The organism is Nonomuraea sp. NPDC003560 (assembly GCF_042878785.1).
In the GTDB taxonomy this organism is placed as follows: Bacteria; Actinomycetota; Actinomycetes; order Streptosporangiales; family Streptosporangiaceae; genus Nonomuraea.
Map to the genome: position 1 here is coordinate 170,815 of NZ_JBIAOF010000004.1, position 221,548 is coordinate 392,362.

At 73.9% G+C, this 221,548-nt stretch carries 205 protein-coding genes (2 of these 205 running past the window's edge); 96 read left to right on the plus strand and 109 right to left on the minus strand.

Annotated elements, in window-relative coordinates:
* From ACFYUV_RS17025 to ACFYUV_RS17035, 3 genes are all read right to left on the minus strand, one after another.
* Positions 1-39: the start of a DUF2382 domain-containing protein gene (locus ACFYUV_RS17025; protein WP_387669474.1), read on the minus strand. It extends 867 nt beyond the left edge of the window; 39 of the gene's 906 nt are visible here — the first part of the coding sequence; the start codon lies at positions 37-39; the stop codon falls past the left edge of the window.
* A gap of 105 nt (positions 40-144) precedes the next feature.
* Positions 145-768, minus strand: coding sequence for a hypothetical protein (locus tag ACFYUV_RS17030; RefSeq protein WP_387669475.1), 624 nt, complete (start codon positions 766-768; stop codon positions 145-147).
* A 14-nt stretch (positions 769-782) separates the two neighbouring features.
* Positions 783-1,328: a DUF4142 domain-containing protein gene (locus ACFYUV_RS17035; protein ID WP_358286231.1), complete on the minus strand. Its 546-nt coding sequence runs from the start codon at positions 1,326-1,328 to the stop codon at positions 783-785.
* A 131-nt stretch (positions 1,329-1,459) separates the two neighbouring features.
* Here ACFYUV_RS17035 and ACFYUV_RS17040 point away from each other — a divergent pair, with 131 nt between their 5' ends.
* Complete coding sequence (locus ACFYUV_RS17040; protein ID WP_387669477.1) at positions 1,460-1,963, plus strand: pyridoxamine 5'-phosphate oxidase family protein; 504 nt, start codon at positions 1,460-1,462, stop codon at positions 1,961-1,963.
* Here the strand turns inward: ACFYUV_RS17040 and ACFYUV_RS17045 are convergent.
* The gene (locus tag ACFYUV_RS17045; RefSeq protein ID WP_387669479.1) at positions 1,960-3,417 is read right to left on the minus strand and encodes a methyltransferase domain-containing protein; all 1,458 of its coding nucleotides are present in this window, start codon (positions 3,415-3,417) and stop codon (positions 1,960-1,962) included. The genes ACFYUV_RS17040 and ACFYUV_RS17045 overlap by 4 nt on opposite strands.
* Positions 3,418-3,534: 117 nt before the next feature.
* On the opposite strand from ACFYUV_RS17045, the gene ACFYUV_RS17050 reads away from it, so the two are divergent.
* On the plus strand, positions 3,535-3,822 hold the full coding sequence (locus ACFYUV_RS17050) for an iron-sulfur cluster biosynthesis family protein (RefSeq protein ID WP_352327979.1): 288 nt from the start codon (positions 3,535-3,537) through the stop codon (positions 3,820-3,822).
* A 52-nt stretch (positions 3,823-3,874) separates the two neighbouring features.
* Here the strand turns inward: ACFYUV_RS17050 and ACFYUV_RS17055 are convergent, their stop codons facing one another.
* Positions 3,875-4,852: an acetylxylan esterase gene (locus ACFYUV_RS17055; RefSeq protein WP_387669480.1), complete on the minus strand. Its 978-nt coding sequence runs from the start codon at positions 4,850-4,852 to the stop codon at positions 3,875-3,877.
* Positions 4,853-4,963: 111 nt separating this feature from the next.
* On the opposite strand from ACFYUV_RS17055, the gene ACFYUV_RS17060 reads away from it, so the two are divergent.
* Both ACFYUV_RS17060 and ACFYUV_RS17065 read left to right on the plus strand, forming a co-directional pair.
* Positions 4,964-5,254, plus strand: coding sequence for a hypothetical protein (locus tag ACFYUV_RS17060; protein WP_364337599.1), 291 nt, complete (start codon positions 4,964-4,966; stop codon positions 5,252-5,254).
* Positions 5,255-5,264: 10 nt separating this feature from the next.
* Positions 5,265-6,455, plus strand: coding sequence for an alpha/beta hydrolase (locus ACFYUV_RS17065; RefSeq protein WP_387669481.1), 1,191 nt, complete (start codon positions 5,265-5,267; stop codon positions 6,453-6,455).
* A gap of 7 nt (positions 6,456-6,462) precedes the next feature.
* On the opposite strand, the gene ACFYUV_RS17070 is transcribed toward ACFYUV_RS17065, so the two are convergent.
* The 6 genes from ACFYUV_RS17070 to ACFYUV_RS17095 form a co-directional block, all read right to left on the minus strand.
* Complete coding sequence (locus tag ACFYUV_RS17070; RefSeq protein WP_387669483.1) at positions 6,463-10,509, minus strand: hypothetical protein; 4,047 nt, start codon at positions 10,507-10,509, stop codon at positions 6,463-6,465.
* 313 nt (positions 10,510-10,822) lie between these two features.
* Positions 10,823-12,301: a DHA2 family efflux MFS transporter permease subunit gene (locus ACFYUV_RS17075; RefSeq protein WP_387669484.1), complete on the minus strand. Its 1,479-nt coding sequence runs from the start codon at positions 12,299-12,301 to the stop codon at positions 10,823-10,825.
* A 158-nt stretch (positions 12,302-12,459) separates the two neighbouring features.
* Positions 12,460-12,984, minus strand: coding sequence for a type II toxin-antitoxin system prevent-host-death family antitoxin (locus ACFYUV_RS17080; RefSeq protein ID WP_387669485.1), 525 nt, complete (start codon positions 12,982-12,984; stop codon positions 12,460-12,462).
* Between the two features lie 73 nt (positions 12,985-13,057).
* Positions 13,058-14,002, minus strand: a complete 945-nt coding sequence (locus tag ACFYUV_RS17085; protein ID WP_387669487.1) for a TIGR01777 family oxidoreductase — start codon at positions 14,000-14,002, stop codon at positions 13,058-13,060.
* A 144-nt stretch (positions 14,003-14,146) separates the two neighbouring features.
* Positions 14,147-15,034 (minus strand): aldo/keto reductase, encoded by an 888-nt coding sequence (locus ACFYUV_RS17090; RefSeq protein WP_387669488.1) that lies wholly within the window; start codon positions 15,032-15,034, stop codon positions 14,147-14,149.
* Positions 15,035-15,196: 162 nt separating this feature from the next.
* A complete protein-coding gene (locus ACFYUV_RS17095; RefSeq protein WP_387669490.1) occupies positions 15,197-15,826 on the minus strand; it encodes a class I SAM-dependent methyltransferase in 630 nt (209 codons plus the stop codon).
* Positions 15,827-16,069: 243 nt separating this feature from the next.
* Here ACFYUV_RS17095 and ACFYUV_RS17100 point away from each other — a divergent pair, with 243 nt between their 5' ends.
* Together ACFYUV_RS17100 and ACFYUV_RS17105 are read left to right on the plus strand one after the other, a co-directional pair.
* Complete coding sequence (locus tag ACFYUV_RS17100; protein ID WP_387669492.1) at positions 16,070-16,834, plus strand: SDR family NAD(P)-dependent oxidoreductase; 765 nt, start codon at positions 16,070-16,072, stop codon at positions 16,832-16,834.
* A 104-nt stretch (positions 16,835-16,938) separates the two neighbouring features.
* Complete coding sequence (locus tag ACFYUV_RS17105) at positions 16,939-17,493, plus strand: DUF4142 domain-containing protein (protein ID WP_387669494.1); 555 nt, start codon at positions 16,939-16,941, stop codon at positions 17,491-17,493.
* A gap of 155 nt (positions 17,494-17,648) precedes the next feature.
* On the opposite strand, the gene ACFYUV_RS17110 is transcribed toward ACFYUV_RS17105, so the two are convergent.
* Genes ACFYUV_RS17110 through ACFYUV_RS17155 form a run of 10 tightly spaced genes read right to left on the minus strand, consistent with a single transcriptional unit; the run spans position 17,649 to position 30,891 of the window.
* The gene (locus tag ACFYUV_RS17110; RefSeq protein ID WP_387669495.1) at positions 17,649-20,747 is read right to left on the minus strand and encodes a chondroitinase family polysaccharide lyase; all 3,099 of its coding nucleotides are present in this window, start codon (positions 20,745-20,747) and stop codon (positions 17,649-17,651) included.
* Between the two features lie 59 nt (positions 20,748-20,806).
* Positions 20,807-22,204, minus strand: a complete 1,398-nt coding sequence (locus tag ACFYUV_RS17115; RefSeq protein WP_387669497.1) for a WD40 repeat domain-containing protein — start codon at positions 22,202-22,204, stop codon at positions 20,807-20,809.
* 44 nt (positions 22,205-22,248) lie between these two features.
* The gene (locus ACFYUV_RS17120) at positions 22,249-23,661 is read right to left on the minus strand and encodes an aldehyde dehydrogenase family protein (protein ID WP_387669498.1); all 1,413 of its coding nucleotides are present in this window, start codon (positions 23,659-23,661) and stop codon (positions 22,249-22,251) included.
* On the minus strand, positions 23,658-24,755 hold the full coding sequence (locus ACFYUV_RS17125; RefSeq protein WP_387669500.1) for a P1 family peptidase: 1,098 nt from the start codon (positions 24,753-24,755) through the stop codon (positions 23,658-23,660). Before ACFYUV_RS17125 ends, ACFYUV_RS17120 begins: the two co-directional genes overlap by 4 nt.
* Positions 24,755-25,936: a M20 family metallopeptidase gene (locus ACFYUV_RS17130; RefSeq protein WP_358286198.1), complete on the minus strand. Its 1,182-nt coding sequence runs from the start codon at positions 25,934-25,936 to the stop codon at positions 24,755-24,757. The genes ACFYUV_RS17125 and ACFYUV_RS17130 overlap by 1 nt, the downstream gene beginning before the upstream one ends.
* The gene (locus tag ACFYUV_RS17135) at positions 25,933-26,757 is read right to left on the minus strand and encodes an ATP-binding cassette domain-containing protein (RefSeq protein ID WP_387669502.1); all 825 of its coding nucleotides are present in this window, start codon (positions 26,755-26,757) and stop codon (positions 25,933-25,935) included. The genes ACFYUV_RS17130 and ACFYUV_RS17135 overlap by 4 nt, the downstream gene beginning before the upstream one ends.
* Positions 26,726-27,640, minus strand: a complete 915-nt coding sequence (locus ACFYUV_RS17140) for an ABC transporter ATP-binding protein (RefSeq protein WP_387669504.1) — start codon at positions 27,638-27,640, stop codon at positions 26,726-26,728. Before ACFYUV_RS17140 ends, ACFYUV_RS17135 begins: the two co-directional genes overlap by 32 nt.
* Positions 27,627-28,460 (minus strand): ABC transporter permease, encoded by an 834-nt coding sequence (locus ACFYUV_RS17145; RefSeq protein ID WP_387669505.1) that lies wholly within the window; start codon positions 28,458-28,460, stop codon positions 27,627-27,629. The genes ACFYUV_RS17140 and ACFYUV_RS17145 overlap by 14 nt, the downstream gene beginning before the upstream one ends.
* The gene (locus tag ACFYUV_RS17150; RefSeq protein ID WP_387669507.1) at positions 28,457-29,395 is read right to left on the minus strand and encodes an ABC transporter permease; all 939 of its coding nucleotides are present in this window, start codon (positions 29,393-29,395) and stop codon (positions 28,457-28,459) included. The genes ACFYUV_RS17145 and ACFYUV_RS17150 overlap by 4 nt, the downstream gene beginning before the upstream one ends.
* The gene (locus ACFYUV_RS17155) at positions 29,392-30,891 is read right to left on the minus strand and encodes an ABC transporter substrate-binding protein (RefSeq protein ID WP_387669508.1); all 1,500 of its coding nucleotides are present in this window, start codon (positions 30,889-30,891) and stop codon (positions 29,392-29,394) included. Before ACFYUV_RS17155 ends, ACFYUV_RS17150 begins: the two co-directional genes overlap by 4 nt.
* Before the next feature lie 89 nt (positions 30,892-30,980).
* Between ACFYUV_RS17155 and ACFYUV_RS17160 the strand changes: the two genes are divergently transcribed.
* The 6 genes from ACFYUV_RS17160 (at position 30,981) to ACFYUV_RS17185 (ending at position 38,419) form a co-directional block, all read left to right on the plus strand.
* Entirely contained in the window at positions 30,981-31,772 is a 792-nt protein-coding gene (locus tag ACFYUV_RS17160) for a FadR/GntR family transcriptional regulator (protein ID WP_387669510.1), read from the plus strand.
* 29 nt (positions 31,773-31,801) lie between these two features.
* A complete protein-coding gene (locus tag ACFYUV_RS17165) occupies positions 31,802-32,785 on the plus strand; it encodes an adenylate/guanylate cyclase domain-containing protein (RefSeq protein WP_387669511.1) in 984 nt (327 codons plus the stop codon).
* Positions 32,782-33,540: an aminotransferase class IV gene (locus ACFYUV_RS17170; protein ID WP_387669512.1), complete on the plus strand. Its 759-nt coding sequence runs from the start codon at positions 32,782-32,784 to the stop codon at positions 33,538-33,540. The genes ACFYUV_RS17165 and ACFYUV_RS17170 overlap by 4 nt, the downstream gene beginning before the upstream one ends.
* Positions 33,541-33,569: 29 nt before the next feature.
* Positions 33,570-34,541 (plus strand): LLM class flavin-dependent oxidoreductase, encoded by a 972-nt coding sequence (locus ACFYUV_RS17175; RefSeq protein WP_387669513.1) that lies wholly within the window; start codon positions 33,570-33,572, stop codon positions 34,539-34,541.
* 119 nt (positions 34,542-34,660) lie between these two features.
* On the plus strand, positions 34,661-36,820 hold the full coding sequence (locus ACFYUV_RS17180; RefSeq protein ID WP_387669515.1) for a choice-of-anchor J domain-containing protein: 2,160 nt from the start codon (positions 34,661-34,663) through the stop codon (positions 36,818-36,820).
* A gap of 87 nt (positions 36,821-36,907) precedes the next feature.
* A complete protein-coding gene (locus ACFYUV_RS17185; protein WP_387669517.1) occupies positions 36,908-38,419 on the plus strand; it encodes an acyl-CoA synthetase in 1,512 nt (503 codons plus the stop codon).
* A 13-nt stretch (positions 38,420-38,432) separates the two neighbouring features.
* Here ACFYUV_RS17185 and ACFYUV_RS17190 read toward each other — a convergent pair whose 3' ends face one another.
* Together ACFYUV_RS17190 and ACFYUV_RS17195 are read right to left on the minus strand one after the other, a co-directional pair.
* Positions 38,433-40,046: a benzoate-CoA ligase family protein gene (locus tag ACFYUV_RS17190; RefSeq protein WP_387669519.1), complete on the minus strand. Its 1,614-nt coding sequence runs from the start codon at positions 40,044-40,046 to the stop codon at positions 38,433-38,435.
* 66 nt (positions 40,047-40,112) lie between these two features.
* Positions 40,113-41,072 carry a LysR substrate-binding domain-containing protein gene (locus tag ACFYUV_RS17195; protein ID WP_387669521.1) on the minus strand — a complete coding sequence of 320 codons (960 nt, stop codon included), beginning with the start codon at positions 41,070-41,072 and terminating at the stop codon, positions 40,113-40,115.
* Positions 41,073-41,136: 64 nt separating this feature from the next.
* On the opposite strand from ACFYUV_RS17195, the gene ACFYUV_RS17200 reads away from it, so the two are divergent.
* Together ACFYUV_RS17200 and ACFYUV_RS17205 are read left to right on the plus strand one after the other, a co-directional pair.
* Entirely contained in the window at positions 41,137-42,333 is a 1,197-nt protein-coding gene (locus ACFYUV_RS17200) for an MFS transporter (protein WP_387669522.1), read from the plus strand.
* Between the two features lie 37 nt (positions 42,334-42,370).
* On the plus strand, positions 42,371-43,564 hold the full coding sequence (locus ACFYUV_RS17205) for a S8 family serine peptidase (RefSeq protein ID WP_387669524.1): 1,194 nt from the start codon (positions 42,371-42,373) through the stop codon (positions 43,562-43,564).
* A 34-nt stretch (positions 43,565-43,598) separates the two neighbouring features.
* Here the strand turns inward: ACFYUV_RS17205 and ACFYUV_RS17210 are convergent, their stop codons facing one another.
* The 5 genes from ACFYUV_RS17210 to ACFYUV_RS17230 are packed head-to-tail and all read right to left on the minus strand — an operon-like array spanning position 43,599 to position 49,042.
* On the minus strand, positions 43,599-44,558 hold the full coding sequence (locus ACFYUV_RS17210; protein ID WP_387669525.1) for an aldo/keto reductase: 960 nt from the start codon (positions 44,556-44,558) through the stop codon (positions 43,599-43,601).
* Positions 44,555-45,427 carry a branched-chain amino acid ABC transporter permease gene (locus tag ACFYUV_RS17215; protein ID WP_387669526.1) on the minus strand — a complete coding sequence of 291 codons (873 nt, stop codon included), beginning with the start codon at positions 45,425-45,427 and terminating at the stop codon, positions 44,555-44,557. Before ACFYUV_RS17215 ends, ACFYUV_RS17210 begins: the two co-directional genes overlap by 4 nt.
* On the minus strand, positions 45,427-46,578 hold the full coding sequence (locus tag ACFYUV_RS17220; protein WP_357976886.1) for an ABC transporter substrate-binding protein: 1,152 nt from the start codon (positions 46,576-46,578) through the stop codon (positions 45,427-45,429). The genes ACFYUV_RS17215 and ACFYUV_RS17220 overlap by 1 nt, the downstream gene beginning before the upstream one ends.
* On the minus strand, positions 46,575-48,293 hold the full coding sequence (locus tag ACFYUV_RS17225; RefSeq protein ID WP_387669527.1) for an ATP-binding cassette domain-containing protein: 1,719 nt from the start codon (positions 48,291-48,293) through the stop codon (positions 46,575-46,577). Before ACFYUV_RS17225 ends, ACFYUV_RS17220 begins: the two co-directional genes overlap by 4 nt.
* On the minus strand, positions 48,293-49,042 hold the full coding sequence (locus ACFYUV_RS17230; RefSeq protein ID WP_387669528.1) for an ABC transporter ATP-binding protein: 750 nt from the start codon (positions 49,040-49,042) through the stop codon (positions 48,293-48,295). The genes ACFYUV_RS17225 and ACFYUV_RS17230 overlap by 1 nt, the downstream gene beginning before the upstream one ends.
* Positions 49,043-49,224: 182 nt before the next feature.
* Here ACFYUV_RS17230 and ACFYUV_RS17235 point away from each other — a divergent pair, with 182 nt between their 5' ends.
* Entirely contained in the window at positions 49,225-50,574 is a 1,350-nt protein-coding gene (locus tag ACFYUV_RS17235) for an amidohydrolase family protein (RefSeq protein ID WP_358286158.1), read from the plus strand.
* Positions 50,575-50,593: 19 nt separating this feature from the next.
* Here ACFYUV_RS17235 and ACFYUV_RS17240 read toward each other — a convergent pair whose 3' ends face one another.
* Complete coding sequence (locus ACFYUV_RS17240; protein ID WP_387669530.1) at positions 50,594-51,430, minus strand: aldo/keto reductase; 837 nt, start codon at positions 51,428-51,430, stop codon at positions 50,594-50,596.
* Between the two features lie 115 nt (positions 51,431-51,545).
* Between ACFYUV_RS17240 and ACFYUV_RS17245 the strand changes: the two genes are divergently transcribed.
* Positions 51,546-52,373 (plus strand): metallophosphoesterase family protein, encoded by an 828-nt coding sequence (locus ACFYUV_RS17245; RefSeq protein WP_387670367.1) that lies wholly within the window; start codon positions 51,546-51,548, stop codon positions 52,371-52,373.
* Between the two features lie 13 nt (positions 52,374-52,386).
* Here the strand turns inward: ACFYUV_RS17245 and ACFYUV_RS17250 are convergent, their stop codons facing one another.
* Genes ACFYUV_RS17250 through ACFYUV_RS17265 form a run of 4 tightly spaced genes read right to left on the minus strand, consistent with a single transcriptional unit; the run spans position 52,387 to position 55,974 of the window.
* Positions 52,387-53,031 carry a response regulator transcription factor gene (locus ACFYUV_RS17250; protein ID WP_358286154.1) on the minus strand — a complete coding sequence of 215 codons (645 nt, stop codon included), beginning with the start codon at positions 53,029-53,031 and terminating at the stop codon, positions 52,387-52,389.
* Entirely contained in the window at positions 53,022-54,245 is a 1,224-nt protein-coding gene (locus ACFYUV_RS17255; RefSeq protein WP_387669532.1) for a sensor histidine kinase, read from the minus strand. Before ACFYUV_RS17255 ends, ACFYUV_RS17250 begins: the two co-directional genes overlap by 10 nt.
* Before the next feature lie 11 nt (positions 54,246-54,256).
* On the minus strand, positions 54,257-55,051 hold the full coding sequence (locus tag ACFYUV_RS17260) for an ABC transporter permease (RefSeq protein WP_387669534.1): 795 nt from the start codon (positions 55,049-55,051) through the stop codon (positions 54,257-54,259).
* Positions 55,048-55,974: an ABC transporter ATP-binding protein gene (locus ACFYUV_RS17265; protein WP_387669535.1), complete on the minus strand. Its 927-nt coding sequence runs from the start codon at positions 55,972-55,974 to the stop codon at positions 55,048-55,050. The genes ACFYUV_RS17260 and ACFYUV_RS17265 overlap by 4 nt, the downstream gene beginning before the upstream one ends.
* 174 nt (positions 55,975-56,148) lie before the next feature.
* On the opposite strand from ACFYUV_RS17265, the gene ACFYUV_RS17270 reads away from it, so the two are divergent.
* The 4 genes from ACFYUV_RS17270 (at position 56,149) to ACFYUV_RS17285 (ending at position 58,162) form a co-directional block, all read left to right on the plus strand.
* Entirely contained in the window at positions 56,149-56,325 is a 177-nt protein-coding gene (locus ACFYUV_RS17270) for a hypothetical protein (RefSeq protein ID WP_358286146.1), read from the plus strand.
* Between the two features lie 101 nt (positions 56,326-56,426).
* Positions 56,427-56,882 carry a hypothetical protein gene (locus ACFYUV_RS17275; protein WP_387669537.1) on the plus strand — a complete coding sequence of 152 codons (456 nt, stop codon included), beginning with the start codon at positions 56,427-56,429 and terminating at the stop codon, positions 56,880-56,882.
* A 10-nt stretch (positions 56,883-56,892) separates the two neighbouring features.
* Positions 56,893-57,555 (plus strand): glycine-rich domain-containing protein, encoded by a 663-nt coding sequence (locus tag ACFYUV_RS17280; protein WP_387669539.1) that lies wholly within the window; start codon positions 56,893-56,895, stop codon positions 57,553-57,555.
* Between the two features lie 7 nt (positions 57,556-57,562).
* On the plus strand, positions 57,563-58,162 hold the full coding sequence (locus ACFYUV_RS17285; RefSeq protein ID WP_387669540.1) for a class I SAM-dependent methyltransferase: 600 nt from the start codon (positions 57,563-57,565) through the stop codon (positions 58,160-58,162).
* On the opposite strand, the gene ACFYUV_RS17290 is transcribed toward ACFYUV_RS17285, so the two are convergent.
* Together ACFYUV_RS17290 and argG are read right to left on the minus strand one after the other, a co-directional pair.
* Positions 58,136-59,284 (minus strand): cupin domain-containing protein, encoded by a 1,149-nt coding sequence (locus ACFYUV_RS17290; RefSeq protein ID WP_387669542.1) that lies wholly within the window; start codon positions 59,282-59,284, stop codon positions 58,136-58,138. The two genes, ACFYUV_RS17285 and ACFYUV_RS17290, sit on opposite strands and share 27 nt — an antisense overlap.
* A gap of 96 nt (positions 59,285-59,380) precedes the next feature.
* Positions 59,381-60,829 carry an argininosuccinate synthase gene (argG, locus tag ACFYUV_RS17295; protein WP_352351275.1) on the minus strand — a complete coding sequence of 483 codons (1,449 nt, stop codon included), beginning with the start codon at positions 60,827-60,829 and terminating at the stop codon, positions 59,381-59,383.
* A gap of 153 nt (positions 60,830-60,982) precedes the next feature.
* On the opposite strand from argG, the gene ACFYUV_RS17300 reads away from it, so the two are divergent.
* Entirely contained in the window at positions 60,983-62,149 is a 1,167-nt protein-coding gene (locus ACFYUV_RS17300; protein ID WP_387669544.1) for an acyl-CoA dehydrogenase family protein, read from the plus strand.
* A gap of 63 nt (positions 62,150-62,212) precedes the next feature.
* Here the strand turns inward: ACFYUV_RS17300 and ACFYUV_RS17305 are convergent, their stop codons facing one another.
* The 8 genes from ACFYUV_RS17305 to ACFYUV_RS17340 all read right to left on the minus strand — a co-directional run bounded on the left by ACFYUV_RS17305 (position 62,213) and on the right by ACFYUV_RS17340 (position 71,470).
* Positions 62,213-62,905 carry a GntR family transcriptional regulator gene (locus ACFYUV_RS17305; protein ID WP_352351279.1) on the minus strand — a complete coding sequence of 231 codons (693 nt, stop codon included), beginning with the start codon at positions 62,903-62,905 and terminating at the stop codon, positions 62,213-62,215.
* A 283-nt stretch (positions 62,906-63,188) separates the two neighbouring features.
* Complete coding sequence (gene hpaD / locus ACFYUV_RS17310; protein ID WP_387669545.1) at positions 63,189-64,049, minus strand: 3,4-dihydroxyphenylacetate 2,3-dioxygenase; 861 nt, start codon at positions 64,047-64,049, stop codon at positions 63,189-63,191.
* Positions 64,049-65,485, minus strand: a complete 1,437-nt coding sequence (locus ACFYUV_RS17315) for an aldehyde dehydrogenase family protein (RefSeq protein WP_387669547.1) — start codon at positions 65,483-65,485, stop codon at positions 64,049-64,051. Before ACFYUV_RS17315 ends, hpaD begins: the two co-directional genes overlap by 1 nt.
* A complete protein-coding gene (locus tag ACFYUV_RS17320) occupies positions 65,482-66,969 on the minus strand; it encodes a GMC family oxidoreductase (RefSeq protein ID WP_387669548.1) in 1,488 nt (495 codons plus the stop codon). The genes ACFYUV_RS17315 and ACFYUV_RS17320 overlap by 4 nt, the downstream gene beginning before the upstream one ends.
* A complete protein-coding gene (locus tag ACFYUV_RS17325; RefSeq protein WP_387669550.1) occupies positions 66,956-67,642 on the minus strand; it encodes an ABC transporter ATP-binding protein in 687 nt (228 codons plus the stop codon). Before ACFYUV_RS17325 ends, ACFYUV_RS17320 begins: the two co-directional genes overlap by 14 nt.
* Complete coding sequence (locus ACFYUV_RS17330; protein WP_387669551.1) at positions 67,639-68,328, minus strand: ABC transporter ATP-binding protein; 690 nt, start codon at positions 68,326-68,328, stop codon at positions 67,639-67,641. The genes ACFYUV_RS17325 and ACFYUV_RS17330 overlap by 4 nt, the downstream gene beginning before the upstream one ends.
* On the minus strand, positions 68,325-70,211 hold the full coding sequence (locus ACFYUV_RS17335) for an ABC transporter permease (RefSeq protein ID WP_387669553.1): 1,887 nt from the start codon (positions 70,209-70,211) through the stop codon (positions 68,325-68,327). Before ACFYUV_RS17335 ends, ACFYUV_RS17330 begins: the two co-directional genes overlap by 4 nt.
* Positions 70,211-71,470, minus strand: a complete 1,260-nt coding sequence (locus ACFYUV_RS17340; RefSeq protein ID WP_387669554.1) for an ABC transporter substrate-binding protein — start codon at positions 71,468-71,470, stop codon at positions 70,211-70,213. The genes ACFYUV_RS17335 and ACFYUV_RS17340 overlap by 1 nt, the downstream gene beginning before the upstream one ends.
* A 277-nt stretch (positions 71,471-71,747) precedes the next feature.
* Between ACFYUV_RS17340 and hpaE the strand changes: the two genes are divergently transcribed.
* The gene (hpaE, locus tag ACFYUV_RS17345; RefSeq protein WP_387669556.1) at positions 71,748-73,214 is read left to right on the plus strand and encodes a 5-carboxymethyl-2-hydroxymuconate semialdehyde dehydrogenase; all 1,467 of its coding nucleotides are present in this window, start codon (positions 71,748-71,750) and stop codon (positions 73,212-73,214) included.
* Between the two features lie 74 nt (positions 73,215-73,288).
* The gene (locus ACFYUV_RS17350; protein WP_387669558.1) at positions 73,289-74,383 is read left to right on the plus strand and encodes a glycerophosphodiester phosphodiesterase; all 1,095 of its coding nucleotides are present in this window, start codon (positions 73,289-73,291) and stop codon (positions 74,381-74,383) included.
* A 105-nt stretch (positions 74,384-74,488) separates the two neighbouring features.
* On the opposite strand, the gene ACFYUV_RS17355 is transcribed toward ACFYUV_RS17350, so the two are convergent.
* The gene (locus ACFYUV_RS17355; RefSeq protein WP_387651140.1) at positions 74,489-75,328 is read right to left on the minus strand and encodes a DUF1206 domain-containing protein; all 840 of its coding nucleotides are present in this window, start codon (positions 75,326-75,328) and stop codon (positions 74,489-74,491) included.
* Between the two features lie 67 nt (positions 75,329-75,395).
* Complete coding sequence (locus ACFYUV_RS17360) at positions 75,396-76,184, minus strand: SDR family NAD(P)-dependent oxidoreductase (protein ID WP_387669560.1); 789 nt, start codon at positions 76,182-76,184, stop codon at positions 75,396-75,398.
* A 66-nt stretch (positions 76,185-76,250) separates the two neighbouring features.
* Here ACFYUV_RS17360 and ACFYUV_RS17365 point away from each other — a divergent pair, with 66 nt between their 5' ends.
* Positions 76,251-77,021 carry a MoaF C-terminal domain-containing protein gene (locus tag ACFYUV_RS17365; RefSeq protein ID WP_387669562.1) on the plus strand — a complete coding sequence of 257 codons (771 nt, stop codon included), beginning with the start codon at positions 76,251-76,253 and terminating at the stop codon, positions 77,019-77,021.
* 12 nt (positions 77,022-77,033) lie between these two features.
* A complete protein-coding gene (locus ACFYUV_RS17370; RefSeq protein ID WP_352330080.1) occupies positions 77,034-77,426 on the plus strand; it encodes a nuclear transport factor 2 family protein in 393 nt (130 codons plus the stop codon).
* Between the two features lie 41 nt (positions 77,427-77,467).
* On the opposite strand, the gene ACFYUV_RS17375 is transcribed toward ACFYUV_RS17370, so the two are convergent.
* A complete protein-coding gene (locus ACFYUV_RS17375; protein ID WP_387669563.1) occupies positions 77,468-78,403 on the minus strand; it encodes a TIGR03619 family F420-dependent LLM class oxidoreductase in 936 nt (311 codons plus the stop codon).
* 96 nt (positions 78,404-78,499) lie between these two features.
* Between ACFYUV_RS17375 and ACFYUV_RS17380 the strand changes: the two genes are divergently transcribed.
* From ACFYUV_RS17380 to ACFYUV_RS17405, 6 genes are read left to right on the plus strand one after another with little or no spacing between them, the layout of a single operon-like run.
* Positions 78,500-79,693: an ABC transporter substrate-binding protein gene (locus ACFYUV_RS17380; protein ID WP_387669564.1), complete on the plus strand. Its 1,194-nt coding sequence runs from the start codon at positions 78,500-78,502 to the stop codon at positions 79,691-79,693.
* Positions 79,693-80,550 (plus strand): branched-chain amino acid ABC transporter permease, encoded by an 858-nt coding sequence (locus ACFYUV_RS17385; protein WP_358286106.1) that lies wholly within the window; start codon positions 79,693-79,695, stop codon positions 80,548-80,550. Before ACFYUV_RS17380 ends, ACFYUV_RS17385 begins: the two co-directional genes overlap by 1 nt.
* Positions 80,537-82,303, plus strand: coding sequence for an ATP-binding cassette domain-containing protein (locus tag ACFYUV_RS17390; protein ID WP_387669567.1), 1,767 nt, complete (start codon positions 80,537-80,539; stop codon positions 82,301-82,303). The genes ACFYUV_RS17385 and ACFYUV_RS17390 overlap by 14 nt, the downstream gene beginning before the upstream one ends.
* Before the next feature lie 23 nt (positions 82,304-82,326).
* Positions 82,327-83,010 (plus strand): ABC transporter ATP-binding protein, encoded by a 684-nt coding sequence (locus ACFYUV_RS17395; RefSeq protein WP_387669568.1) that lies wholly within the window; start codon positions 82,327-82,329, stop codon positions 83,008-83,010.
* Positions 83,007-84,575 (plus strand): amidohydrolase, encoded by a 1,569-nt coding sequence (locus tag ACFYUV_RS17400; RefSeq protein ID WP_387669569.1) that lies wholly within the window; start codon positions 83,007-83,009, stop codon positions 84,573-84,575. The genes ACFYUV_RS17395 and ACFYUV_RS17400 overlap by 4 nt, the downstream gene beginning before the upstream one ends.
* 45 nt (positions 84,576-84,620) lie before the next feature.
* Positions 84,621-85,118: a MarR family winged helix-turn-helix transcriptional regulator gene (locus ACFYUV_RS17405; RefSeq protein WP_357976992.1), complete on the plus strand. Its 498-nt coding sequence runs from the start codon at positions 84,621-84,623 to the stop codon at positions 85,116-85,118.
* On the opposite strand, the gene ACFYUV_RS17410 is transcribed toward ACFYUV_RS17405, so the two are convergent.
* A complete protein-coding gene (locus ACFYUV_RS17410; protein WP_387669571.1) occupies positions 85,093-86,322 on the minus strand; it encodes a cytochrome P450 in 1,230 nt (409 codons plus the stop codon). The two genes, ACFYUV_RS17405 and ACFYUV_RS17410, sit on opposite strands and share 26 nt — an antisense overlap.
* 150 nt (positions 86,323-86,472) lie before the next feature.
* Here ACFYUV_RS17410 and ACFYUV_RS17415 point away from each other — a divergent pair, with 150 nt between their 5' ends.
* Together ACFYUV_RS17415 and ACFYUV_RS17420 are read left to right on the plus strand one after the other, a co-directional pair.
* Positions 86,473-87,864, plus strand: a complete 1,392-nt coding sequence (locus ACFYUV_RS17415) for a tetratricopeptide repeat protein (protein WP_387669572.1) — start codon at positions 86,473-86,475, stop codon at positions 87,862-87,864.
* Between the two features lie 71 nt (positions 87,865-87,935).
* Positions 87,936-88,760, plus strand: coding sequence for a PIG-L family deacetylase (locus tag ACFYUV_RS17420; RefSeq protein WP_387669574.1), 825 nt, complete (start codon positions 87,936-87,938; stop codon positions 88,758-88,760).
* 266 nt (positions 88,761-89,026) lie between these two features.
* Here the strand turns inward: ACFYUV_RS17420 and ACFYUV_RS17425 are convergent, their stop codons facing one another.
* The 3 genes from ACFYUV_RS17425 to ACFYUV_RS17435 form a co-directional block, all read right to left on the minus strand.
* Complete coding sequence (locus ACFYUV_RS17425) at positions 89,027-89,224, minus strand: hypothetical protein (RefSeq protein WP_387669576.1); 198 nt, start codon at positions 89,222-89,224, stop codon at positions 89,027-89,029.
* Positions 89,225-89,394: 170 nt separating this feature from the next.
* Positions 89,395-90,591 (minus strand): MFS transporter, encoded by a 1,197-nt coding sequence (locus ACFYUV_RS17430; RefSeq protein WP_387669577.1) that lies wholly within the window; start codon positions 90,589-90,591, stop codon positions 89,395-89,397.
* A gap of 87 nt (positions 90,592-90,678) precedes the next feature.
* Positions 90,679-91,131 (minus strand): carboxymuconolactone decarboxylase family protein, encoded by a 453-nt coding sequence (locus tag ACFYUV_RS17435; RefSeq protein WP_358286094.1) that lies wholly within the window; start codon positions 91,129-91,131, stop codon positions 90,679-90,681.
* 69 nt (positions 91,132-91,200) lie between these two features.
* On the opposite strand from ACFYUV_RS17435, the gene ACFYUV_RS17440 reads away from it, so the two are divergent.
* Entirely contained in the window at positions 91,201-92,628 is a 1,428-nt protein-coding gene (locus ACFYUV_RS17440; protein WP_387669579.1) for a PLP-dependent aminotransferase family protein, read from the plus strand.
* A gap of 88 nt (positions 92,629-92,716) precedes the next feature.
* On the opposite strand, the gene ACFYUV_RS17445 is transcribed toward ACFYUV_RS17440, so the two are convergent.
* Both ACFYUV_RS17445 and ACFYUV_RS17450 read right to left on the minus strand, forming a co-directional pair.
* Positions 92,717-93,523 carry a GNAT family N-acetyltransferase gene (locus tag ACFYUV_RS17445; RefSeq protein ID WP_387669581.1) on the minus strand — a complete coding sequence of 269 codons (807 nt, stop codon included), beginning with the start codon at positions 93,521-93,523 and terminating at the stop codon, positions 92,717-92,719.
* A gap of 29 nt (positions 93,524-93,552) precedes the next feature.
* Positions 93,553-94,032, minus strand: a complete 480-nt coding sequence (locus ACFYUV_RS17450; RefSeq protein WP_387669583.1) for a winged helix-turn-helix transcriptional regulator — start codon at positions 94,030-94,032, stop codon at positions 93,553-93,555.
* Positions 94,033-94,204: 172 nt separating this feature from the next.
* Here ACFYUV_RS17450 and ACFYUV_RS17455 point away from each other — a divergent pair, with 172 nt between their 5' ends.
* Complete coding sequence (locus ACFYUV_RS17455; protein ID WP_387669584.1) at positions 94,205-95,017, plus strand: SDR family NAD(P)-dependent oxidoreductase; 813 nt, start codon at positions 94,205-94,207, stop codon at positions 95,015-95,017.
* A 112-nt stretch (positions 95,018-95,129) separates the two neighbouring features.
* Here the strand turns inward: ACFYUV_RS17455 and ACFYUV_RS17460 are convergent, their stop codons facing one another.
* Complete coding sequence (locus ACFYUV_RS17460) at positions 95,130-95,720, minus strand: hypothetical protein (RefSeq protein WP_387669586.1); 591 nt, start codon at positions 95,718-95,720, stop codon at positions 95,130-95,132.
* A 503-nt stretch (positions 95,721-96,223) separates the two neighbouring features.
* Between ACFYUV_RS17460 and ACFYUV_RS17465 the strand changes: the two genes are divergently transcribed.
* The 3 genes from ACFYUV_RS17465 (at position 96,224) to ACFYUV_RS17475 (ending at position 98,214) form a co-directional block, all read left to right on the plus strand.
* Positions 96,224-96,538, plus strand: coding sequence for an ArsR/SmtB family transcription factor (locus ACFYUV_RS17465; protein ID WP_387669588.1), 315 nt, complete (start codon positions 96,224-96,226; stop codon positions 96,536-96,538).
* Entirely contained in the window at positions 96,535-97,110 is a 576-nt protein-coding gene (locus ACFYUV_RS17470) for an SRPBCC family protein (RefSeq protein WP_387669589.1), read from the plus strand. Before ACFYUV_RS17465 ends, ACFYUV_RS17470 begins: the two co-directional genes overlap by 4 nt.
* A gap of 144 nt (positions 97,111-97,254) precedes the next feature.
* The gene (locus ACFYUV_RS17475; RefSeq protein WP_387669590.1) at positions 97,255-98,214 is read left to right on the plus strand and encodes a carbohydrate kinase; all 960 of its coding nucleotides are present in this window, start codon (positions 97,255-97,257) and stop codon (positions 98,212-98,214) included.
* 97 nt (positions 98,215-98,311) lie between these two features.
* Here ACFYUV_RS17475 and ACFYUV_RS17480 read toward each other — a convergent pair whose 3' ends face one another.
* The 5 genes from ACFYUV_RS17480 to ACFYUV_RS17500 all read right to left on the minus strand — a co-directional run bounded on the left by ACFYUV_RS17480 (position 98,312) and on the right by ACFYUV_RS17500 (position 109,461).
* Positions 98,312-100,894: a hypothetical protein gene (locus tag ACFYUV_RS17480; RefSeq protein ID WP_387669592.1), complete on the minus strand. Its 2,583-nt coding sequence runs from the start codon at positions 100,892-100,894 to the stop codon at positions 98,312-98,314.
* Positions 100,895-100,915: 21 nt separating this feature from the next.
* Positions 100,916-102,472: a beta-N-acetylhexosaminidase gene (locus tag ACFYUV_RS17485; RefSeq protein WP_387669594.1), complete on the minus strand. Its 1,557-nt coding sequence runs from the start codon at positions 102,470-102,472 to the stop codon at positions 100,916-100,918.
* Between the two features lie 61 nt (positions 102,473-102,533).
* Entirely contained in the window at positions 102,534-106,604 is a 4,071-nt protein-coding gene (locus ACFYUV_RS17490) for a TIGR02680 family protein (RefSeq protein WP_387669596.1), read from the minus strand.
* Positions 106,601-107,827 carry a TIGR02678 family protein gene (locus tag ACFYUV_RS17495; RefSeq protein WP_387669597.1) on the minus strand — a complete coding sequence of 409 codons (1,227 nt, stop codon included), beginning with the start codon at positions 107,825-107,827 and terminating at the stop codon, positions 106,601-106,603. Before ACFYUV_RS17495 ends, ACFYUV_RS17490 begins: the two co-directional genes overlap by 4 nt.
* On the minus strand, positions 107,824-109,461 hold the full coding sequence (locus tag ACFYUV_RS17500) for a TIGR02677 family protein (protein WP_387669599.1): 1,638 nt from the start codon (positions 109,459-109,461) through the stop codon (positions 107,824-107,826). The genes ACFYUV_RS17495 and ACFYUV_RS17500 overlap by 4 nt, the downstream gene beginning before the upstream one ends.
* Positions 109,462-109,640: 179 nt before the next feature.
* Here ACFYUV_RS17500 and ACFYUV_RS17505 point away from each other — a divergent pair, with 179 nt between their 5' ends.
* Positions 109,641-110,060 carry an SRPBCC family protein gene (locus tag ACFYUV_RS17505; RefSeq protein ID WP_352330618.1) on the plus strand — a complete coding sequence of 140 codons (420 nt, stop codon included), beginning with the start codon at positions 109,641-109,643 and terminating at the stop codon, positions 110,058-110,060.
* A gap of 185 nt (positions 110,061-110,245) precedes the next feature.
* Here the strand turns inward: ACFYUV_RS17505 and ACFYUV_RS17510 are convergent, their stop codons facing one another.
* Positions 110,246-110,614 (minus strand): hypothetical protein, encoded by a 369-nt coding sequence (locus tag ACFYUV_RS17510; protein ID WP_387669601.1) that lies wholly within the window; start codon positions 110,612-110,614, stop codon positions 110,246-110,248.
* Between the two features lie 127 nt (positions 110,615-110,741).
* Between ACFYUV_RS17510 and ACFYUV_RS17515 the strand changes: the two genes are divergently transcribed.
* The 7 genes from ACFYUV_RS17515 to ACFYUV_RS17545 all read left to right on the plus strand — a co-directional run bounded on the left by ACFYUV_RS17515 (position 110,742) and on the right by ACFYUV_RS17545 (position 118,632).
* Positions 110,742-112,145, plus strand: coding sequence for an alpha/beta hydrolase (locus ACFYUV_RS17515; RefSeq protein ID WP_387669602.1), 1,404 nt, complete (start codon positions 110,742-110,744; stop codon positions 112,143-112,145).
* Between the two features lie 146 nt (positions 112,146-112,291).
* Positions 112,292-115,063 carry a Na+/H+ antiporter subunit A gene (locus ACFYUV_RS17520; protein ID WP_387669604.1) on the plus strand — a complete coding sequence of 924 codons (2,772 nt, stop codon included), beginning with the start codon at positions 112,292-112,294 and terminating at the stop codon, positions 115,061-115,063.
* On the plus strand, positions 115,060-115,890 hold the full coding sequence (locus ACFYUV_RS17525) for a Na(+)/H(+) antiporter subunit C (RefSeq protein WP_387669605.1): 831 nt from the start codon (positions 115,060-115,062) through the stop codon (positions 115,888-115,890). The genes ACFYUV_RS17520 and ACFYUV_RS17525 overlap by 4 nt, the downstream gene beginning before the upstream one ends.
* A gap of 21 nt (positions 115,891-115,911) precedes the next feature.
* Positions 115,912-117,480, plus strand: a complete 1,569-nt coding sequence (locus ACFYUV_RS17530; protein ID WP_387669607.1) for a Na+/H+ antiporter subunit D — start codon at positions 115,912-115,914, stop codon at positions 117,478-117,480.
* Positions 117,477-118,019 (plus strand): Na+/H+ antiporter subunit E, encoded by a 543-nt coding sequence (locus ACFYUV_RS17535; RefSeq protein ID WP_387669608.1) that lies wholly within the window; start codon positions 117,477-117,479, stop codon positions 118,017-118,019. Before ACFYUV_RS17530 ends, ACFYUV_RS17535 begins: the two co-directional genes overlap by 4 nt.
* The gene (locus ACFYUV_RS17540; protein ID WP_352351365.1) at positions 118,016-118,276 is read left to right on the plus strand and encodes a monovalent cation/H+ antiporter complex subunit F; all 261 of its coding nucleotides are present in this window, start codon (positions 118,016-118,018) and stop codon (positions 118,274-118,276) included. The genes ACFYUV_RS17535 and ACFYUV_RS17540 overlap by 4 nt, the downstream gene beginning before the upstream one ends.
* 2 nt (positions 118,277-118,278) lie before the next feature.
* Complete coding sequence (locus tag ACFYUV_RS17545) at positions 118,279-118,632, plus strand: cation:proton antiporter (RefSeq protein ID WP_387669609.1); 354 nt, start codon at positions 118,279-118,281, stop codon at positions 118,630-118,632.
* On the opposite strand, the gene ACFYUV_RS17550 is transcribed toward ACFYUV_RS17545, so the two are convergent.
* The 4 genes from ACFYUV_RS17550 to ACFYUV_RS17565 all read right to left on the minus strand — a co-directional run bounded on the left by ACFYUV_RS17550 (position 118,584) and on the right by ACFYUV_RS17565 (position 122,621).
* Positions 118,584-119,081, minus strand: a complete 498-nt coding sequence (locus tag ACFYUV_RS17550; RefSeq protein WP_352327547.1) for a DUF6328 family protein — start codon at positions 119,079-119,081, stop codon at positions 118,584-118,586. The genes ACFYUV_RS17545 and ACFYUV_RS17550 overlap by 49 nt on opposite strands.
* A gap of 65 nt (positions 119,082-119,146) precedes the next feature.
* Positions 119,147-121,168: a xanthine dehydrogenase family protein molybdopterin-binding subunit gene (locus tag ACFYUV_RS17555; protein WP_387669611.1), complete on the minus strand. Its 2,022-nt coding sequence runs from the start codon at positions 121,166-121,168 to the stop codon at positions 119,147-119,149.
* Positions 121,165-122,136 (minus strand): FAD binding domain-containing protein, encoded by a 972-nt coding sequence (locus tag ACFYUV_RS17560; protein WP_387669612.1) that lies wholly within the window; start codon positions 122,134-122,136, stop codon positions 121,165-121,167. The genes ACFYUV_RS17555 and ACFYUV_RS17560 overlap by 4 nt, the downstream gene beginning before the upstream one ends.
* On the minus strand, positions 122,133-122,621 hold the full coding sequence (locus tag ACFYUV_RS17565) for a 2Fe-2S iron-sulfur cluster-binding protein (RefSeq protein WP_357977060.1): 489 nt from the start codon (positions 122,619-122,621) through the stop codon (positions 122,133-122,135). Before ACFYUV_RS17565 ends, ACFYUV_RS17560 begins: the two co-directional genes overlap by 4 nt.
* A gap of 132 nt (positions 122,622-122,753) precedes the next feature.
* On the opposite strand from ACFYUV_RS17565, the gene ACFYUV_RS17570 reads away from it, so the two are divergent.
* The 3 genes from ACFYUV_RS17570 to ACFYUV_RS17580 are packed head-to-tail and all read left to right on the plus strand — an operon-like array spanning position 122,754 to position 127,327.
* The gene (locus tag ACFYUV_RS17570) at positions 122,754-123,911 is read left to right on the plus strand and encodes an acetate/propionate family kinase (protein ID WP_387669613.1); all 1,158 of its coding nucleotides are present in this window, start codon (positions 122,754-122,756) and stop codon (positions 123,909-123,911) included.
* The gene (locus ACFYUV_RS17575; RefSeq protein ID WP_387669614.1) at positions 123,904-125,160 is read left to right on the plus strand and encodes an erythromycin esterase family protein; all 1,257 of its coding nucleotides are present in this window, start codon (positions 123,904-123,906) and stop codon (positions 125,158-125,160) included. Before ACFYUV_RS17570 ends, ACFYUV_RS17575 begins: the two co-directional genes overlap by 8 nt.
* 34 nt (positions 125,161-125,194) lie before the next feature.
* Positions 125,195-127,327 carry an ATP-dependent RecD-like DNA helicase gene (locus ACFYUV_RS17580; protein WP_387669615.1) on the plus strand — a complete coding sequence of 711 codons (2,133 nt, stop codon included), beginning with the start codon at positions 125,195-125,197 and terminating at the stop codon, positions 127,325-127,327.
* An 87-nt stretch (positions 127,328-127,414) separates the two neighbouring features.
* On the opposite strand, the gene ACFYUV_RS17585 is transcribed toward ACFYUV_RS17580, so the two are convergent.
* From ACFYUV_RS17585 to ACFYUV_RS17595, 3 genes are read right to left on the minus strand one after another with little or no spacing between them, the layout of a single operon-like run.
* Positions 127,415-130,351, minus strand: a complete 2,937-nt coding sequence (locus ACFYUV_RS17585; protein ID WP_387669616.1) for an FAD-binding and (Fe-S)-binding domain-containing protein — start codon at positions 130,349-130,351, stop codon at positions 127,415-127,417.
* A gap of 57 nt (positions 130,352-130,408) precedes the next feature.
* Positions 130,409-130,948 carry a DUF892 family protein gene (locus ACFYUV_RS17590; RefSeq protein ID WP_352351383.1) on the minus strand — a complete coding sequence of 180 codons (540 nt, stop codon included), beginning with the start codon at positions 130,946-130,948 and terminating at the stop codon, positions 130,409-130,411.
* Positions 130,945-132,162 carry an MFS transporter gene (locus ACFYUV_RS17595; RefSeq protein ID WP_387669617.1) on the minus strand — a complete coding sequence of 406 codons (1,218 nt, stop codon included), beginning with the start codon at positions 132,160-132,162 and terminating at the stop codon, positions 130,945-130,947. Before ACFYUV_RS17595 ends, ACFYUV_RS17590 begins: the two co-directional genes overlap by 4 nt.
* An 83-nt stretch (positions 132,163-132,245) precedes the next feature.
* Between ACFYUV_RS17595 and ACFYUV_RS17600 the strand changes: the two genes are divergently transcribed.
* The 7 genes from ACFYUV_RS17600 to ACFYUV_RS17630 all read left to right on the plus strand — a co-directional run bounded on the left by ACFYUV_RS17600 (position 132,246) and on the right by ACFYUV_RS17630 (position 139,443).
* Positions 132,246-133,214, plus strand: coding sequence for an ArsR/SmtB family transcription factor (locus ACFYUV_RS17600; protein ID WP_387669618.1), 969 nt, complete (start codon positions 132,246-132,248; stop codon positions 133,212-133,214).
* A 35-nt stretch (positions 133,215-133,249) separates the two neighbouring features.
* Complete coding sequence (locus ACFYUV_RS17605) at positions 133,250-133,792, plus strand: RNA 2'-phosphotransferase (protein WP_387669619.1); 543 nt, start codon at positions 133,250-133,252, stop codon at positions 133,790-133,792.
* A gap of 78 nt (positions 133,793-133,870) precedes the next feature.
* Positions 133,871-134,314, plus strand: a complete 444-nt coding sequence (locus ACFYUV_RS17610) for a CBS domain-containing protein (protein WP_358286027.1) — start codon at positions 133,871-133,873, stop codon at positions 134,312-134,314.
* Between the two features lie 74 nt (positions 134,315-134,388).
* Positions 134,389-134,994: a TetR/AcrR family transcriptional regulator gene (locus ACFYUV_RS17615; RefSeq protein ID WP_387669620.1), complete on the plus strand. Its 606-nt coding sequence runs from the start codon at positions 134,389-134,391 to the stop codon at positions 134,992-134,994.
* A gap of 113 nt (positions 134,995-135,107) precedes the next feature.
* A complete protein-coding gene (locus ACFYUV_RS17620; protein ID WP_387669621.1) occupies positions 135,108-136,562 on the plus strand; it encodes an MFS transporter in 1,455 nt (484 codons plus the stop codon).
* A gap of 174 nt (positions 136,563-136,736) precedes the next feature.
* Positions 136,737-137,099, plus strand: a complete 363-nt coding sequence (locus ACFYUV_RS17625; RefSeq protein WP_358286019.1) for an STAS domain-containing protein — start codon at positions 136,737-136,739, stop codon at positions 137,097-137,099.
* Between the two features lie 82 nt (positions 137,100-137,181).
* Positions 137,182-139,443, plus strand: coding sequence for a SpoIIE family protein phosphatase (locus ACFYUV_RS17630; protein ID WP_387669623.1), 2,262 nt, complete (start codon positions 137,182-137,184; stop codon positions 139,441-139,443).
* Between the two features lie 47 nt (positions 139,444-139,490).
* Here ACFYUV_RS17630 and ACFYUV_RS17635 read toward each other — a convergent pair whose 3' ends face one another.
* Positions 139,491-140,084, minus strand: coding sequence for a TetR/AcrR family transcriptional regulator (locus ACFYUV_RS17635; protein ID WP_387669624.1), 594 nt, complete (start codon positions 140,082-140,084; stop codon positions 139,491-139,493).
* A gap of 78 nt (positions 140,085-140,162) precedes the next feature.
* On the opposite strand from ACFYUV_RS17635, the gene ACFYUV_RS17640 reads away from it, so the two are divergent.
* Entirely contained in the window at positions 140,163-141,116 is a 954-nt protein-coding gene (locus tag ACFYUV_RS17640; RefSeq protein ID WP_387669625.1) for a zinc-binding alcohol dehydrogenase family protein, read from the plus strand.
* Positions 141,117-141,122: 6 nt separating this feature from the next.
* Here ACFYUV_RS17640 and ACFYUV_RS17645 read toward each other — a convergent pair whose 3' ends face one another.
* Positions 141,123-142,298, minus strand: a complete 1,176-nt coding sequence (locus tag ACFYUV_RS17645) for an acyltransferase family protein (RefSeq protein ID WP_387669626.1) — start codon at positions 142,296-142,298, stop codon at positions 141,123-141,125.
* Between the two features lie 58 nt (positions 142,299-142,356).
* A complete protein-coding gene (locus tag ACFYUV_RS17650; protein ID WP_387669627.1) occupies positions 142,357-143,178 on the minus strand; it encodes a class I SAM-dependent methyltransferase in 822 nt (273 codons plus the stop codon).
* 47 nt (positions 143,179-143,225) lie between these two features.
* Between ACFYUV_RS17650 and ACFYUV_RS17655 the strand changes: the two genes are divergently transcribed.
* A complete protein-coding gene (locus ACFYUV_RS17655) occupies positions 143,226-143,795 on the plus strand; it encodes a cupin domain-containing protein (RefSeq protein ID WP_387669628.1) in 570 nt (189 codons plus the stop codon).
* A gap of 12 nt (positions 143,796-143,807) precedes the next feature.
* Here ACFYUV_RS17655 and ACFYUV_RS17660 read toward each other — a convergent pair whose 3' ends face one another.
* Positions 143,808-143,951 carry a hypothetical protein gene (locus tag ACFYUV_RS17660; RefSeq protein ID WP_387669629.1) on the minus strand — a complete coding sequence of 48 codons (144 nt, stop codon included), beginning with the start codon at positions 143,949-143,951 and terminating at the stop codon, positions 143,808-143,810.
* 91 nt (positions 143,952-144,042) lie between these two features.
* Here ACFYUV_RS17660 and ACFYUV_RS17665 point away from each other — a divergent pair, with 91 nt between their 5' ends.
* Entirely contained in the window at positions 144,043-144,474 is a 432-nt protein-coding gene (locus tag ACFYUV_RS17665; RefSeq protein WP_387669631.1) for a hypothetical protein, read from the plus strand.
* Entirely contained in the window at positions 144,464-144,781 is a 318-nt protein-coding gene (locus tag ACFYUV_RS17670) for a transcriptional regulator (protein WP_358301360.1), read from the plus strand. Before ACFYUV_RS17665 ends, ACFYUV_RS17670 begins: the two co-directional genes overlap by 11 nt.
* 34 nt (positions 144,782-144,815) lie before the next feature.
* Here ACFYUV_RS17670 and ACFYUV_RS17675 read toward each other — a convergent pair whose 3' ends face one another.
* Positions 144,816-145,157: a hypothetical protein gene (locus ACFYUV_RS17675; RefSeq protein ID WP_387669632.1), complete on the minus strand. Its 342-nt coding sequence runs from the start codon at positions 145,155-145,157 to the stop codon at positions 144,816-144,818.
* Between the two features lie 188 nt (positions 145,158-145,345).
* Between ACFYUV_RS17675 and ACFYUV_RS17680 the strand changes: the two genes are divergently transcribed.
* The 3 genes from ACFYUV_RS17680 to ACFYUV_RS17690 all read left to right on the plus strand — a co-directional run bounded on the left by ACFYUV_RS17680 (position 145,346) and on the right by ACFYUV_RS17690 (position 147,420).
* Positions 145,346-145,774 carry an ATP-binding protein gene (locus ACFYUV_RS17680; protein ID WP_387669633.1) on the plus strand — a complete coding sequence of 143 codons (429 nt, stop codon included), beginning with the start codon at positions 145,346-145,348 and terminating at the stop codon, positions 145,772-145,774.
* Positions 145,775-145,873: 99 nt separating this feature from the next.
* Positions 145,874-146,209 (plus strand): YciI family protein, encoded by a 336-nt coding sequence (locus ACFYUV_RS17685; RefSeq protein ID WP_358301365.1) that lies wholly within the window; start codon positions 145,874-145,876, stop codon positions 146,207-146,209.
* Positions 146,206-147,420, plus strand: a complete 1,215-nt coding sequence (locus ACFYUV_RS17690; protein WP_387669635.1) for an RNA polymerase sigma factor — start codon at positions 146,206-146,208, stop codon at positions 147,418-147,420. Before ACFYUV_RS17685 ends, ACFYUV_RS17690 begins: the two co-directional genes overlap by 4 nt.
* Positions 147,421-147,427: 7 nt before the next feature.
* Here ACFYUV_RS17690 and ACFYUV_RS17695 read toward each other — a convergent pair whose 3' ends face one another.
* Positions 147,428-147,925 carry an ankyrin repeat domain-containing protein gene (locus ACFYUV_RS17695; protein ID WP_387669636.1) on the minus strand — a complete coding sequence of 166 codons (498 nt, stop codon included), beginning with the start codon at positions 147,923-147,925 and terminating at the stop codon, positions 147,428-147,430.
* Positions 147,926-148,010: 85 nt separating this feature from the next.
* On the opposite strand from ACFYUV_RS17695, the gene ACFYUV_RS17700 reads away from it, so the two are divergent.
* A complete protein-coding gene (locus ACFYUV_RS17700; protein WP_387669637.1) occupies positions 148,011-148,871 on the plus strand; it encodes a hypothetical protein in 861 nt (286 codons plus the stop codon).
* 531 nt (positions 148,872-149,402) lie between these two features.
* Positions 149,403-149,744, plus strand: coding sequence for an Lsr2 family protein (locus ACFYUV_RS17705; protein WP_352330153.1), 342 nt, complete (start codon positions 149,403-149,405; stop codon positions 149,742-149,744).
* 179 nt (positions 149,745-149,923) lie between these two features.
* Here the strand turns inward: ACFYUV_RS17705 and ACFYUV_RS17710 are convergent, their stop codons facing one another.
* Positions 149,924-153,178 carry a S8 family serine peptidase gene (locus ACFYUV_RS17710; RefSeq protein ID WP_387669638.1) on the minus strand — a complete coding sequence of 1,085 codons (3,255 nt, stop codon included), beginning with the start codon at positions 153,176-153,178 and terminating at the stop codon, positions 149,924-149,926.
* Between the two features lie 462 nt (positions 153,179-153,640).
* Here ACFYUV_RS17710 and ACFYUV_RS17715 point away from each other — a divergent pair, with 462 nt between their 5' ends.
* Positions 153,641-155,764: a SpoIIE family protein phosphatase gene (locus ACFYUV_RS17715; RefSeq protein ID WP_387669639.1), complete on the plus strand. Its 2,124-nt coding sequence runs from the start codon at positions 153,641-153,643 to the stop codon at positions 155,762-155,764.
* A gap of 28 nt (positions 155,765-155,792) precedes the next feature.
* Here the strand turns inward: ACFYUV_RS17715 and ACFYUV_RS17720 are convergent, their stop codons facing one another.
* On the minus strand, positions 155,793-155,942 hold the full coding sequence (locus ACFYUV_RS17720) for a hypothetical protein (RefSeq protein WP_387669640.1): 150 nt from the start codon (positions 155,940-155,942) through the stop codon (positions 155,793-155,795).
* Positions 155,943-156,018: 76 nt separating this feature from the next.
* On the opposite strand from ACFYUV_RS17720, the gene ACFYUV_RS17725 reads away from it, so the two are divergent.
* From ACFYUV_RS17725 to ACFYUV_RS17735, 3 genes are all read left to right on the plus strand, one after another.
* Positions 156,019-156,888, plus strand: coding sequence for a LysR family transcriptional regulator (locus ACFYUV_RS17725; protein ID WP_387669642.1), 870 nt, complete (start codon positions 156,019-156,021; stop codon positions 156,886-156,888).
* A gap of 82 nt (positions 156,889-156,970) precedes the next feature.
* Complete coding sequence (locus ACFYUV_RS17730; protein WP_364342633.1) at positions 156,971-157,720, plus strand: methyltransferase domain-containing protein; 750 nt, start codon at positions 156,971-156,973, stop codon at positions 157,718-157,720.
* Positions 157,721-157,850: 130 nt separating this feature from the next.
* A complete protein-coding gene (locus ACFYUV_RS17735) occupies positions 157,851-158,351 on the plus strand; it encodes an anthrone oxygenase family protein (protein ID WP_358301390.1) in 501 nt (166 codons plus the stop codon).
* Here the strand turns inward: ACFYUV_RS17735 and ACFYUV_RS17740 are convergent.
* Positions 158,329-158,880, minus strand: coding sequence for an AAA family ATPase (locus ACFYUV_RS17740; RefSeq protein WP_387669644.1), 552 nt, complete (start codon positions 158,878-158,880; stop codon positions 158,329-158,331). The two genes, ACFYUV_RS17735 and ACFYUV_RS17740, sit on opposite strands and share 23 nt — an antisense overlap.
* Before the next feature lie 172 nt (positions 158,881-159,052).
* Here ACFYUV_RS17740 and ACFYUV_RS17745 point away from each other — a divergent pair, with 172 nt between their 5' ends.
* The 7 genes from ACFYUV_RS17745 (at position 159,053) to ACFYUV_RS17775 (ending at position 166,351) form a co-directional block, all read left to right on the plus strand.
* On the plus strand, positions 159,053-159,850 hold the full coding sequence (locus tag ACFYUV_RS17745; RefSeq protein WP_387669645.1) for a hypothetical protein: 798 nt from the start codon (positions 159,053-159,055) through the stop codon (positions 159,848-159,850).
* On the plus strand, positions 159,850-161,637 hold the full coding sequence (locus tag ACFYUV_RS17750) for a peptidoglycan-binding protein (RefSeq protein ID WP_387669646.1): 1,788 nt from the start codon (positions 159,850-159,852) through the stop codon (positions 161,635-161,637). Before ACFYUV_RS17745 ends, ACFYUV_RS17750 begins: the two co-directional genes overlap by 1 nt.
* Complete coding sequence (locus ACFYUV_RS17755) at positions 161,630-162,304, plus strand: ABC transporter ATP-binding protein (RefSeq protein WP_387669647.1); 675 nt, start codon at positions 161,630-161,632, stop codon at positions 162,302-162,304. The genes ACFYUV_RS17750 and ACFYUV_RS17755 overlap by 8 nt, the downstream gene beginning before the upstream one ends.
* Before the next feature lie 2 nt (positions 162,305-162,306).
* Entirely contained in the window at positions 162,307-163,482 is a 1,176-nt protein-coding gene (locus tag ACFYUV_RS17760; protein WP_387669648.1) for an ABC transporter permease, read from the plus strand.
* Positions 163,483-163,497: 15 nt separating this feature from the next.
* Entirely contained in the window at positions 163,498-164,184 is a 687-nt protein-coding gene (gene cseB, locus ACFYUV_RS17765) for a two-component system response regulator CseB (RefSeq protein WP_358301409.1), read from the plus strand.
* The gene (locus ACFYUV_RS17770; protein ID WP_387669650.1) at positions 164,181-165,377 is read left to right on the plus strand and encodes a sensor histidine kinase; all 1,197 of its coding nucleotides are present in this window, start codon (positions 164,181-164,183) and stop codon (positions 165,375-165,377) included. Before cseB ends, ACFYUV_RS17770 begins: the two co-directional genes overlap by 4 nt.
* Positions 165,378-165,487: 110 nt before the next feature.
* Positions 165,488-166,351: a D-alanyl-D-alanine carboxypeptidase family protein gene (locus ACFYUV_RS17775; RefSeq protein WP_387669652.1), complete on the plus strand. Its 864-nt coding sequence runs from the start codon at positions 165,488-165,490 to the stop codon at positions 166,349-166,351.
* Positions 166,352-166,367: 16 nt separating this feature from the next.
* Here the strand turns inward: ACFYUV_RS17775 and ACFYUV_RS17780 are convergent, their stop codons facing one another.
* From ACFYUV_RS17780 to ACFYUV_RS17790, 3 genes are all read right to left on the minus strand, one after another.
* Complete coding sequence (locus ACFYUV_RS17780; RefSeq protein ID WP_387669654.1) at positions 166,368-166,643, minus strand: hypothetical protein; 276 nt, start codon at positions 166,641-166,643, stop codon at positions 166,368-166,370.
* 102 nt (positions 166,644-166,745) lie between these two features.
* Entirely contained in the window at positions 166,746-168,158 is a 1,413-nt protein-coding gene (locus ACFYUV_RS17785; RefSeq protein WP_387669656.1) for an MFS transporter, read from the minus strand.
* Positions 168,159-168,190: 32 nt separating this feature from the next.
* On the minus strand, positions 168,191-168,580 hold the full coding sequence (locus ACFYUV_RS17790) for a RidA family protein (protein WP_387669658.1): 390 nt from the start codon (positions 168,578-168,580) through the stop codon (positions 168,191-168,193).
* A gap of 67 nt (positions 168,581-168,647) precedes the next feature.
* Here ACFYUV_RS17790 and ACFYUV_RS17795 point away from each other — a divergent pair, with 67 nt between their 5' ends.
* Complete coding sequence (locus tag ACFYUV_RS17795; RefSeq protein WP_387669659.1) at positions 168,648-169,250, plus strand: CGNR zinc finger domain-containing protein; 603 nt, start codon at positions 168,648-168,650, stop codon at positions 169,248-169,250.
* A 79-nt stretch (positions 169,251-169,329) separates the two neighbouring features.
* On the opposite strand, the gene ACFYUV_RS17800 is transcribed toward ACFYUV_RS17795, so the two are convergent.
* Positions 169,330-169,938: a TetR/AcrR family transcriptional regulator gene (locus ACFYUV_RS17800; RefSeq protein WP_387669660.1), complete on the minus strand. Its 609-nt coding sequence runs from the start codon at positions 169,936-169,938 to the stop codon at positions 169,330-169,332.
* 73 nt (positions 169,939-170,011) lie between these two features.
* Here ACFYUV_RS17800 and ACFYUV_RS17805 point away from each other — a divergent pair, with 73 nt between their 5' ends.
* The gene (locus ACFYUV_RS17805; RefSeq protein ID WP_387669662.1) at positions 170,012-171,199 is read left to right on the plus strand and encodes a cytochrome P450; all 1,188 of its coding nucleotides are present in this window, start codon (positions 170,012-170,014) and stop codon (positions 171,197-171,199) included.
* Positions 171,200-171,271: 72 nt separating this feature from the next.
* Positions 171,272-171,709, plus strand: a complete 438-nt coding sequence (locus ACFYUV_RS17810) for a VOC family protein (protein ID WP_358301434.1) — start codon at positions 171,272-171,274, stop codon at positions 171,707-171,709.
* A gap of 17 nt (positions 171,710-171,726) precedes the next feature.
* Here ACFYUV_RS17810 and ACFYUV_RS17815 read toward each other — a convergent pair whose 3' ends face one another.
* From ACFYUV_RS17815 to ACFYUV_RS17835, 5 genes are all read right to left on the minus strand, one after another.
* Complete coding sequence (locus tag ACFYUV_RS17815) at positions 171,727-172,950, minus strand: beta-ketoacyl-[acyl-carrier-protein] synthase family protein (protein WP_358301437.1); 1,224 nt, start codon at positions 172,948-172,950, stop codon at positions 171,727-171,729.
* Positions 172,950-173,201 (minus strand): acyl carrier protein, encoded by a 252-nt coding sequence (locus ACFYUV_RS17820; RefSeq protein WP_387669664.1) that lies wholly within the window; start codon positions 173,199-173,201, stop codon positions 172,950-172,952. Before ACFYUV_RS17820 ends, ACFYUV_RS17815 begins: the two co-directional genes overlap by 1 nt.
* Before the next feature lie 90 nt (positions 173,202-173,291).
* A complete protein-coding gene (locus ACFYUV_RS17825) occupies positions 173,292-174,149 on the minus strand; it encodes a lysophospholipid acyltransferase family protein (protein WP_387669666.1) in 858 nt (285 codons plus the stop codon).
* The gene (locus ACFYUV_RS17830; RefSeq protein ID WP_387669667.1) at positions 174,146-176,377 is read right to left on the minus strand and encodes an MMPL family transporter; all 2,232 of its coding nucleotides are present in this window, start codon (positions 176,375-176,377) and stop codon (positions 174,146-174,148) included. The genes ACFYUV_RS17825 and ACFYUV_RS17830 overlap by 4 nt, the downstream gene beginning before the upstream one ends.
* 157 nt (positions 176,378-176,534) lie before the next feature.
* Positions 176,535-177,446 (minus strand): lysophospholipid acyltransferase family protein, encoded by a 912-nt coding sequence (locus ACFYUV_RS17835; RefSeq protein WP_387669668.1) that lies wholly within the window; start codon positions 177,444-177,446, stop codon positions 176,535-176,537.
* Positions 177,447-177,898: 452 nt separating this feature from the next.
* Between ACFYUV_RS17835 and ACFYUV_RS17840 the strand changes: the two genes are divergently transcribed.
* Complete coding sequence (locus tag ACFYUV_RS17840; protein WP_387669670.1) at positions 177,899-178,783, plus strand: phosphotransferase enzyme family protein; 885 nt, start codon at positions 177,899-177,901, stop codon at positions 178,781-178,783.
* A gap of 15 nt (positions 178,784-178,798) precedes the next feature.
* Here ACFYUV_RS17840 and ACFYUV_RS17845 read toward each other — a convergent pair whose 3' ends face one another.
* Together ACFYUV_RS17845 and ACFYUV_RS17850 are read right to left on the minus strand one after the other, a co-directional pair.
* Complete coding sequence (locus tag ACFYUV_RS17845) at positions 178,799-180,082, minus strand: SLC13 family permease (RefSeq protein ID WP_387669671.1); 1,284 nt, start codon at positions 180,080-180,082, stop codon at positions 178,799-178,801.
* A 5-nt stretch (positions 180,083-180,087) separates the two neighbouring features.
* Positions 180,088-180,546, minus strand: a complete 459-nt coding sequence (locus ACFYUV_RS17850; RefSeq protein WP_358301452.1) for a CBS domain-containing protein — start codon at positions 180,544-180,546, stop codon at positions 180,088-180,090.
* A gap of 446 nt (positions 180,547-180,992) precedes the next feature.
* On the opposite strand from ACFYUV_RS17850, the gene ACFYUV_RS17855 reads away from it, so the two are divergent.
* From ACFYUV_RS17855 to ACFYUV_RS17865, 3 genes are all read left to right on the plus strand, one after another.
* The gene (locus tag ACFYUV_RS17855; protein WP_387669673.1) at positions 180,993-181,997 is read left to right on the plus strand and encodes a histidine kinase; all 1,005 of its coding nucleotides are present in this window, start codon (positions 180,993-180,995) and stop codon (positions 181,995-181,997) included.
* Positions 181,994-182,638, plus strand: coding sequence for a response regulator transcription factor (locus ACFYUV_RS17860; protein WP_352351471.1), 645 nt, complete (start codon positions 181,994-181,996; stop codon positions 182,636-182,638). The genes ACFYUV_RS17855 and ACFYUV_RS17860 overlap by 4 nt, the downstream gene beginning before the upstream one ends.
* Positions 182,639-182,855: 217 nt before the next feature.
* Positions 182,856-183,767 (plus strand): hypothetical protein, encoded by a 912-nt coding sequence (locus tag ACFYUV_RS17865; RefSeq protein WP_387669675.1) that lies wholly within the window; start codon positions 182,856-182,858, stop codon positions 183,765-183,767.
* A 64-nt stretch (positions 183,768-183,831) separates the two neighbouring features.
* Here ACFYUV_RS17865 and ACFYUV_RS17870 read toward each other — a convergent pair whose 3' ends face one another.
* The 7 genes from ACFYUV_RS17870 to ACFYUV_RS17900 form a co-directional block, all read right to left on the minus strand.
* Positions 183,832-185,367, minus strand: coding sequence for a family 20 glycosylhydrolase (locus ACFYUV_RS17870; protein WP_387669677.1), 1,536 nt, complete (start codon positions 185,365-185,367; stop codon positions 183,832-183,834).
* Positions 185,364-186,536 carry a GDSL-type esterase/lipase family protein gene (locus tag ACFYUV_RS17875; RefSeq protein ID WP_387669679.1) on the minus strand — a complete coding sequence of 391 codons (1,173 nt, stop codon included), beginning with the start codon at positions 186,534-186,536 and terminating at the stop codon, positions 185,364-185,366. The genes ACFYUV_RS17870 and ACFYUV_RS17875 overlap by 4 nt, the downstream gene beginning before the upstream one ends.
* Entirely contained in the window at positions 186,533-187,738 is a 1,206-nt protein-coding gene (locus tag ACFYUV_RS17880) for a glycoside hydrolase family 1 protein (protein ID WP_387669680.1), read from the minus strand. The genes ACFYUV_RS17875 and ACFYUV_RS17880 overlap by 4 nt, the downstream gene beginning before the upstream one ends.
* A gap of 32 nt (positions 187,739-187,770) precedes the next feature.
* Positions 187,771-188,601, minus strand: a complete 831-nt coding sequence (locus ACFYUV_RS17885; protein ID WP_352351481.1) for a carbohydrate ABC transporter permease — start codon at positions 188,599-188,601, stop codon at positions 187,771-187,773.
* Entirely contained in the window at positions 188,598-189,560 is a 963-nt protein-coding gene (locus ACFYUV_RS17890; protein WP_364342554.1) for a sugar ABC transporter permease, read from the minus strand. The genes ACFYUV_RS17885 and ACFYUV_RS17890 overlap by 4 nt, the downstream gene beginning before the upstream one ends.
* A 3-nt stretch (positions 189,561-189,563) precedes the next feature.
* Positions 189,564-190,826: an extracellular solute-binding protein gene (locus tag ACFYUV_RS17895; protein WP_387669682.1), complete on the minus strand. Its 1,263-nt coding sequence runs from the start codon at positions 190,824-190,826 to the stop codon at positions 189,564-189,566.
* Positions 190,827-190,935: 109 nt separating this feature from the next.
* A complete protein-coding gene (locus ACFYUV_RS17900) occupies positions 190,936-192,003 on the minus strand; it encodes a LacI family DNA-binding transcriptional regulator (RefSeq protein WP_387669684.1) in 1,068 nt (355 codons plus the stop codon).
* A 267-nt stretch (positions 192,004-192,270) separates the two neighbouring features.
* On the opposite strand from ACFYUV_RS17900, the gene ACFYUV_RS17905 reads away from it, so the two are divergent.
* Positions 192,271-193,146 carry an SGNH/GDSL hydrolase family protein gene (locus ACFYUV_RS17905; protein ID WP_387669685.1) on the plus strand — a complete coding sequence of 292 codons (876 nt, stop codon included), beginning with the start codon at positions 192,271-192,273 and terminating at the stop codon, positions 193,144-193,146.
* A gap of 30 nt (positions 193,147-193,176) precedes the next feature.
* Here ACFYUV_RS17905 and cydB read toward each other — a convergent pair whose 3' ends face one another.
* Positions 193,177-194,145, minus strand: coding sequence for a cytochrome d ubiquinol oxidase subunit II (gene cydB / locus ACFYUV_RS17910; protein WP_387669687.1), 969 nt, complete (start codon positions 194,143-194,145; stop codon positions 193,177-193,179).
* A 7-nt stretch (positions 194,146-194,152) separates the two neighbouring features.
* The gene (locus ACFYUV_RS17915; protein ID WP_352326394.1) at positions 194,153-195,526 is read right to left on the minus strand and encodes a cytochrome ubiquinol oxidase subunit I; all 1,374 of its coding nucleotides are present in this window, start codon (positions 195,524-195,526) and stop codon (positions 194,153-194,155) included.
* Between the two features lie 156 nt (positions 195,527-195,682).
* Between ACFYUV_RS17915 and ACFYUV_RS17920 the strand changes: the two genes are divergently transcribed.
* Positions 195,683-196,330 (plus strand): pyridoxamine 5'-phosphate oxidase family protein, encoded by a 648-nt coding sequence (locus ACFYUV_RS17920; protein ID WP_387669689.1) that lies wholly within the window; start codon positions 195,683-195,685, stop codon positions 196,328-196,330.
* A gap of 19 nt (positions 196,331-196,349) precedes the next feature.
* Here ACFYUV_RS17920 and ACFYUV_RS17925 read toward each other — a convergent pair whose 3' ends face one another.
* From ACFYUV_RS17925 to ACFYUV_RS17945, 5 genes are read right to left on the minus strand one after another with little or no spacing between them, the layout of a single operon-like run.
* Entirely contained in the window at positions 196,350-197,204 is an 855-nt protein-coding gene (locus tag ACFYUV_RS17925) for a universal stress protein (protein ID WP_387669691.1), read from the minus strand.
* A 32-nt stretch (positions 197,205-197,236) separates the two neighbouring features.
* A complete protein-coding gene (gene narI, locus ACFYUV_RS17930) occupies positions 197,237-197,926 on the minus strand; it encodes a respiratory nitrate reductase subunit gamma (RefSeq protein WP_387669693.1) in 690 nt (229 codons plus the stop codon).
* Positions 197,923-198,585 carry a nitrate reductase molybdenum cofactor assembly chaperone gene (gene narJ / locus ACFYUV_RS17935; RefSeq protein WP_387669694.1) on the minus strand — a complete coding sequence of 221 codons (663 nt, stop codon included), beginning with the start codon at positions 198,583-198,585 and terminating at the stop codon, positions 197,923-197,925. The genes narI and narJ overlap by 4 nt, the downstream gene beginning before the upstream one ends.
* The gene (narH, locus tag ACFYUV_RS17940) at positions 198,582-200,132 is read right to left on the minus strand and encodes a nitrate reductase subunit beta (protein ID WP_387669696.1); all 1,551 of its coding nucleotides are present in this window, start codon (positions 200,130-200,132) and stop codon (positions 198,582-198,584) included. The genes narJ and narH overlap by 4 nt, the downstream gene beginning before the upstream one ends.
* A complete protein-coding gene (locus tag ACFYUV_RS17945; RefSeq protein ID WP_387670369.1) occupies positions 200,132-203,785 on the minus strand; it encodes a nitrate reductase subunit alpha in 3,654 nt (1,217 codons plus the stop codon). The genes narH and ACFYUV_RS17945 overlap by 1 nt, the downstream gene beginning before the upstream one ends.
* A gap of 187 nt (positions 203,786-203,972) precedes the next feature.
* On the opposite strand from ACFYUV_RS17945, the gene ACFYUV_RS17950 reads away from it, so the two are divergent.
* Positions 203,973-204,614, plus strand: a complete 642-nt coding sequence (locus ACFYUV_RS17950) for a response regulator transcription factor (protein ID WP_352351499.1) — start codon at positions 203,973-203,975, stop codon at positions 204,612-204,614.
* A gap of 65 nt (positions 204,615-204,679) precedes the next feature.
* The gene (locus tag ACFYUV_RS17955; RefSeq protein WP_387669698.1) at positions 204,680-205,087 is read left to right on the plus strand and encodes a pyridoxamine 5'-phosphate oxidase family protein; all 408 of its coding nucleotides are present in this window, start codon (positions 204,680-204,682) and stop codon (positions 205,085-205,087) included.
* 134 nt (positions 205,088-205,221) lie between these two features.
* Here the strand turns inward: ACFYUV_RS17955 and ACFYUV_RS17960 are convergent, their stop codons facing one another.
* The 5 genes from ACFYUV_RS17960 to ACFYUV_RS17980 all read right to left on the minus strand — a co-directional run bounded on the left by ACFYUV_RS17960 (position 205,222) and on the right by ACFYUV_RS17980 (position 210,141).
* Positions 205,222-206,445 carry an MFS transporter gene (locus tag ACFYUV_RS17960; protein ID WP_364342520.1) on the minus strand — a complete coding sequence of 408 codons (1,224 nt, stop codon included), beginning with the start codon at positions 206,443-206,445 and terminating at the stop codon, positions 205,222-205,224.
* A 151-nt stretch (positions 206,446-206,596) separates the two neighbouring features.
* Entirely contained in the window at positions 206,597-208,267 is a 1,671-nt protein-coding gene (locus tag ACFYUV_RS17965) for a GAF domain-containing protein (protein WP_387669701.1), read from the minus strand.
* An 89-nt stretch (positions 208,268-208,356) separates the two neighbouring features.
* Positions 208,357-209,013 (minus strand): CBS domain-containing protein, encoded by a 657-nt coding sequence (locus ACFYUV_RS17970; protein WP_387669703.1) that lies wholly within the window; start codon positions 209,011-209,013, stop codon positions 208,357-208,359.
* 109 nt (positions 209,014-209,122) lie between these two features.
* Positions 209,123-209,527 carry a nuclear transport factor 2 family protein gene (locus tag ACFYUV_RS17975; protein WP_387669705.1) on the minus strand — a complete coding sequence of 135 codons (405 nt, stop codon included), beginning with the start codon at positions 209,525-209,527 and terminating at the stop codon, positions 209,123-209,125.
* A gap of 80 nt (positions 209,528-209,607) precedes the next feature.
* Positions 209,608-210,141 carry a carboxymuconolactone decarboxylase family protein gene (locus tag ACFYUV_RS17980; RefSeq protein WP_387669706.1) on the minus strand — a complete coding sequence of 178 codons (534 nt, stop codon included), beginning with the start codon at positions 210,139-210,141 and terminating at the stop codon, positions 209,608-209,610.
* Positions 210,142-210,229: 88 nt separating this feature from the next.
* Here ACFYUV_RS17980 and ACFYUV_RS17985 point away from each other — a divergent pair, with 88 nt between their 5' ends.
* The 4 genes from ACFYUV_RS17985 to ACFYUV_RS18000 all read left to right on the plus strand — a co-directional run bounded on the left by ACFYUV_RS17985 (position 210,230) and on the right by ACFYUV_RS18000 (position 212,969).
* Positions 210,230-210,847 carry a DUF4142 domain-containing protein gene (locus ACFYUV_RS17985; protein ID WP_387669707.1) on the plus strand — a complete coding sequence of 206 codons (618 nt, stop codon included), beginning with the start codon at positions 210,230-210,232 and terminating at the stop codon, positions 210,845-210,847.
* Positions 210,848-210,920: 73 nt separating this feature from the next.
* Positions 210,921-211,376, plus strand: coding sequence for a hypothetical protein (locus ACFYUV_RS17990; RefSeq protein ID WP_387669709.1), 456 nt, complete (start codon positions 210,921-210,923; stop codon positions 211,374-211,376).
* Positions 211,377-211,505: 129 nt separating this feature from the next.
* Entirely contained in the window at positions 211,506-212,153 is a 648-nt protein-coding gene (locus ACFYUV_RS17995; RefSeq protein WP_387669711.1) for a hypothetical protein, read from the plus strand.
* Positions 212,154-212,303: 150 nt separating this feature from the next.
* Positions 212,304-212,969, plus strand: a complete 666-nt coding sequence (locus tag ACFYUV_RS18000; RefSeq protein ID WP_387669713.1) for a copper resistance protein CopC — start codon at positions 212,304-212,306, stop codon at positions 212,967-212,969.
* Positions 212,970-212,985: 16 nt separating this feature from the next.
* On the opposite strand, the gene ACFYUV_RS18005 is transcribed toward ACFYUV_RS18000, so the two are convergent.
* From ACFYUV_RS18005 to ACFYUV_RS18015, 3 genes are all read right to left on the minus strand, one after another.
* Positions 212,986-214,233, minus strand: coding sequence for an MFS transporter (locus ACFYUV_RS18005; protein ID WP_387669714.1), 1,248 nt, complete (start codon positions 214,231-214,233; stop codon positions 212,986-212,988).
* Positions 214,230-215,321, minus strand: coding sequence for a PLP-dependent cysteine synthase family protein (locus tag ACFYUV_RS18010; protein ID WP_358301516.1), 1,092 nt, complete (start codon positions 215,319-215,321; stop codon positions 214,230-214,232). The genes ACFYUV_RS18005 and ACFYUV_RS18010 overlap by 4 nt, the downstream gene beginning before the upstream one ends.
* Before the next feature lie 90 nt (positions 215,322-215,411).
* Positions 215,412-215,870 carry a hypothetical protein gene (locus ACFYUV_RS18015; protein WP_387669716.1) on the minus strand — a complete coding sequence of 153 codons (459 nt, stop codon included), beginning with the start codon at positions 215,868-215,870 and terminating at the stop codon, positions 215,412-215,414.
* Between the two features lie 260 nt (positions 215,871-216,130).
* On the opposite strand from ACFYUV_RS18015, the gene ACFYUV_RS18020 reads away from it, so the two are divergent.
* The 5 genes from ACFYUV_RS18020 (at position 216,131) to atpE (ending at position 220,959) form a co-directional block, all read left to right on the plus strand.
* A complete protein-coding gene (locus ACFYUV_RS18020; protein WP_387669718.1) occupies positions 216,131-217,420 on the plus strand; it encodes an aminotransferase class V-fold PLP-dependent enzyme in 1,290 nt (429 codons plus the stop codon).
* A gap of 67 nt (positions 217,421-217,487) precedes the next feature.
* Positions 217,488-217,877 carry an ArsR/SmtB family transcription factor gene (locus tag ACFYUV_RS18025; RefSeq protein WP_387669719.1) on the plus strand — a complete coding sequence of 130 codons (390 nt, stop codon included), beginning with the start codon at positions 217,488-217,490 and terminating at the stop codon, positions 217,875-217,877.
* Positions 217,877-218,794 carry a cation diffusion facilitator family transporter gene (locus ACFYUV_RS18030; protein ID WP_387669721.1) on the plus strand — a complete coding sequence of 306 codons (918 nt, stop codon included), beginning with the start codon at positions 217,877-217,879 and terminating at the stop codon, positions 218,792-218,794. Before ACFYUV_RS18025 ends, ACFYUV_RS18030 begins: the two co-directional genes overlap by 1 nt.
* Positions 218,795-218,947: 153 nt before the next feature.
* Positions 218,948-220,519 carry a M28 family metallopeptidase gene (locus tag ACFYUV_RS18035; RefSeq protein WP_387669722.1) on the plus strand — a complete coding sequence of 524 codons (1,572 nt, stop codon included), beginning with the start codon at positions 218,948-218,950 and terminating at the stop codon, positions 220,517-220,519.
* A 206-nt stretch (positions 220,520-220,725) separates the two neighbouring features.
* Positions 220,726-220,959, plus strand: coding sequence for an ATP synthase F0 subunit C (gene atpE, locus ACFYUV_RS18040; protein WP_352329951.1), 234 nt, complete (start codon positions 220,726-220,728; stop codon positions 220,957-220,959).
* A 146-nt stretch (positions 220,960-221,105) separates the two neighbouring features.
* Here atpE and ACFYUV_RS18045 read toward each other — a convergent pair whose 3' ends face one another.
* Positions 221,106-221,548, minus strand: the end of a protein-coding gene (locus ACFYUV_RS18045; RefSeq protein WP_358292788.1) for an acyl-CoA dehydrogenase family protein. 766 nt of this gene lie beyond the right edge of the window; only the last 443 of its 1,209 coding nucleotides appear in the window; the start codon falls outside the window, past its right edge — the gene reads right to left on this strand; it ends in the stop codon at positions 221,106-221,108.

Below are 221,548 nucleotides of genomic sequence, written 5' to 3' on the forward strand. Positions count from 1 at the left end.
CACATGGCACTCGAGCAGGCTCCGGATCTCTGTTTGCATAGCCACGACGATCCCCCCGATTGTTCGTCCTGGTTCAAAAAGGACAAATACCCCAGAGAGTCGCATTTGCACACACGGGTCGGCCAGTCTTTGCCATGGATCGGCCTACGGCGGAGGCACGCCGCGGCCCTGCCGGGAGCCCTCGTAGGCGGCCCGCCGCAGCCTGGCCGTCCATCCGGCCGGGCGCAGGCAGGGGGCGCTGTTGAGCACGGGGTCGAAGGTCAGGTCCGCGGTGTGCAGGCGCAGGCGGGCCAGGTAGCGACCGCCCGCCCACAGGTGGAACAGCAGCGGGCCGCGGGCCAGCGCGCCGGGCAGCAGCGCGGGATCGGCGGGCACGCGCTCCCCCTCGGGCCGGGCGACCAGCCGGTACCGGCCGGTTCCGTACACGTACGCCGTGAGGCTGGAGTACGGCCCCGACGTGAAGGTGCGGCGCGGCACCGGCACAGGGCCCGCGCCGGTGGACAGCAGCAGGTCCACCCCGTTGGGCAGGCGCACGGCCAGCCCCAGCACGTCGGGCAGCCGGCCCGGCAGGGACAGCCCCTTGGACAGCCGGGCCCGCACCTCGTGCTCGCCCGGCTCGCCCAGCGGCGCCGCCTCGACCGTCAGCGTGCCCGCCAGGAGCAGCCCGCGCCGGTGCAGCGCGCGGCCGTGCCGGAGCCCGGCCAGCACGCGCGCCGCGGCGCGGGCGAAGGAGTCGAGCGCGGCCGGAGGGCCCGTGCCGCCGGGCATCGCGGACGTCTTCGTCAGTAGTCTTCCTGCGCCTTCTTCAGCGCCTTGAGGTGCTCCTGCAGCGTCGGGGACGCGGACTTGGCCAGCGCCACCACCGCCGGCGAGGAGCCCTTGGAGATCTCCTCCTTGGTGGCCTCGATCGCCGTCTTGTGGGCCTTGACCATGCCGACGACGAACTCCTTGTCGAACTCCTTGCCCTTGGCGTCCTGCAGGCGCTTGGCCATGGCGGCCTGGGCGGAGGTCGGCGCGGCGGGAAGCTGGATGGCGAGCTGGCTCGCGGTCTCGGTCACCTTCTTGTCGAACTGGGTGTGGTCGTCGACGAGCATCCGGCCGATCGACTTGATCTGGTCGGTGGCGCCCTTCTTCTCGGCCAGGCGGCCCGCCTCGATCTCGGCCAGGTTCCCCTGGTGGATGGTCGCCATCCAGGTCCTGTCCTGCTCGGACGGCTGTGCGTCGGTCCGCGGCGCCAGCCCCGCGGTGTTGGTGGTGGCGCTTTCGCCGCACCCGGACAGGGCGACGACGGCCGCGGCGGCCAGCAGCATGGTCAGACGAGTACGCATGAGGTTTCCTATGACATGGTGACACTTCTCCGACACAGAGAGTAACCATGCGCTCGCGACTTCCCCCTCAGGCGCGCCGCGTCGCACCCCTGGCTGCCGGGTGTCGCGGGCCGCCGCCATGAGCCGTCATCATGTTGACGGACGAGACGCGGTCGGACCTGACCGCCGAGAGCGCGAGGAGAAGGATGACGCCACCGGCCCGATCACCGGAGCAGCGCAAGCGGGACACGCTCGACCGGCTCGAACACGACGTCGACGCCTGGGTGGCCACGGCGGGCGACGGCGGCCCGTACATGACGCCGCTGTCGTTCCTGTGGGACGGGCACCGGCTGCTGCTGTCCACCGCCGACGCCACGCCCACCGCCCGCAACCTGCTCGACGGCGGCACCGTGCGCCTCGGCCTGGGCCTGACCAGGGACGTCGTCCTCATCCACGGCACCGTGACGGCGCAGCCGGCCGCCACGATCCCCGGCGACATCGGCGACGCGTTCGCGGTGAAGACCGGGTTCGACCCGCGGGTGTCGCGCGGCCCGTACACGTACTTCTGGGTCACGCCGGTGCTGGTGCAGGCGTGGCGCGAGGTGAACGAGCTCGCCGGGCGCGACCTGATGCTCGACGGGAAGTGGACCGTCTAACCGAACCCCAGCACCAGCGCGGTGTGCCGCTTCACGATGACGAACTCCTGTCCCGACCCATGGGCGGCACTCTCTGAGGTGGGGCTTTCTGACGTGGGACTCTCTGGGACGGGGCCTTCTGGGACGGGGCCTTCTGAGGCGGGGGTGCGGTGGGCGGTCAGGCGTAGGTCGGTGGTGCGTGGGCGGCCTGCGGCGGCCCATGCCCTGACGTGCGCAGCCAGCTCCTCGGCCAGCGCCGCGCCGCCCGGCCCGTATCCCTCGGCCACCAGCTCGGCGCCCCCCGCACCACTCGCCACGGCCGTCGGACCGGGGGCGTCGGGGTTCCGTCGCCCAGTCGGATCGGCGGCGTCGGGGGTGTCTCGTCCGGTCGGACCGGGGGCGCGGGAGGCGCGGGGGGCGAGCACGGCGATGGCGGAGCCGTCGGTGAGGCCGAAGGTGCCGCCGTAGCCGCCGTTCCGGTAGACGCCGAGCACGCACCAGCGCGGCTCGTGCAGCGCCAGCCACAACGCCACGTCGGCGCCCGCCTCCGCGAGCGGATCCCGCCCCGCCGCCGGGCCCGCCGTCGCGAGCGGATCCCGCCCCGCCGTCGGGGCCGCCGTGGGGCCCGCCGTCGGGGGCGGCGTCGGGCCCGGCGGCGGGCCCGGCGTCGCGGGTGGTTCCGGGAGCGGGGCGGGCGAGGTGACGGCGACGGTCGTGGGGGCGGTTTCCAGGGCGGTCACGAGGTCGCCCAGCTCGCGCGCCACCGGGAGCGCCAGCCACAGGTCAGGGTCCCGGCGCAGCATGACCACCGCCTCCGGCCCCGCGGACGGCCCCCGCAGGCGCATGAACCCGCAGGGCGCCACCGTACGTCCGGCCCAATGGCCGCCCGAACGTTCCAGCGCCACCGACACCTGCACCCCGCGCAGGTCGAGCGGCACCACCAGCCGCCCGCCCGGCGCGAGCTGGTCGAGCCAGGCCGGAGCCAGGTCCCACACGCCGACGGCGGCGATCACCCGGTCGTACGGCGCCGCCCCGGCGAACCCCTCGCCCCCGTCCGCGCACACCACCTCGACCTGCGGGAACCCGGCAGCCGCCAGGTTGCGCCGGGCGTCCCGCACGATGCCGGCGTCGAGGTCGAGGCTGACCACCCGCCCGTCCGGCCCGGCCAGGTGCGCCAGCAGCGCCGCGTTGTAGCCGGTGCCCGCGCCGATCTCCAGCACCCGATGGCCGGGCTCGACACCGAGCTGCCCGAGCATCGTCGCCATGACGGACGGCTGCGACGACGAGCTGACCGGCAGCCCGTGCTCGTCCCGCCGGGTGACGACCGGCACGTCGCGGTAGGCGGTGCGGGGATCGACGCCGGGCAGGAACAGGTGGCGCGGCACGGCGAGCAGCGCGTCCGCCACGTCGTCGGCGATCTCCTGACGCTCGCGCAGGCCCGCGACCATGGCCTGCCTGAGCCGGACGGCATCCATGTCGCGATTGTCCACCGGCCGGGAATTCACGGTAAAGAAAACGCCAAGAAGGATTGGGCTCCGGGATGGGGGGAATGGCAGGCAACTTCTGTACGTCGACCGTTTGGAGGAGCCGTAGTGCTCACCCTGACAGCCAACGCAGCCCAGGCGATCCGCGACCTGACCGCGTCCGCGCCGGAACCCGCCCAGGGCGGGATCCGCATCTCGTCGCAGGGCGAGGGCGCGAACTCGCTCACCCTCTCCCTGGCCACGGCCCCTGAGCCGGCCGACGAGGTGGTGGAGACCGAGGGCGCGCGGGTCTACCTCGATCCCGTGGCCGCGACCGTGCTGGACGACAAGTCCCTCGACGCCGGGGCCGACGCGCAGGGAAGCGTGTCGTTCATGGTGACCCCGCAGGCGGTGTGACGGGCAGCCGCCGTACCGGTGCTCACGCCGGTACGGCGGCCCCGCACCCGGGTCAGCCGGCCAGGAGCTTGTGCAGGTAGCGGACCTGCTCCTCGGTCTGGTAGCCCGACCCGCCCTCGTGCCCGTTCCAGGGCCAGACGGTGATCTCCTTCGGCCCCTGCCAGTGGTTGTAGGCGGCGAAGACCGTGGAGGGCGGGCAGACGTAGTCCATGAGCGCGACCGAGTACAGCACGGGCACCCGGCCGCGGGCGGCGAAGTTGACGCCGTCGAAGTACGACAGCGTGCGGAACACCTGGTCGGCGCCGTCCCGGCGGGAGGCCAGGAAGCGCACCACCTCCTGGTACGGGTCCCGGTCGGTGATCTCCAGCGCCCGCCGGAAGTGCGTCAGGAACGGCACGTCCACCAGCGCGGCCCGCACCGACGGGCGCAACGCCGCCGTGGCCTGCGCGATCGCGCCGCCCTGGCTGCCGCCCGAGACCACGATGCGCCCGGCGTCCACCGCCGGATGGGCCGCGGCCACGTCGACCGCCCTGGCCGCGTCGGTGAACACGCGCCGGTAGTAGTAGTCCTCGGGGTCGAGGATGCCGCGCGTCATCATGCCGGGCGCCTGGACGTTGGCGCTGCCGTGCGGGTCGCCGGTCGTGCCGGGGCTGGTGGGGCTCGCGCCGCCGTGTCCCCGGGTCTCCATCACGAACACCGCGTAGCCGGCCGCGGGCCACAGCAGGTGGTCCTTCGGGAACCCGCGCCCGCCGCTGTAACCGATGTAGTGCATCACGCACGGCACCGGCTCCCGCACGCCGCGCGGCAGGATGAACCAGCCGCTGATCCGGTGGCCGCCCCACCCGGCGAACGACACGTCGTAGACGTCGACGCCGCTCAGCGGCAGATCGTAGGGCACGAACTCGGCGGCCGGGTCGAACGCCTCGGCCTCGGCAAGCGTACGGGACCAGAAGTCGTCGAAGTCGGCGGGCTCGTCGCGGTCGGGGAGGTAGGCGCGCAACTGCTCGATCGGGAGGTCGAACAAGGACACGGGGGGACTCCAAGCTGTAGGCAACCCTGATATTTCACCTCATCAGCCCAGGTAAGCGCTATCCTCCGCCGGCGGAAGCTGAAAGCGCGCGTACCGGGTAGTGGAGGTCGCGTGATCGAATACGTGATCGAGGTTCCTTCCTCCCATCTCTATCCCGGCCTGGTGCTGGAGGCCCCCGCGGACGCCGAGGACTTCCTCGTGCTGTTCACCGACGACTCCGAGTCGCGCGCCCAGCTCCTCGGCGACGCCTCGGGACGTCCGGTGCTCAGGGTCGGCGGATACATGACCACGAACGGGACCGTCATCGACGAGCGGGTGTGGACCGTGCGCGAGACGCTGCGCACCGGCGACCGCCTGCGCATCCGCCTGGGCCGCTCGCTCCCCTCCCCCGTCACGGGCTAGCGTCCCCTTTGTGAGGTCTTTTGCCGGGATGGTGGCGGGCGCCGCGGTGCTCGCGCTGTCGCCCGTCGCCGGGCTGGCCGCGCTGGCCGGGACGGCGATGGTGGGCGCGCGGCCCGGGGCGTTCACGGTGACCGGTCTCGCGGTGTTCGCCTCGGTGTGCTACCTCGGGCTGCTGCTGTGCGTGCCCCGGCCGCGCGCGACCTGGGGGCGGTGGTTACGGGCCGCGCTGATCCTGGCCGTCGAGGTGGCGGTGGTCTGGCGGGTCGCGGACGCGACGCTGACCCCGCCGCCGGCGCCGTCCGCGACCCCGTCGCCGGTGGCCGGGCAGCACGAGTGGCGGCTGCCGACGGGGTCGCGGCTGGCGTACGTCCGGGTCGCGCCGAAGCGGGTCACCCGCCCGGAGCCGGTGGTCTTCCTGTCCGGCGCGGCCGGCCTGGCGGACCTGGCCGCCGATCCGGCGTTCTACCGGCGGCTGGCCGCCGACGGGCACGAGGTCTACGTCTACGACCGGGTGGGCGCTGGACGCTCGGCGCGGCTGCCGGACCCGGCCGCGTACGGGCTGGGCCGCGACGTGGCGGACCTGGAGCAGGTGCGGCAGGCGATCGGCGCCCGCCGCCTGACCCTGGTCGCGCGCGGCGAGGGCGCCCGGCTCGCGGCGGCCTACCTGTCCGCCCATCCGGACGCGGTGTCGAGGGCGGTGCTCGCCTCCCCCGCCGACCTCGACCGGGCCCGTGCCGCGACGCTGCTGGACGACGGCCCGCCCAGCCCCAGGATGCTCGCGGTCCACACGCTGCTGCGGGTCGAACCGGCGGCGGCGCACGCGTTCGCCGGCGACGCCGAACTCGACGCCCGGGCCGCAGGCTCCGCCGTCTGCCCGGAGGGCCGGCCCGCCGGGAAGCCGCCCCAGGCCCAGTCCGACGGTTCGGGTGGGTATGCGTGGCTGGTGGACCGGCCGTCGCCGCCGGGGATGCGGGAGGGGCTGGCCCGGGTGACGGCGCCCGTCCTGGTGGTCAAGGGGGCGTGCGACGGGGAGAGCTGGTCGGCGGCCACCGACGTCCGGCGGGCGATCCCCGGTGCCGGGCTCGTCTACGCCGAGGGGCGGGGGGCGTACCTGGCGACGCTGCGGGCGTTCCTGGCGGGCCGGGCGGTTCCGCCGTACGAGGGGGCCACGCCCCCGGCCGGTTACCGGGGGCCGTGGTGAACCCGGCTCAGCGGTCCCGCGTCCGGGGCTCCGGGCGGCCGGGGCGGGCGCAGGAGCCGGCCGTGGCCGCCGCCACCTTCCATCCCGCGTCCGGGAACGGCGACATGAAGTGCGTCAGCAGGTCCACCGCGTAGTCGGGGGCCTGCCCGCCGGGGTCGAGGAAGGACACCATCTGCGGGCCGTCGGAGCCGCGCAGGGTGATCGAGCCGTCCCTGCCGCCGGAGGCGAAGCCGGGCTTGGCGTCCACGGTGAGGCAGGCGAGCCCGATCCCGGCGGCGGCGATCTCCTGGCGGGCGCCGATGCGGCGCATGCGCTGGTCGTAGCGGCGCAGGGCGAGCGAGGTGGCCCGGGTGAGCCGCAGGGAGCCGGTGAAGGCGTCCGCGCCGATCCTCCTGCTCAGCCTGACCCGCAGGGAGACGTCCGGCCGCAGGTCAACGCCCTTGGCGGTCAGGCGGAGGCGGTCGTAGGCGCCCTCGAAGCCGGGCGCGAGGAACCCGGCCGCGGCCGGCGCCTTGAGCCCGAACGGGATGCGCCCCGGCCGCACCCGCAGCCAGGACACGCGCCGGACCGCCAGCGACACCTCCCGCACCGCGCTCGCGCCGAGCGCGAAGTCCCCGCCGACCTGGTAGGTGAGGAACCCCGAGGTGTACGGCACCTCCTTGGACACGGCGATCCGCTGCCGCTGGACCGGGCCCACGCGCAACCCGGCGCCCACCGCGACGCGGCCCGTCGGCCCGGGTTTCGAGACCAGATCGAGCGACTGGTCGGGATTGAGGCGGATCGTCGTGTCGGCGGCAAGGTCCTCGACCGCGAGCGAGACCCCGCCGAGCCGCCCGGACGGGTCCACCAGGCGGCCGTCCACGGCCAGCCGGCCGTCCAGGGTGCTCGCGCCGCCCCGGTAGGTGAGCGTGGGGACGCTCAGCCCGGCGGCCGAGGCGTCGGCGTCCAGGCCGAGCACCGCGGGGACGTCGGTCAGCCGCAGCCCGCCGCTGCCCCGGCCGGGCAGGGTGACCTCGGCGGTCAGGCGTTCGACCGGCGCGGAGTTCCGTACCCGGATCCGGGTCCTGGCCCCGTACGTGCCCCGCACGTCCACGGCGGCCGGCACCGGGTCGAGGGCCACGTGGCCGCGCAGCCCGCCCGCCTCGGCCCGCACGTCGAGCGCGCCCAGCGTGGCAGGCGGCTCGACGCGGTAGGCGACGTGCCCGGCGTCCAGCGGGCCTACGGACAACCGGGTGATCCTCGGCGGCAGCCGGGTCAGCGTGGCCCGCGCCCTGATCGGGACCGGCGCGAGCACGCTGCTGTCCAGGTGGAGGACGAGGGTCCGGCGTCTGGGGGCGAAGCCGGAGAAGGCGAACGTGCCGCCCGCCGGGTCGATCGTCACCTGGCTGGGCAGGCCGGTGACGTCGAGGTAGCCCTGCAGGCCGTAGCAGCCGCGTCCCGCCGTGCAGAACGGGCCCTGACCGCAGCCGCCGGCCGGGCAGCCGCCGTCCGTCAGCGAGAGGCCGCCCTCGACGGCGGGCGCGGGACGCATGCGGGCCAGCGCGGCGGTCCTGCCGAGCCAGGCGCGGGCGGTCACGCCGAGCCGGGAGCCGGAGTAGGTGAGCCTGCCCTCGGGCGTGGCGGCGACGGTCAGGTCGCCCGGCACCGGCCCCACCCTGCCGAGGACGCCGAAGCGCACGTCCCCCAGGACGATGTCGGCGTCCACGGCGAGCCGCTGCCTGGCGGCCCGGAACCGGGCCAGGAACCCCTGGCCGGACGGGCTGAGCTCGACCCGCGACAGGCCCCTGACCAGCACGCTCGCGTCCAGGTCGCCGCCGGTCCTGTCGTAGTGGGCGGCCAGGTGCGGGCCGCTGGGGGACGTGGCGCCGTCGTGGTTGGCGACGGCCAGGGCCGCCGACCCCATCGGGCCGGACAGCCCGCGGAAGCGGTAGATCCCGTCCTTCCAGGCGGCCTCGAAGCGGGCCGGGACGCCGGTCACGTCGGCGGCGGCTCTGAGCACCCGGCCGCCCGTCCTGATCCGGGCCAGCGCCGACACCTTGGCCACGGGGGCGCTCGCGGTCCAGGCGAGGGTCCCGGCCGCGGTGTCGGCGGCCAGTTCGGCCCGCTCCGGCACACCCTCCACCGCCACCCGCACGTCGTCCCCGGCCGAGGCGCCGTCGAGGGCGGTGACGTACGACCTGGCCGCGTAGAGGCGGAGGGCGCGGAGCCGGCCGGACGTGGCGACCTCGACCGCCGAGCGCTCGCCCAGCGTCCACGCGGTCCTGACGTCCCCACGCACCCCGCGGACCGTGCCGTCGATCGTCGGCCCGCTCCGGACGTCGGCGTAGGCCGCCCGGACCCGGTCGATCGCGCCGCCGGCCCGGTAGACGGCCGTTCCGGCGGCGGGGTCGAGGGTGAGGTCGGCCTGGGCGGGGGTGTTGGAGATCTCCAGGCGTGCCAGGCGTCTTCCGTCGAGGCCCGCGGCCACGAAGGGCCGGCCGCTCGCCCTGCCCTCCAGGCGGGCGTGCGGCGCGCTGCCGTACGTGACGTCGAACCCCGACACGCCGGACAGCAGCGCCGAGACCCCGGCGGCGTCGCCGTTCTTGATCAGGGTGACGTGGCCGCCGGCGGGGCTGGAGATCGCGCCGCCGCCGCGTTGCAGGACCGCGGCGAACCGGCCGATCGGCGAACTGGCCGTCTGCGTGACGCGGTGCGCGGCCGGGTCGCTCTCCAACCGGACCCGGGCCGGCAGCCCGCTCAGCTCGGCCCGCAGCACGGTCCCGGACGCGGCCCGGTCGTAGTACAGCACCTTGGCCGAGCCCGCCCGCGCGGGCCCCGACGACTCGACGGTCAGGCTCTGCCTGCCGCCGGACGCGACGTGGGCGGCGGTGAACGAGCGGGGCACCTCGCGCAACTCGGCGCTCGCCGCCGTGGCCAGGCGGCCGTCGCGGTAGAGGTGGGTGTGCAGCTCGGCGCGGGCGATCGGGGCTGGGGCGGTGAAGCGCATCCGTCCGCCGGCCAGGCGCACCTGGGCACGGGCAGGCATGCGGTCCAGTACGGCCTGCGTGTAGCGGCCCGGGGAGACCGCGATCGTGTCCAGCCTGGCGGGACGGGACGCGGTCACGTCCAGCTCGATCTCTGGAGAGGTGGTGGCGTCCCGCTCGGCGGCCCGGGTTGGTGAGTCGAGGGTGGCCTCGACCGTAAGTCGTTCGGTGGCTGGGGTCTGGCGCAGGCTCACCGCCGTGCGTCCGGTCAGTCCTGCCAGGGTGACGGCGGACGGTCCCGGGTCCTTGCGGGTGACGTTCGCCCTGACCGTCCGGCCGTCCGGGTCGATGGTGAACGTCCCGCGGTCGAGCGCCGACAGCGACGCGCCGCCGCGCAGGCCGTCGAAGCCGACGGTCACCTTGCCGTCGTACTCGGCCCAGACCAGCGCTCTGACCCTCTTCCCGGACAGGCTCCTGACCGCGAACCCGAGCCCGATGCCCCCGCTCCCGGTGTTCGCGACGGGCACCAGGTCGGCCGCCAGGTCGGGGAGGCCGTCGCCGGTGACGTCCGCGGCGACCGGCACGGCGACGGGCCTGCGCGCCGAACACGCCACCGCCCGCTCCACCCCCACCACACACAACCGATACGTCACCCCTTGTCTCGCCGGCAGAGCCCCACCGGCCGCATCACCCACCGGCCCTCCCACCGAGACGACCGAGCCGCCTCCCTGAGGGGGGATTGCGCGGCCTCCCTGGGGGCGGATCAGGGGGCCGATGTCCAGGCGCAGGGCGTCCAGGGCCTTGGTGACGGACGGGGGCGGGCGCAGGAGGGTCAGAGGGGCGGCGCCGGTCGTGTCGGGCAGGAGGGCGGCGGGGTCGGGGGCCCGCCGTCCGAGCCCCTGCCGTTCCTGCCGCCGAACGGCCTGGGCGGCGATGGCGTCGGCGAGACCCGTCCCGGCGGGCGTGGTGATCTCCGGCCGTTCCGGCCCCACCGGCCCCTTCCCCATCGCCCGTACGGCGGGCGACGGACCCGACGGAACCCGCACCACGGCAGGCGGCGGCTCCGGAACCCCGGGCACCACCTGCGCCATCACCTGACCTCCCGTCGACGCCTGAACCACTCGCGCAGTCAAGGCATGACCGGAGGCCGCGACGACGGGCGGACCTGCCAGTGCCGTGGCTGCGATGGACGTCGAAGCGAGCACGCGCAGAAGGGCGTGCGGCATGAAGCGTTCCCCCGAACCCGTCTAACTCATCCCATCAGAAACAATGGTCACGAGATGACCATATTTCCTCACTAATCGTCAAACGCGGCGCAACATGGAACTCCAGTTCCCGCCCCGCCACTTCGTCCCTGGCCACCTCACCCCCCGCCGACGCGTTCGCTCGACGCCAGGTCAGCCGCTACGCCGCCCGGCGCGCCCCCGTCCGGCTCACCGCCGTGACCACGGTGGCCGCCACGGCGAGCACCAGCAGGACGCCCACCGCCAGCCGGTAACCGTCCTGCAGCACGTCGGCCACGCCGGACAGCCGGGCGGGGTCGGCGGCGTAGACCAGGTGCCGCTCGGCGGCCGGCACGGACGCGGCGACGATCGCCAGCGACATGGCGGTGCTGATCACGGTCGAGACGTTGACCAGCATGAGCCGTACACCGTTGACCACGCCGAGCCGGTCCTGCGGCGCGTCCATCATGATCGCGGTGGTGTTGGCGGTGATGAACAGCCCGCTGCCCGCGCCCACCAGCGCGAGCGCCGTCCCGAGCCAGGCGTAGGGCACGGACGGGTCCAGCGCGGCCAGCATGACCGCCATGCCCGCCGCGCTCACCGCCGAGCCGGCCACCGCCACCGTGCGCGGGTGGAACCGTCCGGTCAGCGCCCCGGCGACCAGCGAGGTCAGGGCCGAGGCGGCCGAGACGGGCAGCACGGCGAGCCCGGCCTGGGCGGGTTCGAACTGCCGGGTGGACTGCAGGAACAACGAGATCACCAGCACGATCGAGAACTGCCCGAGCGAGTTGAGCACGGCGGCCAGGTTCGCCAGCGCGAAACCGCGGTCGCCGAACAGCCGCAGGTCGAGCAGCGGCGTCCGGCTGCGCCACTCGACCAGCGCGAACACCGGGGCCGCCGCCGCGAACGCCACCCCGCCCGCCACCACCCACGGGCTCAGCCAGCCGAGCGAGCTGCCCTGCGACAGGGCCAGCAGCAGCCCGCTCAGCCAGGTGAACAGCAGGACGATCCCCGGCACGTCCAGCCGCTCGCGCGGGCCCCTCGGCACCGGGCGGAGAGTGACCGCGCCCCAGACGATGGCCGCGACCCCGACGGGCACGTTGAACCAGAAGATCCACCGCCAGCCCGCCGCGCCCGCCAGGAACCCGCCGAACGACGGCCCCACGAGCCCCGCCACGGAGATGATGGCCATGTAGACGGCCATGCCACGGCCCAGGCGGGCCGGCGGGAAGGCGCGGGCCAGGATGGCCGAGCTGTTGGCCAGGATCATGGCCGAGCCGCACGCCTGGGCGACGCGGGCCGCGAGCAGCACCTCGATCGAGGGCGCGAACCCGGCCGCCAGGCTCGCGACGGTGAACACCACGAACCCCAGTAAGTACGTGCCGCGCCTGCCGAACAGGTCGGCCACCCGCCCGAACACCACCAGCCCGACCGAGCTGACCAGCATGTAGGCGAGCAGCACCCAGCTCGCCAGGAAGGCGCCGACGCGGAAGTGCGCGACGACGGCGGGCAGGGCGACGTTGAGCGAGCTGGAGTTGAGCCCGGTCAGGAACATGCCGAGGCTGGTGACCGAGACGGCCCGCCAGGCGTACCGGAGCTGCGCCGCCTCATCCTCCGCCCCCACCCCCGGCACCGCCGCGACGGCCTCGGACTCAGTCACACCGGACCGCCTGAACGTTCATGCCCACTCTTTCTAGAATCCCCCTCTAGGAAAGAGCTCACCCCACCGATTGTCAAGATCCCAGCCCAGGAACGTACGGCCACAGGCGCGGGGCACAGGGGGGCGCTGCGGGAGTTCGCGTCCCGTCCAGGGAAGGTTCAGGCCAGTGTGCGGAGGGCCTGCTCCACGGTGTCGCCGGTGCCGACGGCCACCTCGCCGCCGTCGCCGTCACGCGCCACGGCGATCACGCCGGACCCGGTCGGATGGCGGCTCAGGGTGACCGTGCAGCCGTCGCGCAGCAGCGTCTCCACGTCGGCCGTCCTCTGCGGCGCGGCCCGCTCACCGGAGCCGGGCCCGAGCAGGCGGGTGGCCGCGATCAGCGCGGCGACGGGCGTCCGGTGCCGGGCCAGGAGCACAGGGCTGTCGTCGTACGGCTCCGAGACCTGCCGGACGAGCTCCCCCAGCTTCGCCTTGGCCGTGGACAACGACACCACCGGCAATCCGGTCAGCATCCCGGGAACCTTGGACAGCGGCACCAGCGCGGCCCACTCCCAGCGCTCCCGCGTGATCAGCGTGATCTGCCCCTCACCCGCCGCGCCCACCAGCGCCCCCCAGCGGGACCGTGCCTCCTCGACCCCGATGGGCACGCCCAGCCTGTCCTCCATCTCGCTGTAATTGATCATGAGGAAAACCGTAAGGCACCTTACGATATTCGCGCAAGGATCCTCGCCCGCCCCCGCGAGGCGTCCGACGCACTCACCCCCCGCGACACACCCTCCGGACGAGGTCGTCGGCGGCCTCCCGCCACTGCGGGTACTCGAAGGCGAAACCCGCCCCCAGCAACCGCCCCGGGACCACCCGGCGGCTCTTGAGCAGCAACTCGGTGTCGGACCGCAGCGCGTACGCGCCGAGCTCGGCCATCCACCGCGTCGCGGGCAGGCCCACCGGCACGCCCCAGGCGGACCGCAGCGTCCGCATGAACGCGGCCTGCGGCAGCGGCCCGGGCGCGGCCAGGTTGACCGGTCCGTCCAGGTCGTCCCGCCCGGCCAGGAACTCGACCGCGCGGACGAGGTCGCGGTCGTGGATCCAGGACACGTACTGCGCGCCCCCCGCCAGCGGCCCGCCGAGGCCGAGCCGGGTCATGCGCAGCAGCACGTCGAAGACGCCGCCGCGGTCGGGGCTCATCACCATGGCGGTGCGCAGGGCGACCTTGCGCGTGTGCGGGGTCTCGGCCCGCTCCTGCTCCCGCTCCCATGCCTTGGCGATCTCGACGCTGTAGCGCCAGTAGCGCGGGACGCCGGGCTCGTCGCCGCCGATCAGGCCGGTCGCCTCGTCGTTGGGGGCGTCGAAGCGGTGGGCGTAGAGGGTGGCGGTGCTCATCTGCAGCCAGACCCGGGGCGGACGTGCGGCGGCGGCGATCGCCCGTCCCACGACTTGGGTGGAGCGCACCCGGGAGTCCATCATGGCCCGCAGGTTGGCGGGGGTGTAACGGCAGTTCACGCTCCGCCCGGCCAGGTTGACCACGAGGTCGCTGCCGTCGATCTCGCGGGCCCACGCGCCCAGGGTCTCGCCGTCCCAGACGACCTCGCCCTTCCGGGACGGCCTGCGGGTCAGCACCACGACCTCATGGCCGGCGGAGGTCAGCGCCCGGCGGAGAATCTCGCCGACCTGTCCGGTTCCTCCGGGAATCACGATCTTCACTCTGCCGACCCTACTCCCGTCTTTTGAACGCGTTCAGGGCGGCCCCGAGCACCGCCGGGCAGCGCGCTCGTCGCGGCGGAGGGCGTCGGAAGGGACGGAGGAGCGGAGGAGCCTGGCCGGGCGGGAGTTCGTGGGCGCAGCGGATCAGGACGTGAGGGCGTCCAGGGTCCGCATGTCCTCGTCGGTCAGGGTGAGGTCGGCGGCGGCCAGGTTCTCCGCCAGATGGACGGCCGAGCCGGTGCCGGGCGTGGGCAGGACGACCGGGGAGCGGTGCAGCAGCCACGCCAGCGCCACCTGCCCGGACGTCGCGCCGTGCCGGGCGGCCACCCGCTCGATCGCCGCCCCCGTCCCGGACCACGCGGCGAGGGACCCGTTCCCGAGGGGGAACCAGGGCAGGAACGCGATGCCCAGTTCTTCGCAGCGCGCCAGCACGGGCTCGGACTCCCGGTCCAGCACGTTGAACCGGTTCTGCACCGACGCCGGCCGCAGGACGGTCAGCGCCTCGTCGAGCTGGTCCAGGGTGACGGTGTCGAGCCCGATGTGCCGGATCTTGCCCTCTTCGCGCAGTTCGGCCAGCGTGCCGAGCTGGTCGGCGAGCGGCACCGCGGGGTCGATGCGATGGAGCTGGTACAGGTCGATGGTGTCGGTGCGCAGACGGCGCAGGCTCGCCTCGCACATGGCGCGCAGATCCTCGGGGCGTCCGGCCGGGTGCCACTTGTCCGGACCGGTGCGGATCACGCCGCCCTTGGTGGCCAGCACCAGGTCGCCGGGGTACGGATGGAGGGCCTGGGCGATCAGCTCCTCGGCGATGTCCGGGCCGTAGTTGTCGGCGGTGTCGATGAGCGTGACGCCGCGGTCGACGGCCAGGCGGAGGAGCGCGACCGCCGCGCCGGGCGTGAGGCGCGGGCCCCAGTAGCCGGGGCCCGTGAGCTGGGCGGTGCCGTAGCCGAGGCGTCGCACCCGCAGCTCACCGGCGATCTCGAACGTCCTGCCCACCACCGCGCCCGCCCTTTCCCCGATGAAAGGGCCCATCGTACGGCCGCCTCACCGCCGGGACCGCCACCCCCTGACGGGGCGGCGCTCGTCCAGCAGTGACGACGGGTCGGGCTCCCGCCGGGACCGGGGAGCCTGGACCAGGAAGCCGGGACCAGGAAGCCGGGCATCCGACACTCCCAGGGCCGCCCCGGCCTGGTCTCAGACCGTGGCCACCACCGCGTAGCGCTCGTCGGTGATCTCCTTGCCCCACAATGCCGGGTCGGGCAGGGGATGCACCCGAAGGTCGCCGACCAGGGGACGGAGGGTCGTGGTCAGGTTGGCGGCGGTGACGCCGCCCATCCACGGGAAGTGCTCACCCGGCACGTAGTCGGACTGCCCGCCGGAGGTCTGCCAGCGGCCCTCGACCAGCACCAGCCGGCCGCCGGGGCGCAGCAGCGACACCCAACGGGCCAGCGCCGCCTCCGGATCGGGGATGGTCCACAGCAGGTGGCGGGCCAGCACGACGTCGAAGCGGCGGTCGCCGACGGGCGGGTCGGCCGCGTCTCCCGTCAGCACCGTGGCGCCGGTGGCGGCCAGCTTGGCCCGGGCCCGTTCGACCATGCGCGGGGCCAGGTCGACGGCGGTCAGACGATGGCCCTGGACGGCCAGCAGCAACGACAACGAGCCCGTGCCGCAGCCCAGGGCGAGCACGTCGAGCGGCCCGGCGGGCACCCACTCGGCCAGGCGCGCCGCCCAGGCGGCCCTGACGTCGGGGTCGCGGAGCCCGTGGTCGGCTTCGTCGTCGAAGGAGTCGGCGGCGGCGTCCCAGAAGCCTGCGATGGTCGTCATGAGTCGCATCCTGGCAGGCGCCGCCGACAGTTTCGGGCCGGCGTCCGTACGCCCCCACGCGCCGGGATCCCCGCCCCGGCGCGGCCCCCCTGACCCACCGGCCGTCCCGCGCGATCCCGGACGGGCAGCGCGAGGCGGCGTCGCGGGGAGGGCGGTCGCGGAGCAGGACGGTCGCGGCGCAGGACGGTCGTGGGGTGCGGGAACCTGGTGTACTGGTCTGACCAGTCGCTAGTGTTTCTCAGCATGACGGGATATGACGCGCTGTTCCGCCTCGACGGGCGGCGGGCCGTGGTGATCGGGGCCGGCAGCGGGATCGGCAGGGAGTCGGCGTTCGCCCTGGCCGCGCATGGGGCGTCCGTGGTGTGCGCGGACCGGGATCTGGCAGCCGCGGAGGAGACCGCCGCCGGGTGCGGGGGCACGGGCCGGCTGCTCGACGTGCTGGACCCCGACGCCGTCCGGGCGGCCGCCGCCGAGGAGCCGGCCGACGTGCTGGTGTTCACGGCGGCGACGAACGTGCGCAAGCGGCTGCTCGACTACTCCGGCGAGGAGTTCGACCGGGTGGTGGGGCTGAACCTGCGGGCCTCGTTCGACGTGGTGCGGGCCTTCGGCGCCGGGATGGTGCATCGAGGGCGCGGGTCGATCATCGGGTTCGCGTCGATCCGGGCGTCGGTGACCGAGCCGGGGCAGGGCGTCTACTCGGCCACGAAGGCGGGGCTGGTGCAGTTGCTGCGGACGGCGGCGGCCGAGTTCGGCCCGCACGGCGTGCGCGTCAACGCGATCGCGCCCGGCGTCGTGGAGACCCCGCTGACCCGGCAGATCAAGGACAACCCCGACTGGTACGCCGCGTACGCCGCCAAGAGCGCCCTCGGCCGGTGGGCCACCGCGCCCGAGATGGCCGGCGCGGTGGTCTACCTGGCCGGCGACGCGGCGAGCTTCGTGACGGGCTCGGTGTTGTACGTGGACGGCGGCTGGACCGCCGTGGACGGCCGTTTCGATCCACCCAATTAACTCGAATACTCCCGACCGGATGGGGCAGCAGGCACGGGTCCCATTGAAGGGAGGGACTCATGAGAACAGCACGGAGCCACTTAGCACCCGCGGGAATCGCGGCCGTGCTGGCGTTGACCGTGTCCGCCACGGCCCCCGCCGCGGCCCAGGCCGCCACCACCGTCCGGCCGGTGGCCGCGCCCGGCGCCGCAGCCGCCCCGTCCGTCCAGGCGTTCCACGCCTCGGGCCAGGACCGGGCGTACCTGCGGCAGGCGCACCGCGGCAATCTCGCCGAGATCGCGGCCGGGAAGGCCGCACTCCGCAGGTCGCACGACGAGGACGTGCGCGAGATCGCCTGGCGGCTGATCCGTGACCACCGCAAGCTCGACGCCCGGCTGCGCGAGGTCGCGCACCGGCTGCGCGTCAGCCTTCCTGACGCGCCGAGCGCCGCCCAGCGCGACGACCTGGACGCGGTGCTCGCCCGCCGTTCCGGTCACCGGTTCGACCGGGCGTGGCTGCGCCTGGAGGCCGGGGCGCACGAGCAGACGCTCACGCTGATCCGGCGCGAGCTGCGGGACGGTCACTCCGGCTGGGTGCGGGACCTGGCGCGCGACGGCGCCCCCGCGGTCCGGCACCACCTGCGCGAGATCCGCGCGGAACTCGACCGGCACACCCGCTGACCGGGCGTGCACCATCCCGCCCCGTGACCAGGACGTGAACCGTCCGACCGGGAACGCGAACCGGCTGACCAGGACGTGAACCGGCTGATCGGGACGGTGGTCGTCGCGGTCGCGGGCGTGATCCCCGGGCGGGGGCGCCCCCGCCCCCGCCCGGGTCAGGTCGCGGGACTCAGCCGCACCTGCACCGGCCGTCCGTGCACGGTCTCGAACTCCAGGACCGTGCGCGGCCCGGTGATCCTCGCCCGGCACGGCTGGCCGGCGTCCGCCCGCCACCGGCCGTCCAGGGTCACCCTCATGCGGTGCGGGTGGCTCGGGCCGGCCAGCCAGGGCCGCGACCACGGGCTGTAGTGCCCGACGTAGCGGCCCTTCTCGTACTGGTCGTGGTCGATCCCGCCGTAGAGGCGCAGGTCCGGATCGCATACCGCGATCACCAGCGTCTCCCCCTCCGTACGGACGAGCAGCATCGAAGGCGTGTCCACCTCGCGTACCAGACCTTCCAGACGGGTGCGCTCGAACACCACGTACCCGGTGATGCCGGTGTCCCGATCCCGTACGACGTGGGCCGCCGTGTCGGCGCGCAGCACCCGGTAAGGGGCGCTCGCCGCGTCCCCCATCGCGGCGGCGAAGCCGGCCATGCGCTCGGCCGTGGCGTTCACCACCATCGCGTACTCGTATGTCCCGTTCCGAGGGGCGGTGCCGTGCCTGATCCAGGCTGTGGCGAAGTCTCCGCTGGTGGGCTCTTCCGTGGCGTTGTTGCGGGAGGTCTGGGCCGAGCGGGTCAGGGCCACTTTCTGCCCGGGCGCCAGGTAGTAGCCGATGCCCTTGTCGTCGAGCAGCCAGCGCGGGCCGCCGTCGAGCGCCTGGTGGGGGAAGGCCGTGACCGCGGCGCCGTCCACCACGGTGGGCGCGGTCCTGGCCGGCAGCCGGGTCTGGAAGAGGGTGGTCTCCGTCTCGTCCGCGGTGTCGTCGTTGGTGATGCCGGTGCCGAGGGCCACGACGCGGTCGTCGAACAGGAACACCGACTTGCGGGCCCGGTGCGTGCCGTCGTACTTGGGGTGTCCGTGCAGGTCCATGGCGAACAGGGCGTTGCGTCCGTCGATGGTGCAGGCTCCGGCGAAACGGGAGTCGGTGAGGAGCATCTCCTCGATGGCCCCGGTGAGGTCGCCCTTGAGCTGGTCGAGCGGTTTGTGGATGACCGTGGTGCCGGGGCGGCGGTTCCAGTCCCAGCCGGGCTGGGCGTAGCCGCTGTCCTGGTTGGTGACGGGGTCGCCGCGGTGCAGGACCTGGATCTGGCCGTAGGTGTTGTAGCGGCCGTACCAGTTGGCGCCGACGTAGATCTCGGTGCTCCACAGGTAGCGGTTGTGCCCACGTACGGTGATCTGCCATTCGTCGCGGCGGTGCACGGCCAGCGCCGCGTAGTTGAGCGCCCAGGCGCCGGTCGGAGCCGGTTCCGGGGCGATGCCGCGCGCGGCGAGCCGGGCCGCGAGCTCCTTCTGCCGCGGCGTCGGGTTGCCGGGCAGCAGGCGCAGGAAGGCGGCGGCGATCTCATCGTCGATCGGGGCCAGCCACTCGAACGGCACGATCGACAGCGCGGTGGCGCCGCTGGGATTGCGGCCGCTGATCGAGATCGGCCAGTGGTTCTTGTTGGCGTAGACCCGCTGCGTGAGCAGCGCCTTGCGCAACCAGCCGGACGCCTCGGGCGAGATCGCGAACGAGCCGCCGTGCAGGACGTAGACCAGCGGCGCGAGCCCGGCGAAGCCGTCGCGGACGTAGTCGGGGAAGAAGCCGACGTGGTGGAAGGCGGTGCCGTCCACCTTGATGCCGTCCTGGATGCCGTCGGTGGGCAGGAGGGTGGCGTTCAGCCAGTCGCGCAGCGCCCGCAGGTACGCCACCTGCTGCGCCTCGCCGTCGCGCAGCAGCACGGCCGCCAGCATGCCGCGGACCGTGGTGTTGTAGAGGTCCATCATGCTGCCCCGGGCCATCCGGAAGCCGAAACCGCGGAAGATCCGGCCGAGTCCGCTCAGCCATTCCAGGTCCGCTCGTACCCGCTGCAACTCCCCCGCCTCGCGCAGGGCGTCCCGCATGAGGTAGGCGGAGTCGTACAGGCCGCGGACGTCGTAGCCGAGGTGGTGGATCGTGCCCTGGCAGCTGCCCTTCGTCCAGCCCTGTTCCCGCAGGTGGGCGACCATGCGCAGGTAGAGGGCGGCCAGCGCGGGACGTTCGGCGGGGGCGGCCTGGTGGGCCTGGGCGATCGTCTTCATCAGGTCGGTGCAGGCGCGCAGCGTGACCGGGTTCACGAACGCCTTGAGCTCGGCGGCGATCTCGGCCGGGTAGATCTGCGCCTGGTAGGCGTGCGTGGGACGGCCTTCCAGGGCGGCGACCTGCGCGGTCAGCCCCGGCACGTCCGGCTTGACCTGGGCGGTCAGGTACTCGTCGTGGTAGCGGGCGTGCAGGGCGCGCAGCGAGGCCAGCTCGGCGGCGGACGGCGGCGACAGGTCGGGCTCGACGGTGGCCAGCAGCCGGTCGAAGCGGTGGAGGGCCTGCCAGTGCTGGTTGTCGTACTCGTCGCCCTCGGGGGCGATGTCGGGGAGCTGGTGGTCGCGGCAGGGGGCGTCGGGACGCAGCGGCACGTTGAGCATGAGCTGGTCGAGGTGCAGGGTCCCGGCCCTGCGCGGGGCGACGATCCGCAGGGTGTCCATGTCGGGATGGGGCCGGCCGTGCATGTCGTAGGCGTACCGCACCCAGGCGGTACGCCACCCGCTGAACCCGAGCCGGAACTCGAACCACAGGTCGGTGCGCTCACCCCGCCCGAACTCGAACCGCAGCACGTCGTCCACCGGCTCGGCGTTGTGCACCCACACGCAGAACGCGTCCACCAGCCCCTGCCACGCCTGGTCGTCGCCGAGCCGGTAGGGGTCGGGCGCCCACCGCAGCGGCGCCCGCACGGTGATCACGTCACGGCTCGCGTGCTCCCAGCGCAGCGACCGCGTCCCGCACACGGCGACCCGGTCGCTGATCGACAACGTGGAGCCGGGCCCGGCGGCGAAGTGCGGCGGGACGGCGCTCTCCAGCAGGAACACCGGCGGGTCCATCGCCATGGCCCGCTGCTCCAGCCCTTCGGCGGCCACTCCCCCGGCGGCCGGTCCTCCCACCAGGCCGGACGCCGCCAGTGCCGCCGTCCCCGGGCCGCCGCCCGCGAGGAAAGCGCTTGCCGCACCCGCCTTGAACACCGTTCTGCGCGTGATCTCCACCATGCGCGCCATCCAACGCGACCGCTGCGGCAAGGTAAAGACATCTGGTCAAACCGTTACCCTCATCGGAGGGAGCAGAGGCTCACGTCCCCGTCACCGCCGCCGTAGTCCGAAGGGTCGGCGCCGTCGGTGTAGTGGTCCCAGTCCGCCCTCCTCAAGATCTGCGGGCCGTGGTCGCACAGGTCCTGCTCAGGGTCGGTGACCACCTGCCGCAGGTCGTGCAGGTCCCAGAGGGAGAAGGTGGCGCTGTCGGGGGCGGCCAGCAGGGCGCTGCGGGCGCCGTCGCTCAACGCCACCCCCCTGACCTCCGACGGGTACCCGCGCAGCCCGCCCAGCCGGACGGGCCGGGAAGGCACGGACAGGTCCCAGAGCGATCCGCTGCCGTTGGAGCCCGCCAGGAGAGCGGTCCCGCCGTCGGGTGTGAGGGCCACGTCGAGCATGTCCGCCGGTGGCATCCCGATGACGGCGGTCCGGACCGGGCGGGCCGGGTCGGCGAGCGTCCAGAGCTCCGCCTGGCTCCGCCAGTCGGCCCCCGGGTCGCGCCGCGCGACGACGAGGACGCGTCCGTCGCCGCTCAGGGCGGCGGCCGTGCCGGTGTAGATGGCCGGGGTCAGCTCGGCGGCCTTCACCGGGTGCGCCGGGTCCGCCAGGTTCCAGATCGTCACCGGGCCCCCGTCGGTCGTGGTGACCGCCGTCCTGCCGTCGCCGCTGAGGTCGAGGTCCTCCGTCCGGGAGTCGTGGACGGCCGTGACCGAGCGCCGGACCGGGTGGTCGCCTACGGTCAGGTCCCACACGAGCAGGTTCCCGGCGAAGTCGGCGACCGCGGCGACCCGGCCGTCCCGGCTCACCGCCACGGCCTGGACGTCGTCGAGCGGCCCCTTCGCCGCCACGCCCGGCAACGTCGCCCGGCGGGCCGGGCGGGCGGGATCGGTGAGGTCCCACACGGTCGTGGCGCCGTCGTCGCCGCCGGTCAGAGCGGTGCGGCCGTCGTGGGAGAGCGCCGGCGCCGCGCCCTCGGGCCCGTCCAGCGTGACCGATTTCCCGGAGCCGAGCTCCCAGACCTCGGCCTTGCCGTTCCCGGCGACCAGGCCGACGCGTCCGTCGCCGCTCAGCTCGGCGTGCCAGGCGCCGCCGGGGCCGCGGGGACGGAGGTCGTCCCTGCGCCACAGCAGGAGGGTGTCGGTCAGCCCGGCGCAGGTCTGGTCGTCGGCGTGCACGCCCACAGCGGCCAGGCCGAGGTCGCGAGCCCTGACCGGATCGTCGCCGCGCAGCTCGGCGGCGTGCAGCGCGAGCCCGTGGGCCAGCGCGACGCGCTCCCGGTCCCGTGCCTGCCCGTGCTCAAGCCACCAGGCCGTGCCGGCGCAGGCCAGGGCGACGGCCAGGAGGGCGGCGAGCACGGGCAGGGCCCTGCCGCGGCGCGCTCGCGGGACAACCGCCGGCTCGTCCGTCCGAATAGCCAAGGCACGCGCCTCCTCGCCGTTTGGGCGCCACCCTACAGCGGCCGTCAGGGGCGGATGATCGCCATTCTGGTCACCGTCATTTCCTCCATGGCGAAGCGCGGGCCCTCGCGGCCGCTGCCCGAGTCCTTGACGCCGCCGTACGGCATGTTGTCGGCGCGGAAGCCGGGCACCTCGTTCACCACCACGCCGCCGGTCTGGATGCGTTCGATCGCGGTGAAGGCGGTGGCCAGCGAGCGGGTGTAGACGGAGGCGTGCAGGCCGTACCGGGAGCGGTTGACGGCCTCGAAGGCGGCGTCGAGGTCCGGCACCCCGCGGACGCACACCACCGGGCCGAAGATCTCCTCGTCCCACGCGGCGGCGCCGTCGGGCACGCCGGACAGCACGGTCGGCGCGATCGCCCGGCCCTCGCGCACCCCGCCGGCGACCACCTCGGCGCCCGAGTCGCCGATCCACTCAAGGACGCGGTCGGTGGCGGCGGCGTCGATCAGCGGGGCCACGCGGGTCCCGGGCAGGCGCGGGTCGCCGACGGCGACGTCCTTGACGCGGGCGGCCAGCAGCGCCAGGAACTCCGCCCGTACGGGCTCCTCCACCAGCACCCGCTGCACCGCGATGCACGCCTGCCCGGAGGCGTAGTAGCCGCCGCGCACGACGGCGTCGGCGGCGGCCGCCAGGTCGGCGTCGGCGGCGACCACGAGGGCGGCGTTGGAGCCGAGTTCGAGCAGCACCTTGGTGGGGGCGGCGGCGCGGGCGATGGCGTGCCCGGCGGCGGCCGAGCCGGTGAAGGAGACCGCGCCGATCCGCCGGTCCTCGACCAGCGTGCGGCCGACCTCGACGTCCCCGGTGACGAGCTGGACGCCGGCGGGCGGCAGGCCGCCCTCGCGGAGCAGGTGCACCAGCCGGAGCGTGGCCAGGGGCGTCGCCGGGGCGGGCTTGACGATCACCGGGCAGCCGGCCGCGACCGCCGGGGCGATCTTGTGGGCGGCCAGGAGCAGCGGGTAGTTGTAGCCGGTGATCCCGACGACGACGCCGATCGGCCGCCGCGTCCAGAACCCGATCAGCCCCTCCCCCGACGGCAGCAGGTCCAGCGGGACGGTCTCGCCGTGCAGCCGGGCGACCTCCTCGGCGGCCGTGGCGAGGGTGAGCAGCGTCCTGGCCACCTCGACCCGGCAGTCGACCAGCGGCTTGCCGGTCTCCAGGACCAGCAGCCGCTCGAACTCCTCGCGGCGGGCGGCGAGCGCGTCGTGCGCGGCCATGAGCGCGGCGCGGCGGGCGTGCGAGGGCAGCGCGGCCATGGCGGGCGCGACGGCCAGCGCCGCCTCCAGGGCGCGGGCGGCGTGGGCGGGGGTGCCCAGCGGGGCGCGGGCCACCACCGAGCCGTCGTAGGGGAAGATCACCTCGGTGGTGTCCTCGGTGGCGGCCCATCCGTCTCCGATGGGCAGGCCGTCCGGCCAGGTCATCTGTCTCCCCCTAGGACGCTCGGGAACACGTCGAGGTACGCGGGCGCGTCCTCGCGGCCGGTGGCGGCGAGCATGGCGTGGGCCACGGCCCGGCTGAACACGTCGGCCGCGGCGGCCAGGACGTCCTGGAGCCCGTCGGGGCCGGGGGCCGGGCGGGCGCAGGCGGCCAGGCCGAAGACGGTGTCGCCGTCGACCATGGTGTGGGCCGGCCGGATGGCTCTGGCCAGGCCGTCGTGGGCCACCCCGGCCAGCTTGCCGCACTGGGCCTTGGTGAGGGTGAGGTCGGTGGCCACCACGCCGATGGTGGTGTTGAACGAGGTGACCTTGTCCGGCTGCCATGCCCCGGCCTCGTCGGGGTCCGGGCGGCGCAGGTGGCCGAACTCGCCCGGCAGGCCGTAGCGGACGCCGGCGAGGGTGGCGCCCGCGGGGTCGAGCACGGACCCGGCGGCGTTGACGACGGCCAGGGCGGCCACCGTGACGCCGCCGGGCAGGACGGCGCTGGCCGTCCCGACGCCGCCGGCCAGGCCGCCCGCCATCGCCCCGGCCCCGGCTCCGATGGACCCGCTGGCCGTGGGAGGCGCGGTGGCGTGCCGGGCCGCGCCGCCGCGGCGGGGCGGGGGTGCGGGGAAGGGCGGTTCGTGCGCCGGAGCGCGGGCGGCGGCGTAGGCGGCGGCGCCGAGGGCGGCGTCGGGGGTGGCGCGGAAGTCGCCGCCGCGCCCGAGGTCGTAGATGACGGCCGCCGGGACGATGGGCACCACGCCGCCCGCCACCGGGAAGCCGATGCCCGCGTCGGCCAGCTCGTCCATCACCCCGCACGCCGCGCTCAGCCCGTACGCGCTGCCGCCCGACAGCACGACGGCGTGCACGCGCTCGACCAGGTTGCGCGGATCGAGCAACTCGGTCTCGCGGGTGCCGGGAGCGGCGCCGCGCACGTCGACGCCGGCCACCACGCCCTCCGGCGGCGCCAGCACCACGGTCGTGCCCGTGCGGTAGCCGCCGCCCACCCGGTGCGCGTGCCCGACGCGCAGCCCGGCGACGTCCACCAGCGAGTTCGTCGGCCCGGGACGCATGCCGGGGGCGGGTTCGGCGAGCATCAGAAGTCCCGGTGCAGGAAGCGCCGCGCCGCCTCGGCGAACACCCGGGTGCACCGGACGATCTCGGCGACCTCGACGTACTCGTCCGCCTGGTGGGCGATCCACTTGCCGCCGGGGCCGTACACGACCGAGGGGACGCCGCCCCAGTGGGTCAGCACGGTCCCGTCCGTCGAGCCCGGCACGCCGCCGTAGACCGGCTCCTCCCCCGTCACCGTACGGTGGGCCGCCGCCAGCGCGGCCACCACCGGGTCGGTCACCGGCACGTCCACCGGCGGCCGGTCCACCAGGACCGACACCGACGCCTCGATCCCGTCCCCGGCCGCGGCGAGGGCGGCCACCCGGTCGGCCACCACCTTGTGCTCCAGCCCGGGGATCGTGCGCACGTCGACGAAGACGGACGCCGTGGCGGGGATGACGTTGACCTGCTCCTCGCTGCCCGCCCGGACCACGGTCGGGGTGACGTACACCTCGCCGAGGTGCTCGTGGGCCGGATGCCGTTCCTGGAGCTCCCGCTGGAGGCCGCTCAGGGCGACCAGCAGCGTGCCGACCGCCTGGACGGGGTTGCGGCCGTGCTGCGGCATCGCGCCGTGGGCCATCTTGCCGGTGAGGTCGACGCGCAGCCGCAGCGCGCCCTTGGCCACCGCGCAGATCTCCCCGGCCTCGGGCTCGGCGACGATCGCGCCGTCCACGCCGTCGGCCAGGCCGGAGGCGACGAAGTGGTGGGCGCCGATCATCAGGCCCTCCTCGTCGGCGAGCGCGCACACCTTGATCCGGCCGGGGAACGGGCCGGCGAGCTGGAGCGCGCGGGTGGCGTAGAGGGTGGCGGCCAGGCCGGACTTCATGTCGGCGCTGCCCCGGCCCCACAGCCGCCCGTCGCGGATCTCGCCGCCGAACGGGTCGACGGTCCAGGTGGACAGGTCGCCCTCGGTCACGACGTCGGTGTGGCCCTCGAACATCAGCGTCGGCCCGTCGCCGCCGCCGCCCTCGACCACCGCGACGACGTTGGGCCGCCCGGCGGCGGCCTCGCTCACGACCGGGTCCCAGCCCCACTCCCGCATCCTGGCCTCGACCAGCTCGGCGGCGGGCCGCTCGGTGCGCCCGCGCGCGGGGTCGTTGGTGCTGGGGATGCGCACCAGGGCCTGCGTGAACTCCACGACTCCCCGCTCGTCGACCTCGATCACAACAATCCCTCCAGGGTCGGTACGGCCTGCAGCAGGTCACGCGTGTAGGGGTGGCTCGGCGCGGCCCAGACGTCGTCCACCGGGCCGGTCTCGACGATCTCGCCGCCGCTCATGACGGCCACGGTCTCGCACACGTGCCGGACCACCGACAGGTCGTGCGAGACGAACACGAGCGTGAGGCCCAGCTCGTCCACCAGGTCGGCGAGCAGGTTGAGGATCTGGCCGCGGACGGACACGTCGAGGGCGCTGACGGGCTCGTCGGCGACCAGCACCTTCGGCCGGGGCGCGAGCGCGCGGGCGATGGCGATGCGCTGCCGCTGACCGCCGGAGAACTGATGGGGGTAGCGGTCGGCGGCCGAGGCGGGCAGGCCGACCTCCGCCAGCAGCTCGGCCACCCGGCCGCCGACCGGCAGGCCGAGCGCGACCAGCGGCTCGGCCACCAGGTCCCGCACGCGCATGCGCGGGTCGAGCGAGCTCATCGGGTCCTGGAAGACGATCTGCAGGTTCTCCCGCAGGAAGCGCAGCCGCCGCTCCGGCAGGCCGGTGATCTCCCGCCCGTCGAAGACGACGGACCCGCCGGTGGGCCGGTCGAGGCCGCACAGCAGGCGCAGCAGCGTGGACTTGCCGGAGCCGGACTCGCCGACGATGCCGAACCGCTCGCCGCGGCGGACGGTCAGCGACACCTCCCGCAGGGCGTGGACGGGCGCGCCCGGCCTGGTGAGCGAGGTGCGCGGGCGGTGGTAGACGCGGCTGAGACGGCGCGCCTCGATCAGCACGTCGCCAGAGGGCTCATTCGGTGGGGTGCCAGCATGCGTGGGCATGGCCGTCTCCTGTCAGCGCCGGCGGGGTCTCGCACCGCGGGGTGGCGTGCGGGCAGCGGTTGCGGAACACGCAGCCCTCGGGGAAGGCGCCCGCGGGCGGCACGCTGCCCTTGATGGTCGGCAGCCTGGTGCCGCGCGGCGTGAGCCGGGAGGCGGCCAGCAGGCCCTCGGTGTAACGGTGGCGGGGGCGGGTGAAGACCTCGCGGATGGGCCCGGTCTCGACGACGCGGCCGCCGTACATGACGATCACCCGCTCGCAGACGGAGGCCACCACCGCCAGGTCGTGGGTGATGAACAGCAGCGCGGGGGCGACCTCGGCGATCAGCTCCAGCATCTGCTTCTGCACGGTGACGTCGAGCGCGGTGGTCGGCTCGTCGCAGACGAGCAGCCCCGGCTCGTTGGCCAGGGCGATGGCGAGCATGACGCGCTGCCGCTGGCCGCCGGAGAGCTGGTGGGGATAGGCGCGGGCGATCTGCCCGGGTTCGGGGAGCCGGACGCGGTCCAGCAGGGCGAGCGCGCGCCGCCCGGCCTCGGCGCGGGGGACGCCGTGCAGGGTCATGGCCTCGGCGACCTGCGCGCCGACGCGCATGAGCGGGTTGAGCGCGGTCATCGGCTCCTGGAAGACCATGGACACCTCGCGCCCGCGCAGGTCCTTCAGCCGCTTCTCGGGCACGCCGACCAGGTCGCGTCCCCCGAGCCTGGCCGTGCCGGCGGCGGTGACGCCCTCGGGCAGCAGGCCCATGAGCGACAGCGCGGTCAGCGACTTGCCGGACCCGGACTCGCCGATCAGCCCGACCCGCTCGCCGGGCCCGATCGCGAACGACACGTCGTGCACGAGCCCCACCGCGCCGGCACGTACGCAAAGCCCCTCAACCGTCAGCACGGACCCTCCTGAGCTTCGGATCGAGGTGGTCGCGCAGCCCGTCGCCGAGCAGGTTGAACCCGAGGACGGCGAGCGCGATCGCCAGGCCCGGCCACAGCGCGAGACGCGGGGTGGAGAACAGCAGCTCCTGCGACTCCTGCAACATCCGCCCCCAGGACGGGGTCGGCGGCCGGGTGCCGAACCCGAGGAACGACAGCGCCGCCTCGGCCAGGATCGCGATCGCGAACGACACCGACGCCTGCACGATCAGCACGGACCCGATGTTCGGCAGCACGTGCCGCACGGCGATCGCGCCCCGGCGGCGGCCCGCGGCGCGCGCGGCCAGGATGTAGTCGGTCACCATGACCTGGAGCGTCGCGGCGCGGGCCACCCGCGCGAACGCGGGCACGGTGGCCACCCCGATCGCGATCATCGCGGTGAGCGTGCCGGCTCCGTAGACCGCGCCCAGCATGACGGCCAGCAGCAGCGCGGGGAAGGCGAACACCAGGTCGTTGACCCGCATGATCAGCTCCGACAGCCAGCCGCGCGGCGTCATCCCGGCGACCACGCCGAGCGGCACGCCGAGGACGGCGGCGATCCCGACGGCCACCACGCCGACGTAGAGGGTGGTGCGCGCGCCGACCATGAGCTGGCTGAGGGTGTCGCGGCCGAACTTGTCGGCGCCCAGCAGGTAGCCGCCGCCGGGGTCGCGCAGCTTGCGGGCGGCGTCGACGAGGGTCGGGTCGTGCGGCGTCCAGACGAACGAGACCAGCGCGGCCAGCGTCACCAGCCCGACCAGCGCGCCGCCGGTCAGCAGCGCGGCGTTCGCCCGGCCCTTCATCGCAGCCTCGGGTCGAGCAGGCGGTAGGCGACGTCCACCACGAAGTTGATCAGCAGGACCGCGGCCACCAGCACCATCACCACACCCTGGACGAGCAGCAGGTCGCGCCCGGCGACGCCGTTGAGCAGCAGGTCGCCGAGCCCGGGCAGCACGAAGACCCGCTCGACGACGACCGCCCCGACCAGCAGGGTGGCCAGTTGCAGGCCGAGCACGGTGACCACGGGGATCGAGGCGTTGCGCAGGCCGTGCCGCCACAGGGCGCCGGTGCTGCCGTGGCCCTTGGCGCGGGCGGTGCGCAGGTAGTCCTCGCGCATGACGTCGAGGACGGCGCTGCGCACGTAGCGGGTGAGCACGGCGCCCTGGACGAGCCCGAGCGACAACCACGGCAGCAGCAGCGAGCGCAGCCACTCCTGCGGGCTGTCGGCGATCGGGACGTACCCGCCGGAGGGCAGGGCCTGGGCCTTCACCGCGAACACGAACACCAGCAGGATGCCCGCCAGGAAGGCGGGGACGGCGATGCCGAGCTGGCTGGCCGCGCTGATCGCCGCGCCGAGCGGGTTGCGGTGGTGCACGGCGGCGAACGTGCCGAGCGGCACCGCGACGGCCAGCGCCAGCACCATGCCGCCCAGCACCAGCACGGCCGTCACGCCGAGCCGCTCGCCGATCTGCGGGCCGATGGGCGAGCTGGTGACGTAGGAGACGCCGAAGTCGCCGTGGGCCAGCCCGCCGATCCAGTCGAGGAACTGCACGGCCGGCGGGCGGTCGGTGCCGAACTGGCGGCGCAGCGCGGCGACCGCGTCGGGGGTGGCGTTGACGCCGAGCGCGATCTCGGCCGGGTCGCCGGGCAGCAGCGCCATGAACGCGAACACCGCGACGGCGGCGACGGCGGCGCTCACGATCAGCACCGCCAGCCGTTTGAGCAGGTAGAGCGTCACTGCTTGGCGAGACCGGTGAAGTCGAAGGACTCCGCGATGGCGTTCTTCGGCAGCCCGGTGACGCCCTTCTTCGCCACGATCAGGTTGGGGAACAGGAACAGCCAGTCGGCGGCGGCGTCGTCGGAGAGCAGCTTGGCGGCCTTCTTCAGGTCGTCGGTCTGCTGCTGCTCGGTGCCGGCGTCGGCGGAGGCGAGGAGTTTGCCGAACTCGGGGTTGTCATAGTGGAAGTAATACGATTTATCGGCAAAAATCCCCATGTCGCGGGGCTCGACGTGGTTGATGATGGACAGGTCGTAGTCGCCCTGCTTGAACACCACGTCCAGCCAGCGGGCCGGGAACTCCAGCGGCTCGATGTCGGCCGTGATGCCCACCTGGGCCAGCTGCGACTTCACGACCTGCGCGCCGGCCACCGCGTACGGCAGGTTGGGGATGCGCATCTTGACCGTCAGCGTCCTGCCGCCCAGCAGTTCCTTGGCCTTGGCCGGGTCGTGGGGGTAGTCGCCGGTGCGGTCCTCGTACCAGGGGTCGGTGGGCGGCACCATCGAGCCGATGAGCTGGCCGCGCCCAGCCCACGCGGTGTCCAGCAGCGCCTTGTGGTCGATGGCGTACCGGACGGCCTGGCGGGCCTTGACGTCGTCGAACGGCGGCCGGGCGTTGTTCATCGACAGCACGACCTCGCCGTTGGTGGTGCCCTCGACCGTCTGGAACCGGTTCGGATCGGCGAACTGCTGCAGCGACTCGGGGGCCTGCACGGCGGAGATGACATCGATGCCGCCGGTCAGCAGCGCGTTGTTCATCGCCGTCGCGTCCTTGAAGTACTTCAGCGTGATCGCCGACAGCGCCGGCTTGGCGCCCCAGTACGAGGGGTTGGCGGCGAGCTGGATCGACTCGCCGCGCTTCCACGCCCCGAGCGTGTACGGCCCGGTGCCGACGGGCTTGTTGGCCAGGTCGGCCACGCCGGTGCGGCTGAACATGGCGCCGAGGCGGGTGGCCAGGGCGTAGAGGAAGCCGTTGCTCGGCCGCTTGAGGGTGACGACGGCGGTGGCGTCGTCGGACTTGGTCACCTTGTCGATGACGTCGAGCTGGGCCTTGATCTTGAGCTTCCAGTCACTCTTGACCCGGTCGAGCGAGAACACCACGTCGTCGGCCGTGAACGGCGCCCCGCTGCTGAACGTGACGCCCTTGCGCAGGGTGAAGGTGTAGGTCTTCCGGTCGTCGGAGACCGACCACTTCTCGGCCAGCAGCGGCTTGATCGAGCCGTCCTGGTCGAGCTTGACGAGGCCCTCGTAGACGTTGACCAGCAACGCCTGCGGGATGGCCGCGCCCTCGGTGGCGGTGAAGTCGAGGTTGGCCGGCTCGGCCACGAACCCTACGGACAGGGACTGGGCCTTGGGGGTGCCCGCGGTGCCGGAACCGCCCGAGCCGGAACCGCCGCCACAGGCGGCTGTGACCAGCAGGAGACCGCCCACGGCGATCCAGATTCCGATTCGCCTCATGTCTTACAGCCTCCTGGCTAGTGCACTGGTCTGACCAGTAGGCTACGCACATTGCCAGTCCGTGACGGCTCGGGTCAAGGGGGCTTCCGATGGGTGCACGGTTCGAGCCGGTGCGGGCCGTACGCGCTTACGAGCGGGTCGTGGAACAGGTCGAGGAGGCCATCGAGAGCGGGGCACTCGGGCCGGGGGCGCGGCTGCCGAGCGAGCGCGAGCTGATGGTGCAGTTCTCGGTCGGGCGCTCCACGGTGCGGGAGGCGCTGCGCGTGCTCCAGGCGCGCGGCCTGGTGCGGTCCCGGCCGGGCGATCCCAACGGCGCGGAGGTGCTGCCGTTCTCCCCCGCCGCCTTACACAAGTCGATGACCACGCTGGCGCGGGTGGCCGAGCTGTCGCTGGCCGAGCTGGTGCAGTTCAGGATGGTGCTCGACTCCTCGGCCGTGCTGCTGGCCGCGCGGCTGCGCACCGAGGAGCAGCTCGCCGCGATGGAGGCGGCCATCGCCGACATGCGGGCCGCCATGCACGCCGCCGCGCCCGCCGCCACGGCCTCCGCCTCCGCGTCCGTGTCCGACCACGACGCCTTCAGCGCCGCCGACGTGGCCTTCCACGACGTCGTCGTGGCGGCCAGCGGCAACACGCTGATCCAGGTCTGCACCGACGTGGTCCGCTCGGTCGTGCTGGGGCTGATCGCCGGGAAGATCGCCGACGCGCCCGACCGCGAGTCGCTGATGCGGCGCAGCATCCGGCACCACGAGGAGGTGCTGGCCGCCGTGCGCGCCGGCGACGGGGCCACGGCCGCGCGCCTGCTGCGCCGGTCCATGTACGACTACTACGCCGTCCACCTGCCCGACGCCGAGCGGCCCGCCCTGCGCGCCCTCCTGGAGTGACGCCCGCCACAGGGTGTTATGTTGCACGCGTGTCACGCGAGGACGGGGACGGGGTGGCGGAGGCGTTCCTGCGCGCGCCGCGCCGCTACACCAGCCACCAGGTGGCCCACATGGCCGGGGTCCCGGTCTACCGGGCGCGCCGGTTGTGGCGGGCGCTGGGTTTCGCCAACGTGGCCGACGACGCGGTCGAGTTCACCGACTCCGACGTCGAGGCGCTGCGCACCATGCTCTCGATGGTCAGCTCCGGCGCCTACGACGAGGAGCACATGCTGCTGATGGCCCGCTCGATCGGGCGGGCGACGGCCCGGCTCGCCGAGTCGCAGGCCGAGCTGGGCGCCGAGGCGCTCGACCAGGCGGGCGTGCCGCTGGCCGAACGCCCGCGGGCCTGGCGGCGGCGGGCCGAGCGGGTGGTGCCCGACCTGGCGCGGCTGCTGGTCTACGCCTGGCAGCGGCAGCTCGCCGCCGCCGCGGGCCGGCTGGCCGACCAGGACATGAGCGCCGTGCGCATGGCGGTGGGGTTCGCCGACCTGGTGGCCTTCACCCGGCTCAGCCGGCAGATCACGGCGACCGAGCTGGCCCGGCTGGTCGACAGGTTCGAGGGCCGCTCGGCCGACGTGGTCACGTCCTCGGGCGGGCGGGTGGTCAAGACGCTCGGCGACTCGGTGCTGTTCGTGGCCGACAAGGCGCACGTGGCGGCCGAGATCGCGCTGCGCCTGGTGGAGACCCACCGCGGCCGGGACATGCCCGAGCTGCGGGTGGGCCTGGCCGCCGGGCCGGTGATCTGGCGCATGGGCGACGTGTTCGGCACCACCGTCAACCTGGCCAGCCGGCTCACCGCGCTCTCCCTGCCGGGAACGATCCTGGCCGACCCCGAGATGGCCGAGGAGCTGGAGGGCGACCGGGCCTTCCTGCTGCGCGCGGTCGACCGGCTGTCGGTGCGCGGGCTCGGCGAGCTGGCGCCCTTCACGATCATGCGCGCGGGGGCCGGCGGACAGGACATGCTGGACGCATGATCGTACGAGCGGTGGTCGAGGGCAGGCCGGTGGACGCCGACGCGCGCTTCGCGCTGGAGGCCCGCTACGGGCACTTCACCGCCATGCAGGTCAGAGACCGGCGCACCCGCGGCCTGGCCCTGCACCTGGAGCGGCTGGCGGCGGCCAACCTGGAGCTGTTCGGCGCCCGGCTCGACCCGGCGGCGGTGCTCGGCTCGATCCGGGCCGTGCTCGGCGACGACCTGCGGGACGCGGGTGTGCGGGTCTACGTCGTCGAGCACGACGGCCGGCCGCGCGTCGTGGCCACGGCCGCCCCGCCCACCGAGGTCTCCACCCGCCCCCAGCGCGTCACGGCGGTCCTCTACCAGCGTTACCTGCCGCACATCAAGAAGGCGGCCGGGTTCGCCCAGGCGCACCTGCGGCGGACGGTCGCGCCCCTGGGCTTCGACGAGGCGCTGCTGACCACCGCCGGCGGCCTGATCAGCGAGGGCGCGATCACGAACGTCGGCTGCTGGTCCGGCGGGCGCCTGGTGTGGCCGGACGCGCCGATGCTGCACGGCACCGCCATGGGCCTGCTGGAAGGCATCGACGTGCCCCAGGAGCGCCGCCCGCTGCGGGTCGCCGACCTGCCGGGCTTCGACCTGGTGTTCCTGTGCAACTCCCACGGCGTGGTCCCGGTCGGCGAGGTCGACGGCGTCCCGCTGCGGCAGGACGGCCCGACGCTGGCCCGGCTGCTCTCCTGCTACGACGCCGTCCCGTGGGACCCGCTGGATTGATCCCGGGGCGTGCGGCGTTGCACGCAGGCGTGACCCTGTACTCGATTCTCGACCGTTCGCTCCTGCGCCGGGGCTCCGACGCGGCCACCGCGCTGCGGGACACCGTCGCGTTCGCCCGGCAGGCCGAGGAGCTGGGCTACCACCGGTTCTGGGTGGCCGAGCACCACAGCGTGCCCGGCGTGGCGGGGGCGGCGCCGACCGTGCTGGCCGCGGCCGTCGCGGCGGCGACCGGGCGGATCCGGGTGGGCACCGGCGGCGTGATGCTGCCCAACCACCGGCCCCTGGTGGTGGCCGAGCAGTTCGGCGTGCTGGAGTCGCTGCACCCGGGGCGGATCGACATGGGGCTCGGGCGCTCGGTGGGGTTCACGGGCGGCGTCCGGCGGGCGCTCGGGCACGGCAAGGAGGCCGCGGACGGGTTCGGCGACCAGGTCGGCGAGTTGCTGGGGTACTTCACCGGCGGGCAGCGGGCGCATCCGGGCGTGCACGCCGTCCCGGCCGAGGGGCTGCGGCCGCAGGTGTTCGTGCTGGCCATGGGGTCGGGGGCGGATCTGGCGGCGGAGCTCGGGCTGCCCATGGTGATCGGGGCCGGGCCGCGGGCGGTGGAGGCGGCGGCGCGTTACCGGGCGGGGTTCCGGCCCTCGGAGTGGGCGGCGCGGCCGTACGTGATGGCGGCGGTCAGCGTCGCGGTCGGCGCGACCCGCGAGGAGGCGGCGCTGCTCCAGCTGCCGGAGGCGTGGTCCACGGCGCGCTCGCGCACCAGCGGCGCGTTCCCGCCGCTGGTGCCGGCCGAGGAGATCGCCCGGCTGGAGCTGACCGGGCGGGAGCGGGCGCTGCTGGCGGAGGCGCTGAAGGGGCAGATCCACGGCACCGCGCCGGAGGTGGCGGTCGCGCTGGGCTCACTGGTGGATGCCATCGGCGCCGACGAGGTGCTGGTCACGATGAACACCTACGACCTGGAGCGGCGGCTGGAGTCGTACCGGCGGCTGGCCGTTCTGGTTTGATCGCCAATTCGACCGCATTTTGTTGGCAAATGCCCCCATTGCGCGCGCCAATTCGGTTCCGGTAATTACCGGATGTCACCCCTGTTCCATCCGGGCAACACCCATACCTAGGGGGTTCAATGGCGCGCACCCGAATCATCGGAATCGCTGCCGCACTTCTCTTACTGCCCACGCTGACCGCGATACCCGCGTCGGCCGAGTCCCCGCAGGCGGCCGCCACGGCCGCGCCGCCGAGCGACGTCAAGGAGCTCACCCGCAAGGACTTCACCCTCGACGGCAAGCCCGTCAAGGTCCCCGCGAAGTACGAGGCCCGCAAGGCCACGGCCAAGGCCGCCGCCGAGACGCCGCCGGTCGGCACCGTACGGCAGTGGCTGGCCACGGACGACTACAACGGCCGCCTGTACCGCAAGGACTACACGCTGCGCGGCGTCGGCGACAAGATCGAGGTCTGGGTCGCCAACGACCTGGCCTTCCCGGCCGGCGACTGCCGGATGCAGGTGCCCGGGACGACGGAGATCACCGACGCCCAGGTCACGAACCTGGTGCAGCAGTTCGACACGAACATGTACCCGAAGGAGACCGCGACCTTCAGCACGCCGCCGGACCGGGACGGCACGAACGCCGTGCTCGGCCCCGACGCCAACGGCAACGGCGGCGTCTACACCGGCGCCGGCGACCGCACGGTGACGCTGATCGACAACGTCCGGGACGACAACTACTACACCTTCCCGGCCGCGACCACGTACATCGCGGGCTTCTTCTCCTCCCAGTACAACGAGCTGCTCGACCGCAACGTGATGACGATCGACGCGTTCGACTGGCTGCACAGGACCGGCGCGAACCCACCGGACGACCCGACCTCCGACGTGTGCACCTCGCGCTCGGCCCGGCCCTTCCAGTACGAGGGCGTCTTCGCCCACGAGTGGCAGCACCTGCTGCACTACTACACCGACCCGCTTGAGACCACCTGGATGAACGAGGGCCTGTCGGACTTCGCGATCTCGGTGACGGGTTACGGCAACCCCAAGGCGACGGTGTTCGAGAAGGGCTTCGACAACCACATCAACTGCTTCCAGGGCTTCGGCATCGTCCAGACGCCGTACAACCCGAACCCGCGCAACTGCGGCGGCCCGCAGAACTCGCTCAACCTGTGGGGCGACGGCGGCAACCCGGACGCGGTGCTGGCCGACTACGGCAACGCGTACTCGTTCATGTTGTTCCTGTACGACCGGTACGGCGCGGACTTCCTGTCCAAGCTGCACCGTGACGGCTCCCTGCAGGGCCTGGCCAGCGTCAAGGCGGCGCTCGGCAGCACGGACCTGTACCAGGTGCTGCACGATTACCAGACGATGGTGCTGGTGGACAAGGTCGTGGGCAGCCGCGGCGTGGTGCTGGGCGTGCCGAAGAAGCGGGTGACGACCGCGAGCCTGAACTCCACGGTCAACCTCGCCAACCCGGCCGCGTACAACACTCCGGGAGCGGCCCCGAACGGCGCCGACTACGTGCAGATCCGCAAGCCGGGCGGCGCGGCGCCGACCTCGCTGTCCTTCCAGGGCGCCAAGACGCTGCCGCCGATCCCGCTGGCCTGGACCGTCGTCTCCGACGACCCCGACCGCGCGGGCAACCCGGTGCTGTGGTCGGGCAACGCCAGCAACCTCAACGTCGCCGCGGTGACCAAGGTGACGGTCCCGGCCGCCGACCCGACGCTGCGCTTCCTCGCCAAGTACGGCGCGGAGTCCGGCTTCGACTACGGCTACGTGATCGTCTCCGCGGACGGCGGCAAGACCTACACCGCGATCCCCGGTGACAAGACGGTGGCCGGCCCGCTCGGCCCGGCCGTCAACGGCACCACCACCGGGTTCCAGCCGCACACCTACAGCCTGTCCGCCTACGCGGGCAAGGAGATCCTCGTCGGCTTCCAGTACGTCAGCGACGGCGGGGTCAACGAGGGCGGCTGGAAGATCGACGACGTCACGGTGGGCGCGACGGCGGTGAGCGACGGGGCCAGCCTGGAGCCGTTCGACTCCCCGACCGAGATCTCCCCGACGCCGGTCAGCAACTGGAACGTGCGACTGGTCGGCCTGGACGAGCGGCACTCGGTGGTGCTGCAGGCCCAGTTCGACGGCAAGGGCTCGATCAGCCTCAACCGGCTGCAGCTCGCGCCGTTCGCGGTCTTCCCGTCGGTGGTCGCGATCGTGGCCTATGACGAGCCGACCGAGCAGGTCCAGCAGTACGCGCCGTACACGCTGAAGGTCAACGGCGTCACCCAGCCAGGGTGACCCCGAGGAGGCGTCCGCCGGGGGTCGGCGGGCGCCTCCTTCGTCGGGTACGATCGCCGAACATCATTCGGCATGGGGGTGCCCAGCATGACCACGCGCCAGCACACGATCGGCGACCTCCTGCGGCGCTCGGCCGCCAGGTTCCCCGCCAAGACCGCCGTGATCTACGGCAACGTCCGCCAGAGCTACGCCGATCTCGACCTTGAGGTCAACCGCACGGCCAACGCGCTGGCGGCGCGCGGCGTGGCCAAGGGCGACCGGTTCGCCCTGTTCAGCCATAACAACCATGCCTTCGTGGTGGCCTACTTCGCGCTGGCCCGGCTGGGCGCGATCTCCGTGCCGATCAACTTCATGCTCGGGCCGCGCGAGGTGGCCTACGTCCTGGAGCACTCCGGCGCGACGGGGATGCTGGCGGAGGAGGCGCTGCTGCCGGTGGCCGAGGCCGCGGCCGGGCCCGCCGTGCGGGTGCGCGGCGTGATCGGCGCGGCCGAGGGCTGGGAGTCCTTCTCCACCTGGCGCGGCGACGACGCCGAGCCGCAGGTGGAGATCGCCGCCGACGACCCGATCCAGCTCATGTACACCAGCGGCACCGAGTCCCGGCCCAAGGGCGCCACGCTGTCCAGCGGGAGCCTGCTGGCCCAGTACGTGAGCTGCGTCGTCGACGGCGAGATGAGCTCCGACGACGTCGAGGTGCACGCGCTGCCCCTCTACCACTGCGCCCAGCTCCACTGCTTCCTGACGCCCGGCATCTACCTGGGCGCCACCAACCTCATCCTGCCGGGCGCCGACCCGGCCTCGATCCTGGCCACCATCGAGGGCGAGCGCGCGACCAAGCTGTTCTGCCCGCCCACGGTGTGGATCGCCCTGCTGCGCCACCCCGACTTCGACCGCCGTGACCTGTCCTCGCTGCGCAAGGGCTACTACGGCGCCTCGATCATGCCGGTCGAGGTGCTGAAGGAGATCTCGGCCCGGCTGCCGGACGTGCGCCTGTTCAACTTCTACGGCCAGACCGAGATGGCGCCGCTGGCCACCATCCTGCGGCCCGAGGAGCAGCTGACCCGGCTGGGCTCGGCCGGGCGGCCCGCGCTCAACGTCGAGACCAGGATCGTCGACGACGAGGACCGGCCGGTGGCGCCGGGCGTGGTCGGCGAGATCGTCCACCGCAGCCCGCACGCCATGCTCGGCTACTGGAACGACCCCGACAAGACCGCCGAGGCGTTCCGCGGCGGCTGGTTCCACAGCGGCGACCTCGGCGTCATGGACGCCGACGGCTACCTGTCGGTGGTCGACCGGAAGAAGGACATGATCAAGTCCGGCGGCGAGAACGTGGCGAGCCGCGAGGTGGAGGAGGTCATCTACCAGCATCCGGCGGTCGCCGAGGCGGCCGTGTTCGGCGTCCCGGACGAGCGGTGGATCGAGGCGGTGACGGCCGCCGTGGTGCTGCGCGAGGGCGCGGCGCTGACCGCCGCCGAGCTGAACGCGTTCCTGCGCGAGCGGCTGGCCTCCTTCAAGACGCCCAAGAACGTGGTGTTCGTGGACGCGCTGCCGAAGAACGCCTCCGGCAAGGTGCTCAAACGCGAACTGCGCGACGCCTTCTGAGACCCCGCGCCGGTCACTTGCCGAGCAGGTCGGCGGCCAGTTGCCGGAGCACCGCGCGCTGGACCGTCCCCGTCGCCGTTCTGGGCAGTTCGTCCAGGACCAGCACCTCGTGCGGGAGCCGGTCGGCGGCCAGGCCCTCGCGGCAGAACGCGATGAGCTCGCCCGCGTCGATCGGGCGGCCCGGCCTGGGCACCACGCAGGCGACCGGCCGGTCCGGCCGGTCGGCGCCGGCGTGGGCGACCACCGCGCACTCGGCGACCGAGGGGTGCTCCAGCAGCCGGGCCTCGGCCTCCAGGGGTGACGTCCAGGCGCCGCCCGTCCTGATCAGGTCGCCGGAGCGGCCCAGGAAGCGGTAGGAGCCGTCGGCGTCGCGGGCGCAGGTGTCGCCGGTGCGCAGCCACTCGCCCTGGAACGCCTGGCGGGTGGCGGCGGTGCGGCACCAGTAGCCGGTGGCGATCGAGTCGCCGCGCACGTACAGGTGGCCGGGCTCGCCGTCGGGGACGGGCGCGCCGGAGTCGTCCAGGAGGCGCACCTCGTAGCCGGGAACGACGGCGCCCGAGGCGGCGGGGCGCGCCTGGCCCGGACGGCCGGAGAGGAAGACGTGCAGCGACTCGGCGGAGCACAGGCCGTCGATGAGGTCCACGCCGAAGCGGCCGGTGAAGCGGCGGTGGAGCTCGGCGGGCAGCGCCTCGCCCGCGGAGACGGCCAGGCGGACCGAGGCGAAGGCGTCCTTGGGGGCCTCGGCGGCCAGCAGCGCGGCGTAGAACGACGGGCCGGCGAAGAACAGGGTGGGGCGCTCGGCCAGCAGGCGTTCGACGACGCCGCCCGGGGTGGGCGCGGCGGGGTCGAGGATCGTGGTCGCGCCCGCGGCGAGCGGGAGGACCAGGGAGTTGCCGAGCCCGTAGGCGGAGAACAGCCGGGCCGCCGAGAGGCACCGGTCCTCGAGGCGCACGCCGAGCACGTGCCGCCCGTACGCCTCGTGGACGTCGCGCAGCGCGCCGTGGCGGTGCATGGCCGCCTTGGGCGCGCCGGTGGTGCCGGCGGTGTAGAGCCACAGCGCGGGCGAGTCGGGCCAGGTGTCGTACGCGCCGGTCGCGCCCCGGCCGGCCTCCAGCACGTCCGACCACAGGCAGACCGGCACGCCGGGCTCGACCGCCGCCGACGGGCCCGCTCCGGTCGCGGTGGCGATGCGCGCGACGTGGCCGGGGGCCTGGCCCGCGTCGGTGAGCACGAGCGCCACGACCTCGGGCGCCGACAGCAGCGCCTCCTGCACGGCCGGCTCGAACTCGGGCGCGGAGACCACCACCCGCGCCCTGGAGTCGCGGATCAGCGCGCCCAGCTCGGCCCCGTCGTACAGGGCGGGCACCGGGACGGCGACCGCGCCCATCCGCAGCACGGCCAGGATCGTGATCAGCGTCTCGGGCCGGTCGGGCAGGACGAGCAGCACGCGCTCCTCCGGCCGCACGCCCATCACCCGCAGCCCGCCGGCCAGCTCGGCGACGTGCGTGGCGAGCTGGGCGTACGTCATGGCGCCCAGCGGCCCGGCGACGGCGACGCGGTCGCCGTGCCCGGCCTCGACCAGGCGGTCGGTGAGATGGACGCCGGCGTTGAACGACTCGGCAGGCATGGTCGTCCCCATCCGCAGAAGGGCGTGTGCAGCTGAAGTCTCCATACAGAATCGATGAGCCGTCAACTACTTCTGCGAGGACGGGTGTCGGCGGGGCCGCAACCCCGGGCCGACGTCGGCGGCGCCGGAGCGCACGTGGTCCAGGAAGGCGCGCACGGCGGGCGTGAGCCGGGCCCCGGCGGGCCAGCACGCCCCGATCGTCCGGAACACCGGGGGCGACAGCGGGATCTGCACGACGCCCTCGGCGGGCGTCAGACGGGGCAGGACGGCCACGCCGAGCCCGGCCGCCACCAGGCCGCGCACGGTCTCCGACTCCTGCCCCTCGAAGGCGATCCTGGGCGTGAACCCGGCCGCCGCGCACAGGTCGTCGGTGATCTGGCGGACGCCGTAGCCGTGTTCGAGCGTCACCAGCTCCTCCCCGGCCAGCTCGGCGGGCCGCACCCGGGCGCGTCCGGCGAAGCGGTGGCCGGGCGGCACGGACAGCACCAGCTCCTGGTCGGCGAGCGGGTGCCCGGACAGGCCCGGGTCGCCGTCGGGCAGGGGCGCGACGAACACCAGGTCGATCTCGCCCTCGGCCAGCGCGCGCAGCATGTCCTGGCGCGAGCCCTGCGCCAGGCTGAACCGCACGCCCGGGTGGCGCTCGCGGAAGCCCCGGATCAGCGAGGGGACGAGCGTGCGGCCCAGCAGGTGCAGGAACCCGAGCACGATCCGGCCGCTGCCCGGGTCGATCTCCTCGCGCACCTCGCGGGCGGCCGACTCCATGGTGGCCAGCGCCTTGCCGGAGGCGGCGGCCAGGACGCGCCCGGCCCTGGTCAGGCGGATGCCCCGCCCGTAGGGGACGACGAGGGGCGCGCCGACCAGATCGGCCAGCGCGGCCAGGCGGCGGCTGGCGGTGGGCTGCGGCATGCCGAGCAGCTCGGCCGCCCGTGTGACGTGCCCGGTCTCCCCCACGGCGGCCAGCAGGGCGAGCGTGGGAGCCAGCCCGGCGGCCAGCCGCTCGTCCACGAGCTCGTATTCATCCACCACAGCATGAATTATCGCCTATTTCCGTATTGGACGTATTTATTAGCCTTGCTTAGCGTTTCCAGGCGTGGCGGTCATCGAAGCTCAACGAGTCGGCACCCGGCGGGCCGGTCCGGCCGTGGCGGCGGCCGGCGTCTCCTCCTTCGCCCTGCTGTACGCGCCGCAGCCCGTCCTGCCGCAGCTGGCCGCCGACTTCCGGCTCGACCCCGGCGGCGCGTCGCTGGCCGTCGGCGTGGCCACGGCGGCGCTGGCGGTGGCGGTGCTGCCGCTGGCCGCGCTGGCGGAGGTCGTCGGGCGGCGGCGGATGATCGTGTGGTCCGTGCTGGCCTCGGCGCTGATCGGGCTGGCGCTGCCGCTGGCGCCGACGTTCCCCGTGCTGGTGGCGATGCGGGCGGCGCAGGGGGTGGCGGTCGCCGGGTTCGCCGGGGTCGGGGCGGCGTACCTGGCCGATCTGGTGGGGGCGACGAGGCTGGCCGGGGCGGTGGGCGTGATGATCGCCGGGAACTCGGTGGGCGGGATGCTGGGCCGGCTGGGCGCCGGGTTCGCCGCCGGGCCGTGGGGGTGGCGGGGCGCGCTGCTGGTGGTGGCCGGCGGGTCGCTGCTCTGCTCGGCGTACGCGGCCCGCACGCTGCCCGCCCCGCCGCCGGTCGTCCGTGCCCCGCGCGCCGGGGGCGGCGGCCGGATCGGGACGGCGCTGCTGGCGCCGTACACGGTGGGGGCGCTGGGCGTCGGCGCGTTCGTCGCCCTCTACAACGCCGCCTCCTTCCGCCTGTCCGCGCCGCCGCTGTCGCTCTCCCCCGCCGTGGCCTCCCTGGTGTTCCTCTCCTACGCCCTCGGGACCGCCTCCTCGGCCGCCGCCGGCCGGCTGGCGGACCGCCTGGGACGCCGGGCGGCCCTGGTCGCGGCCCTGGCCGTGACGGCCGCCGGCTCGGCGCTGACCGCGCTCGGCCCCCTGGCCGCGGTCGTGACCGGGTTCGCCGTGCTGACCGGCGGGTTCTTCGCCGCGCACGCCGTGGCCAACGCGTGGGTCGCCGCGCAGGCCCCGCCGGCCGCCCGCGGGCGCGCCGCCGGGATCTACACCCTGTGCTACTACCTGGGCAGCGGCGCCGGCGGCACCGCGGGCAGCGCCGTCTACGGCCACGCCGGATGGACCTGGCTGATCGTCCTGACCTCGGCCTGGCTGCTGCTGGCGATCGTGGCGGTGCTCGTCGCGGGCCGGCGGCCGCGGGCTGTTGCCAGGCGACCCCGGCAGGAGTACGCCTGACATCACAGGGGTGGGCTACTTCCAGGAGGGGAAGACGATGGCCGACCAGTTCATCGTGTTGCGCGATCTGAGCAGGACCCGCATGGCCGCGCCGTTCGAGCGGGCCGCCGCCGTGGCCGAGACGCCGAGCGAGCCGCACGTCGAGGTCACCGGGCTCGGCAAGCGGGAGGTGGCCGACCTCGCGCGGGACCCGTCGGTGGCCGCGGTCGCCCGGCCGATGCCGACCACCGTCCCGGGCGCGCCCGAGGACGCCGAGGCGCCGCCGCCGGAGGCGGAGGCGGGCGCGCAGGTCACGTGGGGGGTGCGGGCGGTGGGCGCCGACGCCTCCACCCGTACGGGGGCGGGGACGGTGGTCGCCGTCCTCGACACCGGCATCGACGCCACCCATCCGGCCTTCACCGGGATGACGCTGGTGGAGGAGGACTTCACCGGGTCGGGCCGCGGCGACAAGGTCGGCCACGGCACCCACTGCGCCGGCACCGTCTTCGGCCGCCCGGTCGACGGCATGCGCATCGGCGTCGCGCCCGGCGTCGAACGGGCGCTGATCGGCAAGGTGCTCGGCGACGACGGCAAGGGCTCGACCGCCGCGACGGTCAAGGGCCTGCTCTGGGCGCTCGGGAACGACGCCGACGTCATCACCATGTCGCTCGGCATCGACTTCCCGGCCGCCATGCGGCAGCTGGAGGAGCGCGGGCTGCCGCAGTTCCTGGCCACGTCGATCGCGCTGGAGTCGTACCGGGCCACGTTGCGGCTCTACGACTCGCTGATGCGGATGATCGCGGCCAGGGCGGCGTTCGGCGCCGGCACGATCGTCGTCGCGGCCACGGGCAACGCCAGCCACCGGGAGCTGCGGCCGGACTTCGAGGTCGGGCCGGAGCTGCCGTCGGCCGCCGAGGGCATGATGGCCGTGGGCGCGGTGCAGCGGCTGCCGTCCGGGCGGCTGGCGGTCGCGCGGTTCTCCAACACCTTCCCGCAGGTGTGCGCGCCGGGCGTGGACGTGGTCTCGGCCCGTACCGGAGGCGGGCTGACCAGCAAGAGCGGCACCAGCATGGCCGCGCCGCACGTGGCCGGGGCGGCGGCGCTGTGGTGGCAGGAGCTGCGGGCGGGCAGCGACGGCGCGCGGGCCGCGGCGGTCACCGGCCGGTTGCTGCTGACCGCCGCGACGGACGTGTTCGTCCCGGACGCCGACGCCGCGGACCTGGGCGCGGGGCTGGTCCAGGCGCCCCGCTGAGCCCGGACGGTCTCCGGGGGTGGCCGGGAGGCCGTCAGGGGCCTTCGGGGTCCACCGTGTCGGCGTCGGCCCAGAACGGCGCGGCCAGCTCGCGCAGCCGCGCCGCGCCGACCCGGTCGAGCAGGGCGAGCGCGCCCGCGTTGTCGGCGAGCTGGGCCGTGCTCGTGACGCCGAACAGCACGCTGGCCACCGCCGGATGGGTGAGGCAGAACGCCACGCACACCTGCGCGGGCGTCGCCTCCAGCGCGGCCGCCACCTCGGCCAGCCCGGCGGCGGCCGTCGCGGCCCGCGCGCGCACGCCGCCGGGGTCGGGGAAGACCGGCCGGGCGGGCCTGTCCTTGCCGGCCAGCAGCCCGCCTTCGAGCACGTCGCTGGCCTGGAGCGAGACGCCGGCGTCGAACACCTCGGAGAACGGCACCCCTTCCGGGATCGAGCGGCGGCACGGGTTGTACTTGAGCTGGGCCAGTTGCGGCCCCGGCGAGCCGAGGTCGCGGGCGTGGTTGCGGATGGTCAGGATCGAGGTGGCCGACCAGTTGTTGACGCCCCAGCAGCCGAGCAGCCCCTCGGCCTCCAGCGCGGCCAGCTCGCGGGCCAGGCGGCGCAGGTCGAGGTCGTCCCGGTGGACGTCGCCGACCACGGCCAGGTCGGCGTGGTCGGTGCCGGCCCGCAGCAGCGCGCGTTCGAGCTGGTCGCGCAGCGGACGCCCGGGGTGGTCGTCGAGCCAGAGCTTGACCGAGAGCAGGTAGTCCTCGCGGGCCAGGCCGGCGGCCCTGACCATGGCCGAGAAGAGCACGTCGGTGAAGACCGGCCGCTGCCCGGGCAGGCCGTAGACGCCCACGTCGAACAGGTTGACGCCGATCTCCACGGCGTGCCGCAGCAGCTCGACGGCCGCGCCGAAGTCCATCCGGTCGTAGGTGTGCCAGGACCCCAGCGACAGCACCGACGCCTCGGGGCCGTGCGCGCCGATCTGGCGCTGGGGGACCTTGACCGTCATACGTTCGCCTCCGAGTCCCAGACCTGGTGGCGGCTGCGCCACCACAACAACGCCACCATCACCAGGAACGGCAGCACCCCGCGGTACTGCTGGACCGCCTCCAGCGACGCCGTCACCCCTTCCAGGCAGCCCAGCAGCAGCCCGCCGGCCAGCGTCAGCCACAGGCTGCTGAACGCCCCCACCATGGCCACCGCCAGCGCGGTCGTGACCAGGTTGCCCAGCGTGGAGAAGTCGCCGCCGAGCCGCGGCGCGACCAGGACGATCACGAGCGTGCTGACCGCGCCGATCGCCACCCAGACGGCCAGCGCGAGCCGGGGCGCGGGGATGCCGACGACCTGCGCGGTGGCCGGTCGCTCCGACAGCGCCTGGAGCCGCAGCCCCGCCCGGGTGCGCCCGAGCAGCAGCCCCACGCCGACCGTGATGAGCACCGCGAACGACAGCGACACCAGCACCGCCTGCGGCACGACCACCTCGCCCACGGTGAAGGCGGGCGCGTCGAACGGCTGCGGGAAGCGCCGCGCGCCGCTGGTGTTGTTGCCGAACAGCCGCAGCCCGACCGACATCAGCGCGACGAACACCGCCACGGTGACGGCCGCCTTGGTGCGCAGGTCGTGCTCGCCGAACCAGCGCACCAGGCCGAGGCCGAGCAGCGCCGAGACCAGCCCGCCGGCCAGCGCCCCGAGCGGGAGCGCGAGCCAGACGTTCAGGCCGGCGTCGGTGAGGGTGACCATGACGAAGGCGCCCATGGCGCCCACGGCCGCCATCGCGAAGTTCACCACCGCGACGAGCCGGTAGGTCAGGACCACGCAGAGCCCGAGCAGCGCGTACACGCCGCCGCTGGTCAGGCCCGCGACCACGGAGTCGAGCATCAGCCGTTCCGCTTCGGGACGATGAAGCCCTCGGGCAGCACCGTCCACTTGCCGTTCTCGGCCTTGACGAAGCGGCTGCCCTCGATGGGGTTGTGCGTCTGGCCGGGGCCGAACACCCAGGGCGTGCCGACCATGGGGTAGGTGATGGGCTGCATCGACTTGAACGCCTTGGTCACCGACTCCCGGGTGATGTCCCCCTTGATCGTCTTGAGGACCTGGACGAACACGTCGGCCGCCATCACCCCGCCCTGGCTGAATGCGGTCTTCTGGATCTTGTTGTCGTTGACGATCTTCGCCCACCGTTCGTTGCCCGGCAGCGTCTCGTCGGTGTACGGCTGCCACTCGGTGCCCGCCTGGGCCTTCATCCCGGCCGGGATGAGGGCGGCGTTGGCGTCGGTGTAGGCGTTGGCCATGAGGATGAAGTCGACGTCCTGCATGCCCTGGGTCTTGGCCTGGGCGAACCAGGGCCCGACCTGGGCGTTGTAGACGACCGCCTGGCAGCCGCCGCTCTTGAGCTTGACCAGGTACGGCGTCGGGTCGCCCTGCCCGACCGAGGTGTCCTTGACGGCCAGCGTCTTGCCGGTGATGTCGCTCCACTCCTTGATGGCCGCGTCGATGCCGCCGCCGCTGCCCGGCAGCACGGTGAAGGCCAGGCACACCTTGTCGTGCTTGAGCGTCTCGGAGGCGTAGTAGAGCATCGCGGTCAGCAGCTTGAACGGGCCGGGGTTGACCGGGGCGATGTTCGGGCTGGTGAAGCAGGCCGGGTCCACGCCCACCGCCGGGATCGAGACGATCTGCGCCTTGCTGTAGGTGGCCCGGTTGAGCCCGCAGTCCACGGCGCTGGAGGAGCCGACGAACGCGACGACCTCCTCGGAGTCGATCAGCTCGCGCGCCGCCTCCGTGGAGCGCTGCGGGTTCATCGCGTCGTCCTTGCTGATCAGCTCGATCTTGCGGCCGTTGATCCCGCCGGCCTTGTTGACCTCCTCGAAGACGGCCTTGACCGCCTGCGGCACCTCGGGGGTCTGGAACAGGCCGGTGACGCCGTTGACGGCGCCGACCTTGATGGGCCCGTCGGTGCCCGAGCCGCCGGAGCAGGCCGTCAGAGCGGTCAGCAGGCCGAGGACGGGCAGGGCCATGAGTACGCGTTTCACGATGTCTCCTCCAAGACGGTGCCGAGGTAGGCGGCCCTGACGGCCGGTGCGTCCAAGACGTCGAGCGTCGGCCCCGAGGCGATCACGTGCCCGAAGTCCAGCACCGTGACCTGGCCGCAGGCGGCTCGTACGAGATCCATGTCGTGCTCCACCAGCAGGATCGACACGCCGAAGCGGGCCGGGACCTGGGCCAGGCGGTGGCCGAGCCGCAGCGACTCGGCGGCGGACTGGCCGGCGGCCGGCTCGTCGAGCAGCGCGACCTTCGGCCTGGCGGCGATCGCGGCGGCGACGTCGAGCAGCCTTCTGGTGCCCGCGTCGAGGATCGAGACCGGCACCTCGCCGGGCGGGCAGCCGAAGAAGCGCAGCACCTCCGCCGCCTCCTGCCTGGGCAGGCGCCGCCCGGCGACGATCGCCAGGTACTCCTCCTGCGTCAGCTCCGGAGCGATGGCGGTGGTCTGGAACGTGCGGCGCAGCCCGCGCCGGGCCCTGACGCTCGGGCTGAGCCGGTCGAGTGGCTGCCCGGCGAGCACGACCGAGCCCTCGTAGCGGGCGGCGAAGCCGGTGACCGCGGAGATCAGCGTGGACTTGCCGGCGCCGTTCGGGCCGATCAGGCCGGAGACGCCGAGGGCGGGCACGGTCAGGTCCACGCCGTCCAGGGCGACGACCTGGCCGAACCGCACGCTCAGCCCGCGGATCTCCAGCACGTTCCCCTCGCCCGCCGCCGGAGGGACCGGGGCGGGCTCCTCGGCGGGCGCGCCGGCCGCGGCCTCCAGCAGCGGGCGGGCGGCCCGTTCGCGCCTGCGGGCGCGGGTGAAGTCGGTCTGGCTGACCCCGCTGCGCAGGGCGAAGATCGCCATGACGCCGAACAGGATGCCGCCGAGGTCCTGCGGCAGGCGCAGCTTCTCCAGGACGGTGGCCATGACCGCGCCGAAGATGCCGCCCAGGACGGCGCCCTCGGTGTTGTGCGGCCCGATGAGCACGGCGACCGCGAACAGCGCCAGCGACTGCATCATCGCGAAATTTCCGGATACGACGAGGCCGAGCTGCCCCGCCATCAGCCCGCCCCCGATGCCGGCGATGAACGCGCTGATGGCGAAGGCCGTGAGCTTGCTGCGGGCCACGGAGATGCCGTGCGCCGCCGCCGCCCGCTCGGAGTGCCGCAGCTCCAGCCACGACCGCCCGATCCTGGTCCGGTTGACCAGCGCCAGCCCGATCGCGATCAGCACGAACACGGCCATGGCCAGCACGAAGTACGCCGCGTCGGAGGAGAACGGCTCCGGCCGGACGAGCGTCTTCAGCTCGGTCGTGCCGGGGAACTGGTTGGCGTTCAGCACGATGTCGGTGGAGACGGCGAAGCCGAGCGTGACGACGGCGAGGTTGACGCCCCGGATGCGCAGCGCGGGCAGCCCGATCGCGACGCCCACCGGCACGGCCGCCAGGCCGCCGAGCACCAGCCACAGCAGGAAGCCGCCGGGCGCGTCGGCCAGGTTCAGCCGCAGCACCACCCAGGCCCCGATCGCCGCGAACGACATCTGGCACAGCGACATGACCCCGGCCCGCCCGACGATCACGCCGTAGCTCTGCATGAGCACGCCGCTGACCACGGCCGCGATCGCCAGGTAGATCCAGTACGGCGGCAGCGCCCAGGGCAGCACCGCGCACGCCGCGACGGCCAGCCCCAGGCCGGGACCCCAGGTTCTCAGCAGCGCGTTCATCAGCTCCCGCCTTCCGTGCCGGCCGCCCGGGCGAGGCCGTCGTCGGTGACCGCGCCGAAGTAGAACTCGTGCAGCCGGTCCTGCGCCCCGCGCAGCTCCTCGCACGGCCCCTCGAAGACCACCCGGCCCTTGCGCAGCACGTACGCGCGGGCGCCGATCTCCAGGGCCAGGTTGGCGAACTGCTCGACGAGCAGCACCCCGATGCCCCGCTCGGCCAGCTCCCGCACCGAGCCCATCAGGCGGCGGACCACGACCGGCGCGAGCCCGAGCGACATCTCGTCGATGAGGACGACCTTGGGCCCGGCGATCAGCGCCCGGCCGATGACGAGCATCTGCTGCTCACCGCCGGACAGGTTGGCGGCCGGCAGGGAGCGCCTGCGGTCCAGCTCGGGGAAGATGTCGTAGACCATGGCCGGGTCGCCGTCGCCGGAGACCAGCAGGTTCTGCTCCAGCGTGAGGGTGCGGAACACGGTGCGGGCCTGCTCGGCGTACCCGAGTCCGGCCTGGGCGCGGCGATAGGTGGGCAGGCCGGTCAGCGGCGTGCCGGCGAGGGTGACCGTGCCGGCGGCGGCGGGGGCCAGGCCCGCGATGCCGTCGAGCAGGGTGGTCTTGCCCGCGCCGTTCGCGCCGAGCAGCACGGTGACCGTGCCGGGCGCGACGCCGAGGCTGACCTCATGGACGATGGGCACCTCTCCCCTGGAGACGCTGAGGCCCCGTACGTCGAGGACGTCGTCCGCGGGAGCGCCCATCAGCGGCTCCGGCGGCGGTCGTCGGCCGCGGCGGCCGGCGCGTGCGCCGGTCCGCGAGGGGCCCGATCGATGATGCGCCGTGCCTCGAAAGGTAGAGGCATCGTCACCTCCCGGCACGAAATCGTATCTGATTCCATGTACGTTATGCGGATGGAAATGAGAGTGTCCAGAGCGGAGCGGATATGAAATCTGCGGCTGACAACAGGTCGGCGGATCTGGTCATGACCGGCGGCGTCGTCCACACGATGAACGCGGCCGGCCATCTCGCGTCCGGCATCGCGATCAAGGACGGACGCATCGTCAGGGTCGGCACTCCACTGCAGGTCCAGGCCATGGTGGGCCCGGGGACGCGGGTCGTGCGCCTGCGCGGCAGATCGGTGCTGCCCGGCATCAACGACAGCCACCTGCACGGCGCGTGGCTCGGCCTGCGCTGGCCCGACCTCCTGCTGGACCGCCTGACCGGCGCCGCCGACCTCGTCCCCGACTCCCGGCTGGGCAAGCAGGAGGAGCGGCGGGCGGCGATCCTGCGCGCCGGCGACCTGCTGGCCTCCCTGGGCATCACCAGCTACACCGAGCCCGGCCTCGGCCCCTGCGAGCACGACGGCGGCGGGCGCTTCGGCGTCGAGGTCCTGCGCGAGTACGCCGGGATGGCCGCGCGGGGCGAGCTCAAGGCGCGGGTGAGCGCGTTGCTGCTGTTCGCCGAGGTGGACGGGCGCAGCTCACTGCCCGACCTGGTCGCCGGGCTGCGCGACCTGACGCCGCCCGCCGAGGTGCCGGGCTGGTTCAAGGTGGCCGGGGTGAAGATCTTCGCCGACGGCATCCCGCCGATGCGCACGGCCTGGAGCGACGAGCCGTACGAGGACGGCACGCACGGCGCCCCGCTGGTCGAGGGCGGCTCGGAGGACGAGCGCGAGACCGCCCTGACGACCATGATCAAGACCGCCGCCGCGGCCGGGCACCAGGTCGCGGTGCACGCCACCGGCAGCCGCGCGACCCGCACGGTCACCCGCGCCCTGGCCGGAGCGCCCGGGCGGCGCCACTACCTCGTCCACGGCGACGTCCTGCATCCGGACACCCTCAAGACGATGGCCGCGGCCGGCATCGGCCTGACCACCCAGCCGGGCATCGCCGCCGCCGCCTCCCCCATGCTGCGCGACGCCCTGGGCCAGGCCGCGCTCGGGCACGCCTGGCCGGTGCGGGACGCGCTGGCCGCCGGCGTACGGCTCAGCCTCAGCTCCGACGCCCCCATGCTCACCCCCGACTGGCGGCACGGCGTGGCCGCGGCCGCCACCCGGTGGGCCGTCGAGGGCGCGCGCGACCAGCGGCTCGCCCTGGACCAGGCGCTGCGCGCCTACACGAGCACCCCGGCCTGGCAGGAGGGCGCGGAGTCGTGGAAGGGCTCGCTGGAGCCGGGCAAGGTCGCCGACCTGTGCGTGCTCGACGACAGCCTGCTGGACGCGCACCCGGCCGACCTGCCCGAGGTGCCGGTCGCGATGACGATGGTGGACGGCAGGATCGTCTACGAACGCTGACCGGGGGCCGCTCCTGGAGTCACAGCTCCACGTGGTGGTCGGGGTCGCCGCCGAGGCGGCTGCCGCCGCCGCCCAGGGCCGAGATGCGCGCCATCTCCTCGGCCGACAGCTCGAAGTCGAAGACCTCCAGGTTGTGGCGCATCCGCCCGGGGTCGGCCGACTTGGGGATCGGCACGGCGCCGAGCTGCACGTGCCAGCGGAGCACGACCTGCGCGGGGGTGCGGTCGTGCGCGGCGGCGACCTCGGTGACGGCCGGGTCGTGGAGCAGCTTGCCGCCGGCGCCGAGCGGGCTCCACGACTCGGTCGCCACGCCGTGCCCGGTGAGCCAGGCGAGCAGGCCGGGCTGCGGGAAGCCGGGGTGCAGCTCGACCTGGTTGACCGCGGGCCACACGCCGGTGGCGTCGACCACCCGCTCGATCTGCTCCGGGGTGAAGTTGGAGACGCCGATCGAGCGGGCCAGCCCCTCCTCGCGCAGCCGGACGAACGCCTTCCAGGTGTCGACGAACAGGCCGTGGCCGGGCAGCGGCCAGTGGATGAGGTAGAGGTCGACGTGGTCGAGGCCGAGTCGGGACCGGCTCTCCTCGAACCCGCGCAGCGCCAGGTCGTAGCCGTGCTGGGCGCCGCGCAGCTTCGTGGTGACGAACAGCTCCTCGCGCGGCACGCCCGACTCGGCGACCGCCGCGCCCACGCCGCGCTCGTTGCCGTAGCTGGCGGCGGTGTCGATCAGCCGGTAGCCGAGCGTGAGCGCGTGGCCGACGGCCTGGCGGGCCTGGCGGTCGTCCATCGGCCAGGTGCCGAGGCCCAGGCGCGGCATGGCGCGGCCGTCGGAGAGCACGAGGGTCGGCGCGGTCGTCATGGCGGTCCTCTTCCGGGTGCGGGCAGGTGACGTACCTACCCGCCGCCGGGATGATCAACCTGGCGGTGGACCCCGCGCCACGTCGCGGCGCGGGCGGCGTACGATCCGAGACGTGATCACCGCTCCCCGCCTGCTCGCCGTCAGCGACCTGCACGTGCACCATCCCGACAACCGCGCGTTCGTCGAGGAGCTGCGCCCCGGGTCGGACGGCGACTGGCTGCTCGTCGCGGGCGACGTCGGCGAGCTGACGACGGACATCGCCTGGGCGTTGCGGCTGCTGGCCGACCGGTTCGCGAGGGTGGTGTGGGCGCCCGGCAACCACGAGCTGTGGACGCCGGCCCGCGACCCGGTGCGGCTGCGCGGCGAGGAGCGCTACCGGTACCTGGTGGAGCTCTGCCGCGATCTCGGCGTGCTCACGCCGGAGGACCCGTACCCGGTGTGGGAGGGGGCGCGCGGCCCGGTCACCGTGGCGCCGCTGTTCGTCCTGTACGACTACACCTGGCGTCCGGAGGGCGCGACCACCAAGGAGGAGGCCCTGCGCACGGCCTACGACGCGGGGATCGTCTGCACCGACGAGGTCATGCTCCACCCCGACCCCCACCCCGGCAGGGACGCCTGGTGCGCGGCCCGGGTCGAGTACACCGAGGCGCGGCTGGCCGCCCGGCCGCCGGGGCTGCCGACCGTGCTGGTCAACCACTATCCGCTGGTCCGCGAGCCGACGCGGGTGCTCACCCATCCGGAGTTCGCGCAGTGGTGCGGCACCGAGCGCACCGCCCGCTGGCACCTCGCCTATGACGCCGCCGCCGTCGTGTACGGCCACCTGCACATCCCGCGCCTGACCCACCACGACGGCGTGCCGTTCGTGGAGGTCTCGCTCGGCTATCCGCGCGAGTGGCGGCCGCGGCCGAACCCGCCGGCGCTGCCCCGCGTGATCGACGTGTGAACGCCGGCCCGGGTCAGCCCTCCAGGTAGCGCAGGATCGCCAGCACCCGCCTGCTGTAGCCGGTGTCGCGCGGCAGGTCGAGCTTCTCCATGATGGCGTTGACGTGCTTCTCCACGGTGGACGCCGAGACGTGCAGGCGCTCGGCGATGGCCGCGTTGACCAGCCCCTGGGCCAGGTGCGCCAGCACCTCGGACTCGCGCGGGCTGAGCCGGCTCAGCGGGTCGGCGTGGCTGGTGCGGGCCAGCAGCCGCCGCACCACCTCGGGGTCGAAGGCCGTGCCGCCGGCGCGTACGCGGTCGAGGGAGTCGAGGAAGTCGGCCACCTCCGAGACCCGGTCCTTCAGCAGGTAGCCGAGCCCCTCGGCGGGCCCGGCCAGCAGGGTGGCGGCGTAGTGGGGCTCGACGTACTGGGACAGGACGAGCACGCCCACCTCGGGCCACCGCGCGCGGATCTCCAGGGCCGCCCGCAGCCCCTCGTCCTTGTGGCCGGGCGGCATGCGCACGTCGATCACCGCCACGTCGGGCCGGTCGTCGGCGACGGCGGCCAGCAGCGCGGGCGCGTCGCCCACGGCCGCGACGACCTCGTGCCCGGCCTCGGCGAGCAGCCGGGTCAGGCCCTCGCGCAGCAGCACGGAGTCGTCGGCCAGGATCAGCCGCACGGCGGCTCCTTGGGCAGCGTGGCGACGATCTTCGTGGGCCCGCCGGGCGGGCTGTCCACGGTGAACGCGCCGTCGAGCGCCAGGACCCGGCGGGCCAGCCCGGACAGGCCGCCGCCCGCAGGGTCGGCGCCGCCTCCGCCGTCGTCGGAGATCGCCACGCTCACCGTCCGTTCGTCCTCGGCCACCACGACCAGGATGTCATGGGCGCGGGCGTGCTTGACCGCGTTGGTGATCGCCTCCCTGGTCACGAAGTACAGGGCGGTCTCGATCTCCGTGGCGGGCTGGGCCGACAGCCCGTAGTGGACGGTGACCGGCACGACGGAGCGTTCGGCGACGCCGGCCAGCGCGGCCTCGATCCCCAGCTCGTCCAGGGCGGTGGGATAGATGCGCCAGGCGACGCTGCGCAGCTCGTCCAGGAGGCGGCGGGACTCTGCGTAGGCCTGGTCGACCAGCTCGGCGGTCCGGTCGTGGTCGCGGCCGTGCCGGGCCCGGCCGAGCAGCATGGCCAGGGCCACGCCGCGCTGCTGGACGCCGTCGTGCAGGTCGCGTTCGATCCGGCGGCGCTCGTCGTCCACGGCCCGGACGATGCCCGAGCGGGTCGCGGTCAGCTCGGCGATGCGGCGGCGCATGAGCTCCCGGCCGCCGGGGCCGAGGAAGTGGGCGGCCAGGCGGCGTTCGAGCACGCCGGCGGCCAGGGCGAGCAGCGCGGTCACCGTCAGCAGGGCCACGCCGCCGGTCAGGCCGAGCATGCCGCCGGTGGTGACGAGCCGCACGCCCGGCAGCTCGACGGGCACGGGGTCCGAGCCGCCGGTGATCAGGTCCCACGCCCCGCCGCCCAGCAGCAGGCCGCCGACGAACAGGGCGACGGCGCAGCCGTACCCGCCGAGCACGCCCAGGGCGGCGCGGGCGGCGAGGTAGGCGTAGCCGCCGTCGCGGGTGGGGGCGGGGTGGCCGAACCACCGGGTCAGCCGGGCGCGTTCGAGCGCCATGAGCCGCGCCGCGCCGCGCCGGGCCAGGGGGCGCGCGGCCGGGACCAGCCAGGCGGGCCAGGCCGCGCAGAGGAAGGCCAGCTCGACCGCGCCGAGCGCCATGCCGGCCAGCACCCCCACCAGCGCCTTGACCGCCCGGCTACCGGTGTTCTCCCGGTTGTCCGGCATGAGCCCGGAGCCGGGGTTCTCCCGATTGTCCGGCATGGGGCCGAAGTTGTCCGACACGGGCCCGAAGTCTAGGCGTCGCGGCGGCGCAGCACGGCGTAGCCCGCCGCCAGCGCCGCCGCCGCCCAGGCCAGCAGCCAGGCCAGGCCCTCCCCCGCCGAGTACGGGATGGGCCCGCCGGTCAGGTTGTCCACGCTGCCCATGAACGCCAGCCCGGCGAAGGTCGGCATGCGCAGCGAGGCGTCCAGCGCCGCCTGGCTCCCGGTCATCAGCAGCACCAGCGGCAGGCCCAGGAGCAGCATGAACACCACGGTCAGCGTGCCCGCCGCGCTGCGCATCGCGGCCCCGGCGCCCAGCGTCGTCACCGCCACCAGGGCGAAGAACACGCCCGCGCCCGCCACGTCCCGCACGGCCTCCCCGAACGGCAGCGCGACCAGCCCGCCGAACACGTCGGCCTGCAGCACCACGTAGACCGCCGCCGTGGCCACCGCCCCCGACAGCACCCCGGCGGCGAACATCACCGGCGCCACCACCAGCGCCTTGGCGGCCAGCACGAGCCCGCGCACCGGCGTGGCCTGCAGCGTGACCCTGATGCCGCCCGAGGAGTACTCCGACGTGATCGCCAGCATGGCCAGGGCGACCAGCGCGAACTGCACGAACGACGTGGCCGACACCACGGGCTCGCTCGCCGTCACCCGCGCGCCGGGCACGCCTTCGCGCACCGCGTCGGTGGCCGCGGCGGCGGCCAGGGCCACGGCGGTCATCACCATGAGCGCCGCCGCGCCGGCCAGGCACCACCACGTGGACCGGACCGACCACAACTTGCCCCACTCGGCCCGTGCCGCCTGCCACAACGCCGCCGTCACGCGCCCGCCTCCATCGTCCCGTGCGTCGTCCCGTACTCCACGCTGCTCTCCGTCAGCTCCTGATAGGCCTGCTCCAGGGACGCCTCCCGGGTGCGCAGGCCGTGCAGCCTGATCCCGGCCTCGTAGGCCAGGTCGCCCACCCGCTCGACGGGCGCGCCGGTGGCGACGACCTCGTTCTCGGCGACGCGCTCGGCGGCGATCCCCGCGGCGCGCAGGCGTCCGGCCAGCTCCCCGGCGTGCGGGGTGCGGGCCAGCACGGCCGTCAGCGAGCTGCGCCCGATGACCTCGGCCAGGGGCGCGTCGGCGATCAGCCGGCCCTTGCCGATCACCACCAGGTGGTCGGCCGTGAGCTGCATCTCGCTCATCAGATGGCTGGAGACGAACACCGTGCGGCCCTCCGCGGCCAGCGACCGCATGAGCCGGCGCACCCACCGCACGCCGTCGGGGTCGAGCCCGTTGACGGGCTCGTCGAACAGCAGCACCGCCGGGTCGCCGAGCAGCGCGGCGGCGATGCCGAGCCGCTGGCTCATGCCGAGCGAGAGCGCGCCGGCCCGGCGGTCCGCCGCGCCGGCCATGCCGACGCTCTCCAGCACCTCGGCCACCCGCCGCACGGGGATGCCGTTGCTGCGGGCCAGCGCGGTCAGGTGCGCCCGGCCGCTGCGCCCGGGGTGCAGCGCCCGCGCGTCGAGCAGCGCGCCGACCGTCCGCAGCGGGTTCCTGATCCGGTGGTACGGCACGCCGCCGACCAGCGCCGTGCCCGCCGAGGGCCGGTCGAGCCCGAGGACGAGCCGCATCGTGGTGGACTTCCCCGCGCCGTTGGGACCGAGGAACCCGGTCACCGCGCCGGGTCTGAGCTCCAGCGACAGGTCGTCCACCGCCGTCCGGTCGCCGTACCGCTTGGTCAAACCCTTCAGACTGATCACGAGGGTCCACGCTAGGCAGCCGACGGACGGGCCACCATGGGGTCCGGCCGCCGACCTCGATGGCGGAAAACCGGAACAGACCAGGTCGCGGCGCCGTCCGGCCGGGGCGAGCGCGCCCAAACAAGACGGTGCCGTTGCCCCGCGTTGACGTGCGGCTCACTACGGTTGCCGAGCATGACCGAAGACAAGAGCCGGAACCGGCGGCGGATCAGCATCGACGAAGTGGGCCTGGAGAAGCGCAGGTCCGCGATCCAGGCGCTCATGGAGCAGCCGCCGTCACCGGCGTCCGAGCAGGTGGGCGTCTTCGCCGAGGCGAACGCGCCGGGCGCGGCACAGGGCGACCTCGGCTGAGCCCGCCCGGCGCGGCCCCCGGGTTCGGCAAAGCGGCGGCGCGGCGCGCCGCCGCTCCCGGGTCCTGGATGTCACGCTCGCCGGGAACGAGGAGTGCCGCCATGAGCAAAGCCGTGCAAGGGCCCGAGCCGCATCCTCTCCTGGTCAAGCTGCTCCAGGAGGGTTTTCCGGACACCATGACGTTCTGGGGCTACGTGGGCCCGCCGTACCAGGACGGATGCGTCACGCTGTATCCCAGCCTGGAGGATCTGAACTCGGCCCTCGACATCCCGCTGAGCGACGTCCTGCACATCCAGGACGTGCCCGAGGACATCCTGCTCTTCGGCGCGAAGGTGTTGTGGGTACGCCGGGACGCCAAGGTCGTCCGCCGGCAGGCCGGCACGGCCGAGGCGTCGCTGACCTCGGAGGCCGCCGAGGACGCCGGGGAGATCCGGACGGGCCGGCTGCACCTGCGGGTCAAGACCGAGCGCGCCGACTGCCACAGCCCCTGCATGACCTGCCGCGACTGCAGCAGCGTGTGCATCTCGTCCTGCCGCAGGAAGTCGTCGCCGGAGTAGGGGAACCGCCATGATCACCGACACCCCGCTCGCCGCGCTCGACCACCAGGCGCCCTACCTGCTCGAACGGCTCGTCAAGGAGCGCGTCGCCGCGACGGAGGAGGAGGCCGGGGAGCTGTTCGCCGAGGCGAAGAAGTACCTGGTGCTCACGCAGGTCGACCGGTCGCGGATCTGGACGATGCACTCGACGCGCGTCGACGACGCCTGGCATCACTTCATCCTCTTCACCGGCCTGTACACCGAGTTCTGCCGCACCTACTTCGGCCGGTACGTCCACCACAGCCCGAGCAACGACCCCGGCACGCCGGACGAGCCCGCCGAGCAGACCCCGGCGGGCACGTTCGCCGAGTTCCGCGACCGCTACGAGGAGCTCTTCGGCTGCCCGCTCCCCGACGTCTGGTACGACCATCGCACCGTCACGCTGACCCGCCGCGTGGTGAACGAGCGCGCCGGGCTGCTCACCACCCGCCGCGACGGGAACCAGGTCGAGCTGCTCTCCCCGTCGGGCGAACCGCTGGTGGCCGCCAACATGATCGCCTCGCCCGCGCTGGAGTTCGTGGCCCGCACCGGCGCCTTCTACGTGCGGGAGCTGCCCGGCGGCCTGACCGGGCGGGAGCGGGTCGCCCTGGCCGAGGTGCTGGTCGAGCAGCGGATCCTCAAGGTGAGCGGCTAGCGGCGGCGTGACCTACGCCTCCCTGCGGGCGGGGCGGGGGCCCAACGCGCTGGTCGTCGAGGCGCTGGGCGTGCTCGGCGGCGTCCGCGGGCGGGCGCTGGACCTCGGCGCGGGCCCGCTCAACGACACCCGCTTCCTGCTGGAGCTGGGCTTCTCGGTCGAGGCCGTGGACACCGACCCCTGCACCCTCGCGCTGGCGGCGGCCTGGCGGCACCCGCGGCTGCGGGTCGTGCACGCCGACGTCCGGGACGTGCCGGTCCCGGCGGGGGCCTATTCGTTCATGGTCGCGATCCACGTCCTGCCCTTCCTGCCCGCGGCCGACGTCCGCCGGGTGGCGGCCGCGATGGCCGGTGGCCTGGCCGCGGGCGGCGTGCTGTGCTGCACGTTCTTCGGTCCGGAGGACGCCTGGGCGGGGCGGCCGGGGCGCACGTTCCTGCGCGCCCCCGAGGCCGGCGCGCTGTTCCCCCGGCTGGAGCCGGTCGTCCTGCGCGAGGACCGCTACGACGGCGTCGACGCCAGGGACGAGCCCAAACGCTGGCACGTGGTGCGCTGCGTCTTCCGCAGGCCCGCCGCCTCAAGCTCAGATGGCGCCGCCGGGTCGGCCTGACGTCGCGAGGGTCAGGAAGCCCTCCTCGACCAGGCGGCGTACCAGGGCGAGGCCGTCCTCCCCCGGCAGGCCGGCCGCGGTGAAGGGCTCGCCGTCCGCCATGCGCAGGAAGGCCGCCTCGTGCCGGGCCGGGAGGCTGAGCCGTTTGCCGTGGAAGGCGAGGACCAGCGTGCCGGCGTCCCGTCTGCTCTCCCAGCGCAGGCCGGGGCGGAGCCGGACGGCGGTGCCGGCGTCGAGGCCGGCCAGGCCCGTGAGGTCGAGCAGATGGCCGCCCAGCCGGTCGCCCTCGGCGAGCAACGCCATGTCCACCGCGTCGTCGGCCAGCCTCTCGGGGGTGAGGACGGTCATCAGGCGGGCGGTCAGCTCGCGGATGCGCTCCCGGGTGGCGGCCCGGCCGCCGCTCGTACGGGCGAAGCCGAAGGGCAGCGGCTCCTGGCAGCCGGGGTCGGCGGAGACGGCCGCCTCGCACCCGGCCAGCAGCACGTCGGCCCAGGTCAGGGGATGGACGCCGACGCTCAGGTGCAGGGAAGCGCCCTGCGCCGAGGCGGCCTCGTGCGGCAGGCCGCGCGGCAGGTAGAGCAGGTCCCCTTCGCACAGGTCGAACTCGCGGCGGGCGTCCTCGCGGCGGGCGTCCTCGTGGATCCGCCAGCGTTTGGTCCCGGCCACCTGCAGCACGAACACGTCGTGGGAGTCGTGGTGGACGCCGAAGCCGCGCGCCCGCGGCGGGGTGAGGTAGGCGTTGACCCGGCACTCCGCGCTGAACTCGCCCGCCAGCCGCCGGCACAGCTCCCGCAGCGGCGGCCACCGTTCGTGCACCGAAGGCATGATCAGGGTCGAGCCGTCGCGGTAGCGGGCGTAGAGGTCCTCCAGCCCGGCCGCGCCGCCGTCGGCGTGGCCGTCGCGGACCACGCGCACGGCCCCGGAGTGCAGGCCGGAGCCGGACAGCAGCTCGTCGAGGCGGGCCAGCGAGAACAGCTCGCGGTAGTGGCCGGGCGACCGCCTGCGCAGCAGGAGATGCCGCCGCCCCTGGTGGTCCCGCAGGAACTCCTCGCGGGACACCGGGCCGAGCAGCCAGTCGGTGGCGGGCGTGACGTCCGCGCCGTCCCGCTCGTCGATCATCATCTCCGGTCCGTACCCGTGGCGTCCGCGCGCCACGCCCCGGGCCGCGCGGCGGCGGCCCGGGAGGCTTAGGAGGCCCGGGAGGCCCAGGAGGCCCGGTCAGTCGGTGCCGAGCTCCATCGCGGCGCGGTCGAGCAGCTCGTCGTCCTCGGAGACCTCGCCCCGGGAGGCGATGGCCTCCGCGCCGCCCTGCGGCATCGCGCCGATGAGGCCGGTCGAGGCCGCCTGGGCGGCGCCGATGAGCGCCGGGTGGGTGGTGCCGACCATGCCGAGCGTGGCGTACTGCTCCAGCTTGGCGCGCGAGTCGGCGATGTCCAGGTTGCGCATGGTGAGCTGGCCGATGCGGTCGACCGGGCCGAACGCGGAGTCCTCGGTGCGCTCCATCGACAGCTTGTCGGGGTGGTAGCTGAAGGCCGGGCCGGTGGTGTCGAGGATCGAGTAGTCCTCGCCGCGGCGCAGCCTCAGGGTGACCTCGCCGGTGACCGCCGTGCCGACCCAGCGCTGCAGCGACTCGCGCAGCATGAGCGCCTGCGGGTCGAGCCAGCGGCCCTCGTACATGAGCCGGCCGAGCCGCCGGCCCTCGTTGTGGTACGTGGCCAGGGTGTCCTCGTTGTGGATGGCGTTGACCAGGCGCTCGTAGGCGGCGTGCAGCAGCGCCATGCCGGGGGCCTCGTAGATGCCGCGGCTCTTGGCCTCGATGATGCGGTTCTCGATCTGGTCGGACATGCCCAGGCCGTGCCGGCCGCCGATCGCGTTGGCCTCCATGACCAGGTCGACCGGGGAGCCGAACTCCTTGCCGTTGATCGTGACCGGGCGGCCCTGGTCGAAGCCGATGGTGACGTCCTCGGGGAGGACCTCGACCTCGGGGTCCCAGAAGCGCACGCCCATGATCGGCTCGACGGTCTCGATGCCGGTGTCAAGGTGTTCGAGGGTCTTGGCCTCGTGGGTGGCGCCCCAGATGTTGGCGTCGGTCGAGTACGCCTTCTCGGTGCTGTCGCGGTAGGGCAGCCCGTGGGCGAGCAGCCACTCCGACATCTCCTTGCGCCCGCCGAGCTCGGAGACGAAGTCCGCGTCGAGCCAGGGCTTGTAGATGCGCAGGTGGGGGTTGGCCAGCAGGCCATAGCGGTAGAACCGCTCGATGTCGTTGCCCTTGAACGTGGAGCCGTCGCCCCAGATCTGCACCTCGTCCTCAAGCATGGCCCGCACCAGCAGGGTCCCGGTGACGGCGCGGCCGAGCGGCGTGGTGTTGAAGTAGGCCCGGCCGCCCGAGCGGATGTGGAACGCGCCGCAGGTGAGCGCGGCCAGGCCCTCCTCGACCAGCGCGGCGCGGCAGTCGACCAGGCGCGCGAGCTCGGCCCCGTAGGCCAGCGCGCGGCTGGGCACCGAGGCGATGTCGGGCTCGTCGTACTGGCCGATGTCGGCGGTGTAGGTGCACGGGACGGCGCCCTTGTCGCGCATCCACGCGACGGCCACCGAGGTGTCGAGACCGCCGGAGAAGGCGATGCCGACCCGCTCGCCGGTGGGCAGGGAGGTGAGAACCTTGGACATAGAAGAAGATTATGCATTGCAACGCATGTTCATGCAAAGCCAGCGTCTTTTCCGGGTGCGGGCCGGGATCTCCGGCGGAGGGTGGACAACCGGGCGGGGACGTGATCTGACGGAGGAAGGACCGCCGACGATCACGAACAGGAGCACCGGGACATGAGCGACACGCCGCGCCTGCACTCAGCCGGCCCCACCCACCTGGAGCGCGCCCGCGACCTGCGCCCGCTGATCGAGAGCGAGGCGGCCGAGGCCGAGGCGCTGGGCAGGCTGACCGAGCCCGTCGTGGCCGCCCTGCACGAGGCCGGGCTGTTCGGTATCTGGCTGCCCGCCCCGCTGGGCGGCTCGGAGTTGTCACCGTCGGAGCTGCTCGCCCTCTTCGAGGAGCTGACCTACGCCGACGCCTCGACCGGCTGGGTGGTCATGGCCACCACCCTGGAGAACGGCACGGCGGGCGCCTACCTGGGCGACGACGCCGTCGAGCACATCTTCGGCGGCCCCCGCACGCCGCTGTTCGCCGGCCAGGGCACCCGGCCGGGCACCGCCGTGCGCGAGGACGGCGGCTTCCGGCTGACCGGCCGCTGGAGCTTCGCCTCGGCCATGCCGCACGCCCGGTACGTGCACAGCCTCGGCGTCGTCGAGGGCACCGGCGAGGAGCGCATCTTCATCACCCCGGTCGAGGACGCCGAACTGCTCGGCAACTGGGACGTCCTGGGCCTGCGCGCCACCGGCAGCCTCGACTACGCCATCGACGGCGGCTTCGTGCCGGAGTCGCGCACGCACCTGTTCGCCCAGCGGGAGCCGCTGCGCGGCGGCGCGATCTACCGGCTGGGCCTGCTGGACCAGGCGCTGATCGCCCACTCCGGCTGGGCGCTCGGCCTGGGCCGCCGCCTGCTGGACGAGCTGGGCCGGCACGTCGCGGCCCGCGCCGGACGTCCGGGTCAGCTCGCCGTCAGCGACGCCTTCCACACCGGCTTCGCCCGCGCCGAGGCGTCCCTGCGGGCGGCGCGCACCCTGGTCCGCGACACGTGGGAGGACGCCGAACGCACCCTGGACGCGGGCGGCGCGCTGTCCACCCGCCAGGAGACGATGGTGCGGCTCGCGCTCAACCACGCCACCTCGACGCTCACCGAGGCGGCCGGGTTCGCCTACGCCTCGGGCGGCACGACGGCGCTGCGCGACGGCCTGCTCCAGCGCCTGTTCCGGGACGCGCACGCCGGGGCCCAGCACATCACCTCCGGCCCGCAGGCGCTGCGGGAGTGCGGCCGCGAGCTGGCGGGGCTGGCCCAGGGCGAGGAATGGACGCTCTTCACCCTGCAACCCTGACCCGAACCCCCTGAACCCCCGACCCGCTCTGCAGCCCGGACGGAGGTCAGCGCTGCCGGGAGGTCAGTGTTGCCGGGAGACCTGGGCGGTGTGCAGGGCGTCGGCGGTGGCGATCTTGTGGTTGCGGGCCGCCTGCTCGATCACCTCGGCCTCGGCGGCGCCCTCGATCAGGCTCAGCAGGTGGTCATGCTCCTCCACCGACCTGCGCGCCCGCCCCGGCACGTACGTGAAGCTGGAGCGGCGCATGTGGTCGAGCCGCGCCCACTCCGACTCCAGCAGGGCGTTGAGGTGCTCGTCGGGGCAGTGGCGGTAGAGCGAGAAGTGGAACTCGCGGTTGAGCGCGGTGAAGGAGGTGGGGTCGAACTCCTCCAGCGCCTCCTTCATCCGCTCGTTGATCTCCCGCGACTCCTGGATCTTGGCCGCGTCCATGTGCGGCGCGCAGATGGCCGTGGCGTAGCCCTCCAGCCGGGCCAGCACGTTGAGGGTGTGCTCGACCTGCACCGAGTCGAAGACGGCGACCCGGGCGCCGATGTTGCGGACGACCTCGACCAGCCCGTCGGACTGCAGCCTGCGCACGGCCTCGCGCAGCGGGATCGTGCTGACGCCGGTCTCCCGGGCGAGCTGGTCCATGACCAGCCGGTAGCCGGGGCCGTACGTGCCGTCGAGGATGCGGGCCCGCAGCAGGTCGTAGCTGATCTCGGCCTTGGAGCCCTTGGGCCGCTTGGCCTGGGCCGGTTTTCTCGTGCTGCTCACCATCACCTCTGCAGGACCTTCATGATGGCGTCGCGGAAGCCCGCGCCCGCCGGCGCTTCGACGCGACCGCCCGGAGCCCTCACCGGCTCCGCCCCCGGAGTCACCTCGACGATACGCTGGACGCCCGCTGTCATCCCCTCATCTTGCCCGACCACGAGCACGAGCGGCGCCCGGTCCCCCGTGCGGACGGCCCGTCCGCACGGGGCGCCGGAGGAGCGGGAGCCGGGCCACCGGGAGATCAGCCCCGCCATCCAGAACCTCCGTCTGTCCTATTTCACATATGATTTCAGATCTTATCGTACGCGGGCACGGGGAAGTCCACGACCACCTGCCCGGTTCCGGTCGAGCCGAAGTACGGGCACAACTGCTCCCCCCGCCCCTTGTACGACCGCCACCCCAGCAGCCCGAACAACATCGCCGTGTCCGCCATCGCGCCCTCCCCCGCGCAGCGCACGTTGTAGTCGGGCAACATGTCCAGGAACTCGCCGATGCGCCCTTCGGCCCACATGTCCAGCACGGCCATGTCGATCTTCCGGTTGAGCGGGCTGCTGACCTCGTTGAGCAGCGACTCGGCGGTCTCGTTGGAGGGGAAGGCGTGCGAGAGCGAGCCGCTGGCCAGGAAGGCGACCCGGCGGTCGCTCTGCCGGATGCCGCGCAGCAGCGCCTCGCCGATGCGCCGGTTCTCGTCGATCGAGGAGTAGATGTTGCAGCCGATCGGCAACACCCGCACGGCGGAGTCCTCGTTCATGAAGTGCATCGGGACCAGCGTCGCGTACTCCAGGCCCAGGTCGCGGTAGGTGTGCACGAGCGCCTTCTGCCCGCCGGCGGCGATCTCGGCGCGGATCAGCTCGGCCAGCTCGGGGTCGCCCGGGTAGTCGTAGTCCAGGTCGTGGATGAAGTGCGGCAGCTCGTGGCTGGCGTAGGAGTCGCGGTGGCGCTCCTTGCCGTTGAGGTGGAAGCCGATGCTGTTCATCCAGTGGGTGTCGGCGATCAGGTACGTGTCCACCCCCAGCTCCCGCGCCCGCCTGCCGACCTCGGTGAGAGCCAGCTCGGCGGGCCGGCGGATGCCGAAGTGCCTGCCCGGCTGGATCGACAGCCAGATCGACGGCACATGCGTGATCTTGGCTGCCAGGACGAGCTCTCCCATCACACCCTCCCCAGGTGCGTCCAGACGCCCTTGACCTCGGTGTAGGCGTCGATGGCGTACGGGCCCATCTCCCTCCCCCACCCGCTGGCCTTGTAGCCCCCCCACGTGGTGGCGGCGTCGGGCACATGGATCATGTTGATGAACACGGCTCCCGCCCGGATCCGGGCGGCCAGGCGGTGGGCGGTCGACAGGTCGTTGGTCCAGATGGAGGCGGCCAGGCCGTACTCCAGTCCGTTGGCGCGGCCGGCGATCTCGTCGGGGTCGTCGTAGGCCAGCACCGGGATGACGGGCCCGAACACCTCCTCGCGGGCCACGGCCATGGCGTCGGTCACCTCGGCGAACACGGTCGGGCGGTAGAAGAAGCCGGGGCCCTCGGCGCGCCTGCCGCCGGTGACGAGTTGCGCGCCATCGTACAGCGCGCTGCGGACGTGGGCGTCCACGGCCATCAGGTGGTCCTCGCTGATCAGCGGGCCGAGGTCGGTGGCCGGGTCGAGGCCCGGTCCGACCTTGAGCGCGTCGGCCGCGGCGGCCATCTTCGAGGTGAACTCGTCGACGCGCTTGCGGTCGACGTAGAAGCGCGAGTACGCGGCGCAGACCTGGCCGCTGTTGAACAGCGCGCCCTGGACGTTGCCCGCCACCGCGGCGTCGATGTCGGCGTCGGCCGCGATGATGCTCGGGGTCTTGCCGCCGAGCTCCAGCGTCAGGCGCTTGAGGTTGTCCGCGCTGGCGTGCACGAGCGAGCGGCCGACCGACGTCGAGCCGGTGAAGGAGATCTTGTCCACGCCCGCGTGCCCGGCCAGCGCCGCGCCGGTCTCCGGGCCGCCGGTCAGCAGGTTCACCACGCCGGGCGGGAAACCGGCCAGCGCCATCAGCTCCACCAGCCGGACCGTGGTCAGCGGGGTCTGCTCGGCGGGCTTGACGATCACCGTGTTCCCGCAGGCCAGGGCGGGGGCGAGCTTCCAGGCGGCGATCATCAGCGGGAAGTTCCACGGGGTGATGAGCGCGCACACGCCGACCGGCTCGCGCCGGGTGTAGTGCAGGGTGTCGGGGTACGAGACGGGCAACACCGAGCCCTCGATTTTCGTACACCATCCTGCGAAATATCGGAAATGTTCGGCGGTGCCGGGGACGGTCACGTTCCGCGCCACCGCCAACGGCTGGCCGTTGTCCCTGGTCTCCAGCTCGGCCAGCTCGTCGGCGTGCTCCTCCACCAGGTCGGCCACCTTCCACAGCAGCCTCGCGCGGGCGGCGGCGGGCAGCTCGGCCCAGGCCGGGTCGTCCAGCGCGGCCCTGGCCGCCGCCACCGCGCGGTCCACGTCGGCGGGGCCCGCCTCGGCGCACTCGGTGATGACGGTGGCCTCGGCCGGGTCCAGCGTGGCGAACGTCGCGCCGTCCGCGGCCGGGCCCCAGGCGCCGCCGATGTACAGGCCGGTCATGAGCCGATCTCCTCTCGCACCATGTCCGCGCACCGCTCGCCGATCATGATGGCGGGCGCGTTCGTGTTCCCTGACGTGACGGCGGGCATCACCGAGGCGTCGGCGACGCGCAGCCCGTCGATGCCGTGGACTCTGAGCCGCTGGTCCACGACGGTTCCCATGGCGCAGGTCCCGACCTGATGGTGGTAGGTCACCAAGGTCCTCTCTATGTGCTCGGACAGTTCACGGTCGCCGGGGTAGAGCTCCGCGCCCGCCCATTCCCGCAGGGCGGCGGCGTGGGCCAGCTCCCGGCACAGCTCGACGGCCGCGCGCATGCACGCGCGGTCGGCGGCCGCCTCCAGGTAGGCGGGGTCGATGTGCAGCGGGGCGTCGGGGTCGGCCGAGGTCAGCGCCAGGTGGCCCCTGCTCTCCGGACGGACGATCCCGGCCATGAGGGTGAAGGCGTCCGGCGGGCCGGTCATGCCCTCGTCGTACAGGGGGATGTGGAAGAACAGCGGCTGCACGTCGGGGCCGGGCAGGCCGGGGCGGCTGCGCCAGAAGAGCTGGCTGTGCATCGGCTGCAGGCCGGGCATCGCGGGCGGCACGGGCCGGCGGGCGGCCACGATCACCGGGACGAGCGCGTGGTCGTGCAGGTTGCGCCCGACGCCGGGCAGGTCCTCCACCGCCTTGACGCCGTGCCGGCGCAGCTCGGCCGCGTCGCCGAGGCCGCTCAGCAGGAGCAGGCGCGGCGACTCGACGGTCCCGGCGCTGACCACGACCTGGGCGGCGGCCCCGACCTGGTGCAGGCGGCCGTTCTGGCGGTACTCCACGCCCACGCACCGCCGCCCGCGCAGGAGCAGCCGGCGGGCGCGGGCCCCGGTGCGGATCTCCAGGACCGGCCGGTCGCAGCGCGGGCGCAGGTAGGCGTCGGCCGTGCTGTGCCGGCGGCCGTGCCGGATCGTGAGCTGGCAGAACCCGGCGCCGTCGGGACGCTCGCCGTTGCAGTCGGGGTTGAACGGCAGGCCCTGCTCCACGGCGGCCGCCACGATCGCCGCGTTGACCTGGTGCGGCGCGTAGTCGGCGATCACCCGTACCGGCCCGCCGGCGCCGTGGTGGTCGCCGGGCCCGCGGTCGAAGTCCTCCAGCCGCTTGAAGTACGGCAACACCTCGGGGTACGACCAGCCGGGCCCCCAGGCGTCGTAGTCGGCCGGCGCGCCCCTGACGAAGATCATGCCGTTGAGCGAGGACGAGCCGCCCAGCACCTTCCCGCGCGGCCAGTGCGGACGCCGCCCGCCCAGCCGCCGCTGCGGCGCCACCCGGTAGTCGTAGTCCTCGGGGCCGCCCCACAGCCGGAACACCCCGCCGGGGTCGTGGATGTCGGGGTTGACGTCGGGGCCGCCCGCCTCCAGCAGCAGCACGCGCAGCGCCTCGTCGTCGGCCAGCCGGCGGGCCACCGCGGCGCCCGCCGAGCCCGCGCCGACCACGACGACGTCAAAGGTCTCCATCGCCCGCTCCCAGATAGGCCGACCGCAGCCGGCCGCGCAGCTCGTCCGGCGTGCCGCGCAGCACGACCCGGCCCCGGTCCAGCACGTGCACGCGGGTGGCCAGCTCCAGGGCGAGCCGGGTGTACTGCTCGATGAGCAGCACCCCGGCCCCGGCCTCCGCGAGCGCGGCCAGGGCGGGGACGAGCCTGGACACCACGGCGGGGGCCAGGCCGAAGGACAGCTCGTCCACCAGCAGATAGCGCGGCCCGCCGGTGACTGCCTGGGCCAGGGCGAGCATCTGCTGCTGGCCGCCGGACAGCGTGCCGGCCCGCCGGTCGCGCAGCCCGGCCAGCTCGGGGAAGGCGGCAAGGGCCGGTCCCGGGTCGGGCCCGGCCACGCGCAGGTTGTCGGCCACGCTCAGCGAGCGCAGCACCCGGTGGCCCTCGGGCACGGCGGCCACGCCCAGCGCCCGGACGCGTTCGGGGCGCAGCCCGGTCAGCTCGTCGCGGTCGGCGGTGACCGCGCCCGCCTCGACCGGCAGCAGCCCGGCCACGGCGAGCACGAGCGTGCTCTTGCCCGCGCCGTTCGCGCCGAGCAGCGCGGTGATCCGGCCGGGCGGCACGTCGAGCGTCACGTCGTGCAGCACCTCGCGCCCGCCTCTGCGCACGCGCAGGTCGCGCACCTCCAGGCTCACGGCGCCTCCCCCAGGTAGGCGGCGCGCACCCGCTCGTCGGCCAGCACCGCCGCGGTCGGGCCGGCGGCGACCAGCCGGCCGAAGTCCAGCACGGCCGTGGTGGCGCAGACCTCGCCGACCAGGGCCACGTCGTGCTCGATGAGCACGACGAGCGCCCCGAACCGGTCCGGCACGGCCGTCACCACCTCGGCCAGCGAGCGCGACTCCGCCTCCGACAGCCCGGCGGCCGGCTCGTCGAGCAGCACGATCCTGGGCGTGCCGACCAGGGCGCGGGCCAGTTCGAGCCGCCGCCGTTCCGGCAGCGTCAGCTCGCCCGCCGGGCGTCCGGGGTCGTTCAGGCCGCAGAACGCGAGCAGGCCGTCGTCCGGGCCGCCCAGGTGGTCGGCGGCCAGGCGCAGGTTGCCGGCGACGCTCAGCTCGGCGACCACCTGCTCCTGCTGGAACGTGCGGCGCAGCCCCCACCTGGCCCGCCGGTGCGGCGCGAGCGCCAGCAGGTCGGCGCCGCCGGCCGTGACCCGCCCGGAGACCGGCCGGACGAAGCCGGACAGCACGTCGAACAGGGTGGTCTTGCCCGCGCCGTTGGGCCCGATGAGCCCGCACAGGCCGGAGTCGAAGGTCAGGGTGACGCCGTCCAGCGGGCGCACGCCGCCGAAGCGCACCCGCAGGTCCTCGATCTCCAGCCTCATGCGGGCCGCCGCAGGTCCTCTAGCTGCCCGCCGATGCCGCGCGGCGCGGTGACCAGGGCGTGCACGGTGCCGGCGCCGAAGACGACGAGCATGAGGTTGCCGTCGAGCCCGGCGGCGTCGAGGGCGGCGGGCACGACCTGGCCGACCACGCCGGACAGCACCACGCCGGTCAGCCCGTACGCGCCGCCGACCAGGACGACGGCGAACAGCAGCACCGAGTCCGAGGCCCGGAACGAGATCGGGTCCAGCCGCCCGGTGTTGGCCGCCAGCAACGCCCCGGCGGTCCCGGTGACGAACGCCGCCAGCGCGAACGCCCACACCTTGTACCTGGTCAGGGCCACGCCGACGGCCAGCGCGCCGGCCTCGCCGCCCCTGATCGCCGCCCACGCCCGGCCCGGCCGCCCGCGCTGGTGCAGCACGACCAGGACGAGCGCGAGCACCGCGCACAGGACGGCGAACCGGAAGAACCCGGCGTCGGAGGAGGCCATCGAGGGCCGCGGCATGGCCTGCTGCGTCCCGCTGCCCGCCACCCGGCCGAGGAACCCGGGCCCGCCGTCGGGGAACCCGGTCGCCGAGAACGCCACCTGGAACGCCCCGCCGGCCATGAGCGTGACCAGGGCCAGGTCCACGCCGGACAGGCGCAGCGCGGGCAGCCCGTACACGATGCCGACCAGGCAGGTGATCGCCCCGGCCGCCAGCACGACCAGCGGGAACGGCCATCCGGTGGCGAACGCCAGCCGCAGCGCCACCCAGCCGCCGACGCCGAGCAGCGCCACCTGGCCGAGCGAGACCAGCCCGAGCCGGGCGTACAGCAGGGCGATGCCCGCGGCGGGGATGACGAAGATGACCGCGGAGGTGAGCACCCGCACCCAGTAGCCGTCCACGGCCAGGGGCACGAGCACCGCCAGCGCCGCGGCCCCGGCGGCCAGCCCGAGCACCACGCGCAGCACCGAGCGGGCGTCGCCGGGCGGCAGCGGCCGGGTCCGCGCCGGCGGCGCGGGCTCGGCCGGGCGCACCTCGACGGTGCCGCCGCGCCTGGCCCGCGCCCCTGTGCGCTGCAGCCACAGGATCGCCGCGACGGCCACCGCGAACGGCGCGACCGACCGGTACGGCGCGGTCTGCTCCCACGCCCCGCCCAGAGCCTCGGCCAGCCCGATCGCCAGCCCGGCCGCCAGCGTGACCGGCAGCGAGCCGAAGCGGCCGACCACGCCCGCCGCCAGCGAGGCGATCACCAGGAAGGTCAGGGTGCCGGCCTCCAGCCGGGTCAGCGAGCCGAGCACCAGCCCGGTCAGCCCGGCCACCGCGCCGCCCGCGGCCCAGGTGACGGTCTCGACCCGCCGGATGGGCACGCCGAGCAGCGCGCTGATCTCGCGGTCGTCGGCCAGCGCGCGCATGGCGGTGCCGAAGCCGGTCCGGCGCAGCAGCACGGCGGTCCCGGCGGTCAGCGCCACGGCCAGGGCCAGCGCGAGCGCCTGGGTGAGCGTGACCCGCGCGCCGCCCACGTCGAACCCGGCCGTGTCGGTCGGCAGGGTGAGCGTGCGCGGGTCGTCGCTCCACGTCCAGTAGCACAGGCCGAGCAGCACGAGCGCGAGACCGAGCGTGCACACCGCCTTGACCAGCGGGTCGCGGGCGGCGACGAGCGGGCCGACCAGGCCGCCGTACAGGCCGGACAGCAGCGCCGACAGCAGCGGCGCGGCCGCCAGCGCGGGCGCGACCGGCCAGCCGTCCTGCAGGAGCTGCCAGGACAGCAGCGCGCCGATCGCGCCGAGCGCGCCGTAGGCCAGGTTGAGCACGCCCGTGGCGCGGTAGAGCACGACGATGCCCACGCCCGACAGCGCGTAGACGGCGCCGAGGGCGAGCCCGCTGATGACGAACGGCAGCATCAGCCGGTCAGCCCCAACTGCTTCTCCTCCCGCAGCAGCGGCGCGAGGTCGGGGTCCTGGGTCGGCGTGCAGTCCTTGATCCTCGACCAGCCGCCGCCCTTCATCGTGACGTAGCGGGTGTCGTGGTTGGCGTTGTGGCGGGCGGCCCGGCCGAAGTACCAGGGGGCGCAGAGCAGGTCGCTGCGGAAGCCCTTGACCTGCGACAGGGCCCGGCTCACCGAGGCGCGGTCGATCGTCCCGCCGGTCCTGGTCAGGGTGTCGACGAAGATCTTGGCGGCCAGGAAGCCGCCCTGGGAGAAGGAGTCGCGGGGGGCCTTGTCGTCGGCGTACTCGTCCATGACGCGGCGCCAGAGCTTGTTGTCGGGGGTGCCGGCGTCGAGCATGGTGAACTCGGAGTTGGACACGAAGCCCTCCCAGTAGCCGCCGACCTGGCCGGGGAAGGTGGTGTCGTAGCAGGGCGTCAGGCAGACGAAGGTGACCTTGTCCTTGAGGCCCTGCGCCTGGGCGGCCTTGAGGATGGCGGCGTCGTCGGGGGCGGGGTCCTGGAGGATGATCGCGTCCGGACGGCCCCGCATGGCTTCGAGGAGCACGGCGGTGGCGTCCTTGACGCCGGGGTCGTGCAGCACGTCGCCGGCCGAGGTCAGGCCCTTGGTCCTGAGGTAGGCGCGCACGCCGTCCTGGGTCCAGTCGCCGACGCCGGGCACCCGGTTGCTGATCTGGGCGACCCGTCTGGCGCCCTTGACCTCGACGGCGTACTGGGCGGCGGCCACGGCGCTGACCCTGGGGCCGGCGTTGACCGGGGCGATGCGCGGCGACTCGAAGCACGCCCGCGGCACGCCGACCGCGAGCACGTCGAACAGCCCGTTCTGCTCCCAGATCGGGCCGGAGACGCCGCAGGCGACGAAGCTGGAGCCGCCGACCAGGGCGACCAGGTCGCGGTTGCCGGCCAGCTTGGTGGCCAGGGCCGAGGCCTTCTGCGGGTTGAGGCCGTCGTCCTCGACCAGGTACTCGACCGGACGGCCGCCGATGCCGCCGCCGGCGTTGACGCAGTCGAAGTACGCCTTGGCCGCCTTGGTGGCCGAGCTGAAGTCGATGCCGCCGCTCGCGGTGACGATCGCGCCGACGGTGATCGGGGTCCCGGTGGCGGGCTTCCCCGTGCCGCAGGCCGTTCTGGCGGCGCCGCCGTCCTGGCCCGTCCCGCAGGCGGAGACCACCAGGGCGATCGCGGCCCACCACACCAGGCGTCGTGGACATCGCATACGCATCCTCCTCGAAGCGCCGTGCGTCCAGCCCCGATGGACAAATCATGTACGACATCAGATATTTCTGTCCATAGGTTCCCCATGTATCATCGACGATGTCCTATACGATTTGACGGGGTTGCGAGGGGCCTTCCGCTGGGCCTTCCACCTGGGCAATCATCGTGACGGGGCGGAGGAGGAGTGCCATGAGAGGGCGGTCCGGCCGCACGTCCGACAGGGGATCGATCGCACCCGTGGCCGGGGGGCCGCCGTCCCAGTGCAAGGAGATCGCCCGTTGAACCTGGAGCACTACATCGGCGGGGCCCACGTGCCCAGCGTGTCCGGCCAGACGTTCACCTCGCTGGAACCCGCGACCAACCGCCCCGCGCTGACCGTCGCCTCCGGGGACGCCGAGGACGTCGACCTCGCCGTGCGCGCCGCGCTCACGGCGTTCACCGACGGGCCGTGGCCGCGGATGCCGGGCGAGGAGCGGGCGGCGGTGCTGCGCGGCATCGCGGCGGCCATCGAGGCGCGCGACGAGCGCATCGCCGAGCTGGAGTGCGGCGACACCGGCCTGCCCATCACCCAGGCCAGGGGCCAGGCCCGGCGGGCGGCGCACAACTTCCGCTTCTTCGCCGACGTCATCAGCAGCCTGGGCGAGGACGTCTACCGCGTCGGCTCGGCCCAGCTCAACTACGTCGTGCGCAAGCCGGTCGGCGTGGCCGGGCTGATCACGCCGTGGAACACGCCGTTCATGCTGGAGACCTGGAAGCTGGCCCCGGCGCTGGCGGCCGGCTGCCCGGTGGTGCTCAAGCCGGCCGAGTGGTCGCCGCTCTCGGCCAGCCTGCTGCCGGAGATCATGGAGGAGGCCGGGCTGCCCGAGGGCGTGTTCAACCTCGTCCACGGCATCGGCGAGCGGGCCGGGGCGGCGCTGGTGGCCCACCCCGACGTGCCGGTGATCTCCTTCACCGGCGAGACCACCACCGGCCAGACGATCATGCGCGACGCCGCCACCGGCCTCAAGACGTTGTCGATGGAGCTGGGCGGCAAGTCCCCGCTGCTCGTCTTCGACGACGCCGACCTGGAACGGGCGCTCGACGCGGCCGTCTTCGGCGTCTTCTCGCTCAACGGCGAGCGCTGCACGGCCAGTTCGCGGGTGCTCGTCCAGGACACCGTCTACGAGGAGTTCGTGGCCCGGCTCGCCGAGCGCGCCGCACGGGTGCGCGTCGGCCCGCCGCACGACCTGGCGACCGAGCTGGGCGCGCTCATCCACCCCGAGCACTACGAGCGGGTGATGTCCTACGTACGAGCCGGCGTCGAGGAGGGAGCCCGCCTGGTGGCCGGCGGCGGCCGCCCGGACGGCCTGCCCGAGGGCAACTTCCTGGCCGCCACGGTCTTCGCCGACGTGACGCCCGCGATGCGCATCTTCCAGGAGGAGATCTTCGGCCCGGTCGTCTGCGTCACCCCCTTCGCCACCGAGAAGGAGGCCCTGGAGCTGGCCAACGCCACCCGGTACGGCCTGGCCGCCTACGTGTGGACCAGCGACCTGCGCCGCGCCCACCGCCTGGCCCAGTCCGTCGAGGCCGGCATGCTCTGGATCAACTCCCAGAACATCCGCGACCTGCGCACGCCCTTCGGCGGCGTGAAGGCCAGCGGCCTGGGCAGGGAGGGCGGCCGGTACAGCATCGACGTCTACACCGAGGCGCACATCGTGCACGTCGCCACCGAAGACCTGCCGATCCCCCGCTTCGGCCTCGGCTGAACCCGTCCCGCCACGTCCTGCACTGTGCGCCCGGGCGTAACGTCCGGGCCACCTCGGCGGTCTACCGTGCCCGCATGACGATGCGCAGGTTGTTCGCGAGCGTGCTGGCCGCCGTCCTGGCCGGCGGTACGGTCGCTGTCGTGCTGACCCAGACGCCATCCGCCACGGCCGAGCGCCGCGGCCAGGCCCCCGTCGTGATCGGTCACCGGGGCGCGAGCGCCCACCGGCCCGAGCACACGCTGCTGTCCTACGAGGCGGCCATCGCCATGGGCGCCGACTACATCGAGCCCGACCTCGTCTCCACCAAGGACCACGTGCTGGTCGCCCGGCACGAGAACGAGATCTCCGGCACGACCGACGTGGCCGCCCACCCCGAGTTCGCCGATCGGCGCGCCACCAAGGCCGTGGACGGCCGGCCGGTCACCGGCTGGTTCACCGAGGACTTCACGCTGGCCGAGCTGAAGACGCTGCGGGCCAAGGAACGCGTGCCCGACCTGCGGCCGGACAACACCGCCTTCGACGGGCTGGCCGAGATCCCCACGTTCGAGGAGGTCGTCCAGCTCGCGCAGCGGCACGGCGTCGGGGTCTATCCCGAGACCAAGCACCCGACGTACTTCGACTCGATCGGCCTGTCGCTGGAGGAGCCGCTGCTGGAGGTGCTGAACAGGTACCACGTGCGCAAGGCGTACATCCAGTCCTTCGAGACGGCGAACCTGCGCGAGCTGCGCGGACGGACGCGGCTGCCGCTCATCCAGCTCATCACCTCGGGCGGCGCGCCCTACGACTGGGTCGCCGCCGGCAGCACCGGCACCTACGACGACATGGTGACCCCCGACGGGCTGCGCGAGGTGGCCCGATACGCCGCCGGGATCGGCGTGGACACCCGCCGGGTGGTCCCGGTGGACGCCGCCGGCGCGACGCTGCCCCCGACCACGCTGGTCCAGGACGCCCACCGCAGGCGGCTGGAGGTGCACGTGTGGACGATCCGCAACGAGAACTCCCAGCTGCCCGCCGACCACCGCAGGGGGAACCCGGCCAGCCCGGTCTACGGGCGGGCCACCGGCGACGTGGCCGGCTGGCTGAGCAGGCTCATCGAGCTGGGCATCGACGGCGCGTTCTGCGACGACCCGGCGATGGGCCGCGCGGTGGTCGCCGGACGCCCCTCCTGACCGGGCGCACGCATGAAGCGGCGGGCCCCTCCTGACCGGGGTGCGCGCACGAAGCGGCGGGCCCCCGTGCCGGGGACCCGCCGCCGGTTCGCCGCCGGGACGGCGTCAGGTACGGCGCCAGCGGGACTCGCCGAAGCAGTAGCCCGCGAACAGCAGCAGCCCGAGGGCCACCACCGCGAGCAGCCACGGCCCCACCGGCGTGTCGGCGAAGCGCCGCAGGGTGGCGTCGATGCCGCCCGCCTTGTCGGGGTCGAAGGTGACCGCCGCGTAGCCGACGAAGACGCCGGCGCCGCCGGTGATCACGCCGCGGGCGATGTAGCCGGCCTGGCCCAGCCGTTCCATCACCTTGCGGGCCTTGGGCGACATGCGGCCGAGGTCGAGCTCGCGCTCGAACTTCTTGGTGACGCCCTCGTGGATCCAGTAGATGCCGAGGGCGACGATGCCGAGCCCGATCAGGCCGACGATGACCTGGCCGCCGGGCAGGTCGAGCAGCTTGCTCGTCAGGTTCTGCGACTGCTTGTCGTCGGACTTGGCCTGACCTGCCAGCAGCACGCTCAGCAGGGTCACGCAGATCAGGACGTACACGCCGGTGCGGAAGGCCGACTGCGCGCGGTCACTCGCCTTGCGGTGACTGAACAGCGCCTCCGACGCCTGCCACAACGCCAGCCCGGCGAAGCCGACCGTCATGATCCACAGCAGCACCTGGCCGAAGGGCAGTCCGGCGATGGTGGTGATGGCTCCCGACTTGTCGGCCTGGCGCGAGCCGTCGCCGAAGGCGATCTGCAACGCCAGCACTCCGATCAGCGCGTACAGCACGCCGCGGCAGGCCAGCCCGATGCGGGCCAGCGTGGTCATCGCCGGGCTGTCCGCTGCTCTGCGGGCCGCGTTCTTGGCCTCGCGGCCCGCGTCCATGGCTTCGCGGCCCGCGCTCTGTGCGGTGCTCACCGTTCCTCCTGGGGGTTTGCGGAAGAACTCCCCTTTGCCCGGAAAACGGCGTTCTAGGCGTCGCCGATCAGTCGAACGCGAGGGTGGGCAGGTCGACGGCGGTGGCGCCGCCGTCGGCCACGACCACGCTGCCGGTCATGACGGCGCTGTCCGGCGAGGCGAGGAACAGGCAGATCGCGGCGATCTCGTCGGCGGTGGCCGGGCGGCGCAGCGGCACGTCCTTGGTGACCAGCTCGTACGCCGCGTCGCGGGTGATGCCGTCCCGGCCGACCAGCACGTCCATCTCCTCGTCGGCCATCGGCGTGCGCACCCAGCCGGGGCACAGGCAGTTGGCCCGGACGCCCTGGGGTCCGTAGTCGCGGGCGATCGAGCGGGTCAGGCCGATGAGCGCGTGTTTCGTCGTGACATATCCGGATACGGCAGGGCCGGCGGCCAGGCCCGCGATCGACGACACGACCACGATCGCCCCCTTCGCCCGCACCAGCGCCGGCAGCGCCTCCCGGCAGGTCACGAAGCAGGTGTTGAGGTTGGCGTCGAGGCTGAGCCGCCAGGACTCGTCGTCGGTCTCGCCGACCGGCCCGCCCCCGTGGCCGCCCGCGTTGGCCACCACCACGTCGAGCCCGCCGAAGCGGCCCAGACACGCCTCGACCGCCGCCCGCGCCTGGCCGGTGTCGGACATGTCCGCGCAGGCCACGGCCGCCGCGTCACCGAGGTCCGCGGCCACCTCGGCCAGCGGCCCGGGACGGCGGCCGGTCAGCATGACCGAGGCGCCCTCGGCGGCGAACCTGCGGGCGGTCGCCGCGCCGATGCCGGTGCCCGCCCCGGTGATCAGCGCGACCTTTCCCTTGAGCCTCATCGCCTACTCCTTTACAACGGGAAGCTATATGATTTCATAGACGAATTCGTGGAGGAAGGAGCGGCCATGACCGATCGCCCTGCCGGTTGGAAGAACATGGACGATTTCGCGCCCGGGATCGCCACGAACCGCCTTCCGGCCACGTACGCGCTCGCGGGCACCGAGGTGGACCTCACCTTCGACGACGGCAGCAAGACGTCCCTGGCCTTCGCCGGTCGGTACAAGCTGCACGCCGACGGCGGCCCCGCCGAGCCGTACGAGGCCGTGGCCATGCGCGAGGACCTGTTCTACGTCGGCCGCGCGCACGCCGAGCGGCCCCGCGAGTACACGGTCACCGTCCTGCACACCAGCACGGGCCGGGCGCTGCGCGTGGTCTCGGTCATCGCGCCCGAGCCGGTCCCGGGGCAGCCGCGGGTGTCGCAGACGTTCACGCCCGGCGTGATCGAGGGCCGGGAGGTCACCGGCGAGCCGCCCGCGCCGACCCGCGAGCTGATCGGCCGCCGGGCCCTGTACCGCTACAGCCCCGAGCACCTCTACGAGCACGTCTACCTCAGCTCCGAGCGCTACGCCTGGCAGTGCCTGGCCGGCGCGCAGCGCGGCCACGGCGACGTCGATCTCGCCGCCGCCTGGAAGATCGCCGACGGCCTGTACGTGTTCACCTTCCGCGAGTTCCGCATCCCGGTCGCGGCCACCTGGCTCTACGACTGGACGGCCCTGCGCACGGTCGGCACCTTCTTCGGCCTGTCGGGCGAGGGCGAGATCCACCACTCCCCCGGCGGCGCGCACATCGAGCCGCTGGGTCAGGTCACCTATCCGGCCGGTGAGGAACCGGTCTGAGGAGAAACACAGATGAGCGACAATCTCGACGCCGTACGCGCCTCCTACGCGGCCTCGGCGGCCGGCGACGTGAACGGCATCGTGTCCCTGCTGGGCCCGCAGGCCCGGTGGACGGAGATGGCCGGCTTCCCGTACGCGGGCACGTACGTGGGGCCGCAGCAGGTGCTGTCGGAGGTGTTCGCCAAGCTGGGCAGCGAATGGGACGGCTACCAGGCCGAGCCGGAGGAGTTCGTGGACGGCGGCGACGTGGTCGTCGTGATCGGCCACTACAGCGGCACCTACCGCGCCACCGGCAAGTCGATGAGGGTGCGCTTCACCCACGTCTGGCACCTTGAGGACGGCGTGGCCACCCGGTTCGAGCAGTTCACCGACACGGCCCTGGTCCGGGAGGCGCTCGTCCCATGATCCCGTCGCGCGGCCGGATGAGGGCCGGCCGCGCGACGTCCTCAGCCGGTCAGCTCGCCCACGCGGCGCATGACCTCGCGGCAGAACGCGCCCACGCCGTCCGGGTCGTCGATGAACTGCGACGGCTTGATGCAGAACGTGGTGTACCCCTCGGCCATCCGGGCCGGGATGTGCTCCAGGGCGGGGCCGAGCGGCGCGCAGGAGACGGCGTCGGGGAAGACGGCCCGCGTGCCGCCGGCCAGCTCCAGCTCGCCGATGTCCCGACCGGCCGCCTTCATGCCGTCGGCCAGGGCCTTCATGTCCTCGGCGGGCGGGTAGCCGAGCGGGTTGAACCCGCTGCCCCAGCGGGTCATCCGGCGCAGCAGCCGGCTGCTCATCCGCGCGCCGCCGAACCACAGCGCGGGCCCGCTCTCCCGGTACGCCTTCGGCTCGAAGTACACCTCGTCGAACCGGTAGTGCCGGCCGTGGTAGGTGACCGGCGAGTCCCGCCAGAGCAGCTCCCAGATCTCCAGGTGCTCGTCGAGGAGCTCCCCGCGCCGCTCGAAGGGCACGCCGAGCGCGGCGTACTCGTCGCGGCTCCAGCTCACGGTGGGCAGCACGACGAGCCGGCCCTGCGACAGCAGGTCGAGCGTGCCGAGCTCGCGGGCCAGCGCCAGCGGGTGGCGCAGCGGGGCGAGCACCGCGGCGGCGGCCAGGCGCAGCCGGGTGGTGACCGAGGCGACGGCCGCCAGCAGGCCCAGCGAGTACGGCCACGGCGTGAACGGGTCCTGGTTGCCGGGCAGCGCGTACTCGCGGGGGTTGGCCATGCGGCCGTGGGCGCCGGCGTCGGGGCCGAGCACGAGGTGTTCGCTGATCATGACCGAGTCGAACCCGGCGTCCTCGGCCTCACGCGCCCACCGGACCAGCACCGGCAGGTCGCGGGCCGAGGTCATCGTCCAGTTCTCGGACAGCACGAGTTGCATGCGCGGTTGCTTCATCTTGCATTCATACCCGAACGATCTTCAGCAAGCTAGCTCTTGAACCCAATCGTTTGGCACCTTACGATCCCTCCAAAATCCGCAGAGAGGTCGCCCATGATCCCCATGAGGGCACTCGCCGTCCCGCTCGCCGCCCTGCTGCTGGCCGCCGGGTGCGGCCTGTCCGACGACCCGCCGGCCGCCTCGTCCGGGGCCGCCGGCGACGTCATCAAGGTCGGCGGCGTCAGCTCACTGAGCGGCGCGGTCACCTTCCCCGACTCCTCGGCCGCCGCCAAGGCCGTCTTCGACCGGGTCAACGAGCAGGGCGGCGTCAACGGCCACAAGATCGAGTACGTCAGCGCCGACGACAAGGGCGACCCGGCCGCCGCCGCCCAGGCCGCCCGGGACGTCGTCACCAACCAGGGCGTGGTGGCGCTCGTCGGCTCGGCCAGCCTGCTCGACTGCGCCGTGAACGCCCCCTTCTACCAGCAGTCGCGGATCGTCTCCGTGCAGGGCACCGGCGTCGACCCGACCTGCTTCGAGTCCCCGGCGATCTCCCCGGTGAACACCGGCCCGTACCTCAACATGGCGATCAACCTCTACTACGCCTCCGAGGTGCTCAAACGGGACAAGGTCTGCATGTTCCTGGCCATCCTCGGCAACACCAACGACGCCTACGGCGGGGCCGTGAAGAGCTGGACCGCGCTCACCGGCAAGAAGCTCACCCTGGACGACCGCACGGTCAAGCCGGACTCCGACCCGACGCCGTTCGTGCTGCGGGCCCGGCGGGAGGGCTGCCAGGCGGTCCTGTACAACGGCACCGAGCCGATGGCGATCTCCTGGATGAAGGTCGTCAAGCAGCAGCGCGTCAGCGGGATCGACTGGCTGATGACCACCGCCCCCTACACCGAGGCCGTCGCCAAGGCCCTGGGCTCCGACGGCGACGGCATGTACGCCAACGCCGAGTTCGAGCCGTTCACCGAGGCCGACTCGCCCGCGCTGAAGGACTGGCGCACGCTCATGACCTCCAAGAACGTGCCGCTGACCTCCTTCGGCCAGGGCGGCTACCTGGCGGCCACCTACTTCGTGGACACGCTGAGGACGATCAAGGGGCCGATCACCCGGGCGTCGGTGACGGCGGCGTTCCAGGCGCTCAAGCCGGTCCAGACCCGGATGACCGGCACCCCGTACGAGTTCGGGCAGGCTCCCAGGCACTTCTCCAACCGGGCCGGCAAGATCGTCCAGCTCAGGGGCGGCGCGTGGCACGTGGTCACCCGCGAGTGGGTGCGCTACCCGGGGACGCTCGGCTGATGCTCCAGGGCCTGGTCTCGGGGCTGGCCGCGGGCGGCACGTTCGCCGCCCTCGGCCTCCTGCTCACCGCCATGTACCGGCTGACCGCGACGGTGAACCTGGCCGTCGCGGCGACCGGCGTGGCCGGGGTGTACGTGATGGCCGCACTCGCCGGGACGGGGTGGCCGTACTGGGCGGCGGCCCTGGCCGGGGTGGCGGCGGGGGCGCTGGTGTCGGCCGGGTGCGGGTTCGTGATGACGCGGTGGTTCGCCGAGAGCGGGCCGCAGACCCGTACCGCGGTGTCGATCGCGCAGCTCATCGGGATCATCGCGCTGGCCTACATCGCCTTCGGCGACGAGCCGCGGGTGCTGCCGAACCCGGCCGCGGGCCGCGTCGCCACGCTGGCCGGGGTGGTGGTGACGCAGGGCGCGGTCGTGCTGCTCGCCCTGGCCGTGGTGATCGGCGCGGGCACCTGGCTGCTGCTCACCCGGACGCCGCTGGGCCTGCGCCTGCGCGCCATGGCCGAGCGGCCGGTGACCACGGAGCTGCTGGGCATCGGCACCCGGGCGCTCACCGTGACCGTGTGGGCCCTGGCCGGCGCGCTGTCGTCGCTGGTGCTGCTGGTGGTGGCCCCCGTGCGGTCGAGCGACATCCTGTCGCTGAGCATGCTCATCGTGCCCGCCTGCGCGGCGGCGCTGCTCGGCGGGCTGCGGCGGCTGGCCGGGGCGCTGGCCGGCGGTCTGGCGCTCGGGCTGCTGGAAGGGGTGCTCGCGGGGTCGGCGGTGGTGCAGCAGTACCGGGACGTGGTGCCGTTCGCGGCCATCCTGCTGATCCTGGTGTGGAGCCGGCGGCGGGAGGTGTGGGATGCGTCCCGCTGACGGGCCGGTGGCGCGGTGGGCGGCCGCGGGCGTCCTGATGGCGGCGGCGGCCTACGGGCTGGCCGCCGGGCTGCCGGCGTACTGGGTGTTCCTGGCGATGTCGGCGGTCATCTCCGGGGTGCTGCTGCAGAGCCTCGGCGTGGTGGCCGGGCAGGCCGGGATGGTGTCGCTGTGCCAGATGGCCTTCGCCGCCATCGGCGCCTGGACCACCGCCCAGCTCAACGTCTGGGGCGTCCCCGGCGGCCTGTACGTCTGGCTGCCCCTCGCGGGCCTGGCCGCCGTGCCGTTCGGGCTGCTCATCGGCCTGCCGGCGCTGCGGCTGCGCGGCGTGCACCTGGCGATCGTCACGCTGGGCTTCGCCGCGACCGTGGACGTCGTGATGGCCGCCAACTCCTTCCCCGGCGTCAGCCAGGGCGTGGTGGTGAGCCGTCCGGCGGGGCTGACCTCCGACCGCCAGTTCTTCCTGTTCTGCTGCGGCGTCTTCGCCCTGGTGGCGGTGGCGCTGGCGGTGGTGCGGCGGACCCGGCTCGGGGCGTCGTGGCGGGCGCTCAAGGAGTCCGAACGGGCCACGGCGGCGGCCGGGACCAGCGTGCCGGGGGCCAAGCTGAGCGCCTTCGCGGTGAGCGCCTTCATCGCGGGCGTGTCGGGGGCGCTGCTGGCCGGGCAGCTCGCCATGGTGGTCTCGCGCAACTTCGACCCGGGGCAGTCGCTGGTCGCCTACGCGGTGGCCGTGATGGCGGGCGCCCACCACGCGGAGGGCGCGCTCGTCGGCGGGGCACTGGGCGTGCTGGTGAGCGAGCTGCTGCGGCGGTTCGGCGTGCCGCAGCAGTGGGCGAACGTCGTGTTCGCGGTGGGCGCGGTGCAGGCGATGACGCAGGGCTCGGGCATGAGCGACGGCCTGCGCGCCGCCCTGCGCTCCCGCCGTGCCCGCCGTGCCCGCCGTGCCCGCCGCTCGCGCGGGTCCGGCGCCGGGCCGGACGTGCCTGCCGCGGCGGCGGCGCCCGAGCTCCCCGCGCCCGGCCCGGACGGACGGCCGCCGGCGTTGCGGATCGAGGGCGTCAGCGTGCGGTACGGCCAGGTCGTGGCCGTGGACGGCGTCGGCCTCACCGTGCTCGCCGGCGAGGTGCACGGGCTGGTCGGCCCGAACGGCGCGGGCAAGTCGTCCCTGGTCGACGCGATCAGCGGGTTCGTGCCCGCCGGGGGCGGCCTGGTCGAGGTCGGCGGCGTGGCCGTCGCCGGGGCCCGGGGCGGCACGGCGGTCCACCGGCGCGCCAGGGCCGGGTTGCGCCGCACGTTCCAGCAGGACCGGGTGCCGGTGGGCCTGTCGGTGCGCGAGTACCTGCGCTTCGCCGCGCGCCGCGCCCTCAGCGACGCCGAGCTGGCGGAGGGCCTGGCCGGGCTGGTGGCGGCGGCGCCCGGCGACCCGATCGCCGCGCTCGACGTGGGCAGCAGGCGGCTGCTGGAGGTGGCCGGGACGCTGCTGGCCCGTCCCGCGGTCGCGGTGCTGGACGAGCCCGCCGCCGGCCTCGGGCACGCCGAGAGCGAACGGCTGGGCGCCTGGCTGCGCCGGGTCCCCGCCCGGTACGGCGCCGCCGTCCTGCTCATCGAGCACGACCTGGACCTGGTCAGGGCGGCGTGCACGGGCGTGACCGTGCTGGACTTCGGCCGCGTCATCGCCCAGGGCCCGCCCGCCGAGGTGTTCGCCGAGCCCGGCGTCCTGCGGGCCTACCTGGGTCAGGAGCCCGCCGCGTGAGCGGGCGGACGGGAGGCGTCCCCATGGACCTCGTGCTGCGGGACGTGACCGTGGCCAGGGGCGGCCAGCCGGTGGTCAGGGGCGTGACGCTGACCGCCGCGCGCGGGCAGGTCACCGTCCTGCTCGGCCCGAACGGCGCGGGCAAGACCACGCTGCTCGAAGCGGTCTCGGGCGTGCTGCCCGCCGCCGGGGGCGAGATCGTCCTCGGCGGGACCACGCTGACCGGCCGGCCGCGCACCCACCGGGCCCGGCACGGCCTGGCGCACGTGGAGCAGGGCCGGGCCGTGTTCGCCACGCTCACCACGCGCGAGAACCTGGCCCTGGCCGGCGACCCCCGGCGCGCGGTGGAGCTGTTCCCCGAGCTGGAGCGGCGGCTCGACGTGCGGGCCGGGCTGCTGTCCGGCGGCGAGCAGCAGATGCTGGTGCTGGCCAGGGCCATCGGGACCGGCCCGGCGGCGCTGCTGCTCGACGAGATGTCGCTCGGCCTGGCCCCGGGCGTCGTGCGCCGGCTGCTGCCGGTGATCCGGCGGCTGGCCGACGAGGGCTGCGCCGTGCTGCTGGTCGAGCAGTTCGCGCACGCGGCCCTGGCCCTGGCCGACAGCGCGTACGTGCTGGCCCACGGCGCGATCACCTACGGCGGCGACCCGGCGCCGCTGCGCGAGTCGGATGCCGCGCTCAGGCGCGCCTATTTGGGAGATGATTCATGACGAACGCGGATCTCTTGCTGGTCAACGGGCGGGTGCTCACCATGGACCCGGCGCGGCCGTACGCGACCGGCGTGGCGGTGCGCGACGGCGTGATCGCGCACGTCGGCGACGCCGCCGGCTGGAGCGCGGCCGAGGTGGTGGACCTGCGGGGCCGCGTCCTGCTGCCCGGGATCAACGACTCCCACCTGCACGCCTGCGGCTACGGCCTGACCCGCCCGCCGTTCTGCGTGGACGTCGCGGTGGGGTCGATCGCCGAGGTGCGGGAGCGGGTCGCCGCCGCGGTACGCGCGGCCGGGCCCGGCGAGTGGGTGCGCGGGATCGGCTGGAACCCCGGCCGGCTGGCCGAGGGCCGGTCGCCGTCGAGGACGGACCTGGACGACGTCGCCCCCCACCATCCCGTCCTCCTCCAGGACTTCTCCGGCCACACGACGTGGGCGAACTCCGCCGCGCTCCGGCTGGCCGGGCTGCCCGACGACGGCGACGGCCTGCTGCACCACGGGGACCAGGGCCTCGTCCAGCGCCTGGTGCCGCCGCCGCCCGGCGGGCTGAGGCGGGTGCTGCGCGAGGTGGTGGCCGAGCTGAACCGGGCCGGGATCACCAGCTTCACCGAGCCGGGCCTCGGGCCGGGCGGCGGGGAGGCGTTCGCGGGCGGCATGGGGCCGGGGGTGCTGGGCGCGTACGCGGAGCTGGCCCGGGCCGGCGAGCTGACCGCGCGGGTGAGCGTGCTGGGCCTGCCGAGCCCGATGTCGGGAGCCTCGGTCGCCGACACCGCCGCCTACCTCGACCGCCTGCCGGACGACCTGGACGGCGTGGACGAGCGGCTGGTCCGGCTGCTGGGCGTGAAGGTGTTCGCCGACGGGATCCCGCCGTCGGAGACGGCCTGGATGCGGGAGGCGTACCCGTCGGGCGGGCACGGCTCGCTGTGCACGCACGGCGGCACGGACGCCGAGCGGGTCGCCGAGCTGGACGAGATCCTGCGCCTGGTGCACGTGGCCGGCCTGCAGGCGGGCGTGCACGTGGTGGGCAGCCGGGGCGTGGACGCCGTCGTGGACGCGCTGGCCGCGATCTCCCGCGAGCACCCGAGGGCCGACCCCCGCCACTACGTGATCCACGGCCAGTTCGCCTCGAAGCAGGCACTGGCCACGCTCGGCGAGCTGGGCTACGGGATCAACCTCCAGCCGGTGCTGCAGCGCGTGGAGTCGGGCACCACGCGCGAGCTGTTCGGCGCGCGGGCGGCCGAGCAGGAGTGGCCGGCCCGGTCGGCGATCGACGCGGGCGTGCTGACCGCGTGCAGCTCCGACGCGCCGGTGACCGCGCCGGACTGGCGGGCGGGCGTAGCGGCGCTGGTCGCCCGCGACGGCGAGGGGATCTCGCTCGCCGAGGCCCTGGCCACCTATACGATCGCCGGGGCGCGGCAGGACTTCGCCGAGGGCTGGAAGGGCACGCTCACCCCGGGCAAGGTCGCCGACCTGTGCGTCAGCGCGGCGACGGCGGACGACGACGTCGTGGCCGCGCCGGTGGACCTGACGGTGTTCGGCGGCCGGGTCGTTTGGTCCCGTTCCTGAGCGGCGAACGCGAAGATTGTTAGGTACCGAATATACTTTCGTGCCATGACGGGACACCACACGCTGCGCCAGACCGAGGAGGCCATCGGCCAGCGGCTGGGCGACCTCAACATCGACTTCGAGGCCATGTGGGCGGTGTCGAACGTCTACCGGGCCTCCTCGGCCATCCGCAACCACCTGGAGCAGACCGTCCTGCGCGACACCGGCCTGACCTGGACGGGGTTCGTGGTGATGTGGGTGGTGTGGATCTGGGGCGAGAGCGAGACCCGCCACGTCGCCGCCGAGGCGGGCATCTCCAAGGGCACGCTCACGGGCGTGGTCAAGACCCTGGAGTCCTACCGTCACCTGCGCCGCTTCCCGCATCCCACGGACGGCCGCCGGGTCATGCTGGCGCTCACCGCGACCGGCGAGCGGCTGATGCGCGAGCTGTTCCCGGAGTTCAACCGGCAGGAGGCGTTCGTGGTCAAGGAGCTCGACAGCGATCAGCGGCGCGAGCTGGCCGGCTCGCTCAAGCGCGTCATGGAGCACCTGGAGAGCATCTGACCGGCAGCTCCTTGATGCCGTTGACGAAGTTCGAGCGGATCCTGCGCACCTCGCCGGCGAGCTCGATCGACGACAGGCGCGGCAGCAGCTCCTCGAACAGCACCCGGATCTCCAGCCTGGCCAGCGCGCCGCCGAGGCAGTAGTGCGGGCCGCCCCTGCCGAACGTCAGGTGCTCGTCGGCGTCCCTGGCGACGTCGAACCGGTACGGGGCGGGGAAGACGCGTTCGTCCCTGTTGCCCGAGGCGTACCACATGACGACCTTGTCGCCGGCGGCGACGCGGCGGCCGTGCAGGGTGACGTCGCGGGTGGCGGTGCGGCGGAAGTGGTAGACGGGCGAGGCCCAGCGCAGGAACTCGTCCACGGCCCGGGGCATCAGCGCCGGGTCGGCGCGCAGCCGGTCGAGCTGGGCGGGGTGCTCCATGAGGGCGAGCATGGCGTGCGAGATCGCGTGCCTGGTGGTCTCGTTCCCGGCCACGACCAGCAGCAGGAAGTAGTTGTCGAAGTCGCGCTCCGACAGCGGCAGGCCGTCCACGGGCTCCTGGTTGACCAGCCTGCTGACCAGGTCGGTGCCGTGGCCGCCGCGGCGGCGGGCGGCCAGCTCGCGGCCGTACTCGAAGACCTCCAGGGAGGCCGGGCTGCGGAAGGGCAGGTCCTTGAACTCCTCGCTCTCGCGCAGCCGCTCCGGGTCGGTGTTCTCGATGATCTGGTTGCCCCAGTCGATGAGCCGCCGGGTGTCGGGCACGTCGAGCATGCGGGCCAGCACGTTGATCGGGAAGTCGGCGGCGACCTCCTTGACGAAGTCGAACTCGCCCTTGGGCAGGGCGGCGTCCAGGGTCGTGGCGGTCAGGCCGCGCAGGAACACCTCGTAGCCGGCCACCGCCCTGGCCGAGAAGTCGCGCAGCAGCAGCCGCCGCAGCGCGTGGTGGCGGGGGCCGTCGGTCTCCAGCAGGGAACGCCGGATCGCGGCCTGCCGCTCGTCCACCTCCTCCAGGTTGGTGAAGCCCTCGGAGGTGAACGTCTCGGGGTCGCGGCCGACGGCCACGATGTCGGCGTGCCTGGTGACCGCCCAGAAGCCGCTGCCGTGGCCGTGCTCGTCCTGCCAGTGGACGGGCGACCGCTCGCGCAGCACGTCGAACATGCGCCAGGGGGTCACTCCGTCGGTGAACCGGCCGGGGTCGGCGAGGTCGACGTCTTCCAGACGCATAGCTCTCCTTCACCTTGTTCGGCCACAAACATTACGTCGGGCGACTTATCCCGACAAGGGTGCTTGTGAGGTCGTACGGATGCGAATGACCTCCGAGGCCGGCGTGCCGTTGCCCTGAGCCACCGACGGTCGCGCGGTTACAGTGGCCGGGTGACCACCGACCAGCACGGCCTGGCCATGTCCGGCGCGAGCGCCGCCGCCGCGCGCCACTACGACCGGGCGATCGACGAGCTGCTGCACTTCCGGGCCGAGGTCGGCGCCGAGGCGGCCGCCGCGCTGGCCGACTCCCCCGGCTTCCCGATGGGCAACGTGCTGGCCGCCTACCTCGACCTGCTGACCACCGAGGCGGCCGGCGCCCGTGCCGCGCGCGCCCGGTTCGCGTCCTTCCGCCGCCGGGCCGACGAGTCGTCGCTGCTGCCGCGCGAGCGCGCGCACGTGGCGGCCGTCCAGGCGCTGCTCGACGGCGACCTGACCACCTGCGGCGCGCTGCTCGCCGAGATCGCCGTCGCCCACCCGCGCGACGCGCTGGCCCTGGCCGCCGGGCACCAGCTCGACTTCTTCACCGGCGACGCCCGCTCGCTGCGCGACCGGATCGGCGGCGCGCTCACCGCCTGGCACGAGGACGACCGGCACTTCGGCCACCTGCTCGGCATGTACGCCTTCGGCCTGGAGGAGGCCGGCCACTACGACCGCTCGGAGCAGGTCGGCCTGCGCGCCGTCGAGCTCAACCCGCGCGACGTGTGGGGCATCCACGCGGTCGTGCACACCTACGAGATGCAGGGCCGCTTCGGCGAGGGCGTGCGCTACCTCGACGCCCGCCTGGACGACTGGTCCACCGGCACGTTCTTCAACGTCCACACCTGGTGGCACTACGCCCTCTACGCCCTGGAGAGCGGCGACACGCGGCGGGCGCTGGAGGTGCACGACGCGGCGCTGGCCGGCGGGCGCACGTCCATGGAGCTGCTGGACGCCGCCGCGCTGCTCTGGCGGCTCCTGCTGGAGGGCTCCGACCAGCACGAACGCTGGCAGGCCCTGGCCGAGGCGTGGCCGCCGCTGGTGGCCGAGCCGTTCTACGCCTTCAACGACGTGCACGCGGTCATGTCGTACGTCGGGGCCGGGCGGATCGGGGAGGCGGAGAAGCTGATCGCCTCGCGGGAGGCGTACACGCTGGAGTGCCGTCCGGGGGTGACCAACGTCGCGATGACGGTGCGGGTGGGGTTGCCGGTGTGCCGGGCCCTGGTGGCGTACGGGCGGGGCGACTTCGCGGCGGTGGTCGACCTGCTGCACCCGATCCGGCACCGGGTCGGCGAGTTCGGCGGCAGCCACGCCCAGCGGGACGCCGTGCAGAAGACGCTGCTGGAGGCGGCGCTGCGGAGCGGGCGGCACGAGCTGGCGCGGGCGCTGGTGAGCGAGCGGATCGGCGTGCGGCCGTGCAGCCCGTTCAACTGGCTCAAGCAGGCGGCGGTGGCCGACGGGCTGGGCGACCGCGCGGCCGCCGCCGTCGCCCGCCGCAAGGCCGCGACGCTGATCGCCGGCGCCTGACCCACCCCTCCTTGTCGGTCGCCGCGGACGCGCGGCCGGAAGTGTCGCACGCGCCGAGTAGGGTTCCCTTCATGGATCGGGAACTCACCTTGATGGTCGTCCACGCCCACCCCGACGACGAGTGCCTGAGCACCGGCGGCGTCCTCGCCCGCTACACCGACGAGGGCATCCGCACCGTGCTGGTCACCTGCACCAACGGCGAGCAGGGTGACGACACGGGCGGCGTCAAACCAGGCGAGGAGGGTCACGACGCCACCAGGGTGGCCGAGCGGCGGCTGGCCGAGCTGCGCGAGTCCGTCGCGCACCTCGGCATCGACCACCTGGAGCTGCTCGGCTACCGCGACTCCGGCATGGACGGCTGGGACACCAACCACCACCCCGACGCGTTCGCCAACGTGCCGGTCGAGGTGGCCGCCGCCAGGCTGGGCGAGCTGATGGAGCGCTACCGCCCGCAGGTGGTCGTCACCTACGACGAGACCGGCGGCGGCGGTTACGGCCACCCCGACCACGTGCAGGCCCACCGCATCACGGTGGCCGCCGTCGAAGCGACCGGCATCCCCGACAAGTTCTACTACACGGCGATCCCCCGGGCGGCGATCAAGCGCATGTTCGAGCTGATGCGCGACAGCGGCGTCGACCTGGGCGGCTTCGAGCCGTCCGACGACTTCGGCACCCCCGACGAGCGGGTCAACGCCGTCGTCGACGTCACCCCCTACGTCGAGCGCAAGCTCAAGGCCCTCAAGGCCCACGAGAGCCAGGGCGAGAACATCTTCCTCCTCCGCATGCCCGACGAGGCCCAGCACCAGGCGTTCTCCCACGAGGCCTTCGAACGGAAGCTGAACAAGGTCAACGCCCCCGACCACGAAGAAGACCTCTTCACCGGCCTCCGCCCCTGACCCTCCCTCCCGCCGGACTGTCCGGCGGTGCCGGATCTTCGCCGAGTCGCGGTCCCGGTCCGACGCCGGCAAGCGTGAGTGCGGCACGGCCGGACATCCCGACGACCGTTCCCGGTGCCGCAGCCGGTTCGAGTCGAGCGACCGGATCCGGGCCGACGACGCCGGGGGCCGGCTCGCCGAGCACCGCGAAGACCATCATGCGATCTGACGACCTCCGTGCGCCTCTCATGCTGGAGCTCGTTGCAGCTCTCGTGCTGCCCGTGGATTCAGCCGGCCTTCGGGGGTCTGCCCCCTTCGCGGGCGCGGCGCTCCGACAGCTCCCTCTCGGCGGCGTCGAGTTCGGCGACCTCCTCGGGGGTGCCGTGCTGTCGGAGGTCGGCGCGGATGTGGTCGAGCAGACGTGCTGAGCGGTCGGTGCCGAGCCGCCTGATGACACACCTCAACACCACTCGCGCGGCGAGCATCGCAGAAGTTTCGCCTGCAGTGAGTGATATCGATGGCCAGGGTCGGCATCCACGGGACCACTCGTTGCAGCGTTTCGCGTGCCTACCCGTTTGCACTCACCCGTGGAACGGTGTCCGCCCTCGACGTAGAGCGAACCAAGGGTGATGCCTTGAGGCGGTGCGGGCCGTCGTCATGTCCGGCGGCCCGCGACGGTGACGAGCGGCGGCACCAGAACGGCCAGGGCGCCGCCGATCCACAGCACACTCACCGGGCCGGCGGCATCGACCGCCAGTCCGCCGGCGAAGGCGCCGAGGGCGATGGACAGGTTGAACGTCGAGACGTACAGGGAGGACGCGGCCTCGGTGGCGGTAGGGGCGGCGTTGAGCATCCAGGTCTGGAAGGTGACCGGGACGGCGCCGTACGCCAGTCCCCAGACGACCAGGATCGCAGCCGCGGACCGGACGTCGTGGCTGCCGATCGCCACGGCGGCCATGGCGGCGGTGAGCAGCAGGCCGATGCCGCACACGGTCTGCCGCAGGCGCGTGGTGACCAGGGCGCCGGCGAGGAAGTTGCCGCAGATGCCGGCGACGCCGAAGACGAGCAGCAGCACGCTGATCATGCCGTCGGCGACGCCGTCGTCGTGGAGGATGGGCCGCAGGAAGGTGTAGGCGGTGAAGTGCCCGGTGATGGCCAGGAAGGTCATGGCGAGACCGGTGCGGACGGCGCGGTGGGTGCGCAGCACGCGCGGCAGGTCTGCGAACGTGAGGGTGCGCTGCGGCGCCACCTTCGGCATCACGATGACCATGCAGGCCAGCGAGATCAGGCCGAGCACGCCGACGGCGGCGAACGCGGTGCGCCAGCCGGCGAGGTCACCGGTCAGGGTGCCGGCGGGCACGCCGAGCACGGAGGCGGTTTCGACGCCACCGAAGACGACCGCGGTGGCGCGGGCCACGTGGCGTTCGGGCACCAGGCGCAGGGCGATGCCGCCGGCCAGGGACCAGAAGCCGCCGACACTGATGCCGATCAGGAAACGGGCCAGCAGGACGACGGCGAAGCTGGTGGCGAAGGCGGAAGCGAGGTTGGCCGCGCCCACGATGCCGATCAGCACGACCAGCACCAGGCGGCGGTCGATCCGGGCGGTGGCCACAGTGACCAGCGGCGCCGCGACGGCGGCGACCAGCCCGGGCACGGTGACCATCAGCGCGGTGGTGCCCTCGGACAGGTCGACGGCGGCGCCGATGGGGGTGAGCAGTCCGACGGGCAGCAGTTCGGACGTCATCAGGGCGAAGATGCCCAGCGTGACGGCGAGGATCGCGGACCAGCCCCGGACCGGTGAGGGGCCGGGGCCCTGGGCCGCGTCCGGCGAGCTTGCGTCGATGGTGGTCATGGGGTGGGGGCCTCTCCGGGTGTGGTCAAGGCGCGGGCGGTGGCCGCGACGAGGCGGCCACCGCCCGGAAACAGGGACACGGGGCGCTTACTCGGTGCCGGGGGTCTTGCGCGTGGTCACGTTCATGCGGTTCCAGGCGTTGACCGTGAAGATCAGCGCGATGAGCTGGGCCAGTTCCTTGTCGTCGAAGTGCCGCGCGGCCTCGTCGTACACCTCGTCCTCGACTCCTCGCGGCAGCAGGGTCACCGCCTCCGTGAGCGCCAGAGCGGCGCGCTCCTTCGCGGTGTAGAGGCCGGCCTCCTGCCAGGCGCTGAGCTGGTAGATCCGCGCCTCGCTCTCACCCGCCCGGCGGGCGTCGCCGGTGTGGTAGTCGATGCAGTACGCGCACCGGTTGATCTGCGAGGCGCGGATCTGCACCAGCTCGATCAGCACGGGGTCCAGCCCTTCGCGAGCCACGGCGTCCAGGGCCAGCACGGCCTTGAAGACCTTGGGGGCCACACGCGAGAGGTTCATCCGTTCGGCAATGGCAACGTTCGTCATGCCATCACGCTAGGAGCGTGATCGGCCCACGATATGGTGCATTCTCATGTCTCTTTCCTGGGCCAATTCGTGAGCGGCAGCGACCTGCATCTGGAGCTCACCGGCAGCGGCGGCGCCCGCGTACGGCTGATGCGCGCCCTGCGCGAGGCCATCCGGTCGGGACGGCTGGCGCCCGGCATCCGGCTGCCGCCCTACCGCGCCCTCGCCGTGGACCTGGGCATCGCCCGCAACACGGTGGCCGCCGCCTACGCCGAGCTCGTCGAGGAGGGCTGGCTCACCGCACGTCAGGGCTCGGGCACCCAGGTCGCGCACCGCGCCGCGCCGGTGGAACCGGACCTGCGGCGAGCTCCCGCGCGTCCGTCCCGCCCGCGGATCGTCCACGATCTGACGCCCAGTTCCCCGGACGCCGCCGCCTTCCCCCGCTCGGCCTGGGCCACGTCGGCCCGGCGGGCGCTGACCGCCGCGCCCAGCGACGCCTTCGGCGTCGGCGCCCCCCGCGGCCGGCCCGAGGTGCGTCAGGCGCTGGTGGACTACCTGGCGCGCACCAGAGGCGTACGCACCACGGCGGAGCACATCGTGATCTGCTCGGGGTACGCGCACGGGTTGCGGTTGCTGTGCCAGGTACTGCGCGGCCCGGTCGCCGTCGAGGCCTACGGGCTCGCCTTCCACCGCTCCCTGCTGACCGAGGCCGGGCTGAGGACCGTCCCGCTCACCGTGGACGCCCACGGCGCCCGGGTCGAGGACCTTCCCGCCACAGACGTGCGAGCGGTCCTGCTGACGCCGGCGCACCAGTACCCCACCGGAGGCGCCCTGCACGCCCGGCGGCGGGCCGCGGCCATCGACTGGGCCCGCGCCACGGGCGGCTTGGTGCTGGAGGACGACTACGACGGCGAGCTCCGTTACGACCGCGAACCGGTCGGCGCCGTGCAGGGCCTCGACCCCGACCGCGTCGTCCACTTCGGCTCGACCAGCAAGAGCCTGTCCCCATCGCTGCGGCTCGGCTGGATGGCGCTGCCCACCCGGCTGGTGGACGACGTGCTCGCCGCCAAAGGTTCGCGCGAGTTCTGGTCGAGCGTCACCGACCAGCTCGCCCTGGCCGACTTCATCGCCTGCGGCGCCTACGACCGCCAGCTGCGCCGGATGCGCGCGATCTACCGGCGCCGCCGGAGCCTGCTCACGGCCACGCTCGCCGAGCGCGCCCCGCACATCACCGTCAGCGGCATCGCCGCAGGCCTGCACGCCGTGCTCGACCTTCCCCCCGGGACGGAGGAGGCCACCCTGCGCGCCGCCCGCCGCCTCGGCCTCGCCCTCGACGGCCTGGGTCCCTACCGGCATCCGGACAGCGCCATGCCGGCACGCGACGGCCTGGTCGTCGGGTACGGCACACCAGCTGAGCACGCGTTCGCCGCCGCGCTGGACGCCCTGTGCCTGGCCCTGCCGGCCCCCGGTGACACCGGGGTTGACGAGGCACGCCCTCAGATGACGCCCCGGCCGTAGCGCGTTCTTCCCAGGCCATGTCGCCCGGTCGCGCTCAGGGCCTCCGCGGGCCCGGCCCTTGACGAGGCTGTGAACCAGCGCCCGGGGTTCAGGGGTTGACGGGGTGTTCGGTGAAGTGGCCGCAGGGGCGGAAGCCCAGGCGGCGGTAGACGGGCTCGCCGTCGGCCGACGCCTGCAGGACCGCGACGCGGTGATCTCGGTCGCGGGCCGTACGCAGTGCCGCGAGCGTGATGGCGCCGCCGTAGCCCCGTCGGCGGTGGGCGGCCAGGGTGGAGATGTTGTAGATGCCGGCGACCCCCGCGTGCTGGAACACTTCGGCGGAACAGACCGGACGGCTGTCCACGTAGCCGACCAGATACCGGGCCGGGCAGTGTGCGGCCAGCGCTTGCGGGGCGGCCCGGGCGAAAAAGCGGCGGACGGTGTCGGCGGGCGGATCCCAGTTCGCGGCGAGAACCGTGGCGTAGTCGGCGAGCTGTCCGGGCGTGGCGACCCGCTGGATGTCCAGCCCCCGGACGGCGGGCGGCGGCAGGGCACCGTCCAGCTCGGCCCACATCGCCGTCTCGCGTTCGGACGCCGCCAGACCGGCCGCCGTCAGGCGGGCACCGAGGTCCGGCGGTGTCGAGGCGGGCCCCACCCACCAGGAGAAACGGCGGCCGGTGCGAGCCGACGTCCGAGCGGTCTCGCTGATGCGGGCCGTGGCGTCGGCGACGGTGAAGCGGGCCGCGGCGACGATGTTGAAGGTGTCGTCGTCCAGGCCGCTGTCGGCGACCAGGAGGTCATCGGTCTCCGTGACGGTCGCGCCGGTCATGCTCCGGTGCAGGTGGCAGGCGTGTTCCGCCAGGTTCCGCTCCATCCTGTCCAGCAGGTCGGCTTCGACGAGTGAGTGATCATGCACGCCGAGCCCTCATCTCCCGGGGCGGAGTGTCACCGCGGGGTCCGGGAGGCCATGAGGGCCTCGGGAAAGCCGGGACCGTGGACGACGTGGATCTGCCCGAGGTCGGTGACCTCGCCGCAGGTGCCGCAGGTGGTCTGCTCGCTGATGGCCCCGCCGCAACCGGTGTGCCGATACAGGATGGGCGGACCGTCGGGTGCCGCCCATCGATCACCCCACTGCGTCAGCGCGATGATCACGGGTGCCAGGTCGAGCCCCTTCGCGGTCGCGGCATAGCGGCCCCGGTCGGGCTGCTCCTTGCTCGATCGCCGTTCGAGTACGCCCGCGTCGACCAGGCTGTCCAGGCGTTTGGCCAGGATGTTGGTCGCGATGCCCAGGCGCTGGAAGTCGGCGAACCGGGTCGCTCCGGCGAACAGCACGTCACGCACGATCAGCAGGCTCCATCGCTCGCCGACGACCTCCAGCGCCCTGGCGGCCGAGCACACCTGCGTGTCGTAGGTCTTGCCGAGCATGGCGACCCCACCTCCCAGAGGAGCACTTGCGTGATGCAAGACTACCCCTCTAATGTCGCTTGCATCACGCAAGTGCTCCTCTGGAAATGGTGCACGGCTCCATGGCCACGACCACGGCGTGACCAGCGAGCCCGCCGGCCCGTCCGGAACAACGATCATGTGGAGGTCACCGATGAGTGGATTGCTGCTCAAGGACAAGAACGCCGTGCTCTACGGAGGCGGCGGCGCGATCGGCGGCGCCATCGCACGGGTCTTCGCCAGGGAAGGCGCGCGGGTGTTCATCGCCGGGCGGACGCAGGCGAAGCTCGACGCCGTGGCGCGTGACATCGCCGCCGCGGGCGGAAAGGTCGAGACGGCGCGGGTCGACGTGCTCGACCAGGAGGCGGTCGACAAGCACGCCGCCGCGGTCGCGGCGACGGCCGGCGGCATCGACATCGCCGTGAACGCCGTGAGCGTCCAGCACGACCAGGGAACCTCGCTGGCGGATCTGTCGCTGGAGGAGTTCATGCGGCCGATCGACGGCTTCTTGCGGACGCTGTTCATCACCAGCAAGGCTGTGGCCCGGCACATGGGGGGCGAGCGTCCCGGTGTGATCCTGACGCTGTCGGAGCCGGGCGCCAAGCTGGCCGTTGGCGGCATCTTGGGACACGCCGTGAGCGCGGCCGGCAAGGAGGCGTTCTCCCGGGTTCTGGCCGCGGAGCTGGCACCGAGCAATGTCCGGGTGATCGGCATCCGTCCCCACGCTGTCGTCGATGCGCCGGCCGCCGGTTCCTACACCAAGGAGCTCTTCGAGCAGGCGGCGGCAGCGACCGGACAGTCGGTCGAGGAGATGCTCGACGGCGGGGCGATGGCGCAGGGGACGCTGCTCAAGAGGCTGCCGACGCTCTCCGAGATCGCGGAGACGGCCGCGTTCCTGGCGTCGGATCGAGCGGGGGCCATGACCGGGACGATCGCCAACCTGACCAGCGGCGCGATCGTCGACTGAGTTCGGATTCGCCAGGACGTTCACCGGGCTGCGGGGGCAGTGAGGGCGCGGATGAACTTGATCATGGCGCGGTGGGTGCGGTCGTGCCGCCGCGAGCTGCGGTCCGGGGTTGTCAGAGGCCCGCGATGTCGATCGCCTGGTCGAGGTACGCCTCGGTGCTTCCGGGCCAGAAGCGCTCGTAGAGGAGATATTCCAGCGGGTCCCGCCGTTCGTCCGTCAGGAATTCGCGGGCGGCCCGGGGGTGGTTGGACAGGGCGGCCATGACGGCCGCCATGGGGTCGCGTTCGTCCAGGGGAATGGCGCACATCGGCCGCGAGTCCGGACAGAGGTTCCGCCAGTAGGGGGACGCGGGAGGCTGACTGCGTTCGTAGTCGTAGACCTTGAAGGCGAGGTCGCGCAGGAACACGTCGGCGAAACAGCCGTATCGCAACAATTGCCCGAGCGCGAAACCGGTTTCCGGGTCATCCAGGTTTTCGAGCAGACGGTGAACGTAAGGGGTCGAGATCCTGGCCGCGCCGGGTGCGCGCGACGCGGTGCCGAGAAGCGTACTCAGCGCCCTGGCCAGCCTGTCGAGGCTGGTGGACTGGATGGCATGCGCGCGGCGCAGACCGGCCAGAAGGCTCTTGAGCTGGCGCGGCGGCATCACGGCGGCGAACGCCACGGCGAAGTCGGGGTCGTTTCGGCGCTTTTCGAGTTCGGCCAAATCGTGGGAATCGATGGCGCCCTTCTTCCCCTCCGCTCCGCAGAACGACTGGACGAAGGAATCGTAACCACAAGAATGATCGGGCAGCGCTGTCCCACTTTTCCGCATAAAAACGAAAAGTCGGGCAACTAATCTCCTCTAGAGACCCCCTCTCGGGACAAATCGTTCGCCAGCGCCGCACATCACGAAGAGGTAACATTAGCGAGCCCTCGGACGGACACGAAAAAACCACATGCCCGACCGGAATCCCGGCCCCCGCGACCGCCGAGACAGGACCCTCGGACGCCCCCTCCGCGAAACGGACGCGGGCGAACGACCCGTTCTCGGGCCAGAAATCCGGCGGGGCGACACAGCCGAGGAGACCTCCCGCCCCAAAGGGACCTCGCGAGCCGAGGGGATCTCGCGAGCTGCGACGAGTTCCGCGGCTCGCCGAAGGGCCCGCCGACAAGGGATGCACGCGTGTATTCCTTGACAGGCATATACCCGAACGGGAATATGAAGGCATGTCCGTCGACGCGTTCTCCGTGCTCTCCGAGCCGACCCGGCGTCGGATCCTCGATCGGCTCCGGATGGCCGAGAGCAGTGTGAACGAGCTGGTCGAGGCGCTCGGTGTCAGCCAGCCCGCGGTGTCCAAGCAGCTGAAGGTGCTCAGGGAGGCCGGGTTCGTCACCTGCCGCACCGAGGCGCAGCGGCGCATCTACCGCCTGCACGCCGGCCCCTTCCAGGCGCTGGACGACTGGCTTCAGCCGTACCGGGCCCTGTGGGACACGCATCTCGACGCCCTTGAGCGCCATCTCGACAACCTGGAGCAGCCATGACCCCAGACGCGTACCGCCCGAGCCCGCCGGCCCAGGTCGGCAGCGAGGTGACGGAAGGTCGCTGGACCCTCGTCTTCGTCCGCGACCTGCGGCATCCGCCGGAGAAGGTGTGGCGGGCGCTGACCGAGCCCGGACAGCTCGCGGCGTGGGCGCCGTACACCGCCGACCGTGATCTTTCCGAGGCCGGCGGCGCGACCCTCACGGTGATCGACGACGAGAAGCCTCAGGACCTGGTGGCAGAGGTCGTCCGCGTCCAGCCGCAGACGCTGCTGGAGTACACGTTCGGCACCGACCTGCTGCGGTGGGAGCTGGCGGCGACCGGTGGCGGCACGCGTCTGACGCTGCGGCACACCGTCCTGGACCGCGACCTGCTGCCGAAGGTGGCGGCCGGATGGCACCTCTGCCTCGACGTGGCCGACAGGCTGCTCGAAGGGCGGCCGATCCCGCCGATCCGGGGTGCGGCGGCGGTCGGCTTCGGCTGGTCGGAGCTGAACGACCGGTACGCGCGGCAGCTCGACGTCCCGAACACCGGCCTGCCCGGCCACCTGAAGGACGGCGACCAGCACTCCTGACGGGCCCGCACCACGCCGGACGCGGCCCAGGAGCCGACAGGGGCGGAGAAGGCGGCCGGGCTGCGATGATGAGCTCCCATCCGGAGACGTCGATGCCGCCCGGGGCGTACTGCATCGGCGGCGCGCGCCAGGAAGGCAGGCTCGATGATCGCTGTTCTGGGCGAGTGCGTCGCCGACGGCTTCACCACCGCGACAGGCGACGCAGGGGGCGGCGCAGCAGGCGGCGCAGGGCAGGGCGGCGAGCTCGGGTTGCGGGTGCTGCCGGGCGGCGGCCCGGCCAACACGGCGGTGGCGCTGGCCAGGCTCGGCACGCCGGCCCGCTTCCTCGGACGCATCTCCGGCGACGTGTTCGGCGCGCTGTTCCGTGAACGGCTGGCGTCCTCGGGCGTGGACCTGTCGGCGGCCGTCGAGGCCGCGGAGCCGAGCACGCTCTCGGTCGCCGCGCTCGACGGCGGCGGCCAGGCCGCCTACACCTTCTACGCGGGCGGCACCGCCGACTGGCAGTGGAGCCGGGACGAGCTGACCCCGGCCCGGCTCGGCCCGGCCGCCTGCCTGCACACCGGGTCGCTGGCGCTGGTGAGGGAGCCGGGCCGGGCGGCGGTCGAGGAGTTCGCGCGCGCGGCCGCCGCGCAGGCCACGGTCTCGGTCGATCCCAACGTGCGGCCCACTCTCGCCGCCCGCGAGGACTACCGGGTCGAGCGCTGGTGCCGGTGGGCCGACCTGCTCAAGCTCAGCGAGGACGACCTGCGCTTCCTGATGCCCGGCGTGCCGGTGGAACGGGCCTGCGACACCTGGCACGCCGCTGGGGCCCGGCTCGTCGTGGTGACCCGCGGGGCGGCGGGCGCGCTGGTGTCCCTCGACGGCGAACGGGCGGAGGTGCGGGCGCCTGAGGTCGTCGTCGTGGACACGGTCGGCGCCGGTGACTCCTTCACCGCCGGGCTCCTGCACGACCTGGGCGCGCGCGGCCTGCTCGGCGGCCGGCTCGACGGCCTCGACCTGGACACCGCCGTGGCCGCCGCGTCGTTCGCGGCCCGGGTGTCGGCGCTGACGTGCTCGGTGGCGGGCGCGAACCCGCCCTGGGCCGAGGCGCTGGCAACCCCCTGACCGCCGCCCGCGCGGGACCCCGGCAAGCGACCGGGATCCCGCCCGGGTCGGCGGGCCTGGTGGACGAGAAGGCGAGCCTCGTGCTCCAGAAGGCGGGTCAGGTGAGGGGGACGGTCGTGGTGGGGACGTTGTAGCCGCGCACGCGGAGCGCCGGCTGCCGGCCGCCGAGGTCGCTCGTGCGGTACGTGGCCGTGATGGTCGTGCTCTCCCCCAGCCACAGCGTGACGTAGTTGTCGGTGTAGGTCACCGGGACGACCTCGCGCCCGTCCGCGACCACCTCCGGGCGCACGAGGAAGGCCAGGCCGGACGGGTTGCGCAGGGTGATCGTGACGGTCTCGGTCCCGGCGGAGACGGCGCGGACGCCGGTGGCGGCGACGTCGGCGGCGGGCAGGGCGTTCAGGCCGGTGAGGTCGGCGTAGGTCTTCGGCGTGGTGCGGTACCAGTTGCTCTTGTTGCCGAGCGTGTCGGGCGCGGTGGAGTACCAGTAGACGTTGTCGCTGACCTTCGCACCGGCGGCGTCCTTGAGCTGGAGCCTGATCAGGTACGTCCGCGACAGCCCGGTCAGCGCCGGGATCGTCAGCACCTGGACGCCCGCGTTGGCCGTGGCGGTGACGGGGGCCGAGGCGGTGTACTGCTGGGCCAGGTCCGGCAGGTTGTGCACGGAGACCGTGGCGGTCAGCCCGGAGCGCGTGGTGAGGGTCGAGTTGACCACGTGGACGGCCCGGGTCAGGTAGTCGTAGGCGATGTGCACGGGTTCGGTGGCCTTCTTGGTGCCGAAGTAGCCGCCGCCGGGCTTGAGGTAGTAGTCGTAGAGGTTCCAGTGGACCGACGGCCAGGCGTTGTTCAGCATCCAGAAGATCGAGCCGAACGAGCGCACGTGCTGCCTGGCGCTCCACGCCTCGAAGAAGGCGCGGGCGTTCTCGTAGTTCTGCGCCTCGGACTTGCGGGACTGGTCGGCGGCGGAGGCGGGCGTGCCGTAGCGCTTGGCCAGGCCGGTGCTGTAGGGGGCGATGGTGTCGAACACGCTGCCCGGCTTGCCGGCGTGGTAGTTGTACGCCGTCCCGATGGGCCAGACGTCGGCGGGCGCGAGGAAGCGCTGCAGCGTCTCCAGGGGCGGTGGCGACTCGGTGCCCTCCTCCCCCGTGCTGCCGTACGCGCCGCCGCTGCGGCTCTCGTCCCACCACAGCACCGGCGGCTCCCACACGTACGGGCCGTCCATCTTCATGCCGGCGTCGGCGTTGGACCAGGTGGCGACGTTGTCCAGGGTGGGGTTCTGCCAGTGCAGGGCGGTGGCCACGCTCTTGTACGCGGCCAGGTGCGCGGCCGTCGGCGGCTGGTCGCTGCCGTAGGTCCACAGGAACACCGAGGCGTGGTGGCGCAGCGAGCGGAGCTGGCTGTCCAGCGAGGCGCGGGCGACCTGTTCCTGTTCGGCGGTCCAGGCGCTGTCGTCCTCCCAGGCGCTGCAGCAGACGAAGCCCGGCATGACCAGGATGCCCGCCTTGTCGGCCATGTCGTACAGTTCCTCGTTGCCGAGGGTGCCCTCCAGCCTGATGGTGTTCAGGCCCATGTCCTTGACGTAGGCGATGTGGGCGGCGTTCGTCCTGGTGTCCCAGCGTTGCATCAGGTCCCACACGTACCCGCCGCCGCGCAGCAGGATCGGCCGGCCGTTGATCTTGTATCCGGCGAACGAGGTGCCGTTGACGGTGGTGCGGTAGTCGGTGACCTGGCGGATGCCGAAGTCGATGGTCTTGCTGTCGGAGGCGCCCGCGCTGACCGTCAGGCGGTACAGCTCGGGGCTGCCGAACTGGTACGGCCACCACAACACCGGATCGCTCACGTGCAGGGGCGCGAAGGCGACCTCCTTGCGCTCGCGGGCGGCCAGCGTGACGGCCTGGGAGAAGGTGAGGTCGGGCCGGCCCGCCTTGGTGATCGTGCCGCTGACCGTGGTGGTGACGGGGGCGTTCGTCGCGTTGACGGCGTCCACGTAGACGGATAGGTCGGCGGCGGGGCCGGACAGGGTGGTCCGCACGTACGGGTCGCGCAGGGCCACCGGGCCCGTGGTGTCCAGCAGGGTCGTGTTCCAGATGCCCGCGTTCATGTCGGGGGCCTCGGGGTTCCAGTCGACCGTGCAGGTGGACAGGTCCTTGCAGTCGTGGCGCGGCGGGGTGACCTTGACGGCCAGCGCGTTGACCGCACCGGGCCGGATCGCGGCGGTGGCGTCGTACTCGTGGCCGACGAACGTGCCCACGGCCGCGGCGTCTAATTGCACGCCGTTCAGCCAGATCTGGGCGCGGTAGCTGAGGCCCTTGAAACGCAGCCAGTACACCTGGCCGGGGGCCGTGGCCGGGGCGGTGAACTCGCCGCGGAACCACCAGTCCTGGGTGGTCAGGTCGGGCACGTTCTTGAGGTTCTGGCCGAAGTAGACGTCCTGGTAGACGCCGTTCGCGACCAGCCCGGCCAGGACGGTCGAGGGCAGGGTGACCGGGTGCCAGCCGGTGGTGGCGTACCCGGGCGTGGAGATCGCCGCGCCGGTGTCGGCGAGGCCGGTGGCCGGGCGCAGCGCCCAGCCCGAGGCCAGCTCGGTCGAACCGGCCGCCGCGACGGCGCTGCCGGCGCTCACCACCCCCGAGGCGAGCAGCAGGACGAGCACGGCCAGGACGCATCTGATCGATCGTGACATGCGCAGCTCCTGAGGGGGCTCCTACGAACCGGAGGGCCAGGCGATCTGGGTGGAGCGGTAGTAGGCGATCCCCATGACGCGCCAGCGCGGGCCCTGCGCGCCCAGCCGCTGCCGGAACGCGGTCCAGTCGTGCGTGGCGGAAGGGGACCAGCCCAGTTCGGCGAGCGCGGGCAGGCGGGGGAAGGCCATGTATTCGAGGTCGGCCGACGTCCTGAGCGTCTCGGTCCACAGCGGCGCCTCGACGCCGAGCACCTGCTCGGGCGGGAGCCTTCTGAGGTAGGCGCCGGGATCCCAGCCGTAGGCGTCCTTGACCTCGATCGTGCCCGCCCAGGTCTGGCCGAGCGGGGTGCGCCGGTTGTACTTCATGTCCAGGTACGCGCGGCTCGCCGGGGACATGACGACCTTCCGGCCCGCCGTCGAGACCGCCGTCTCGGTGGGGTCGCTGCCCCAGTACTGGACGACCGTGGAGGGCAGCGGGGTGGCGTTGACGACGTCGTGCCAGCCGATCACGGTCTTGCCGTGGGCGGCCACGATGCCCTGCGCGCGGTCGACGAACGCCCGATAGTCGGCCGGCGTCGTGGAGGACGCCTCGTCCCCGCCGATGTGCAGGTACGGGCCGGGGGTGAGCGCGGCCAGCTCGCCGATCACCTGGTCCACGAAGGTGTAGGTGATCTCCTTGGACGTGCACAGCGAGCTGAACCCGACGTCCGTGCCGGTGTAGCGCGGCGGGGCGACGCCGTCGCAGGTGAGCTCGCCGTAGGAGGCGAGGGCGGCGTTGGTGTGCCCCGGCATGTCGATCTCCGGGATCACGGTGATGTTCCGGGCGGCGGCGTAGGCGACGATCTCCTGGTACTGGGCCTTGGTGTAGAAGCCGCCGGGATCGCCGCCGACCGCCGTGCCGCCGCCGTAGGAGGCCAGCCGGGGCCAGGAGTCGATCGCGATGCGCCAGCCCTGGTCGTCGGACAGGTGCAGGTGCAGGCGGTTGATCTTGTAGAGCGCGATCTGGTCGAGGTACCGCTCGACCGCGTCCACCGGGAAGAAGTGCCTGGCCACGTCGAGCATCGCGCCCCGCCAGGGGTAGCGCGGCCGGTCCACGACCCGCCCACCGGGCACCGGCCAGGGGCCCGGCTGCACCGTGCCGGCCTCGGCGGCGTACGGGAGCAGTTGCCGCAGCGTCTGCACGCCGTTGAACAGCCCGGCGGGCGCGTTGGCCAGCACGACGATCCCTGTGGCGGTCACGTCGAGCTGGTACGCCTCCTCGCCGCCGGCCACCGTGCCCAGCCGCAGCGCGATCCCGTCCGCCGGCGGGGCGGTCACGATCGGGACCGGATAGCCGGTGGAGCGGCGCAACCGCGCGGCGAGCTGCTCGCCCACCTCGGGCGCGTCGGAGTAAAGGGCGGTCGCGGCGGTGATCAGGTACGTCACCCCCGCCGCCGGGACCGCGCTCACCGGAGCGGGCACGATCGCGCCGAAGGCGACGGCGGCCGCCGCCGTGGCACTGGGCGAGACGGTCACCGAGGCAGGGACCGACAGGGCGAGCAGGGTCGTCAGCACGACCGCAGCGGTGCGGATCTTCATGACCGCCTCCCGAGGGTTGCCCCCACCATACGGACGCGATCGCTGGTGGTAAAGAACCTTTCTAATCAAGGGTCTCGGTGGCGACGGTCCGGTAGCCGTTCCACACGAAGCGGGCCGTGGTCACCGCGTCGTCGCCGTCGCCGGTGATGAGCTGGTGGATGGCGATGCCGTCCAGCTCGCGGTATTCGCACCACTCGTGGTCGGAGGTGAGCACGAGGTCGAGCCCGAGGTTCACCAGCAGGTCGAAGACCTGGCCGCGGTTGGCCCGGTCGACGCCCACGAACACCTCGTCCAGCAGGATGAACCGGGGGCAGCCGGGGTCGGTGCGGTAGTGGGCGGCCACGGCGGCGAACAGCGGCAGGTGCAGGGCGATGGCCTTCTCGCCGCCGGACAGGGCGCCGTGCAGCTTCCTGGTCAGGTCCTGCCAGCCCTGGCCGTCGCCGCGGTCGAGGCGGACCACGAACCGGTGCCAGGACGTGTAGTCCAGCACCTTCATGAGCTGGTCCTCCCAGCCGGCCGAGGAGTTGTCGGCGCGCGCCTCCTCGACGCGGTCACGGAAGAAGGCGTACAGGGCCTCGCGGTCGGCCTCGCTCAGCCCGGCCGGGTCGCGCAGCAGCAGCTCGCGGGCCGCGCGGGTGGCCGGCGACTGGGTGGGATCGACCTGCCACACCAGGCGCACCGCGACCCCCGAGGCCGTCCGGACGCGTTCGAGCCGCTGGTTCATGCCCTCGACCAGCGCGGCGGCCTGGCGGATGCGGTCGGCCAGGTGCCGCCGCGTGTCACCGGCGAGCGTGCGGTCGAACAGGTCGCGCTCGGCCTCGGTGATGTCGCCGCGCCGCTCGTCGCGCTCGCCGCGCAGCGCCCTGCCCAGCGCCGCCGCGCCCGCTCGCACGCCGCCGGCGGTGGCGGTCAGCACCTGGACGTCCTCGTCGGGGGCCAGCTCCAGCTCGGCGCGGCCGGCTAGGACCTCCCTGGCGTGGTGGAAGGCGTCCCGCAGGCGGGCCTCGGCCTCCCTGACGGTCCGCTGCTCGTGGGGCACCGCGGCGAGCCGCCCGGCCACGTCCCCGGCCGCCTCCAGCACCGCCCGCACCCCGGCGTCGGGGGCGGGCCCGGCCGGGAGGCCGGCGTCGGCGGCCAGGTGGCCGGCCAGCAGGCGGCGCAGGCGCTCGCAGACCGCCTCGCGGACGCGCCCGGCCTCGGCGTGCTTCTCCTCGGCCTGCCCCAGCTCGCCTCTGAGCCGTCCGAGGCGGGCGTTGAGCCGGGCCGTGTCGTCGTGGATCGTCCGGATCCGGCGGCGGCAGCCCTGGTGGGCGGTCTGGGCGTCCTGGAGCCGGCCGAGCAGGTCGAGCTCCTCGCCGCCGGCCGCGGGCTCGACGGCGGCCAGCTTCTCGGCCAGCACGACGGCCGCGTCGGCCGCCTCCTCGGCCCGTTCCATCGCCCGTACGGCCAGGTCCTGGTACTCGCGGGCGGTCTCGGCCGCCTGGCCGGCGCGTTCCCTGGCCGCGCGGGCGTCGCCGCGCCGGTCGTGCCAGACGGCGCCGGTGGTCTCGGCGGCGCGCAGGGCGGCCTCCAGGCGGTCGAGCGCGGGCCGGGCGGCGGGCAGGGCGTGCCGGGCGGCCAGCTCGGTGAGCCGGCGCAGCGACCTGCCCACCTCCTTCTCGCGCTCGTGCAGGCGCTGCTCGTGCGCGCGGAGCTGGTCCTCCAGCAGGGCGACCTTGCCCACGGCCGCGTCCAGCGCCCGCGCGGCGCCGTCGTACGGCCTGCGGTCGGGCCGTCGCCGCAGCTCGGCCGCGAGCGTGTCGCGGTCGCCGGCCAGCACCCTGAACAGGTGGTCGCACTCGGCGATCGTGCCGGCCAGGTCGGAGAGCCGGTCGTCCAGCTCGGCGACGCGGCGACGCAGGGCGCGCTCGCGGGCGGCGTCGCCGATGTAGGCGGGCTCCGGCTTGACCCAGCGCCCGGCGGCCGGGCCGAGCCGCCAGGTGCCGTCGGCGCCGACGGCCGCCGGGTGGTCGAGGCCGAGCGCCGTGGGGGCGAAGGCGACGCCCGCGAGCACCCGCTCGGCCGAGACGGGGGCGCCCGGCTGGGCGGACAGCACGGCGGCCAGGCTGTGGCCGGGCGCGGGCCGGGCCAGGGCGGAGGCGGCGAAGGCGTCGTGCTCGCCGGGGTCCATGCCGCCGTCGGGCAGCAGCCACAGGTCGAGCAGGCCCGAGGCTTCGAGCGCCGCCTCGACGCCCGCCTGGGTGACCGGGTCGACGCCGGAGCGGAAGCCGAGCGCCCGCCACAGCGGCATGCCGGGCCGTCCGGAGCGGGAGGCGGGGCGGGCGGGCGAGGGGGGCGGCTCCAGGGCGGTCCGGTCGGCCAGGCGTTCGCGTTCGCGGGCCAGTTCGGCGCGTTCGGCGTGCAGCCGGTCGCGCAGGCCGGTCAGGTGGTGCTCGCGGGCGGCCAGCCGGACCGCGGCCGCCGTGCGCGCCGCGCCGACCAGCTCGTCGGCCTGGTCGGACCGGTCGGCGAGACCGGCCAGCTCCTCGGGGTCGAGCCGGAGGTGGGCGCAGCCGCGGGCCCACTCCTCCAGGGCGGCGGCCAGGTCGCGGGCGCGCTCGTCGCGGGTCGCGCCGGCTTGCTCGTGGGCGGCGGTCGCGGCCGCCAGGTCGTCGCGGACGCGGTCGCGGTCGTGCTCGGCGGTGGTGCGGCGGCCGATCGCCTCCTCGTGCTCGACGGCCGCCGCCGCGACCTCGCGGATCTGCCCGGCGCGGCTGGTGACGGCGGCGCGCAGCAGCTCGCGGGCGCGGCGCACGGACTCCTCGCCGTCGTCGCCCCGCTCCCCCTCGCCGCCCGGCTGAGCGCCCGAGTGATCCGGAACCGGGCGTTCGCACTCCAGGTGGACCGAGAGCAGCCCGGCGCGCTCGGCGGCCCGGCGGGCCTCGGCGCGGGCGCGGTCGGCCAGGCCGGTGGCGACGCGGGCGACGGCCGCCGCGCGCAACGACAGCTCCTGCCTGGCCGACGCGCCGCGGGCCGCCGCCCCGGCCTGGTCGCGCAGCCGGGCCGCCGACTCGTGCGCCTCGCGCGCCTGCGTGCGCAGCCGGTGCAGGTCGCGCCCGGACCGGTACGCCTCGCTCTCCTTCAGCCCGTCGATCTGCGCGGCCAGGGCCAGCTCCTGCGCCTCCTCCTCCGACAGCCGGACGGCCGCGGCGGCCAGCTCGTCGCCGGCCTGCTTGAGCGCCTCCCGTCCGGCCTTGACCTCGGCGGCTAGGGCGTCGACGGCCTGCCCGGCGTCCAGGGCCGCGGCGGCGGCCGCGCGCAGCACCTTCTGGGCGTAGCCGCGCTGGACGTCGGCCAGCCGGTCGGCCTCCTGCACGTCGCGGTCGAGCAGGCGCAGCTCCTCGCGCTGCCGGTCGAGCCGCTCGAACCCGTCGGCGATCTCGTGGATCTCGCCCTCGCCGAGCGGCGGCAGGGCGCTGGACAGCAGGTCGGACAGCAGGCCGGGGTCGAGGCGTTCGGACAGTTTGGGGGTGCGCAGCTGGCGCAGCGCGGTGAGCAGGCAGTCGTAGCGCTGCTCGTTGAGCCCGGTGTAGAGGGTACGGCGCACGAGGGCGCGGTAGGCGTCGGCGGACTCGTGGACCGTCCCGGCCTCGCCCAGTTCGTCGGCGAGCTGGGCCCTGGTCAGCGGCTGGCCGCCGTCGCCGGTGAGCCGGACGCCGCCGGGCAGTCCGACGCGGGAGCCGGTGGTGAAGTAGGCGGCGGTGACGTTCTTGGTGTGGGCGGTGGCCTGGAGGCGGGCGCCGCAGGTGAACCAGCGGCCGTCGGCGTGCTGGAACTCCAGCCAGACGTAGCCGACGCGGGTGACGCCGCTCGCGCCCTCGCCCATGAGGTTCCAGTGCATGGTCCGCTCGGTGCCGCCGAACGTGGACAGCCTGCTGGGTTTGAGACTGGCGTCCAGCACGTACGGCAGCAGCAGTTCCAGCACCTTGGACTTGCCGCTGCCGTTGGGCCCGCGCAGCAGCAGCCTGCCCCGGTGGAACTCGAACACCTCGTCGTGGTAGCGCCACACGTTGAGGATCCCGGCGCGTACGGGCATCCAGCGCCGGTCCATGCCCGGAGCGGTGCGGGCGGGCGTGAGCTCGGTGACGGTCATGCGTCCTCCGTGTCGGCCGGGCCGCGATCGACCCGGTAGCGGGCTCCGGCGGGCAGGGCGGCCACCCGGTCGCCGGTGCGGCGGGCCAGCCCGAACATGGCGAGCACCGCCAGCGCGTCGGCCGCGAGGCGGGGCGCGCCGCCGTCCGACTGGTAGGCCCTGGCCCACTGGGGGAAGCGCCGCAGCAGCTCGGCGGCCTCCTCGTCGAGGCGTCCTGCGGGCAGCGGACCGGCGGTGACCAGCAGGTCGAGCAGCAGCAGGGCGGCGACCTTGGCGGGGCCGCCGTCGTCGGGGAACCTCGTGTCGGTGGCGACGGCTTCGGTGTCGACGAGCAGCAGCCCCTCGGCGCGTTCCTCCAGCACGAACCCGGCCTCCTCGGCGGCCCTGCGGATCATCCGGCGGCCGGTGAGCGAGGCGGCGTAGGCGGCCTGGGCGGGGGTCAGCTCGTCGCGGTAGACGACGGGCTCGTCGAGCAGGCGGCGGATGACGGAGTGGCGGGCCCACAGGACGCGCTGGGTCTCCGTGGGCTCGTCGCCGCCGTAACGGGCCTCGACGGTGAGCGCCGCGGTGGAAGCCACGGTGGGAGCCACGGTGGAAGCCACGGGGTCGCCGGCCGCGCCGGGCAGGCGGGAGGGCGGGACGGGCGCGGCCAGCAGCCTGATCACGCGGGTGGTGTCCACGCGGTAGAGCACCTTGGCCTCCTCGTCGCCGAGGTAGGCGTCGGTCGTGCCGTCGGTGGGGGTGAGCGCGCCGTGCCGTTCGAGCAGTTCGAGCGCGTCGACGAAGGCGGCCCGCTCGTCGGCGCTGACCGGGTCGAACGGCGGCACGCCGGGCTCGACCGCCGCCGCCCGCGCCACCCGTCCGGCCAGCATGCCGATCGTGGTGACCGGCGCGGCGAGCAGTTCGGCCGCGCACAGGCACAGCAGCGTGTAGCGGCGGCGGTCGAACGGCGGGCCGCCGGCGCGGCGGCGGGCCGGGCGGGTGGCCGTCGGCCGCGACCCGACCTTGACCAGGCGGGCGTAGCCCTCGCGGGGCTCCACGACCAGCCGCCAGCCGCAGAAGTAGTCGAACCACCGGGTCAGCGGCTCCCGCCGTTTCCTGATCACCGCGAAGGCGGCGGGCTCGTCGTCCGCCGCCAGGAAGGGCCGGGCGAGGAGGGTCCTGATCGCGCGGGCGATCTCCTCCTTCTCGGCCCTGACGAGCTGGTTGGCCAGGCTGCTCATGCCCCTTCGGCCCTCCCGTGGTCGCGGGCGCCCGGGGAGCGCACGTCGAGCAGGTAGTCGGGGCCGCGGAACCAGCCCTCGGAGGTGCGCAGCACCGCGACCGCGCCGTCGCCGGGGGCCCGCAGCACGACCTCGACCCGGCCGTCGGAGGTGACGGCCCGGCGCAGGCCGGTGGCGTCGGGACGGGCGGCCAGGGCCCGGCCCAGCAGGTCGAGCAGCCGGCCGAGGGTGTCGTGGTCGAGCGCGCCGAGCTGGGACAGCCGGACCGAGCCGGTGGTGGCCAGCGCCCGCCAGGCGGCCTCCAGCCCGGCGTGCTCCTTCTCGGCACGGGCGCGGCGCTCGGCGCGCAGGGCGGCCACGTCGCGCACCCGCCCGGTACGGCCCATGCGCTCGGTCCTGCCCCGCGAGCGCAGCAGCGCCGAGACCGCCACCGGCCCGGCCTCCGCCCAGGGCGTCCCGGCCGGGACGAGCTCGGCGTCGGCGTGCCCGAGGTGGGCGTGCCGGGCGGGGCCGAGGCCGAAGGCGGCGTCCCAGAGGCGGTGGGCGTCGTCCTCGGCCGGCGCGGTGGCGAACCAGCGGGCCAGCGCGCGGAAGTCGGCGGCGGCGCCGGAGGCGGGGCGGCGGGCGGCGGTGACGCGGTCGAGCAGCCCGAGCAGGGTGACGATGGCCTCGCCCGCGACCTCCTGCAGCCGCCGCAACCGGGGCCCGCCCCCGCTCCCGGTCCCCCCGCTCCCGGTGCCCCCGCTCCCAGTGCCGCCACTTCCGGTGCTGCCGCTCTCGGGGGCCGGGACGAGGTCCGGGTCGAACCACTGGCGCAGCTCGGCCCAGGCGGCGGCGCGGGCGGCCAGCCACGGCGTGGCCGGGTCGGTTCCGGGGATCCGGGGCAGGTCGGCGCCGGCCAGGGCCCGGGTGTGCAGGACGCCGACGCCCCGGGCGGCCACGCCGCGCAGCGCCCGCGCCACCGTCTCGCCGCGCTGCTCCAGCCCGGTCAGGAACTCCTGGAGGTAGGCCACCGTGGCCGCCTCGGCCTCGTGGAACGTGCCAACACCGGCGCCGTCGGCGCGCAGCAGCCGCCGCAGCTCGCCGTTGAGCCGCACGGTGTCGCTGCGCAGCCCGTCGAGGTGGCACTCCAGCTCCCGCAGGCAGGTGAACACCCGTCGGTCGCGGCCGGGGTCGGGGTCGGCCAGCAGCGCCTCCAGCTCCTCCAGCCGGTCGGCGACGGCGTCGAGCACGGCGGCGTGGAGCGCGCCCCCCGAGGCCGGTGTCGCGGTGGCCAGCGTCGCCGACGCCTGCCGCAGCCCGGCGTGGGCGGCCTCGCCCTGGGCGGTCAGGGCGTAGCGCAGGTTCCCGCGTTCGTACTCCTCGGCGGTGGCGAAGCCGGCGGCGTGGTCGAAGACGACCTCGACCAGCCGCCAGCCGGCGAGCTGCCGCAGCGCGCCGGTGAGGTCGTGCTCGCCGACGGGGGCGTACCAGCCGCGGTCGCGCAGCCGGTCGCGGACCTCGCCGGCGGTCAGCGCGGGCTCCAGGCGCTCGGCGGCGGCGCCGAGGACGCCGAGGAGGGCCGTGTGCAGATCCGCCCGCTCAGTGGTGGCGAACCGGAACATCTCCGGCGGCACTCGTGGCAGCTCCGCCATCGCGCCGTTCTCCCCTCTCGCCGCGGTTTCACCGGAGCCACCGTAGTGGCAGAGACGGGCACCGCGGGGGCCGGTTTGCGAGCAGATGCCACGGGTATGGTCGCCGCGTTCGGCTGCCGGTGGCAGGCGGCGCGGTCCGCGCCCGGTACGGCGGCATTCGGGGAGGACGGGGGCCTGTGATGGCGGAGATCGAGGCGACGCGCGGGATGCCGGCCGACAGCATGATCGTGTTCGGGGTGGCGTCCGACGTCGAGCTGATGGACCGGTGGCTGCCGCAGGGGTTGTGGGTCGGCGACGGCGGGGCGGGCACCGTCGAGGCGGGCGGCGAGCTGGTGCCCGGCAGCGGGCGGCACGAGGGGCTGTTCCGCGCCCAGGAGGACCAGCTCCGGGTGGAGTGGGGCGGCCGCGACCACCCCGACTACGCGGGCTGGCTGCAGGTGTCCGACTCGGCGGCCGGCACGAGCGAGGTGACCGTGCACCTGTCGCTGCTCGACGAGCCCGCCTCCAGCGCCAGGGTCGGCGAGGTGCGCGAGCTGCTCGACCGCTCCCTCGACCGGCTGGCCGACGAGGTCACCCGCCGGGTCTCCGAAGGCGGCTGAACGACGGCCCTTCCTGAGCGCGGCCGGACGGCGCGCTTCTCCGGGAGCGGCTGAGTCCGGCGCGCAAGCGGGGGCGGCTCTACTCGAAGGTGGCCTTCGCGGGGGCGGCTCTTCGCGGGGGCGGCTCTTCGCGGGGGCGGCAGAGGCCCGGCGGGCGGGCGGGGGCGGGCCCGCCCCTCCGGGGTTCAGGCGTCCTCGCGGTCCGGGTTCTCCAGCCGGAAGAAGTTGCTCTGCTTGCCGTCCTTCTTGTGCTCCTGGTAGATGAAGTTCAGCTTCCGCTGGTCGAAGGTCTCGAACCACTCCTCCCAGGTGATCTCCGCCAGGTCGTCCCCGCCGTAGCCGGGGAAGTCGAAGCGGAGCACGCCCGCCCTGCCCTGGTGCTCGGTGCCGGGCACGGTCGCGGGCTTGGCGCCGCGTTCCTGCGCCCATTCCTGGATCACGTCGTGGTCGGTGGTGACGAGGCTGCGGCCGGGCCGCTCCTCGTGCTCGTCGGTCGAGGTGACGTGCTGCTCGTATTTGTGCTCGCCCTCGACGGGACGGTTCTGCTTCGACATGGCGGCCTGTTCCCCCTGGTAGTCGTGCGGATGACCTGCTCGATACCCAGCCCGGCGCGCTTCTTGCAAATGATCTGTGCCACCACGCTTAAAGGGGCTCGCAAGGTATTCCCGTCAACTTTTGATTATGCGACGTTTAATCACGATTCTTTCCCCCGTACTCGCAGGTCTGATCGCCGCGGCCGGCCTGTCCGGAGCCGCGGACGCGGCCGCGAACGGCGGGCTCAACGCCTATTACGGTCAGCGCCTGGCCTGGTCGGGGTGCGGCAGCGGGTTCCAGTGCGCGAAATTGACGGTGCCCCTCGACTACGCGAAGCCCGGCGGCCGGCGGATCGGGATCGCCATGGTCCGGCTGCCCGCGACCGGCCGGCGGATCGGCTCGATCGTGCTGAACTTCGGCGGCCCCGGCGGCGCCGGCACGACCATCTTGAAGGCCGACAAGACCGTCATGTCGGCCGCCGTCCGGCAGCACTTCGACGTGGTCAGCTTCGACCCGCGCGGCGTGGGCGCCTCCGCCCCCGTGCGCTGCCTGTCCCCTCTCGGCCTGGACGCCTACTTCGCCGCCGACCCCACCCCCGACAACGCGGCCGAGGTCAAGCGGGCCAAGGCGTGGATGAAGATCTTCGCCCAGGGCTGCGCGACCAACTCCGGCAAGCAGCTGCTCGCGCACGTCGGCACCGGCGAGGTGGCCCGCGACCTGGACGTGATGCGGGCCGCCCTGGGCGAGGCCCGCCTGACCTACTTCGGCTTCTCCTACGGCACCTACCTGGGCGCCCGCTACGCCGACCTGTTCCCCACCCGGATCCGTGCCATGGTGCTCGACGGCGCCGAGGACCCCGGCCAGACGCTGGCCGAGTTCGGCGCGGCGCAGGAGCGGGGGTTCCGGCTGGCCCGCGAGTCGTTCCTGCGCGACTGCTTCAGGGCCAGGGACTGCCCGTTCCCCCGGCACACCGTCGCCGCCGCGACCAGGCGGCTGGAGGCGCTCTACAAGCGGGCCGACCGGGCGCCGCTGCGCAACGACGGCGACAGCAGGCAGGTCAACGAGGCCATCCTGCGCGCGGGCGTCAACCAGGCCATGTACGCCAGGGACAGCTGGCCCTACCTGCGCCAGGCGCTCACCCTCGCCTTCAAGGGCGACGGCACGGCCATGCTCGCCCTGGCCGACGTCAACCACGGACGCCGTCCCGACGGCAGCTACGACAACAGCACCGAGGCGCTGACGGCCGTCAACTGCCTGGACCATCCCGAGCAGCGCTGCGCGTACTGGCCGGTCAAGGGCAAGGGGTTCACCAGGAAGGTGCGCGCCCACGGGTCGCCGCCGATCGTGGTGGTGGGCACGACGCGTGACCCGGCCACGCCGTACGAGCTGGCCAGGCGGCTGGCCGGGCAGCTGGAGCACGGCGTGCTGCTGACCCACGACGGCGACGGGCACACGGCGTACAAGGGAAGCTCGTCCTGCCTGGACCGGCAGATCGACCGGTACGTGATCACGGCTCGCGCGCCGCGCCCGGGAGCCTGCGCGAGGGTCTGAGGGCGTGGGCCTCGCTCCCTCACCCGCTCATGGGCGGGTGAGGGACTGGTGACGTTCGGGTCAACCCTGGCCGCGCCTGCGCGGCGGGCACGACCGGGCGGGAGAGATTGGGCGGACGTAGCCGGAAATTCCCGCCCGAGGAGCCCATGGAGTCGCTGCTGGTCCTGCACGCGCTCGCGGCGGTCTGCGCTCCCTGGCTGGCCCGGCGCATGGGACGGGCCTCCTTCCTGCTGCTGGCCGTGGCGCCCGGCGCCGGTTTCGCGTACACGGTGTGGCTGGGGGTGCGGGGGCTGCCGGCGCGGGAGGACACCCGCTGGGCGCCCGCGCTCGGGCTGGAGCTGTCCTTCCGGGCCGACTCGCTGACCCTGCTGATGATGGCGCTGGTCACCGGCGTGGGCGTGCTGGTCCTGGTCTACAGCGTGCGCTACTTCCCGGCCGGCGACGACGGGCTGGGCCGCTACGGCGGCGCGATGGCCGCCTTCGCCGGGTCGATGCTGGGGCTGGTCACGGCCGACAACCTGCTCCTGCTGTACGTCTTCTGGGAGCTGACCACCGTCTTCTCCTACCTGCTGATCGGCTACGACCCGGAGAGCCGGGCGGGCCGGCGGGCCGCGATGAAGGCGCTGACGGTGACCACACTGGGCGGGCTGGCGATGCTGGCCGGGTTCGTGGTGGTCGGGCAGGCGGCGGGCACGTACGCGCTGTCGGGGGTCGTCGCCCGGCCGCCGCAGGCGGGCCCGCTGGCCGCCGGGCTGGTGCTGGTGCTGGCCGGGGCGCTGTCGAAGTCGGCGATCTTCCCGTTCAGCACGTGGCTGCCGGCCGCGATGGCGGCGCCGACGCCGGTGTCGGCGTACCTGCACGCGGCGGCCATGGTCAAGGCCGGGGTGTACCTGGTGGCCAGGCTCGGGCCGGCGTTCGGGGACGTGCCGCTGTGGCGGGCGGTCGCGGTGCCGCTCGGCGTGCTGACGATGCTGCTGGGCGGCTGGCGGGCGCTGCGCGAGACGGACCTGAAGCGGCTGCTGGCCTACGGCACGGTCAGCCAGCTCGGTTTCCTGATCACGCTGTTCGGCTCGGGCACCCGGGGCGCGGCGCTGGCCGGGGTGGGCATGCTGGCCGCGCACGCGCTGTTCAAGGCCGCGCTGTTCCTGGTCGTGGGCGTCGTCGACCATGCGACCGGCACCCGTGAGCTGCGCGAGCTGAGCGGGGTCGGCCGGTCGATGCCCTGGGTGTGCGCGGCCGCGGTGCTGGCGGGGGCGTCGATGGCGGGGCTGCCGCCGTTCGCGGGGTTCGCCGGCAAGGAGGCGGCGCTGGAGTCGCTGCTGGACCGGCCGCTCGTGCTGGCGGGGGTGGTGGCGGGGTCGGCGCTGACGGCGGCGTACACGCTGCGGTTCCTGTGGGGGGCCTTCGCCGCCAAGCCCGGCGTGCCGGTCACGCCGGCGCACCGGACGGCGGCGGCCATGTTCGCGCCCGCCGCGCTGCTGGCGGTGCTCGGCCTGGCGCTGGCGCCCTTCGCCTCCTGGTACGGCGGCGCGATGTCGGGCTACACCGGCACCTTCCGCGAGCCTGGCCACGCCACGCACCTGGCGATCTGGGCCGGCCTGTCCCCCGCGCTGCTGCTGTCGGCCGTGGCGCTGGCGGCCGGGGTGCTGCTGTTCCTGGCCAGGGAACCGGTGGCCAGGGCGGGCGCGGCGCTGCACGTGCTGGACTCGACGCAGCTCTTCTGGTCGCTCGTCCGCCGGCTGGACCGGTTCGCCGTCCAGGCCACGGGCTTCGTCCAGCGCGGTTCGCTGCCCGACTACCTGCTGCTCACGCTGGCCGCCACGACCGGCGTCGGCGTGTTCGCCGTCGCCTACGGCGGCGTGCCGCACCTGGACGTGCCGGTCGTCGCCTGGGAGCGCGTGGAGCAGCCGGTGCTGGCGGTCCTGATCACCGCGTCGGCGGCGCTGGCGCTGTTCGCCCGCGCCTACATCCTGCTGGCCGTGGTCGTCGGCGTCATCGGGTACGGCACCGCGCTGCTGTTCCTCGCGCACGGCTCGCCCGACCTGGCGCTGACCCAGTTCCTGGCCGAGACGCTGGCCCTGGTGGTGTTCGCCCTGGTGCTGCGGCGGCTGCCGGTGACCCCGGTCAGGGCGCGGCTGCCGCGGCTGTTCCGGTTCGGGCTCGGGCTGGCCGTGGGGGTGGTGGTGACCGGGGCGGGAATGCTGGCCACCAGCGCGCGGAGCACCTGGGCCGTCGGGTCGCTGATGCCCGCCGCGGCGCGCGAGGCGGGGGCGCGCAACATCGTCAGCGCGATCATCCTGGACATCCGCGCCTGGGACACGATGGGCGAGAGCACGGTGCTGGTCGTGCTGACGCTGGGCGTGACGAGCCTGGTGTTCCTGCGGCGCCGGACGTACGAGATCGAGCGGGACGACCGCGGCCGGGTGCCCGCCGAGCGCACGCACTGGTTGTCCTCGACGCTGCCGCGCGGCCAGCGGGCCGTGGCCTTCGAGGTGGCGGCCCGGCTGACCTTCCACACGGTGCTGGTGCTCTCGGTGTTCCTGCTGTTCGTCGGGCACAGCGGGGTCGGCGGCGGGTTCGCCGGCGGCATCGTGGCCGGGCTGGCGATCACCGTGCGCTACCTGGCCGGCGGCCGGTACGAGCTGGCCGCGGCGGTCCCTGTGCACGCAGGCGTGCTGATGGGCGCCGGGCTGACCCTGTCGACCGGCACGGCGCTGGCCGGGCTGCTGTTCGGGCGGGCGGCGCTGGACATGCTGGCGGCCGACGTGCACCTGCCGCTGGTCGGCAGCCTGCACGTGTCCACGGGCCTGCTGTTCGACCTCGGCGTGTACGTCTCGGTCACCGGCATGGTCCAGGACGTGCTGCGCGGCCTCGGCGCCGAGCTGGACCGGCAGATCGAGGCGGAGGAGAGCGCGTGACGATCTCCCTGGCGCCGTTCCTGTGCTGCTGCGTGATGATCACGACCGGTGTGACGCTGCTGCTGGAGCGGAGCCTGGTGCGGGTGCTGGCCGGGGTGGTCGTGCTGGGCAACGGCGTGAACCTGCTGATCGTCACCGCGGGCGGGAACGCCGGCGGGCCGCCCATCCTGGGCAGCACGCCGGTGGCGGACATGGCCGATCCGCTGCCGCAGGCGATGGTGCTCACCGCCATCGTGATCACCCTGGGCGTGACGGCGTTCGTGCTGGCCATGGTGCACCGGTCGTGGCAGCTCACCGGCAGCGACGAGGTCCAGGACGACACCGAGGACCGGCGCGTGCGGCTGCGGGCCAGGCGCGGCGAGCTGAGCCACGCCCTGCGCACCCGCCAGGACGCCTACCGGCGGCTGGTCGTGGAGCAGCGGGCGGAGCTGGCCCGGCTGGAGGCCGAGCAGGCCGAGCGGGAGCGGCTGCAGGAGGCCGACCTGGAACGGCGGATCGCCCGCGTGCACACCGAGCTGGAGGAGTGGATGCGCACCCGGATGGCCGAAGGGCTGTCGGAGGAGGAGCTGCAACGCGGCTTCGAGGAGGCCGGGCAGCGGGACGTGCCGGACGAGGAGGCCACGGCCGGCGACAACGCCGAGCGCATCGACGAGCTGCGCCGCGAGCACACCCGGCGGCGGGCCGAGCAGGCGGCCGGCGAGAGGGAGCTGCGCCAGCGGATCAAGGCCAGGCAGCGCGACGCCCGCAGGCAGATGCGCTCGGCCATCCGCGAGGAGCGGGCCCGCCAGGCGCTCGCCAACGACCCCGAACTGGAGGGCGACGACTAGTGGCAGGCAGGGGCGGGGCCCGTGGGTGACCTGGTCGAGCTGCGCGGGCTGGTGTGCGTGCCGGTGCTGCTGCCGCTGCTGGCGGCCGGGATCAAGCTGGCGATCGGCGGCCGGCTGCGGCACCTGCAGTCGGCCATCAGCCTCACCACGCTGGGCATCTCGCTGGCGGTGTCGGTGCTGCTGCTCGCGCACGCCGACACGCAGGGCCCGCTGGTGACCGAGCTGGGCGGCTGGGCCTCGCCGGTCGGGATCTGCCTGGTGGCCGACCGGCTCTCGACGCTGGTGCTGGTGGTGTCGTCGGCGGTGACGCTCTGCGTGATGGTGTACTCGATCGCCAACGCCTACGACGAGGCCGAGCACGACGCGCCGATGGCGATCTTCCATCCGGCGTTCCTGGTCATGGTGGCGGGCGTGGCGGACGCGTTCCTGTCCGGTGACCTGTTCAACCTGTTCGTCGCGTTCGAGATGCTGCTGAGCGGCTCGTACGTGCTGCTGACCTTCGGCGGGACCGAGTCCAGGATGCGGGCGGGGGCCACGTACACGCTGATGGCGCTGGCGTCGTCGATGTTGTTCCTGATCGCGCTGGCGGTGACCTACGGCGCGACGGGCACGTTGTCGATGGCGCAGCTCGCCGAGCGCTTCGGCACGCTGCCCGCGCAGGTCAAGCTGCTGGTCGAGCTGACGCTGCTGCTGGCGTTCGCGATCAAGGCGGCGATCTTCCCGGTGTCGGCGTGGCTGCCGGACTCCTACCCGACCGCGCCCGCGCCGGCCACGGCCGTGTTCGCCGGGCTGCTCACGAAGGTCGGCGTGTACGCGATCATCCGGCTGGAGGCGCTGCTGTTCCCCGGCGGGCCGGTCTCCACGCTGCTGATGGCGGTGGCGCTGGCCACGATGCTGGCCGGCGTGCTGGGCGCGGTGGCGCAGACCGACATCAAGCGCATGTTGTCCTTCACGCTGGTCAGCCACATCGGCTACATGGTGTTCGGGGTGGCGCTGTCGACGGTGGCGGGACTGGCGGGCGCGGTGTTCTACATCGTCCACCACATCACCGTGCAGACGAGCCTGTTCCTGGTGACGGGGCTGATCGAGCGGCGCACCGGCACCACGTCGGTCAACCGGCTGGGCGGGCTGATGAGGACCGCGCCGGTGCTGGGCGTGCTGTTCTTCGTGCCCGCGATGAACCTGTCGGGCATCCCGCCGATGTCGGGATTCCTGGGCAAGCTGCTGCTGGTGCAGGCGGGCCTGGACAAGGGCGGCCCGGCGGCGCTCGTGCTGGTGGCGGGCGGGCTGCTGACGAGCCTGCTGACGCTGTACGCGATCGCCAAGACGTGGGGCAAGGCGTTCTGGCGCGCGCCGCGCGAGGAGCGGCTGGGCCAGGTGATGGAGAGCGAGGAGGCGACGGGTGAGGAGCCGGTGGTGACGACGACGGCGCTGCCGCCCGTGCTGCTGGGCGCGACGGCGGCGCTGGTGGCGCTGGGGCTGTCGTTCACGGTGCTGGCCGGGCCGCTGGCGGCGCTGACGCAGCGGGTGGCCACGGAGCTGAGCGAGCGGCAGACGTACATCACCGCCGTGCTGGGGACGCGGCGGTGAGCGGCGGCGTGCTCGCGCCGCGGCTGTTCGGCCGGCGGGTGCCGCTGCCGCTGGTGGCGTGGCTGACGCTGGTGTGGGTGACGCTGTGGGGCGAGCTGTCGGCGGGGAACGTGCTGGGCGGCCTGGCGACCGCGCTGGTGGTGACGTGGCTGCTGCCGCTGCCCGTCCTGGACCCGGGGATCAGGGTGCGGCCGCTGCCGCTGGCGCGGTTCCTGCTGTGGTTCGGGTGGGACATGCTGCTCTCGACCGTGCGGGTGGTGGCGTGGGTGGTGCGGCCCGGCGATCCGCCCACGCAGCTGGTCCTGGTGCGGCTGCGCACGTCGTCGGAGTCGATGACCGTGATGATCATGGTGGCGTTGTCCACGATGCCGGGGAGCCTGGTGGTGGAGGCGTACATGGACAGGAGAGAGCTGATGCTGCACGTGCTGGGGCTGGCCGGGGAGGGCGTCCCGGACGCGGTCCGCAGGGACCTGGCCGCGCTGGAGTCGCGCATCGTGGCCGCGTTCGGCACCCGCGCGGACCGGGAGGAGCTGCGGTGAGCGCGGTGTACCTGGTGACGATCGCGCTGCTGGGCGGCGGGGCGGCGGCGGCGTTGTGGCGGGTGGGGCGCGGGCCGTCGATGCTGGACCGCGCGGTCGCCCTCGACGTGCTGACGTCGCTGGCGATGTGCGCGGTCGGGCTGTTCGCGGTGGTCAGGGACGACTACTCCGACCTGCCGGTGCTCCAGGTGCTGTCGTTGCTGGGGTTCGTGGGCTCGGTGTCGCTGGCCCGGTTCTTCCCGGGGCGGTCGGGGTGAGCGTGACGGACAGCGTGATGGGCAGCGTGATGGGCAGCGTGATGGAGATCGCGGCGGCGGTCTGCCTGGTGCTCGGGGCCGTGCTGGCGTTGTCGGCGGGCGCCGGGCTGGTGCGCTTCCGCACGACGCTCGACCGGATGCACGCCGGCACCAAGCCGCAGGTGCTCGGCGTGCTGCTGGTGCTGGCCGCGATGTGGCTGCACCGGCCCACCTGGTGGAACGCCGGGCCGCTGCTGATCGTGGGGGCCTCGCAGGTGATCACCGTGTCGGTGGCGGCGTACATGGTGGGGCGGGCGGCCTACTCGCGTCAGTCGTCGCGGGACGAGACCGAGATGCCGCCCTCGGAGGAGGACTGATCGCCCCTGCGGTCGAGGGCGGGCTGGCCGAACCAGGTCCAGGCGGCCAGCCCGGCCAGGATGCCGGCGGTGACCCAGGCCAGGGTGGAGTGGAACAGGTAGTCGATCACCAGCATGGTGGCCGTGGTCATCGACACCACCAGGGCGAGCGCTCCTAACAGGCCGTAGGTGTTGGACCGGCGTACCAGCCTCTCCTTGTGGCCCTGCCGGAACAGCACGCGGTGCTGGGCGGTCGGCGCGATGTAGCAGATCGACGCGACGGCGGCGCTGACCAGCGCGGCGAAGTAGAGCCAGCGGTCGGTCTGGTCCAGCTTGACGAAGCCGGGTGAGAAGGGGACGGTCAGCAGGAACGCGAACAGCACCTGCACGCCGGTCACCGCGACGCGGGCGCCCTGCAGCAGTTCGACGAAGTTGCGGTCGGCGCGTTCCTCGTGCGACTCGTTCTTCACTCGGCCTCCTTGTTGGATGTTCCCCTCTTCCTTGGCGGAGGCCGGTCGAAACATGGATGGCGGGGTCAGCTGAGGATCTTGGCGGGGGTGATGGGCAGGTCGCGCACCCGCCGGCCGGTGGCGTGGTGAACGGCGTTGCCGATCGCGGCGGCGGTGCCCACGATGCCGATCTCGCCGATGCCCTTGGAGCCCATCGGGTTGAGCAGGCCGTCCTGCTCGTCGATCCAGACGGCCTCGATCGCCGGCACGTCGGCGCAGGCCGGCACGTGGTACTGGGCCAGGTCGCGGTGCAGGAAGCCGCCGAACTCGTCGTCGGTCAGCGTCTCCTCCATCAGCGCCATCCCCATGCCCATGGTCATGCCGCCGACGAACTGCGACCGGGCCAGCCTGGCGTCCAGGATGCGGCCGGCGGCGAACACGCCGAGCAGGCGCGACAGGCGGATCTCGCCCGTCACGGAGCTGACCCTGACCTCGGCGAACTGGGCGCCGAAGGCGTGCCTGGCCAGCTCCTCGTCCGCCTTGACCTCCTCGGTGGTGTCGGCGGTCCCCTCGCCGCCGTCGGCCCGCAGCGCCTCGCAGGCCCGTACGACGGCCGAGCCCCACGACGCCGTGCCCATCGAGCCGCCCGCGACGGGGGCCTTCGGCAGGTCGCTGTCGCCGAGCTCGACGTGCACCCGGTCGGGGGCGACGCCGAGGCAGTCGGCCGCGATCCTGGTGAGCACGGTCCGGGCGCCGGTGCCGATGTCGGCGGCGGCCACCCGGATGACGAAGTCGCCGTCGCGCACGGTCGCGGTGGCCTGCGAAGGGCCGCGTCTGGCCGGGTAGGTGGAGGCGGCCACGCCGGTGCCGACCAGCCACTCCCCCTCGCGCCGGACGCCGGGCGCCGGGTCGCGGCGGTCCCAGCCGAAGCGGCGGGCGCCCTCGCGCAGGCAGGTCACCAGGCTGCGGGAGCTGAACGGCAGCCCGCCGTCCGGCTCGGTCGTGGGCTCGTTGCGGATGCGCAGCTCGACGGGGTCGATCCCGGCCGCCTCGGCCAGCTCGTCCATCGCCGACTCCAGGGCGTACATGCCGGGGCACTCGCCGGGGGCGCGCATCCAGGACGGGGTGGCGACGTCGAGGCGGACGAGCCGGTGCGCGGTGCGCAGCGCGGGCGTGGCGTACATGACGCGGCCGGGGGTGGCGGCCTGCTCGGCGAACTCGACGATCCTGCTGGTCTGCACGTACGCCGTGTGCTCGACCGCGGTGAGCCGGCCGTCGGCGTCCGCGCCGAGCCGCAGCCGCTGGACGGTGGGCGTGCGGTAGCCGGTGAGGTCGAACATCTGCTGCCGGGTGAAGACGACCTTGACCGGACGGCCGGCGGCCCGGGCGGCCAGGGCGGCGAGCACGGCGTTCGGCCTGGTGGTGCCCTTGGAGCCGAAGCCGCCGCCGACGTGCCTGGACACCACGCGCACCCGCTCGGCGGGCAGGCCGAGGGTCTTGGCGATGCTGTCCCGGTCGCCGCTGGTGCCCTGGGTCGAGTCGTAGACCAGCAGCCGGCCGTCGTCGGCCCACACGGCCACCGCGGCGTGCGGCTCCATCGCGTTGTTGTGCAGGGGCGGCGTCGTGTACGTCACGTCCACGGCGGACGCGGCGGCGGCCAGCCCGGCCTCCACGTCGCCCTTGCCGGTGTCGGGCGGCAGGTTCGGGTTGACCTTCTCGGGCCGGTAGAGGTCCGGGTGGTCGGCGCGCAGGCGCACGTCGTGGGCCTGCGGTTCGTAGGCGACATGGACGGCGTCGGCGGCGGCGCGGGCCTGGTCGTAGGTGCCGGCGACGACGGCGGCCACGAGCTGGCCCCGGTAGACGACGTCCCGGGAGCGGAACAGCGCCAGCTCGGGGTCGGCGTCCTCGGCCAGGTCGGGCGGGTCCTCGACGGACAGCACGGCGAGCACGCCCGGCATGGCCAGCGCCGGCCCGGCGTCCACCCCGGTCACCTGGCCCCTGGCGACCGTGGACTGCACCGGGTAGCAGTAGGCGACGCCTTCGACCGGGTACTCGGCGGCGTACGTGGCCAGCCCCGTGACCTTGACGCGCCCCTCGATGCGGTTCACGGCGTCAGCTCCTCCAGCGTGCGGACGATCAGGTTGCGCGCCAGCGGCAGCTTGTACGCGTTGCGCGGCAGCGGGCGGGCCTGGTCGAGCTCGGCCTCGGCGGCCCGCAGGTACGCCTCCCCCGTGGCGGGACCGCCGATGATCTCCCGTTCGGCGCGTTCGGCCCGCCAGGGCGCGTGGGCCACGCCGCCGAGCGCGATGCGGCAGCCGGTGACCACGCCGTCCCAGCGCACGTCGAGCACGGCGGCGATGGACACCAGCGCGAACGCGAACGAGGCCCGCTCGCGCACCTTGCGGTAGAGGGAGGCGCCGGGCGGCGGCGCGGGCAGCTCGACGGCGGTGATCAGCATGCCGGGTTCGAGCACGGTGTCGCGCTCGGGCTCGTCGCCGGGCAGGCGGTGCAGGCCGGGCATGGGGATGATCCGGTCGCCGGCCGGGCCGGTGACGTGCACCTCGGCGTCGAGCGCGGCCAGCGCCACGGCCATGTCCGAGGGGTGGGTGGCCACGCAGGCGTCGGAGGCGCCGAGCACGGCCAGGTTGCCGTGGTCGCCCTCGATCGCGGGGCAGCCGGTGCCGGGCTCGCGCTTGTTGCACGGCCTGGTGACGTCCTGGAAGTAGGGGCAGCGGGTGCGTTGCAGCAGGTTGCCGGCCACCGTGGCCATGTTCCTGACCTGGCCGGAGGCGCCGGACAGCACGGCCCTGGCGAGCATCGGGTAGCGGGCGCGGACGAGCGGGTCGGCCGCCAGGTCGCTGTTGCGCACGGCCGCGCCGATCCGCAGCCGGTCGCGTACGGGCTCGACGGCGTCCAGCGGCAGGCGGCTGACGTCCACGAGGTGGTCGGGGGCGGCCACGCCGAGGCGCATGAGGTCGACCAGGTTGGTGCCGCCGCCCAGGTACATCGTGCCGGGGCCGTACCGGCCGACCGCGTCGGACGGGCTCTGGGCGCGGACGTAGTCGAACGGCTTCACCGGGCCACCTCGCCGATCGCGGCCACGATGCCGGGATAGGCGCCGCACCGGCACAGGTTGCCGCTCATGCGTTCCCTGATCTCCTCGGGCGTCAGGGCCGGGTCGAGGAGGAGGTCGGCGGTGACGGCGCTCGGACCGGGCTCGCCCAGCATGCCGACCGCCGAGCAGAGCTGGCCGGGCGTGCAGTAGCCGCACTGGAAGGCGTCGTGCTCGATGAACGCGGCCTGCAGCGGATGCAGCTGCTCGCCCGAGGCCAGCCCCTCCACGGTGACGATCTCGCTGCCGTCCACCGCCACGGCCAGCGCCAGGCAGGAGTTGGCCCGGCGGCCGTCGATGAGCACCGTGCACGCGCCGCACTGGCCGTGGTCGCAGCCCTTCTTGGAGCCGGTCAGGCCGAGCCGTTCGCGCAGCAGGTCGAGCAAGGAGATCCTGGGGTCGACGGCCACGGTGTGCGGCACGCCGTTCACCTGCAGGGTGATGTCCATAGGCGCTCGCCTACCCGGCCACCGCCGGAGGCAACCACGGGCTCGGACATCTCGGGGTAAAGGTGACGGGGTCCAGGTGTCGGGGCGCGGGCGGCGGGTAGCCGGGGAGAGGATCGGGCCGCGGAGGGGTGCATGGGGCGAGCGTTCGACGAGCAGGTGGCGGAGTCCGAGGCGGTGCTCACCGTCAACGCGGGCTCGTCGAGCCTGCGTCTCGACCTCGTGCAGGGCGGCTGCGTGCTGGACAGCGCGCACGCCGAGCGGGCCGCGGACCCGGGCTCGGCGCGCGAGGAGCTGGCGGCGTTCCTCGGCGGCCACTTCGACCGCGACATCCGCGCGGTGGCGCACCGGCTGGTGCACGGCGGCGACGTCGTCCGCGCGCCCACGCTCGCCGACGACGAGACCGTCGAGGCGCTGCGCGGCGTCGTGAGCCTGGCGCCGCTGCACCTGCCGCCCGCGCTGGCGCTGCTGGAGGCGGCCCGCGAGCAGCTTCCCGCCGTGCCGCACGTGCTCTGCCCCGACACGGCCTTCCACGCCGGCCTGCCCGACGCCGCCGCGGTCTACGCCCTGCCGCGCGAGTGGCGCGACCAATACGGACTGCGCCGCTACGGCTTCCACGGCCTGTCCTACGCCTGGACCGCCGACCGGGTGGCCGAGCTGCTCGGCCGGCCGCTCGCCGACCTGGAGCTGGTGCTGACCCACCTCGGCGGCGGCTCGTCGGTGTGCGCGGTGTCTGGCGGGCGCAGCCTGGACACCTCGATGGGGTTCACCCCGCTGGACGGCGTCCCGATGAGCAAACGCTCGGGCAGCGTCGATCCCGGGATGCTGATGTGGCTGCTGTCGCAGGGCCACCTGTCGGCCGACGAGCTGGGCGAGGGCCTGCAACGCCGGTCCGGGCTGCTCGGGCTGTCCGGCGGCCGCTCGGGCGACACCCGCGAGCTGGTCGAGGCCGAACGCGCCGGCGACGCCGAGGCCGCCCTGGCCCTGGAGGTGTTCTGCCACCGGGTGAGCCGGGAGATCGCCGCCGCCGCCACGTCGCTGTCCAGGATCGACGCCCTGGTGTTCACCGGCGAGATCGGCTGGGACCAGCCGGAGGTGCGCGAGGCGGTCTGCCGCCGTCTCGGGCTGCTCGGCGTCGAGCCGCCCGAGTCCGGCAACCGGCACGACGACGGCCCGGTCAGCGGGCCGGGCGCCGCCGTGCCCGTCCTGGTCGTCCAGGTGCGCGAGGAGCTCCAGCTCGCCCGCGAATGCCTGGGCGTCTTCCGGCCGGCAGAGGAGGACGGCTATGGATGACGTCACCCGCTCGGCGCTGCGGCTGTCGGGCGAGCAGGATCTCGACCCGCTGCTCGACCGCGTCGGCGAGGCCGGTCTCGTGCTGATCGGCGAGGCCAGTCACGGCACCCACGACTTCTACACCTGGCGAGCCGCGCTCACCCGCCGCCTGATCGCCGAGAAGGGCTTCGGGTTCGTCGCCGTCGAGGGCGACTGGCCCGACTGCGAGCGCGTCCACCGCGCGGTCACCCGCGACGGCGAGGACCCCTTCGACGCCCTGTACGCCTACCAGCGCTGGCCCGCGTTCATGTGGGCCAACGAGGAGGTCGCCGAGTTCTGCCGCTGGCTGCGCCGCTGGAACGCGGCCCTGCCGCCGGGCGAGCGCGTCGGCTTCCACGGCCTCGACGTCTACAGCCTCTGGGAGTCCCTGCGCGCCGTGCGCCGCTACGCCGCCGACCACCTGCCCGACCAGCTCGGCACGGTGATGGAGGCCCTGTACTGCTTCGAGTCCTACGGCCACGACCCGCAGCGGTACGGCCTGGAGACCCGCCTGGTCCCTGACTCCTGCGAGACCGAGGTCGTGGAGCTGCTCAGGGCGGTCGTGGCGGCCGCGCCCGCCGACGAGGACGGCTTCGAGGCCCGGCAGAACGCCGAGGTCGTGGCCGGGGCCGAGAACTACTACCGGACCATGGTCGGCGGCGGCCCCGATTCGTGGAACGTCAGGGACGTGCACATGGCCGACACCCTGGACCGGCTGACCGCCTTCTACGGGGCCAAGGGCGTGGTGTGGGCGCACAACACGCACGTCGGCGACGCCCGCGCCACCGACATGGCCGCCGCCGGCATGACCAACCTCGGCCAGCTGGCCCGCGAGCGGCACGGCGAGGACGTCGTCCTGGTCGGCTTCGGCGGCTACCGGGGGACGGTCGTGGCCGGGGCGAGCTGGGGCACGCGGGCGCACGTCATGCCCGTCCCGCCGGCCCGGCCCGGATCGCTGGAAGCTCTGCTGCACGACGCGCTCGGCGGCGAGCGCGCCCTGTTCGTGACGCCCCGGCGGCCCCGTCCGCGCTGGTTCGACCAGCCGCTGGACCACCGCGCGATCGGCGTCGTCTACCGGCCGGAGCGCGAGAAGTGGGGCAATTACGTGCCCACCGCGCTCGGCGACCGCTACGACGCCTTCATCTGGCTGGACGTCACCGAGGCCCTGCACCCGCTGCACGCCGAGCCGTGGGACGACGTCGAGCCGGAGACCTATCCCAGCGCCATGTGACGGACTGTCGGTGGCAGATGGTTTGATCGCTGCTGTGGAGGCCTCGGTCGAGCAGCTCGTCTACGTCAGGGACGACGAATACACCGTCGCGCGCATGAGCGCCGAGGGCGTGCCCGACTTCGTGGCCACCGGCCGGGCGCTGTCGGGCGCGCAGCCCGGCGAGACGCTCCGGCTGACCGGCGACTGGAGCCACCACGCGCGCCACGGCAGGCGGTTCGCGGTGGCCGGGTGCGAGCGGGTGGTGCCCGCCACGGTCCGGGCGATCCGCGTCTATTTGGGGTCGGGGCTGATCCGCGGCATCGGGCCGCGGCTGGCGTACGCGATCGTCGACCACTTCGGCGAGGAGACGCTCAAGGTCATCGACGCCGAGCCGGGGCGGCTGACCGAGGTCGTCAACATCGGGCCGCTGCGGCAGGCGCAGATCGTCCAGGCGTGGCAGGAGCAGAAGGCCATCGCCGCGCTGATGGTGACGTTGCAGGGGCTGGGCGTCAGCCCGCTGCTCGCGGCCAAGATCCACCAGGTGTTCGGCGGCGAGGCCGAGGAGGTCCTGGCCACCGACCCCTACCGGCTGATCGGCCGGGTCAGGGGCATCGCCTTCCGCGTCGCCGACCGCATCGCGCTGCAGCGGGGGGTGCCCGAGCGCAGCCCGCAGCGGATCAAGGCGGCGCTGCTCGACCGGCTGGAGTCGGCGGCGGTGCGCGACGGCCACTGCTTCGTGCCGGTGCCCCATCTGGTGGCGCGGGCGGCCGAGCTGATCGAGCTCGACCCCGAGGCGGTCGGGCCGATGATCGACGCGCTGGTGGCCGAGCGGCGGGTGGTGGTCGAGGCCGACGACGAGCAGCCGGGGCGGGCGGTGGCCTACGCCAAACACGTGCACGCCCGCGAGCGGCAGCTCACCGAGCAGCTCACCCGGCTCCTGCGGGCCCGCTCCACGCTGCCGCTGCGCTCCTTCCGCGAGGACGAGACCCTCCACGACGACCAGCGCGCGGCCGTCAACATGGCGCTGACCTGCACCGTCTCGATCATCACCGGCGGGCCCGGCTGCGGCAAGAGCCACACGGTCAGGGCCGTGGCCGCCACGGTCAGGGCGTCGGGCGGCTCGGTCACGCTCACGGCCCCCACCGGCAAGGCGGCCAAACGCCTGTCGGAGCTGACCGGCATGCCCGCCATGACCATCCACCGCATGCTCGCCCACCAGCCCGACCCCGACCCGTCCACGCTGTTCGAGGAGGCGCCCGCGCAGGCCGACCTGATCGTGGTCGACGAGGCGTCGATGCTCGACCTCCACCTCGCCACCCGGCTCACGGCGGCCGTCCAGCCGGGCAGCCATCTGCTGCTCATCGGCGACAGCGACCAGCTTCCCAGCATCGGCGCCGGCGACGTGCTGGCCGACCTGCTGCGCGTGGAGGCGATCCCGCGGGTGCGGCTCACCCACGTCTTCCGCCAGGCGAGCGGCAGCGGCATCGTCGAGGCCGCCCACCTCATCCGGGCCGGCCGCATGCCGGCGACGCCGGGGCGCGGCGGGTTCTGGTTCGAGGAGCTCGACGATCCGGCGCGGGTGGCCGAGCGGGTGGCCCATCTGGCCATGGAGGCGATCCCCCGCAAGCAGGGCGTGCCGCCCGAGCAGGTGCAGGTGCTGTGCCCGATGCGCAAGGGCGAGACGGGCGCGGTCACGCTGGGCCGGCTGCTCCAGGACCGCCTCAACCCGGCGGCCGACGACAAGCCCGAGCACTGGTCGGGGGCGTCGGTGTTCCGGGTGGGCGACCGGGTCATGCCCATCCGCAACAACTACGACAAGGGCGTCTTCAACGGGGAGACCGCCACGGTCACCGCCGTGCTGCCGCAGGACCGCGTGGTCGAGGTCCGCACCGACGACGGCGAGACCGTCCAGTACGGGTTCGGCGAGCTCGACGACCTCACCCACGCCTACGCGATCAGCGTGCACCGCTCGCAGGGCAGCGAGTACCCGTTCGTGGTGGCGCCGATCGTGGCCGAGGCGGGCGGGATCATGTTGCGGCGCAAGCTGCTGTACACGCTGGTGACCCGGGCCAAGGCGTGGGTCGTGCTGGTGGGGCAGCGCGAGGCGCTGGAGCTGGCCGTCCACCGGGTGGGCCGCCCCCGCAACACCGGCCTGCCCCGCCGCCTGTCCCAAAGCCTCTCGGCCTGACCCCGGCCCCGGCCGGGACCGTGATCGGGCCGTGATGGGGACGGGCCCGGCCGGGGCCGTGAGGGGCCGTGATGGGGACGGGCCCGGTCAGTCCTGGCGGGCGAGGGTCGTGGCGAGGAGTTCGGCCAGGTGGCGGCCCTGGCGTCCGGTGCCGGCGGCGGCGATCTGGGTACGGCAGGAGAAGCCGTCGGCGAGCAGCTCCTCCCCCGGCCCCGCCGACCGTACGGCCGGCCAGAGCCCCTGCTCGGCGCACGCCTGCGACACCTCGTGGTGCCCCCGCTCGAACCCGAAGTTGCCGGCCTGCCCGCAACAGCCGGAGTCGAGCACGCTGGTCCGGATGCCGAAGCGGTCGAGCACGGCCCGGTCGGCGTCGTAGCCCATGATCGCGCTCTGGTGGCAGTGCACCTGCGCGATCGCCTGCCCGCCGGTCGTGGCCGGCCGCCAGTCGGCGGCGCGCGTCTCCAGCAGCTCGGCCAGCGTCAGGAACCGCTCCGCCAGCAGCCGCGTCTCGGCCGTGTTGAGCAGTTCGGGCCCGTCGGAGCGGAACACGGCGGCGCAGCTCGGCTCCAGGCCGACCACCGGCACCCCGGCCTCGGCCCAGGGGGCGAGCGCCCCGACCGTCCGCGCCAGCACCCGCCGGGCCATCCCGAGCTGCCCGGTGCTGATCCAGGTCAGCCCGCAGCACAGCGTCACCGGCGGCACCACCACCTCGAACCCCGCCGCCTCCAGCACGTCCACGGCGGCCCGCCCGATGTGCGGGTCGAAGTGGTCGGTGAACGTGTCGGCCCACAACACCACCCGCCCCCGCGTGCCGGGCCCGCTCCGGGGACGCCGCCTGAACCAGTCGGTGAACCGCTGCCGGGCGAACCTCGGCAGCTCGCGCTCCGGCGTGATCCCCGCGACGGCCTTGACCAGCCGCGACAGTCCGGGCGCCGAGTTGACCGCGTTGACCAGGCCGGGCGCGGCCGAGGCGAGCGCGGCCCACACCGGCAGCCAGCCCATCGAGTAGTGGGCGCGCGGCCGGACGCGGCGCCGGTAGTGGTGGGCGAGGAACTCGGCCTTGTAGGTGGCCATGTCCACGTTCACCGGGCATTCGGAGCGGCAGCCCTTGCACGACAGGCACAGGTCGAGCGCGTCGCGCACGGCGGCCGACCGCCAGCCGTCGGTGATGACGTCGCCGCGCACCATCTCCTCCAGCAGGCGGGCCCGTCCGCGCGTGGAGTGCTCCTCCTCGCGGGTCACCCGGTAGCTGGGGCACATGACGCCGCCCTCGAAGGTGTGCTTGCGGCAGGTCCCGGTGCCGACGCAGCGGGTGGCGGCGTGCCCGAAACGTCCGTGGTCGTTGGGGTACTGGAAGAACGTCTGGCGCGGCTCGTGCGGGTAGAAGCGGTGCTGGGCCAGGTTCTGGTCGAGGTGGCGGGGGTGGACGACCTTGCCCGGGTTCATCCGGTCGCGCGGGTCGAAGATGGCCTTGAAGCGGCCGAACACCTCCACCATCTCCTGGCCGAACATGACCGGCAGCAGCTCGGCCAGCGCCTGGCCGTCGCCGTGCTCGCCGGACAGCGAGCCGCCGTAGGAGGCGACCAGCTCGGCGGCCTCCCTGGCGAAGGCGCGGTAGCGGGCGACGCCGTCGTCGGTGTGCAGGTCGAGCGGCAGCCGGCCGTGCACGCAGCCCTGGCCGAAGTGGCCGTACAGGGCGGAGTCCTGGTAGTCGTGCGCGCGCAGCAGCCGCTCGTAGTCGCGCAGGTAGGCGCCCAGCCGCTCGGGCGGCACGGCCGCGTCCGACCAGCCCTCGTAGGTCTGGCGGCCGGTCGGCGGGTAGGCCTCCACGCCGAGCCCCGACTCCCGCCACCGCCACAGCCGGTCCTCCCTGGCCGGGTCGCCGAGGAAGGCGTGCGTGGGCGTGGGCGCCTCGGCCCGCTCCCCCACGTCGCGCATCATCGTCTCGGCCCGCTCGCGCGCCTGCTCGGGCGTGTCCCCGCCGAACTGCACCAGCAGCCAGCCGCCGCCCTCGGGCAGGTCCTGGAGCGCCGGGTCGCCGGGGTGCTCCCGCTTGGCCAGCCGGTACATGGTCTCGTCCATGGCCTCCAGCGCGATCGGCGCGTGCCGGGCCACGGCCGGGACGGCGTCGGCGGCGGTGAAGACGTCCTCGAAGCCGAGCACGGCCAGCGCCCTGGCCGGCGGGGACGGCACGACGCACAGCTCGGCGCGGAGCACGGTCACCAGCGTGCCCTCGCTGCCGGTCAGGGCGCGGGCCAGGTCGAAGCCGTTCTCGGGCAGGAGCTGGTCGAGGTTGTAGCCGGAGATGCGGCGTTCCAGCCTGGGGTAGCGGGTGCGGACCAGTTCCATGGTCTCGTCGCGCAGGTCGCGCACCTGGCGGTAGATCTCGGCCAGCCGGCCGCCCTGGGCCTGGATGCGGTCGTACTCGGCGTCGCTGGTCGGCCCCACCCAGGCGCGCACGCCGTCGTAGGTGAGGATCTCCAGCCGGAGCACCGACTGCGACATCTTCCCGTACGCCTGCGCCGAGGCCCCGCACGAGTTGTTGCCGATCATGCCGCCGATCGTGCAGGCCCGATGGCTGGACGGCCGTGGCCCCACCATCAGCCCGTACGGCGCCAGCTCGTGGTCCACCTGGTCGAGCACGGCCCCCGCCTGGACGACGACCCGGCGGCCCGCCGCGTCCACGGACTCCACCGCGCCGCAGTGCTTGGACCAGTCGATCACCACCGCCGCGTTGCAGCACTGCCCGGCCAGGCTGGTGCCGCCGCCGCGGGAGAGCACGGGCACGTCCCTGGCCCGGCACACGGCCACCGCCGCCACCCCGGCGTCCAGGTCGCGCGGCACGACGACGCCGATCGGGACCTGCCGGTAGTTGGAGGCGTCACGCGCGTAGGCGGCGCGGCTGCCCAGGTCGAAGCGCACCTCACCGTCCACGGCCGCGGCGAGGCGGCGGCTCAGCGTCTCGACGTCGATCTCGCGGGACGGCGGCGTGTGCGTGACGGGCGTGTTGACCAGGCTCTTCATGCCGGGCACTTACCCGGGCCCGCTCACGGTGCGCCCAACGGCGGGCCAAGCCCGGTTCTAGACCCCGAGCAGGTCGGTGAGGTCGTCGGCGTGCTCCTCCTCCTCTTCCAGGATCGACTCCATGAGCCGGCGGGTGGTCGGGTCGCCCTCGCCGAGCCAGCGGATGATCTCCTGGTAGGTGGAGATGACGATGCGCTCGGCCCACAGGTTGGCCTCCAGCAGCGCCTTCAGGTCGGTGTCGGCCGGCACCTGGTAGTCGGTGTGCGAGCGCTGGACGAGCTTGGCCGGGTCGAAGTCCGGCTCGCCGCCGAGCTGGCTGACGCGTTCGGCGGCGCGCAGCGCGTGGTCCAGCTCCTCCTTGGCGTGCTCGGTGAACTCCGCCGCCACCTGCGCGCGGTCGATGCCCTTGGCCGAGATGGCGTGCCTGGTGTACCTGAGCCAGCACACCACCTCGGTGGCGATCACGTCGTTGAGGATCTCGATGACCTTCTCCGGGTCGCGGCCGAAGGTCTGCGTGATCGGGCCCTCGTCCATCTTCTGCCGCACCTGCTCGCGGATCCTGGTGACGTCGAGCACGAAGTCGTCCGTCTGCGTCATGATGTGTCCTTCCCCCGGCGATTTCCCCTGGTCAACGGTAACTTCGCCGGAGCCTGCGCCGGGGTTGCGACACGGGCGGACCGCAGGCGGGGGGCCAGCGCGAGCGTGACCGCCGCCGACGCCGCGGCCAGCACGGCCATGGCCGCGCCGGGCGAGGTGTGCTCGGCCAGGGCGCCGGCGAGCGCGGCGGCCAGCCCCTGCATGGCGACCATGCCGGAGGAGTGCAGCCCGAGCGCGTGCCCGCTCAGCTCGGGGGGCGTCAGCGCCATGAGCCGCTCCTGGAGCAGCAGGGTGGCGGCGAACCCGGCCGAGGCGAGCGCGACCAGCACCGGCGACGGGTAGGCCACGAACACCGGATACGGCAGCGCGAGCAGCAGGTACAGCGGCGTGACCAGCCGCGCCCGCCGGTGCGGCGGCATGTACCGGCCGACCAGCACGTCACCGGCGAGCATCCCGGCGGCGGCGCAGGCGAACAGCAGCCCGGCCCGGTCCGGCGCGAGCGGCACGAACAACGACTCGCAGCCGACGATCAGGCCGTTGGGCAGCCAGAGGGCGAGGTAGACGTGCCGGCGCGGCCGATCGGACCACAGGCGGGCGTTGTCGCGCCAGGTCTCGGCGGGTGAGGGCCGTCCGGACGCGCGCGGCCGCCGCCGTCCGAGCCCCAGCCCGGCCAGGGCGGCGGCCAGGTGGAGGGCCGCCGCTACGAGCAGCGTCCCGCGTGGCGACAGGACGGTCACCAGCACGCCGCCCGCGCCGAACCCGGCGATCTGCACGATCCCGGAGGACATGTTGAGCACCGACCGGCCGAGCAGGTATCCGTCCCGGTCGAGCAGCTCGTTCAGCAGCCCGTACCGGACGCCGCCGCCGAGTGCGGACAGCGCGCCGAAGGCCAGCACGACGGCGAGCATGCCCCACACGGGCAGGCCGGGCACGGCCAGGAAGGCGGCGCCGAGCGCGGCCGCCAGCGCCAGCCCGGTCAGGGCGGCCCGCGGCGGCAGCCGGTCGGCCGCCGACAGCAGCGTGGCCGCGCCCACCACCTGGGCGAGCGCCGGGCCGAACATGGCCAGCCCGGACAGCAGCGGCGATCCGGTGTCGGCGTAGACGAGGGTGCCGAGGGCGAGCCCGCTCACCGTCTGCCCGGCCACCTGCCCGGACGAGACCAGGAAGAGCGGGGTGAATCCGGACCTGCCGAACAGGTCCCGGTACGTGCGCATGGGACGGCAGTCTTCGCGACCGGCGGCGGCAGGCGTTACTGTTTCGCCCACCCGCGAAACAACGCGGGGACGAGGAGGACGTGGTGGGCTTCTGGCAGGTCGACGCGGACACGCTCGCGGACGGCCGGTTCGTCCTGTCGCCGCTGGCCGAGACGATCGCCGCGCTGAAGACGCTGGACCGCGCCGTCGCCGCGCATCCCGGCGAGGACGCCTGGCTGGCCGCCCACCTGCCCGCCTACCGCGCCGGGCAGGCCGCCGACCCGGTCACGGCGCTGCTCGTCCGCGCCGCGCTGGGCCGTACGTGGAACGCGACCTTCCTCACGCCCACGCCCGAGGGAGAGGGCGAGGCGGCCTTCGAGGAAGAGGTGGCGAGCGTCCGCGACACCCCGCCCGAGCAGGCGCGCGCGGACCTGGTCGAGTCGCTGGGCGGCCCGGTGCCCGCCGTGCTGCGCCGCGACGACCTGCCCGCGCGCATGGCCGCCCGGCTGGAGTGGGTGTGGCGCGAGACCGTGCTGCCGGCCTGGCCGCGGCGCCGCCGGATCATCGAGGCCGACGTCACCGCCCGCGCCGCGCGGCTGGGCCGGGGCGGCTGGGCGGCGGCTCTCGACGGCATGCGTCCCGGCCTGCGCTGGCTGGGCGACGGACGGCTGCAGATCAACGCCTACGACCATCCGCCGCGGGACCTGGCGGGCGCCCGGCTGATGTTCGTGCCGGTCACGCCGCGCCAGGGCTGGGTGAGCTGGCACGGCTCCCGCCGCTGCGCGATCGTCTATCCGTGCTCGGGGCCGCTGGCCGACGTCGGCCCGCCGCCCGCGCCGCAGGCGCTCGGCCGGCTGCTGGGCGGGGCGCGGGCGGGCGTGCTGGTGCTGCTGGACACCCCGAAGAGCACCACGCAGCTCGTCGCGCTCACCGGCCAGGGCCTGGGCTCGGTGGGCCGCCATCTCAAGGTGCTGCTCGACGCGGGGCTGGTCGGCCGCGTGCGGGCGGGCCGTTCGGTCCTCTACGGCCGTACGCCCGTCGGCGAAGACCTCGTACGGGCACAAACCAGCTGACCGCGCCCGCCCGTCGCTGCCACCATGGGAACCCCATGGACGAACGACGCGTGATCCGCATCTCCAAGTACCTGGCCCGGCACCTGCGCCACGACCCGCAGCGCATCGGGCTCGCCCTCGACGCGGCCGGCTGGGTCGCCGTCGACGACCTGCTCGCCGCCGCCGCGGCGCACGGCTTCCCGATCACCCCCGACGAGCTGCACCAGGTCGTGGAGACCAACGACAAGCGGCGCTACGCGATCGAGGACGGCAGGATCCGCGCCAGCCAGGGCCACTCGGTGCCGGTGGAGCTCGGCCTGCCCGCCGTGGAGCCGCCCGCGTACCTCTACCACGGGACGGTGGCCCGCAACCTGGACGCCATCCGCCGGGAGGGCCTGCGGCCGATGAGCCGCCACCACGTGCACCTGTCCCCCGACCGGGAGACCGCCGTCCGGGTGGGCGCGCGCAGGGGCAGGCCGGTGGTGCTGGCGGTCGCCGCCGGGGACATGCACGCCGGCGGCCATGTCTTCCTGCGCAGCGACAACGGCGTCTGGCTCACCGCCCACGTCCCACCTGGCCACCTGCGTTTCCCCTCCTGACCCCACCGCCGGGGAGCCTGGGGCCTTCGCCGGGCGGGAGGGGGGTTGGCTAGGCTGTGGGCCGGAGGATGATCACTCATGCGCGCACGCGATCTCGTCACGGAGTTCCCGGCGGTCACGCTCGACATGTCGGCGCTCGACGCCGCCCGGCTGCTGGCCGAGCGCGACCTGCCCGGCCTCATCGTGATCGGCGACGACGGCCGCCCCCACAGCATCCTCCCCGGCACGCAGGTGCTCCGGCTGGCCGTGCCGCGCTACTGCCAGGACGACCCGGCCCTGGCCCGGGTGGTGGACGAGGCCCACGCCGACCTGTTCCTGCGCCGGCTCGGCACGCGTACCGTCCGCGAGTGCCTGCCCGAGCAGCCGCGCGAGCTGCCGGTGGCGGACATGAAGGCCACGGTGCTCGAACTGGCGGCGCTCATGGCCCGCACGCGCAGCCCGCTGGTGGCGATCGTGGAGGACGGGCGGGTCGCCGGAGCCGTCACCCTCCAGTCCCTGCTGGATCACGCGCTCGCCCTCTGACCGCCTCCCCCGGGCCCGGTGACGCGCCGAGGGCAGCGGCGATCTCCGGCCGGGGGCGTCGTAGGCTGGGGCCCATGGGGAAGACCGCCGCCGCCCGACAGCCCGTCCCCGCCCGGCGGGCCGACGCCGAACGCAACATCGCCGCCATCCTGGAAGCCGGGACGCGGCTGCTCAGCGACGACCCGGGCGCGAGCGTGGCGGAGATCGCCAAGGCCGCGGGCGTCGGCCGGGTCACCCTGTACGGGCACTTCCCCTCCCGCGAGGCCCTGGTGGACGCCGTCCTCGACCACACCGTCGGGCTGGCCGACGCGGTCCTGGAGGACGAGGCCCTCGACACGGCTCCCGCGCCTGAGGCGATGACCGGGCTGCTGCATTCGTCGTGGGAGATCCTCGACCGCCACCGGCGGCTCTTCGTGGCCGCCGACCGGGTGCTGCCCACCGAGCGCATCCGCGAGCACCACGACCGCCCGCTGCGCCGGGTGGAGCGCCTGATCGCCCGCGGCCAGGACGACGGCGACTTCCGCACCGACCTGCCGCTGGAGTGGCTGGTGACGACGTTCTTCGCGATCATCCACAGCGCGGCCCAGGAACGGGAGGCCGGCCGTCTGGCCGCGGAGGAGGTCGAGCCGGTCCTGACCCGCACCATGCTCTCCCTCCTCATGCCCCCCTCCCCCGCCTGACACTTCCCCTTTAGGGCTCCTCCCAGCCGATCGGTGTCGCCGCGACACCCTACCGGCGTACCGTTTTGTTGTGCTTAACTTGAACACCAGTGTACAAGTTAAGGAGACCTGGGATGAGTCATCACGTCGGGACGCGGGCTGCCGCGCCCGCACAGAGCAAGGGCTGGGCGGTGCTGGCGTTGTTGTGCCTGGCGCAGTTCATGCTGATCATCGACATCACCGTCGTCCAGGTGGCCCTGCCCACCATCGGCGCCGACCTCGCGCTCGACCGGGAGGCGCTGACCTGGGTGGTGACCACGTACACGCTGTGCTTCGGCGGCCTGATGGTCCTCGGCGGGCGGCTCGCCGACACGCTCGGCCCCCGCCGCACGCTGCTGGCCGGGCTGGCGCTGTTCACCGCGGCCTCGCTCGTCTGCGGCCTGGCCGGCGACGGCGGCACGCTCATCGCCGGGCGGGCCGTCCAGGGGGTCGGCGCGGCGCTGCTGTCCCCCGCGGCCCTGGCCGTCGTCACCACCGTCTTCCAGGGCGAGCGCCGGGCCCGCGCGCTCGCCGTGTGGGCGGCCATCGGCGGCTCGGGCGCGGCGATCGGCGTGCTGCTCGGCGGCGTCCTGACCGACGGCCCCGGCTGGACGTGGGTGTTCTACGTGAACGTCCCCGTCGGTCTGCTGGTGCTGGCCGCCGTCCCCCGCGTCGTCCCCGTCCGCGTCAGGGACGGTGTCGAGGACGGGGCCCCGCGCGGCGGCCGGGTCGACGTCGGGGGCGCGCTGCTCGTCACGCTGGCTACCGCGCTGCTGATCTACGGGCTGGTCTCCGCCGGCGACGGCGGCTGGGGCGCCGCGGGAACCGTGCTGCCGCTGGCCGGGGCCGCCCTGTCCTATGTCGCGTTCGTGCTGGTCGAGCGGTCGGTACGGGCGCCGCTCATGCGGGTCGAGACCCTGGCCAGGCGGCCCGTCGTCTCGGGCGCGTTCGTCATGCTGGTCGCCACCGGACTGATGCTGGGCCTGTTCTTCCTCAGCTCCCTCTACCTGCAGCACGTCCTGGGCTACAGCCCCCTGCGGACCGGGCTCACGTTCCTGCCCGTCGCCGTCGCCATCACGCTCGGCGCGCACCTCGGCGGCCGCCTCATCGGCAAGGTCGGGGGCCGGCCGGTGGCCGTGGCGTCGTTCCTGCTGACCGCCGCGGGGGCGGCGCTGATGACGCGGGTCTCCCCCGAGGCGGGCGCGTTCACCACCTTGGTGCCGGGCTTCGTGCTGGCCGCCGTGGGGATCGGGCCGGCGTTCGTGACCGCCACCACCACGACGATGGCCAACGTCCCGCCCGGCGAGAACGGCGTCGCCTCCGGGGTGATCAACACCTTCCACGAGCTGGGCGGCTCGATCGGGGTGGCCGTGGTGTCCACGGTCGCCGCGTCCAGCCTGGTGCCGGGTGCGGGGGCCGGCGGCTTCACCTCGGGGCTCGTCCTGTGCGCGGTCGTCGCGGGGGCGGCGGCGGTGATCTCGCTCGGGCTCGTCCCGCCCGGCAGGCCGGCGGGCGCGTTCGTCGGCCACGGTCACGGTCACGGTCACTGACGGGATGTCCCCGGCGACCCCGGGAGGCTATTCTGCTTGCGTGACTGCTCCGCCCCCCGCGGGACGCGGCTTCTCGACACACCCGGCCTGCGCCGGGGCCGGTCATCACCGGGCGCCGGGTGGCGCCCCTCCGCCGCCGGTCGCGTCGCGCCCGAGGCGCGGTGGGCAGCGGCGATGCCGCCGCTGACGCTCCTGCGCCGGGAGCAGCCGGGCGTCACCGTGATCGTGGTGTCCGGCGAGCTCGACGCCACCAACCGCGCCCAGTTCGAGAGCTTCCTGCGAGATCGTCCGGAGCCCGGTCACCAGGTCGTGTTCGACCTGGCCCGGGTGCCGTTCGTGGACAGCTCGGGCCTGCACGTCCTGCTGGCCTTCGCCACCGACCAGCTCAGGAGGTCGGGCGCGGTGCGCCTGGCCGCCGTGCAACCCCTGCCCGCCCGGCTGCTGGACATCACCGGGGTGCTCGGGCACCTCCCCGTGCACGACACCGTCGAGGAGGCGGTGGCCGCCGCCAGGGCCGCCGCGGAACGTTCCGTGTGACGGGCGGCGCGCGGAGGCATTCTCGGCTAACTTCGGGGCTAGCAGGCGTCTGGGCGCAAGCGACGCGGTGAGGAGTCGCGCCATGGGGAGTTCAGCCGAGGAGACGGGCCTGGCCAGGCTGGCCGCGACCGTCGAACGCCTGCGCACCGAGCTGCACGAGGTCCGCCGCGCCGCCGACGACCGCGCGCTGGTCGAGCTGGCGAAGGGCATCCTGGTCGAACGCCTGCGCTGCGCCCCTGCGCAGGCCGCCGACCAGCTCGCCACGCTCGCGGCCAGGACCGGGCGGCCGCTGGCCGAGCTGGCGGCCGACGTCGTCAACCGGGCCGCCGACGACCCCATCGCCGACGCGTCCCTGACCGGCGCCGCCGGGCTCGACGGCGGTCCGGAGCCGTCCGCCGGGCACGCGGCGGCCGCGGTGCGGCTGCGCACGGCCGAGAGCGCCGCGCTCGGCGCCACGGACGTGCAGGCGGCGGCCCACGCCGTGCTGGAGACGGCCCTGCTGCCGATCGGCGCGACGGCGGTCGCGGTGTGGGCGGCCGGGCCGGACACGTCGCTGACGCTGGCCGGGCACGCGGGCTTCAGCGCGGAGGAGGCCGGGCTCTGGCGGCAGGTCCCGCCGGGCCTGGTCACGCCCGCCACCAGCACGCTGATCGAACGCCGCACGCTGTGGCACACCACGCAGGGGCCGCCCTCGATCGGCCGCCACCAGCTGACCGGCGGCCGCGTCACCGCGCTGGCCCGGCTGGGCGGACGGGTGCTCGGCGTCCTGGAGATCTGCTGGCCGGGCGACTGTCCCGAGCCCACGCCCAGGATGGAACGGCAGATCGAGGCGCTGGCCGACCTGTGCGCCCTGACCCTGAACTCCCCCGGGCCGCCCGCGCGCGCCGGCGCCGCCCTGGCCGAGCTGGCCGCCCTGGCCGACTCCATGTCCGACCCGGCGCTCGTCCTGGTGCCGCACCTCGACCCGCAGGGGCACATCGCCGACTTCCGCGTCCACCACGCCAACGGGTCGTCGGCGGTGCGGGCGGGCGGGCTGCTGCTGGAGGCGTACCCGTTCGCGGCCGGGGAGCTGCTGGCCAGGATCGAGCACGTGCACGCCACCGGCGAGCCGTTCCGCGCCGCCGACATGCCCTTCACCGCGGCCTCCACGGCCGAGGTGAGCATCACCCGCCACGGCGGGAGCGTGCTGCTCGTCCGGCGCGACCACGACGACCAGGCCCGCCTTCTTGAGCACGCCCAGCGTCTGGGCCGGATCGGCGGCTTCGAGGAGAACGCGCTCACCGGCGAGATCATGTGGAACGCCCAGATGTTCTCCCTGTACGGCCTGCCGCCGGACGCCCGGCCGGTCCCGCTGGAGCGCCTGCGCGACCACGTGCACCGTGACGACGAGGTGGCCGTGGGCCTCTTCCTGCGCACGGTGCTGCATCACCGGCGGCCGGCCGCGACGGCGTTCCGGCTCGAACGCCCCGACGGGGTGGCCCGCCATCTGCGCGTGGTGGCCGAGCCGGTGTTCGCCCCCGACGGCCGGCTGGCCGGGCTGCGGGGGGCCTACCAGGACGTCTCGCCCCAGCACTGGACGGAGGTCGCGCTGGCCGTGACCCGCGACCGGCTGGCCCACACCGAACGGCAGTCCGCCGAGCGCAACCGCCTGGCCCTCCAACTCCAGCACGCCATCATGCCGCCCGCGCACGGCCGCATGGACTCCTTCGGGCTGCGCATCTCGGTCCGCTACCGTCCGGCGCAGAAGGAGGACCTGGTCGGCGGCGACTGGTACGACGCGGTCGTGCTGCCGTCGGAGCGCATCCTGCTGTCAGTGGGCGACGTGGCCGGGCACGGCGTCGAGGCCGCCACGGGCATGGTGGTGCTGCGCAACGCGCTGCGCGGCCTGGCCGCCACCGGCGCGGGCCCGGCCCGGCTGCTGAGCTGGCTCAACCTGGTCGCCCGGCACCTGGCCGACCGCATGACGGCGACCGCGATCTGCGGCCTGTACGACCCCGCCACCCGCGTCCTGCGCTGGGCCAGGGCCGGGCACCTGCCGCCGATCCTGCTGCGCGGCGCCCAGGGCACGGAGCTGCCGATGGTCAAGGGGCCGCTGCTCGGCGCGTTCGCCGACGCCGTCTACGAGGAGGGGCGGCTGCAGCTGGAGGCCGACGACACGCTGCTGCTCTACACCGACGGCCTGATCGAGCGGCGCGACCACAATCTGCGCCACGCCCAGGACCGGCTGCTGGCCGTCGCCTCGCGGACCGCCGCGACCCTCGACCACCGGCTCGACGACCTGCTCACCCACTGCAACTCCGACACCGACGACGACACCTGCCTGATCGGCGTGCACGTGCGCTGAGCCGGGCGTGCGAAGGGGCCGGGCGTGCGGAGGGACCGGCCACCGGGTCAGGCGGCGGGCGGGAGGAGGCCGAGCCGGTCGAAGGCCGCGGCCACGCTCGGGGCCAGCGCCGCCGGGTCGTCGCCGGCGACGGCGCGGCCGGCGGTGTAGCAGGCCAGCGCGAGCTGCGGGGCCAGGGCCGCCGTCTCGGGGGTGGCGCCGTGCTCGCGCAGGATCTCGGTCATCGTGTCGGCGAAGCGGCGCTGCTTGCGCGCCGTGCGGTCGTCTAGCTCGGGATGATCGGCGATCAGCCGTTCGCGCAGGACGTAGCGGCCGGGGTCGAGGGTGGCCCTGGCGCACAGGGCGAGGGTGAGCTCGCGCACCTGGGCGAGCGCCTCGGGCAGGCCGGGCGGGCGGTCGCCGCGCAGCTCGCGGTGGTGGGCGGCCAGGCCGTCGAGCCAGTCGTGCTCCCCCGCGAAGACGACCTCCTGCTTGTCGCCGAAGTAGCGGAAGAACGTGGTGCGGCCCACCTCGGCGCGCTCGGCGATGTCGGCGACCGTCACCTCGTCGTAGCCGCGCTCGGCGAAGAGCCGGTAGGCCGCCTCGATGATCTCGTCGCGGGCTCGCTGTCGCTTGCGGTCGCGCAGGGAGGGCTCGGTCACGGGCCCAGTCTAGCGCTTACGGACGGCGTCCCTTATGGTACTCAGTACCATTTGAAACTGGATTCCATTGGAGTTGCCATGCGAGCCGTGCAGATCACCGAGTTCGGCGGTCCCGAGGTCGTGCGGGTGCGGGAGGTGGACGAGCCGCGGCCCGGCCCCGGCCAGGTCGTCGTGGACGTCTCGCGCTGCGGCGTGAACTTCGCCGACACGCTGATGCGCGAGAACGCCTACCTGGCCGCGACCACGCTGCCGGTCGTCCCGGGCGGCGAGGTGGTCGGCAGGACCGCCGACGGCCGCCGCCTGGCCGCCATGCTGGAGCGCGGCGGCTACGCCGAGCAGGCCGCGATCCCGGAGGCGTCCGCCTTCCCGGTGCCCGAGGAGCTCGACGACGTCGCGGCGGTGGCCCTGCTGGCCCAGGGGCTGACCGCGTGGTGGCTGGTCCGCCACACCGGCCGGGTCCAGGCCGGGGAGAGCGTGGTCGTGCACGCCGCGGCGGGCGGCGTCGGCTCGCTGGCGGTGCAGCTCGCCAAGGCGGCGGGCGCGGGCCGGGTGATCGCCTCGGCGAGCACGCCCGCCAAGCGGGAGCTCGCCCTGTCGCTGGGCGCGGACACCGCCGTCGATCCGGCCGCCGACGACCTCACCGCGGCGCTGCGCGCGGCCAACGGCGGCGAGCCCGTGGACGTGGTCCTGGAGATGACCGGCGGCCGGGTCACCGACCAGAGCCTGGCGGCGCTGGCGCCGTTCGGCCGGCTGGCCTTCTACGGGATGGCGGGCGGGGTGGAGCCGCAGCCGGTCTCGCCGCGCGCGCTCCAGCCCCGCTCGGCGACCGTCAGCGGCTTCTGGCTGCTCAACGCCTTCCAGCGGCCCGCCGTCCTGGCCGGGGCGTACGCGGAGATGGCGGCGCAGGTGATCGCGGGCGAGCTGCGGGTGGTCGTGGGCGGGGACCGTCCGATGTCGGAGGTGCGGCAGGTGCACGCGGAGCTCAGGGAACGGCGTACGACCGGCAAGCTCGTGCTCGACCCGCGCCGGTAGGAGCTCCTAGGAGGCGGTCAGGCGGCGGCCGAGCCGCTGCATCGGGCGTTCGAGGAAACGGTAGGTCAGCCGGCTGCCCGGCAGCACGAGGGCGAGGAAGAGCACGCTGACGCCGATCTGCAGGGGCAGCGGCGACCAGCGCATCTCCCCCGCCACCTCCATCACCACGAGGAGCACCGGCAGGTGCACCAGGTAGAGGGAGTAGCTCATCAGCCCGAGCCAGGTGAGCACGGCGGGCACCCGGCGGGCCCGCCAGGCCAGACCGGCCGCGAACGTGAGCCCGGCCAGGACGACGGTCGTGCCCCACACGTCCGGCTGCACCCACCACCACCCGGCGCTGAGCGCCCAGACGGGGGCGACCGTCACCAGCGAGGCGGCCAGGGCCACCGGCCACAGGGAACCCTGGCCGCTCTCCCACCGGCGGATCGCCGTGCCGGTGAACATGACCGCGAGGATCGCCGCCCCGAACCACGGGACGCGGCTGCTCAGCAGCAGCAGGGCCAGGGCCATGACGCCGAGCGCGCACGCCGCCACGGTGCGCAGCCGGCCGGAGACGACGCCGGCCAGCCCGGCGGCGAACACCGCGAACGACACCCACGACAGCCAGCCGCCGGTCAGCGGCGCCGCGCTCAGCGCCAGGCCAGCCACGACCGCGGTCACCCCGAACGCGACGGCGACCAGGCCGCGCCGGTCGCGGACGCCGGTCACGAACAGGGCGGTGACCATCAGGTAGAAGACCATCTCGTAGGAGAGCGTCCACATCGTGTTCATCACCCCGGCGACGCCGACGACGTCCAGCAGCATCGTGGCGTGCGCCGCGGCCGAGGAGGCGTCCCTGGGCACCTCGGCGCGTACCGGGATCCACCAGGACAGGGCCAGGACCACGGCGATGACGGCGAGGTAGAGCGGGTAGAGGCGGAAGGCGCGGCCGATCCAGAAGGCCCGCACGTCGCCGTGCCGTTCCAGTGACGACGGGATGATGTAGCCGCTGACCAGGAAGAACACCAGGACGCCGTACACGCCCAGGTTGAAGAAGGTCGGGCGCAGCCAGGGCATGGCCCAGGTCGTCAGGTGCTCGCCGACCACGGCGAGCGCGCCGACGCCGCGCAGGGCGTCCAGCCAGGCGAGCCTGGACGCCTCCGGACGAACGACCTGGGGGGTGCCAAAGGGAGCAGTCGTCACGCATCCCAACGTATCGGTCCCGCTGGCAACATCCGGGCTCCCCGCCACCCGTCCCGGGTCAAGGACGGCGGGCCGCCCAGGCGGTCCGGGTGCCGCGCACGACGAGCTCGCGGTGGCGGAGGGACTCCGGCGAGTCGGCGGAGAGCAGCCGGTCGAGGGCTGCCAGGTCGTCGGCGGCCAGGTGCCCGGCGAGCCGCGACCGGTAGCCGCTCAGCACCGCCCGCGCGTAGCGGACGGCCCCCGGCGGCGCCGGACGCACCTCGATCGGGAAGTCGCGCCGCGCGGCCACCTCGAACCCGGCCGCCGCCAGGACCGGCCCCCAGTCCGGGTACGGGTCCGGGCCGCTGCCCGCCAGCGCCTCCCGGCAGCGCGCCTCCAGCGCCGCCCCGGCCTCGTCGGACAGCAGGCGCGGCATGCCGTCCATCTCGACGACCGCCAGCAGTCCGCCGGGGGGCAGCGCGGCGTGCACCTCGCGGAGCAGCCGCGCCGGGTCCTCGACGTGGTGCAGCGACGCCGCCGCCCACACCAGGTCCGGCGTGCCGAGCGGCGGCAGGGCCGCGTCCAGGTCGGCCTGGAGCAGGCGCACCCGCTCCCCCAGCCCCTGGCCGCGCGCCGCCGCGCGCAGGCGGTCGAGCATGAGCGGCGACCGGTCGACCGCGACGATGTCGGCGACGGGGAACCGCCGGGCCAGGGCCAGCGTGCCGGTTCCGGTGCCGGCGCCCAGGTCGGCGACCGTGCGCGGGGTGCGGTCGGCCTGCTCGCCGACCCAGGCGGTCAGCTCGTCCAGGAACGGCCCGAGCACTTCGGCGTCCAGGTCGAGCAGGTCCGCCAGGGCTGATTCGTCGCCATGGTGATGTTCGTGGTGGTGATGTCCTTCCATGCCTTCACCGTAGGGGGCTCCTGCGTGTGCGGCATACACTCTTGCCTATGACGCAAGAAGTCGACCTGGACGCCGTGGTCCGGCGGCGCATCCGCGGCCTGCGGCTGGCCCGGGGCTGGTCGCTCGACGCCCTGGCCGCGCGGTGCCGGCTGAGCCCGTCCAACCTGAGCCGCATCGAGACCGGCCACCGCCGGATCGCCCTCGACCAGCTCGTCCCCATCGCGCGGGCCCTCGGCACGACGCTCGACCAGCTCGTCGAGTCCACCGAGGACGACGACGTGGTGATCCGGCCGCTGCCCTGCGACCACCCGGGGATGACCGTGTGGCTGCTGTCCCGGGAACGTTCGCTGCACGGCGTCACGGTGGCCAAGATGCGCATCACCCCCGACCGGCCGCTCGAACCGCAGGCGCATCCCGGGCGCGAGTGGTTCACCGTCCTGTCCGGGACGGCCCGCCTGGTGCTGGGCGAGCGGACCGTCCTGGTGCCGGCGGGCGACGCGGCCGAGTTCTCGACCATGACCCCGCACGCCGTCGGCGCCCACGACGGGCCCGTGGAGCTGCTCACCATCTTCGACCACGACGGCGAGCGCTCCCACCTGCACGCGGGCCAGGCGTAGGCGCGGCGGCCGTCAGGCGCAGGCGTACCCGGACGGGAGCGCGGTGTCGCCGTGCGGGCGGGTCGCCTGGAGGCCGAGGCCGGTGGTGGTGGTTCCGGAGGCGAGGGCGCCGTTGTGCGCGGCGTTCCCGGTGGTCACCGGGCGAACGTCGCACATGTCGGCGTCCGCCAGCTGGGGAACCGGCTGATGCACTTTTGCGAGGCAAAAGTAGATGCTACGGTGAAAGTACTTCTACCGAGGAGGTCCCTTGCGCGATCACGTCGACGCCCACGCCGCCCGTCAGGCGTTGCAGGCGGCCGAGGCGGCGCGGGCGGCGGCCCGTTCGCGGCCGGCCGCCCCCGGCTGGTTCGCCCCGGCGCGCGGGCTGCTGTTCGCGGTCGGCTTCGGGCTGCTCACCGGGCCCTGGGCGCAGCAGGTGCCGGTGATGGTGGCGGGGATCGTGGCCCTGGTGTCCTTCCTGGCCGTGCACGCGGCGGTGATCAGCCGCGGCGGGGTCGTCACCATGCCGGGCGGCCCGCTCCCCCGCCGGCTGATGAACCAGCTCGGCCCCGCCGCCGTCTACGGTCTGGGCTGGCTCGCCGCCATCCCGTTCGGGCAGGGCGCGGGCGCGGTGTGCGCCGCCGTGCTCGGCGGGGCCGCGTTGTGGGCGGTCACGGCATTGGACGGCCATGCCCGCTGACCCCCGGCTGGACGAGGTCATCCAGCACCCCACCCGGCTGACCGTCATGGCGTTCCTGTCGGGCGCGCTGGAGGCGGAGTTCGCCGCGGTCCGCGACTACGCCGAGATCTCCGACGCCAGCGTCAGCCGGATCGTCTCCGCCCTGCAGGAGGCCGGTTACGTGCACGTGCGCAAGGGTTACGTCGGCAAGCGCCCCCGCACGTGGCTCTCGCTGACCCAGGAGGGCCGCCGCGCACTGGCCGGGCACCTCGACGCGCTCCAGGCGATCGCCGAGACGGCCCGCCGGAGCGCCGCCGACCCCACCTGACCCGCCCGCCCGCAGACCCTTGGCGGGAGCCCGGTCAGCCGCCGCCGGTCCCGGCCGGGCCCATGCGGCCGGTGGGCCACGGGGTCTCCGGGTGGGCCTGGCGCCAGGTCAGCAACTGGCGGTCCAGCCGCTCCCGGTCGGTGAGGCGCGGCCTGGCCGGCCGCACGCCCGTACGTTCGAGCAGCCCGCTCGCGGCCTCCGCCAGCCGCAGCCGGGCCGGCGCGAACCGGCGCCGCAGCAGGTCGGCGGTCACCGCCGCGGTCAGCACCGAGGCCGGCCACAGCGCGGCCCTGCCCAGCCCGCCGCTTCCCGCGATCTGGCCGCTCCCCTTGCGATGGTCGATGCCCGTGCTCTGGTCGCCGTCGCCATGCCGCATTCGTCAGCCTCCGGGTTCGTCTGGGGACCGTGGGCGTGCCGGAAGATTCTGCACTTATGGCGCTACCCGGTCCTGCGCCCCTCATGCCGCCGACTTGCGAACGGCGGCGGTACACGTTTGAGTGGCCGCCGGCGGGAAAGCTGGAGACTGGCCCGCCACCCCATCCGACCCCGCCACGCGAGACGATCATGACCCTTCAGTTCGAGCTCCAGTGCCCCATCAGCACTGACCTTGCCCTCATCAGGGACCTGATCCGCGTCCACGGCCGCCACTGCGGGCTGCCCGCCGACCGGCTGGAGGACCTGGTGGTGGCGGTCAACGAGGCGGTCACCAACGTGCTGGACCACGGCGGCCGGACGGGCATGGTGACCTCCCGCGGCGGCGCCGACGGCGTGATCGTCGAGATCCTCGACGTCGCCGGCCGGCTCACCCACGAGCACCTGGCCTCGGCCCGCCTCGACCCGACCGCCTCCCACGGGTACGGCCTGTGGGTCATCCAGCAGCTCTGCGACGAGGTCGTCCTGGAGCAGACCGGGCTCGGCTCGCTGCTGACGCTCGACCTGCGGGCCCGTCGCGGGGCCGGCCGCCTGGACGCGCGCCGCGTCGTGCCGGCCTGACCCTTCTCTCTCCGCGAAAGAAATCTCGGCGGACGACGTCCGGTTCCGTCGGTCCCGTTCGTCACCATGGTGAGACGCCGTCCAAACGAGGAGCGCGAGATGAAGTACATGATGTTCGTCTGCACCGACACCGAGCCCGACACCGACCAGGAGAACCTGCCCGACGTCGAGGCGTGGGTGGCCGAGAACGACGCCCGCGGGCGGCGGGTGCGCGGCGCGGTGCTGGCGCCGGAGTCGGCCGCGACCACCGTGCGGGTGCGCCGCGGCGAGCTGGTCCTGTCCGACGGGCCGTTCGCCGAGACCAAAGAGGTGATCGTGGGCTTCGACCTGCTGGAATGCGCCGACCTCGACGAGGCGGTCGAGGTCGCCCGCAGCCACCCGATGGCCAGGCACGGACGGCTGGAGCTGCGGCCGTTCGCCGACTTCGAGCAGTGAGACGGCACCTGGAGGAGGCGGCGGCGGAGGCGTACCCGCGGATCGTCGCCGCCCTCATCCGGGTCACCGGCGACTGGACCCTCGCCGAGGACTGCGCCCAGGAGGCGCTGGCGCTGGCCGTGCGGCGGTGGCCGGAGGAGGGCGTGCCGTCCAACCCGGGCGGCTGGCTCATGACGGTGGCGCGCAACCGCGCGATCGACGCGCTGCGCCGCGTCTCGATCGAGCGCCGCAAGCTGGCCGAGCTGGCGGCGCTGGCCCTGACCGTCCAGGACGGGCCCGGGGACGGGCGGGAGGAGGAGGTCGTGGACGACCGGCTGCGGCTCGTCTTCACGTGCTGCCATCCGGCGCTGGCCCTGGAGTCGCGGGTGGCGCTGACGTTGCGGACGATCTGCGGCGTGCCCACGGCCGACCTCGCCCGCGCCTTCCTGGTCACCGAGTCGGCGATGACCCGGCGGCTGACCAGGGCGAAGCGGAAGATCGCCGAGGCGGGCATCCCGTACCGGGTGCCGCAGGGGGCGGCGCTGGCCGATCGGCTGCCCGGGGTGCTGGCCGTCCTCTATCTGCTGTTCACGCAGGGGTACGACGCCGGCGGCGAGCCCGCGTTCGCCGAGGAGGCGATCCGGCTGGCGCGGCTGCTGCGGCGGCTCATGCCGGAGCAGGAGGAGGTGACGGCGCTGCTGGCGCTGTTCCTCCTGCAGCACTCCCGCCGGGACGCCCGCCGCGACGCCGCCGGCGACCTGGTGCCCCTCGACCGGCAGGACCGCTCCCGCTGGGACCGGGCCGCGATCGGCGAGGGGCTCGCCCTGCTGGCCGCGGTCGAGGGCGGCGGCCCGTACGGGCTCCAGGCCCGCATCGCCGCCTGCCACGCCACGGCGTCCTCGCTGCCCGGCACCGACTGGTCGCGGATCGCCCGCTGCTACGACGAGCTGGCCCTGCTCCACCCCACGCCCGTGGTGGAGCTGAACCGGGCCGTCGCTCACGGGTACGCCCACGGGCCGCGGGCCGGGCTCGCGCTGCTGGAGCGCTCCCGCGCCGAGCTCGACGGCCATCCGCTGGCCATCGCCGCCGAGGCCGACCTCACCGCCCGCGACGGCGACCCGGCCCACGCGGCGGCGCTGTTCCGGCGGGCCGCCGCCGTCGCCCACAGCGACCAGGAACGCCGCGCCCTCCTCACCCGCGCCACCGAGACCGCGCGCGACGCGAGGCCCTGAGCGGGGGTCAGCCTGCGGGGTGCCGGGGGCCTGGGCGGGCGCCGCGTGCCGTGAGCCAGGACGCCAGGTCGTCGGCGCCGGCGCGGCGGGCGGCGTCCCATTGGGCGAAGGCGCACGCGTCCGACAGCGCCGTGCCGCCGCCGATCACCGCGCCGATGGCCTCGACGTCGGCCCCGGCGTCCAGCAGGGCGTCGAGCACGGGGACGTCGTCGCAGCTCGCGGCCCACATCAGCGGCGTCTCGGCGTGCGGGCCGGCGAAGCGGGCGTCCACCTCGGCCCCGGCCGCCACCAGCTCCCGTACCAGGGCGGGGCCGCCCGGCACGTGGCCCGGCCAGTCGGTGAGGACGTGCAGGAGGGTCCGGGACACCCCGCCCGCCTCGCCCAGCCGGACGCGGGCCAGCCCAGGGTGCCCGGACAGCAGACGCCGTACGCCGTCGAGGTCGCCGAGCCGCACGGCCGCCGCCGCCGACACCGCCAGCGGGTCCGCCGCATCCAGGTAGCGCATGGGCCCATTGTCACGAGCCCCGGCCCGTCCCGCCACGGATCAGCTGGAGGCCGCCCCCGGCCGGGCGCGGGCTAGGTTGGGCGGCATGGGCACCGAGCACGCGCACTACGTGATCGTCGACGCGGGCGGCCATCGGGTCTGGTCACGCCGGGGCGGCGCGGGCACCTTCTACGGCGACCTGCTGCGCGGCCCCGACCGGCTGGCCGCCTTCGTGCGCGAGCAGGAGCACGGCCACGCCCTCGGCTGGGGCGACGCGGTGCGCCGGCAGGCCGTGGCCGTGCTGGACGTGTCCCGCCGCCTGCTGCTGGTCCACTGCTCCCTGGAGATCCGCGGGCCCGTGTGGCGCACGTCCGTGCCGGAGATCCGGGCGTGGCTGGGCGTGCTCGCCGCGCGGTGGCCCGGCTGGACGCTGAAGTGGGCGGCCCGCGGCCTCCACGAGGTCATGGAGCACCTCGGGCTCGGCTACGACACCGTCGCCGGCCTCGACGACCCGCCGGCGCCGCTGCCGCCGCAATGGGGTCAGGGCCCGGCGGAGGACGACGACCTGTCGGTGGTCGCCGACACCCTCGTGGCCGTACGGGACACCACCGGGAGGCTGTCGTTCGCCGGCTGGTGGGGCACCGGCCTGGCCCGCGTGCTGCTCGCCGGTCCCGCCGCCCTGCTGAGCCCCCAGGAGCGGGCGACGCCCTTCGCGGCGCTGGAGGCCGTCCCCTGGAACGGCGTGCACCTCGACGCCGCCGCCCGCACGCTCGACTGGTGGTCGCTGGACTGCTCGCTGCCCCCGTCGCGGCCGGCCGAGCGCTGGCCCGGCTGGCGGCTGACCTGTCATCAGGACGCCTTCGAGGAGGTGGCCGCGCTCGCCGCCCCCGAGCTCCTGCTCGACCTCGACGGCCCGGACGCCGCCCTCCGCCGCGTCACGGAGTGCTTCGGCCGCCCCGCCCGATAAATCGGTCAGAAACAAAAGGGCGGAAGACGGCCGGGCCCGTCGCATTCGCACTTGCACTTCTACGCCTTGCCCGGAGTTGACGCCATAGGGCCCCGCCGGCGCACAGCTCGCGGGGCGCCGGAAAACCGTGTGCCGAAGCCGGGAAGCGACGGCGGCGCGCACGCGGGAGCGGTGCGGACACATTGAAGCACACCTTTGAATTCATCTTCGATAAGATGCGCACCGCCCTGGCCGCCGCCTTCCCGCGGCTGCCCCGTCCGCGTGCCCGCGCCGGGCGGCCCCGTGTCCGCCGCGACCGCCCGCCCGCCCCGCGACCTGGAACATGACCCGGGCATTCGCAGGTGAGATACGCGAGGCGGCCGCCGTGACACCCCGGGCACGCGCGGTTCCGGTCGCGTTTGAAATGCGTTTGACGGGCGGTGTGCCCGGCGAGTTCTCCGCGTTCACCGGCGCCGGGCCGAGCTAAGTTGCCCGCACGCTACTGAAGGGCGCTACAGTACGCAACAACCGTATCGAGCATGGAGTGCCACCATGGCTAAGCAGATTCAAGAGATTCTCATCGACGATGTAGACGGTGGGGAGGCTCATGAGACCGTCGTCTTTGCACTCGATGGCAGCAGCTACGAGATTGACCTTCATGAGGAGAAGGCGGACGCGCTGCGGAAAGCACTGGCGCCCTTCATCGTGAAGGCCCGTCCTGTTCGCGTGGATCGCGGTGGGCGCGGGCGCCGGGCGGCCGTCACCGGCAGCCGCGCGTTGAGCCGGGAGAAGTCTTCGGAGATCCGGCAGTGGGCCAAGGCCAACGGCCTGCCCGTCAGCGAGCGCGGCCGCATCGCCGCCTCGGTGGTCGAGAAGTACGAGGCCGCCCACTAGGCCGCCCACCAGGACGACGTCAGGAGCGCGCCGGCCGTCCGGCTCCCATGCTCGGCTAACGCCCTTGGCGGAGACCTCGGAACGACCTGCGACGCACCTGGCGCCGGCCTGTACTGCCTCGGCCGGAAGCCGTGCCGCGGTGACCGCGGGCGGGTGCGCCGCCCGCGGTCACCGGCGGGTCACTGGACGGTGATCTTGTCCACCTCGACGGTGATCCCCTTGACCTGCGGGGTCGAGGTGGCGGTCGTGATCTTGCCGACCCCCGCGCTGACCCCCTTGACCTTCATCGAGTACGTCAGGCTGCCGCCGGGCGCCCCCGGCGTGCTGGTGACGACCAGATCCTGGGTGGGCGGCCCGGAGATCTGGGCGCCGGCGGTGCCCTCGGCGTTCTCGGCGCCGACCGTCAGGCCGTAACCGGCGGGCGGCGAGCCGGGCAGGTTGCCCGGGTCGTAGGCGTAGCTGACGTCCTCCACGCCGTTGAGCCCGATCCACTGCTGGAAGACCTTCAGGTCGGTGGTGCCGTAGAGGTTCAGCCGCCACTCCACCACCAGCCAGTCGTTGACCCCGTCGGTCAGGATCGTGGCCAGGACGCCCGGCGCGGCGGTGCCGTCCAGGTCGGTCCAGTACGGGGCGAGCACGCCGTTGGGCCGCGCCGGGTCGGGCAGCGTCTGCGGCGTCGGTGAGACGTCGTCGCCGGTGGCCCCGCCCGCGACGCTGTAGCCGTCGGAGGTGACGCCGAGCCGGGTGTAGCTGCGCCCGGCGAACTGGAAGGCGGGCACGGTGAAGTTGAGCGCCTGCTCGTCGCCGATCGGGGTGGGCGTGACGCCGAAGGCGTCCAGCGGGATGTAGCCGGCCGGTCCGGCGCCCGGCGCGATCGCCGGCCGGGCGGGCTGGGTGGCGGCCAGCGTCGCCTTGGTGGTGGCGACCTGGGTGCCGACCTTGGTCGCGCCCGTGACGCCGTTGAGGCGCAGGCGGGCGTCCAGGGTGCTGAGCGCGGTCACCTCGGCGTCCTCGTACGTGGTGTTGCGCACGGTGACGGTGCAGGTGGACTCGCCGGTGTTCGTGGCGATGGTGTCCGGGGCGCAGGTCTGCTCGACCGGCACCGCGCCCTGCTTGCGGTAGAACGCCACCGGCAGGTGCAGCGCGCGCGAGCCGCCGACCTGCTTGAGGTTGACCTGGCCGAAGTACTGGCCGTCGGGCAGTTCCGGCGCGGTGACGACGATGCTCAGCTTGGCGCTCTTGCCGGGCGCGACGGTGAACAGCGGCGGCAGCACGGCGACGGCGGCTCCGCTCACGGTGGTGCCGGAGGCGGTGAAGGTGAGCGGCGAGCCGGTGGTGTTGGTGACGGTGCGCTTGGCGGTGATGACGCCGGGCATGGTGGGCGCGTTCACCGAGGGCAGGTTGAGGTCGATCCGGTTGAGTGGGTCGGTGGCCGAGGCGACGAAGCCGGCGGCGTCCTGGTCCAGGGTCAGTCCGGGGTCACCGGCCTTGGTCAGGTCGATGCGCCCGCCGCCCATGTCGAACGGGTCGGCCTGGGTGGCCCTGTCCTGCTTGGTGACCGCGGTCTTCGCCGTGGTCTCCAGGGCCGACTTGACCTGGCCGGGCGTCCAGGTGGGGTGCAGGGCGAACACCAGCGCCGCCGAGCCGGTGACGTGCGGCGCGGACATCGAGGTGCCGGAGATGACCTGGTAGAGGTTGCCGGGCGGGCCTTCCAGCGGCGACTCGGGGGTCGGCGTCATGCCCGCCATGATGTGCTGGCCGGGCGCGGTGACGTCCGGCTTCAGGAAGTCGCCGCCGGGGCCGCGCGAGGAGAAGTGCGCCATCGCGTCGCCCTGCCAGGTGGACTTGGCGCCCTGCGTGAAGGAGGCGGTGGCGCCGGGGTGGGCGGCCAGGAAGGCCAGCAGGGTGTCGGCCTCGGGCTTGTCCACGTGCACCGACGGCAGCCAGTGGGCGTCGGTGAAGACGTCGAACGGGAAGGCGTTGTAGAGGATCATCCCGGCCGCGCCGCCCTGCCTGACGTTGAAGCTCTTCAGCACGCGGTTGGGGGTGCGCTCACAGGCGACGATCTTCCCGGTGAACAGCCCGGGAGGGGCCGGGACGTCGCACGCGGCGCGCGAGTACGGCGGCGCCGAGGCCGGCACGACCGGCAGCGGCGAGGCCAGGCCCGCGGTGATGGACGCGCCCTTGATCGTCGCCGTGGCGCCGCCGCCGGACAGCGTGACCGTGGACTGGAACGTCCTGGACTGCGAGGAGGCGGCCACCGTGGTCACCCAGGGGCCGCGGTGGTCGGTGGTGCCGGCGCCGGGCCCGGAGTTGCCGGCCGAGGCCGAGACCAGCACGCCGGCCGCGTAGGCGTCGAGGAAGGCCAGCTCGACCGGGTCGCTGTAGGGGTCGCTGCCGCCGGAGACCGAGAAGTTGATCACGCGGACGCCGTCCAGGACGGCCCGCGCCACGGCCTGCGCCGAGTCGGAGGGGAAGCAGCCCTGCGCGCCGCACACCTTGTAGACCGACACCTCGGCGGCCGGGGCGATGCCGTGGATCGGGCCGCGGCTGATGCCCAGCGGGTTCGCGTCGGCGACCGGGCCGCCCGCGGAGGTGCTGGCGGTGTGCGTGCCGTGCCCGTTGGAGTCGCGGGCGCTGTCGCCGTAGACCTCGCCGCCGTAGACGGCGTTGTAGGTCTCCATGAACGGCTGGCCGCCGATCAGCTTGTTGTTGCAGGTGAACGGGTCGCTGGCGGGGGTCAGCGGGTTGTCGCCGAAGTTGCACACGCGCGGCGTGCCGTCCTTGGTGGGCCCTGGGGCGGGCAGGCCGGGGGCGGCGGCGAAGGACGGGTGCTCGGGCCAGGCGCCGGTGTCGAGCACGCCGACGATCACGCCCTTGCCCGCGGAGGAGCTGCCGCCGAGCTTGCCGTAGACGGTGTCGGCGCCGATGAACTCGGGGCTGGAGTCGGTCAGCAGCTGCTGCGGCCTGTCCTCCTGGACGGCGACCGCGCCGGGCAGCCGCAACACGTCGGCCACCTTGTTGCCCGGGACGCGCAGGGCGATGCCGCCGTAGACGGTCCTGACGCGCTGGCCGACGACGGCTCCGGGGACCTTCTTGGCCAGCTCGCCGAGGAAGGCGTTCTCGACGTCCTGGATGTGGGTGCCGTACTTCCTGGCCTCGGCGCTCCTGGTGTCGAGGGCCTTGCCGGTGACGGCGGGGCTGGTGGCCGGCAGCCCCGCCAGCCCGCCCTGGTAGGCGGCCAGCGAGTCGTAGTCCAGCTTGACCATGACGTTGACCGGCGCGGGCGAGGTGACCTTCAGCAGCGCGGCGTCGCTCTTGGCGAGCTTGCCGGTGGGGGACTTGGCGCCCTCGACCACCTCGGCGCCGGTGAGCGGCACCGACCGCCATTTGCCGGGCGGGGCCGGCGTGGCCCGCGCCACGGCCGGGCTCATGGTCAGCACGACACCGAGCCCGACGGCTAACGATGTCAACCGGCGTAAACGGGATGAGAACGAACGGGACAACACAAAGACCTCCTGGCCGAGGAGCTGCACGAACCCGCGGGCCCGGCCGAGGACGTCATGTCACCCCCACGCGCGCATGCCGGAGAGATCGATGACCCTCCCCGGCGGGTGACGAGCGGGACCGCCTCCCCTCCCCGTGGGCGGGGTGGGTTGGCGTCCGAACCGGAGTGTAGACAGCGATCAACTGGCCGAGAACCCCGCCGCTTTGTCACGTTCCGGCCAATTGGCCCCACCAGACGAGCGCCCGCCGCAAAGCTCATATTCGTCCCTCCTCTTCGCCAGAATCCGGCAACGGTGAGCATCACCCCCAATACGGATATCTACAGTTGTCCTATGGGCGATCAACGGGACGCGGCGCCGACGTCAGCGCAGGACGGAACGAGGTAGCCCGTGGGCGGCCACGCCGACGAGGGGACCCGGCCGTACACCTCGGCGCTGGACGAGCTGCTCGCCCAGGCCGCCCGTGACACCGGCGCGCACATCGGCGCGGTGTACCTACTGACGGGCTCCCCGCAGGTCCTGGTGATGGAGGCGGAGATCGGGCTGCCCGCGCAGCTCGTCAAGCCGTGGACCACCGTCAGGCTGGACGGCGGCGCGCCCGTGGCCGCCGCCGTGCGCCAGGGGCGGCTGGTGTGGGTGCCGACCGCGCAGGAGCTGGCCCGCCGCTTCCCGGGCACGGCCCTGGCCTTCCCGTACGCCTTCGCCTCGGCCGCCGCGCCCCTGCACAGCGACTCCCGCATGTGGGGCTCGTGGATCCTGCTCTGGCCGGAGGGGCGGCCGGCCGAGCTGAGCGGGCGGGAGCAGGAGGTCATCGCCGCCACGAGCGAGCGCCTGGCGGCCGTCCTGGAGCAGGCCGCCGACAGCGGATGTCCGCTGCGTCCCGGGGGCGAGCCGCGGGTGCTGACCCCGGTGCCGCCGCCGATGCCCGACCCGTACGAGGCCGTGGCCGCGGCCGGCTACCTGGACCGGCTGCGGGACGGCTCCGTCGCGCTCGACCTGGACGGCGTCGTCACCTTCGCCAGCCCCGCCGCCGCCGGACTGCTCGGCACCACCGTCTCGGAGTTGCTGGGCACGCCGCTGTGGGAGACGGCGACGTGGCTGAAGGACCCGGCCTTCCAGGACCGCTGCCGGGCGGCGGTGGTCGGCCAGCAGGTCGCCTCCTGCTCGGCCCGCCGGCCGGACGGCCACGAGCTGGAGTTCGTCCTGCACCCGGACCCGACGGGCCTGAGCCTGCGCATCACCCCCTCGGGGGCCGACCTGTCCGCGCAGCGGCCCGCGCGCGCCTTCATGCCGGACAACTCGGGGCTGCCGCGGGCCGACGTCTTCTACAACTTCCTGCACATGGCCTCGGCGATGACCCGGGCGCTGAACGTCAGGGAGGTCGTCGATCTCATCGCCGAGCACGTCATGCCGGTGTTCAAGGCGCAGGCCATGGCGATCATGAGGGCGGAGAGCGGCCGGATGCGGATCGTCGGCTCCCACGGCTACGTCCCCGAGGTGCTGGAGCGGTTCGACGGCCAGACGCTGGCCGCGCCCAGCCCCGCCGAGCAGGTCGTCCGCACGGGCGAGCCCGCCTTCTACGCCGACCGGGCCGAGCTGAGCCGGGCCTTCCCCGACACCGCCCAGGACGACGGGATGGCCGCCTGGGCCTTCCTGCCGCTGACCGTCTCCGACGACACCTTCGGCGTCTGCCTGCTGGCCTTCGACCACCCGCGGCCGTTCGCCGCGGAGCAGTGCGCGACGCTGACCACGCTGGCGGGGCTGATGGGCCAGGCCCTGGACCGCGCGCTGCTCTACGACACCAAGGACCGGCTGGCCCACAGCCTGCAGACCTCGCTGCTGCCCGGCAGCCTGCCCGACATGCCGGGCCTGGAGGTGGCCGCCCGGTACGTGCCCGCGACCCGCGGCGTCGGCATCGGCGGCGACTTCTACGACCTGATCCGGCTCAACGAGACCACCGCCGCCGCCGTCATCGGGGACGTCCAGGGGCACAACATGACGGCCGCGGCGCTCATGGGCCAGGTGCGCACCGCCATCCACGCCCACGCCGCCGTCGGGGCCAGCCCCGGGGACGTGCTCCAGCACACCAACCGGCTGCTCATGGACCTGGACACCGACCTGTTCACCAGCTGCCTGCTCATCTACTTCGACCTGCGCCTGCGCACGCTGCGGGCGGCCAACGCCGGTCATCCCCTGCCGCTGCTGCGCCCGCCCAACATGCCGGCCGAGATCATCGACATCCCGGCGGGCCTGCTGCTCGGCATCGACGCCGACGCCGAGTACGCCACGGTGGAGGTGCCGTTCCCGCCGGGCGCCGTCCTGGCCCTCTACACCGACGGGCTGGTCGAGGCGCCGGGCGTGGACCTGGACGAGGCCATCGGGACGCTGGCGGCGTACCTGACCAGCGCCCCGCGCGAGCAGCTCCAGCAGGTCGCCGGGACGCTGCTGGACCACGCCCCGCACACCGACGACATCGCGCTGCTGCTCCTGCGGCACCGGGAGAACGCGGGCTGAGCCCCGCTCAGTGCTCAGTGCTCAGTGCTCAGTGCGAGACGAACGTGCGGTGGTCGGCCAGGGCGAGCGCCAGGACGAAGTCGAGCAACTTGAGCAGCCCCCGCCCGGCGAGCCGGACCGGGGCGGGACGGCGGGAGCAGTAGGCGGCCGACCACAGGGCGGGTACGTGTCGTTCCATGCGGACCAGGATGTCCTGGCGTGCACTGATCGATCCAACACATCGTCTCGCTGGCAGCCATCGTTATCGTAGATGGATGGAACTGCGCCAGCTCCGCCACTTCGTCGCCGTCACCACCCACGGCAGCTTCACCGCCGCCGCGCGCGCCGAGCTGATCGTGCAGTCGGCGCTCAGCACGTCCGTCCGCAAGCTCGAACGCGAGCTCGGCGCCGACCTGTTCGAGCGCACCGGACGGCGGCCGGTCCTCACCCCGGCCGGGCACGCGTTCCTGCCGGCCGCGCGGGCGCTGCTGGCCGACGCCGCGGCGGCCGGCGACGCCGTGTCCGCGGTGTCCGGGCTGGCCACCGGCCGGGTGGCGATCGGCACCATCCAGACGCTCACCAGCGTCGACCTGCCGGCCGAGCTGGCCGCCTTCCACCGTCTGCGGCCGGGCATCCAGATCTCGGTGCGCGACGCGCCGGTGGCGGGGCTGCTCGACGCGCTGCTGGCCCGCGAGCTCGACCTGGCCTACCTGGCGCTCGACGGCGCCGAGCTGCCGGCGGGGCTGGCCGTGTTCGACTCCTGGGAGGAGGAGCTGGTGCTGATGACCTCGCCCGACCACCGGCTGGCCGGCGCGGGGCGGGCCCTGCTGTCGGAGCTGACGGAGGAGCCGTTCGTGGACTTCAAGGCCGGCACCGGGCTGGAGACGGCGGTGCGCCGGCTGGCCGCCGGGTGCGGGCTGCACCGGCAGATCACCTGCGAGGTCACCCAGATCCGGCTGCTGGTCGACCTGGTGCGCGCCGGGATCGGGGTGGCGATCGTCCCCCGGCGGGTGGCCGAGCAGGAGGGGCTGCCGACCGTGCGCATCCGCCAGCCCGATCCGGCCAGGACGGTCGTGCTGGCCGGCCGGGCGCCCGTTCCCGCGAACCCGGCCGCCGCCGCCCTGCTGGCGCACCTCACCCGGTGACCCGGATCGGACTTGCGAGGCCCGGCCCCGGCGGCGCATAACCGGTTGAACGGGCGGGGTCTTCGTGGTGGGATGGCCCGCTGTGTCAGCGATCCAGGACCTCGTGCGGCCCGACGTCTATCCGCTCTCCTCCAAGTACGACCCGGAATGGGTGCTCGGGCTGGACATGGGCCCCCATCCGCTGTGGCTGCTGGAGGACCTGGCCCGCGACCTCGACCTGCGGCCCGGCATGCGGGTGCTCGACCTGGGCTCGGGCCTGGGCGCGACCTCGGTCTTCCTGGCCCGCGAGTTCGGGGTGGAGGTGGTGGCCGCCGACCTGTGGGTCGCGCCCGAGAAGGCCGCGGCCGTCTTCGCCGCGGCGGGCGTGGCGGACCGCGTCCGGGCCGTACGGGCCGAGGCGCACGCGCTGCCGTTCGAGCAGGAGTCCTTCGACGCCATCGTCAGCGTGGACGCCTTCGAGTACTTCGGCACGGCCGACTCCTACCTGCCCTACCTGGTCCGCTTCCTGCGGCCCGGCGGGCAGCTCGGCGTCGCCACGCCCGGCATGACCCGCGAGGTCCGCGACCTCGGGCACATCCCCGCCCACGTCAAGGCGCTGGTCGGCTGGGAGGCCATCGCCTGGCACACCGCCGCGTGGTGGCGCTTCCAGTGGGAGATCACCGAGCTGGTCACGGTGACGTCCGCGCGCCTGCAGGACGGCGGATGGCACGACTGGCTGCTGTGGGCCCGCGCCCGGCAGGAGACGGCGACGATCGCCATGCTCGAAGCCGACCAGGGGGAATACCTGTCCTTCGCGCTGGTCACCGCGCGCCGGAACCCGCCCGCGCCCTGACCCGGCGCCCCCTGGAGTCTGGCGTATGGGCGGGAGAGTCCTGGCCATGGCCGCGCTCCCCCGGTGTCGCGTTGACTTGTCCTCGCGCGTCCGGGACGTCGGGCGCGGGAACGAACAAGGGGACACACTGATGTCGGTTCTGCGCACCGTCGTGCTGATCGCGGCGACCATGGCGACCGGGCTCGCGGCGGGCGTCTTCGGGCTCTACTCGCACACCATCATGCGCGGTCTGGGCGCGACCGACGACCGCACGTTCGTCGGGGCGTTCCAGGCCGTCGACCGGGCGATCCTCAACCCGTGGTTCATGCTCAGCTTCGTCGGCGCGCTGGCCTTCACGGGCCTGGCGGCGGCGCTGCACCTCGGCCAGAACGTGCGCGCGGTGCTGCCCTGGATCATCGTCGCGCTGGTGCTCTACCTGGTCGCCTTCGTGCTCACGGTGGCCGTGAACGTGCCGCTCAACGACGCCATCAAGGCGGCCGGCGACCCCGACCGGATCGCCGACCTGGCCGCGGTGCGCCGCGCGTTCGACGAGGCCAAGTGGGCCGGTTACAACCTCGTCCGGACGATCACCACCACCGGCGCGTTCGCCTCGCTGTGCTGGGCGCTCGTCAAGAGCGGCCGGGTGGGCTGACGGCGCGCTCGACCAGCGCGACGCGGTCGGCCAGCGGCCCGGCGGGCACCTCGACGAGGTCGAACCCGAGGTCGCGGTAGGTCCTCTCGTGCAGGCGCTCGAAGTCCAGCGCCTCCTCGTAGCCGATCCGCCGGGCGGAGGTGGCGCGGACGAACCCCTGGTTGCGCACGAAGAACACCTTCCCGTCGTACGTCCCCCGGTCCACCACCCGCTCGACCTCGCGGGCGAGCAGGCGCGAGGCGGGAAACCCGAGGAAGCGGCTCAGCGCCAGCGTGCAGACCGGCGAGCGGTCGAAGAAGACGGCGGCCTCGCCGCCCGCGGGGGCGGCCTCCTGGCGCCGCCGCTGGAGCCTGACCACCTCCTCGACGAAGGCGGGCTCGCGCCAGGGCTCCGCGCGGCCGAGCGCCTGGCCGAGGGCGATGACGTCCGTCGCCGCCTCCTCGACGACGCTGAACCCGTGGACCTCCAGCAGCCGCAGGACGGCCGTCTTCCCGGCGCCCGGGGTGCCGGTGAGAACGTGATTCGGCACGGTTCTTCTCCGTTTCCGTGGGGGTTGATGGCGAGCTACGGGCGCTGATACACGGCCGATACACGGCCGAGCGCCCGGTGATACCCGGCCAAGGCCGGGCGGACGGAAAAGGGCTCAAGAGTGGCCGAGGCGTCGCGGAGGGCGGCGCGTCCCCACGGTGAAGGAGCCCTTGATGCGTGTGCTGGTGTGCGGTCTGCTCGGTCTGGCGGTGCTGACCGGCTGCGGAGGGGCTCCGGCGGGACAGGCCGCCCCGGCGTCCGGCGGGGGCGAGGCCGGGGCGGACAAGCTCCGCGAGCGGGAGACCGTCATCGCCACCTGCATGAAGCAGAAGGGCTTCGCCTACACGCCCTCGGTCAGCCGCCCGGCGCCGCCCCACGCCGACCCGGCCGACTACGAGGCGATGAAGGCCGAGCGGAGCAGGAACGGCTTCGGCGTCTTCTCCGCGATCGTCTACCCCAAGCCTACCGAGACCCGGGCCCCCGACCCCAACCAGGCCACGCTCGACGGGCTCTCCGGCCCCCGGCGGGACGCCTACCAGAAGACCATGAACGAGTGCCGGGTCAGCGCCCTGCGCCAGGTCAACGGCCTGAAGGTCACCTCGCTCGCCGACTACCAGGACCAGATGAGCACCGAGATCGAGAACATCGACAAGGCGCTCGACGGCGATCCGAAGCTGGTGGAGCTGGCCGGGCCGTTCGCGGAGTGCCTGAAGTCCAAGGGCGAGCGGGTGACCTCCGCCCGGCCGCTGGCGCTGAGCGCGCGGGGGTCGATGCTGTGGGGCGAGCAGGCCGACCGGCTCGGCAAGGCGGGCGAGGTCACGGCCGCCGCGGCCCGGCCGTACCTGGCCAAGGAGATCAGGTCGGCGCTGGTCGACCTGGAGTGCGGCAAGGACTTCTACGCGGCCTTCGTCCCGCTGCAACGGCGGCTCACCAACGAGGCGCGGGTGAAGTACGGGTTCCAAGAGCAGTGATGCGCACTCCTCGCGGCAAGTTGCTGCTCGTGCTGGTCGTGGTCCTGGCGGTCGCCGGGACCGGCTGGGGGGTGGGCACCCGGCTGCGCTCCCCGGCCGACGAGGCGGCGGCGCGCAGGCCGCCCGTGCCGTCGCTGGTCACCGTCGAGGTCGAGCGGCGCAGGCTGGTCGCCACCGTCGTCGTCAGCGGCACGCTGGAGTACGGCTCCCCGCGTGCGGTGTCGCTGGCCGGTGTGGTGGGCGGGATGGCGGGCGGCGGCGAGGCCGTCCAGCGGGCCACCCGTGCCCCCCGGCGGGGGAAGCTCGTGGAGGGCGCGGTGCTCATGGAGGTGAACGGGCGACCGGTGTTCGTCTTCGCGGGCAGGGTGCCGATGCACCGCGGCATCGTCCCCGGCGCCGAGGGGGACGACGTCCGGCAGTTGCAGAAGGCGCTGCGCCGGCTCGGGCACCGCGTGCCGGTGACCGGCGTGTTCGACCAGGCGACCGTCGCGGCGGTGTCGCGCTTCTACGCCCGGCGCGGCTACGAGGCCCAGCAGCCCACCCTGGAGCTGCGGCAGCGGCGCGACGAGCTGGCGCGGTCCGTGCGGACCGCGCGGGAGGTGCTGGCGACCGAGAGCAAGGCCCTCGACCAGGGCATGGACGTGCTCCCGCTGAAGCTCAGGGTGACCGGCGCCCGCCGCGACCTGAAGGAGGCCGAACAGGCGCTGAAGAGCGCGCGGGCCCAGGACCGCACGGCCGGGGACGCGGCCGGGGACGCGGCCGGCGTCGAGGCCGCCGAGAGCGCCGTGCGGGCGGCCGAGGAGCGGCTGCTGGCGGCCGAGCAGGAGCTCGCCCAGGCCAGGGCGACGCCGACCGCAGCGCCCACCACCGGGCCCACCACCGGGCCCACCACAGCGCCCACCACAGCGCCGACCACCGGGCCGGCCGCGGCGCCCGGCTCCGCCCCCACGGCGGGGTCGCCCGCCGACACCCGCCTGCTCGAACTGCGGGTCGCCAACGCCCGCGCGGACCTGGCCGCCGCCCGGTCGGCGCTGGAACGCGCGCGGGCGGCGGCCGGAGCGGCGCGGGCGAAGCGGCTGGCCGGGCTGGAGAAGGCCGTACGGGCGGCGCGGGAGGCCGTGGCCGTCGCCGAGCAGGCGCTGCGGCAGGCCAGGCAGCTCTCCCCCGCCAGGCTGAAGGTGGCCAACGCGCGCAGCGACCTGGCCGCGGCGCGGGCGTTGCTGGCCGAGTTCTCCCGCACCTACGGCACCACCGTGCCGCCCGGCGAGATCGTCTTCCTGCCCAGGCTGCCCGTCCGCCTGCACAAGCCGGCCGTCAAGGCGGGCGAGCCGGTGGACAAGGCGGTCGCCACGGTCACCGGCGCCGGCTTCGTGGTGTCCGGCTCGGTGGACGCGGCCGAGGCCGAACGGGTGCAGGCGGGACTGGCCGCGAGCGTCGAGACCGACTCCGGCACGACCGTCCCCGGCACGGTGACCGCCGTCGCGGGACGTGACGCGAAGGGCGCCGTCCCGGTGACGGTCACGCCCGCCTCCGCGAAGGGGCTGCGCGCGCTCGCCGGGCAGCCTGTCACGGTCCGCGTGACCATCCTCGCCACCGGCGGGGAGGTGCTCGTGGTCCCCGTGGCGGCGGTCGTCACGGCGGCGGACGGCCGGGCCCGGGTGCGGGTGGAGACCGCGCCCGGCCGGACCGAGGAGGTGCAGGTGCGAACCGGCCTATCCGCCGACGGGGCCGTGGAGGTGACCGGCGACCTCCGGCCGGGCGAGCGGGTGGTGGTCAACAGTGGCTGAGCCGGTGATCCACCTCCGCGAGCTGACCAAGGAGTTCCCCGGCGATCCCCCCGTCCGCGCGCTGTCGTCGGTCGACCTGCGGGTCGAGCGGGCGGACTACGTGGCGGTCGTCGGCCCGTCGGGGTCGGGGAAGTCCACCCTGCTCAACACCCTGGGCCTGCTCGACCGGCCGACCAGCGGCAGCTACCGGCTCGACGGCATCGAGACCACGACGCTGAGGGAAGGGGCGCGCACCGCCGTCCGCGGGGGCCGGATCGGCTTCGTCTTCCAGTCCTTCCACCTGCTGCCGCACCGCAGCGTCCTGGAGAACGTCATGCTGGCCGAGGTCTACGGCGCCGCTCCGCGCGCCGGACGGCGGGACCGCGCCGTGCGCGCCCTCGATCGGGTGCGCCTGTCGCACCGGGTGGACTTCCTGCCCGGCAGGCTGTCCGGCGGCGAGCGGCAGCGCGCCGCCATCGCCCGCGCCCTGCTGGGCGAGCCGTCGCTGCTGCTGTGCGACGAGCCCACCGGCAACCTCGACAGCACGAACACCGGCGCGGTGCTCGACCTGTTCGACGAGCTGCGCGCCCAAGGGATGACCATCGTCGTCATCACCCACGAGACCGAGGTGAGCGACCGGGCCGGACGCCGGGTCCGCATCACCGACGGCGTCCTCACGGAGGAGTAGACGTGCACCCGCGCGACCTGCTGACCGAGGCCGTGGCGGGCCTGCTGGCCCGCCCGATGCGCTCGGCCCTGACCACGCTGGGCACCGTGCTCGGCATCACCACGCTCGTGGTGACCCTGGGCGTCGCCGCGACGGCCGGCAACCAGATCGTCGGCCGCTTCGACGAGCTGACCGCCACCTCCGTCACGGTCGAGGTCCCGGCGCACCCGTTCCCGCTGGTCGGATGGGCCGATGTGAGCCGGGTGACCCGGCTGCGCGGGGTGGTCGCGGCCGCCGCGCTCGCCGAGTCCGACCGCAGCGCCAACCTCGTCGTCCGCTCCAACGACGTCGTGGACCCGGCCCGCGTCACCGACCAGACGCTGACCGTGGTCTCCAGCAGCCCCGGCCTGCCGGCGGCGGTCAAGGGCAGGATGATCGAGGGTCGCTACTTCGACGCCGGGCACGTCGCCCGGGGTGACCGGGTCGTCGTGCTGGGCCAGCAGGCGGCCCGGCTGCTCGGCATCACCGGGCTGGACCGGGCTCCGGCCGTGTTCATCGGCACCCGGGCGTACACCGTGATCGGGGTGCTCGGGGATCTCCGGCGGGAGAGGAGCCTGGCGAGCGCGGTCATCCTGCCGCCCACGGCCGGCCGGCCCTACGGCCTGGACACCGTGACCCGCGTCGTGGTCGACACCGCGCTCGGGGCCGCCGAGCTGATCGCCCGGCAGGCGCCGGCGGCGCTCAGCCCCGGCAACGAGGCCCTGCTCCAGGTCATCTCGCCGCCCAGCCCCACCAGGGCCCGCGACGCGGTGGAGGGCGACGTCAACGCCCTGTTCCTGATCCTCGGGCTGGTCTCGCTGGTCGTCGGCGCGGTCGGCATCGCCAACGTCACACTGGTGACCGTCATGGAACGCGTCGCCGAGATCGGGCTGCGCCGGGCGCTGGGCGCGGCGCGCCGCCACATCGCGGCGCAGTTCCTGCTGGAGTCCACGCTGACCGGGTTGATCGGCGGCGTGCTGGGCGCGTCCGCAGGGATCCTGGTGATCGTCGGGGTCTGCGCGGTCAAGCAGTGGACGCCCGTCCTGGACGTCGGGCTGGCCGTCCTGGCGCCGGTGGCCGGGGCCGTCGTCGGGCTGCTGGCGGGCCTGTATCCGGCCCTGCGCGCCGCCCGGATGGAACCGGTCAATGCACTTCGCTAGGTATGGTGCGATTTCATGACATCCCTGCTGCTCGTCGAGGACGACACCGTGATCCGCACGTCGCTGGGCATGGCCCTGGAACGGTACGGCTACCAGGTGACCACGGCGGCCGACGGGCTCGACGGGCTGGAGGCCGCCCGTACGGGCGATCACGACCTGCTGCTACTGGACGTGATGCTGCCCGGCCTCGACGGCATCAGCGTGTGCCGCAGCATCAGGGAGACCAGCCAGGTGCCGATCCTGATGATGTCGGCCCGCGGCGACGGGCTGGACATCGTGGCCGGGCTGGAGGGCGGCGCCGACGACTACGTGGTCAAGCCGGTGGACCTGCCGGTGCTGGTGGCCAGGATCCGGTCGCTGCTGCGCCGGGCCACCTTCGCGCGTACGCCGGCCGCCGGGCCCGAGGCCGGGGCGGCCGTGCTGGAGTTCGGGGACCTGAGCGTGGACACCGGCGCGCTGGAGGTGCGCCGGGCCGGTCGGCGCGTCGAGCTGTCGCCGACCGAGCTGCGGCTGCTGCTGGAGTTCGCCGCCCATCCCGGCATCGTGCTGGAACGGGCGACGCTGCTGCGCAACGTGTGGGACTACGGATGGGACGGCGACAGCCGCGTGGTCGACCTGTGCGTGCAGCGGCTGCGCAGGAAGATCGGCGCCGAGCGCGTCGAGACCGTGCGCGGGTTCGGCTACAAGCTGGCCGTCACGTGAATCCGGCCTCGCTGCGCTGGAAGATCGCCGCACTCGTCACGCTCGCCGCGACCGTCGTCGCCGCCGTGGTGGGGCTGCTGGTGCACCGGGCGACCTGGCAGCGGGCGCTCGACCTCGGCCAGGCTCGGGCCGAGGTGGCCCTGGAGGAGTCGCTGGCCGCCGGGACCGCCGAGGACGTGGTGCCCGTCGCCGAGCTCCCCGACGCCCTGGCCGATCGGCTGCGATCCGGCCGGCGGGTGGTCTGGTACGGGCTCGACCACCGGGACGAGCCGTGGATGTGGGCGGTCCAGCCGAACGGCGGCGGCGGCGAGGTGAGGAGCGTGCGGATCGCGATGGGCTCCGAAGTGCTCGGCCTCCAGGCGCTCGACCGGAACATGGCCAAGGCCGGGCTGCTCGCCCTGGCCGGGGTGGTGCCGCTGTCGGTGCTGGCGGCCGAGCTGCCCAACCGGCGGCTGCGGCGGGTCGCGCGCACCGCCCGCAGGATCGCCGGGGGCGACCTGGCGGCCCGGACGGACGCCCGCGGCCGGGACGAGATCGCCCGCATCTCCGCCGCCGTGGACTCGATGGCGGCGAGCCTGCAGCACCGGCTGCTGGCCGAGCAGCGGTTCACCGCCGACGTCGCGCACGACCTGCGCACCCCGCTGATGGGCCTGGTCGCCGTGGTCGAGCTGCTGGACGAGGGCGAGGTCACCGATCTGGTGCGGGACCGGGTCCGGGTGCTGCGGACGCTGGTGGAGGACCTGCTGGAGGTGTCCCGGCTGGACGCCGGGGCCGAGGTCGCCGAGCGGGTGCGCGTGCCGCTGGCCGGGCTGGCCGCGGAGTCGGCGTCCCGGGTGGGGGTCGAGGCGCGGGTGCTGGCCGACGGGGACCCGGTGGCCGAGACCGATCCGCGGCGACTCGACCGGATCCTGGCCAACCTCGTGCTCAACGCCCATCGGCACGGCGCGGCGCCGGTGGAGATCGCGGTCGGCGACCACGTGATCGAGGTGCGCGACCGGGGGCCGGGGTTCCCGCCGGAGCTGCTGGCCGACGGGCCGCGCCGGTTCCGCACGGGCGCCGCCGAGCGGGGCCGCGGGCACGGCCTGGGGCTGACGATCGCGCTGGGCCAGGCCCGGGTCATCGGTGCCGAGCTGACCCTGGCCAACGCCCCGGACGGCGGCGCGGTCGCCGTCCTCCGCCTCCCCGCGGGTTGATGCCGGGCTGATACCTCCCGGCGGGTTGATGCCGGGCTGATACACGGCTGAGCGCGGACGGATGCGCGGCCACGGCCGTACGGACACGGCGGTCGCGCAACCTGGCCGGTATGCGACGTTCCTTGATGTTTCTGCTGCTGGCGGGTGTTCTGTCGGGCTGTGCCGGGGCTCCCCAGGTCACCGGGGACGCGTCCCTGCCGTGGCCGCAGGAGGGGCAGGCGGCGGTCGAGGTGGCCGGCGTGGGCAGCCTGGGCGTCAGCGGCGACCCGCGGCCGGTGCCGATCGCCAGCGTGACGAAGGTGATGACCGCCTACGTGATCCTGCGCCGCCACCCGCTCCGGCCCGGCGACGACGGCCCGCCGATCACCGTGGACCGCACGGCGGCCGAGGAGTCGTTGTCGCGGCTGGAGTCGACCGTCCCGCTCGTCCAGGGCCGGACGGTACGGCTGCGGCGGCTGCTGGAGCTGATGATGGTGCCCTCGGGCAACAACGTGGCCCGGCTCCTGGCCCACTGGGACGCCGGTTCCCAGGAGCGCTTCGTGGCCCGGATGAACGCCGCCGCACGACGCCTGGGCATGGCGGACACCACGTACACGGGGGCCAGCGGCAACGAGGACACCACCGTCAGCACCGCCGCCGACCAGCTCAGGCTGGCCAGGGCGGCGATGGGCGACCCGGTGCTGCGGGCGGTGGTGGCCCAGACCGACACGTCCGTCCCTGGGGACGCCCGGCGGCTGCACAACACCAACACGCTGCTGAACAGGCACGGCGTCATCGGCATCAAGACCGGCTCGGGCACGGCCGCGGGCGGCAACCTGATGTGGGCCTCGCGCGTACGGGGGCATCTGGTGCTCGGCGTCATCCTCGGCCAGGCCGCGCACACCGACCCGGCCGCCGCCAAGGCGGCGGCGCTGGAGGCGGGCGGGCGGATGAGCGCGGCGGTCGAGAGGTGGCTGCTCGACCGGTCGCGATGACGTGACCGGGCCGGGATCAGCAGTTCAGGCCGCTGACGATGCCCAGCTGGGGTGTCGGGTTGACGACCGCGCAGCCGTAGGTGCCGGACGGGATGGTGATCGACCCGGCTCCCGAACCCTCCCCGGTGCAGCCGGAACCCAGGATGTGGTAGCCCACGACGCTGCCCAGGTAGGTGCGGGAGCCGCCGGAGCAGACCCACGAGCCCATCGCGTGCGCGGACGACGCGGGCAGGGAAGCCCCGGCGAGGGCGAGGGCCGAGACGACGGCGAGCCGTCGCACCAGCATGATCATGACGTTCCCTTTCCTCCGAAGGGACGGCGGCACCTCTTCCCTGCCCCGCGACCCGCCGCGCGCCACCCGGGAACGCTGTCCACTATCGGACGCGATCCGCCGTCAGGGACGGTCCTTCGAGGCCCTGGGCAGAGCGAGCACGGCCACCGCCCCGGCGGTCACGAGGCCGGCGCACGCCCAGAACGCCAGGGCGTACCCGGACGTCGGCGCGCCGGTGGGGGCCGCGGCCAGGGTGGTCAGCGCGGCCAGCCCAAGGGAGCCGCCGACCTGGCGGGCGGAGTTGAGGATGCCGGACACCAGCCCCGCCTCGCCGGGGGCGGCGCCGGCCGTGGCGGTCATCGCGATCGGGGCCGAGGTGAGCCCCAGCCCGCCGGTGACGAGCACGCCCGGCAGCACGATCCCGGCGAGCAGGCCGCTCTCCGGCGTGACGACGGCCTGCCAGGCGAACCCCGCCGCCGAGACCAGCGCGCCCGTGGCCAGCAGCGGACGCAGCCCGACCCGGCCGGCCAGCCACGGCGTGGCCTTGGCGGCGACGACGACGGCGAGGGTGTGCGGCAGGAACGCCAGGCCCGCCTGGAGCGCGCTGTAGCGCAGCACCTGCTGCATGTGGAGCGACAGGAAGTACCAGAGCGCGAAGCCCGCGGCCCCCAGCAGGAACTGCACGAGGAGCGCGCCGGACACCGCGCGGGCCCGGAAGATCCGCAGCGGCATCAGCGGCGCCCGCGCGAACCGGGCCTGCACCAGGATGAACACGCCCAGCGCCAGCACGCCCACGCCCATCGGGACCAGCGCGCGCGCCGAACCCCACCCGTGCGCGGGGGTCTGCAGCACGCCCAGCTCCAGCGCCGACAGCCCGGCCGTCACCGTGATCGCGCCGGTCAGGTCGAGCCCGCGGGCGCCGGTGTCGCGGCTCTCGGCGAGCAGGCGCAGCGCGGCGATGACCGCGACCGCCCCGATCGGCGCGTTGATCAGCAGGATCCAGCGCCAGGACAGGTGGTCGGTGAGCAGCCCGCCGGCCAGCGATCCCGCCGCCCCGCCGACCGCCCCGACCGCGCCCCAGGTGGCGATGGCCCTGGCCCGCGCCGGACCGGCGGGGATCGTGGTGGTGAGGATGGTCAGCGTGGCCGGGGCGACCACGGCCGCGCCGAGCCCCTGGCACGCCCGCGCGGCGATCAGCACCTCCGGCGTGGTGGCGAGCCCGCCGGCCAGGCCGGCGACCGCGAACACGGCCAGGCCCGCGACGAAGGTGCGCCTGCGGCCGTAGAGGTCGGCCGCCCGGCCGCCCAGCAGCAGGAACCCGGCGAAGGTGAGGAGGTAGCCGTTGACCACCCATTGCAGCCCCTCGGCGCCCAGGCGGAGGTCGGACTCCATGGCGGGCAGCGCGACGTTCACGATCGACACGTCGAGGACCATCATGAACTGCGCCAGGCAGACCAGGGCGACGATCGGCCAGAGGGGGCCGGGCGGCCGGGCGGCGCCCCGCCCGGCCGGTGGCGCCTCCGCGGTGTTCGTCATGATCGGAGATCTCGTCGAGGGGGCCCGCGGGGTCACACGACGGCGACGGCGTCGACCTCGACGAGGCATCCCGGGTTCAGGCCGGCCACGACGTGCACCGTGATGGCGGGCGGCGCGTCGGCCCGGTTCCACACCTCCTGGAAGGCGGCCACTCCCTCGTCGAACGTGTGGCCGTCCAGCACGGCGATGCGCCAGTGCACGACGTTCGCCAGGCTCGCCCCCTCGCTCTCCAGGATCGTCCTGAGGTTGCGGAACACCTGCCTGGCCTGCTCCCCCACCGTGGGGCCGACGACCTTGCCGTCGCGGCCGACGCCGTTCTGGCCGCCGATGTAGATGGTCTTGGCCGGCTGCTCGACCACGACGGCCTGGCTGAAGGCCGGGCTGCGGTGCAGGCCCTCGGGGTTGACGTGCCGTACGCCCATGTTCTTTCTCCTCACGTTCTGAAACCGGTTTAAGAGGTTTCGTTGCGACACCAGTTATAGTGGTGTCATGCGCGTGAACGCAACCGGACGGGTGCTGCACGATCCCAAGGGCGGGTCGTTCAGGTTCGACGCCGGCGCCCTCTGCCTCGACTTCGCCCACACCGGCGGCGAGGGTCAATATGCGATCTTCGAGACCCTGCACGAGCCCGCCGACCTGGCCGAATGGCTGGCCCAGCCGCCGCTGACAGCGATCATGACGGCCCCCGTGACCGTCGGCGAGCTCGCCGACGCCAAGGCCCTGCGCCAGGCGATCTGGGACGCGGCGCACGCCCAGGCGGCGCGCCGCCCCCTGCCCGCCGGGGCGATCACGGTCATCAACCGGGCCGCGACGGCCCCGCCCCTGGTCCCCGAACTCGCCGCCGACGGCGTCACCGCCGGATGGGCGTCACCGGTGCGGGCCCCCCAGGCGCTGTCCGCCATGGCGCGGGAGATGATCGAACTGCTGTCCGGGCCGCTCGCCGAACGCATCCGCGAGTGCGCGAGCGACGACTGCCCGCTGGTGTTCGTCGACACCTCGCGCCCCGGCGCCCGCCGCTGGTGCGCGATGGAACGCTGCGGCAACCGCCACAAACTCCGCGCCCTGCGCGCCCGCCAGGCCCTGGAGCCGTGACGAGCGGCCGTCAGGCGCACGCCCGCCGGGAGCGGCATGCGGACGCCGCCCCCGGCGGCCCCGGGCGGCCCCGCGCGGACTAGGGCCGGTCGAGGCTCGACAGACCGTTGACCGCGACCTCGATCCCGCGCCGCCCGGCGGCCAGGACGTCGTCCTCCGAGCCGCCCTGCTCCTGGGCGACCATGCCGGCCACGGCCAGCGCGCCCATGAAGCTGCCGACCGCCGCCCCCGCCGACACCGGGTCGAGCCCCGGATAGACCTCGCACAGCGCCCTGGCCAGCCGGGGCTGGGTCTCCATCATGAGCGTCAGGCCGCGGGCGCGCAGCGCGGGCTCGGCGACCATCAGCCGCGCCCGCAGCGGCGACAGCGCGAAGCCGAGCTCGTCGTCCTCGGCCAGGCTGCGCACCATGGCCTCGAACATCCGGCTCAGCAGCTCCCCCAGCGGCTCTCCCGGCCGCCGCCCGGCGATCGCCTCCAGCATCACCCGCTCGCGCTCGCCCGCCTGGAGGAAGAGCACGTCCTCCTTGCTCGCGAAGTACGCGAAGAAGGTGCGGGGCGCGACGTCGGCCGCCGCGGCGATGTCGGCGACGGTGGTCTGCTCGTACCCCCGCTCTGCGAACAGCCGGACGGCCGCCTCCAGCAGCGCGCGGCGGGTGCGGGCCTTCTTGCGTTCGCGATGACCTTCCACGGCGCCACCCTACTGCATGCCCTGCTTTTATGCATAGGTTGCAAATTCGCAGTCTCTGCGGTTTTCTGAGGGCATGGACATCCTTCAGAGCCTGCCGCTCGACCGCGAGGACCCGTTCGAGCCGCCCGCCGAGCTCGCCCGGCTGCACGGCCCGCTGCACCGCATGATCTACGCCGACGGCCGCCCCGGCTGGCTGGTCACCGGCCACGCCGAGGCCCGCGCGGTGCTCGACGACCCGCGCTTCAGCAACACCTCCCAGGGCGCCGCGCCGCCGATCAAGGAGCTGGCGCCGCCCGAGGGCCTGGCCGACCTGGTGGTCCCGCCGGGCTTCTTCATCGCCATGGACGACCCCGAGCACGCCCGCTACCGGCGGCTGCTCACCGGCCGCTTCAGCATGCGCAGGATGCGGCTCCTGGAGCCCAGGATCCAGGAGATCGTCGACGCCCGACTCGACGAGATGGCCGCGGCCGGAGCGCCCGCCGACCTGGTCGGCGCGTTCGCGCTGCCGATCCCGTCGCTGGTGATCTGCGAGCTGCTCGGCGTGCCGTACGACGAGCGCGCGCGTTTCCAGGACACCACCGCGCGCGCGGTGAACCTGGACAACTCCGCCGAGGAACGCGGCGCGGCGGGCGCCGAGCTGATGGGCTACCTGTCCGAGCTGGTCACCCGCAAGCGGGCCGAGCCTGCCCAGGACCTGCTCGGCGAGCTGGTCTCCGGCGGCGAGCTGAACCACGAGGAGCTGACCGGGGTGGCCACCCTGCTGCTGACCGCCGGCCACGAGACCACCGCGAACATGCTGGCCCTCGGCGCGTTCCTGCTGCTGAGCCGTCCGGAGCAGGCGGAGCTGGTGCGCACCGACCCCGGCGTGGCGGCGACCGCCGTCGAGGAGCTGATGCGCTACCTCAGCATCGTGCACATCGGCCCGATCCGGGTCGCGCGGGCCGACATGCCGCTCGCCGGGCGGACGATCAGGTCCGGGGAGACCGTGACGCTCTCCCTGCCGGCCGTCAACCGCGACCCGGCCCGCTTCCCCGACCCGCACCGCTTCGACGTCACCCGCGAGGCCGGGCCGCAGCTCGGCTTCGGCCACGGCATCCACCAGTGCCTGGGCCAGCAGCTCGCCCGCCTGGAGATGCGGCTGGCCTTCCCCGCGCTGCTGCGCCGCTTCCCCGGGCTGCGGCTGGCCGTGCCCGCCGAGGAGGTGCCGCTGCGCCCGCGCGCCACGATCTACGGCCTGGCGTCCCTGCCGGTCACCTGGTGAGGCCGCCGCGTTTGACGTGCCCTCCGGCCGTGCAGAGAGCATGACGGACGAAGACGATCACGGGAGGCGCGCATGGCCGGCACCGACGGCGGGATCAGGCTGTGTCAGGTGGTGCTCGACTGCACCGACGCCAGGGCGCTGGCGGAGTTCTACCGGTCCCTGCTGGACCTGGTCTACCGGCCCGGCGACGAGCCGCCGCAGGCGGGCGCCGACGACGAGCGCGGCCGCGACTGGCTCGTGCTGCGCACCAGGGACGGCGCGCCGCAGCTCGCCTTCCAGCAGGTCGAGACGCTTCCGGAGGCGACCTGGCCGGAGCCCGGGGTGCCCCAGCAGCTCCACCTCGACCTGACCGTGCCGTCGGTCGAGAGCCTGCTGGAGCAGCACGAACGCGTTCTGCGCCTGGGCGGCCGGCTGCTGCTGGACCGGATCGACGACGACGAGGAACCCCTGCGGGTCTACGCCGACCCGGCCGGGCACCCGTTCTGCGTGTTCGTCTCCCGGCGGGGCTGACCGTCCGGCGGGAGCGGTCAGCGCGCCGGCGAGAAGACCAGCGTGGCGTTGTGGCCGCCGAAGCCGAACGAGTTCGACATCACCGGCCCCCTCGCGATCGGGCGCGGCACGGGCGCCGCGTCGATGTCGCAGCGCGGGTCGAGCCGGTCCAGGTTGGCGGTCGGCGGGGCCGTGCACTCGGCCATCGCCAGCACGCACGCCACGGCCTCGATCGCCCCGGACGCGCCGAGGGCGTGCCCGGTCACCCCCTTGGTCGAGCTCACCGGCACGGCGGCGGGCCCGAAGACGCGGCCGATCGCCTGGGCCTCGGCCAGGTCGTTCAGCTCGGTCCCGGTGCCGTGGGCGTTGACGTGCACGATGTCCTCGGGCGCCAGGCCCGCGTCGGCGAGCGCGGCGTCCATGCACCGCCGGGCGCCCTCGCCGCCGGGCGCGGGGGCCGTCAGGTCGTGGGCGTCGCTGGTGCGGCCGTAGCCGGACACCTCGGCGTGGACGCGCGCCCCGCGGCGCACGGCGTCGTCGAGGCGTTCCAGGACGAGGAACGCGGCCCCCTCGGCCAGCACGAACCCGTCGCGGTCGGCCTCGAAGGGGCGGCAGGCGGCCTCGGGGTCGTCGTTGCGGACCGACAGGGCCCGGCACCGGCTGAAGCCGTGCAGCATGCCGGGGGTGACGTTGGCGTCCCCGGCCCCGGCCACGACCAGGTCGGCCGAGCCGTCGCGGATCAGCCGGACGCCCTCGCCGATGGCGTGCGCGCCGGAGGCGCAGGCGGTGACCACGGACATGCTCGGCCCGCGGATCTCGTACCGCATGCCGATGGCGGCGGCGCCGGCGTTGGGCATGATCTTCGGGATGAAGATCGGCGACAGCCGCAGCGCGGCCGGACCGGGCGTGTCGAGCAGCGCCGACTCGTAGGTCTCGGTGCCGCAGAACGAGCTGCCCGCCACCACGGCCCGGCGCTCGGGCGGCACCCGCGGATGACCGGCGTCGGCCAGGGCGTCGCCCGCCGCGCACACCGCCAGCAGCGACGCCCGGTCCAGCCGCCGGGCCTGCCGGTCGGTCAGGTACGCCGAGACGTCCAGCTCCGGCACCTGGCAGGCGAAGCGCACCGCGAGCGCGGACGTGTCGAAGGACGTGATGGCCCGTGCCGTCGAGCGCCCGCCGAGCAGCGCGTTCCACAGCTCCTTGGGGCCGGAGCCGGCGGGCGTGCGCAGGCCGAGCCCGGTCACCGCGACCCGGGGTCGCATCAGCCGCCCACCGCCGTCAGGTGGCGGCGGATGACGGCGACCATGTCGGCGACGGTCCGCACCCGCTGGAGCCGGTCGTCGGCGAAGGTGCCCCACTCGTCCTCGACCACGGCGTGCAGCTCGGCGAAGTCGAGGCTGTCGGCGTCCAGTTCCTCGCGCAGGTCGGTGTGCGGGCCGATCTGGGCCGGGCTGACGCCCAGGACCCGCGCGCAGTGGCCGCGGAGCACGTCTGTCATCTGGTCGTCGGTCATGGTGCCGTCCGTTCTCTCGGCGGATGGGGGGCGTGTCCGAGTGTGCTCCAGGAGTGCGGGCGGGTCCGGGTATGACACCTCAAATGTCCATCAAGCCGGGCCCAGAGCGTCCCTCACCCGCGACTCGGTCAGCGCGGCCAGCGCCGCCCGGTCCGCGCGCGGCCGTCCGGTGAGCTCGGGGCGCACGGGGGGCAGGAACGTCACCTCGGCCACCAGGTTCCGGGTCGCGACCACGCGCAGCAGCGAGACCGGCAGGGAGTCCGCGCCGATCCAGGCGGCGCGGGTGGAGGGCGCGCCGGCCTCGCGGTAGCGCAGCGCCACCGGCCGGACGGTCGCGCCCGCCTCGACGGCGGCCTGGAACAGGGCCGGGTGGAAGGCTCCCATGGCCTGCCCGCACCAGGTGGTGCCCTCGGGGTAGGCCAGCACCGCGTCCCCGTCGCGCAGCGCGGCGGCGACGGCCGTGATCGCGGCGGGCAGCCCGGCCGGCCGGTCCTTGTCGATGAACAGCGTGCGGTGGGCCGCGGCCAGCGACCGGACCAGCGGCCACCGTCCGATGTCCCGTTTGGCGAGCTGGCGGGCCGGCGTGAGGGCCGCCATGATCAGCGGGTCGGCCCACGAGATGTGGTTGCTCACCAGCAGGGTGCCGTGCCCGTCCAGGGCGGGGACGCCGCCGGGGATCCGCACCGTGATGCCGAGCGCGCGCACGATCAGGCCCATGGCCCTGCGGGCCAGGCGTGCGCGCAGGGCCCCGGCGCGGCGGGCGGGCATCGCCGACAGCGTCAGGGCGGCCCCCAGGGCCAGCGCGCAGCCCAGGAGGCGGACGGCCCGGCGCACCGGCCCGGCGGCGGCGACCGGCGGCCGCACGCACGCGTCCGGCGTGCACGGCGACAGCCCCGGCCCGGACGGCGGCCGCTCGTGGCGGTGGTCCTGATCGCGGATGGTCGTCACGGTGTGCCCGCGGGTGTGCCCGCCGGCGCCGCGGGCTCCGTCCCGTCCGGGCCGCCCGCGGCGGCGCCGACGGGGACGCGCGGCGGGTCGCCGGGAGAGCCGCCGCTCCCCCGCCGGCCGCGCAGCAGCCGGGGCGACCACCAGTTGACGGGCCCGGCCAGGCGCATCACGGCGGGCACGAGGAGCGTGCGGATCAGCGTGCAGTCGACCAGGACGGCCACCGCGATGCCCACCCCGATCATCTTGAGCACGGCCAGGCCGGAGGTCGCCACGGCGGCCATGACGACGGCGAAGATGACGGCGGCCGAGGTGAACAGCCGCCCGGTGTGCTGCAGCCCGGTGGCGACCGCGGTGGCGGTGTCGCCGCGGTCGCGGTACTCCTCGGTGATCCGGGACAGCAGGAAGATCTCGTAGTCCATGGACAGGCCGAAGGCGACGCAGAAGATCAGCGTGGGCATGAGGGCGTCGATGCTGCCGGTGGCGGTGAAGTCGCCGACCAGCGCGCGCAGGTGGCCGTCCTGGAAGACGTGGACCAGGGCGCCGAAGGTGGCGGTGAGGCTGAGCACGTTCATCACCAGGGCCTTGACGGCCAGCACGACGCTGCGGGTCAGCAGCGTCACCATGGCCAGGGTGGCCAGCGCGATCAGCGCCAGGGCCGTGGGCAGCGTGCCGGCGATGCTCTGCCTGATGTCGTCGAGCTCGGCGCCCGGCCCGGCGAACAGCGCCTGGCCCGGGGCCGGGATCGCGCGCAGGCGCCGGACGAGCTCGCTGTTGGCCACCGAGTACGGCTCGTGCGCGGTGGTGACGAGCAGCCAGGTGCCCGCCTCGCCGGTGAACCGGCGGCCCGGCCCCGGCACGGTGGCGGCCCTGCTGTAGGAGCCGCCGGCCGTGTCCACCCGGAGCACGCCGTCGGTGGCGGCCAGGCGCCTGGCGTAGCCGTCCAGCGGGCCGGCGGAGTTCTGCCCGGTCATCCGCAGCTCCGGCAGCACGATCATGGTGCCGCCGACGACCTGCTGCCCGCCGAACTGCGCGCGCAGCGCCTGCGCCGCGCGGGCGGCGGGCGCGTCGGGCGGCAGGATGCGGTCGTCCAGGGTGCCGAAGCGGGCGCCCAGGAACGGCGCGCCCATCGCCAGCAGCAGCGCGGTGGTGGGCACGGCCACCGCCAGCGGGCGGCGCATGACGGCGACCGCCAGGCGGTACCAGGGCCCGTCCTCCACCGGCGGCGCGGACCGGCGCGCGGCGTTCCACGGGCCGGGCACGGGAAGCCGGTTGACCCGGTCGCCGAGCAGGGTGAGCACGGCCGGGAGCACCACGAGGCTGGCCGCGGCCGCCGTCAGGCTGATCGTCATCCCGCCGACGGCCAGCGAGCGCAGGATGGTGAACGGGAACAGCAGCAGCGCCGACATGGACAGCGCCACGGTGGCCGCCGAGCAGGCCATGGCCCGGCCGGTGGTGCGCATGGTGACGGCGACGGCCTGGACGGCGTCCTGGCCGTGGGCGAGCTGTTCGCGGAAGCGGGTGACGATGAACAGGCTGAAGTCGACGGCCAGGGCGAAGCCGAGCGCGCTGGAGATGCTCAGCGCGAACACCGAGATCTCCATGACCTCGGTGAGCAGGCGCAGCACGGCCATGGTGGCGATCACCGCCAGCGCGCCGATCAGCACCGGCAGCAGGGCGGCGACCAGGCTGCCGAACACCACGCACAGGATGGCCAGGGTCAGCGGCGCGGCGATCAGCTCGGCGGTGCGCAGGTCGGTCTCGCTGCGGTCCTGCGCCTCGACGCGCACCTGGGCCTCGCCCGTGGCGGTCAGCGACAGGGGGCCGTAGCGGCCGTGCAGGGAGTCCATGATCCGGCGGGCGGCGGCGTTGCGGGCGGCGTTGTCGCCGCTCAGGTGGGCCAGGACGACCGCCGCGCGCCCGTCGCCGCTGCGCAGCCCGGGCTCGTGGCCGCGCCAGTACGAGGTGACCCGCCACACGCCGGGATCGGCCGAGACGCGTTCGGTGAGCCGCGTCCCGGCGGCGTCGATCTCGGGGTCGTCGACCGGGCGCGCGGCGCGGGCGATCAGGACCAGGTCGGCGTTGCCCGCGTGGAAGGCGTCCTGGAGGATGTCGTCCGCGCGCAGGGACTGCGATCCGAGCGGCACGATGTCGCCCAGCACGAGCCGGTCGTGCACGTCCAGGCCGGCCACGAGCGAGACGGCGAACGTGACGGCCGCGCCCCAGAGCACGACCCGTCGCGGCCACCTCCGCCCACGGCCGGACGGCGGCGAATTGCCCCACATCGGTGAATCCTTACGTCGAGTAACGGTCGGTCGAGGCCGCCGCGCACGCGCTCCCCCGCGGCGCGGGCCTGTGTGGTCAGTTGTGTGCGGTTGGCTTGTGCGCTCAGTCGAGGCCGGCGCGTACGCGTTCCTCGGCGGCGCGGGCCAGGGCGGCCCGTCCGCGCGGCCCGCGGGCGGGCGCGGGCGGCGGCAGGAGCGGGGTGAGCCGCACCTCGGCCCGCAGCCGTCGCGTCCCGGCCACCCGGACGACGGACCCGGTCACCGAGTCCTCGCCCACCCAGCTCCCCCGGCTCGACGGGCTCGGGCCCTCGTAGTAGCGCAGGACGGCCGGGCACACCGCCGCCCCCGCGTCGATCGCCGCCTGGAAGACCGCGGGCCGGAACGTGCCGACCTCGCGCCCGCAGGACGTGGTGCCCTCGGGGAAGACGGCGACCGTCTCCCCGGCCAGCAGGGCGTCGCGGATCAGGCCCACCGCGGCGGGCAGCGTGGACAGGCGTTCCCTGTCGATGAACAGCGCCCCGCAGGCCGCGCCGAGCGTCCCGATGAGCGGCCACCGGCGCACCTCCCGCTTGGCCAGCAGGCGGCAGGGCAGCGCGGCCAGCATGACCAGCGGGTCGAGCAGCGAGACGTGGTTGGCCACGACGAGCACCCCGGCCGCCGCCCCCGCGAGGTCCGCCGGACCGGCGACCTCGACCCGGACGCCGAGCGCGCGCAGCAGCAGCCGGGCCGCCGCCTGCGCGGTCCTGGCCCGCCAGAGCCTCGGCGCGGCCCCCATGGCGAGGAAGGCGGGCAGCGCGGCCAGCAGCACCAGCAGGGCGGCGCACAGCCGGGCCGCGCGGCGCGTCCGCCCGGCGGCGACGGCCTCCTCCGGCAGGCACGCGCGCACCGAGCACGGCGCCCGCGCCAGCCACGGGTTGATCTCCACGCGCCGGCCGGGGCCGGCGACGTGCCGCCACGTCGCACGCCCCCGCCCCGCCCCGGCGGGCGCCCCGACGGGCAGCACGACGGATGACACAGCTGGCGGCACCACGGGCGGCGTGACAGACGGCGCTGCGGGTGGAGTCGGATGGGACACGCGGGACTCCCAGACGGTGATCGGCGAGCTTGCCCGAGCGGCGCTAACGGCAGCGCGAGACGGCGGCGGGCGGCAGGTCGCGCCGGACCGGCCCCGGAACGTGGACCGTTCCAATCCTTGTGTGGGTGCCCCGGCGCCGGGACGGGCGGATATGGGGCGGATGTGAGCTTTGGGCGATTTCTTGCGACTGCACGATCATGAGCGTCCCGAATTCGGAGCGGGCTCGGCACCGGCGGCCTGACCGCGGGGTGACAAGCGGATGATGATCCTGTTAGTGCAGGTTAAGCGCCATCCGGCGGAGAGCGCCGAATTTGCGCCACGTGTCGCCCGACCTTGGCAGAACACTCCCCAAGCCGTCCCAGCTCATGACCTGAGCCCCATAACCTGACAAGGTGATCTACGCAAAGACGCCCCTCACCCCCGAGATCCGTGCCGCCGCCTCCCGGGCCTGGGGCGCCGAAGGAGAGGGCGAGCGGCTGCACGGCGGGGAGGAGTCGGCCGCCTACCGCCTTGGCGACCACGTCGTCCGGGTGGGCCCGGCCGCGCGCGGGGTGGCCGAGTCGGAGTGGTGCCACGCCGTCGCCCGGCACGCCGCCACCACGCTCCCCGAGGCCGTCGCCCCGCTGGCCACCGCGGGCGGCGCGACGGTGGTCGTCGTGGCGGGGCGGCCGATCTCCTGCTGGCCCTACGTCGAGGGCGAGTGGCCCGACTCCGACGTCCCGGCGCAGCGGGAGGCGGGCGCGCGGCTGCTGGCCAGGCTCCACCGCGCGCTGGCCGGTCTGCGTCCGGGCCCGCGTCCCGTGCCCGCCTTCCAGGAGTCCGGCCTGTACGGCGACCCGCCCCCGGACGCCGCCGACCTGCACGACCCCGTCCTCGACCGCTGGCTGGCGGCCTTCCACGCCGGGCATCCCGTACGCCACCCGCTGCACGGCGACTACTACACCGGCAACACCCTGGCCAGGGACGGCCACATCGTCGCCGTCCTCGACTGGGACGAGACCTTCGTCGGCGCCCCCGAGCTGGAGCTGGCCGCCGCCGCGCTGGAGTGGGGCGACGACCTGACCGGCCCCAGCAAGGAGTTCGTGGCCGCCTACCACGAGGAGGGCGGCACGGCGGCCCCCCTCGACGACGAGTCGCTCGCCCAGCTCGTCCGGCACAAGCTGCGCAGGGAGCACGCCTACTTCCGCAAGGCCGCCGCGGCGGGCGTGCCGCACGACGAGGAGGACCTCGACTACCACCGGGCCCGGGTCGAGCTGTTCCACCGGCTGCGTCCCTGACCCGTGCGGCCCGGGTCAGAAGTAACGCAGCCAGACGTACACCCAGGCCAGGGCCGTGCTGCCCAGGGTGACGACGATGCCGTACCGGGTGAACTGCCAGAAGGAGATCGGGTTCCCGGTGCGGGCGGCGATCCCGAGGGCCACGACGTTGGCGCTGGCGGCGACGGCGGTGCCGTTGCCGCCGAAGTCGGCGCCGAAGGCGAAGGCCCACCACAGCGCCTGCCCGGTGGACGCGTCCGGTGCGGCGGCGGCCAGTTCCTCCACCACCGGCGCCATCGTCGCCACGTACGGGATGTTGTCGAAGAACGCCCCCAGCACGCTGGAGCCGAACAGCAGCGAGGTGGCCGCGGCGAAGTAGTTGTCGCCGAACAGGTCGATGGTGGCGCGGCCGATGGTCTCCATCATGCCGGTGTGCACCAGACCCGCGACCATGACGAACAGCCCGGCGAAGAACACCAGCGTGGGCCATTCGACCTCGCGCAGCACGTCCCCGAGCTCGACCCGGCAGACCAGCAGCATGACCCCCGCGCCGACCAGGGCGATGATCGAGGGCGCCAGGTGCAGCACGGAGTGCAGCGCGAACGCCGTCACCACGCCGGCCAGCACCGTCATCGACCGCGCCAGCAGCGCGGGGTCGGTGATGGCCCGCCGCTCCTGCAGCGCCATCACCTTGGCGACGTGGTCGGCGTTGTAGTGGAACGACCGGCGGAACAGCGGGTAGGTGAGCAGCACGAACACGCCGAAGATCACCACGACCGCGGGCGCCATGTGGACGAGGAAGTCGTTGAACGTCAGCCCCGCCCGGCTGCCGATGATGATGTTCGGCGGGTCGCCGATCAGCGTCGCCGCCCCGCCGATGTTGGAGGCCAGCACCTCGGCGATCAGGTACGGCTGCGCCGGGATGCGCAGCCGCCCGCACACCATCACCGTCACCGGCGCGACCAGCATGATCGTCGTGACGTTGTCCAGGAACGGCGAGGCCACGGCGGTGATGGCCATCAGCATCGCCATCAGCCGGTACGGCCGCCCCCGCGAGCGTTTGGCCGCCCAGATCGCCAGGTAGTCGAACAGCCCGGTCTGCTTGATCACCCCCACGATGATCATCATGCCGAGCAGCAGGAAGATGACGTTCCAGTCGATGCCCGCGTGCCCTGAGGAGAACACCTCCTCCCCCGGCGTCAGCCCCAGCACGGTCATCAGGCCGGCCGCCACCAGGACGACCTTGACCTTGTCGGCCTTCTCGGTGGCGATGAAGAAGAACGCCACCACGAAGATGGATAGGGCCAGGATCGCGCTCATGCGGATCAGTCCGGAAGGCTCGTGATGGCCAGGCTGGTCAGCAGGCGTTCCAGCGTGATCGCCCCCGTGAGGGTGGCGTCCGGGCCGAGGACGGCGACCAGCGGGCTGCGCGTGCGGGCCATCAGCGCCGCCACCTCCAGCAGGGTCGCGTCCGGCGGCACGGTGACGGGCCGCGCGGGCGGCCTGGGCAGGCAGTCGCCGACGGTCAGGTGGGCGAGCTCCTGCCAGAACAGCTCGGCGTCGCTCTCGTCGAGGGTGCGGGCCAGGGCCTGGTCCTCCTGGTACGTGCCGGGGATGGCCAGCCGCAGCACCTGCGTGCCCGGCAGCACGGTCGCCGGCCTGCCCCGCTCGTCCACCACGATGAGTCCGGGCAGCCGGTTGACCACCATCAGGCGCACGGCGCGTCCCACGGAGTCGCGGGCCGTCACGGTCGGCAGGGTGACGGCGATGTCCTGTGCTCGCATGGCACCGTCCACGGTGGTCGAAGTGGTGGGAAGACGACGGTTCGCGCCGGTTCGGGGCACGGTCGTATGACGGATCTTGATGGGGAGCCTCCAGCGGGGGCATGGGCGAAGGTCACAAAGGCGGCCGGGACGGCTCAGGCGCTCTGCCCCGGCCACGGGACGGCGGCCGGCCCCCGGCGCGGCCCGCGCGTCAGATGGCCCCGGGGGACGGACCGCGACCCGCGGGCGGGCAGGAGGAGAAGCGGTCCTGCCGCCGCGGCTCGGAGAAGGTCCGTGCCACGCATCGCCCACCTCCTTACGGTCCGTCCCTGTTTTCCGGGGAGACCATGCCATCACCGCGCGGGGGGCCGCGCCCATCGGGTCCGGCCCCCATATCGGGTGGGGGCGCGACCGTATTCGGGCCGGGTCAGTGGACAGCGCGGGCGGCGAACGCCCAGGCTGAAGGCATGAGAGACGCCGTCGCCACCGCGCCGGAGCCGCCTGGCCGCACCCCGGCCCAGGCGTTGTTCCGCCGCCTGTTCGTCATCAACGCGCTGGTCTTCGCCGCGGGCACGTTCGTGCTGGCGCTGTCCCCCGCGACGGTCTCCTCACCGGTGCTGCTGACCGAGGTCCCGGTGCTGCTCATCGGCCTGGCGCTGATCCTGGCGGCGAACGCGTTCCTGGTGCGGGCCAGCCTGGCCCCGCTGACCTCCCTGACCGCCCTCATGCGGCGGGTGGACCTGCTGCACACCCACGACCGGCTGCCCGCCGGCAACCGGGACCTGCGCAGCGTCACCGACACCTTCAACCAGATGCTCGACCGGCTGGAGGAGGAGCGCAGCGTGGCCAGCGCCCAGGCCCTGGCCGCCCAGGAGGCCGAACGCGGCCGCATCGCCCGCGAGCTGCACGACGAGATCGGCCAGAGCCTGACCGTCGCGCTCCTGGCGCTCAAGCGGGTGCGCGACCGGGCGCCCGCGGAGCTGGCCGACGAGCTCGGCCACGCCCAGGAGGCGATCAGGACCAGCCTGGACGAGGTGCGCCAGGTCGCCCACCGGCTGCGCCCCGGCGTCCTGGAGGACCTCGGGCTGGCCAGCGCCCTCACCGCGCTGGCCACCGACCTGTCGCAGACCGGCACGGTCGAGGTCACGCGTAAACTGGCCGCGGGGCTGCCGCCGCTCAGCTCCGAGGTCGAGCTGGTGCTCTACCGCATCGCCCAGGAGAGCCTGACCAACGTCGCCCGCCACGCCCAGGCCACCAGGGCGACGCTCACGCTGACGCCCGACGACGGCGACCTGGTCCTGCGCGTCACCGACGACGGCCGGGGCGGCATCGGCGAGCCGGGCGCCGGCATCCGCGGCATGCACGAGCGCGCCCTGCTCATCGGGGCCCGCCTGAGCGTGCACTCGCCGCCCGGCGGCGGCACCGAGATCGTCCTCACCGTCCCCGGCGCGGCCAAGGAGAACGCCCGATGACCCGCATCCTGCTCGCCGACGACCACGCGCTCGTCCGCCAGGGCGTCCGCCTGATCCTGGACGCCGAGCCCGACCTGACCGTGGTCGCCGAGGCGGCCGACGGGGCCGAGGCGGTGGAGGCCGTCCGCACCCACGACATCGACCTGGTCGTCCTGGACATCGCCATGCCGCGCATGACCGGCCTGCAGGCCGCGCGGGAGATCTCCCGCCGCCGGCCCGGCATCCGCCTGCTGATGTTGTCGATGTACGACAACGAGCAGTACTTCTTCGCCGCGCTCAAGGCGGGGGCCTGCGGCTACGTGCTGAAGTCGGTGGCCGACCGCGACCTCATCGAGGCGTGCCGGGCGGCGATGCGCGGCGAGCCGTTCCTCTACCCGGGGGCGGTCACCGCGCTGATCCGCGACTACCTCCACCGCCACCGGCACGGCGACCCGCTGCCCGACAGCCTGCTGACCGCCCGCGAGGAGGAGATCGTCAAGCTCATCGCCGAGGGCCACTCCACCAAGGCCATCGCCGACACCCTGGTCATCAGCCCCAAGACCGTCGACCGCCACCGCAGCAACATCCTGGCCAAACTCGGCCTCAACGACCGGCTCGACCTGACCCGTTACGCCATCCGCGCCGGCCTGATCGAACCCTGACCTCGGCGGACGGACGCGCCCCTGGGTCCCGCGGCCCCGGCGGCCCGGCCGGATGGAGCCCGCGGGCGCAGTTCCATGAGACGATCGAGATCATGATGGGTCCGTTGGGCGCGAGCAGTGACGTCCTCCACGCCTCCCTTTCGTCCTGTTGTGCTCCGGCACGGGCCGCCGCCGACCCTGCCGCCGATCCCGTCGTCGTGCCGGTCGTGTGCTGAGCATGGCCGAGGACACCGTCGCGTCCTGGGGCGCGCTCACCGGTCAGGAGGCCCGCGGCCTCGTCTCCCGCATCGAGGGGCTGCGTCCGCGGCGCGGTCCCGGCGACGGGGGCGAGGTCCCCGCGGCCGACGTCGACGTCGTCGAGGGGCTGGGTCCGGCGGCGGCCGGCGTGGCGGCGGCCTGGCTGCGCGAGCGGCCGTCCCCGGCCCTGCGGCGGACGCGGCTGCGGGTGCTGGCCTCCTACCTGCGGTGGTTGCGCGGGCAGGATCCCGGCGGCGACGTGCTGGGGGCCGGGTCGCAGGTCGACGCCTACTGCCTGGCCGCGCTCACCGCCGGTCTGGCGCCGTCCGGCCGGCCGCTGGCGCGCGCGACGGTGATCCGCAGGCGGGCCGTGCTGGCCTCGTTCTACGCCTTCGCCGGACGGCACGGGCCGGCTCTCCCGGCGCCGGCCGCTCACCCGCCCACCCCGGCCGAGCGGCGGCTGCTGCGCGGCGGGGTCGCCCTGCTGGCCGAGGAAGGGCGCTTAGCCGAGGCCGTGGCCGTCGGGCTGCTGGAGTCCACCGGCGCGTCCGTCGACGCGCTGGCCCGGCTGACCCCGTGCGACGTGCACCTGGTGGGCGCCGGCGACCCCGTGCTGATCACCCTGCACGACGGGCGGGGCGACATCGTCGCCTTCCCGCTCGCCCCCTACCTGCGCCGCCCGCTGCGCCGCCTGTGCGGCGACCGGCCCGCCGACCACCCGCTGCTCACCGGCGAGGCGGGCCGGCGGGTCGACCTGGCCTGGACGCGGGCCGCGCTCACCGAGGCCGCGATCGCCGCCGGCCTGCCCCGGCCGCGGGCCGAGGGCCTGCACCCGCACCTGCTGCGCGCCCTGACGGTGACCGAGCTCGGCGGGTCGCCCTGGCGAGCCTGACGACGACGAGCCCTGGGCAGCGACGGGCCCCGGGCCCCTGACGAGCCCCGGGGCCGCGGCGGGGTCACGGTTCCGCCGCGGGCCGGTACGCCGCTCCCCATCCCGTCGCCTGCCACGTGGCGGCGTGCGGTCGCAGGCGTGCCCGGTGGTCCTCCCAGGTCGCCGGCTCGCGCGTCCAGGATCGTTCGGCCGCGGCCGGGAGACGGGGCAGCAGCAGGAACGCCAGGTCGTCGAAGGACGTGATCGTCTCCGACCAGATCGCCGCCTCCACCCCGGCGACGCGGACGTCGAGCCCCGGCACCAAGGACCGCGGGGTCCAGTCGAACATCTGCCGGAGGGTCTTGGCCGGATAGTCGCGGAACCCGAGCCGGGCCCGGCGCGCCTCCCCCTCGGCGTCCGCGGCGGGCTCGGCGTACGGGCGGTCGTAGTACAGCACGTCGCTGGAGGACAGCAGCACCGGCAGCCCGGCCGCCGCGGCGGCGGGCCCGTCGGACGGCGCGAGGGCGAACAACGCCACCATCTGGTCGACGAACGGGTGCGCGGACTCCGGCAGCTCCGCCTTCTTGGCGTCGGCGTCGATGCTCGTCTCCGCGCCGATCCACAGCTGCACGAGGTCGCCGTCGCCCAGCGCCCCGGCGCGTACCGTCTCCTGCCAGGCCACGACCCGGCTGCCGGTGTCGTGCGCCGCGCGGACGGCCACGCCGACCGCGCGCGTGTACGCCGTGACGGGCATCCCGAACGGCTCATCACCCCCGACGTGCACGAACCGGGCACGGGACGCCCGCGCGAACTCGGCGACGGTCTCCGCGATGAAGGACTCGGCCCCGGGCACGGCCGGATCGACGTAGCCCAGGCGGGCGGCGGTCCGGTCGCCGGCGAGTTCCGGGCAGGCGCGGATCGCGGCGTGGGCGTGCCCCGGAAGGTCGATCTCGGGCACGATCGTCACCCCGCGCGCCGCGGCGTACGCCGTCAGCTCCGCCAGCTCGCGCCGCGTGATCAGCTCGCCGGGCGAGGTCGCGTCCAGCGCGGGACGGGCCGCCGACTGCAGCCGCCAGCCGCCGGAGTCGGTGAGGTGCAGGTGCAGCACGTTCAGCTTGTACCGCGTCAGCAGGTCGATGACGCGGCGGATCTCGTCCGGGCGGAAGGGATGCCGGACGACGTCGAGCATCAGGCCCCGCCACGCCAGGGCGGGCCCGTCGGCGATGCGCCCGACCGGCAGCCGGCCCGCCGCCGACTCCGCCAGCTGCACCAGCGTCGCGGCGCCCCGCAGGACCGCGTGCGGGGTCGGGCCGGTGATCGTGATCTCCTCCGGGGCGATCGTCACGGTGTGCCGCTCGTCCGGGGGAAGCTGTTCCGGCGCGACCCCATCGGCAGGCGGCACGTCGCCGGGCGCGTCGCCGATCAACAGGACGACGCGCGACGGGGACGGGTCACCCGCCGAGGGGGTGGCGGGGAGGCGGGCGAACTCGCCTTCGAGCCACGCGCGGGCGTCGCGCAGACGATCGTCCGCCCGGATCTCGACGCGGCCGGGGTGCAGGGCGGTCGTCGTCGCGTGGTCGAGCGCGACCGCGTGCGGCCACGGCACCAGCGCGGCCCTCATCGCCGGCCGCCGAGCAGCCCCGCCAGCGCCGGCATGCCGGCCACCGTGTCCTGGAAGCGCCGCGCGATGAGGTCCAGCCCCTCCTGCGTGGGGTGGAGCCCGTCGCCCAGCAGGCGCGCGTCCTGCTCGCCCAGCAAGGTACGGCCGTCCACCAGGTGCAGGTGGGGGTCGTCGGGCGCGCGCCCGGCGTGGACGCGCTCGATGATCCGGCGGGTGGCGGCCAGCGTGAGGGCGCCGTCGTCGGCCTCCAGGGCGCGGTCCGCCCCGGCGGCCGTGCCGCCGCGATCGACGGTCGGTCCCGGCGTGTGCTCGTGCGCCGGGCAGGCGATCGCGGTGATGAGGACCACCGGGGTGTCCGGATGGCCCTCGCGGATCAGGTCGAGGAAGCCGTGCACCGCGGGCAGCATCGTCCTGGCCCGCATCGAGTCGGCGTTCACGAGGTTGATGCCCACCTTCAGGGTGATCAGGTCCGCGGGGGTGTCCCTGATCATGCGGGCGACGAACGGGTCGAGCTGCACGTTCCCGCCGAACGACAGGTTGCGCAGGCGCCAGCCGGAGCCCAGGGCGACCCGCGCCGGCCAGGTGCCGTCGGGGGTGGCGGCCTGCAGCCCATGGCTGATGGAGCTGCCGTGATGCGTCCAGCGCGGGAGGCCGCCGGCGGACGGCGGCGCGATCGGGGCGTCGGCCGCCAGGCCGATGACCTCGACCGCGCAGTCGTGCGGCAGCATGATCTCGACCTGCTTCTCCCTGCCGTCGGGCACGAGGGCCACCGTCACGGCGGACGGATCGCGCTGTTCCCGGCCGGCGACCTGCCGGTCGGCGCCGATGACGACGACGTCCCCTTCGGGGATCGCGACGTGTTCCGCCACCGCGCCGTCGACGACGACGGCGAGGCTGTGCGGCCGGGCGACCTCGGCGCCGGCCGGCCGCAGCGAACGGGTGTGCAGGCGCAGCCGCAGCAGGGTCGCGCTGGTGGCGAAGCGCAGGGAGACGCCGGTGGGCGCCTGTTCCATGAGGTCGAACCAGGGGTCGTCGTGCTGTGCGCGGGCCCATGGCGGCAGCCGGCGCGGGCGCAGGCCGCCGTGGGCTCCCGGGTCGAGTGCGGCCGCGCCGTCGATGAGGCGGGCCAGGTCCGCGGCGTCCAGGGTCACGTCCAGGAGGTCCGTCACGACGCGGCCTTCCCGCCCAGGACGGCCGCCGGGTCCTGGACGAGCCGCCCGAACCAGCGGGCGCTGGGTTTGACCGTGCGCCGGAACGTGGTCCGGTCGACCGCGACGAGGCCGAAGGTGGGCGTCCACGATCCCCACTCGTAGTTGTCCAGGAGCGACCAGTGCAGGTATCCGCGCACGTCGATGCCGTCGGCCATGGCGCGGGCCAGACCCGTGACGGCCTCGGTCGTGTACGCGACGCGTTCGTCGTCGTCGGCGGTCGCGATGCCGTTCTCGGTCACCAGCAGCGGTGTCGATCCGCCGAGCCGGGCGGCGGTGTGCCGGACCGCGTCCTCCAGCGCGAGGGGGTAGTACTCCCAGCCCATCATCGTGCGCCTGTCGTCCGGGCCGGGGGCGATGACGCCGTCCGCGCCGGCGCGCAGGCGGCTGTAGGCCTGCACGCCGATGAAGTCGTCGTCCTTCGCCAGGTCGATGTACTGGTCGTCGACCAGGTACGACAGCTCGGCGGTGCGGTCGGGGCCGGCGCCGTGGTCCTGCACGTTCTGGTTGGCCACCGTCCACCCCGAGCGCAGTCCGGGCACGGAGGCGAGCAGGTCGCGGGCCTGCTCGTGCGCGCGGGCCAGCGCGCGGGTCACGTCGGGGTCCGGCGGGACGAAGGAGGGGACGGGTTCGCCGGCGCCGTGCCTGCGGCGCGCGGCCACCAGGGCGACCATGTTGGGCTCGTTGATCGTGCAGACCCAGGGCACGCCGTCGAGGATCGGCAGCACCGCGCGGACGTAGTCGGCGAAGTGCGCGACCGCCTCCCCGGAGGTCCAGCCGCCTCCGGCGCTCAGCCAGGCGGGGCTGGTGAAGTGGTGGAGCGTGACGACCGGGGTCAGCCCGCGCTGCCCGCAGCCTTCGATGATCCGGCGGTAGTGGGCCAGCATGGCCGGCGACGGGTGACCGGGCGCGGGGACCACGCGGGCCCATTCGACGCTGAACCGGTAGGCGTTGAGACCGAGGTCGCGGGCGATGTCCAGGTCCTCGGGCCACCGGTGGAAGCTGTCGCAGGCGTCCCCCGACCGTTCGGGCAGGCTCCGGCTCCCGTCGTGCTCCGCCTGCCAGAGGTCGCTTCCGACGTTGTTCCCCTCCACCTGGTGGGCCGCCGTCGACGCGCCCCACAGGAAACCGTCCGGGAATGTCGGCGGCTGCGAAGTCGTCATGTTCGATCCTGTCCTGGGTGTCGGAGGTGTGGTCATTTGAGGCCCATGGTGGCGATGCCCTGCACGAAGTAGCGCTGCAGGGACACGAAGAGCGCGAGGATCGGCGTGATGATCAGCACGGCCCCGGCGAGCAGCGTGCCGTAGTCGGTCGCGTACTGGCCGGTGGAGTAGAGCGAGAGCGCGACCGGCAGGGTGTACATCGACTCGGTCTGGCTCGCCACGAGCGGCCACAGGAAGTTGTTCCAGGAGCCGAGGAAGGTGAGGATGCCGAGGGTGGCCAGCGCGGGGCCGCACAGCGGCAGCACGACCCGGGTGAAGATCCTCGTCTCGGAGGCGCCGTCGATGCGGGCGGCCTCCAGCAGCGAGTCGGGGATGTCCAGCATGAACTGGCGCATCAGGAAGACGCCCACGGGCTGCGTGAGGAACGGCAGCACCAGGGCCCCGTACGTGTCGAGGATGCCCATCTTCGCGACGATCACGAACAGCGGGACGAAGGTCACCACGCCGGGCACCATGATGGTCACCAGCACGACGCCGAGCAGGACGCGCTTCCCGGCGAAGTCCATCTTGGCCAGCGCGTAGCCGACCATCGAGCAGAAAAGCAGGTTGCCGAGCACGGTGAGCACGGCGACGACCAGGCTGTTGCCGAAGAAGGTGCCGAAGTGCAGCTCGGTGAGCCAGCGGGCGAAGTTCCCGCCGGTGGGCGAGTGCGGCCACCACGTCGGGGGGTCGGCGAAGATCTCGTCCTGCGTCTTGAACGCGCCCAGCACCATCCAGGCGAACGGCGCGAGCCACACCACCACGCCGGCGGTCAGCACCACGTAGCTGAGCGAGCGCGCCGTCAGGCGTCCCTGCTGGGTCATGTGGCCCTCCTGAGCAGGCGGAACTGCAGGACGCCGACCGCCGCGATGACGACGAACATGATGTAGCTCGCCGCGGACGCCTTGGCGAAGTCGCCGAAGCCGAAGGCGTTGAACGTGTAGTACGTCATGGACAAGGTGGAGCCGAGCGGCCCGCCCTGCGTCATCACGAACGCCTCCTCGAAGAACTGCAGGTAGCCGACCGAGATGAGCACGCAGCCCAGCAGGATCGTGGGGCGCAGCAGCGGGAGCGTGATGCTGCGCAGGCGGCGCCAGGGCCCGGCGCCGTCCATCGCCGCCGCCTCCGCGACGTCGGCCGGGACGGCCTGCAGCCCGGCCAGGAAGATCACCATGAGGGTCCCGGTGTTGCGCCAGACGGCCATCAGGATCAACGAGGGCAGCGCCCAGGTGGTGCTGTTCAGCCAGTCCGGCCCCTCGACGCCGACCAGGGCGAGGACCATGTTGAGCAGCCCGTCCCGGGCGAGGATGTGACGCCAGATGACCGAGACCGCGACAACGCTCGTGACCACCGGGGCGTAGAAGGCGACGCGGTAGACCGGCCTGAGCCGGCGGACGCCCGAGTTGAGCGCCAGCGCCAGCCCCAGCCCGAGCGCCACCGTGGCGGGGATGCCGACGAGGACGAACAGCGCCGTCACCCCGGCGGCGTTCTGGAACTCCGGATCCGTGAGGACGTCCGCGTACTGCTGGAGGCCCACGAAGTTCACGTTGAAGGGCGACTGGATGTCCCGCGCGGTCAGGTCCGTGAAGGAGAAGCCGATCGAACCGGCGATCGGCAGGACCATGAACACCGCGAAGACGACGACGAACGGCGCGGCGAACAGCCAGGCGACCGTCGTCTGCCGGCGCCGGCGTTCGGAGTTGGCTCCCCCGGCCCGGCGGGCGCGCACGTCACGGGAGGCGCGCGCCCGTCCGGGGGCGGTGGGCGACATGGGGTTCGACACCGCTCAGGACACCCCGATGCCGTCGGCCTGCTGCTGGAGCTTGCGCAGCGTGTCCGCCACCGGGCGGCCGCCCTTGATGATCTGCTCGATCGCGGAGTCGCCCGCCGCGCCGACCTTGTCGAAGGCGACGAGCTGCGGCGGCGCCTTGGCCGTCTTGAGCTGCTCGGCGAACGCGGCGAGCGTCGGGTCGGCGACCAGCGCCGGATCCTGCCACGCGCTCCGGGGCGCCGGCAGGTCGCCGCTGACCTTGTACCAGGCCGCCTGGGTCTGCGGCTCGCTGAGCCACTGGACGAGCTTCCAGGCGGAATCGGGGTTCTTGGCGGCCTTGAAGACCACGAGGTTCGCGCCGCCGACGAACGAGGTCGAGCTCTTCCCCGCCGGAAGCGGCGCGGTCGCGTACTTGCCCGCGAACGCGTCCCCGCCGGCCTGGGAGATGGCGCCGCGCAGGAAGGGACCGGCGACGAGCATCGGCGTCGTGCCGGTCAGGAAGTCCTTCACCGCGGCGGCGGGCGCCGTGTCGGCGTTCGGATCGGCGATGCGCTGCTTGAAGTACGACGCCAGGTACTCGTACGCCGAGGCGAACTCCGGCGTGTCGAGCGTCCACGAGGACTGGTCGGCGTTCATCAGCTCCGCGCCGTTGGACCACGGCATCCAGAGCGAGGACAGGAACGATCCGGTCGTGCCCGCGGGCAGCCGGATGCCCCACTTCGCACCGGCCTTGCGCTGCAGGTCGGCCGCCATCCGCCGCAGCTCGTCCCAGGTGGCGGGGGGCTTGTCCCAGCCGGCCTTGCGGGCGAGGTCCGTCCGGTAGTAGAGCGCCCGGACGTCGACGTACCACGGCACCTCCAGCAGCCGGCCGCCGATGGTTCCCGTCGAGACGGCTCCCGGGTACATGCCCGCCGTGTCGATGGCCGCGGGCACGGGCGCGAAGGCGTCCTTGAACACCGGCAGGCCGGGCATCATGGCCAGGTCTGGAACGTTCCCGGCGGCGATGGCGGTCTGGAACTTCTGGTAGGCCGAGTCCCAGGGGATGGCGGTCACGTCGACCTTGACCCCCGGGTTGGCGGCCTCGAACTTCTTCACGAACTCGGGCAGGAGCTCGCCCTCGTTGCCCATCGCCCACATCGTGATCGCGCCGGCGGCCTTGGCCGCGACGCTGGAGGACGGCTGGGCCCGTCCGGCGCCCTCGTCGGCCCGGCCGCACGCGGTGAGCGCCGCCGCAACGGCGATCGCGGCCAGGGCCGCCACTGTTGATCTGTGTCGCACGGCCAGTTCCTTTCCTGTCGGCCTGTGTTGCCTCCCCCGAACGGCTGAGAATTTATGCGCTTAACTCGCCAGAAATCCAGCCCCAATGCGCAATTGAGACAAAACTTCGTCAGGAGCAGCCGCAGCTGCGGCCGAGCACCAGGCGCGTCGGCAGCACGTACGACCTGGGGTGGGACACCCCCGCCGCGGTGTCGGTCAGGATGCGCACCGCGAGCCGCCCCATCGAGGCGAACGGCTGGCGGACCGTGGTCAGCGTCGGGTTCGACAGCCGCCCGGCGACGATCCCGTCGAAGCCGGTGATCGCGACGTCGTCCGGCACCCGGACGCCGTGCCGGGCCAGCAGGTCCAGCACGGTGAGCGCGAGCTGGTCGGTGGCGCAGACCAGGGCGTCCGGCACGTCGCCGGCCGCGATGGCGGCGCGCAACGAGCGCAGGCTGTCCTGGGCCAGCGCGGTGGTGTCGAACGGCTCCTCGGGGACCGGCAGCCCGTGCGCGGCCAGCGCCGCCTGGAACCCGGCGAACCGGGCGGCGATGTCGGGCGCGGCCGGCTCGCCGAGGAACGCGGGAGACCGGCGGCCGTGCCGCTCGACCAGGTGATCGACGAGCTCGCGCACCGCGCTCTCGTTGGCCACCGTGATGTGGTGCAGCGGGTCGTGCATGGGCGGGCTGCTGAAGATCACCACGGGCACGCCGCGTCCCACGTGCTCCAGCAGGTCGCGCGCCGCGCCGCCCGGGAAGATCGCCAGGCCGTCGACGCTGCCGGCCAGGTCGAAGCTGCCCAGCGAGTCGCGGCTGGCCCCCGACCCGAGCATCACCGGGCGGCCCAGCCGCTGGGCCTCCAGCTCGAACCCGCGCTGGATCTCGTCGACGTAGAGCGGGAATCGCCGCACGTCACCGAGGCCGTCGAGCTCCCGGGCCACCATGGCGTCGAGGTCCTGGGCGCCGAGGTCGGCGGGCAGGAACATGTCGAAGGCGTACAGGCCGAGCGCCTGGGAGCGGCCCTTGGCGAGCCCGCGCGCGCTGCCGCTGGGCACGTAGCCGAGGGCCCGCGCGGCCTGCAGGACCAGCTCGCGCGTCTCCGGGCGAACCCGCTCCGGCTGCCGGAAGGTGTGCGAGACCGTCGCGATGGAGACGCCTGCCCGCTCAGCGACGTCGTAGACGGTCGCCCTCTGCGCCACCGGACCATCACCCGCCCTTCCCGGCGTCGCCTGCGAACGGATCGTATCCGCTTCGGGTCACCACCCTACGCGCCGGGCCCGGCCGGTGATCACCACGCTCGTACGCGTACCGGAGACGACCGGGATCTTGACGGGACGCCCGCGCCCGGTAAAACTAACCACCTGGTAGGAAATGGCTGCGCGCCGCGGGTTCGCCCTGCGTGCGCGGCGTTCACCTCCGCCGCCGCGCCGGCCCCCGCCCTCACCCCCCTCCAGAGAAGGTGCCCCATGTTCGGGAAGAAGTCCCTCACACTCTCAGCGGCGGCCGTCACGGCGGCCGTCTCCTCGCTCCTGGCGACGCCGGCCGCGCACGCCTCCGCCCGTGACACCGCCGTCGGCCACTATGTGGCCCTCGGCGACTCCTACACCGCAGGCCCGGGAATCCCGAATCAGACGGACGCCGACTGCGGCCGTTCCGACCGCAACTACCCGACCCTGACCGCGGCCGCGCGGACCGTCGCCGCTTTCACGGACGTCAGCTGCGCCGGCGCGACCACGGCGAACATGACCGGCGCGCAGGGCGCGGCCCCGCCCCAGCTGGACGCGCTCCGCCCGGAGACGGACCTGGTCACGCTGGGGATCGGCGGCAACGACATCAACGTCAGCGGCATCATCGGCCGCTGCGTCATCCTCGGCAGGCTCGACCCCGGCGGCTCGCCGTGCAAGGCCAGCTACACCCTGGCCGGCATCGACCAGCTCGCCGGGCGCATCGCCGCCACCGGCGACAAGATCGACGCCGTGCTCCAGGAGATCAGGCGGCGCTCCCCCGGCGCGGACGTCCTCGTCGTCGGCTATCCGGTCATCATGCCGGACGACGGGAGCAACTGCTATGCGACCGTCCCCATCGCCAAGGGTGACGCACCCTGGCTGCGGGACGTGGAGAAGCGCCTCAACACCATGCTCGCCACCCGCGCCGCGGCGGGCGGCGCCCGATTCGTCGACACCTACACCGGCTCGGTGGGCCACGACCTGTGCAAGCCCCTCGGCGTCCGGTGGATGGAGCCGATGGAGGGCGTGGACTCGGTGGGACTCCACCCCAACGCCTCGGGCCACCAGGCCATGTCCACCGCCGTGCTGACCGCGGTGGACGCCGCCCGGCGCTGACGGCGCCGCCGCCGCGGATCCTGATGGCCGTCAGGTTCGGACGGCGCCGGTGATGCGGCGGCGGAACACCCAGTACGTCCACGCCTGGTAGGCCAGCACCAGGGGCGTGAAGACGGCCGCGACCCAGGTCATCACCGTCAGCGTGTACGGGCTGGAGGCCGCGTTGGTCACGGTGAGGCTGTTGGCCGGGTCCAGGGCGGGCATGACGTTCGGGAACAGGCCGGTGAAGATCGCGGCCACCAGGGCGACCACGGCGACCGCGCTGGCGGTGAAGGCCCACCCGTCACGGCCGCGCACGGTCGCGGCCACCGCGCCGGCCAGGCCGAGCGCGACCAGCGCCACCGCGGCCCACCGCAGCGCGCCGCCGCCGTCCGAGAGCAGCAGGAACGCCATCACGACCAGGAACGCCGCCGGGGAGATGCTCTTGGCCATCCGGCCGGCGGCCAGGCGCAGGTCGCCGGTGGTGCGCAGGGCCAGGAAGACCGCGCCGTGCAGGGTGAACAGCAGCAGCGTGGCCAGCCCGCCGAGCAGCGCGAACGGGTTGAGCAGGGTCAGCAGCGTGCCGGTGTACTCGTGCTCGGCGTTCAACGGCACACCGCGCACGATGTTGGCGAACGCCACCCCCCACAGGAAGGCCGGGACGAGCGAGCCCCAGAACAGCGCCCGGTCCCAGCCGCGCGTGCTGTCGCTCTTGCTGCGGTACTCCAGGGCCACGCCGCGGGCGATGAGCGCCAGCAGGATGAGGAACAGCGGCAGGTAGAAGCCGCTGAACAGGGTGGCGTACCACTCGGGGAAGGCGGCGAAGGTCGCGCCGCCGGCCACCAGCAGCCACACCTCGTTGCCGTCCCACACCGGGCCGATCGTCTTCAGGACGGCCCGCCGGTCGGCCTCCTCACGGCTCAGGACGGGCATCAGGATGCCGACGCCGAAGTCGAAGCCCTCCAGCAGGAAGTAGCCGGTCCACAGCACGGCGATCAGGACGAACCAGACGTTTTCCATGATTTCCTCAGTAGCTCAGCGCGGGGACGGCGGTCTCGGGCTCGTCCTGCTCGTTCGGCCCGATCCGGATGAACTTGACCAGCAGCCGGATCTCGATGATCGCGAGCACGGCGTAGGCCAGGGTGAAGCCGACCAGCGTGATGGCCACCGAGGGGACGTCCGCCGTCGGCGAGACGGCGTAGGCGGTGCGCATCAGCCCGAAGACGGTCCACGGCTGGCGGCCCATCTCGGTGAAGATCCAGCCCATGCTGTTGGCCAGGAACGGCAGGCCGATCCCGGCGATGGCCAGCCGGTAGGCCCAGCGGCCCGCGGGCAGCCGGCCGCGCCTGGTCAGCCAGAGCCCGGCCAGGGCGAGCAGCGCCGACAGCATGCCGAACCCGATCATCAGCCGGAAGGACCAGTAGGCCAGGCCGACGATCGGCCGGTAGTCGCCGGGGCCGTACAGGGCCTGGTAGCGGGCCTGGATGTCGTTGATGCCCTCGACCTCGCCGTCCAGGGTGTTGGTGGACAGCAGGCTCAGGCCGTAGGGGATCTGCAGGTTGACGTGGTTGCGGCCGTTCTCGACGTCGCCGATGGCGAACAGGGAGAAGCCGGCGGAGGTCTCGTCCTCCCACAGGGCCTCGGCGGCGGCCATCTTCATCGGCTGCTGCTCGGTCATGATCTGGGCCTGCCAGTGGCCGGAGAACGACACCCCGACCGCCGAGACCAGGCTGACGGCCAGCGCCAGCCGGGCCGAGGTGCGAAAGAGGGAGACGTCCCGCTTGCGCAGCAGGAACCAGGCGCTGACGCCCAGCACGAACGCGGCCGCGGTCAGGAACGCCCCGAACAGGACGTGCGGGAAGGTGACCAGCGTGGTCGAGTTGGTCAGCACGGCCCAGATGTCGGTCAGCTCGGCGCGGCCGTTGTTGATCCGGTAGCCGACGGGGTGCTGCATCCAGGAGTTGGCCGCCAGGATGAAGTAGGCCGAGATGTTGGTGCCGATGGCGGCCAGCCAGATCGTGGCCAGGTGCAGGCGGGGCGACAGCCGGTCCCAGCCGAAGATCCACAGGCCGAGGAAGGTGGACTCCAGGAAGAAGGCCATCAGCCCCTCCATGGCCAGCGGCGCCCCGAACACGTCGCCGACGAAGCGGGAGTAGTCACTCCAGTTCATCCCGAACTGGAACTCCTGCACGATGCCCGTCACCACGCCCATGGCGAAGTTGATCAGGAACAGCCGGCCCCAGAACCGGGTCAGCCGCAGGTACTCCGGCTTCTTCGTCCGGTGCCACGCCGTCTGCAGACCGGCCACGATGATCGACAGGCCGATCGTGAGCGGCACGAAGAGGAAGTGGTAGACGGTCGTGATGCCGAACTGCCACCGGGAGAGATCCAGGACATCCATGCAGGCCAGGCTCCTCTTCCCGGCCGCCGCGCCGTAGGGCCGTGCGTCCCGGGGGCGAGGGACGTTGGTCCCATGAAGGGGCGAAGGACCCTGTCCGGGGTACGGGGTGCCTGGAAGGCTGTGACACGCATGGGGACGCAGCGGCAGGAGGAGACAGTGACAGAGACCGGCGACTTCGGCCACCGCATCCAGTACCACCGGCAGCGGCTGGGGCTCACCGTCGAGCAGGTGGCGGAGCGGGCGGACATGTCCGCCGGCTACCTCCGGTACATGGAGGAGCACGTGGACATCCCCGACAGGGGAACCCTGAACCGCCTGGCCGACGCGCTCGGGACGACCGGCCAGGACCTGCTGGGCGGCGGGCGCGACCGTCCGCCGGGCGTCGGGCCCGCGATGGCCGAGCCCGTCCTGGAGGTCCTCGACCGCGAGGAGTGCCTGCGCCTGATCGCGCCCGGCGGCATCGGCCGGATCGCGTTCAACGGCTCGCACGGGCCGACGGTGCTGCCCGTCAACTTCCGGGTGCACGACGGCGCCATCGTCTTCCGCACCGCCGCGGGCGGCCCGCTCGACCAGGACCTGCGGACCGGCCTGGAGGGCGTCGAGGTCATGGTGGGCTTCGAGGTGGACCGGATCGACGAGGCCCGGCGGCAGGGCTGGAGCGTGCTCGTGCAGGGGCCCGCCCACCACGTGACCCCCGACGAACAGGCCGCGTCGGACGTCACCCCGTGGGCGGGCGGCGACCGGCGGCTGCACATCCGGATCGTCCCCCACCACGTCACCGGCCGCCGCATCCACTCCATGTGAGGGGGGCCGGCCCCGGAGGCTAGAAGCGCGGCCGGACGACCGCCACCGGGCAGGCCGCGTGGTGCAGCACCCCGTGGCCGACCGAGCCCAGCACGGCCGAGGCGAAGCCGCCGAGCCCGCGCGAGCCCACCACCACCAGGTCGGCCGTCCCGGCGGCGCGGACCAGGGCGGAGACCGGGTGCTCGCACGGCTGTTCCTCGGTGATGACCAGGTCGGGGTTGGCCTGCCGCCACGGGACGACGTGCCCGTGCGCCTGGCGGTCGGCGTCCTGCATGACCTCGATGAGGCTGCCGTAGGCGGCGGCGTACGGCGAGGAGACCGGGATCTGCCAGGCCGAGACCACGTGCAGCCGCGCCCGGCGCGCCCTGGCCTGCTCGACGGCGTACTCCATGGCCGTGCGCGCGTGCCCGGAGCCGTCGAAGCCGACCACCACCCGGTCGTGCCGCCCCTGCGGCGGCGTCCGGACGACGACGACCGGGCCGGCGGCGTGCCCGGCCACGGCGACGCTCACCGACCCGGCCTGCATGCCGGTGAACCCGCCGAGCCCGCGCGCGCCCAGCACCACGCTGTCGGCCGCGAGCGACTCCGCGACCAGGGTGTCCACGACGTTCCCGGCGACCGCCTCCGTCGTCACCCCTACCCGCACGGCCTCCCCGTCCCGTCCGGCCTGCCCGGCCAGGGCGGCCGGGATGGCCTGCCCGGCCAGGGCGGCGGCGGCCTCCAGCACGCGGGCGGGGTCGTCCGTCCCGCCGGGCCGGCGCACGTGCACGATGCGCAGGTCCAGCCCGCGCCGCGCGGCGTCGGCCGCCGCCCATTCCACCGCCGCGGTCGCGGGCGCGGATCCGTCCACCGCCACCACGATCTGACCGCCCATCACGCTCTCCTTCCCTGGGATTCCTCGTGTCGTCAGGTCCGCGGCCGGACGGGCACGCGCCGCCGGTAGACGACGTAGGGCCGCCACAGGTAGGCCACCGGCGCCGACCACACGTGCACCAGCCGGGTGAACGGCCAGATCGCGGCGAGCAGCCAGGCCGACATCGCGTGCAGCTGGAACAGCAGCGGCACGTCGGCCATCAGCCGCGGGTCGGGACGGAAGGTCAGCACGCCCCGGAACCAGACGGCGATCGTGGCCCGGTAGTCGTAACCGCCGCCGAGCAGGTTGCTGCCCACGGTCGCGGCCATGCCGAGCACGATCACCCCGGCCAGCACGGTGAACAGCACCCTGTCGGCGCGGGTGGTGGTGCGCCGCACCCGCGGGCTGGTCAGGCGCCGGGCCAGCAGCAGCGTCAGGCCCGCGACGACCATGACCCCGGCCACGGTCCCGGCGCTGACCGACACCAGGTGGTAGAGGTGCTCGTCCACGCCGACCGCCTCGGTCCAGCTCTTGGGGACGAGCAGGCCGAGCACGTGACCGCCGATGGCCGCGAACGCGCCCAGGTGGAACAGCGGCGAGCCGAGCCGCAGCAGCCTGCTCTCCAGCACCTGCGTGGTACGGGTGGTCCAGCCGAACTGGTCCACCCGCCAGCGCCAGACGTGCCCGGCGACGAAGATCGTCAAGGCGACGTAGGGGACGATCGCCCAGAGCACGACGCTCACGGCCGTACCTCACTCTCGTTCAGCGGCGGCCCGTACGGGGCCAGGCCGACCTCCTCGGCGGGCGGGCCGGCCAGGGCGAGGTCGGCCACCGCGGCCCGCTCGGCCTCCGACATGCCGGGCAGCACCGCGCACAGGGCGTCCAGCACGAGCGCGTACGGCGAGCCGGCCTCGTGCAGGGCGGTGCGGATGAGCTCCAGCCCCTTGCGGTGCTGGCGCAGCGGCGCCTCCCCCACGTCCGGCCCGGCCAGCGCGGCGAACTCGCACACCACCGGCAGGAAGTCGGGCAGCTCGCCCTCGGGCGGGGTGAGCCCGGCCACGCGGTAGCGCTGCTTGAGCGTCAGCAGGGCCATGCCCCGGCGGCGGGTGTCGCCGTGCAGGTAGTAGGTGAGGTAGAGGCTGGACCTGCGGCGCAGGTCGAAGGTCTCGACGTAGTGGCGGGCCAGCGGCATCGGCTGCCGGTCGCCGAACCACCACAGGAACTGCTCCAGCGCCTGGCGCGGATGCCCGTCGGGCAGCGCGGCGACGGCCGCGCGCAGCTCGGGGCGGGCGGCCAGCAGCCCGGCGTCCGGGTACTGCAGCAGCAGCGAGACCAGCCGGAGCAGCGCGGCGCGGTCCTGCGGCCGTTCGACGACGGCGTCGGGGGCGGGCAGCAGTCTCATGACGCCGGCCCCTTGCCGGTGAACAGCTTCAGCCCCAGGCGTCCGTCGCTGCGGCGGCCGGTCACGCCGGTCGGGTGGAACCCGCTCATCCCGGGGCCGCCGTCGCCGTCCAGGCTGCACCCGGCGGCCTGGGCCGACAACGCGGCGGCGTCCTCGCGGTGGGCGGCGGGCACGACGTAGCGCTCCTCGTACTTGGCGACGGCCAGCAGGCGGTACATCTCCTCCATGTCCCGCGCCGTCATCCCGGCCGACTCCAGCAGGTCCCCGGCCACGGTGCCGTCGAGGGTGCGGGCCCGCATGTAGCCGCGCATCGCCGACAGCTTCATCAGCACCCCGGCCACCACCTCGGTGTCCCCGGCGCTGAACAGCCCGGCCAGGTACTCCAGCGGGATGCGCAGGTCAGTGATGGCGTGGAAGACGTTGTCGGGGTCGTCGGCGTCCGCGCCGGCCCCGGTCACGGCGTCGAGCACCGGCGACAGCGGCGGGATGTACCAGACCATCGGCAGCGTGCGGTACTCCGGGTGCAGCGGCAGCGCCACCCGGTAGCGCATGGCCAGCCGGTAGATCGGCGAGCGCCGCGCGGCCTCGATCCAGTCCTCGCTGATCCCGCAGGCCCGCGCGGCAGCGGCCACCTGCGGGTCGTCGGGGTCGAGGAAGACCTTGCGCTGTGCCTCCAGCAGGTCGCGCGGGTCGGGCACGCGGGCGGCGGCGAGCACGGCGTCGGCGTCGTACAGGACGAGGCCGATGTAGCGCAGCCGGCCCACGCAGGTCTCGGCGCACACGGTCGGCTGTCCCGCCTCGATGCGGGGGAAGCAGAACGTGCACTTCTCGGCCTTGCCGGTCCTGTGGTTGACGTACACCTTCTTGTACGGGCACGACGAGACGCACATGCGCCAGCCGCGGCAGCGGTCCTGGTCCACCAGGACGATGCCGTCCTCCTCCCGCTTGTACATCGCGCCGGAGGGGCAGGCGGCCACGCACGCCGGGTTGAGGCAGTGCTCGCAGATGCGCGGCAGGTGGAACATGAAGGTCTGGTCGAACTCCATGCGCACCTTCTCGGCCATGGCCGCCAGGTTGGGGTCGCCGTGGGCGTGCTCGGGGGCGCCGCCGAGGTCGTCCTCCCAGTTGGCGCCCCACGTGATGTTCATGTCCTTGCCGGTGATGGCCGACTTGGGACGGATGACCGGCACGTGCGGCCCGGCGGGGGCGTTGAGCAGGGTGTCGTAGTCGTAGGTGGCCGGCTCGTAGTAGTCGTCCAGGTCCGGCAGGTCGGGGTTGGAGAACAGGCTGAGCAGCCGCTTGACCCGGCCGCCCGCGCGCAGCTTGAGCCGGCCGCGCCCGTCGAGCTGCCAGCCGCCGTGCCAGCGTTCCTGGTCCTCGTACCGCTTGGGGTAGCCGACGCCGGGCTTGGTCTCGACGTTGTTGAACCAGACGTACTCGACGCCGTCCCGGTTCGTCCAGGTCTGCTTGCAGGTGACGGAACAGGTGTGGCAGCCGATGCACTTGTCCAGGTTCATCACCATGGCGACCTGTGCCATGACGCGCATCAGTAGGTCACCTCCTGGCCGCGGCGGCGGATCACCGTGATCTCGTCACGCTGGTTGCCGGTCGGCCCGTAGTAGTTGAAGGCGTAGGTGAACTGCGCGTACCCGCCGATCAGGTGGCTGGGCTTGAGCAGCAGCCGGGTGAGGGAGTTGTGCACGCCGCCGCGCCGGCCCGACCGCTCGGTGAGCGGGACGTTCACGTTGCGGTCCTTGGCGTGGTACATGTACACGGTCCCGGCCGGCATCCGGTGGGAGACGACCGCCCTGGCCACGACCACGCCGTTGCGGTTGTACGCCTCGATCCAGTCGTTGTCGGCGGCCCCGATCGAGGCGGCGTCCTCGACGCTCATCCAGATCGTCGGCCCGCCCCGCGACAGGGCCAGCATGTACGCGTTGTCCTGGTACTCCGAGTGGATCGACCACTTCGAGTGCGGCGTCAGGTACCGGACGGTGACCTCGGCGCCCTGCCCGTCAGCCTGCCCGTCAGCCTGCCCGTCGCGCTGGTCGCCGTGGTGGCGGCGCAGGTCGAGCGGCGGCCGGTAGGCGGGAAGCTGCTCGCCCAGCTCGATGATCCAGTCGTGGTCGAGGAAGAACTGCTGCCGGCCGGTCAGGGTGTGCCATGGCTTGTCGCGTTCGACGTTGATGACGAACGCGGAGTAGCGGCGCCCGCCGGTCTCCGAGCCCGACCACTCGGGCGAGGTGATCACCGGCTGCGGTCTCGACCGCGTGTCGGCGAACGTGATGCGCTTGCCCTCGTGCTCGGCGGCCAGGTCGGCGAGCCTGGTCCCGGTGCGCTTCTCCATGGTCTGGAAGCCCTGGGTGGCCAGGCGGCCGTTGGTGGTGCCGGACAGCGCGAGGATGGCCTCGCACATCCGGTCGGCGGTGCCCAGGGAGATGTGGCCCTCGGGGGTCTCGCCGTTCTGCTCACGCAGGTGGTCCAGCTCGGGGCCCACCCGGTAGGTGATCCCCTTGGTGGTCAGGCCCAGGTCGGCGAAGAGCGGCCCGATCCCGCGGACGCGCTCGGCGACCGCGCCGTAGTCGCGCTCGACCGTGACGATCTTGGGCATCGTCCGGCCCGGGACGGGCTCGCACTCGCCGTGCTTCCAGTCGCGCACCCGGCCGCCCGGCTGGGCCAGCTCGTCCGGGGTGTCGTGGGTGAGCGGGACGGCCAGCACGTCGGTGCGCCGGCCCAGGTGGCGGGCGGCGAGCTTGGAGAAGGCGTCGGCCAGCCCGAGGAAGGCGTCGTGGTCGGACCTGGTCTGCCAGGGCGGGGCGATGGCCGGGTTGAAGGCGTGCACGAACGGGTGCATGTCGGTGCTGGACAGGTCGTGCTTCTCGTACCAGGTGGCGGCGGGCAGGACGACGTCGGAGAACAGCGCCGTGGACGTCATCCGGAAGTCGATCGTCGTCAGCAGGTCGAGCTTGCCCTCCGCGGCGTTCTCCCGCCAGGTCACCTCGGCCGGGCGCAGCCCCTCGGGCGTCTCCTCGTTGCGCGCCTCGGCGTCGGCGCCGAGCAGGTGGCGCAGGAAGTACTCGTTGCCCTTGCCGGACGAGCCGAGCAGGTTGGCCCGCCACACGGTCAGCACCCGCGGGAAGTTGGCCGGGTCGCCCGGGTCCTCGGCGGCGAAGCGCAGCCGCCCCGCCTTCAGCTCGTCCACCACGTGCTCGGCCACCGGGACGCCGCGCGCGGCGGCCTCGTCGGCGAGCTTGAGCGGGTTGCGGTCGAACGTCGGGTGCGAGGGCAGCCAGCCCAGCCGGGCCGCCTGGGCGTTGCAGTCGGCGAACGAGCGGCCCGCGAACCTGCCCTCGCCCAGCGGGCTGGCCAGCTCGCCGGCCCCGATGCGCTCGTAGCGCCACTGGTCGGTGGCCAGGTACCAGAACGCGGTGCCGGCCATGTGCCGGGTCGGGCGCTGCCAGTCGAAGCCGAAGGCCAGGTGCTGGAAGCCGGTGACCGGGCGGACCTTCTCCTGGCCCACGTAGTGCGCCCAGCCGCCGCCGTTGACGCCCTGGCAGCCGGTCAGCAGCACCAGCGTCAGGAACGAGCGGTAGATCTGGTCGGAGTGGAACCAGTGGTTGGTGCCGGCGCCCATCGCGATCATCGACCGGCCCTGGGTGCGCTCGGCGTTGCGGGCGAACTCGCGGGCGATCCTGGCGATCGTGGCGGCCGGGACCGAGGTGATCTCCTCCGCCCAGGCCGGGGTGTAGGGCTGCGTGGCGTCCTCGTAGCTCGCCGGCCATTCGCCGGGCAGGTCGCGGGCCACGCCGTACTGGGCCATGAGCAGGTCGAACACCGTCGTGACGAGCTTGCCGGCCAGCTCGGTGACCGGGACGCCGCGGCGCATGACCGAGCCGCCCTCGGTGGGGCCCTCGTCGAAGCGCGGCAGGTCCACCTCGACCGCGCGCCCGGACCGGCCGAGCAGGGTCAGCGCGGGGACGGCGCCGTCCAGGTCGAGGTTCCAGCGGCCCTCGCCCTCCTTGCCCCAGCGGTGGCCGAGCGAGCCGTTCGGCACCTGCGCGGCGCCGGTCGCCTCGTCCAGGAAGACGGTCTTGAACTCGGCGTTCTCGCTCTCCTGGCCCAGGTCGGCCGCGGTCAGGAAGCGGCGCGGCACGTACGCGTCGCCGCGCGGCTCCAGCGTCACCAGGAACGGCAGGTCGGTGTACTTGCGCACGTAGTCGGTGAAGTACGGCACCTGGCGGTCGCGGAAGAACTCGGTCAGCGTCACGTGGCCCATCGCCATGGCCAGGGCGCCGTCGGTGCCGGGGTGCGGCGCGAGCCAGTCGTCGGCGAACTTGACGTTGTCGGCGTAGTCCGGGCTGACCGCGACGACCTTGGTGCCCTGGTAGCGGGCCTCGGTCATGAAGTGGGCGTCCGGGGTGCGGGTGACCGGGATGTTGGAGCCCCACATGATCAGGTAGCGGGAGTTCCACCAGTCGGCCGCCTCGGGCACGTCGGTCTGGTCGCCCCACACCTGCGGCGAGGCGATCGGCAGGTCGGCGTACCAGTCGTAGAACGACAGCAGCGTGCCGCCGATCATCGACAGGAAGCGGGTGCCGGCCGCGAACGAGGCCATCGACATCGCCGGGATCGGCGAGAAGCCCACCACCCGGTCGGGGCCGTGCTCCTTGATGGTGTGCACGTGGGCGGCGGCCATGAGCTCCAGGACCTCGTCCCAGCTCGACCGGACGAACCCGCCCTTGCCGCGGGCCCGCTTGTAGGCCCGCGCGCGCTCCGGGTCGCCGGTCAGCTCCGCCCACGCCAGCACGGGGTCGCCCAGCCTGGCCTTGGCCTCGCGCCACATCTCCAGCAGCACCCCGCGCACGTACGGGTAGCGCACCCGCGAGGGAGAGTAGGTGTACCAGGAGAAGGACGCGCCACGGGGACAGCCGCGCGGCTCGTACTCGGGCGACTCCGGGCCGACCGACGGGTAGTCGGTGGCCTGGTGCTCCCACGTGATCAGGCCGTCCTTGACGAACACCTGCCAGGAGCACGAGCCCGTGCAGTTCACGCCGTGCGTCGAGCGCACCACCTTGTCGTGCGCCCACCGGTCCCGGTAGAAGCGGTCCCAGGCGCCGGGATCGACCTGGTGCAGGGTACGGCCGTCGGCCGACACCTCCGCCCTGGTGAAGAACTTCCTGGCCGCCAGCAACGGCCCCATGCCCGGGATCGCGTCTATGTCGCTCACAACTCTTCCCCTGCCACAACGGTCATGGATCCAGGCTGGTGGGCGGGCGGGCGCTCCCGGCAGGGACCAAAGTCCCTTCGTACCGGCCGATGGGCCCACGACCGGCGTCCGGGACCTTGGTCCCTACTTCCGGGTGACGGGAGGCGGTAGCGTCGGAGGCATGATTCGTGTGTTCCTTCTCGACGATCACGAGGTCGTGCGGCGTGGCGTGGCCGCCCTGCTGGGCTCCGAGGACGACATCGAGGTGATCGGCGAGGCCGGGACCGCCGAGTCGGCGATCGCCCGCATCCCGGCGCTGAAGCCCGACGTCGCGGTGCTCGACGTGCGCCTGCCCGACGGCAACGGCGTCGACGTGTGCCGGGAGGTGCGTTCCAAGCTGCCGGGGCTGGCCTGCCTCATGCTGACCTCGTTCGCCGACGACGACGCCCTGTTCGACGCGGTGATGGCCGGCGCCTCGGGCTACGTGCTCAAGCAGATCCACGGCTCCGACCTGGTCGGCGCGGTGCGCACGGTGGCCTCCGGCCAGTCGCTGCTCGACCCGCAGACCACCGCCGCCATGTTGCAGCGGCTGCGCGACCAGGCCGCCCGGCAGGACCCGCTGGCGGCGCTGTCGGAGCAGGAGCGGAACATCCTCGACCTGATCGGCGAGGGGCTGACCAACCGGCAGATCGGCGAGCGCATGTTCCTGGCCGAGAAGACGGTCAAGAACTACGTGTCCAACCTGCTGGCCAAGCTCAACATGCAGCGCCGCACGCAGGCCGCCGCGCTGTCGGCGCGGTTGCGGGCCGACCGTCGCGACTGAGCGTCCCCCGCGTCGGGACTTTCGCCTCTGACACCGGGAACGTGCCTGGTGGGAGGCTGAGAGGCATGCAACTCGACTCGTCCGGGCTCCAGGTGCTCTCTCGTGAGGAGTGCCTGCGCCTGCTGTCGTCCACGCCGATCGGGCGGATCGTCTTCACCGATCGCGCCCTGCCGGCCGTGCAGCCGGTCAACTTCTGCCTCGACGGAGAGCGCGTCGTCATCCGCACCTCGATCGGGTCGAAGCTGGCCGCGGCCACCCGGCAGGCCGTGGTGGCGTTCGAGGCCGACGAGTTCGATCCCGCGATGCGCACCGGCTGGTCGGTGACGGCGGTCGGGCACGCGAGGGCGGTGACCGATCCGGCCGAGACGGCCCGGCTGGCCGCGCTGCCCCTGTCCCCGTGGGCTCCGGGCAGCCGCGACCACTACATCGTGGTCGACGCCGAGCAGCTGTCCGGCCGCCGGATCGCCGGCTGACGTACCGTCAAATGCGCGGGGCCCGGCCGGACGGCCGGGCCCCGCCTTTGCGTGGGGTGCGGTCGGCGCCTTTGCGTGGGGTGCGGTCGGCGCCTTTGCGTGGGGTGCGGTCGGCGCCTTTGCGTGGGGTGCGGTCAGCGCGAGCCGGCCGGGCCGGCCACGCGGCGGGCGGCCAGCGCGCGGACCGCGGTCACCGTCAGGGCCAGCGTCACCACGGCGGTGACCGCCAGCAGGGCCAGGCCGAGGCCGTACGAGCCGAGCCGGCCGTACAGGAAGCCCATCACCAGCGGCGGGACGAACCCGCCGAGCCCACCGGCGGCGCCGACCAGGCCGGTGACCGTGCCGACCTTGTCGGCCGGGGCGACCTGCGCGACCAGCGCGAAGGTGGCGCCGCTGCCGGCGCCGAGCGCGGCGGCCATGGTCAGGAACGCGATCGTGCCGACCGGCATCAGGCCGGGGGTGAGCGCCTGCACGGCCGCCGTGCCGGCGGTGACGACGAAGACGCCGGTCAGCACGGGCACCGGGCCGACGCGGTCCGACAGCCAGCCGCCGATCGGCCGGGCCAGCACGGCCAGCACGACGAACCCGGCCATCCGGTTGGCGGCGTCGGCCTGCTCCAGCCCGTAACCGGTCTGCAGGTAGGCGGGCAGGTAGACCGAGAAGGCGACGTAACCGCCGAAGGCGACCGCGTACAACACGCACGCCTGCCAGGTGATCGGCAGCCTGAGCGCGGCGGCCATGCGCGCGCCCAGCGGCTGGGTGACGACGGCACGGCCGGGCGCGTCGCGCAGCACCAGCCACGCCACGACCGCGTACGCGGCCAGCACGACGGCGGTGATGAGGAACGGCACGGCGGCGCCGCCCGCGCGGACCAGCGGGACGGTGGTCAGCGCGCTGATCGCGGTGCCGCCCATCCCGGCGCCGAAGATCCCGACCGCCAGGCCGCGCCGGTTCGGCGGGAACCAGGCGTTGACGAACGGCACCCCGACGGCGAACACGGTGCCGCCGACGCCGAGGAAGAACCCGCCGATCAGCAGCGAGACCATCGACGTCTGCCCGAACAGGCCGATGAACAGGACGGGGACGATGGTGGCCGCCGAGACCAGCGGGAACATCACCCGCCCGCCGAACCTGTCGGTGAGCGCGCCGACCGGGATGCGGCCCAGCGACCCCACGATGACCGGGACGGCCACCAGCAGCGCCTGCTGCCCGGCCGACAACCCGAGCAGCTCCTTGAAACGCGGCCCGAGCGGACTGAGCAGGGCCCAGGCCCAGAAGTTCACCGCGAAGCCCAGGGTCGCCAGGGTGAGCATCAACGCCGGGCTGCGGCCGGGGGTGGTGGCCGGTGCGTTCGTCATGTCTTCCTCACGTGGTTCATGCGGAGGTGATCGCGGCCTGGATGGCCGCGATCACCTGGCTTTGCCGTCCCATCACAGCTCAGCGGGCATGACGCGGGGTATGGACGAAGGTCCCGACCTCCCGGGACTTAGGACGCGCGAGGGGCGGCCGTCACAGCGGGACGTGCCAGCGCAGGCGGGTGCCGCCCTCCTCCGGCGTCTCCAGCTCGGCGGCCCCGCCGAGGTCGGCGGCGCGTTCCTCGATGTTGCGCAGGCCGCTGCGCCGCCCGCCGTCCCCCACGCCGACGCCGTTGTCGCCGACGACGAGGGTGAGCCGGCCGCCGGCGACCTCGATGGAGACCTCGGCCCGGGTGGCGTGGGAGTGGCGCACCACGTTGGACAGCGCCTCGCGCAGGACGGCGAGCAGGTGCCCGGCCACCTGGTCGGGCACCAGGGTGTCGATCTGGCCCTCCATCCGCAGGCCGGGCATGAACCCCAGGTGCGCGCCCGCCCCCTCCACCAGGTCGACGATCTTCGTGCGCAGGCTCGGCGCGGCGTCCTCGCGCGGGGCCTGGAGGGCGAAGATGGACGAGCGGATCTGCCGGATGGTCTCGTCCAGCTCGTCGATGGCGTGCTGGAGCCGTTTGCCCGCCTCCGGCCGCTCGACCAGCCGGACGGTGCTCATCAGCGTCATGGCCGTGGCGAACAGCCGCTGGATGACGACGTCGTGCAGGTCCTTGGCGATGCGGTCGCGGTCCTCCAGCAGGCCGAGCCGTTCGGCGTCGCGGCGGGCCTCGGCCAGCTCCAGCGCGATCGCCGCCTGCCCCGCGAACGACTCCAGCATCTGCTGGTCGGCCCCGCTGAACGGCAGCCGCCCGCCGCGCTTGGCCAGCATGAGCACGCCGCGCACGCGGGGGGCGGCGCCCAGCGGCACCATCAGGCCGGGGCCGTAGCCCAGCCGCCGCAGCGGCGAGTCGGGGTAGGGCGCGCCCGGCAGGTCGCGTTCGGACCTGGGCTCGGCGTGCGTGAACGCCTCCCCCGCCAGGGTGGCCGAGACGTCGAACGCCATCCCCAGCAGTTCGTCGGCGCCCTCGCCCTCGGCCACGTCGACGGTCAGCGTGCCGCCCGACGGGTCGGGCAGCAGCACCTGGACCAGGTCGGCGTCGGTCATCTGGCGGGCCCGCGCCGCCATGGTGGTGAGCACCTCGCGCGAGCCGGCGCCGGACAGCAGACTGGTGGTGATCTCCGAGGACGCCTGCAGCCAGGTCTCGCGCCGGCGCGACTCCTCGTACAGGCGGGCGTTCTCCACGGCGACGCCGGCGGCGGTGGCCAGCGCGATCACGATGGCCTCGTCCTCCTCGTCGAAGTCGCCGCCGCCGCGTTTCTCGGTCAGGTAGAGGTTGCCGAACACCTCGTCGCGCACCCGCACCGGGACGCCGAGGAAGGTGCCCATCGGCGGGTGGCCGGGCGGGAAGCCGTAGGACTCGGGGTGGTCGGAGATGCGGCCCAGCCGCAGCGGACGGGCGTCCTTGATCAGCAGGCCGAGCAGGCCCAGCCCGTGCGGCCAGTGCTCGATCCGGGCGATCTCCTCCTCGCTCAGCCCCACCGGGATGAACTGGACGAGCGTCTGCTCCTCGCCGACCACGCCGAGCGCCCCGTAGCTGGCGTCCACCAGCTTGGTGGCCGTCTCGACGATCCGCCGCAGCACGGTCTCCAGGTCGAGGTCGCTGCCCACCGAGACGACGGCCTCCAGCAGCGCGTGCACCCGGTCACGGGTGGCGAGGACGGCGTTGAGCCTAGTCTGCAGCTCGGCCAGCAGCTCGTCGAGCCGCATCTGGGGCATCAGGCTACGCTGCTCACTTTCCGACATACCGTTCAGTGTCCCAGCAAGTGCCCTCGCCGCCGGAATCAGCCCGCCGGGCCCGTCCGCCTCTACAGCAGCGGCGGGACGGTGACCAGGTCGTCCCGGTCGCGGTCGAGCTCGGTCACGACGTCGACGACGCCCTCCACCGCCCGGACCGCCTCCGTCAGCGCGGCGGCCCGTGCGCGGGTCGCCACCCGGCCGGTGATCGTGACCACGCCGGCGTCGACCGTGACCGCGAACGTGCCGTCCGGCGGGAGCACGGCCCTGACGTCCGCCTCCAGCTCGGCGGCCGGGCGGGTGAAGACGCGCAGCACGTCGCGCTGGTGCAGGGTGCCGACGACGCGTCCGGTGACCGGGTCGATCACCGGGAGCTGCCTGATCCGCCGGGCGTGCATGATCCTGGCCGCCTCGCGCACCGGCATGCCCGGGGTGACCGTGACCGCCGGCGACGTCATCAGCTCCGCGGCGGTGACGGCGGCGGCCTTGCGGTGCTCCTGCCGCCGCGCCCGCGAGTCGAGGACGGAGACGGCGTGCCGGGCCCGGCCGGTCTCCTTGAGCAGCAGGTCGTCCTCCGACACCACGCCCACCGGCCGCCGGTCGGCGTCGATCACGGTGACCGCGCCCACCGCGTACCGCTTCATCGCCGCCACGATGTCGGCGAACGACGCGTGCTCCAGCACCGCGATCGCCACGCGTCCCATGACGTCCTTGACCTCGATCGACATGATCGCCACCTCGCTTTCCGCCTCCACGGTCCCTCGCCGGGGGGCGGTGGCGGCAGCGGCGAACGTCCCGCGGGCGAGGGGCTTAGGTCCTGGACGGCGGGAGCGGGTGTCAGTGCAGCGGGCCGGCGAAGACCACGATCTCGTCGATGTCGCCGGCGGCGGTGAGGTGCACCATGTCGGTGCCCGACAGGACGGTGGCGCCGTCGGGCCCCTCGAAGCGCCAGCCGAACCTGGCCCACTCGTGCGGCGCGTCGACGGACGTCGTCCGCACCATGCGGCAGCCGCCGGCCCGGTAGCCCTGCACCACCTCGGTGACGAAGTCGGCCACCGCGCCCCGGCCGGACCCGCGGCCGAGCGGCCCCCAGAACACCACGTCGGCGGCGAGGGCACGGCTGAGCAGCGCGGAGCGGTGGTCGGGGTCGTCGGCGTTGGCGGCGGCGATGAAGGCGTCGATCGCGTCGGCGTGGGCCCGGTGGTGCCGCTGCGGGGATGCCGCCGGTTCGTGCGCGGTCATGTCGTCCTCCATCCGTCGCCGGGGCGTGCGGGAACCGGGGCCGGTCGCACGCCGATCGCCATGGGCCAGTACATCACGAGCTAACCCCTGGCCTGCTCCTCTTCCGGCTGGTTCCCCACGAGCAGGTTGAACGCCCCGGTCAGCAGGTTGAGCGAGACCAGGCCGACGACCTCGGCGATCACCCGGTCGCTCCAGCCGAGGGAGCGCAGCCCCGCCACCTCCTCGTCGGTGATGGACGACGGCTCGACCAGCACCCGCACCGCCACCGCGATCAGGGCGGCCTCCCGCGCGTCGGCCGAGGTGCCCTGGCGGGCCAGCGCTACGTCGGCCTCGCTCAGCCCGGCGGCCAGCGCCCCCTCGGTGTGCGCGGCCAGGCACGTGCCGCAGCCGATCCACTCCTGCACGGCCAGGGAGATCTTCTCGCTGAGCGCGCGCGGGATCTTCACCCGCTTCATCGCCCGCGAGAAGTCCAGATATCCCTGGAGCAAGGCGGGCGAGTGGGCCATCGTGGACACCATGTCACCCACCCCGCCGTGCCTGGCGACGATGTCGTCCAGGATCTGACGGGACTTCTCAGGGGCCTTCTCGGGAACGAGCGGTTCAAGACGTCTCATACGGCGCACTCTATACCCATGGGGGGTATGCAGGAAACCTGTCCCGGATCCGTTGAACCGGATCCGGCGGGCCCGCGTACCTTCGAGCATGCACAGGCTCTTGCGCGGTGAGATGTTCATGCTGGGCGGCTTCGTCGCGGCGGCGGCGGCGACGATCCTGCTGATCCTGCCTCCGTCGATCGACCCCGCGGACGCGCAACGGACCCTCACGCCCTCGGGCCCCCTCTCGGCCGCCGACGTGGACCTGCTGATCAAGGTGCGGCAGGCGGGCCTGTGGGAGATGCCCGCGGGCGAGTACGCCGCCACCCGCGCCCAGTCGCAGCGCGTCAAGCAGGTCGGCAAGCAGATCATGGGCGAGCACCAGAAGCTGGACCAGATGACCCGCGACACGGCGGCCAGACTCGGCGTCGCCCTGCCCGACGAGCCCAACCCCGACCAGCAGCGCTGGCTGGCCCAGCTCGCGGCCGAGAGCGGCCCGGCCTTCGACCAGGACTACGCGAACCTGCTGCGCGCCGCGCACGGCAAGGTCTTCGGCACCCTGGCGCTCGTCCGGGCCGGGACCAGGAACGCCGAGATCCGCAAGTTCGCCCAGGAAGGCATCAACTTCGTCATGCGCCACATGACGTACCTCGAATCGACCGGCCTGGTGAACCACAACCAGCTCCCCGAGCCCCCGCTCCCGTCCCCCGCCCCGCCCACCTCCTGACCTGCCGGCCCCTGGAAGCGCGTCTTCCCACGGGGGACCGGTCCCATCGACACTCCGGCGGAACACCGACCTCATGCCCGAACCCCTCGAAGCACCCGTCCGCGCGTCGCGGCAGGCGATCGCCGCCCTGGGCATCGCCCTGCTGGCGGGGTGCGCGGCCGCCCCCGTCCCCCAGGGGCAGCCGGCGCACCACCACGGCGCCGCTCCCCCCGCCCCCGCCGTCGCCGTCGCGCCGAAGGTGCCGGCCGGCGACATGAAACAGCTCACCACCCTGCTCGGCTGCCCCGCCGGGAAGCTGCAGACCGACGCCGCCGAGCTGCGGCAGGCGGCCTGCGACACCCCCCAGGGCCGCCTGACGATCGTGACGTTCAGCACCGACAAGGGCAAACGAGACTGGCTCGACATCGCCCAGGCGTACGGCGGCGCGTACCTGGTCGGCGACCGCTGGGTCGTCGTCGCCACGGCCGACCTGCTGGAACGGCTACGCGGCCGCCTGGGCGGCCAGCTTGAGACCCCACAACACCACTGACCCCTCCCAGCCGGCCCGGCTCCCCGCCGAGCCTGCCCGTCGCGCCCGCCCGGTGCGCCCGCCCTCCGCGCCCGCCTGGTGCGCAAGGACGCGGATGACGACCCGGCCGGGCTCTGGCACGATGGCCGGATGCAGGTCGCCCGTCCCGTGGTCCGCGCGCTTCGCGCCGCGGTGTTCACGGCCGTGTGCGTCCTGGCCTCGGCGGCCCTGCACACGCTGGTCGGCGGTACGGCGATCGCGCCCGGCCCGCTGGCCCTGGCCGTCGCGGCGACCTTCGCGGCCGCCTACGCCGCCGGGTCCCGTCCCCGCGGATGGGCGCCCCTGCTGGCCATGTGCGTGGCCGCCCAGTACGGCCTCCACGAGCTCTTCGACGCCTCCGAGTCCGCCCGGTACGGCCTGAGCCACCTGCTCGACGCCTCCTCGCCGTCCTTCGGCGGGCCGCTCGCCGGGCCGTCCGCCGGGGTCGTCGCCCATGGGCACGGCTCCTCCGGGATGGTGGTGATCCACCTGGCGGTGGCCGTCTCGTCGAGCTGGTGGCTGGCCCGCGGTGACGCGGCGCTGGCGGCGTTGCTGCGGTTGAGCACGGTCCGGCTGGCCCGGCTGTGGGCCGTCCTGTGCGCCTGGTTGTCCGTCCTGGCTCCGCCGCCCGCCGGGCCCGCCCGCGCGTACCCGCTGTGGCCTCCCGTGGCGGCTCACCGGGCGCTGCTGCTGGCTCCGGTCCTCTCCCGGCGCGGGCCGCCCCGCCCGGCTGCGCACGCCCGGCCGTCCGGCCGCTGACGTTCCCCGTCATGCGGCGGGTCCGGCGTGTCTCCCGGCAGGCAGACGACCCAGCCCGCGCCGCCGCGGTACGCCCCTCGCGTCCCGTCGCGCGCCGGACCGCATGTCCATCCGGCGATCGAGCCGGATCCAGGAACCTCGGAGTTCGCAGTGACCCCTTCCCTTCGTCCCGCGCGTCGCCCGTTCCGGGCGGCCGTTCGTGCCGGTGTCGCCGTCGGCGGCGCCGTCCTGCTGCTGCTGGCCGCCGCGCCCGCCGCGCTGGCCCATGACCGGCTGAAGAGCAGCTCACCCGCCGACGGCGCCAAGCTCGCGCAGGTGGAGAGCATCGAGCTGGAGTTCACCTCCCGTATGACCCTGCCGACCCTCGTGCTCGACGGCCCGGCGGGCGAGAACCTGCCGCTGGGCAAGCCGCGGGCCCAGGGCGTCACGGTGAAGGCCGAGCCGGCCGCGCCGCTGGAGCCCGGCAAGTACCGGCTGGCCTGGCGGGTGGTCTCCTCCGACGGCCACCCGATCGCCGGCGAACTGCGTTTCACCGTCACCACCCCGGCCACCCCGGCCGCGAGCGAGCCCGAAGCCACCCCGACCGAGACCCCGACCGAGACCACGTCCTCGACCGGGACCTCGACCGGGACCTCGGCCGAGGCCGCCCCGGCGGCCTCCTCGTCACCGGTCGCCCAGGCCGAGGCGGACACGGGCTCGGGCGGCGTGCCCGGCTGGTTGTGGGTGGCCGCGGCGGTGCTGGTCGCGGGCGGAGCCGCGACCGTCGTGGCCGGCCGCCGCAGGCGCACCACCGGGGACGCCGACCCCAGACCCTGACCGGGCCGCGAGGGCTCTAGGTGGCCATGGCCGCCGGCAGGCGGGGCCGGAGGGCCCTGCGGTGTTCCAGGCGGGCCACCGCCAGGGCCGAGGCCAGCCCCGCGAAGGTCAGTGACAACCAGGGCAGGCCCGCCCAGCCCGCGTCGGCGGCGACGTCCAGCAGCGCGCCCGACAGCAGGTTCCCGGCCAGGATCCCCGCGCCGGAGGCCAGGTTGTACAGGCCGTAGTAGGTGCCGACCAGCTCCTCGCCCGCCATGTCGGCGATGGTGGCCATCTCGAACGGGAAGGCCACCAGCGTCCCGGCGCCGAGCAGCAGTGCGCACAGCAGCGCGGCCGTCAGCGTCGCCGCCCGCGGCAGGTGGAGCTGCGCGGCGGCGACCATGGGCAGGAAGGCCGCCCCCATGAGGGCCAGCCCGCGGGTGATCGCCTGGCCGCGGCTCCACCGTTCGCCGCACCAGGCGGTCAGGCGCACCTGCCCGGCGATGCCGAGCAGCGCCGACACCGCGTACAGGGCGGTCACCGCCCACTGGCCGCCGCCAGCCCGCTGCACCTCCAGCGGCAGGGCGAGGTACATCTGGTACGACAGCGCGTACGAAGCGATCATCGACGCCGCGAACGAGACGAACGCGCGGTCACCGAACGCCTGCCGCCACGCCCGCAGCACCGGCTGCCGCGCCCGCCCCGGCTCCCGGGGCCGCGCGGGCAGGTAGAACCCCTGCAACACGGTCAGGACGGCGAAGATCCCCGCCGCCCCCAGGCACACCGCGGTGAACCCGCCCGCCAGCAGCAGCACCCCGAGCAGCGGCCCGAGCAGGATGCCGCCCTGGTAGAACACGCTGAACACGGCGAAGGCCGCCACCTTGCGCGGCCCGGCCGCGGCAGCCAGGTACGCGCGGGCCGCCGGGTTGAACAGCGCCCCGGCCAGTCCTGTGATCACCGCGGCCGCCACCAGCAGCGGCAGCGACGTGGTGAGCCCGAACAGCGCGAACCCCACGGTACGCAGCGCGCACCCCGCCATGATCATGGGTTTGTGCCCGAACCGGTCGGCCAGCGTGCCGCCGATCAGGAACATGCCCTGCTGGCTGGCGTTGCGCAGGCCGAGGATGAGCCCGATCGTCCAGGCGGCGAGCCCCGCGCCGGCCGACAGGTGCTGGGCGAGGTAGGGCATCAGCATGTAGAAGCCGATGTTGATGCCCGCCTGGTTGATCTGCAGCAGCCGGATCGGCCGGTCGAAGGAGCGGAACTGCGCCAGCGTGGCCCTCATCGCCGGCCCGCCAGCGGGTCGCGGACGGCGGCGCAGCGGGTCCAGCGGCGCACCTCCCGCTCGGCGGGGTCGTCCAGCTCGTCGGGCGCGTCGGCCGGGGTGACGCCGAGCAGGCCGTGGGCGCGGCAGTAGCCGTCGTCGAACACGGTGTTCCAGTAGCGCCAGGGCCCGTCGGGGAAGACGGCGACGACGCAGCCGCCCGGCCCGGCCCGTCCGGCCAGCCAGCGCGCCACCAGGCTGACGGCTCCGGTGCTCCAGCCGCCGGAGACGTAGTGCTGGGCCGCCAGGGTGCGGCAGGCCCACACCGCCTCGGCGGCGCTCACCCAGTGGACCTCGTCGAAGGCGTCGTAGGCGACGTTGGCGGGGTGGATGCTGGAGCCCAGGCCGCGCATCAGGCGGTGGCGGTCGGGCTGCCCGAAGATGGTCGAGCCGACGGTGTCGACGCCGACCAGCCGCAGCCGGGGCAGGTGGCGGCGCAGCTCGCGGGTGATGCCCGCGCTGTGCCCGCCGGTGCCGACCGAGCAGACCAGCGTGTCGATGTGCGGCAGCTGGGACAGCAGCTCGCGGGCCAGCCCGGCGTAGGCGGCCACGTTGTCGGGGTTGCCGTACTGGTCGGGGCAGTAGGAGCCGGGCAGCTCGGCCAGCAGCTCCTCGACCCGGTCGCGGCGGGCCCGCTGCCAGCCGCCGGTGGGATGCGGCTCCGGCACGATCTCCAGCCGTACGCCGTGGCAGGCCAGCAGCCGCTGCATGAGCGGTTCCATGCCGGGGTCGGCGACCAGCACGACCGGATGGCCGAAGGTGATGCCGGCCAGGGCCAGCCCGAGTCCGAGGGTGCCGCTGGTGGACTCGACGATCGTCGCGCCGGGGGCCAGCTCGCCCCGGGCGCGGGCCTGCCGGACCATGTGCAGGGCGGGCCGGTCCTTGATGCCGCCCGGGTTGAAGCCCTCCAGCTTGGCCCAGAAGCCGCCGCCGTCCGCGACGAACGGCGCGGCGACGAACGCCAGCGGCGTGTTTCCGACGGTGACGCAAATACCCGAATTTCCGATGGCGGGCAGAATGTCAGGGCGCGGCAAAGTGTCGTACGACATAGGTTGTTATCCCCGAGATGAACGGCGCCCGCGCGGCACGGAAGACGCCGCGGGCGCGGTGGAAAAGGACGACAGCGAAAGACGCGCGTCCTATATGCGCATCACGTGGAGATTTTCGCGGCCTGACACGGCCTGTCGCGAGGCGGCCCGCGGCGCGGGTCGTAGGGGCCCGGACACGACGGCCGCGGGCCCGGCGGCGAGCACGGGGACGGCGGCCACGGGCGGCGCGGCGGCGGCGGTGGCCGCGCACTCCTGCTCGGTGCCGTGCAGGTGGCCCGGCGGCAGCTCGCCGTGCAGGCACCCGGCGTCGCGCACCGGCATCCGCCCGGGCAACCAGCTGACGTGCCGATGCACGTCGAGGTGGGCGCTCTGGACGGACGGCGCGGGGCCGCCCTGGGCCCGCTCGGACAGCTCGACGGCCGCGCACCCGCCGCCGTGCGCGAACACGACGGTGATCAGCATCGCGAGGGCCAGCATCGCGTACGGCCACCACCGGCCGGCCCCCGAGGCGGGCGGGCGGAGCGTGCGGGCTGGCCTGGACGTGAGCATCACCGCAGATCATGCCCGGCACGCGGCGCGGCGCGCCGGGAAAAGGCCAAGGGCGAGGTAAAGAAATTCCCGGCGCACGGGAATCGCGCACGGGAATCGCCGCCGCCAACCGCTTCCAGACCTCCGGTTCGACGCCCTCGATTTCCCGCCGGATGGCGGGAACGACGGCGAGCCGTTTTCGCCGCGCGGCGGCATCTCCGCGACACTGGCATTCGCCGGCGCGGCCCCGATTCCGCGCCGCCCGACCTTGGGGGTGTCTCATGGCCCTGTCCAGACGCGCGGTCATCGCCGGGGCCGGCGCGCTGGCCGCGCTCCCCCAGGCGCTCCCCCAGGCGCTCCCGCGGGCCGCCGGCGCCGACGCCGCGGACCTGGCTCGGGACGAACGCTTCTGGGCGGGCGTGGCCGGGCAGTTCCGGGTCAGCGGCGACTTCGTCAACCTGGAGAACGGCTACTACGGGATCATGCCGGAGCCGGTCCGGCGCGCCTACCACCGCAACGTCGACGTTCTCAACGCCCGCAACTCCCACCTGCTGCGCACGGCGTACAAGGCCAGGGCCGACGAGGTGCGCGACCGGATCGCCGCGCTGCTGGGCGTCACCCGTGCGGAGATCGCGCTCACCCGGGGCGGCACCGAGGCGCTGCAGAACCTCATCTCCGGCTACCGGCGGCTGCGGCCCGGCGACGCCGTGCTCTACGCCGACCTGGACTACCCCTCCGCCCAGCACACCATGAACTGGCTGGCCGGGCGGCGCGCGGCCACGGTCGCCCGGTTCGTCCTCCCCGAGCCCGCCACCCGGCAGGCGGCGCTGGACGCCTACGAGCGGGTGCTGCGGACCACCCCGAGGGCCCGGCTGCTCCTGCTGTCGCACCTGAACAACCGCACCGGCCTGGTGCTGCCGGTCCGGGAGATCGTCGCGATGGCCCGCGAGCGCGGCGTGGACGTCGTCGTGGACGCCGCCCACTCCTGGGGACAGCTCGACTTCACCCTGCCCGCCCTCGACGCCGACTTCGCCGCGTTCTCGCTGCACAAGTGGATCGGCGCGCCCCTCGGCACCGGGTTCCTCTACATCCGCCGGGACCGGCTGGCCGACATCGAGCCCGTCTTCGGCGACGAGAGCTTCCCGGCCGGCGACATCCGCTCGCGGGTCCATTCGGGCACCATGGACGTCGCGGCGCCCCTCACGGTCCCCGACGCGCTCGACTTCCACCTGCGGCTCGGCGCGGCCGTCAAGCAGGCCAGGCTGCGGCACCTGCGCGACCGGTGGGTGAGCCAGGTCCGCGACCTGCCGGGCCTGCAGATCCTCACCCCGGACGAGCCCGGCATGTACGGCGCGATCACCGCCTTCCGCATCGCCGGCCGCACCTCCACGGCCGACAACGAGGCCGTCGCCGCCACCCTGCTGGACGCCTACGGCCTCTACACGGTCGCCCGCACGGGCATGGCCGGGGGCGACGCCGTCCGGGTCACCCCGGCGCTGTTCACCTCGGCGGCGCAGGTGGACCGGCTGGCGGCGGCGCTGCGGCGGCTGACCCCGCGGCTGCGAGCCTGAGACAGGTTGACAGATCACCGACATGTCCCGCTAAGTTGGACATGTGAACAGTTCTTCAAATGAGCACGTGTTGGCCGTGGACGGCTGCGCGGTCAAGGTGGTCGACGCCGACCGCGTCGCTGCCGTGCACGAGCGCATGCCCGCCGCCGCGGACCTGGCCGACACGGCCGACGTCTTCGGCCTGCTGTCCGACCCCAACCGGCTGAAGCTGCTGGTCGCCCTGCTGGACGGCGAGCTGTGCGTGTGCGACCTGGCGGCGGTGACCGGGCAGAGCGAGTCGGCGGTCTCCCACGCGCTGCGCCTGCTGCGTGCCCATCGCATCGTGGCCGCCCGTCGCTCGGGCCGGATGGCGTACTACCGGCTGGAGGATCCGCACGTCCGGATGCTGCTGGACCTGGCGCTGGCCCACACCGAGCACACCGAGGCCATCCACCCCGAACGCGAAGGGACGTCGTGATGGGCGCCGGACACGGGCACGGACACGGACAGGCCCAGGGGCACGCCGGGGCCCGGCACCGCTGGCGGCTGGCGGTCTCGTTCGTCCTGATCGGCGCGTTCTTCCTGGTCGAGCTGGGCTACGGCCTTCTCTCCGGGTCGCTGGCCCTGATGTCGGACGCCGGGCACATGGCCGCCGACGTCGTCACGCTCGGCGCGGCGCTGGTCGCCACCAGGATCGCCGCTCGCCCCGACACCACCGGCCGGCGCAGCTACGGCTCCTACCGGGCCGAGGTGTTCGCCTCACTGCTGGCCGTCGTGCTGATGCTCGGCGTCGCCCTGTACGTCGTGATCGAGGCGATCGGCCGCATCGGCGGGAACGCCGAGGTCTCCTCCGGCCCGATGCTCGTCGTCGGCGCCATCGGCCTCGTGGTGAACCTCGTGGCCCTGCTCCTGCTGCGCTCGGGCGCGAGCGAGAGCCTCAACGTCAAGGGCGCCTACCTGGAGGTCGTGGCCGACACCGCCGGCTCGGTCGGCGTCATCGTGGCCGGCTGGCTGGTGGCCGCCACCGGGCAGGCGTTCTGGGACACCGTCGTCGCGCTGGCCATCGGGGTGTTCGTGGCCGTCCGCGCGATCTCGCTCGGCCGGCAGGTGTTCGCGGTGCTCGGGCAGCACGTGCCCGAGGGCATCGACGCCGCCGCCGTGGCGGCCGACCTGGCCGCCATCGACGGCGTGCACGACGTGCACGACCTGCACCTGTGGACGCTCACCTCCGGCATGAACGTGGCCACCGCGCACCTGGTCACCGCCGAGCCGAGCGACAACCACGCCGTCCTGGACCGGGCCCGCGACGTGCTGCGGCAGCGCCACCACATCGCGCACGCCACGTTGCAGGTGGAGCCGGTCGACCACCAGGGCTGCGACGAACTGGGCTGGTAGCGGGCGGCGCACCGGCCCTGCCGTCCCCACGGTGCACTTGTCCAACATTGGACGACTCAAATTCTTCCCACGGGTGGATTTGTCGGCTTATGTATTCTCCTGGGCCGCTGAATCGGGAAAGACACCTGTTTCATCACAGTTCAAGGAGCTCGTATGCGCATCACCCTGCGCAGAGGCACCTTCCGCGTCCTTGCGACGGCCGCGGCACTGTCCCTGCCTCTGGCTCTCCTTCCGACCGCGGCGCAGGCGGACCCCACGCCTGCCCCGGCCGAGAAGAAGCTGATCGACTCGGTCACCGCGCCGGCGGTGAAGAAACACCTGCAGGCGTTACAGAGCATCGCCGACGCCAACAACGGCAACCGCGCCGCCGGCACCAGCGGCCACCTGGCCTCGCGCGACTATGTCGCGGCCAAGCTCAAGAAGGCCGGTTACAACGTCACCCTCCAGCCGTTCGACATCGCCTACTTCGAGGAGAAGTCCACGGCGCTGATGGAGCGCCTCTCCCCCAGCCCGCGCGTCTTCACCCCGACGCCGCCCGACGGCTCCTCCGTCGGCGAGTTCGCCACCATGACGTACTCCGGGTCCGGCGAGGTCACCGCGTCGCTGCAGAACGTGGACCTCGTCCTGCCGCCCGGCCCGACGCCCAGCACGTCCAACTCCGGGTGCGAGGCGGCCGACTTCGCCGGGTTCACGCCCGGCAACATCGCGCTGCTCCAGCGCGGGACCTGCGACTTCGTGGTCAAGGCGAACAACGCCAAGGCCGCGGGGGCCGTGGCGGTGATCGTCTTCAACGAGGGCCAGCCGGGCCGCACCGCGACCCTGCGCGGGAACCTCGGCACGCCCGTCACCATCCCCGTGCTGGGCACCAGCTTCGACGTCGGCCAGGAACTGGCCACGACCGGCGGCGTCATCCACATCAAGACCGACACCGTCAGCGAGATGCGCACCACCTACAACGTCATCGCCGACTCCAAGTGGGGTGACCCGAACAAGGTGGTCATGTCCGGCGCCCACCTCGACTCCGTCCCGGCCGGGCCCGGCATCAACGACGACGGCTCCGGCACCGCCGCCACGCTCGCCGTCGCCGAGGCCCTGGGCAAGATCCCGACCCGCAACCGGCTGCGCTTCGCCTGGTGGAGCGCCGAGGAGCTGGGCCTGCTCGGCTCGATCCACTACGTGGAGACCCTGCCCGCGGCCGAGCTGTCCAAGATCAAGCTCTTCCTCGACTACGACATGCTCGGCTCCACCAACTACGCCTTCAAGATCTACGACGGCGACGACTCCGACGGCGTCGGCGCCCCCGCGGGCCCGCCCGGCTCCGACGAGATCGAGAAGCTCTACGAGAAGTACTTCGACCTGCTGCACCAGGGACACAACGGCACCGACTTCGACGGCCGCTCCGACTACGGCCCGTTCATCGAGGCCGGCATCCCCTCCGGCGGCGTGTTCACCGGCGCCGAGGGCATCAAGACGCCCGAGGAAGCCGCGATCTTCGGCGGCACCGCCGGACAGCCCTACGACCCCTGCTACCACCAGGCCTGCGACACCATCGCCAACATCAACGACAAGGCGCTCGCGCTGAACACCGGCGCGGTCGCCACGGCGGCCGTCGTCTACGCCTACAGCCGCGACCTGCCCGGCCCCGACGCCGCCCGGCCGGCCGCCAAGGCCCGGACCGCCACAGGCACCCTCAAGGCGACCATCGAAGGCAGGGAGACCCGCTGACCCCGATCCTTCCGTGCGCCCGCGCCGGGCGCACGGAAGGATCCGCTCACGCGTTCTACATGTAGATCGATTTGTCCAGTACGCCGATCAACGAGCATTTTGCGGAGAAATTGGAGAAACGCCATATTTTCTTTCTCGCGTCCCCGGGTTGGAATGCAAGCAGACCAGCGATTCACTGCTTCACCGGACGCCAGAAAGGCGGCGCAATGCACGTACTCGCTCAAGTCTCCGGCAACATCACCGCCATCGGTTACGGTCTGGCCGCGATCGGCCCCGGCGTGGGCGTCGGCATCATCTTCGGCCAGGGCGTGCAGGCCATCGCCCGCCAGCCCGAGGCGTATCCGCTGATCCGCCAGAACATCCTGCTCGGTTTCGTCCTCACCGAGGCGCTGGCTCTGATCGGGCTGGTGGCGCCGTTCATCTTCCAGTTCCTCAAGTAATCGCCGCGCTCCGCGACGCGAATGGCGAATTCGAGCTGAAGATGGGTGGCGATGACCGCCCCGGAGTCACTCCACCCCCACGACCATTCCTCAGCCGACGTTCCTCAGCAAACGTTCCTCAGCAAACGTTCCTCAGCGGACGTTCCTCAGCGCACGGGCAGGCCGGTTACCGCGCGGCCGATGATGAGCCGTTGAATCTCGCTCGTGCCCTCGAAAATCGTATAAATTTTGGCGTCGCGGTGGAAACGTTCCACCGGGTGTTCCCGGGTGTAGCCGGCGCCGCCGAGGATCTGGATCGCCTGTTCGGTCACCCACACCGCCGTCTCGCCCGCCACCAGCTTCGACATCGAGCCCTCGGCCTGCTCGAACGGCCTGCCGTTGCGGGCCATCCAGGCGGCGCGCCAGGTCAGCAGGCGGGCCACGTCGACGCGGGTCGCCATGTCGGCGAGCAGGAACGCGATCGCCTGGTTGTCGCCGATCCTGCGGCCGAACTGCTCGCGTTCGCGGGCGTAGTCCCTGGCGTACTCGAAGCCCGCGCGGGCGATGCCGACGGCCATCGCGGCGACCGACGGGCGGGTGGTCTCGAATG

What these genes read in the sequence shown, in the direction of transcription:
- ACFYUV_RS17475 (WP_387669590.1), top strand. Translation starts at nt 97,255, where the DNA reads ATGATCGCTGTTCTGGGCGAGTGCGTCGCCGACGGCTTCACCACCGCG.
- ACFYUV_RS18015 (WP_387669716.1), bottom strand. Translation starts at nt 215,870, where the DNA reads ATGCTCACGTCCAGGCCAGCCCGCACGCTCCGCCCGCCCGCCTCGGGG.
- ACFYUV_RS17865 (WP_387669675.1), top strand. Translation starts at nt 182,856, where the DNA reads ATGGCCGAGGACACCGTCGCGTCCTGGGGCGCGCTCACCGGTCAGGAG.
- ACFYUV_RS17230 (WP_387669528.1), bottom strand. Translation starts at nt 49,042, where the DNA reads ATGGGCGCTCCCGCGGACGACGTCCTCGACGTACGGGGCCTCAGCGTC.
- ACFYUV_RS17520 (WP_387669604.1), top strand. Translation starts at nt 112,292, where the DNA reads ATGGAGTCGCTGCTGGTCCTGCACGCGCTCGCGGCGGTCTGCGCTCCC.
- ACFYUV_RS17820 (WP_387669664.1), bottom strand. Translation starts at nt 173,201, where the DNA reads ATGACCGACGACCAGATGACAGACGTGCTCCGCGGCCACTGCGCGCGG.
- ACFYUV_RS17090 (WP_387669488.1), bottom strand. Translation starts at nt 15,034, where the DNA reads ATGGGCCCTTTCATCGGGGAAAGGGCGGGCGCGGTGGTGGGCAGGACG.
- ACFYUV_RS17955 (WP_387669698.1), top strand. Translation starts at nt 204,680, where the DNA reads ATGCAACTCGACTCGTCCGGGCTCCAGGTGCTCTCTCGTGAGGAGTGC.
- ACFYUV_RS17630 (WP_387669623.1), top strand. Translation starts at nt 137,182, where the DNA reads ATGGGGAGTTCAGCCGAGGAGACGGGCCTGGCCAGGCTGGCCGCGACC.
- ACFYUV_RS18035 (WP_387669722.1), top strand. Translation starts at nt 218,948, where the DNA reads ATGCGCATCACCCTGCGCAGAGGCACCTTCCGCGTCCTTGCGACGGCC.
- ACFYUV_RS17710 (WP_387669638.1), bottom strand. Translation starts at nt 153,178, where the DNA reads ATGAGCCCGGCCGTGGCGCGGGCCACGCCGGCCCCGCCCGGCAAATGG.
- ACFYUV_RS17700 (WP_387669637.1), top strand. Translation starts at nt 148,011, where the DNA reads ATGGGCACCGAGCACGCGCACTACGTGATCGTCGACGCGGGCGGCCAT.
- ACFYUV_RS17455 (WP_387669584.1), top strand. Translation starts at nt 94,205, where the DNA reads ATGAGTGGATTGCTGCTCAAGGACAAGAACGCCGTGCTCTACGGAGGC.
- ACFYUV_RS17470 (WP_387669589.1), top strand. Translation starts at nt 96,535, where the DNA reads ATGACCCCAGACGCGTACCGCCCGAGCCCGCCGGCCCAGGTCGGCAGC.
- ACFYUV_RS17510 (WP_387669601.1), bottom strand. Translation starts at nt 110,614, where the DNA reads ATGTCGAAGCAGAACCGTCCCGTCGAGGGCGAGCACAAATACGAGCAG.
- ACFYUV_RS17480 (WP_387669592.1), bottom strand. Translation starts at nt 100,894, where the DNA reads ATGTCACGATCGATCAGATGCGTCCTGGCCGTGCTCGTCCTGCTGCTC.
- hpaD (WP_387669545.1), bottom strand. Translation starts at nt 64,049, where the DNA reads ATGGGAGAGCTCGTCCTGGCAGCCAAGATCACGCATGTGCCGTCGATC.
- ACFYUV_RS17915 (WP_352326394.1), bottom strand. Translation starts at nt 195,526, where the DNA reads ATGGATGTCCTGGATCTCTCCCGGTGGCAGTTCGGCATCACGACCGTC.
- ACFYUV_RS17925 (WP_387669691.1), bottom strand. Translation starts at nt 197,204, where the DNA reads ATGGGCGGTCAGATCGTGGTGGCGGTGGACGGATCCGCGCCCGCGACC.
- ACFYUV_RS17290 (WP_387669542.1), bottom strand. Translation starts at nt 59,284, where the DNA reads ATGATGATCGACGAGCGGGACGGCGCGGACGTCACGCCCGCCACCGAC.
- ACFYUV_RS17155 (WP_387669508.1), bottom strand. Translation starts at nt 30,891, where the DNA reads ATGAGGCGAATCGGAATCTGGATCGCCGTGGGCGGTCTCCTGCTGGTC.
- ACFYUV_RS17405 (WP_357976992.1), top strand. Translation starts at nt 84,621, where the DNA reads ATGACGGGACACCACACGCTGCGCCAGACCGAGGAGGCCATCGGCCAG.
- ACFYUV_RS17235 (WP_358286158.1), top strand. Translation starts at nt 49,225, where the DNA reads ATGAAATCTGCGGCTGACAACAGGTCGGCGGATCTGGTCATGACCGGC.
- ACFYUV_RS17785 (WP_387669656.1), bottom strand. Translation starts at nt 168,158, where the DNA reads ATGACGAACACCGCGGAGGCGCCACCGGCCGGGCGGGGCGCCGCCCGG.
- ACFYUV_RS17070 (WP_387669483.1), bottom strand. Translation starts at nt 10,509, where the DNA reads ATGGCGCAGGTGGTGCCCGGGGTTCCGGAGCCGCCGCCTGCCGTGGTG.
- cydB (WP_387669687.1), bottom strand. Translation starts at nt 194,145, where the DNA reads ATGGAAAACGTCTGGTTCGTCCTGATCGCCGTGCTGTGGACCGGCTAC.
- ACFYUV_RS17695 (WP_387669636.1), bottom strand. Translation starts at nt 147,925, where the DNA reads ATGCGCTACCTGGATGCGGCGGACCCGCTGGCGGTGTCGGCGGCGGCG.
- ACFYUV_RS17350 (WP_387669558.1), top strand. Translation starts at nt 73,289, where the DNA reads ATGACGATGCGCAGGTTGTTCGCGAGCGTGCTGGCCGCCGTCCTGGCC.
- ACFYUV_RS17145 (WP_387669505.1), bottom strand. Translation starts at nt 28,460, where the DNA reads ATGAAGGGCCGGGCGAACGCCGCGCTGCTGACCGGCGGCGCGCTGGTC.
- ACFYUV_RS17595 (WP_387669617.1), bottom strand. Translation starts at nt 132,162, where the DNA reads ATGCGCACGTACCGGGACCTGTTCGGCAGGTCCGGATTCACCCCGCTC.
- ACFYUV_RS17670 (WP_358301360.1), top strand. Translation starts at nt 144,464, where the DNA reads ATGCCCGCTGACCCCCGGCTGGACGAGGTCATCCAGCACCCCACCCGG.
- ACFYUV_RS17215 (WP_387669526.1), bottom strand. Translation starts at nt 45,427, where the DNA reads ATGCTCGACTCCGTGGTCGCGGGCCTGACCAGCGGCGGCGTGTACGCG.
- ACFYUV_RS17575 (WP_387669614.1), top strand. Translation starts at nt 123,904, where the DNA reads ATGGATGACGTCACCCGCTCGGCGCTGCGGCTGTCGGGCGAGCAGGAT.
- ACFYUV_RS17370 (WP_352330080.1), top strand. Translation starts at nt 77,034, where the DNA reads ATGAGCGACAATCTCGACGCCGTACGCGCCTCCTACGCGGCCTCGGCG.
- ACFYUV_RS17135 (WP_387669502.1), bottom strand. Translation starts at nt 26,757, where the DNA reads ATGCCCACGCATGCTGGCACCCCACCGAATGAGCCCTCTGGCGACGTG.
- ACFYUV_RS17080 (WP_387669485.1), bottom strand. Translation starts at nt 12,984, where the DNA reads ATGATCAATTACAGCGAGATGGAGGACAGGCTGGGCGTGCCCATCGGG.
- ACFYUV_RS17035 (WP_358286231.1), bottom strand. Translation starts at nt 1,328, where the DNA reads ATGCGTACTCGTCTGACCATGCTGCTGGCCGCCGCGGCCGTCGTCGCC.
- ACFYUV_RS17500 (WP_387669599.1), bottom strand. Translation starts at nt 109,461, where the DNA reads ATGGCGGAGCTGCCACGAGTGCCGCCGGAGATGTTCCGGTTCGCCACC.
- ACFYUV_RS17725 (WP_387669642.1), top strand. Translation starts at nt 156,019, where the DNA reads ATGGAACTGCGCCAGCTCCGCCACTTCGTCGCCGTCACCACCCACGGC.
- ACFYUV_RS17110 (WP_387669495.1), bottom strand. Translation starts at nt 20,747, where the DNA reads ATGGTGGAGATCACGCGCAGAACGGTGTTCAAGGCGGGTGCGGCAAGC.
- ACFYUV_RS17790 (WP_387669658.1), bottom strand. Translation starts at nt 168,580, where the DNA reads ATGGGCGTACGGCACGTCAACCCCGAGGGCCTGCACCGCAGCCCGGCC.
- ACFYUV_RS17395 (WP_387669568.1), top strand. Translation starts at nt 82,327, where the DNA reads ATGGACCTCGTGCTGCGGGACGTGACCGTGGCCAGGGGCGGCCAGCCG.
- ACFYUV_RS17180 (WP_387669515.1), top strand. Translation starts at nt 34,661, where the DNA reads ATGGCGCGCACCCGAATCATCGGAATCGCTGCCGCACTTCTCTTACTG.
- ACFYUV_RS17205 (WP_387669524.1), top strand. Translation starts at nt 42,371, where the DNA reads ATGGCCGACCAGTTCATCGTGTTGCGCGATCTGAGCAGGACCCGCATG.
- ACFYUV_RS17320 (WP_387669548.1), bottom strand. Translation starts at nt 66,969, where the DNA reads ATGGAGACCTTTGACGTCGTCGTGGTCGGCGCGGGCTCGGCGGGCGCC.
- ACFYUV_RS17850 (WP_358301452.1), bottom strand. Translation starts at nt 180,546, where the DNA reads ATGCGAGCACAGGACATCGCCGTCACCCTGCCGACCGTGACGGCCCGC.
- ACFYUV_RS17995 (WP_387669711.1), top strand. Translation starts at nt 211,506, where the DNA reads ATGCAGGTCGCCCGTCCCGTGGTCCGCGCGCTTCGCGCCGCGGTGTTC.
- ACFYUV_RS17720 (WP_387669640.1), bottom strand. Translation starts at nt 155,942, where the DNA reads ATGGAACGACACGTACCCGCCCTGTGGTCGGCCGCCTACTGCTCCCGC.
- ACFYUV_RS17385 (WP_358286106.1), top strand. Translation starts at nt 79,693, where the DNA reads ATGCTCCAGGGCCTGGTCTCGGGGCTGGCCGCGGGCGGCACGTTCGCC.
- ACFYUV_RS17330 (WP_387669551.1), bottom strand. Translation starts at nt 68,328, where the DNA reads ATGAGGCTGGAGATCGAGGACCTGCGGGTGCGCTTCGGCGGCGTGCGC.
- ACFYUV_RS17450 (WP_387669583.1), bottom strand. Translation starts at nt 94,032, where the DNA reads ATGCTCGGCAAGACCTACGACACGCAGGTGTGCTCGGCCGCCAGGGCG.
- ACFYUV_RS17860 (WP_352351471.1), top strand. Translation starts at nt 181,994, where the DNA reads ATGACCCGCATCCTGCTCGCCGACGACCACGCGCTCGTCCGCCAGGGC.
- ACFYUV_RS17210 (WP_387669525.1), bottom strand. Translation starts at nt 44,558, where the DNA reads ATGACGGTCAAGGTCCCCCAGCGCCAGATCGGCGCGCACGGCCCCGAG.
- ACFYUV_RS17655 (WP_387669628.1), top strand. Translation starts at nt 143,226, where the DNA reads ATGACGCAAGAAGTCGACCTGGACGCCGTGGTCCGGCGGCGCATCCGC.
- ACFYUV_RS17815 (WP_358301437.1), bottom strand. Translation starts at nt 172,950, where the DNA reads ATGCGACCCCGGGTCGCGGTGACCGGGCTCGGCCTGCGCACGCCCGCC.
- ACFYUV_RS17375 (WP_387669563.1), bottom strand. Translation starts at nt 78,403, where the DNA reads ATGAAGCAACCGCGCATGCAACTCGTGCTGTCCGAGAACTGGACGATG.
- ACFYUV_RS17270 (WP_358286146.1), top strand. Translation starts at nt 56,149, where the DNA reads ATGACCGAAGACAAGAGCCGGAACCGGCGGCGGATCAGCATCGACGAA.
- ACFYUV_RS17280 (WP_387669539.1), top strand. Translation starts at nt 56,893, where the DNA reads ATGATCACCGACACCCCGCTCGCCGCGCTCGACCACCAGGCGCCCTAC.
- ACFYUV_RS17750 (WP_387669646.1), top strand. Translation starts at nt 159,850, where the DNA reads ATGCGCACTCCTCGCGGCAAGTTGCTGCTCGTGCTGGTCGTGGTCCTG.
- ACFYUV_RS17950 (WP_352351499.1), top strand. Translation starts at nt 203,973, where the DNA reads ATGATTCGTGTGTTCCTTCTCGACGATCACGAGGTCGTGCGGCGTGGC.
- ACFYUV_RS17775 (WP_387669652.1), top strand. Translation starts at nt 165,488, where the DNA reads ATGCGACGTTCCTTGATGTTTCTGCTGCTGGCGGGTGTTCTGTCGGGC.
- ACFYUV_RS17360 (WP_387669560.1), bottom strand. Translation starts at nt 76,184, where the DNA reads ATGAGGCTCAAGGGAAAGGTCGCGCTGATCACCGGGGCGGGCACCGGC.
- ACFYUV_RS17570 (WP_387669613.1), top strand. Translation starts at nt 122,754, where the DNA reads ATGGGGCGAGCGTTCGACGAGCAGGTGGCGGAGTCCGAGGCGGTGCTC.
- ACFYUV_RS17985 (WP_387669707.1), top strand. Translation starts at nt 210,230, where the DNA reads ATGCACAGGCTCTTGCGCGGTGAGATGTTCATGCTGGGCGGCTTCGTC.
- ACFYUV_RS17615 (WP_387669620.1), top strand. Translation starts at nt 134,389, where the DNA reads ATGGGGAAGACCGCCGCCGCCCGACAGCCCGTCCCCGCCCGGCGGGCC.
- ACFYUV_RS17335 (WP_387669553.1), bottom strand. Translation starts at nt 70,211, where the DNA reads ATGCTGCCGTTCGTCATCAGCGGGCTCGCCCTCGGCGCCGTCTACGCG.
- ACFYUV_RS17675 (WP_387669632.1), bottom strand. Translation starts at nt 145,157, where the DNA reads ATGCGGCATGGCGACGGCGACCAGAGCACGGGCATCGACCATCGCAAG.
- ACFYUV_RS17870 (WP_387669677.1), bottom strand. Translation starts at nt 185,367, where the DNA reads ATGAGGGCCGCGCTGGTGCCGTGGCCGCACGCGGTCGCGCTCGACCAC.
- ACFYUV_RS17965 (WP_387669701.1), bottom strand. Translation starts at nt 208,267, where the DNA reads ATGCCCCAGATGCGGCTCGACGAGCTGCTGGCCGAGCTGCAGACTAGG.
- ACFYUV_RS17970 (WP_387669703.1), bottom strand. Translation starts at nt 209,013, where the DNA reads ATGTCGATCGAGGTCAAGGACGTCATGGGACGCGTGGCGATCGCGGTG.
- narH (WP_387669696.1), bottom strand. Translation starts at nt 200,132, where the DNA reads ATGCGCGTCATGGCACAGGTCGCCATGGTGATGAACCTGGACAAGTGC.
- ACFYUV_RS17515 (WP_387669602.1), top strand. Translation starts at nt 110,742, where the DNA reads ATGCGACGTTTAATCACGATTCTTTCCCCCGTACTCGCAGGTCTGATC.
- ACFYUV_RS17030 (WP_387669475.1), bottom strand. Translation starts at nt 768, where the DNA reads ATGCCCGGCGGCACGGGCCCTCCGGCCGCGCTCGACTCCTTCGCCCGC.
- ACFYUV_RS18010 (WP_358301516.1), bottom strand. Translation starts at nt 215,321, where the DNA reads ATGTCGTACGACACTTTGCCGCGCCCTGACATTCTGCCCGCCATCGGA.
- ACFYUV_RS17430 (WP_387669577.1), bottom strand. Translation starts at nt 90,591, where the DNA reads ATGACCACCATCGACGCAAGCTCGCCGGACGCGGCCCAGGGCCCCGGC.
- ACFYUV_RS17680 (WP_387669633.1), top strand. Translation starts at nt 145,346, where the DNA reads ATGACCCTTCAGTTCGAGCTCCAGTGCCCCATCAGCACTGACCTTGCC.
- ACFYUV_RS17590 (WP_352351383.1), bottom strand. Translation starts at nt 130,948, where the DNA reads ATGACGCAGACGGACGACTTCGTGCTCGACGTCACCAGGATCCGCGAG.
- ACFYUV_RS17400 (WP_387669569.1), top strand. Translation starts at nt 83,007, where the DNA reads ATGACGAACGCGGATCTCTTGCTGGTCAACGGGCGGGTGCTCACCATG.
- ACFYUV_RS17975 (WP_387669705.1), bottom strand. Translation starts at nt 209,527, where the DNA reads ATGACCGCGCACGAACCGGCGGCATCCCCGCAGCGGCACCACCGGGCC.
- ACFYUV_RS17190 (WP_387669519.1), bottom strand. Translation starts at nt 40,046, where the DNA reads ATGCCTGCCGAGTCGTTCAACGCCGGCGTCCATCTCACCGACCGCCTG.
- ACFYUV_RS17390 (WP_387669567.1), top strand. Translation starts at nt 80,537, where the DNA reads ATGCGTCCCGCTGACGGGCCGGTGGCGCGGTGGGCGGCCGCGGGCGTC.
- ACFYUV_RS17735 (WP_358301390.1), top strand. Translation starts at nt 157,851, where the DNA reads ATGTCGGTTCTGCGCACCGTCGTGCTGATCGCGGCGACCATGGCGACC.
- ACFYUV_RS17745 (WP_387669645.1), top strand. Translation starts at nt 159,053, where the DNA reads ATGCGTGTGCTGGTGTGCGGTCTGCTCGGTCTGGCGGTGCTGACCGGC.
- ACFYUV_RS17425 (WP_387669576.1), bottom strand. Translation starts at nt 89,224, where the DNA reads ATGCTCGCCGCGCGAGTGGTGTTGAGGTGTGTCATCAGGCGGCTCGGC.
- atpE (WP_352329951.1), top strand. Translation starts at nt 220,726, where the DNA reads ATGCACGTACTCGCTCAAGTCTCCGGCAACATCACCGCCATCGGTTAC.
- ACFYUV_RS17945 (WP_387670369.1), bottom strand. Translation starts at nt 203,785, where the DNA reads ATGGGGCCGTTGCTGGCGGCCAGGAAGTTCTTCACCAGGGCGGAGGTG.
- ACFYUV_RS17160 (WP_387669510.1), top strand. Translation starts at nt 30,981, where the DNA reads ATGGGTGCACGGTTCGAGCCGGTGCGGGCCGTACGCGCTTACGAGCGG.
- ACFYUV_RS17885 (WP_352351481.1), bottom strand. Translation starts at nt 188,601, where the DNA reads ATGACCCAGCAGGGACGCCTGACGGCGCGCTCGCTCAGCTACGTGGTG.
- ACFYUV_RS17980 (WP_387669706.1), bottom strand. Translation starts at nt 210,141, where the DNA reads ATGAGACGTCTTGAACCGCTCGTTCCCGAGAAGGCCCCTGAGAAGTCC.
- ACFYUV_RS17315 (WP_387669547.1), bottom strand. Translation starts at nt 65,485, where the DNA reads ATGACCGGCCTGTACATCGGCGGCGCCTGGGGCCCGGCCGCGGACGGC.
- ACFYUV_RS17585 (WP_387669616.1), bottom strand. Translation starts at nt 130,351, where the DNA reads ATGAAGAGCCTGGTCAACACGCCCGTCACGCACACGCCGCCGTCCCGC.
- ACFYUV_RS17485 (WP_387669594.1), bottom strand. Translation starts at nt 102,472, where the DNA reads ATGAAGATCCGCACCGCTGCGGTCGTGCTGACGACCCTGCTCGCCCTG.
- ACFYUV_RS17640 (WP_387669625.1), top strand. Translation starts at nt 140,163, where the DNA reads ATGCGAGCCGTGCAGATCACCGAGTTCGGCGGTCCCGAGGTCGTGCGG.
- ACFYUV_RS17495 (WP_387669597.1), bottom strand. Translation starts at nt 107,827, where the DNA reads ATGAGCAGCCTGGCCAACCAGCTCGTCAGGGCCGAGAAGGAGGAGATC.
- ACFYUV_RS17505 (WP_352330618.1), top strand. Translation starts at nt 109,641, where the DNA reads ATGGCGGAGATCGAGGCGACGCGCGGGATGCCGGCCGACAGCATGATC.
- ACFYUV_RS17225 (WP_387669527.1), bottom strand. Translation starts at nt 48,293, where the DNA reads ATGAACGCGCTGCTGAGAACCTGGGGTCCCGGCCTGGGGCTGGCCGTC.
- ACFYUV_RS17040 (WP_387669477.1), top strand. Translation starts at nt 1,460, where the DNA reads ATGTTGACGGACGAGACGCGGTCGGACCTGACCGCCGAGAGCGCGAGG.
- ACFYUV_RS17420 (WP_387669574.1), top strand. Translation starts at nt 87,936, where the DNA reads ATGGATCGGGAACTCACCTTGATGGTCGTCCACGCCCACCCCGACGAC.
- ACFYUV_RS17780 (WP_387669654.1), bottom strand. Translation starts at nt 166,643, where the DNA reads ATGATCATGCTGGTGCGACGGCTCGCCGTCGTCTCGGCCCTCGCCCTC.
- ACFYUV_RS17795 (WP_387669659.1), top strand. Translation starts at nt 168,648, where the DNA reads ATGCGCGTGAACGCAACCGGACGGGTGCTGCACGATCCCAAGGGCGGG.
- ACFYUV_RS17660 (WP_387669629.1), bottom strand. Translation starts at nt 143,951, where the DNA reads ATGTGCGACGTTCGCCCGGTGACCACCGGGAACGCCGCGCACAACGGC.
- ACFYUV_RS17410 (WP_387669571.1), bottom strand. Translation starts at nt 86,322, where the DNA reads ATGCGTCTGGAAGACGTCGACCTCGCCGACCCCGGCCGGTTCACCGAC.
- ACFYUV_RS18020 (WP_387669718.1), top strand. Translation starts at nt 216,131, where the DNA reads ATGGCCCTGTCCAGACGCGCGGTCATCGCCGGGGCCGGCGCGCTGGCC.
- narJ (WP_387669694.1), bottom strand. Translation starts at nt 198,585, where the DNA reads ATGAGACTGCTGCCCGCCCCCGACGCCGTCGTCGAACGGCCGCAGGAC.
- ACFYUV_RS17810 (WP_358301434.1), top strand. Translation starts at nt 171,272, where the DNA reads ATGGCCGGCACCGACGGCGGGATCAGGCTGTGTCAGGTGGTGCTCGAC.
- ACFYUV_RS17340 (WP_387669554.1), bottom strand. Translation starts at nt 71,470, where the DNA reads ATGCGATGTCCACGACGCCTGGTGTGGTGGGCCGCGATCGCCCTGGTG.
- ACFYUV_RS17625 (WP_358286019.1), top strand. Translation starts at nt 136,737, where the DNA reads ATGCCGCCGCTGACGCTCCTGCGCCGGGAGCAGCCGGGCGTCACCGTG.
- cseB (WP_358301409.1), top strand. Translation starts at nt 163,498, where the DNA reads ATGACATCCCTGCTGCTCGTCGAGGACGACACCGTGATCCGCACGTCG.
- ACFYUV_RS17605 (WP_387669619.1), top strand. Translation starts at nt 133,250, where the DNA reads ATGGACGAACGACGCGTGATCCGCATCTCCAAGTACCTGGCCCGGCAC.
- ACFYUV_RS17685 (WP_358301365.1), top strand. Translation starts at nt 145,874, where the DNA reads ATGAAGTACATGATGTTCGTCTGCACCGACACCGAGCCCGACACCGAC.
- ACFYUV_RS17185 (WP_387669517.1), top strand. Translation starts at nt 36,908, where the DNA reads ATGACCACGCGCCAGCACACGATCGGCGACCTCCTGCGGCGCTCGGCC.
- ACFYUV_RS17100 (WP_387669492.1), top strand. Translation starts at nt 16,070, where the DNA reads ATGACGGGATATGACGCGCTGTTCCGCCTCGACGGGCGGCGGGCCGTG.
- ACFYUV_RS17275 (WP_387669537.1), top strand. Translation starts at nt 56,427, where the DNA reads ATGAGCAAAGCCGTGCAAGGGCCCGAGCCGCATCCTCTCCTGGTCAAG.
- ACFYUV_RS17990 (WP_387669709.1), top strand. Translation starts at nt 210,921, where the DNA reads ATGCCCGAACCCCTCGAAGCACCCGTCCGCGCGTCGCGGCAGGCGATC.
- ACFYUV_RS17305 (WP_352351279.1), bottom strand. Translation starts at nt 62,905, where the DNA reads ATGGTGAGCAGCACGAGAAAACCGGCCCAGGCCAAGCGGCCCAAGGGC.
- ACFYUV_RS17365 (WP_387669562.1), top strand. Translation starts at nt 76,251, where the DNA reads ATGACCGATCGCCCTGCCGGTTGGAAGAACATGGACGATTTCGCGCCC.
- ACFYUV_RS17960 (WP_364342520.1), bottom strand. Translation starts at nt 206,445, where the DNA reads ATGACGAACGCACCGGCCACCACCCCCGGCCGCAGCCCGGCGTTGATG.
- ACFYUV_RS17435 (WP_358286094.1), bottom strand. Translation starts at nt 91,131, where the DNA reads ATGACGAACGTTGCCATTGCCGAACGGATGAACCTCTCGCGTGTGGCC.
- argG (WP_352351275.1), bottom strand. Translation starts at nt 60,829, where the DNA reads ATGTCCAAGGTTCTCACCTCCCTGCCCACCGGCGAGCGGGTCGGCATC.
- ACFYUV_RS17880 (WP_387669680.1), bottom strand. Translation starts at nt 187,738, where the DNA reads ATGACGACTTCGCAGCCGCCGACATTCCCGGACGGTTTCCTGTGGGGC.
- ACFYUV_RS17855 (WP_387669673.1), top strand. Translation starts at nt 180,993, where the DNA reads ATGAGAGACGCCGTCGCCACCGCGCCGGAGCCGCCTGGCCGCACCCCG.
- ACFYUV_RS17045 (WP_387669479.1), bottom strand. Translation starts at nt 3,417, where the DNA reads ATGGATGCCGTCCGGCTCAGGCAGGCCATGGTCGCGGGCCTGCGCGAG.
- ACFYUV_RS17380 (WP_387669564.1), top strand. Translation starts at nt 78,500, where the DNA reads ATGATCCCCATGAGGGCACTCGCCGTCCCGCTCGCCGCCCTGCTGCTG.
- ACFYUV_RS17620 (WP_387669621.1), top strand. Translation starts at nt 135,108, where the DNA reads ATGAGTCATCACGTCGGGACGCGGGCTGCCGCGCCCGCACAGAGCAAG.
- ACFYUV_RS17120 (WP_387669498.1), bottom strand. Translation starts at nt 23,661, where the DNA reads ATGACCTGGCCGGACGGCCTGCCCATCGGAGACGGATGGGCCGCCACC.
- ACFYUV_RS17705 (WP_352330153.1), top strand. Translation starts at nt 149,403, where the DNA reads ATGGCTAAGCAGATTCAAGAGATTCTCATCGACGATGTAGACGGTGGG.
- ACFYUV_RS17465 (WP_387669588.1), top strand. Translation starts at nt 96,224, where the DNA reads ATGTCCGTCGACGCGTTCTCCGTGCTCTCCGAGCCGACCCGGCGTCGG.
- ACFYUV_RS17300 (WP_387669544.1), top strand. Translation starts at nt 60,983, where the DNA reads ATGAGCGACACGCCGCGCCTGCACTCAGCCGGCCCCACCCACCTGGAG.
- ACFYUV_RS18005 (WP_387669714.1), bottom strand. Translation starts at nt 214,233, where the DNA reads ATGAGGGCCACGCTGGCGCAGTTCCGCTCCTTCGACCGGCCGATCCGG.
- ACFYUV_RS17905 (WP_387669685.1), top strand. Translation starts at nt 192,271, where the DNA reads ATGTTCGGGAAGAAGTCCCTCACACTCTCAGCGGCGGCCGTCACGGCG.
- ACFYUV_RS17490 (WP_387669596.1), bottom strand. Translation starts at nt 106,604, where the DNA reads ATGACCGTCACCGAGCTCACGCCCGCCCGCACCGCTCCGGGCATGGAC.
- ACFYUV_RS17650 (WP_387669627.1), bottom strand. Translation starts at nt 143,178, where the DNA reads ATGGAAGGACATCACCACCACGAACATCACCATGGCGACGAATCAGCC.
- ACFYUV_RS17805 (WP_387669662.1), top strand. Translation starts at nt 170,012, where the DNA reads ATGGACATCCTTCAGAGCCTGCCGCTCGACCGCGAGGACCCGTTCGAG.
- ACFYUV_RS17240 (WP_387669530.1), bottom strand. Translation starts at nt 51,430, where the DNA reads ATGACGACCGCGCCGACCCTCGTGCTCTCCGACGGCCGCGCCATGCCG.
- ACFYUV_RS17845 (WP_387669671.1), bottom strand. Translation starts at nt 180,082, where the DNA reads ATGAGCGCGATCCTGGCCCTATCCATCTTCGTGGTGGCGTTCTTCTTC.
- ACFYUV_RS18030 (WP_387669721.1), top strand. Translation starts at nt 217,877, where the DNA reads ATGGGCGCCGGACACGGGCACGGACACGGACAGGCCCAGGGGCACGCC.
- ACFYUV_RS17170 (WP_387669512.1), top strand. Translation starts at nt 32,782, where the DNA reads ATGATCGTACGAGCGGTGGTCGAGGGCAGGCCGGTGGACGCCGACGCG.
- ACFYUV_RS17610 (WP_358286027.1), top strand. Translation starts at nt 133,871, where the DNA reads ATGCGCGCACGCGATCTCGTCACGGAGTTCCCGGCGGTCACGCTCGAC.
- ACFYUV_RS17095 (WP_387669490.1), bottom strand. Translation starts at nt 15,826, where the DNA reads ATGACGACCATCGCAGGCTTCTGGGACGCCGCCGCCGACTCCTTCGAC.
- ACFYUV_RS17565 (WP_357977060.1), bottom strand. Translation starts at nt 122,621, where the DNA reads ATGGACATCACCCTGCAGGTGAACGGCGTGCCGCACACCGTGGCCGTC.
- ACFYUV_RS17125 (WP_387669500.1), bottom strand. Translation starts at nt 24,755, where the DNA reads ATGCTCGCCGAACCCGCCCCCGGCATGCGTCCCGGGCCGACGAACTCG.